The sequence below is a fragment of the Pseudomonas sp. BIOMIG1BAC genome, from assembly GCF_001705995.2.
Lineage (GTDB): Bacteria > Pseudomonadota > Gammaproteobacteria > Pseudomonadales > Pseudomonadaceae > Aquipseudomonas > Aquipseudomonas sessilinigenes.
On the sequence record NZ_CP049045.1, the window covers coordinates 6,134,162 to 6,361,593 of the forward strand.

Annotated in this window: 223 protein-coding genes, 2 tRNA genes and 1 pseudogene (2 of these 226 running past the window's edge); 127 read left to right on the forward strand and 99 right to left on the reverse strand. The window is 61.0% G+C overall.

The features are described 5' to 3' along the window. The 22 genes from ATY02_RS28355 to ATY02_RS28455 form a co-directional block, all read left to right on the forward strand. Positions 1 to 370: the 3' portion of an acyltransferase family protein gene (locus ATY02_RS28355; protein WP_262383122.1), read on the forward strand. It extends 1,070 nt beyond the left edge of the window; only the last 370 of its 1,440 coding nucleotides appear in the window; the start codon falls outside the window, past its left edge; it ends in the stop codon at positions 368 to 370. Between the two features lie 10 nt (positions 371 to 380). Next, positions 381 to 839 (forward strand): SGNH hydrolase domain-containing protein, encoded by a 459-nt coding sequence (locus ATY02_RS36400; protein ID WP_262383121.1) that lies wholly within the window; start codon positions 381 to 383, stop codon positions 837 to 839. A gap of 114 nt (positions 840 to 953) precedes the next feature. Then, positions 954 to 1,664, forward strand: a complete 711-nt coding sequence (locus tag ATY02_RS28360) for a methyl-accepting chemotaxis protein (RefSeq protein WP_068585355.1) — start codon at positions 954 to 956, stop codon at positions 1,662 to 1,664. 10 nt (positions 1,665 to 1,674) lie between these two features. Further along, positions 1,675 to 2,460 carry a TIGR03759 family integrating conjugative element protein gene (locus tag ATY02_RS28365; RefSeq protein WP_083236057.1) on the forward strand — a complete coding sequence of 262 codons (786 nt, stop codon included), beginning with the start codon at positions 1,675 to 1,677 and terminating at the stop codon, positions 2,458 to 2,460. Beyond that, positions 2,445 to 3,002, forward strand: a complete 558-nt coding sequence (locus ATY02_RS28370; RefSeq protein ID WP_068585349.1) for a lytic transglycosylase — start codon at positions 2,445 to 2,447, stop codon at positions 3,000 to 3,002. Before ATY02_RS28365 ends, ATY02_RS28370 begins: the two co-directional genes overlap by 16 nt. Continuing rightward, positions 2,999 to 3,502 carry an integrating conjugative element protein gene (locus ATY02_RS28375; protein WP_068585346.1) on the forward strand — a complete coding sequence of 168 codons (504 nt, stop codon included), beginning with the start codon at positions 2,999 to 3,001 and terminating at the stop codon, positions 3,500 to 3,502. Before ATY02_RS28370 ends, ATY02_RS28375 begins: the two co-directional genes overlap by 4 nt. A 9-nt stretch (positions 3,503 to 3,511) precedes the next feature. Further along, positions 3,512 to 3,754: a hypothetical protein gene (locus ATY02_RS28380; RefSeq protein WP_068585344.1), complete on the forward strand. Its 243-nt coding sequence runs from the start codon at positions 3,512 to 3,514 to the stop codon at positions 3,752 to 3,754. Positions 3,755 to 3,766: 12 nt separating this feature from the next. After that, on the forward strand, positions 3,767 to 5,995 hold the full coding sequence (traD, locus tag ATY02_RS28385) for a type IV conjugative transfer system coupling protein TraD (protein ID WP_068585340.1): 2,229 nt from the start codon (positions 3,767 to 3,769) through the stop codon (positions 5,993 to 5,995). Between the two features lie 18 nt (positions 5,996 to 6,013). Beyond that, entirely contained in the window at positions 6,014 to 6,769 is a 756-nt protein-coding gene (locus ATY02_RS28390) for a TIGR03747 family integrating conjugative element membrane protein (RefSeq protein WP_068585336.1), read from the forward strand. 9 nt (positions 6,770 to 6,778) lie between these two features. Then, positions 6,779 to 8,254, forward strand: coding sequence for a UvrD-helicase domain-containing protein (locus tag ATY02_RS28395; protein WP_068585332.1), 1,476 nt, complete (start codon positions 6,779 to 6,781; stop codon positions 8,252 to 8,254). A 75-nt stretch (positions 8,255 to 8,329) separates the two neighbouring features. Further along, entirely contained in the window at positions 8,330 to 8,641 is a 312-nt protein-coding gene (locus ATY02_RS28400) for a hypothetical protein (protein ID WP_068585329.1), read from the forward strand. A gap of 157 nt (positions 8,642 to 8,798) precedes the next feature. After that, positions 8,799 to 9,107 (forward strand): RAQPRD family integrative conjugative element protein, encoded by a 309-nt coding sequence (locus ATY02_RS28405; RefSeq protein ID WP_228022330.1) that lies wholly within the window; start codon positions 8,799 to 8,801, stop codon positions 9,105 to 9,107. Beyond that, positions 9,104 to 9,343, forward strand: a complete 240-nt coding sequence (locus ATY02_RS28410; RefSeq protein WP_068585323.1) for a TIGR03758 family integrating conjugative element protein — start codon at positions 9,104 to 9,106, stop codon at positions 9,341 to 9,343. The genes ATY02_RS28405 and ATY02_RS28410 overlap by 4 nt, the downstream gene beginning before the upstream one ends. An 18-nt stretch (positions 9,344 to 9,361) precedes the next feature. Then, on the forward strand, positions 9,362 to 9,700 hold the full coding sequence (locus ATY02_RS28415) for a TIGR03745 family integrating conjugative element membrane protein (protein WP_068585320.1): 339 nt from the start codon (positions 9,362 to 9,364) through the stop codon (positions 9,698 to 9,700). 12 nt (positions 9,701 to 9,712) lie between these two features. Continuing rightward, complete coding sequence (locus tag ATY02_RS28420; RefSeq protein WP_068585317.1) at positions 9,713 to 10,090, forward strand: TIGR03750 family conjugal transfer protein; 378 nt, start codon at positions 9,713 to 9,715, stop codon at positions 10,088 to 10,090. After that, positions 10,087 to 10,740, forward strand: a complete 654-nt coding sequence (locus ATY02_RS28425; RefSeq protein ID WP_068585316.1) for a PFL_4703 family integrating conjugative element protein — start codon at positions 10,087 to 10,089, stop codon at positions 10,738 to 10,740. The genes ATY02_RS28420 and ATY02_RS28425 overlap by 4 nt, the downstream gene beginning before the upstream one ends. Continuing rightward, the gene (locus ATY02_RS28430) at positions 10,740 to 11,639 is read left to right on the forward strand and encodes a TIGR03749 family integrating conjugative element protein (protein WP_068585313.1); all 900 of its coding nucleotides are present in this window, start codon (positions 10,740 to 10,742) and stop codon (positions 11,637 to 11,639) included. Before ATY02_RS28425 ends, ATY02_RS28430 begins: the two co-directional genes overlap by 1 nt. Continuing rightward, positions 11,629 to 13,119: a TIGR03752 family integrating conjugative element protein gene (locus ATY02_RS28435; RefSeq protein ID WP_068585399.1), complete on the forward strand. Its 1,491-nt coding sequence runs from the start codon at positions 11,629 to 11,631 to the stop codon at positions 13,117 to 13,119. The genes ATY02_RS28430 and ATY02_RS28435 overlap by 11 nt, the downstream gene beginning before the upstream one ends. Before the next feature lie 46 nt (positions 13,120 to 13,165). Further along, a complete protein-coding gene (locus ATY02_RS28440; protein ID WP_416220696.1) occupies positions 13,166 to 13,537 on the forward strand; it encodes a TIGR03751 family conjugal transfer lipoprotein in 372 nt (123 codons plus the stop codon). After that, a complete protein-coding gene (locus tag ATY02_RS28445) occupies positions 13,537 to 16,500 on the forward strand; it encodes a conjugative transfer ATPase (RefSeq protein ID WP_068585308.1) in 2,964 nt (987 codons plus the stop codon). The genes ATY02_RS28440 and ATY02_RS28445 overlap by 1 nt, the downstream gene beginning before the upstream one ends. Further along, positions 16,497 to 16,793, forward strand: a complete 297-nt coding sequence (locus ATY02_RS28450; protein WP_068585304.1) for a hypothetical protein — start codon at positions 16,497 to 16,499, stop codon at positions 16,791 to 16,793. Before ATY02_RS28445 ends, ATY02_RS28450 begins: the two co-directional genes overlap by 4 nt. After that, positions 16,790 to 17,470, forward strand: a complete 681-nt coding sequence (locus ATY02_RS28455; protein WP_068585301.1) for a DsbA family protein — start codon at positions 16,790 to 16,792, stop codon at positions 17,468 to 17,470. Before ATY02_RS28450 ends, ATY02_RS28455 begins: the two co-directional genes overlap by 4 nt. A 143-nt stretch (positions 17,471 to 17,613) precedes the next feature. Here ATY02_RS28455 and ATY02_RS28460 read toward each other — a convergent pair whose 3' ends face one another. The 4 genes from ATY02_RS28460 to ATY02_RS28475 all read right to left on the reverse strand — a co-directional run bounded on the left by ATY02_RS28460 (position 17,614) and on the right by ATY02_RS28475 (position 19,656). Next, positions 17,614 to 17,967: a hypothetical protein gene (locus ATY02_RS28460; protein WP_068585299.1), complete on the reverse strand. Its 354-nt coding sequence runs from the start codon at positions 17,965 to 17,967 to the stop codon at positions 17,614 to 17,616. A 93-nt stretch (positions 17,968 to 18,060) separates the two neighbouring features. Continuing rightward, positions 18,061 to 18,255 (reverse strand): hypothetical protein, encoded by a 195-nt coding sequence (locus ATY02_RS28465; protein ID WP_068585295.1) that lies wholly within the window; start codon positions 18,253 to 18,255, stop codon positions 18,061 to 18,063. Positions 18,256 to 18,619: 364 nt separating this feature from the next. Continuing rightward, positions 18,620 to 19,327: a helix-turn-helix domain-containing protein gene (locus ATY02_RS36240; RefSeq protein WP_228022230.1), complete on the reverse strand. Its 708-nt coding sequence runs from the start codon at positions 19,325 to 19,327 to the stop codon at positions 18,620 to 18,622. Then, complete coding sequence (locus ATY02_RS28475) at positions 19,324 to 19,656, reverse strand: type II toxin-antitoxin system HigB family toxin (protein ID WP_068585291.1); 333 nt, start codon at positions 19,654 to 19,656, stop codon at positions 19,324 to 19,326. The genes ATY02_RS36240 and ATY02_RS28475 overlap by 4 nt, the downstream gene beginning before the upstream one ends. 288 nt (positions 19,657 to 19,944) lie before the next feature. On the opposite strand from ATY02_RS28475, the gene ATY02_RS28480 reads away from it, so the two are divergent. From ATY02_RS28480 to ATY02_RS28500, 5 genes are read left to right on the forward strand one after another with little or no spacing between them, the layout of a single operon-like run. After that, the gene (locus ATY02_RS28480) at positions 19,945 to 20,376 is read left to right on the forward strand and encodes a TIGR03757 family integrating conjugative element protein (RefSeq protein ID WP_083236058.1); all 432 of its coding nucleotides are present in this window, start codon (positions 19,945 to 19,947) and stop codon (positions 20,374 to 20,376) included. Then, positions 20,373 to 21,314 (forward strand): TIGR03756 family integrating conjugative element protein, encoded by a 942-nt coding sequence (locus ATY02_RS28485; protein WP_068585286.1) that lies wholly within the window; start codon positions 20,373 to 20,375, stop codon positions 21,312 to 21,314. Before ATY02_RS28480 ends, ATY02_RS28485 begins: the two co-directional genes overlap by 4 nt. Before the next feature lie 22 nt (positions 21,315 to 21,336). Then, entirely contained in the window at positions 21,337 to 22,698 is a 1,362-nt protein-coding gene (locus ATY02_RS28490; RefSeq protein WP_068585284.1) for an integrating conjugative element protein, read from the forward strand. Between the two features lie 10 nt (positions 22,699 to 22,708). Beyond that, entirely contained in the window at positions 22,709 to 23,077 is a 369-nt protein-coding gene (locus ATY02_RS28495; protein ID WP_068585281.1) for a hypothetical protein, read from the forward strand. Further along, the gene (locus tag ATY02_RS28500; protein ID WP_068585278.1) at positions 23,074 to 24,588 is read left to right on the forward strand and encodes a conjugal transfer protein TraG N-terminal domain-containing protein; all 1,515 of its coding nucleotides are present in this window, start codon (positions 23,074 to 23,076) and stop codon (positions 24,586 to 24,588) included. The genes ATY02_RS28495 and ATY02_RS28500 overlap by 4 nt, the downstream gene beginning before the upstream one ends. Positions 24,589 to 24,641: 53 nt before the next feature. On the opposite strand, the gene ATY02_RS28505 is transcribed toward ATY02_RS28500, so the two are convergent. Then, a complete protein-coding gene (locus tag ATY02_RS28505; RefSeq protein WP_141698186.1) occupies positions 24,642 to 24,995 on the reverse strand; it encodes a hypothetical protein in 354 nt (117 codons plus the stop codon). Positions 24,996 to 25,448: 453 nt separating this feature from the next. Here ATY02_RS28505 and mobH point away from each other — a divergent pair, with 453 nt between their 5' ends. Then, a complete protein-coding gene (gene mobH / locus ATY02_RS28510) occupies positions 25,449 to 27,326 on the forward strand; it encodes a MobH family relaxase (RefSeq protein ID WP_141698189.1) in 1,878 nt (625 codons plus the stop codon). Between the two features lie 8 nt (positions 27,327 to 27,334). Then, complete coding sequence (locus tag ATY02_RS28515) at positions 27,335 to 28,648, forward strand: site-specific integrase (RefSeq protein WP_083236060.1); 1,314 nt, start codon at positions 27,335 to 27,337, stop codon at positions 28,646 to 28,648. 176 nt (positions 28,649 to 28,824) lie between these two features. On the opposite strand, the gene ATY02_RS28520 is transcribed toward ATY02_RS28515, so the two are convergent. The 18 genes from ATY02_RS28520 to ATY02_RS28605 form a co-directional block, all read right to left on the reverse strand. Further along, a tRNA-Pro gene (locus ATY02_RS28520) sits at positions 28,825 to 28,901 on the reverse strand. A gap of 133 nt (positions 28,902 to 29,034) precedes the next feature. Continuing rightward, positions 29,035 to 29,110, reverse strand: a tRNA-Lys gene (locus ATY02_RS28525). Between the two features lie 63 nt (positions 29,111 to 29,173). Beyond that, positions 29,174 to 29,875: a 7-cyano-7-deazaguanine synthase QueC gene (queC, locus tag ATY02_RS28530; RefSeq protein ID WP_068585269.1), complete on the reverse strand. Its 702-nt coding sequence runs from the start codon at positions 29,873 to 29,875 to the stop codon at positions 29,174 to 29,176. Between the two features lies 1 nt (position 29,876). Next, complete coding sequence (gene queE / locus ATY02_RS28535; RefSeq protein ID WP_068585268.1) at positions 29,877 to 30,524, reverse strand: 7-carboxy-7-deazaguanine synthase QueE; 648 nt, start codon at positions 30,522 to 30,524, stop codon at positions 29,877 to 29,879. Positions 30,525 to 30,689: 165 nt separating this feature from the next. Then, the gene (gene ybgF, locus ATY02_RS28540) at positions 30,690 to 31,508 is read right to left on the reverse strand and encodes a tol-pal system protein YbgF (protein ID WP_068585265.1); all 819 of its coding nucleotides are present in this window, start codon (positions 31,506 to 31,508) and stop codon (positions 30,690 to 30,692) included. A 6-nt stretch (positions 31,509 to 31,514) separates the two neighbouring features. Continuing rightward, positions 31,515 to 32,012 carry a peptidoglycan-associated lipoprotein Pal gene (pal, locus tag ATY02_RS28545; RefSeq protein ID WP_022640504.1) on the reverse strand — a complete coding sequence of 166 codons (498 nt, stop codon included), beginning with the start codon at positions 32,010 to 32,012 and terminating at the stop codon, positions 31,515 to 31,517. Positions 32,013 to 32,065: 53 nt separating this feature from the next. Continuing rightward, positions 32,066 to 33,346 carry a Tol-Pal system beta propeller repeat protein TolB gene (tolB, locus tag ATY02_RS28550; protein ID WP_176719813.1) on the reverse strand — a complete coding sequence of 427 codons (1,281 nt, stop codon included), beginning with the start codon at positions 33,344 to 33,346 and terminating at the stop codon, positions 32,066 to 32,068. A 17-nt stretch (positions 33,347 to 33,363) separates the two neighbouring features. Continuing rightward, positions 33,364 to 34,425, reverse strand: a complete 1,062-nt coding sequence (gene tolA / locus ATY02_RS28555) for a cell envelope integrity protein TolA (RefSeq protein WP_022640506.1) — start codon at positions 34,423 to 34,425, stop codon at positions 33,364 to 33,366. Further along, complete coding sequence (gene tolR / locus ATY02_RS28560; protein WP_022640507.1) at positions 34,425 to 34,877, reverse strand: protein TolR; 453 nt, start codon at positions 34,875 to 34,877, stop codon at positions 34,425 to 34,427. The genes tolA and tolR overlap by 1 nt, the downstream gene beginning before the upstream one ends. Positions 34,878 to 34,890: 13 nt before the next feature. After that, the gene (gene tolQ, locus ATY02_RS28565; RefSeq protein WP_022640508.1) at positions 34,891 to 35,586 is read right to left on the reverse strand and encodes a protein TolQ; all 696 of its coding nucleotides are present in this window, start codon (positions 35,584 to 35,586) and stop codon (positions 34,891 to 34,893) included. Next, the gene (gene ybgC, locus ATY02_RS28570) at positions 35,576 to 36,043 is read right to left on the reverse strand and encodes a tol-pal system-associated acyl-CoA thioesterase (protein WP_068585259.1); all 468 of its coding nucleotides are present in this window, start codon (positions 36,041 to 36,043) and stop codon (positions 35,576 to 35,578) included. Before ybgC ends, tolQ begins: the two co-directional genes overlap by 11 nt. A 138-nt stretch (positions 36,044 to 36,181) precedes the next feature. Then, positions 36,182 to 37,240 carry a Holliday junction branch migration DNA helicase RuvB gene (gene ruvB / locus ATY02_RS28575; protein ID WP_068585257.1) on the reverse strand — a complete coding sequence of 353 codons (1,059 nt, stop codon included), beginning with the start codon at positions 37,238 to 37,240 and terminating at the stop codon, positions 36,182 to 36,184. Beyond that, the gene (gene ruvA, locus ATY02_RS28580) at positions 37,241 to 37,849 is read right to left on the reverse strand and encodes a Holliday junction branch migration protein RuvA (protein ID WP_068585253.1); all 609 of its coding nucleotides are present in this window, start codon (positions 37,847 to 37,849) and stop codon (positions 37,241 to 37,243) included. A 112-nt stretch (positions 37,850 to 37,961) separates the two neighbouring features. Next, positions 37,962 to 38,486: a crossover junction endodeoxyribonuclease RuvC gene (gene ruvC / locus ATY02_RS28585; protein WP_068585250.1), complete on the reverse strand. Its 525-nt coding sequence runs from the start codon at positions 38,484 to 38,486 to the stop codon at positions 37,962 to 37,964. Positions 38,487 to 38,615: 129 nt separating this feature from the next. Further along, the gene (locus tag ATY02_RS28590; RefSeq protein WP_068585247.1) at positions 38,616 to 39,362 is read right to left on the reverse strand and encodes a YebC/PmpR family DNA-binding transcriptional regulator; all 747 of its coding nucleotides are present in this window, start codon (positions 39,360 to 39,362) and stop codon (positions 38,616 to 38,618) included. Positions 39,363 to 39,476: 114 nt separating this feature from the next. Then, positions 39,477 to 41,252 carry an aspartate--tRNA ligase gene (aspS, locus tag ATY02_RS28595; protein ID WP_068585245.1) on the reverse strand — a complete coding sequence of 592 codons (1,776 nt, stop codon included), beginning with the start codon at positions 41,250 to 41,252 and terminating at the stop codon, positions 39,477 to 39,479. 96 nt (positions 41,253 to 41,348) lie between these two features. Continuing rightward, entirely contained in the window at positions 41,349 to 41,570 is a 222-nt protein-coding gene (locus ATY02_RS28600; protein ID WP_010457489.1) for an FmdB family zinc ribbon protein, read from the reverse strand. A 180-nt stretch (positions 41,571 to 41,750) separates the two neighbouring features. Further along, positions 41,751 to 42,224 (reverse strand): Dps family protein, encoded by a 474-nt coding sequence (locus tag ATY02_RS28605; protein WP_068585242.1) that lies wholly within the window; start codon positions 42,222 to 42,224, stop codon positions 41,751 to 41,753. Positions 42,225 to 42,675: 451 nt separating this feature from the next. On the opposite strand from ATY02_RS28605, the gene ATY02_RS36435 reads away from it, so the two are divergent. Continuing rightward, positions 42,676 to 43,281 (forward strand): cold-shock protein, encoded by a 606-nt coding sequence (locus ATY02_RS36435; protein ID WP_068585239.1) that lies wholly within the window; start codon positions 42,676 to 42,678, stop codon positions 43,279 to 43,281. A gap of 67 nt (positions 43,282 to 43,348) precedes the next feature. Here the strand turns inward: ATY02_RS36435 and ATY02_RS28615 are convergent, their stop codons facing one another. Both ATY02_RS28615 and ATY02_RS28620 read right to left on the reverse strand, forming a co-directional pair. After that, positions 43,349 to 43,555: a SlyX family protein gene (locus tag ATY02_RS28615; protein WP_068585236.1), complete on the reverse strand. Its 207-nt coding sequence runs from the start codon at positions 43,553 to 43,555 to the stop codon at positions 43,349 to 43,351. Positions 43,556 to 43,558: 3 nt separating this feature from the next. After that, on the reverse strand, positions 43,559 to 43,984 hold the full coding sequence (locus ATY02_RS28620) for an HIT domain-containing protein (protein WP_068585233.1): 426 nt from the start codon (positions 43,982 to 43,984) through the stop codon (positions 43,559 to 43,561). A 920-nt stretch (positions 43,985 to 44,904) separates the two neighbouring features. Here ATY02_RS28620 and ATY02_RS28625 point away from each other — a divergent pair. Continuing rightward, a complete protein-coding gene (locus ATY02_RS28625; protein ID WP_068585231.1) occupies positions 44,905 to 46,245 on the forward strand; it encodes an OprD family porin in 1,341 nt (446 codons plus the stop codon). A gap of 275 nt (positions 46,246 to 46,520) precedes the next feature. On the opposite strand, the gene ATY02_RS28630 is transcribed toward ATY02_RS28625, so the two are convergent. Both ATY02_RS28630 and ATY02_RS28635 read right to left on the reverse strand, forming a co-directional pair. Then, a complete protein-coding gene (locus ATY02_RS28630; RefSeq protein ID WP_068585227.1) occupies positions 46,521 to 47,360 on the reverse strand; it encodes a mechanosensitive ion channel family protein in 840 nt (279 codons plus the stop codon). Positions 47,361 to 47,499: 139 nt separating this feature from the next. Continuing rightward, entirely contained in the window at positions 47,500 to 47,985 is a 486-nt protein-coding gene (locus ATY02_RS28635; protein ID WP_068585224.1) for a YajQ family cyclic di-GMP-binding protein, read from the reverse strand. Between the two features lie 144 nt (positions 47,986 to 48,129). Here ATY02_RS28635 and ATY02_RS28640 point away from each other — a divergent pair, with 144 nt between their 5' ends. Genes ATY02_RS28640 through ATY02_RS28650 form a run of 3 tightly spaced genes read left to right on the forward strand, consistent with a single transcriptional unit; the run spans position 48,130 to position 51,707 of the window. Next, a complete protein-coding gene (locus ATY02_RS28640) occupies positions 48,130 to 49,047 on the forward strand; it encodes a putative 2-dehydropantoate 2-reductase (protein ID WP_068585221.1) in 918 nt (305 codons plus the stop codon). 45 nt (positions 49,048 to 49,092) lie between these two features. After that, positions 49,093 to 51,129, forward strand: a complete 2,037-nt coding sequence (locus ATY02_RS28645) for a HAMP domain-containing sensor histidine kinase (RefSeq protein ID WP_068585218.1) — start codon at positions 49,093 to 49,095, stop codon at positions 51,127 to 51,129. 2 nt (positions 51,130 to 51,131) lie between these two features. Next, the gene (locus ATY02_RS28650; RefSeq protein ID WP_068585216.1) at positions 51,132 to 51,707 is read left to right on the forward strand and encodes a cob(I)yrinic acid a,c-diamide adenosyltransferase; all 576 of its coding nucleotides are present in this window, start codon (positions 51,132 to 51,134) and stop codon (positions 51,705 to 51,707) included. A 68-nt stretch (positions 51,708 to 51,775) separates the two neighbouring features. Here ATY02_RS28650 and ATY02_RS28655 read toward each other — a convergent pair whose 3' ends face one another. The 3 genes from ATY02_RS28655 to secA all read right to left on the reverse strand — a co-directional run bounded on the left by ATY02_RS28655 (position 51,776) and on the right by secA (position 56,900). After that, positions 51,776 to 52,720: a Nudix family hydrolase gene (locus tag ATY02_RS28655; RefSeq protein WP_068585212.1), complete on the reverse strand. Its 945-nt coding sequence runs from the start codon at positions 52,718 to 52,720 to the stop codon at positions 51,776 to 51,778. A 102-nt stretch (positions 52,721 to 52,822) separates the two neighbouring features. Continuing rightward, on the reverse strand, positions 52,823 to 54,040 hold the full coding sequence (argJ, locus tag ATY02_RS28660; protein WP_068585209.1) for a bifunctional glutamate N-acetyltransferase/amino-acid acetyltransferase ArgJ: 1,218 nt from the start codon (positions 54,038 to 54,040) through the stop codon (positions 52,823 to 52,825). A gap of 118 nt (positions 54,041 to 54,158) precedes the next feature. Beyond that, complete coding sequence (gene secA, locus ATY02_RS28665) at positions 54,159 to 56,900, reverse strand: preprotein translocase subunit SecA (protein WP_068585207.1); 2,742 nt, start codon at positions 56,898 to 56,900, stop codon at positions 54,159 to 54,161. A gap of 324 nt (positions 56,901 to 57,224) precedes the next feature. Between secA and ATY02_RS28670 the strand changes: the two genes are divergently transcribed. Continuing rightward, positions 57,225 to 57,680, forward strand: coding sequence for a DUF721 domain-containing protein (locus ATY02_RS28670; protein WP_068585204.1), 456 nt, complete (start codon positions 57,225 to 57,227; stop codon positions 57,678 to 57,680). Position 57,681: 1 nt separating this feature from the next. Here the strand turns inward: ATY02_RS28670 and ATY02_RS28675 are convergent, their stop codons facing one another. Then, a complete protein-coding gene (locus ATY02_RS28675) occupies positions 57,682 to 59,169 on the reverse strand; it encodes a helicase HerA-like domain-containing protein (protein WP_068585201.1) in 1,488 nt (495 codons plus the stop codon). A gap of 193 nt (positions 59,170 to 59,362) precedes the next feature. Between ATY02_RS28675 and ATY02_RS36720 the strand changes: the two are divergent. Both ATY02_RS36720 and ATY02_RS36725 read left to right on the forward strand, forming a co-directional pair. Then, positions 59,363 to 60,394: pseudogene (locus ATY02_RS36720) on the forward strand (cache domain-containing protein); the annotation flags it as partial. A 93-nt stretch (positions 60,395 to 60,487) separates the two neighbouring features. Continuing rightward, a complete protein-coding gene (locus ATY02_RS36725) occupies positions 60,488 to 61,252 on the forward strand; it encodes a methyl-accepting chemotaxis protein (protein WP_416220697.1) in 765 nt (254 codons plus the stop codon). A gap of 55 nt (positions 61,253 to 61,307) precedes the next feature. On the opposite strand, the gene ATY02_RS28685 is transcribed toward ATY02_RS36725, so the two are convergent. Together ATY02_RS28685 and purU are read right to left on the reverse strand one after the other, a co-directional pair. Next, positions 61,308 to 61,478, reverse strand: a complete 171-nt coding sequence (locus ATY02_RS28685) for a hypothetical protein (RefSeq protein ID WP_164823724.1) — start codon at positions 61,476 to 61,478, stop codon at positions 61,308 to 61,310. Between the two features lie 65 nt (positions 61,479 to 61,543). Further along, on the reverse strand, positions 61,544 to 62,392 hold the full coding sequence (purU, locus tag ATY02_RS28690; protein ID WP_068585197.1) for a formyltetrahydrofolate deformylase: 849 nt from the start codon (positions 62,390 to 62,392) through the stop codon (positions 61,544 to 61,546). 348 nt (positions 62,393 to 62,740) lie between these two features. Between purU and mvaT the strand changes: the two genes are divergently transcribed. Beyond that, complete coding sequence (gene mvaT, locus ATY02_RS28695) at positions 62,741 to 63,115, forward strand: histone-like nucleoid-structuring protein MvaT (protein ID WP_022640534.1); 375 nt, start codon at positions 62,741 to 62,743, stop codon at positions 63,113 to 63,115. 70 nt (positions 63,116 to 63,185) lie between these two features. On the opposite strand, the gene sbcB is transcribed toward mvaT, so the two are convergent. Beyond that, positions 63,186 to 64,634, reverse strand: a complete 1,449-nt coding sequence (gene sbcB, locus ATY02_RS28700; protein ID WP_068585194.1) for an exodeoxyribonuclease I — start codon at positions 64,632 to 64,634, stop codon at positions 63,186 to 63,188. Positions 64,635 to 64,817: 183 nt separating this feature from the next. Here sbcB and ATY02_RS28705 point away from each other — a divergent pair, with 183 nt between their 5' ends. The 6 genes from ATY02_RS28705 to ATY02_RS28730 are packed head-to-tail and all read left to right on the forward strand — an operon-like array spanning position 64,818 to position 71,584. Beyond that, positions 64,818 to 65,543, forward strand: a complete 726-nt coding sequence (locus ATY02_RS28705; protein WP_068585192.1) for an RDD family protein — start codon at positions 64,818 to 64,820, stop codon at positions 65,541 to 65,543. Beyond that, a complete protein-coding gene (locus ATY02_RS28710; RefSeq protein WP_068585190.1) occupies positions 65,540 to 66,520 on the forward strand; it encodes a stage II sporulation protein M in 981 nt (326 codons plus the stop codon). Before ATY02_RS28705 ends, ATY02_RS28710 begins: the two co-directional genes overlap by 4 nt. Next, complete coding sequence (locus ATY02_RS28715; RefSeq protein WP_068585187.1) at positions 66,507 to 68,057, forward strand: DUF4129 domain-containing protein; 1,551 nt, start codon at positions 66,507 to 66,509, stop codon at positions 68,055 to 68,057. The genes ATY02_RS28710 and ATY02_RS28715 overlap by 14 nt, the downstream gene beginning before the upstream one ends. Continuing rightward, positions 68,054 to 69,217: a DUF4350 domain-containing protein gene (locus ATY02_RS28720; RefSeq protein ID WP_068585185.1), complete on the forward strand. Its 1,164-nt coding sequence runs from the start codon at positions 68,054 to 68,056 to the stop codon at positions 69,215 to 69,217. Before ATY02_RS28715 ends, ATY02_RS28720 begins: the two co-directional genes overlap by 4 nt. Next, positions 69,214 to 70,239, forward strand: coding sequence for an AAA family ATPase (locus tag ATY02_RS28725; RefSeq protein WP_083236059.1), 1,026 nt, complete (start codon positions 69,214 to 69,216; stop codon positions 70,237 to 70,239). Before ATY02_RS28720 ends, ATY02_RS28725 begins: the two co-directional genes overlap by 4 nt. Positions 70,240 to 70,252: 13 nt before the next feature. Next, positions 70,253 to 71,584, forward strand: a complete 1,332-nt coding sequence (locus ATY02_RS28730; RefSeq protein ID WP_068585182.1) for a DUF58 domain-containing protein — start codon at positions 70,253 to 70,255, stop codon at positions 71,582 to 71,584. Between the two features lie 11 nt (positions 71,585 to 71,595). Here ATY02_RS28730 and ATY02_RS28735 read toward each other — a convergent pair whose 3' ends face one another. Both ATY02_RS28735 and ATY02_RS28740 read right to left on the reverse strand, forming a co-directional pair. Further along, positions 71,596 to 71,955 carry a PilZ domain-containing protein gene (locus ATY02_RS28735; protein ID WP_068585179.1) on the reverse strand — a complete coding sequence of 120 codons (360 nt, stop codon included), beginning with the start codon at positions 71,953 to 71,955 and terminating at the stop codon, positions 71,596 to 71,598. A gap of 242 nt (positions 71,956 to 72,197) precedes the next feature. Then, positions 72,198 to 72,572 (reverse strand): hypothetical protein, encoded by a 375-nt coding sequence (locus ATY02_RS28740; protein ID WP_068585176.1) that lies wholly within the window; start codon positions 72,570 to 72,572, stop codon positions 72,198 to 72,200. A gap of 158 nt (positions 72,573 to 72,730) precedes the next feature. Between ATY02_RS28740 and pyk the strand changes: the two genes are divergently transcribed. Next, positions 72,731 to 74,182: a pyruvate kinase gene (gene pyk / locus ATY02_RS28745; RefSeq protein ID WP_068585173.1), complete on the forward strand. Its 1,452-nt coding sequence runs from the start codon at positions 72,731 to 72,733 to the stop codon at positions 74,180 to 74,182. Positions 74,183 to 74,267: 85 nt separating this feature from the next. Here pyk and ATY02_RS28750 read toward each other — a convergent pair whose 3' ends face one another. Genes ATY02_RS28750 through ATY02_RS28760 form a run of 3 tightly spaced genes read right to left on the reverse strand, consistent with a single transcriptional unit; the run spans position 74,268 to position 77,083 of the window. Next, entirely contained in the window at positions 74,268 to 75,017 is a 750-nt protein-coding gene (locus ATY02_RS28750; RefSeq protein ID WP_068585169.1) for an enoyl-CoA hydratase-related protein, read from the reverse strand. Positions 75,018 to 75,045: 28 nt separating this feature from the next. Further along, positions 75,046 to 75,984 (reverse strand): iron-sulfur-binding ferredoxin reductase, encoded by a 939-nt coding sequence (locus ATY02_RS28755; RefSeq protein WP_068585166.1) that lies wholly within the window; start codon positions 75,982 to 75,984, stop codon positions 75,046 to 75,048. Then, positions 75,977 to 77,083, reverse strand: coding sequence for a sensor domain-containing diguanylate cyclase (locus ATY02_RS28760; RefSeq protein ID WP_068585163.1), 1,107 nt, complete (start codon positions 77,081 to 77,083; stop codon positions 75,977 to 75,979). The genes ATY02_RS28755 and ATY02_RS28760 overlap by 8 nt, the downstream gene beginning before the upstream one ends. Before the next feature lie 337 nt (positions 77,084 to 77,420). Here ATY02_RS28760 and ATY02_RS28765 point away from each other — a divergent pair, with 337 nt between their 5' ends. The 4 genes from ATY02_RS28765 (at position 77,421) to ATY02_RS28780 (ending at position 83,724) form a co-directional block, all read left to right on the forward strand. Further along, positions 77,421 to 78,944: a fumarate hydratase gene (locus tag ATY02_RS28765; protein ID WP_068585160.1), complete on the forward strand. Its 1,524-nt coding sequence runs from the start codon at positions 77,421 to 77,423 to the stop codon at positions 78,942 to 78,944. Between the two features lie 150 nt (positions 78,945 to 79,094). Beyond that, positions 79,095 to 80,861: an ATP-binding protein gene (locus ATY02_RS28770; RefSeq protein WP_068585158.1), complete on the forward strand. Its 1,767-nt coding sequence runs from the start codon at positions 79,095 to 79,097 to the stop codon at positions 80,859 to 80,861. Further along, positions 80,855 to 82,192 (forward strand): sigma-54-dependent transcriptional regulator, encoded by a 1,338-nt coding sequence (locus ATY02_RS28775; protein WP_068585155.1) that lies wholly within the window; start codon positions 80,855 to 80,857, stop codon positions 82,190 to 82,192. Before ATY02_RS28770 ends, ATY02_RS28775 begins: the two co-directional genes overlap by 7 nt. Before the next feature lie 209 nt (positions 82,193 to 82,401). Next, a complete protein-coding gene (locus tag ATY02_RS28780; protein WP_068585151.1) occupies positions 82,402 to 83,724 on the forward strand; it encodes an MFS transporter in 1,323 nt (440 codons plus the stop codon). A 75-nt stretch (positions 83,725 to 83,799) separates the two neighbouring features. Here ATY02_RS28780 and ATY02_RS28785 read toward each other — a convergent pair whose 3' ends face one another. Continuing rightward, on the reverse strand, positions 83,800 to 84,555 hold the full coding sequence (locus ATY02_RS28785) for a hypothetical protein (protein ID WP_068585148.1): 756 nt from the start codon (positions 84,553 to 84,555) through the stop codon (positions 83,800 to 83,802). A 368-nt stretch (positions 84,556 to 84,923) separates the two neighbouring features. On the opposite strand from ATY02_RS28785, the gene ATY02_RS28790 reads away from it, so the two are divergent. Both ATY02_RS28790 and ATY02_RS28795 read left to right on the forward strand, forming a co-directional pair. Beyond that, positions 84,924 to 85,259 (forward strand): hypothetical protein, encoded by a 336-nt coding sequence (locus ATY02_RS28790; RefSeq protein WP_058435739.1) that lies wholly within the window; start codon positions 84,924 to 84,926, stop codon positions 85,257 to 85,259. A 143-nt stretch (positions 85,260 to 85,402) separates the two neighbouring features. Further along, positions 85,403 to 86,032, forward strand: coding sequence for a flavin reductase family protein (locus tag ATY02_RS28795; protein WP_068585141.1), 630 nt, complete (start codon positions 85,403 to 85,405; stop codon positions 86,030 to 86,032). Here the strand turns inward: ATY02_RS28795 and ATY02_RS28800 are convergent. Further along, positions 86,025 to 86,297, reverse strand: a complete 273-nt coding sequence (locus ATY02_RS28800) for a hypothetical protein (protein ID WP_068585139.1) — start codon at positions 86,295 to 86,297, stop codon at positions 86,025 to 86,027. The genes ATY02_RS28795 and ATY02_RS28800 overlap by 8 nt on opposite strands. A gap of 9 nt (positions 86,298 to 86,306) precedes the next feature. After that, positions 86,307 to 86,672 (reverse strand): antibiotic biosynthesis monooxygenase family protein, encoded by a 366-nt coding sequence (locus ATY02_RS28805; RefSeq protein ID WP_068585136.1) that lies wholly within the window; start codon positions 86,670 to 86,672, stop codon positions 86,307 to 86,309. 330 nt (positions 86,673 to 87,002) lie between these two features. Here ATY02_RS28805 and ATY02_RS28810 point away from each other — a divergent pair, with 330 nt between their 5' ends. Beyond that, complete coding sequence (locus ATY02_RS28810; protein ID WP_068585133.1) at positions 87,003 to 87,932, forward strand: AraC family transcriptional regulator; 930 nt, start codon at positions 87,003 to 87,005, stop codon at positions 87,930 to 87,932. A gap of 7 nt (positions 87,933 to 87,939) precedes the next feature. Here the strand turns inward: ATY02_RS28810 and ATY02_RS28815 are convergent, their stop codons facing one another. After that, positions 87,940 to 89,388, reverse strand: coding sequence for an aldehyde dehydrogenase family protein (locus ATY02_RS28815; RefSeq protein WP_068585130.1), 1,449 nt, complete (start codon positions 89,386 to 89,388; stop codon positions 87,940 to 87,942). After that, entirely contained in the window at positions 89,385 to 91,022 is a 1,638-nt protein-coding gene (locus tag ATY02_RS28820) for a 5-guanidino-2-oxopentanoate decarboxylase (protein ID WP_068585127.1), read from the reverse strand. The genes ATY02_RS28815 and ATY02_RS28820 overlap by 4 nt, the downstream gene beginning before the upstream one ends. Positions 91,023 to 91,169: 147 nt before the next feature. Between ATY02_RS28820 and ATY02_RS28825 the strand changes: the two genes are divergently transcribed. Then, positions 91,170 to 92,051, forward strand: a complete 882-nt coding sequence (locus ATY02_RS28825) for a LysR substrate-binding domain-containing protein (RefSeq protein ID WP_068585124.1) — start codon at positions 91,170 to 91,172, stop codon at positions 92,049 to 92,051. Positions 92,052 to 92,168: 117 nt separating this feature from the next. Here the strand turns inward: ATY02_RS28825 and ATY02_RS28830 are convergent, their stop codons facing one another. Both ATY02_RS28830 and ATY02_RS28835 read right to left on the reverse strand, forming a co-directional pair. Further along, complete coding sequence (locus ATY02_RS28830) at positions 92,169 to 92,783, reverse strand: NAD(P)-dependent oxidoreductase (protein ID WP_068585121.1); 615 nt, start codon at positions 92,781 to 92,783, stop codon at positions 92,169 to 92,171. Positions 92,784 to 92,856: 73 nt separating this feature from the next. Continuing rightward, positions 92,857 to 93,741 carry an MBL fold metallo-hydrolase gene (locus tag ATY02_RS28835; RefSeq protein WP_068585118.1) on the reverse strand — a complete coding sequence of 295 codons (885 nt, stop codon included), beginning with the start codon at positions 93,739 to 93,741 and terminating at the stop codon, positions 92,857 to 92,859. Between the two features lie 113 nt (positions 93,742 to 93,854). Here ATY02_RS28835 and ATY02_RS28840 point away from each other — a divergent pair, with 113 nt between their 5' ends. Both ATY02_RS28840 and ATY02_RS28845 read left to right on the forward strand, forming a co-directional pair. Beyond that, positions 93,855 to 94,760, forward strand: coding sequence for a LysR family transcriptional regulator (locus ATY02_RS28840; protein ID WP_068585115.1), 906 nt, complete (start codon positions 93,855 to 93,857; stop codon positions 94,758 to 94,760). 141 nt (positions 94,761 to 94,901) lie between these two features. After that, entirely contained in the window at positions 94,902 to 95,078 is a 177-nt protein-coding gene (locus tag ATY02_RS28845) for a hypothetical protein (protein ID WP_164487314.1), read from the forward strand. Here ATY02_RS28845 and ATY02_RS28850 read toward each other — a convergent pair. Further along, positions 95,071 to 95,985, reverse strand: a complete 915-nt coding sequence (locus ATY02_RS28850; protein WP_068585112.1) for a helix-turn-helix domain-containing protein — start codon at positions 95,983 to 95,985, stop codon at positions 95,071 to 95,073. The two genes, ATY02_RS28845 and ATY02_RS28850, sit on opposite strands and share 8 nt — an antisense overlap. Positions 95,986 to 96,367: 382 nt before the next feature. Here ATY02_RS28850 and ATY02_RS28855 point away from each other — a divergent pair, with 382 nt between their 5' ends. Next, complete coding sequence (locus tag ATY02_RS28855; RefSeq protein WP_068585109.1) at positions 96,368 to 97,882, forward strand: MDR family MFS transporter; 1,515 nt, start codon at positions 96,368 to 96,370, stop codon at positions 97,880 to 97,882. A 16-nt stretch (positions 97,883 to 97,898) separates the two neighbouring features. On the opposite strand, the gene ATY02_RS28860 is transcribed toward ATY02_RS28855, so the two are convergent. The 4 genes from ATY02_RS28860 to ATY02_RS28875 all read right to left on the reverse strand — a co-directional run bounded on the left by ATY02_RS28860 (position 97,899) and on the right by ATY02_RS28875 (position 101,791). Next, positions 97,899 to 98,744: a cache domain-containing protein gene (locus ATY02_RS28860; protein ID WP_068585106.1), complete on the reverse strand. Its 846-nt coding sequence runs from the start codon at positions 98,742 to 98,744 to the stop codon at positions 97,899 to 97,901. A gap of 115 nt (positions 98,745 to 98,859) precedes the next feature. Then, positions 98,860 to 99,702, reverse strand: coding sequence for an ATPase (locus ATY02_RS28865; protein ID WP_068585103.1), 843 nt, complete (start codon positions 99,700 to 99,702; stop codon positions 98,860 to 98,862). A 106-nt stretch (positions 99,703 to 99,808) separates the two neighbouring features. Beyond that, positions 99,809 to 100,801, reverse strand: a complete 993-nt coding sequence (locus tag ATY02_RS28870; RefSeq protein ID WP_068585101.1) for an NAD-dependent epimerase/dehydratase family protein — start codon at positions 100,799 to 100,801, stop codon at positions 99,809 to 99,811. A gap of 90 nt (positions 100,802 to 100,891) precedes the next feature. Beyond that, on the reverse strand, positions 100,892 to 101,791 hold the full coding sequence (locus ATY02_RS28875; protein WP_068585098.1) for a LysR family transcriptional regulator ArgP: 900 nt from the start codon (positions 101,789 to 101,791) through the stop codon (positions 100,892 to 100,894). Positions 101,792 to 101,901: 110 nt separating this feature from the next. On the opposite strand from ATY02_RS28875, the gene ATY02_RS28880 reads away from it, so the two are divergent. From ATY02_RS28880 to ATY02_RS28915, 8 genes are all read left to right on the forward strand, one after another. After that, a complete protein-coding gene (locus ATY02_RS28880; protein ID WP_068585095.1) occupies positions 101,902 to 102,306 on the forward strand; it encodes an ACT domain-containing protein in 405 nt (134 codons plus the stop codon). Between the two features lie 2 nt (positions 102,307 to 102,308). After that, a complete protein-coding gene (locus ATY02_RS28885) occupies positions 102,309 to 102,911 on the forward strand; it encodes a LysE/ArgO family amino acid transporter (protein WP_068585090.1) in 603 nt (200 codons plus the stop codon). A gap of 176 nt (positions 102,912 to 103,087) precedes the next feature. Next, on the forward strand, positions 103,088 to 103,684 hold the full coding sequence (locus ATY02_RS28890; RefSeq protein ID WP_016966196.1) for a superoxide dismutase: 597 nt from the start codon (positions 103,088 to 103,090) through the stop codon (positions 103,682 to 103,684). Between the two features lie 305 nt (positions 103,685 to 103,989). Beyond that, positions 103,990 to 106,041: a putative bifunctional diguanylate cyclase/phosphodiesterase gene (locus tag ATY02_RS28895; protein WP_068585088.1), complete on the forward strand. Its 2,052-nt coding sequence runs from the start codon at positions 103,990 to 103,992 to the stop codon at positions 106,039 to 106,041. 159 nt (positions 106,042 to 106,200) lie between these two features. After that, positions 106,201 to 107,541: an imelysin family protein gene (locus ATY02_RS28900; RefSeq protein WP_068585085.1), complete on the forward strand. Its 1,341-nt coding sequence runs from the start codon at positions 106,201 to 106,203 to the stop codon at positions 107,539 to 107,541. Between the two features lie 190 nt (positions 107,542 to 107,731). Beyond that, entirely contained in the window at positions 107,732 to 109,153 is a 1,422-nt protein-coding gene (locus tag ATY02_RS28905; protein ID WP_068585082.1) for a di-heme oxidoredictase family protein, read from the forward strand. Positions 109,154 to 109,196: 43 nt separating this feature from the next. Continuing rightward, positions 109,197 to 110,261, forward strand: coding sequence for an imelysin family protein (locus tag ATY02_RS28910; RefSeq protein WP_068585079.1), 1,065 nt, complete (start codon positions 109,197 to 109,199; stop codon positions 110,259 to 110,261). Positions 110,262 to 110,263: 2 nt separating this feature from the next. Next, positions 110,264 to 111,361, forward strand: coding sequence for a DUF1513 domain-containing protein (locus ATY02_RS28915; protein ID WP_068585392.1), 1,098 nt, complete (start codon positions 110,264 to 110,266; stop codon positions 111,359 to 111,361). 55 nt (positions 111,362 to 111,416) lie between these two features. On the opposite strand, the gene ATY02_RS28920 is transcribed toward ATY02_RS28915, so the two are convergent. The 9 genes from ATY02_RS28920 to ATY02_RS28960 form a co-directional block, all read right to left on the reverse strand. Then, positions 111,417 to 111,644 (reverse strand): hypothetical protein, encoded by a 228-nt coding sequence (locus ATY02_RS28920; protein WP_068585076.1) that lies wholly within the window; start codon positions 111,642 to 111,644, stop codon positions 111,417 to 111,419. Positions 111,645 to 111,646: 2 nt separating this feature from the next. Beyond that, positions 111,647 to 112,360, reverse strand: coding sequence for a lipopolysaccharide kinase InaA family protein (locus ATY02_RS28925; protein ID WP_068585074.1), 714 nt, complete (start codon positions 112,358 to 112,360; stop codon positions 111,647 to 111,649). 4 nt (positions 112,361 to 112,364) lie between these two features. Beyond that, complete coding sequence (locus ATY02_RS28930; protein WP_068585388.1) at positions 112,365 to 113,045, reverse strand: class I SAM-dependent methyltransferase; 681 nt, start codon at positions 113,043 to 113,045, stop codon at positions 112,365 to 112,367. A gap of 197 nt (positions 113,046 to 113,242) precedes the next feature. Continuing rightward, complete coding sequence (locus ATY02_RS28935) at positions 113,243 to 114,523, reverse strand: sensor histidine kinase (protein WP_068585070.1); 1,281 nt, start codon at positions 114,521 to 114,523, stop codon at positions 113,243 to 113,245. Continuing rightward, a complete protein-coding gene (colR, locus tag ATY02_RS28940) occupies positions 114,513 to 115,196 on the reverse strand; it encodes a two-component system response regulator ColR (protein WP_068585067.1) in 684 nt (227 codons plus the stop codon). The genes ATY02_RS28935 and colR overlap by 11 nt, the downstream gene beginning before the upstream one ends. A gap of 270 nt (positions 115,197 to 115,466) precedes the next feature. Beyond that, entirely contained in the window at positions 115,467 to 117,113 is a 1,647-nt protein-coding gene (gene groL / locus ATY02_RS28945; RefSeq protein ID WP_068585064.1) for a chaperonin GroEL, read from the reverse strand. Between the two features lie 49 nt (positions 117,114 to 117,162). After that, positions 117,163 to 117,456, reverse strand: coding sequence for a co-chaperone GroES (locus tag ATY02_RS28950; protein WP_029614823.1), 294 nt, complete (start codon positions 117,454 to 117,456; stop codon positions 117,163 to 117,165). Positions 117,457 to 117,709: 253 nt separating this feature from the next. Next, on the reverse strand, positions 117,710 to 118,183 hold the full coding sequence (locus tag ATY02_RS28955) for an FxsA family protein (RefSeq protein WP_068585061.1): 474 nt from the start codon (positions 118,181 to 118,183) through the stop codon (positions 117,710 to 117,712). A 66-nt stretch (positions 118,184 to 118,249) separates the two neighbouring features. Then, entirely contained in the window at positions 118,250 to 118,981 is a 732-nt protein-coding gene (locus ATY02_RS28960; protein ID WP_068585059.1) for a HugZ family protein, read from the reverse strand. Between the two features lie 163 nt (positions 118,982 to 119,144). Between ATY02_RS28960 and ATY02_RS28965 the strand changes: the two genes are divergently transcribed. After that, a complete protein-coding gene (locus ATY02_RS28965; protein WP_068585056.1) occupies positions 119,145 to 119,903 on the forward strand; it encodes an SDR family oxidoreductase in 759 nt (252 codons plus the stop codon). Positions 119,904 to 119,977: 74 nt separating this feature from the next. On the opposite strand, the gene apbC is transcribed toward ATY02_RS28965, so the two are convergent. Continuing rightward, positions 119,978 to 121,072: an iron-sulfur cluster carrier protein ApbC gene (gene apbC / locus ATY02_RS28970; RefSeq protein ID WP_068585051.1), complete on the reverse strand. Its 1,095-nt coding sequence runs from the start codon at positions 121,070 to 121,072 to the stop codon at positions 119,978 to 119,980. Between the two features lie 183 nt (positions 121,073 to 121,255). Between apbC and metG the strand changes: the two genes are divergently transcribed. The 8 genes from metG (at position 121,256) to ATY02_RS29010 (ending at position 128,301) form a co-directional block, all read left to right on the forward strand. Further along, positions 121,256 to 123,301: a methionine--tRNA ligase gene (gene metG / locus ATY02_RS28975; RefSeq protein WP_068585047.1), complete on the forward strand. Its 2,046-nt coding sequence runs from the start codon at positions 121,256 to 121,258 to the stop codon at positions 123,299 to 123,301. Between the two features lie 125 nt (positions 123,302 to 123,426). Next, a complete protein-coding gene (locus tag ATY02_RS28980) occupies positions 123,427 to 124,005 on the forward strand; it encodes an Rnf-Nqr domain containing protein (RefSeq protein WP_068585045.1) in 579 nt (192 codons plus the stop codon). Then, on the forward strand, positions 124,002 to 125,207 hold the full coding sequence (gene rsxB / locus ATY02_RS28985; protein ID WP_068585042.1) for an electron transport complex subunit RsxB: 1,206 nt from the start codon (positions 124,002 to 124,004) through the stop codon (positions 125,205 to 125,207). The genes ATY02_RS28980 and rsxB overlap by 4 nt, the downstream gene beginning before the upstream one ends. Beyond that, positions 125,194 to 126,183, forward strand: coding sequence for an RnfABCDGE type electron transport complex subunit D (locus ATY02_RS28990; protein ID WP_068585039.1), 990 nt, complete (start codon positions 125,194 to 125,196; stop codon positions 126,181 to 126,183). The genes rsxB and ATY02_RS28990 overlap by 14 nt, the downstream gene beginning before the upstream one ends. Further along, complete coding sequence (locus tag ATY02_RS28995; RefSeq protein WP_068585036.1) at positions 126,180 to 126,791, forward strand: RnfABCDGE type electron transport complex subunit G; 612 nt, start codon at positions 126,180 to 126,182, stop codon at positions 126,789 to 126,791. The genes ATY02_RS28990 and ATY02_RS28995 overlap by 4 nt, the downstream gene beginning before the upstream one ends. Then, entirely contained in the window at positions 126,784 to 127,368 is a 585-nt protein-coding gene (locus ATY02_RS29000) for an Rnf-Nqr domain containing protein (protein WP_068585033.1), read from the forward strand. Before ATY02_RS28995 ends, ATY02_RS29000 begins: the two co-directional genes overlap by 8 nt. Before the next feature lie 7 nt (positions 127,369 to 127,375). Beyond that, positions 127,376 to 128,014, forward strand: a complete 639-nt coding sequence (nth, locus tag ATY02_RS29005) for an endonuclease III (protein WP_068585030.1) — start codon at positions 127,376 to 127,378, stop codon at positions 128,012 to 128,014. A 107-nt stretch (positions 128,015 to 128,121) separates the two neighbouring features. Then, a complete protein-coding gene (locus ATY02_RS29010; RefSeq protein ID WP_068585028.1) occupies positions 128,122 to 128,301 on the forward strand; it encodes a PA3496 family putative envelope integrity protein in 180 nt (59 codons plus the stop codon). Positions 128,302 to 128,435: 134 nt separating this feature from the next. Here ATY02_RS29010 and ATY02_RS29015 read toward each other — a convergent pair whose 3' ends face one another. The 4 genes from ATY02_RS29015 to ATY02_RS29030 all read right to left on the reverse strand — a co-directional run bounded on the left by ATY02_RS29015 (position 128,436) and on the right by ATY02_RS29030 (position 132,427). Then, positions 128,436 to 129,062 carry a response regulator transcription factor gene (locus ATY02_RS29015; protein ID WP_068585386.1) on the reverse strand — a complete coding sequence of 209 codons (627 nt, stop codon included), beginning with the start codon at positions 129,060 to 129,062 and terminating at the stop codon, positions 128,436 to 128,438. Positions 129,063 to 129,475: 413 nt separating this feature from the next. After that, positions 129,476 to 129,892, reverse strand: a complete 417-nt coding sequence (locus ATY02_RS29020) for a hypothetical protein (protein WP_068595608.1) — start codon at positions 129,890 to 129,892, stop codon at positions 129,476 to 129,478. 273 nt (positions 129,893 to 130,165) lie between these two features. Continuing rightward, positions 130,166 to 131,383 (reverse strand): argininosuccinate synthase, encoded by a 1,218-nt coding sequence (locus ATY02_RS29025; protein WP_068585023.1) that lies wholly within the window; start codon positions 131,381 to 131,383, stop codon positions 130,166 to 130,168. A gap of 129 nt (positions 131,384 to 131,512) precedes the next feature. After that, complete coding sequence (locus tag ATY02_RS29030) at positions 131,513 to 132,427, reverse strand: flagellar protein MotY (protein WP_068585020.1); 915 nt, start codon at positions 132,425 to 132,427, stop codon at positions 131,513 to 131,515. A gap of 157 nt (positions 132,428 to 132,584) precedes the next feature. Here ATY02_RS29030 and pyrC point away from each other — a divergent pair, with 157 nt between their 5' ends. Both pyrC and rnt read left to right on the forward strand, forming a co-directional pair. Continuing rightward, positions 132,585 to 133,631 carry a dihydroorotase gene (gene pyrC / locus ATY02_RS29035; protein ID WP_068585017.1) on the forward strand — a complete coding sequence of 349 codons (1,047 nt, stop codon included), beginning with the start codon at positions 132,585 to 132,587 and terminating at the stop codon, positions 133,629 to 133,631. Then, positions 133,628 to 134,299: a ribonuclease T gene (gene rnt / locus ATY02_RS29040; RefSeq protein ID WP_068585014.1), complete on the forward strand. Its 672-nt coding sequence runs from the start codon at positions 133,628 to 133,630 to the stop codon at positions 134,297 to 134,299. The genes pyrC and rnt overlap by 4 nt, the downstream gene beginning before the upstream one ends. A 61-nt stretch (positions 134,300 to 134,360) precedes the next feature. Here the strand turns inward: rnt and ATY02_RS29045 are convergent, their stop codons facing one another. Further along, the gene (locus ATY02_RS29045; RefSeq protein WP_022640616.1) at positions 134,361 to 134,963 is read right to left on the reverse strand and encodes a peroxiredoxin; all 603 of its coding nucleotides are present in this window, start codon (positions 134,961 to 134,963) and stop codon (positions 134,361 to 134,363) included. Between the two features lie 324 nt (positions 134,964 to 135,287). On the opposite strand from ATY02_RS29045, the gene ATY02_RS29050 reads away from it, so the two are divergent. Together ATY02_RS29050 and bfr are read left to right on the forward strand one after the other, a co-directional pair. After that, on the forward strand, positions 135,288 to 135,506 hold the full coding sequence (locus ATY02_RS29050; RefSeq protein WP_068585012.1) for a bacterioferritin-associated ferredoxin: 219 nt from the start codon (positions 135,288 to 135,290) through the stop codon (positions 135,504 to 135,506). Positions 135,507 to 135,710: 204 nt separating this feature from the next. Further along, the gene (gene bfr / locus ATY02_RS29055; RefSeq protein ID WP_068585009.1) at positions 135,711 to 136,184 is read left to right on the forward strand and encodes a bacterioferritin; all 474 of its coding nucleotides are present in this window, start codon (positions 135,711 to 135,713) and stop codon (positions 136,182 to 136,184) included. Between the two features lie 129 nt (positions 136,185 to 136,313). Here bfr and grxD read toward each other — a convergent pair whose 3' ends face one another. The 3 genes from grxD to ATY02_RS29075 form a co-directional block, all read right to left on the reverse strand. Continuing rightward, positions 136,314 to 136,655: a Grx4 family monothiol glutaredoxin gene (gene grxD / locus ATY02_RS29060; RefSeq protein WP_022640619.1), complete on the reverse strand. Its 342-nt coding sequence runs from the start codon at positions 136,653 to 136,655 to the stop codon at positions 136,314 to 136,316. A 96-nt stretch (positions 136,656 to 136,751) separates the two neighbouring features. Continuing rightward, on the reverse strand, positions 136,752 to 138,860 hold the full coding sequence (locus ATY02_RS29065) for a molybdopterin oxidoreductase family protein (RefSeq protein ID WP_068585004.1): 2,109 nt from the start codon (positions 138,858 to 138,860) through the stop codon (positions 136,752 to 136,754). Positions 138,861 to 138,993: 133 nt separating this feature from the next. Continuing rightward, positions 138,994 to 139,284, reverse strand: a complete 291-nt coding sequence (locus ATY02_RS29075; RefSeq protein ID WP_068585002.1) for a hypothetical protein — start codon at positions 139,282 to 139,284, stop codon at positions 138,994 to 138,996. 416 nt (positions 139,285 to 139,700) lie between these two features. Here ATY02_RS29075 and argF point away from each other — a divergent pair, with 416 nt between their 5' ends. Together argF and ATY02_RS29085 are read left to right on the forward strand one after the other, a co-directional pair. Beyond that, on the forward strand, positions 139,701 to 140,621 hold the full coding sequence (gene argF, locus ATY02_RS29080) for an ornithine carbamoyltransferase (RefSeq protein WP_068584999.1): 921 nt from the start codon (positions 139,701 to 139,703) through the stop codon (positions 140,619 to 140,621). Next, the gene (locus ATY02_RS29085) at positions 140,618 to 141,727 is read left to right on the forward strand and encodes an ABC transporter ATP-binding protein (protein ID WP_068584996.1); all 1,110 of its coding nucleotides are present in this window, start codon (positions 140,618 to 140,620) and stop codon (positions 141,725 to 141,727) included. The genes argF and ATY02_RS29085 overlap by 4 nt, the downstream gene beginning before the upstream one ends. 72 nt (positions 141,728 to 141,799) lie before the next feature. Here ATY02_RS29085 and ybaK read toward each other — a convergent pair whose 3' ends face one another. Further along, on the reverse strand, positions 141,800 to 142,270 hold the full coding sequence (gene ybaK, locus ATY02_RS29090) for a Cys-tRNA(Pro) deacylase (protein WP_068584993.1): 471 nt from the start codon (positions 142,268 to 142,270) through the stop codon (positions 141,800 to 141,802). Between the two features lie 371 nt (positions 142,271 to 142,641). On the opposite strand from ybaK, the gene ATY02_RS29095 reads away from it, so the two are divergent. The 14 genes from ATY02_RS29095 (at position 142,642) to ATY02_RS29160 (ending at position 156,993) form a co-directional block, all read left to right on the forward strand. After that, entirely contained in the window at positions 142,642 to 143,490 is an 849-nt protein-coding gene (locus ATY02_RS29095) for an MIP/aquaporin family protein (RefSeq protein WP_068584990.1), read from the forward strand. A gap of 76 nt (positions 143,491 to 143,566) precedes the next feature. Continuing rightward, positions 143,567 to 145,072, forward strand: a complete 1,506-nt coding sequence (gene glpK, locus ATY02_RS29100) for a glycerol kinase GlpK (protein ID WP_068584987.1) — start codon at positions 143,567 to 143,569, stop codon at positions 145,070 to 145,072. Positions 145,073 to 145,294: 222 nt separating this feature from the next. Further along, a complete protein-coding gene (locus tag ATY02_RS29105) occupies positions 145,295 to 146,050 on the forward strand; it encodes a DeoR/GlpR family transcriptional regulator (protein WP_011063123.1) in 756 nt (251 codons plus the stop codon). Positions 146,051 to 146,299: 249 nt separating this feature from the next. Then, positions 146,300 to 147,838, forward strand: a complete 1,539-nt coding sequence (glpD, locus tag ATY02_RS29110; RefSeq protein WP_068584984.1) for a glycerol-3-phosphate dehydrogenase — start codon at positions 146,300 to 146,302, stop codon at positions 147,836 to 147,838. A 361-nt stretch (positions 147,839 to 148,199) separates the two neighbouring features. After that, a complete protein-coding gene (locus ATY02_RS29115) occupies positions 148,200 to 149,114 on the forward strand; it encodes a glutamate/aspartate ABC transporter substrate-binding protein (RefSeq protein ID WP_060840809.1) in 915 nt (304 codons plus the stop codon). Between the two features lie 194 nt (positions 149,115 to 149,308). Next, a complete protein-coding gene (locus tag ATY02_RS29120; RefSeq protein WP_068584980.1) occupies positions 149,309 to 150,055 on the forward strand; it encodes an amino acid ABC transporter permease in 747 nt (248 codons plus the stop codon). Continuing rightward, the gene (locus ATY02_RS29125; RefSeq protein WP_022640629.1) at positions 150,055 to 150,726 is read left to right on the forward strand and encodes an amino acid ABC transporter permease; all 672 of its coding nucleotides are present in this window, start codon (positions 150,055 to 150,057) and stop codon (positions 150,724 to 150,726) included. Before ATY02_RS29120 ends, ATY02_RS29125 begins: the two co-directional genes overlap by 1 nt. Then, positions 150,723 to 151,457 (forward strand): amino acid ABC transporter ATP-binding protein, encoded by a 735-nt coding sequence (locus ATY02_RS29130; protein WP_022640630.1) that lies wholly within the window; start codon positions 150,723 to 150,725, stop codon positions 151,455 to 151,457. Before ATY02_RS29125 ends, ATY02_RS29130 begins: the two co-directional genes overlap by 4 nt. Before the next feature lie 74 nt (positions 151,458 to 151,531). Next, positions 151,532 to 153,433, forward strand: a complete 1,902-nt coding sequence (locus tag ATY02_RS29135) for a sensor histidine kinase (RefSeq protein WP_068584977.1) — start codon at positions 151,532 to 151,534, stop codon at positions 153,431 to 153,433. Positions 153,434 to 153,477: 44 nt separating this feature from the next. Beyond that, positions 153,478 to 154,755: a sigma-54-dependent transcriptional regulator gene (locus ATY02_RS29140; RefSeq protein ID WP_241110199.1), complete on the forward strand. Its 1,278-nt coding sequence runs from the start codon at positions 153,478 to 153,480 to the stop codon at positions 154,753 to 154,755. A 27-nt stretch (positions 154,756 to 154,782) separates the two neighbouring features. Beyond that, on the forward strand, positions 154,783 to 155,112 hold the full coding sequence (locus ATY02_RS29145; RefSeq protein ID WP_176719814.1) for a GlpM family protein: 330 nt from the start codon (positions 154,783 to 154,785) through the stop codon (positions 155,110 to 155,112). Positions 155,113 to 155,261: 149 nt separating this feature from the next. Next, positions 155,262 to 156,182 (forward strand): arginase, encoded by a 921-nt coding sequence (locus ATY02_RS29150; protein WP_068584967.1) that lies wholly within the window; start codon positions 155,262 to 155,264, stop codon positions 156,180 to 156,182. Next, positions 156,179 to 156,553, forward strand: coding sequence for a transporter (locus ATY02_RS29155; protein ID WP_068584962.1), 375 nt, complete (start codon positions 156,179 to 156,181; stop codon positions 156,551 to 156,553). Before ATY02_RS29150 ends, ATY02_RS29155 begins: the two co-directional genes overlap by 4 nt. A 32-nt stretch (positions 156,554 to 156,585) precedes the next feature. Further along, positions 156,586 to 156,993 (forward strand): EamA family transporter, encoded by a 408-nt coding sequence (locus ATY02_RS29160; RefSeq protein WP_068584958.1) that lies wholly within the window; start codon positions 156,586 to 156,588, stop codon positions 156,991 to 156,993. Positions 156,994 to 157,152: 159 nt separating this feature from the next. Here ATY02_RS29160 and ATY02_RS29165 read toward each other — a convergent pair whose 3' ends face one another. Then, positions 157,153 to 158,016, reverse strand: coding sequence for a fatty acid desaturase family protein (locus ATY02_RS29165; RefSeq protein ID WP_068584955.1), 864 nt, complete (start codon positions 158,014 to 158,016; stop codon positions 157,153 to 157,155). Positions 158,017 to 158,163: 147 nt separating this feature from the next. Beyond that, positions 158,164 to 158,934 carry a MipA/OmpV family protein gene (locus ATY02_RS29170; RefSeq protein ID WP_068584952.1) on the reverse strand — a complete coding sequence of 257 codons (771 nt, stop codon included), beginning with the start codon at positions 158,932 to 158,934 and terminating at the stop codon, positions 158,164 to 158,166. A gap of 228 nt (positions 158,935 to 159,162) precedes the next feature. On the opposite strand from ATY02_RS29170, the gene ATY02_RS29175 reads away from it, so the two are divergent. The 6 genes from ATY02_RS29175 to ATY02_RS29200 are packed head-to-tail and all read left to right on the forward strand — an operon-like array spanning position 159,163 to position 166,412. Beyond that, positions 159,163 to 159,858, forward strand: coding sequence for an HAD-IB family phosphatase (locus ATY02_RS29175; RefSeq protein ID WP_068584949.1), 696 nt, complete (start codon positions 159,163 to 159,165; stop codon positions 159,856 to 159,858). Beyond that, the gene (locus ATY02_RS29180) at positions 159,851 to 161,245 is read left to right on the forward strand and encodes an aspartate aminotransferase family protein (protein WP_068584947.1); all 1,395 of its coding nucleotides are present in this window, start codon (positions 159,851 to 159,853) and stop codon (positions 161,243 to 161,245) included. Before ATY02_RS29175 ends, ATY02_RS29180 begins: the two co-directional genes overlap by 8 nt. Beyond that, entirely contained in the window at positions 161,242 to 162,108 is an 867-nt protein-coding gene (locus ATY02_RS29185; RefSeq protein ID WP_068584944.1) for an alpha/beta hydrolase, read from the forward strand. Before ATY02_RS29180 ends, ATY02_RS29185 begins: the two co-directional genes overlap by 4 nt. Positions 162,109 to 162,122: 14 nt before the next feature. Continuing rightward, positions 162,123 to 163,250 (forward strand): GNAT family N-acetyltransferase, encoded by a 1,128-nt coding sequence (locus ATY02_RS29190; RefSeq protein ID WP_068584943.1) that lies wholly within the window; start codon positions 162,123 to 162,125, stop codon positions 163,248 to 163,250. Further along, positions 163,247 to 165,025 carry a sensor histidine kinase gene (locus ATY02_RS29195; RefSeq protein ID WP_068584941.1) on the forward strand — a complete coding sequence of 593 codons (1,779 nt, stop codon included), beginning with the start codon at positions 163,247 to 163,249 and terminating at the stop codon, positions 165,023 to 165,025. Before ATY02_RS29190 ends, ATY02_RS29195 begins: the two co-directional genes overlap by 4 nt. Continuing rightward, a complete protein-coding gene (locus tag ATY02_RS29200) occupies positions 165,015 to 166,412 on the forward strand; it encodes a sigma-54-dependent transcriptional regulator (RefSeq protein ID WP_068584935.1) in 1,398 nt (465 codons plus the stop codon). The genes ATY02_RS29195 and ATY02_RS29200 overlap by 11 nt, the downstream gene beginning before the upstream one ends. Before the next feature lie 50 nt (positions 166,413 to 166,462). Here the strand turns inward: ATY02_RS29200 and ATY02_RS29205 are convergent, their stop codons facing one another. Next, complete coding sequence (locus tag ATY02_RS29205) at positions 166,463 to 167,497, reverse strand: alpha/beta fold hydrolase (protein WP_068584932.1); 1,035 nt, start codon at positions 167,495 to 167,497, stop codon at positions 166,463 to 166,465. A 243-nt stretch (positions 167,498 to 167,740) separates the two neighbouring features. Between ATY02_RS29205 and metR the strand changes: the two genes are divergently transcribed. After that, a complete protein-coding gene (gene metR / locus ATY02_RS29210; protein ID WP_068584929.1) occupies positions 167,741 to 168,658 on the forward strand; it encodes a transcriptional regulator MetR in 918 nt (305 codons plus the stop codon). A gap of 24 nt (positions 168,659 to 168,682) precedes the next feature. Here the strand turns inward: metR and ATY02_RS29215 are convergent, their stop codons facing one another. The 6 genes from ATY02_RS29215 to ATY02_RS29240 form a co-directional block, all read right to left on the reverse strand. Continuing rightward, positions 168,683 to 169,192: a GNAT family N-acetyltransferase gene (locus tag ATY02_RS29215; RefSeq protein WP_068584925.1), complete on the reverse strand. Its 510-nt coding sequence runs from the start codon at positions 169,190 to 169,192 to the stop codon at positions 168,683 to 168,685. Positions 169,193 to 169,194: 2 nt separating this feature from the next. Beyond that, on the reverse strand, positions 169,195 to 169,560 hold the full coding sequence (locus ATY02_RS29220; protein ID WP_068584922.1) for a nuclear transport factor 2 family protein: 366 nt from the start codon (positions 169,558 to 169,560) through the stop codon (positions 169,195 to 169,197). Between the two features lie 16 nt (positions 169,561 to 169,576). Continuing rightward, on the reverse strand, positions 169,577 to 170,215 hold the full coding sequence (locus ATY02_RS29225; protein ID WP_068584919.1) for a LysE family translocator: 639 nt from the start codon (positions 170,213 to 170,215) through the stop codon (positions 169,577 to 169,579). A 22-nt stretch (positions 170,216 to 170,237) separates the two neighbouring features. Beyond that, positions 170,238 to 170,672, reverse strand: a complete 435-nt coding sequence (locus ATY02_RS29230) for an NUDIX hydrolase (protein ID WP_068584916.1) — start codon at positions 170,670 to 170,672, stop codon at positions 170,238 to 170,240. 86 nt (positions 170,673 to 170,758) lie between these two features. Then, positions 170,759 to 172,105: an HD domain-containing phosphohydrolase gene (locus ATY02_RS29235; protein ID WP_068584914.1), complete on the reverse strand. Its 1,347-nt coding sequence runs from the start codon at positions 172,103 to 172,105 to the stop codon at positions 170,759 to 170,761. A gap of 182 nt (positions 172,106 to 172,287) precedes the next feature. After that, positions 172,288 to 172,557, reverse strand: a complete 270-nt coding sequence (locus ATY02_RS29240; protein WP_068584912.1) for a type B 50S ribosomal protein L31 — start codon at positions 172,555 to 172,557, stop codon at positions 172,288 to 172,290. Positions 172,558 to 172,961: 404 nt separating this feature from the next. On the opposite strand from ATY02_RS29240, the gene ATY02_RS29245 reads away from it, so the two are divergent. The 6 genes from ATY02_RS29245 (at position 172,962) to ATY02_RS29270 (ending at position 177,655) form a co-directional block, all read left to right on the forward strand. Further along, positions 172,962 to 174,581 (forward strand): FMN-binding glutamate synthase family protein, encoded by a 1,620-nt coding sequence (locus tag ATY02_RS29245; RefSeq protein ID WP_068584909.1) that lies wholly within the window; start codon positions 172,962 to 172,964, stop codon positions 174,579 to 174,581. Positions 174,582 to 174,643: 62 nt separating this feature from the next. Further along, complete coding sequence (locus ATY02_RS29250; RefSeq protein WP_068584901.1) at positions 174,644 to 174,928, forward strand: putative quinol monooxygenase; 285 nt, start codon at positions 174,644 to 174,646, stop codon at positions 174,926 to 174,928. 73 nt (positions 174,929 to 175,001) lie between these two features. Next, entirely contained in the window at positions 175,002 to 175,298 is a 297-nt protein-coding gene (locus ATY02_RS29255; protein ID WP_068584899.1) for a cupin domain-containing protein, read from the forward strand. Positions 175,299 to 175,372: 74 nt separating this feature from the next. Continuing rightward, complete coding sequence (locus ATY02_RS29260; protein ID WP_068584896.1) at positions 175,373 to 176,215, forward strand: alpha/beta fold hydrolase; 843 nt, start codon at positions 175,373 to 175,375, stop codon at positions 176,213 to 176,215. 237 nt (positions 176,216 to 176,452) lie between these two features. Further along, on the forward strand, positions 176,453 to 177,046 hold the full coding sequence (locus ATY02_RS29265) for a papain-like cysteine protease family protein (protein WP_068584893.1): 594 nt from the start codon (positions 176,453 to 176,455) through the stop codon (positions 177,044 to 177,046). A gap of 9 nt (positions 177,047 to 177,055) precedes the next feature. After that, a complete protein-coding gene (locus ATY02_RS29270) occupies positions 177,056 to 177,655 on the forward strand; it encodes a hypothetical protein (RefSeq protein ID WP_068584890.1) in 600 nt (199 codons plus the stop codon). 103 nt (positions 177,656 to 177,758) lie between these two features. On the opposite strand, the gene ATY02_RS29275 is transcribed toward ATY02_RS29270, so the two are convergent. Continuing rightward, positions 177,759 to 179,177, reverse strand: a complete 1,419-nt coding sequence (locus ATY02_RS29275) for an amino acid permease (protein WP_068584887.1) — start codon at positions 179,175 to 179,177, stop codon at positions 177,759 to 177,761. Positions 179,178 to 179,729: 552 nt separating this feature from the next. On the opposite strand from ATY02_RS29275, the gene ATY02_RS29280 reads away from it, so the two are divergent. The 3 genes from ATY02_RS29280 to ATY02_RS29290 all read left to right on the forward strand — a co-directional run bounded on the left by ATY02_RS29280 (position 179,730) and on the right by ATY02_RS29290 (position 184,365). Beyond that, a complete protein-coding gene (locus ATY02_RS29280) occupies positions 179,730 to 182,837 on the forward strand; it encodes a transglycosylase domain-containing protein (RefSeq protein ID WP_068584883.1) in 3,108 nt (1,035 codons plus the stop codon). Between the two features lie 164 nt (positions 182,838 to 183,001). Next, positions 183,002 to 183,583, forward strand: a complete 582-nt coding sequence (locus ATY02_RS29285) for a PadR family transcriptional regulator (RefSeq protein WP_068584881.1) — start codon at positions 183,002 to 183,004, stop codon at positions 183,581 to 183,583. Next, positions 183,580 to 184,365 (forward strand): siderophore-interacting protein, encoded by a 786-nt coding sequence (locus ATY02_RS29290; protein ID WP_068584879.1) that lies wholly within the window; start codon positions 183,580 to 183,582, stop codon positions 184,363 to 184,365. The genes ATY02_RS29285 and ATY02_RS29290 overlap by 4 nt, the downstream gene beginning before the upstream one ends. Positions 184,366 to 184,418: 53 nt before the next feature. Here ATY02_RS29290 and ATY02_RS29295 read toward each other — a convergent pair whose 3' ends face one another. Both ATY02_RS29295 and ATY02_RS29300 read right to left on the reverse strand, forming a co-directional pair. Further along, the gene (locus tag ATY02_RS29295; RefSeq protein WP_068584877.1) at positions 184,419 to 185,090 is read right to left on the reverse strand and encodes a Pr6Pr family membrane protein; all 672 of its coding nucleotides are present in this window, start codon (positions 185,088 to 185,090) and stop codon (positions 184,419 to 184,421) included. Between the two features lie 8 nt (positions 185,091 to 185,098). Next, positions 185,099 to 185,329 (reverse strand): VF530 family DNA-binding protein, encoded by a 231-nt coding sequence (locus ATY02_RS29300; RefSeq protein ID WP_068584870.1) that lies wholly within the window; start codon positions 185,327 to 185,329, stop codon positions 185,099 to 185,101. Positions 185,330 to 185,706: 377 nt separating this feature from the next. On the opposite strand from ATY02_RS29300, the gene ATY02_RS29305 reads away from it, so the two are divergent. Then, a complete protein-coding gene (locus tag ATY02_RS29305; RefSeq protein WP_068584868.1) occupies positions 185,707 to 187,746 on the forward strand; it encodes a TonB-dependent receptor in 2,040 nt (679 codons plus the stop codon). Between the two features lie 30 nt (positions 187,747 to 187,776). Here ATY02_RS29305 and ATY02_RS29310 read toward each other — a convergent pair whose 3' ends face one another. Then, the gene (locus ATY02_RS29310) at positions 187,777 to 189,165 is read right to left on the reverse strand and encodes a PLP-dependent aminotransferase family protein (protein WP_068584866.1); all 1,389 of its coding nucleotides are present in this window, start codon (positions 189,163 to 189,165) and stop codon (positions 187,777 to 187,779) included. A 315-nt stretch (positions 189,166 to 189,480) separates the two neighbouring features. Between ATY02_RS29310 and ATY02_RS29315 the strand changes: the two genes are divergently transcribed. From ATY02_RS29315 to ATY02_RS29340, 6 genes are all read left to right on the forward strand, one after another. After that, complete coding sequence (locus ATY02_RS29315) at positions 189,481 to 190,683, forward strand: benzoate/H(+) symporter BenE family transporter (RefSeq protein WP_068584865.1); 1,203 nt, start codon at positions 189,481 to 189,483, stop codon at positions 190,681 to 190,683. A 220-nt stretch (positions 190,684 to 190,903) separates the two neighbouring features. Beyond that, a complete protein-coding gene (locus ATY02_RS29320) occupies positions 190,904 to 192,259 on the forward strand; it encodes a carbohydrate porin (protein ID WP_068584862.1) in 1,356 nt (451 codons plus the stop codon). A gap of 119 nt (positions 192,260 to 192,378) precedes the next feature. Further along, the gene (locus ATY02_RS29325; RefSeq protein ID WP_068584860.1) at positions 192,379 to 194,799 is read left to right on the forward strand and encodes a glucose/quinate/shikimate family membrane-bound PQQ-dependent dehydrogenase; all 2,421 of its coding nucleotides are present in this window, start codon (positions 192,379 to 192,381) and stop codon (positions 194,797 to 194,799) included. 301 nt (positions 194,800 to 195,100) lie between these two features. Next, positions 195,101 to 195,397 carry a hypothetical protein gene (locus ATY02_RS29330; protein ID WP_068584857.1) on the forward strand — a complete coding sequence of 99 codons (297 nt, stop codon included), beginning with the start codon at positions 195,101 to 195,103 and terminating at the stop codon, positions 195,395 to 195,397. Positions 195,398 to 195,572: 175 nt separating this feature from the next. Beyond that, entirely contained in the window at positions 195,573 to 195,866 is a 294-nt protein-coding gene (locus ATY02_RS29335) for a hypothetical protein (RefSeq protein WP_068584854.1), read from the forward strand. Between the two features lie 101 nt (positions 195,867 to 195,967). Next, complete coding sequence (locus tag ATY02_RS29340) at positions 195,968 to 196,615, forward strand: carboxypeptidase-like regulatory domain-containing protein (RefSeq protein ID WP_068584847.1); 648 nt, start codon at positions 195,968 to 195,970, stop codon at positions 196,613 to 196,615. 6 nt (positions 196,616 to 196,621) lie between these two features. Here ATY02_RS29340 and ATY02_RS29345 read toward each other — a convergent pair whose 3' ends face one another. Continuing rightward, positions 196,622 to 198,250, reverse strand: coding sequence for a hybrid sensor histidine kinase/response regulator (locus ATY02_RS29345; RefSeq protein ID WP_068584845.1), 1,629 nt, complete (start codon positions 198,248 to 198,250; stop codon positions 196,622 to 196,624). A gap of 144 nt (positions 198,251 to 198,394) precedes the next feature. On the opposite strand from ATY02_RS29345, the gene ATY02_RS29350 reads away from it, so the two are divergent. After that, positions 198,395 to 199,012, forward strand: coding sequence for a LuxR C-terminal-related transcriptional regulator (locus tag ATY02_RS29350; protein ID WP_068584844.1), 618 nt, complete (start codon positions 198,395 to 198,397; stop codon positions 199,010 to 199,012). A 186-nt stretch (positions 199,013 to 199,198) separates the two neighbouring features. On the opposite strand, the gene ATY02_RS29355 is transcribed toward ATY02_RS29350, so the two are convergent. Together ATY02_RS29355 and ATY02_RS29360 are read right to left on the reverse strand one after the other, a co-directional pair. Next, entirely contained in the window at positions 199,199 to 199,504 is a 306-nt protein-coding gene (locus ATY02_RS29355) for a hypothetical protein (protein ID WP_068584842.1), read from the reverse strand. A 51-nt stretch (positions 199,505 to 199,555) separates the two neighbouring features. Then, entirely contained in the window at positions 199,556 to 201,898 is a 2,343-nt protein-coding gene (locus ATY02_RS29360) for a putative bifunctional diguanylate cyclase/phosphodiesterase (protein ID WP_068584839.1), read from the reverse strand. 398 nt (positions 201,899 to 202,296) lie between these two features. On the opposite strand from ATY02_RS29360, the gene lon reads away from it, so the two are divergent. The 5 genes from lon (at position 202,297) to cmoB (ending at position 207,734) form a co-directional block, all read left to right on the forward strand. Beyond that, positions 202,297 to 204,717 (forward strand): endopeptidase La, encoded by a 2,421-nt coding sequence (lon, locus tag ATY02_RS29365; protein ID WP_068584836.1) that lies wholly within the window; start codon positions 202,297 to 202,299, stop codon positions 204,715 to 204,717. 172 nt (positions 204,718 to 204,889) lie between these two features. Next, positions 204,890 to 205,282, forward strand: a complete 393-nt coding sequence (locus tag ATY02_RS29370) for a protease inhibitor I42 family protein (protein WP_068584831.1) — start codon at positions 204,890 to 204,892, stop codon at positions 205,280 to 205,282. A 1-nt stretch (position 205,283) separates the two neighbouring features. Beyond that, positions 205,284 to 205,919 (forward strand): lysoplasmalogenase, encoded by a 636-nt coding sequence (locus ATY02_RS29375; RefSeq protein ID WP_068584828.1) that lies wholly within the window; start codon positions 205,284 to 205,286, stop codon positions 205,917 to 205,919. Between the two features lie 118 nt (positions 205,920 to 206,037). Next, positions 206,038 to 206,781: a carboxy-S-adenosyl-L-methionine synthase CmoA gene (gene cmoA, locus ATY02_RS29380; RefSeq protein ID WP_068584824.1), complete on the forward strand. Its 744-nt coding sequence runs from the start codon at positions 206,038 to 206,040 to the stop codon at positions 206,779 to 206,781. After that, on the forward strand, positions 206,778 to 207,734 hold the full coding sequence (gene cmoB / locus ATY02_RS29385) for a tRNA 5-methoxyuridine(34)/uridine 5-oxyacetic acid(34) synthase CmoB (protein WP_068584817.1): 957 nt from the start codon (positions 206,778 to 206,780) through the stop codon (positions 207,732 to 207,734). The genes cmoA and cmoB overlap by 4 nt, the downstream gene beginning before the upstream one ends. A gap of 127 nt (positions 207,735 to 207,861) precedes the next feature. Here the strand turns inward: cmoB and tadA are convergent, their stop codons facing one another. From tadA to treP, 7 genes are all read right to left on the reverse strand, one after another. Further along, positions 207,862 to 208,356, reverse strand: a complete 495-nt coding sequence (gene tadA, locus ATY02_RS29390) for a tRNA adenosine(34) deaminase TadA (protein ID WP_068584815.1) — start codon at positions 208,354 to 208,356, stop codon at positions 207,862 to 207,864. After that, positions 208,356 to 209,738 carry a multicopper oxidase family protein gene (locus ATY02_RS29395; RefSeq protein WP_068584812.1) on the reverse strand — a complete coding sequence of 461 codons (1,383 nt, stop codon included), beginning with the start codon at positions 209,736 to 209,738 and terminating at the stop codon, positions 208,356 to 208,358. The genes tadA and ATY02_RS29395 overlap by 1 nt, the downstream gene beginning before the upstream one ends. Positions 209,739 to 209,865: 127 nt before the next feature. After that, positions 209,866 to 210,156: a PTS transporter subunit EIIB gene (locus ATY02_RS29400; protein WP_068584808.1), complete on the reverse strand. Its 291-nt coding sequence runs from the start codon at positions 210,154 to 210,156 to the stop codon at positions 209,866 to 209,868. Between the two features lie 2 nt (positions 210,157 to 210,158). Then, positions 210,159 to 212,690: a phosphoenolpyruvate--protein phosphotransferase gene (ptsP, locus tag ATY02_RS29405; protein ID WP_068584806.1), complete on the reverse strand. Its 2,532-nt coding sequence runs from the start codon at positions 212,688 to 212,690 to the stop codon at positions 210,159 to 210,161. Between the two features lie 60 nt (positions 212,691 to 212,750). Then, the gene (locus ATY02_RS29410; RefSeq protein WP_068584803.1) at positions 212,751 to 213,974 is read right to left on the reverse strand and encodes a maltoporin; all 1,224 of its coding nucleotides are present in this window, start codon (positions 213,972 to 213,974) and stop codon (positions 212,751 to 212,753) included. Positions 213,975 to 214,088: 114 nt separating this feature from the next. Continuing rightward, positions 214,089 to 215,738, reverse strand: coding sequence for an alpha,alpha-phosphotrehalase (treC, locus tag ATY02_RS29415; protein WP_068584794.1), 1,650 nt, complete (start codon positions 215,736 to 215,738; stop codon positions 214,089 to 214,091). Positions 215,739 to 215,790: 52 nt separating this feature from the next. Beyond that, positions 215,791 to 217,233, reverse strand: coding sequence for a PTS system trehalose-specific EIIBC component (gene treP, locus ATY02_RS29420; protein ID WP_068584793.1), 1,443 nt, complete (start codon positions 217,231 to 217,233; stop codon positions 215,791 to 215,793). A 230-nt stretch (positions 217,234 to 217,463) separates the two neighbouring features. Here treP and treR point away from each other — a divergent pair, with 230 nt between their 5' ends. The 3 genes from treR to ATY02_RS29435 all read left to right on the forward strand — a co-directional run bounded on the left by treR (position 217,464) and on the right by ATY02_RS29435 (position 219,637). Then, on the forward strand, positions 217,464 to 218,168 hold the full coding sequence (gene treR, locus ATY02_RS29425) for a trehalose operon repressor (protein ID WP_068584791.1): 705 nt from the start codon (positions 217,464 to 217,466) through the stop codon (positions 218,166 to 218,168). Between the two features lie 107 nt (positions 218,169 to 218,275). Next, positions 218,276 to 218,989, forward strand: a complete 714-nt coding sequence (locus ATY02_RS29430) for a hypothetical protein (RefSeq protein ID WP_068584789.1) — start codon at positions 218,276 to 218,278, stop codon at positions 218,987 to 218,989. 42 nt (positions 218,990 to 219,031) lie between these two features. Beyond that, complete coding sequence (locus tag ATY02_RS29435; RefSeq protein ID WP_068584785.1) at positions 219,032 to 219,637, forward strand: hypothetical protein; 606 nt, start codon at positions 219,032 to 219,034, stop codon at positions 219,635 to 219,637. A gap of 66 nt (positions 219,638 to 219,703) precedes the next feature. Here the strand turns inward: ATY02_RS29435 and ATY02_RS29440 are convergent, their stop codons facing one another. The 6 genes from ATY02_RS29440 to ATY02_RS29465 form a co-directional block, all read right to left on the reverse strand. Next, positions 219,704 to 220,225, reverse strand: a complete 522-nt coding sequence (locus tag ATY02_RS29440; protein ID WP_068584782.1) for a helix-turn-helix transcriptional regulator — start codon at positions 220,223 to 220,225, stop codon at positions 219,704 to 219,706. A 5-nt stretch (positions 220,226 to 220,230) separates the two neighbouring features. After that, entirely contained in the window at positions 220,231 to 220,509 is a 279-nt protein-coding gene (locus ATY02_RS29445; RefSeq protein ID WP_068584780.1) for a hypothetical protein, read from the reverse strand. A 321-nt stretch (positions 220,510 to 220,830) separates the two neighbouring features. After that, on the reverse strand, positions 220,831 to 222,408 hold the full coding sequence (gene guaA, locus ATY02_RS29450; protein ID WP_068584779.1) for a glutamine-hydrolyzing GMP synthase: 1,578 nt from the start codon (positions 222,406 to 222,408) through the stop codon (positions 220,831 to 220,833). A 104-nt stretch (positions 222,409 to 222,512) separates the two neighbouring features. Beyond that, complete coding sequence (gene guaB / locus ATY02_RS29455; protein WP_022640682.1) at positions 222,513 to 223,988, reverse strand: IMP dehydrogenase; 1,476 nt, start codon at positions 223,986 to 223,988, stop codon at positions 222,513 to 222,515. A 162-nt stretch (positions 223,989 to 224,150) separates the two neighbouring features. Further along, positions 224,151 to 224,699: a sugar ABC transporter ATPase gene (locus ATY02_RS29460; protein WP_068584777.1), complete on the reverse strand. Its 549-nt coding sequence runs from the start codon at positions 224,697 to 224,699 to the stop codon at positions 224,151 to 224,153. 131 nt (positions 224,700 to 224,830) lie between these two features. After that, a complete protein-coding gene (locus tag ATY02_RS29465) occupies positions 224,831 to 225,601 on the reverse strand; it encodes a sulfite exporter TauE/SafE family protein (RefSeq protein WP_068584775.1) in 771 nt (256 codons plus the stop codon). Positions 225,602 to 225,703: 102 nt separating this feature from the next. Between ATY02_RS29465 and ATY02_RS29470 the strand changes: the two genes are divergently transcribed. Both ATY02_RS29470 and xseA read left to right on the forward strand, forming a co-directional pair. Further along, positions 225,704 to 226,600: a LysR family transcriptional regulator gene (locus ATY02_RS29470; RefSeq protein ID WP_068584773.1), complete on the forward strand. Its 897-nt coding sequence runs from the start codon at positions 225,704 to 225,706 to the stop codon at positions 226,598 to 226,600. A 47-nt stretch (positions 226,601 to 226,647) separates the two neighbouring features. After that, positions 226,648 to 227,432 carry the 5' portion of an exodeoxyribonuclease VII large subunit gene (gene xseA / locus ATY02_RS29475; protein WP_068584771.1) on the forward strand. The gene runs 595 nt beyond the window's last position, so the window shows 785 of its 1,380 coding nt (coding positions 1-785); the start codon lies at positions 226,648 to 226,650; its stop codon lies off the right edge, out of view.

A 227,432-nucleotide genomic window follows, 5' to 3' on the forward strand; every position in this document is an offset into this window, starting at 1 on the left:
CACAGCCTCCGTCGTAAAAGACTACCCTGGCACTAGGTTTGCGTACGTTGACTTAGGTCAGCCAGAATACACCAGCAAGCTTTACACACAAGAATGCTACCCGAACACTTACGGAGCAGCCGATTGCAAACTGGGATCAGGAGACGTCTCCGTCATTTTATTCGGCGACAGTCACGCCCAGTCGACTGCTGCGGCAATCCAGGTGGAAAACAAGCAAGCGGCCTTATCCTGGGCTCGTGGTGGTTGCCCAACCCTGCAGCACTTTGAAATGCATGACAAAGAACTAGAAAATAAATGTCAAGGATTTAACAATGAAAAACTGGAAGCACTGAAAAAATACTTACCAGGGCATCCCCGTCGTACTGTTTAGCCGAGCGTCTATGTATATGGATTCGAGCAGGGGAAACAGCTATAAAATTTACTTCCCCGGCCAGAAAGCTCTTACGGGACAGTCATTTGCAGAAACCTACACTGCCGAATACACCAAAACCGTATGTGCAATTGCCGAAAACCATCCGCTTTATATCGTCAAGCCAATTCCCGAAATGCCATTCAGCGTCTACAAAGGCCTCAATCTGCACAAGCGAATCTTCCAACACACTTCAGAAATATCGATTTCATTAGCAGGGTATGAGAAACGTAATCGAGTTGCCATCAATGCAATTGAGGCTGCAGCCAAACAGTGCAATGCAAAGGTAATTGATCCTACGCCGTACTTGTGTCCGAACGGTCAATGCATGGGTTCAAAGAATGGAGTGCCGTTGTACTTTGACGACAACCATCTCGTGGACTCGGGTAACGAGCAACTCAAGGGGCTGTTCAGTGAGGTCATGGAGTAAACGTACCTTCGATACGGACCTGACCTAAAAAGCATACGTCCTGGAAAACCTATTTCCTGCTGCACCTAACAGACAGGTTTGAGAGGGTGTCTTCGCTTTCGCGCGAGGACGCCCATGAACCTACCACGACCTACCCGGACCACTGTGATTCTCAGCCTCTGCCTCGCCGTCCTGGCAGGGATGCTGGGCTATGAACATCACCAGCTTTCCACTCTCAGCAATGGCCTAGCCGCCACCGCTGACAAAGACTCACTCGATGCGATGTTGGCACGTTTGGGCAAAGTCGATGAACGGCTCGATACGGTAGACGGCAAGCACCTGGTGACCAACGAGGACTTCCGCTCCGGACAGCAGGCGCTGTCCAATCGGATCGATGCCGTACAGGCCTATGCAAAACAAGCGACCGAGTCGGTACACGAACTCTCTCGTGATGCCGCATCGTCTGGCGAGTTAATGGTACTAAAGGCCAATGTCGAAACGGTTGAAAACCGCCTTCACGAACTGAGTCAAGCTCAGATCAAACAGCCTCCTGCCGTTGCACCCAGACCGAAGCCAGTTGTTCGCAAACCTCCTCCAGCACCAAAGCCCAGTTCCAGTGCCGTTACCTCGCAGACGCCTCCCTTCACCATCGTCGGTATCGAGTACCGAGGCGGTGAACGTTTTTTGTCCGTGGCCCCGCCTGGCAGCACGCAGTTAAACCAGATCTACCTAATCCGACCGGGTGATGCCGTGGCGGGTACGGCCTGGCGCCTTAATGCTTTGGACGGCAAATCCGCACGTTTCGAGGTGGCCGGAACGCCGCAAACCATAACCGTCGCGCAATAGGATAAATTTTATGTATTTCCCTACCAGTATCTCGAAAAAAAAGATATCTACGAGCGCTGTACGAATTATCGCAGGCTTGGCCACCTTAGCGCTGGCCTATGGCTGTCAGGCTGCTACTGAACACTCAGCGTCCATTACAAACTCTCAGGACACAGGACTTGGCATTCAGAACCCCCAAGGCGCCAGACAAACAGAACTCGCCCACGAGTGGGGACTAACACCCCAAGAGTGGAGCCGCTACAAAACAGTGATGGAAGGTCCCCGCGGCATCTATTCCCCAGGACTGGATCCTCTGACTGCACTGGGTATCGAAGCTAAATCAGCGGAAGAACGCCGACGCTACGCAGAACTGCAAGTGCAAGCCGAACGGCAACGTATCGACAAAGAACTGGCTTATCAAAAAGCCTACGACCAAGCATTTGCTCGCCTCTACCCCAATGAAAAAGTCATCCAAATTTCGTCAGAGCCGTCATCTCTTACGAGTTCTGGCGCGGTAACAGCTCTCAAAGGCTCCGGTCGATTAGCCGTTTTCGTTCAAGACAACTGCACCGCTTGTATCGCGCGTGTCAGCGATCTTCAGGCCCAAAAACAAGCCTTTGACCTGTACTACGTCGGCAGCCAAGGTGACGACGAAAAGATCCGCCGCTGGGCCATTCTCGCGGGTGTCGAACCGACCAGTGTACGCAACCGTCAGATCACGTTGAATCATGACGCTGGCCGCTGGCTTGGCCTTGGACTCGGTGGCGAGCTGCCCGCAGTGGTGCGCGAGGTGAACGGACAATGGCAGCGTCAGTAGTTCGCGCAGTTCTGACCAGCGGTCTTCTGCTCAGCGCGGCACTTGCCAGCGCAGCGGAAGTACCGCCTCCGGCATATCAATTGATTGCCTTGCCTGCCGGCGTTCCGTCCGAAGTGCTGTATTCCGTCGCACTGCAGGAAAGCGGTACCCGGCTTCGTGGCCAACTCGTGCCCTGGCCTTGGACATTAAATGTCGCCGGCGCCGGTTACCGCTTTGCAACCCGTAACGATGCTTGCAAAGCGCTGATGATTGCCATTCAAACCGCTGGACCCAGCCGGGTAGACGTCGGGCTGGGACAAACCAACATAGGCGCGAACGGCCACCGCTATAGCTCACCCTGCGAAGGGCTGGATCCCTACAAGAATCTCTCGGTTACCGCCCAGATCCTGGCAGAGCAAAAATCCAAGGGTGGTGACTGGATCACGGCCGCTGGCCGCTACCACCGCCCGGCCGGGGGTGAGCCTGCCGCTCGCTACCGCCGTGCATTTGCCAAACACCTTAGCCGTGTCACCGGCATCAACCTGATGGCGAATAACCCATGAATAAACCGTTGAGCTTAATGCTTTTGCTGTGTTTGACCTCACCCATTGTGGCGAATGCCAGCTCATTGATTGTGGTTGAGGATCGTGGTGGCGTGTCCGCTCTGCCCTATTACCAAGACCTGGCTCCAGAACCTACCGAGCAATCAGCATCACCGGCAAATTTTGGCGTACGTGGCCAAGGGGCGTTTCCGGTGCGCTCTGACCAACTGACACCCGGGGAATTACAAGGTCGGGTAATCAATGCCCCAGGTCTGCAACCAATGTTTCTAGTTGGTGATGATGAGCTGTCCAGAAACTGGCTCTCGCAACGCCGCGACCAACTGCAGCAACTACACGCAGTCGGCATCGTAGTTAACGTAGCTAGCGCCGAACGATTCGCCGAGGTGCAGCGTTGGGCGGGTGATCTTCAGATGGTCCCGGCGCCGTCGAATGATCTCGCGCAGCGCCTTGGGATTAAGCACTACCCGTCGCTTATCACTGCAACAGCCATTCAGCAGTAGGAGGAAGGGATGCCACCACCTCAGTCACTCACCGTGGTGATCAGACAACCGGAAGACCCGCGCACTTGCCAGCTTATTTTGGAACAAGTGACCTATGTGGTTTGGCTGTATGGCGGCCGTGTGACGTCGACAGAACAGGGAGACGCCATCGCCCTGCGCTTGAAGTTAGCTGATCGACTTCCAGCGCATGAGCTTACACAGGCAAGGCAGGAACTCGCCGAACAGCGCCCCCAAGAACTCAATAAGCTTTAGAGGTACGCAACCATGGCCAGCCCCTTCACTATCGAGTCATTGCTTCGTCCCGCCGTTGAGCTCTATACGGTTTGGGTTTGCGTTGCTGCAGCGCTGCTGTGTATTTTCGCACCCTGGGCGTTTGCTCTGACGCCCTTGTTTGGGGTGGTTGCCGCTGCCGGCTTTTTGGGCCTTGGGGTTGTTCGCCTGAAACAGGCACTGGTGGTACTTCGCTACCGACGCAATATCCGGCGCTTGCCTCACTACACCATGACCAGTAAGGACATTCCGGTCAGCAATGAACGCTTGTTCATCGGTAAGGGGTTCCGCTGGACTCAGAAACACACCCAACGGTTGATGGACACCTATCTGCCCAAATACGCCGAGTATGTCGAGCCGACCTCGATCTATGCCCTGGCGCGGCGCATTGAGGAGAGGCTGGAGTTCGCACCCTTTCCACTCAAGCTGCTGACCAAGGCCACCTCATGGAACGTGGCGATTAACCCGGCGCGGCCACTTCCACCAGTTGGCGGGCTACCGCGCTTGCACGGTATAGAACCGCACGAAAGTGACGTCAGCTTGCCATTGGGTGAACGGGTTGGGCATTCCCTGGTACTGGGTACTACGCGGGTGGGCAAGACCCGTCTGGCAGAACTGTTTATCACCCAAGACATCAGACGCACCCGCAGGCGACCTCGACGCCGTGTCCAGATGGGTCGACGCGTCCAGCCTGTTCATCGAAGCCAGCGCAGCGCGGCACACAATGAAGAGATGAACCTCGATCGCGAGGTGGTGATTGTCTTCGATCCCAAAGGCGATGCCGATCTTCTCAAACGCATGTACATCGAATGCAAGCGAGCCGGCCGGCTGGACGAATTCTATGTGTTCCATCTGGGTTGGCCTGACTACTCCGCACGTTACAACGCCGTGGGCCGCTTTGGCCGTATTTCAGAGGTGGCCACCCGGATTGCCGGCCAGTTGTCGGGGGAAGGCAACTCAGCTGCATTTCGCGAGTTTGCCTGGCGGTTCGTCAATATCATCGCGCGAGCCTTGGTTGCCCTCGGACGTCGGCCGGATTACGAGCAGATCCTCAAACATGTGACCAACATCGATGCGCTTTTCATTGAGTACGCGCAGAAGCACTTCGCAGAACACGACCCTAGAGCCTGGCAAACCATCGTTGAGCTTGAGGGCAAGATCGATCGCAAGAACCTCAGTTTCGCCATGAAGGACCGCCCGCTGCGCGTGGTGGCCTTGGACATGTACCTGACTCAGCAACGCATATCCGACCCTGTGATGGAGGGGCTGAGATCAGCAGTTCGTTATGACAAAACCTATTTCGACAAGATCGTGGCCAGCCTGCTACCACTGCTGGAGAAACTGACCACGGGACGCATTGCAGAGCTGCTGTCTCCCAACTACATGGACCTTGAAGATCCGCGCCCCATCTTCGACTGGATGCAGGTCATTCGTAAACGGGCGGTGGTGTATGTCGGACTGGATGCCCTATCCGACACAGAAGTAGCCGCAGCAGTGGGCAACTCCATGTTCAGCGACCTGGTATCAGTCGCAGGTCACATCTACAAGTTCGGTATCGATGACGGCTTGCCTGGTGCCTCCGGCGCCAAGGTGGCGATCAACGTACATGCCGATGAGTTTAACGAACTGATGGGCGAAGAATTTATCCCGATGATCAACAAAGGCGGCGGCGCCGGCATGCAGGTCACCGCCTATACCCAGACAATGAGTGACATCGAGGCGAAGATCGGTAACCGCGCTAAAGCGGGCCAGGTCATCGGTAACTTCAACAACCTGTTTATGTTGCGTGTGCGCGAAACCGCCACTGCCGAGCTGCTGACCAATCAATTACCCAAGGTCCAGGTGTTCACCAGCACACCGGCCAGCAGTGCCAATGATGCTATCAACGGCAAGGCGGCTTTCACCTCCAACACCCACGACCAGATCCAAAGTGTCAGCGTGCCGATGATCGAACCGGCGCATGTGGTTGCTCTGCCCAAGGGGCAATGCTTTGCCCTGATCGAGGGCGGCAATCTGTGGAAAATTCGTATGCCATTGCCGGCGAGTGATCCCGACGAAGTGATGCCCAAGGATCTGCAGGCTCTGGTCGAGGGAATGCGCAAAGGATCTGGAACCAAAAGCGACTGGTGGCAAGCACCTGGATATCAAGCGTTAAGCGAATCGCTCCCCGATGATCTGGTAGACGACTTCCGTCAGATGGCCAACGACGGAAAAGCCGCGTAGGCCTAAAGGAGCAAGGCAATGGCCGATATCGCGGAAAAAGCCCAACAGCAGCAGGAAGGGCAAAAAACCTTTCTGGGAATGGTGTTTTCAGCGCCCTTTCACTTCCTGGGGGTGATGTTCGGTTCACTGCTGGGCGCCATCCTCGTTGAGTGGCTATGCATGTACGTGTTCTGGCCGGATGCTGGCTGGAAACACGCCCAACAGATGTTTGAGCATGAATTGGGCTGGCTGTCCCAGGATTTGTTACACAGCGTTGTCATCAAAGAACCGGGGCGCACAGCGACCTGGCTGGCAACAACGGCCTACGACTGGCTGATGGTGAAAACAGGCCTGCAAGACAGCATTAACACGCTGACCCAATACGCTCGCTCCACGTCGCCGCAGCAAGCCGGTACTTTCAACCTGCGCTACGAGCTCGGCCGCGTGATGATCAAATTTCAGGATTACGGCTTGGCCGCGCTTTATACCGTGCTGACCTTTTGCGTGCGAATGGTCATCCTGACACTGACGATCCCACTGTTTGCACTGGCGGCGTTCACAGGTCTTGTGGATGGCCTAGTGCGGCGTGATCTGCGCAAATTCGGCTCCGGCCGTGAGTCGAGCTACCTGTATCACAAGGCTCGCGGGACAATTATTCCGCTGACCATCGTGCCATGGACGGTGTATCTGGCCATTCCTATCAGCATCAGCCCCCTGCTGATATTGCTGCCCTGCGCGGTGTTATTGGGCGTGTCCGTTTACATCACTGTCTCAAGTTTCAAAAAATACCTTTAGGAGCTGCCCATGCAGTGGACTCAAGAACAGCAGCCCATCGTCCATTCAACGGCTGAGAAGCTACTGGTCCAGGCTTTCGCCGGCACCGGCAAAACCACCACACTGGTTGGCTATGCCACCCACCATGCTTCGGTGAAAATGCTGTACCTCTGCTACAACAAACCCGTCGAACTCGCGGCCAAGGGACGCTTCCCTCGCAATGTGGTCTGCAAGACAGCGCATGGCCTGGCCTATGCGGTCTATGGCAGCCAGTATGCCGCCAAACAGACCAATAACTTACGCCTCACCGATATCGCCAGGGCCATCAACACCCAGGACTGGGAGCTGGTACGAGATGTACTGAGTACGCTGAACAACTTCATGGCCAGCGCCGATAACGAGCTCGGCCGTGGGCACTTTCCCAGGTTTCAGGGACAACGAATACTCACCAGCGCTCAGGAACGATTTCTGGACAACGCACTGGGTGTCGCTAGAGCTATCTGGAACCGGATGATCGACCTGCAGGACACGGGCATGTCTATCACCCACGATGGTTACCTGAAGCTGTATCAGTTGAGTAAGCCTGACCTGAGCCAGCGGTTTAAGGCCATTCTCCTCGATGAGGGTCAAGACGTGAACCCGGTCATCGCCGACCTGGTAAAAATACAGCGCATCCGCAAGGTGACCGTCGGCGACCCTCACCAGCAGATCTACCGTTTCCGTGGTGCCGAAGACGCCCTCAACAGCGATTGGATGGCCGGTGCAGAGCGTCACTACCTGACCCAGAGCTTTCGCTTCGGCCCAGCGGTAGCGCATGTGGCCAACATCATCCTTTTCTACAAGGGTGAGACCCGAAAGCTGCAAGGGCTAGGCTCCAATACCCAGGTTAAACGGGTGCTGCCTGAAGACCTACCGCATCGCACATATATCCATCGCACCGTTACCGGCGTCATCGAAAACGCACTTAGCTTAGTAGCGAGCAAACCCAAGATCTATTGGGTCGGCGGCATCGACAGTTATTCGCTGCGTGACCTGGAGGATTTATATCTGTTCAGCCGCAACCAAAACCAAGCGGTGCAAAACCGTAAGTTGCTGCGCGATTACCGGGACTTCTCGCAATACGTTGAAATTGCCGAGGTGAGTCAAGACACGGAAATGCTGCGATCGATCAAGATCATCGCAGCCTATCCCGACCTGCCTCAGCGGATCCAGACACTGCGCGCTCGGTCTGTAGACAACGAGTTGGATGCCACGATCACACTGACGACAGGGCATAAGGCCAAGGGGTTAGAGTGGGACTTTGTCAGCCTGTATGACGACTTTAGCGCTGACCCTCTGTCTCCCGATATCGATCAGGGTCGTAAAGATGACGAGCTTAATTTGCTGTATGTGGCTGTGACGCGGGGAATGAAAATTTTGGCGCTGAACTCGATGGTGTTGTCCATCATGCAGCGTTATGTAGATGCCCGGACCTCTCCAACACAACATCAGAAATCACAAGTCTAGTGGCTGACTATTTCCGCTTGATTGCACATCCTCGATACTGAAAATCTGGCAGCTCTGCACACTGAGGGCATAGCCATGAGCCGCCAAGCATTTGAGTACCATACCGAATTCACCCCGCTGCATTACCTCGTCCGAACCAAAAAGCTCCTCATTTTCAAGTCCGAAGAGCCTACCACCGAGCCTGACGTTCAAGGTTTTTTGCAGGATCCGGAACATCAACAGCGCCTTTCCCTGCTGGGCCGAGAAGGTTGGGAATTGATCAGTGTTCAACCTGTGGTCAGAGGCGAGGTCAAAGTCGGCAATCAAAATGCCCAAGGCTGGGCCTACGGCATTGCCTTGCCGACGGGCTACCTGCTGTTCTTCAAACGCGCTATTCAAAGCGATTGATAGGCCCGCTATCGCCTGAAGAAATGCTTACGCCCCTGAATATGGTTTTCTTGCGGCGACCATAGAGTGATCACGGCAAGCTGGCATCAACAGGAATGACTAGAGCCCAGCCGTGATCCAGACACTGCGCCTCACCACACGTACTCGCCGACTTGCCTTGACAGGTTTGATCGCACTTTCAGGATGCGGCCTGCCTATATCCCATGCAACGGCCGCTTCGGCTTCCGAGCAGGCGAACCTGGACGTGATGATCCGCCAGTTGAACGCCCTGGAAGACACCGCACGTCGCAGCGCGCAAATCGCTGACGAACCGGGTAAACGCTACTTCTTCGATTACCAGCGCCTGGCGGGCGATATCGCTCGCATCCGCCTCGGTCTGGAGGCTTACCTGACCCCCAGTCGTGCCCAGCCAAGAGATCCCGTCGAACTATCTGGCCAATACACAACAGAAGGACGCAAGCCATGAGTATGAGCGGTGCTCAGGCCTCAGCCTTTCAAGCCGCAGGCGGGTTTCCAGCGTCCTCTAGCTACCTATTTTTCGTTGGCCTCGCCGTGGCGATCATTTTCTTGTGGGGTGCCTGGGCACTCTGGAGCTGTTACCGAGGGTGGGCCACCGGCAACCTTGACCGCACGATCGCCTCGACGTCGGTTGTTCGCATCCTGCTGCTGTGCATGATCCTCACCACTTTCGTCCTCAGTTGACTCTATTGGAGATTCACCATGTCTTTGCTCTCACCCACACGCGGCTTGCTAATCAGCATACTTGCTCTTCCCCAGTTGGCCATGGCAGCCCTGCCCCAGTCTCAGCCCCCTACACGCGGCGAAGGCTCCAACCTGATGCAAACCATGCAGAACTACGCCTTTGACGGCTTTTCTCTGCTCGGTCTCATCATCTGCGCCGTCATTTTCAGCGGGGTAGCCTGGCATGCCTTCGGCACCTACCACGAGATCCAGCATGGCAAGAAAAAATGGATGGACCTGGGCGCAACGGCCGCTGTCGGCGTCGCCATCCTGGGTGTCGCTATTTTTCTAGTCACCAAGGCTACCAATATTCTCTAACGAGCCTCGGCCATGACAGAACTTTCAGACGATGGAACCCTGATTTTCCTTCCCGTGCGGCTGAACAATCAGCCCGTCATCATGGGCGGCCTCACCGCCGATGAGATGTGGGCAACTCTAGCGATCAGTGCAGGTACAGGGCTGGTTGTTGGCGTTCTGGCAGCAATCCTGACCCATATGTGGGCATTGATTATTGCCGCCGCCATGCTATTTGCGATCCTCGGACTGACTCTTGCCAGTCGCTTTTTACGGCGTTGGAAACGCGGTCGACCTGACACTTGGCTATACCGCCAAATGCAACTGAACGTCGCCCGATATTTCCCAACCTGGAACAAAGCCCACCTGATTACACGCACGGGTGCGTGGACCTGCCATCGGGAGGGCGCATGACCTACCGCAAAAAAGTGGATGCACAGCTGGCTCACATCAACAGTCTGCGCCTGGTCATTGGCCTGCTGATTGCGCTGGGCCTGTACATGGCTTATGGCTGGCAGAGCGCGCCGCGCGATTTGACCATCCATGTACCGCCAGACCTTCGCTCAGGCAGCACCCGTCAGTGGTGGGATATACCACCTGAATCGGTGTATGCCTTTGGACTGTACATCTTTCAACAGATGAACCGCTGGCCCTCTGACGGTGAAACCAACTACGAGGACAACATCATTCGCTTGAGCGGCTACCTGACGCCCAGCTGCAAAGCCTATTTGCAGAAAGATTTCGAGCTGCGCCGCAACAGTGGGGAGCTGCGCAAACGCGAGCGCGGCGTCTTCGAGATTCCAGGGCGAGGCATTGACGATAAAGCACAGCAGCATATTGAACAGCACAGCATCAACGACTGGACCGTCAATCTGGATATCACTGCCGATGAACACTATGGCGGAGAGCGCGTAAAACGGGCACTGGCACGTTATCCCTTGCACATCATTCGATCCGACATTGATCCAGAAAAAAACCCTTTTGGACTCGCCTGGGACTGCTACAGCAGCAATCCACAGCGTATCGACGTCTCGTCAGAACCTATGAAACCTGGAGGCAAATGATGATGCGCCGCCTACTGATCATCGGGCTACTGACCCTGATTTTCTGCGGATCTGCCAGCGCCGTCGAAATTCTGCGCTGGGACCGAATCCCACTGGCATTGCCTTTGATCGTCGGTCAGGAGCGCATTGTTTTTGTGGATCAAAATGTTCGAGTCGGCCTGCCTCGTAACCTGGTCGATAAGTTGCGCGTCCAGAGTACAGGTGGTGCCCTCTATCTGCAGGCCAAAGAGCCGATCGATCCAACCCGTTTGCAACTACAAAACATGAGCACCGGCGAGATTATGCTGGTGGATATCATCGCAACAGCAGGGAAAGCCAATCAGGTCGCGTTCGAGCCGGTGAAGATTGTTGCTGGAGAAAGCCCATCGACCCGCTACGGGCAAGTCAGCCCCAAGCCTGCGAGCAATCATGTTGCGGCTCCCTCTCTCCAATCCAGCTCTCCCAATGCAGATGAGGATCCGCCAGCGCCCCGCCGTGAAACCCCACTGCCGGTGGTACTAACACGTTATGCCGCGCAGATGCTGTATGCCCCCTTACGCACCGTCGAGCCTGTGGACGGGATTACCCAGGTCAATCTCAAGCGGGGTCTGAACCTCACGACTCTGTTGCCGACATTGCCGGTCGAAGCTTCTGCTTTGGGCGCGTGGCGATTAGACGAATACTGGATCACGGCGGTGAAACTGCGTAACACCAGCACCCAACACCTTGCCCTCGACCCTCGGGATCTGATGGGTGATTTCATCACCGCGACCTTCCAGCATCCCTACCTCGGTGCCAAGGGTGATGCCAGCGACACCACAACGGTCTACCTAGTGACCCGCAGCCATGGCTTAGCCGAATCGTTGTTGCCGGCAACCGTCAGCCAGATCGATCCGAAGGGTGGTCGCCGTGAAGAATAATCCACTGATTAAATTCCTGGTCATCCCGTTCGCGATTTTGGCGATTTTTGTCGTGATCAAGTTGTTCAGCGGCAAGGGCATAGAGCAACAGGCTCCGGTAACCGACCCTCAAGCCCTCAGTGCGGGTGAGGCAAAAAAGCTGGGGGTTGACGGTGATACCCCCGGCGATACGTTGCGCACCATCGTCGTGGAGAGCCGCCAGCTAAAGGACCAAGTCTCTAATGCGCTGAAGAACAACGATGAGTTGAAGCAACAGAACATTGAGCTGCAAAAGCGCTTGCAAACTATCGACCAAAACGTCGACAGCAAACTACAAAACGTCCAACAAACACTGAAACAAGAGTCACAGCAACAGAGCCAAACCATCCTGGACACGCTGCAGCAGCAGTACAACACCCTGAGCAACAAAGCCGGAAGCATCAGTTCATCTGGGGCTGATTTGCCGATCGGCTTCGGGGTTCAGCCAGGAGATGGGCAAGACTTCAAAGGATCGCCCGGGCTGGACGTTGTATGGATTGAGCCGCAGGACGCAACCCCTGTCGATATCAACGGAAAACCGATTACGGCCGGATCCAATCAAACCGCCTCAGGGTTTAACTTCCCTACATCCTTTGGCGAGTCCGTAGACCGAGGTCAAAATGCTCTGCGCGCCGGAGCCCAAAACGTCGCCAATGATTTTGCGCCCCAGGACGCCCGTAAACAGGTGCGCAAGGTCTACACGCTCCCGCAAAACTCGACCTTGATGGGATCGGTGGCCATGTCCGCGTTGATCGGCCGGGTGCCGATTGACGGTACTGTCAACGACCCCTACCCGTTCAAGGTGCTGATCGGCCCAGACAACCTCACCGCCAATGGTATCGACTTGCCCGACGTCGCAGGCGCGGTGGCCAGCGGAACAGCTTCTGGCGACTGGACCCTATCTTGCGTACGCGGGCAGATCAAAAGCCTGACCTTTGTCTTCAATGACGGCACAGTGCGTACCCTGCCCCAGCCGCAAGAAGAAACAAACGGCAACCAGAATGGTAACAACCAGAACAATGCCAACCAGACCACCATTCAGGGTGGCCTTGGCTGGATCAGCGATGCCTATGGCATTCCCTGCATCAGTGGTGATCGTAAAAGTAACGCCTCCCAATACATCGGCTCTCAGGTACTGATTACCGCTGCCGGCGCCGGTGCAGCTTCGCTGATCAAATCAGACAGCAATGCCAGTACGTTCACCAATACCCAGACCGGGACGGTGGGAAGCATTGGGATGTCCGGCAGTGAGGCCATGGGCAAAATCATCGGCCAGGGCGTCAACGACGTCTCCAGTTGGGTAAACAAACTCTACGGGCAAGCCTTCGCGGCGGTGTACGTGCAACCCGGGGCGAAGGTCGCCGTCCACCTGGACCAACAGCTGACCATCGATTACGAACTCCAAGGCCGCAAGGTCAACTATCGCTCAGGAGCCCGTCATGCCTCGACTGCGCTTGACTAACAACGGCTTAAAACCAGCTGCGTACCTGGCCATCGCCTCTTTCATCATGCTCGCCTCAGGTTGCTCCACCAGCAAGGACGAGCTGCTCCCCCATGGCGACAACACGATGATGGACGTTTGGGATCAAGGCGCCAGTGGTTCAAGCAACAGCACGAGTAGCCGCCAGTTGCTCGATGCACGTCAAGACCTTCGTCGACCTCTGGAGGCGGGGGGAACAGACAACGCCAAATTCACCCGTACTGCTCAAAACGAGATCTACAGCCAGTTTAAGCGCCTGCCCAATCCCGACCTAGTGATGTACGTGTTCCCTCATCTGGCGGGCTCTGATCCAGCACCCATTCCGGGCTACACCACGGTATTCCCCCTGTACCAGCGCGTGCAGTACGCCATGCCTGGCGAACGCACGGAGGCCTATTGATGGGTTTCTTTGAACGATTCAAAACACGACGAGCATCAGGTCGTGTCGAACCCGATCTGTCATCCAGTGTTGCCGAGTCCGTCGACGGACAGGCCTCAGCTACCGAAACTTTTGAAGCCGCAACCGAACGGTATTACGAACGCCTAGCCGCTATGGGCATTCCCTCTCCGAGCGATTGGCGTAACCCAAAGCAAAAACCAGCAACGACCGCTGACGTTGACCGCCTGTACGACGTCAATCCCTCGTTCGTCGACCTTTTGCCCTGGGTGGACTACCTACCGGGGGAAAAAGCCATGCTGCTGGAAGACGGAGTGTCTCGTGCAGCTTTTTTTGAGCTGACACCGATCGGCACAGAAGGTCGAGACCCCGAGTGGTTGCGCAAGGCGCGTGACGCCCTGGAAAACGCTTTGCAGGATTCTTTCGACGAGCTAGAAACCTCTCCGTGGGTTGTGCAGTTGTACGCCCAAGATGAAACCAGCTGGGACAATTACCTGCAGCAGCTGCATGACTACATCCAGCCTCGGGCAGAAGGCACCGCCTTTACCGAGCTTTATCTGCAGTTGATGAAGCAGCACTTGGAAGCTATTTCCAAGCCAGGCGGACTGTTTGAAGACACCAAGGTCAGTCAGTTGCCTTGGAGAGGTCAACAACGCCGTGTCCGGCTGGTTGTCTATCGTCGGACCCAAGGGGCACAAGCGGACGTGCGCGGCCAAGCACCTGGCCCTTACCTGAAAATTATCTGCGATCGCTTGGTGGGTGGCCTGGCTAACGCCGGCATTAAAACCCATCGTATGGATGGCCACGCTATTCGTCACTGGTTGATTCATTGGTTCAACCCACGTCCAGACCATCTCGGCCCTGCCGATGCGGATATCCGTCGCTTCTATGAGCTGGTGTGCAAGGACGTACCGCCGTCAGAAGAAGGTGAGTTGCCACTCGCCAGTGGCACTGACTTCTCGCAGAATCTGTTTTACCGCGAACCGTTTTCGGATACAGAAAAAGGGCTGTGGTACTTCGACGGTCTGCCCCACCGGGTTGTGATGCTCGATCGCCTGCGCGATGCTCCTCAGACAGGACATCTTACGGGTGAGACGCGTAAGGGCGGTGATGCGCTCAACGCGCTGTTCGACAAAATGCCAGAGGACACCATTCTCTGTATCACCCTCGTGATCACGCCGCAGGACATCCTTGAAGGGCATCTGGAACAGTTATCTCGTAAAGCAGTAGGCGACACACAAGCATCGATTCTGACCCGCGAAGACGTCGCCACTGCCCGACAGTTGCTCGGCCGTAAACACAAGCTGTACCGAGGTAGTGTAGCGTTTTACCTGCGTGGCAAAGACGACATACAGCTACAGGAGCGCAGTCTACAACTCAGCAGTGCATTACTGGGTGCGGGCATGGAGCCCGTGGAGCCTCGGGATGAAGTCGCACCACTCAACTCATACCTCAGATGGTTACCTGGCAACTTCGACCCCAATGGGCGCAAAGCACTGGAGTGGTACGCCCAACTGATGTTCGCTCAGCATATTGCGAATCTGGCCCCAGTCTGGGGACGGTCGACCGGAACCGGACATCCCGGTATCACCCTATTTAACCGTGGGGGAGCGCCGATAACCTTCGATCCACTGAACAAGCTGGACCGTCAGATGAACGCGCACCTGTTTATCTTCGGGCCTACGGGCTCAGGTAAGTCCGCCAGCGCAACAAATATCCTTAGTCAGATCGTGGCCATCTATCGGCCGCGACTTTTCATCGTTGAGGCCGGCAACAGTTTTGGCCTGCTGGGAGACTTTGCCAAAAAACTCGGATTGACGGTTAACCGAGTCCGGCTCGCACCTGGATCAGGGGTTAGCTTAGCGCCCTTCGCCGATGCTGAAAAACTCATTGAACCCACCGCAAACGTCAAAACGCTCAAAGCTGATGACCTTGAGGCCTCGGACGAACACCTAGCAAGTCAGACAGAAGACGAACAACGCGACATCCTGGGTGAAATGGAGATTACAGCCAGGCTGATGATCACTGGCGGGGAAGATAAAGAAGATGCGCGCCTTACCCGGGCAGACCGTAGTGCCATCCGCCAATGCATTCTCAATGCAGCTCAAAAATGCGTAGCTGAACAGCGGATCGTGCTCCCCGAAGATATCCGGGAAGCCCTGCGTGAAATGGGGCTAGAACCTGGTATTCCGGCCGCACGTAGCGCACGCTTTTTGGAAATGGCTGAAGCATTGTCCATGTTCTGCATGGGCACCGAAGGCGATATGTTCAACCGTCCTGGTACTCCGTGGCCAGAGGCGGACATCACCATTGTGGACTTGGCCACCTATGCCCGAGAAGGCTACAGCGCACAGATGGCCATCGCCTACATTTCTCTGCTCAACACGGTCAACAACATCGCAGAGCGGGATCAATTCAAAGGCCGCCCCCTGATTTTCTTCACCGACGAAGGCCACATCCAGTTGAAGGTTCCACTGCTGTCCCCTTACTCCGTCAAGATCACCAAAATGTGGCGAAAGCTGGGAGCCTGGTTCTGGATGGCGACCCAAAACGTTGATGACGTGCCACCAGAGGCATCGGCCCTACTCAACATGATCGAGTGGTGGATCTGCTTGAATATGCCGCCTGATGAGGTGGAGAAGATCGCGCGCTTTCGTGAACTGACCCCCGCTCAGAAGTCGATGATGCTGTCCGCACGCAAAGAAAGCGGGAAGTTTACCGAGGGCGTTGTGCTATCCAAAAGCATGGAAATGTTGTTCCGGGTGGTACCGCCTAGTTTGTACCTGGCCCTGGCCATGACAGAACCGGAAGAGAAGAAACAACGCTACGACATCATGCAGGCCGCAGGCTGCAACGAGCTCGACGCGGCCATTGAAGTTGCCGCAACGCTAGACCGCTATCGAGGTATCGAACCTCACATCATCACTTTTCCCGAGCAAGTCACGGCCTTGGAGCGCCACGTATGAGAACACTGAATTCCCTGACCCAGAACCTGATTGAAAGTCTGACCCAGTTGCTTGAAAAGCCCGGTGAGGATGCTTTGCAGACTTTGGAGGTTTGTGCCCCCGTGCTGATAGAGGAGCTGCAACAGGTCTTAGTACGTGCGGTGGACCGTCGTGACATTGAGTCCCAGCTTCAAACAGTGCTAACCAATTGGCTCCAGCAGCACCCACAACCTGAGAACGCTGAGTACGCCCTTTTGGAGGCTCTGCGCAAACAAGCACTACTTTCATCGAAGTCCGCTGAGGCACGGGCATGACACGCCTTCGAAAGCGATGGGTGATGCTAGGGAGTCTTTTGGCAGGTGCGTTAGTGCTGGGCTACGCGGCCCTAGCCTGGGACAAAATACAAACACCACTACATACTGGCCCGTGGCTGTTTGGCCCGCCTGATGCCCGCTGGAGCGTGACCGAATTTGCGGATCTGGAATGTCCGTACTGCAAGACGTATACACCAGAGTTGAAAGCCTGGGTGCGGCAGCAGAAGGAGGTGAACCTGCAGTGGCATCACCTGCCACTGGATTTTCACGGTGCAGCTGCAGTACACGAAGCCAGGCTCGTTGAATGCGTGGGAAAGCTAGGTGGCGCACCGGCCTTCTGGCAAGCCATCGACCAGGTCTTTGAGCGAACTCGCAGCAACGGCCTGGGCTTCAATGGCCAACTGGACGTCAATGGCATTAATCATCAAAACCTGGTGGCCTGTACAGCAAACGACAAACAGGTCGCCCTGCACATTAGCCAACAAACAGAAGAAGCCGTCAAAGCTGGGATCACCGCAACTCCCACCCTACTGATTAGAGACAATACGACCGGCAAGTCTATAAAACTTGAAGGCCCCGCAGATGGTGTGTTGTTGCTTTCCGCCATTGACTGGCTGGCTCAGGGGGGGAGTCGAGAAAAACAGCTGAACTCCCCCACCAATAAGTCCAAGGATTGAGGAAAGTCTCGTCCAGGTACACCACAGCCTAGCCGTCAGACGTTGGGTATAAATGCAGTAGAGGTGCCGGAATTACCGGACGTTTAAAGAGAGTCTTATAAAATGATGAAGTGCGCTCTTGCAGCTCTATGGATTTTTCCTGCTTACTTCGACGGCTTATGTAGAGGGTCTGCACCGATAAAAACTTCCTCAGGTGCGTCGGGCCATTCACGGCGAATAATGTCGAAATCACCACCGTTCCAGAGTCGAAGAAATTGCATACCGTCGTCGTCGCTCAGGGCAAACTGGATGGCGGCGACAGCCGCGTCATTGGCAAGCGGAAAATCGCTATGTGCTGCTCCCCCGGTGGCAGTCTTGCCCATTACGAAGTTGGTGTACGCAACCCCGTTATCGAAGCCAGGAACCACTGCGAGAAGCGACCAGCCAGCAGCCAACCGCTCATTCGCCGAATCTTGATCTCGGACCTGTGCAACCTTTTCAACGTGTTCAAACGACATGGCCAATCCCTCGACGTGACAGACGCCAAATCGCGCCTCTCTATATGGCCTCAGCCCCACAAATGCAGGGCTTGGGCGTTCGTGGTTCCTTTACTACTCTTCACCGAGCCAAGCCCAGTATGACAATCCAAGCTCCATCGTGGCCGCCTCTCCACCTGGCACACCTCGCGCTTTAAGCCGGGATATCTCTTCTTCGATCCAGCGCATAAGTACCGCTCGGCCTTGCGGGCATTCGCCGTAGCCTTCTTCCAAAGCAGCAGCGATTCCTTGAAGCTGTTCGTTATTCATCGCTTATTCCCTTAACTTTCGGCTTTGAAGCCGGTACGGATGCCAAACATCGCACCGAGTGAAATGCTTAGGAAGAACAGGCCAACGACTGCGGGCCTCAAAAGCATGAAGGCTCGGCAGGAAAATAATCACCAGCCCAGCCATAGCGACCAGAAACCCAACCGAGTAGATTGCGCCGAATTTTATTGCCCGATGAGCTTTATCTATACCGAGGATTTCGCTGATGACTCGTAGATCAGTGCCGCGACGTTTTAACCTCACGGCAAGAGCCCTACGGCCTGATTGCGCACTGGCTCCCTCGACTCCAGCCTGATCGAACAGACGGGTATACAAGCGACCGAGCTGGTTCGCGCTGTAGTAGGTTTTACGGCTTGGGACCCCGATCGAGTGGCTTAGGTGCGCGCGCCACTAATCTATGGTCATCATCTTGCCGATCTAGCAGCCAATTAGCAGGTTGCATTGGCCTGACTGCCGGCTTTAATAACTTAGAAGGCACTGAAGGCTTCATCAACACATTAACCGATTGGCATTTGAGCTCAGGGCGACCAACAGGTAGCGGGGTATTCAATTTAGACACCGCTAAAGCAGCAGCCACGTCTACAGAGGCCTTCTCAGATGTTGGGGCGAAAGCTTTAGGATCCATGCTAAATCTCTCAGCCAGAGCGAACGCCATTCTGTGGCTGATCGCTAGTCTGCCGCTGAGCACTTTTGATACAGCCGCCTTGTCGCCAATTTCTGGCAGATCCGAACCTGTGAGCTGCAGTGTTGCCATCAAATCTTTGAGCAACTGCACTGGCGATGTTGTGGCTGTGAAAGACTCGTTGAAGGCCTTGAACTGCCCACCGTCCTGCTCGTAAGCGAGAATAGCGTCCTCAAGCTGGACCAGGATCTGTTCCTCATACTTGTTGAGGTCATGCCCGTCAGTCAACTCATCAAGCAGCACCGAGGCGCGTGCGTAGTCCGCAGCGTCATTAATTCCGTTGACGAACTGACCGCTCAGTTGCTCGAGAAGCATTTGGAGATTTTCGAGCGCTGCGCGCACGGTCTGCGAATTCTCAAGAACAGTGGTCATGGTTTGATTCCTCGTTTGTTGCTGGCATACCACTCTGTAGCCGTGTCGTAGTCAGCATGGGTGTAAATGTGCTTCACATACAGCTTTTGCCGAGCGTAGTTAACACCTGCAATCAGCCTCAGATTGTTCCCACCAATATCAATCACTACCCAACAGTCATCAGCGCGGTATTTGAATAAATCGATCGTGTGACCGAATATATTTTCCAGATCCGTGTAGCTATTAGGCTCTGCCGCCTTCAGTAATCTGTAACATCGTTTAAGCCCGCTCTGATCGTTCGGGTAGCGAATTGCGGCATCTTCAAACCGCTGCTTGAGCAATACGTCCATGGGCGTCCTTAACATTTAAGACTAATAATACTCCGGTTGTTAATTTTGACAACTCATATTTGATCAATGCTCGGCTTTACACCTGGTGCAATGGCGGTCATTACCCCAGAGCGGACGATGGGCGAGTGGATGTGATGGCCGGTGATTTATGGTTCCATTTTCTGATGGGCAAGCCGCCCAACGTCCTATTGACCTCTGAAATACCTCCCCGCTCAAAATCCTATTTTCTACTGCACCCATCACCGTGATCCGGTTTCCTGTACTCGAACTCACTTCAGGTACGGTGCCATGACCGACATCCACACCAACCTCAATCAGTTGCATCGCTGGTCTATCACCCTTTTCCTGCTACTCACGCCTGTGCTCGCCCAGGCCGAAACATGGGTCATTACTGATCAAGGACATCCAGTGTCCGCGCCCTCTGGCACTCGCATCATTCTCGTGGATGAGCAGCAACGCCTTGAAGAAAAACTCTCCCACGAACTGCCCGCAGATCCACGCCAGGCAGAAGCGGCTATTCAGCGCTACTTGGCCAGCCCTGCGGGCAAGCGCCTGCAAAGCGACCTGGCTCAGGCCCAACAAGGAGTCACGGACGCTTGGAGTCTGGGAGTTGAGAAACTCCCGGCCGTAGTCGTTGATCGCCGCTACGTCGTCTATGGAGAGCCAGATGTGGTTAAAGCCGTTGGGTTGATCAATCACGCTAGGAGCCTGTCACGATGATGCGCTCACGCTATGCGTTACGACCACTGTCACTGGCCATCACCTTCAGTTTGTCCTTCAGCGCATCAGCTGCGATCACCTCGGCAACAATCATTGCTTCGACGCTGTCTCCGACGTGTCTGGAATACAAGGTGGTCGGCATTTGCTATTGGCTGCTCTGCACGCCTTTCGGCTGCAAAGTCAAAACCTCAACCAAGGTTCGTCACTACGTGCCGGACGCCGTGGTGTCGGCCTACTCAAATACGGGGGCAAACCCGTGGATTGAAATGTCACCTCTCGGTTCTCCAAATCCTATGGCCCAAGCCGGTAATGACGGCACCACCAACCACGTCGCCGAAAACAACATCATCAAGTTCAAGGAAGCCGACGTGATCGGCCATCCTGGTGGTGCGGCACTGAGTCAGTTCGCCAGCGCCTCCGGCTATGTGTGCAAAGGCGCAACCTTACCGCTTGTGCCTTACTTCCTCAGCACCCTTGACCCCATTGCGTGGAGATACGGCGTGCCCGAGGCCGTATACCCCGAAGCACTTATCCCTGGAATGCGTGAGGTCGGTAGCCTGCTCACTGCCAGTAGCTGGGGGAACGTCTATCCGCGAAGTGGCTTTCTCAATCAGACCGACGACTACAAGACCGGCGCCGTCATTGCACAGCGCGCCGGTGACGTGACCACCCGCCTCGGCCAGGTTCACGTCTATCTACCGATGCTTGCCCTCCCCCAGCCCGGTTACTGGCCAGCGGGCGCGCTGCGCGAAGGCGATGCCTCCACCGGAAAATGGCAGGAATTAACCCCGGTCCTCAACCCGACCTGCGCAACCTTTCCAACCATCACACCCAATATCGATGCCCAGGACGGCGGATACGCCTGGGCGCTCTGGCGTCCGTATTCATGTTGCCAACGTCGCGGCCAGACCTTCCTGGGCAGTACGGACTTCCAATGAACTTCAGTGATCGGAGCACCACATGAAACTCACCCCCTTGGCGATCTGCCTCATCTTCTGTTTCAGCAGCGCAGTAGTGCATGCGGCTGACCCAATCAACGTCTCGTCCTCTGGCAGCGTCATCGGTGACGACGTGCTCTACAACATTGGGGGAGGCAATGCTGTAACGATGGGCAGCGCTGGCAACATGGACAGTATTTCCGTAGGGGGCGGCTGGAACAACAATCTGGTCTGCGGAAACATGAGTATGAGTAACACTCTTCAAAACCAGTTGAATGGTGCCACCTCTGGTTTCCAGAACATCATGAGCACGGTCGTACAGAATGCGACCAGCGCCGTAGCTTCGCTGCCCGCCTTAATTCTTCAACGTGCCAACCCGGCGCTGTACAACCTGATTACCAACGGCATCTTGCAGGCCCGCTTGGACTTTGACCGGTCCAAAGGTACTTGTCGGGCAATTGGCGAAAAAATGGCGGACATCGCCGGCAACCAAATGGGCTGGGGCAAGCTCGCTGAGGGCCAGGCCATGAGCCAGACACTGGCATCCAATACCGACGCAGTATCAGCAATAGAGCAGGTCGAAAAGAAAGGTGGCAACGATGGCGTCACCTGGGTTGGGGGTGATCGAGCAGGAGGTTCCGGGCAGAAGCCAATCCGTATTGTGGGTGACGTCACCAAAGCGGGTTACAACCTACTGAACAAACGCGCGGCCGGCGACACCGGCTCGATCAGCAAGGACAGCTGCAACAACGGCATGGTCTGCAATGTCTGGTCATCGCCCCAGGAAGCCACCACCTTCGCCAATCGTGTACTGGGGGAACAGCAACAGCAGACCTGTGACAGCTGCCCTAAAACGGTGACAGCAGCAGGCGTCGGTCTGACGCCACTGATCCAGGAAACGTACGACACCAAGCTAAAGGCGCTACAGGAACTACTGACCGGAGGCAAAACCTTGTCGGTGGAAAATCTTGAAGCTGCGAGTAGTAACTCATTGCCAATCACCCGGGGCGTAATAGCCGCCCTGAAGGACGAGCGTGATCAGGACGTACTCGCCCGTCGACTCGCCTCAGAAGTCGCGCTGTCCGATGTGCTGGAGAAAGCCTTGACCTTACAGCGCACACTGATGGCGGGTAGCCGGGAGCCGAACGTTGCGGCGAATGACCTCGCCGTCCAGGCAGTAGGTCAGCAAAGCTCCTCGCTGCAACAGGAAATTGGCAATCTGAAGATGGAGCTTGATATGCGTCAACAGCTCGCGAAGAACTCTCCCCTGACCATCATTGAGCGCGGCAAAGCTCGGGCCGAAGACTCTCGCGGCGTGTTTCCAGGAGACCCAGAAACGGATCGTCTGAATCAGTTGCAATCACCGGCCAAGAGCAAACAGTGAGGTGTAGGCCATGACCGATATTCAAGATCCTGTCGCCACCCCCAACCGCTCACTGACTCGGCGATTCGGACGGGGCATTCTAGTTGTTCTAGGCACTCTACTAGCCGCTACAGCACTCGTGGTGTTACTCAACGTCGTCTTGATGAGCATGTTCGACAGTGCTGAGCAATGGCAAGCATGGCGTGTCGACAACTACTGGCCGCTCTTCACCTGGCGACTGATGCTTTATATCGCACTGACGGTTGCCTGGCTCAAGCTCAAGGCTCGTTTGCCGCAATCGAGGCGCAAAGGCCTGTTGAAGATCGAGGTCATGGTGGTTTTATTGTTTGCCATGGTTGAGATGAGCAAAGTGCTGTATCAGGCAGGAGGTGTCCAGTGACGCTCTACACCAATGACTATCTGGAGTACTACCTCACGCTGGTCGGCTGGATCATCAACAACGGCATCTGGGACATGATTTCAGATACCGGCCTGTTCGCCCTGCCCTTCTGCATAATCGTGATTCGAGAATGGCTCAAGGTCCGTGGTGAAGGGGCTGATGAGGGTAACAAAGGCGTGCTGTCACTGGCCCGAATCGAGACCAACATCTATGTTGGCTACGTCGTCGTCGCATTCTTCGCAGTCCCTGCCGTCAATGTGAGCTTCGATACCTTGGCGTTCGATCAAAGTAGAGCCCAGCAATGCCAGTACAACTTACCCAAACCAGCTGACACGGGCTGGAACACGACATTTAGCTCTTTGGCTGGAAAGAGTGCGCAGATGCCAATGTGGTGGGCATTTATGCATGCGTTGTCAAAAGGGTTGACCAGCGGGGCGGTCGCAGCCATCCCTTGCGGGACCGACCTGCGACAAATGCGAATGGACGTAAACAACACCAAGATCAATAACCCATTGCTGGCACAGGAAATCGGCGACTTTACTCATGACTGTTATGGACCTTCACGCGCCCGCCTCTTCATGCGTCAACCAGACATGGGCACGAAAGCCAATGATCCCCATTTCTTGCAGGATCTTAGTTGGATCGGCTCCCACTTCTTGCTGAACACTTCGGGCTACTACGACACGGACTACTCCAAGACACCCAGAACGTCCTGGCCATACAACGCTTCGCGTGATGTGGGGTTGCCACAAGTGAGCGGAGGTGGAGGATATCCAACGTGTAAACAATGGTGGTCCGATAGCGGAGTAGGCTTACGAGATCGTATCAAAGATCAAGTCTCACCTGACCTCATGACAAAAATGCTCGGTTGGGCGAAGTGGCTGTCCCAGGACGAAGTGACCGACTCGCTTGTTCGGCAACTGGTCTCGCCGTCGAACCAGGTGAAAGGAGATGTTTATACAGACTACGGTGGGCAAATAAACGGGACGGTGTGGAATGGCGCAGCTCGCGCAGCCGGCACTCTTGGAGTTGCGCTGGGATCCATGGCCTACTTCCCGGCTATGGACATGGTTCGTCAGGCCTTACCAATGGTTATGGCGTTTTTGAAGATGGCGATGGTGATTTGCATCCCGCTTGTACTGATCGTCGGCGCTTATCAGTTGAAAGTAGCCATGACCATGACAGTGGTTTTTTTTGCGCTGATCTTCGTGGACTTTTGGTTTCAACTGGCACGGTGGGTAGATACAACTATCTTGGACGCCCTGTATGGAGCAGGCTCACCCCATTTGTCATTTGACCCTGTCATGGGATTGAACGCTACGACTCAGGATGCAATCCTGAACTTCGTGATGGGTTCGATGTTTATCATCCTGCCTTTGTTCTGGATAGGTGCACTTGGGTGGGCGGGTATTAGCGCCGGGAATGCGCTGGAGGGTCTATCGAGAGGTACTAATTCTGTAGAAAAAGCTGGGGCCGAGGGTGGTGAGTTTGCTAAAAGCAAAATCAAATAACTCGGCCATTACGCTGCTTTTCAGCTTCAGAGTGTCAAATCCTATGAAGATAATTAGTTTAAAAAATTATCTTCATATTTTGCGTGAAACAATGGATTATTTTGATTCCCTAGAGAGTATGGATCATTGTCATATTCAGATTGGAAGGGCTTATATACATTCGTAGATACCACAGCCGGACGAGGGCCTCCCCCTAAGACAACCGCTAGCAAAATTAGACCAATGGTTAAAGCCGCAATGACGGCATGAGCCAACCATACCCAGGAATATACAGCCAATGCGATTAGGGCAAGACGTTTGACCCACCGTAAAGTGCGGTTCTCGCTGCACCAAACGGCGCGCACCGCACGACCAAGGCTATAGCCCAAGCGGCTTGCAACGGTCTGTGAGGTGTTCACGGTCATCATGCTTCTCCTGGCCAACCTTAAACTGGAGGCGCTTTGACATTATTTATAATCCTGATTTCACGCCGCCGCAAGACCAATGGATAAACGGATGCTCCGTCATGCGTTCGCGGACGCCCTAATCCCGGCCACCGCAAAATGGCCCAAAAGGGTAAATGGTCTCTAAAAGCGAATGGAATGGTTCACAAGGGTAAAAGCCCTACCCGAAAGGGCTTGCTACGCAAAAAGGTCGTCGCCCTCACCTGCAGTTAGTCGCAACTCCTGGAGCGACACTCAATAAAAAAGGGTTCGGAACCTAGTCGTGCAACTGTTCTGCGCAGGCGAAGTCACCTAAAGCGTCACACTGATGGCGTAACGCCTCTCGAATACCCTAACGCAGCCGGTGACCTTTTCCCATTGAAGTAAACCCACCAAATAGCGGAAAAGCCAGTCCATGATTCATTGATGGAGCTGGTGATGTTCTCATTTTTCCGCCGCAGCAAAACCTTACCTGCTGCTGCCCCTTCACCAAACGGTTTTCTGAAGCCTGCCCAGGGACAGGATTTGCTGGCGACCCCACGGCGTCAAAAATTGCTGGAGAACATCTGGCAGCGTGCTTCGTTATCGCGCTCACAGTTTGTGGAGCTCTATCGGCGCCCACTGGAGCGCTACGCAGAGTTGGTCCAGCAGCTCCCTGCTTCGCAAAACCACCATCATGCACACCCTGGCGGCATGCTGGATCACGGGCTTGAAATCGTCGCCTATGCCTTGAAAATTCGACAGAGCTACCTGCTTCCTATAGGCGCACCGCCGGAGTCTCAATCAGCACAGGCTGAGGCCTGGACTGCCGCTGCGGCTTATGGCGCTCTGATACACGACCTCGGCAAGATCGCCGTCGACGTGCACGTCGAGCTGGCAGGAGGTAAAACCTGGCACCCGTGGCACGGCCCAATCGATCGTCCCTATCGATTCCGCTACGTGAAAGGACGAAATTACCAACTTCACGGAGCCGCTGCCGCACTGATCTACGCGCAGATCCTGTCCTCAGAAATCTTAGATTGGCTCAGTAATTTCCCCGAAGTGTGGTCGCAGTTAATCTTCATTTTGGCTGGTCAGTACGAACATGCCGGCATTTTGGGCGAGATCGTGGTCAAGGCCGATCAGGCGTCCGTCGCTCAGGAACTCGGAGGAAATCCAGCCCGCGCGCTGTCCGCGCCCAAACAGTCTTTGCAGCGCCAATTGGCAGATGGGTTGCGTCACCTGGTCCGAGATACATTCAAACTGAATCAACCCGATGGACCGTCAGATGGATGGCTGACACAGGATGCTCTTTGGCTGGTTAGCAAGCCTATTGCTGATCAATTGCGAGCCTATTTGCTGACCCAAGGCGTTGAGGGTGTACCCAGTTCGAATGCACCTTTCTTCAACATGCTGCAAGATCAGGGGGTGATCCAAACCAATGCCCAGGACAAGGCCATCTGGAGAGCCACGATCGACAACGGTCGCGGCTGGAGAAATACCTTCACCCTGCTCAAGCTCTCACCTGCACTGATCTGGAATGACCCAAATGACCGACCTACAGCTTACACAGGCACTCTTGAGGTAGAAGCCGGCAATCCGGCAGAAGAGCCCTCGACAGAAAACCCTATCGCTGCACCAGCGAAAACCTCGCCTCTAAACGCTGAACCTAATGCTGCTCCAGCAGTTTTAGCGCCGGCAGAGTTATCACCCTTTGAAACTCAGCAGCACCCTTCGAACAATCCTGCCGAATTTGACGCACTACTGGCACTCCTTGGTAATATCAATGAGCCATTAGAAGACGCCAAAAACAATCAGGTCTCAGCGGCACACACCGCGCCCCCGAAACTGGATGACATCCAGCCTTCCCAAACCTCCGACCAAGGAGGTGCGCCTCATGCAACTGTCGAAGAAGTCGCTCCGATGCCTAGCAATAACACCGAGCTCGGCCAGGGATTTGTTGAATGGCTTAAAAAAGGCATCGCATCCCGCAGCATCATTATCAACGACACCAAAGCACTGGTTCATACCGTAGCCGGGACCGCCATGCTGGTGACGCCGGGAATATTCAAGCGCTACGTCCTTGAGTTCCCACACATTGAACAGCAAGCCAAAGCCCAGCAAGTAAACGCTTGGCAGTTGGTCCAGCGCAGTTTCGAGAAGCAGAAACTTCATCGCAAAACCCAGAAAAGCCTGAATATCTGGAACTGCGACGTTATCGGCCCCCGCAAATCGAAGCAGCTCAAGGGCTACTTACTACTGAACCCCCTTACGATTTTCTCAGAAGTCCCCTTCGACAACCTCAGCTTGTCGCTTAGATCAGAATTAACGGAGTAAATACAATGATCACCCCCCTGAAGCTCACGGAGGACTATATTGCTGCGCGTGATTTACGAGCCAGCACGGAGAGGATCTACCGTATCTCGGCCAACATGCTAACTGAACACTTTGGCAGCACCCCAATCGAGGAAATTGATCATTTAGCGATCCTCGCATGGAGAAAAAAGAGACTTGGTGATGGTCTGAGTAAGCGCAGCTGGAATACCTACTCCAGCCATCTGCGCACCGTTTGGAATTTTGCCATCGAGCATGGTTTCCTAACTCATACCACCGTCAACCCTTTCAAGAAAACTGGCGTGATCCCAGCCAAACGAGGCAGCAAGACTGTCAGCAATGACGCGATACAACGTGCACGCCAGTGGTTGAATGCACTTGAGAGGGAGGAGCGCTGCACACTCGAACGTAGCCAAATTACACCCGCCTGGTTCTGGCTCGCCGTCTTCGAGGTGTTTTATTACACCGGAATTCGCCTCAATGCCTTGCTGTGCCTACGCGTCAAGGATATTGACTGGAACGGCCAGATGATTTTGATCCGTGGCGAAACCGAAAAAACTCATCGAGAATTTTCAGTTCCAATCATGGAGGGGCTCGCTCCTCACATTTTCAAGATTCTTGAGGAAGCAAGAAAGCTAAGATTTGCACCGAACGATCAGTTGTTCAACGTCAACCGATTTTCACGCCATTATCACGGCAAGGAAATGAACATCGACCAAGTGGAGGCGATGTACCGCAAGCTGACCACCAAAACCGGCGTACGGATGACACCTCACCGCTTCAGGCACACCCTTGCCACAGACCTGATGAAACAGCCAGAACGAAACATCCACCTAACAAAAAGCCTACTGAACCACTCAAATATAGCGACAACGATGAGCTACGTTGAGGTCGACCAGAACCTCTTACGTGCGACTTTGCATGACCGAAGTCTTGCTCAAGGGGCGTTAAGGCGCGTAAGGCGGGTCGACTATAGCGGGACCGCACAGCAATTACCGCCTCAAATGTGTCTACCGTCCCCTGAGACAGTCAATCGCCTGCCGGAGAGCAAGGTATTGCAACAGCAAACACAGAGGTTTGCAGGGATCAATGCTGATCAGCGAGTCAAATCGAAGCGTAACGTTCTGCAGCAAGCGCTCGAGCTGGCATCGGCGCAGCTACATTGCACCCTCAACTCACCAGCCATAGACCCAGCTGTAGATCCTACAGATCAAAGTCTATTGTTGACGCTGATGGCGAATGGACTAGGCCTTGGTACGCTTAAGAAACACTTTGCCGCAGAGCCAGCGATAGGATTTTCATCGTTCTCCAAAGCGTCACCATAGCCCCCTCCTTCAAGCGTTAAGACCCGCTCCTACAGTGACTTCTGGATAGCCAGAGGCTTTCGACTGCCTGTGACAAATATTTTGGGATATTACGCCCAAAGTTTGGATGTCAACGGGGACTCTCAAGCCCCAGAAACGAAAAAAGGCGCCATAAAGCCGCCTTTTTTCGTGAAATGTGGTCGGGGTAGGGGGATTCGAACTCCCGACATCCTGCTCCCAAAGCAGGCGCGCTACCGGACTGCGCTATACCCCGGCATGCGCATCGGAGTACCGATGCACATTGACATCATGCGACAACAAAACTACTGTTTGCCGCAGACGGCTGCATGTCGATCGAGTAGATGTTGCTCAATTCCGCCCTTCTAAACACACATCCGCTTTGAAAATGGTGGGTCGTGTGGGATTCGAACCTACGACCAATTGGTTAAAAGCCAACTGCTCTACCAACTGAGCTAACGACCCGCTGTGTGGTGGCGCGTATAATACTGATTTCTAACGGGAATTCAACACCCTATATGAAAAAAATCAAAAATAAGGTGTTGGGTCGCTGATCCCGGCCGCGCGGAAGCCATCCGCACGCAGGCGGCAGCTATCGCATTTGCCGCAAGCGCGGCCGTCGTTGTCCGCCTGATAGCAGGAAACGGTCAGTCCGTAGTCGACTCCCAAGCGCACTCCTGCCTTGATAATCTCGGCCTTGCTCAGGTTCTGCAGCGGGGCCTGGATACGAAAGCCCTGCCCCTCAACCCCGGCCTTGGTCGCCAGGTTGGCCATGCGCTCGAAAGACTCGACGAACTCTGGGCGGCAATCCGGGTACCCCGAGTAATCCACCGCGTTGACACCGATGAAGATGTCCCGCGCCTCCAGGACTTCCGCCCACCCCAGGGCCAGGGAAAGAAATACGGTGTTGCGCGCAGGGACGTAGGTAACGGGAATACCTTCGCTGGGCGCTTCCGGCACATCGATGGAGGCATCGGTCAACGCGGAGCCGCCGATACCGTTCAGATTGAGGCCTATGACCTTGTGCTCCACCACGCCCAGATTCCGGGCCACTCGCTCCGCCGCCTGTAGTTCAGCACGATGGCGCTGGCCGTAATCGAAACTCATGGTGTAGCAGCTATAGCCATCGGCCCTGGCCATCGCCACCACAGTGGCCGAGTCCAGGCCACCGGACAGGAGAATTACCGCGCGTTTTTCAGCTGTTGCTTGGTTCAATACTGATTCAGTCATTTCAGCGTCCTGGCTCATCGTTCCAAAGGTATTTATGTAGCTGCAGTTGCAAGCGTACTGGCAGGTTGTCCGCCACGATCCAGTCAGCCAGATCGCGTGCATTCAGATCGTGGTGACTTGGCGAAAACAACACTTCGCCAGCACGTTGCTCAAGACGGTACTGGATCAACTTGGACACTGCCCAGTCATAGTCCTCGCGGGAGCAGATGACAAACTTGACCTGATCATTGGCGGTCAGCAGCTCGATGTTCTCGTAGCGATTTCGATGCGCTTCCTTGGAGCCGGGGGTCTTCAGGTCCAGGACTCGACTGACTCGCACGTCCACGGCCGATATGTCCAGGGCACCGCTGGTCTCCAGCGATACCTCATAACCGGCGTCACATAGCTTCTTGAGCAGGGGAATGGCATTAGGCTGGGCCAACGGCTCGCCGCCGGTGACACAGACATAACGCGGGCGGAACCCGGCTACCTGCTCAAGCAGGCTGTCGAGGGTTCGTTGGGTACCGCCATTGAAGGCATAGGCGCTGTCGCAGTATTGGCAACGCAGCGGACAACCGGTCAGGCGCACAAAAACCGTAGGCAGCCCGGCAGTCCGAGTTTCCCCCTGCAACGAGTAGAAAACTTCGGTGATTCTCAATGTGTCTTGCATATTCGCCACGGGCGTAACAGCTAAACAGGCTGTCCGCCTCCGTCAGGCACCTCAAGGAACCCCGCCATCGCGTAGATCCCAGGAAGCGTATTTCATAAAAGGGCGTGGATTCTAACGAAAAAACCCGCGACAAGCGCGGGTTTCTTGTAAACATGAGCTGAACGCTTACATGCGTTGCAAGTCTCGTTGCGCCAATTGAGCGGCAGAGGTCCCCGGATACTGGGCCACAACCTGCTGCAGGATACCCTTGACGCGGTCGGTATGACCCAGGCGACGCTCCACGTCGGCCAGCTTGTACAGCGAGTCAGGCACCTTGGCGTGCTTTGGATAAAGCTGGGACACCTTGGCAAATGCCTGGCCGGCACCTTGCAGGTCACCCTTGGCCAGGTTCACTTCACCCAACCAGTACTGGGCGTTGCCAGCATACTGGCTGTTGGGGTACTTGCGCAGGAATGCCGAGAAGGCCTGGCTGGCCTTGTCGAAATCCTTTGCCTTGATCAGGTCGAAGGCAGCATCGTAATAGAGCTTTTCCTTGGCCGGATCCCCCGGTTCACTACTGGCAGCTGGTGCTTGAGTAGCAGCCCCGGCCGCGGCAGCAGCGGCATTGCCACCAGCTGAAGAATTCTCAGGAGTCGCGGCAGGTGCAGCACCGCTTCCTATGCGCCGATCAAGATCCTGGTAACGCTCCAGGCTTTCTTGCTTCATGCGCGCTACATCATTTTGCAGAACTTCAATCACACCTTGCTGCCGTGCAATCTGCTCCTGCATTTGCTGCAGTTGCTGGAACAGCTCGCCCTGTGCCGAGACAGGGGTCGAAACCCCTCCCCCGGCATAGGCGCCGTTCGTGCCATAACCCGCTGGTGGATAACTGCTCCCGCTATTTCCATAGCCAGAGTTGCTATCGACCACAGGAACCGCAGACCACGCCGCAAGCGGCGTGAGACTGAGAGCCAAAATAGTTACAGCACGACGGCACGTTCGCATGACGAATTACTTACGCAGTTCGACGCGACGGTTTTGAGCCCAGGACTGCTCGTCGTGGCCAGTGGCAACTGGACGCTCTTTACCGTAGGAAACCAGCTCCAGCTGAGCTGGGGAAACACCTTGCAGTACCAGGTAGCGCTGAACGGCTTTCGCACGACGCTCGCCCAGAGCCATGTTGTACTCACGAGTACCACGTTCGTCGGTGTTGCCTTCCAGAACAACGCGAGCGCCGTTACCTTTCAGGTCCTTGGCGTGAACGTCCAGAGCGCGCATGGCTTCTGGCTTCAGGTCCGAGCTGTCGTATTCGAAGTAGAAGGTGGTGATTGCGCGCAGAGCTGCTTCTTCGCTCAGGGAGCCATCAACAGCACCAGTGTTAGCGCCGTAACCAGCGTTTGGATCAACAGCGCCTTCACCAGCGTTGTCGCCGCCTTTGGAGGAGCAACCTACAGCCACAGCCATGGCCAGAGCCAGCGCAGCAAACTTACCAAACTTCAACATTTCCATCGTGAAACTCCTAATGAACCCCAGTGTGTTAAGTGAAACATTGTAGCGCCGCGTCAGTTCAGGTAAGGGGACCAGGACGGTTCTCTGACTTCGCCTTGAGCGGTAGGAAGCGGGAGCCTCACACGTCCATTAATGGACACGAGCATCAAGACTCCCCGGCCCTGCTGGCGGGTGGCGTAGATTACCATGGTGCCGTTGGGCGCAACAGTAGCTGACTCATCTAGGTTAGTGTCTGTAAGGATTTTTACGCTACCGCGCTGCAAATCCTGAGCCGCTACCCGGAAGTTGGTGAAACCGTCCTGGCGGTGAATCATTACCAGGGTCTTTTCGTCAGCAGAAAGTTTCGGGTTGGCGTTGTAGTTACCGATAAAGGTCACACGCTCGGCACCACCGCCATTGATGTTGCTTTTATATACCTGCGGTTTACCACCGCGGTCGGAAGTGAAGTAGATGGTCGAACCATCCTTGCCCCAGAACGGCTCGGTATTGATGCCCGGTCCACTGGTCACACGACTGATCTGGCGCGAAGCCATGTTCATGACATAGATGTCCGGGTTACCGTCCTTGGACAGCACGAACGCCAGGCGGCTGCCATCCGGCGACCAGGCTGGCGCGCCGTTGAGGCCTTCGAAGTTGGTGATCTGCTCGCGACGACCCGTGTCGATATGCTGTACGAAGATGCGCGGACGCTTCTGTTCGAACGACACATAGGCAATGCGCTTGCCATCGGGGGCAAAGCGCGGCGACAGGATCGGCTCGCGAGACTGCAACAAGGTCACTGCCCGAGCACCGTCGTAGTCCGAACGTTGCAGGGTGTAGCGAGTGTTGTTCACCGAAAAGCGCTCGGCGGTCACGTACAGCAGGCGCGTGGAGAACGCACCCTTGATGCCGGTGAGCTTCTCGAAGGACTGGTCGGAGATGTAGTGCGACATGTCTCGCAACTGATCAACGCCGCCAGAAACACTGCCAGTCAGCACCTGTTGTTCGGTAGCCACGTTGAACAGCGCGTACTGCACCTGCAGGCGGCCACCGGCCGGCACGATGCTGCCAACCATTACGTACTGGGCGCCCAGGGCCTTCCAGTCACGGAAAATGACTTCGCTGGCCTGGGTCGGCAAGCTGATCATGTTCTGCTTTGGAATCGGCGCGTAGTAACCGGAGTTACGCAGGTCGTCACCGATGATCTGCGCCATGTCGTCCGGCAGCACGCTGCCGCCCTGCCAGCCGAAGGGTACAACCGCGATCGGCGTCGCCCGGTCACTACCGCTGGTGACCAGAATGTTTTTTTCATCCGCTGCCGCTATCCCTGCCATACAGCAAATAACGACAAGCATTCCTCGAAGAAGGTTTCTCACAAGGCTAGATCCTCAGGTGTGAATGTCATCTTGAATGAACGATAGGGAGCGAAGTCCTTCGGACTCAGACCCTGCATTTCTGTCAAACGCCCAATGTTCTTGACTGCCGCCACCGCCGAGGCGTCGAACGGGCCGTCTCCACTGGACTTGATCACGCTGACCGTAGTCACCGTACCATCAGGCAACATGCCGATACGCAGCTCCACTGTCATACCCTTGCGCGCCGAAGGAGGACGAGCCCAACCTTCTGCTGCACGAATACGAATCAGGTCGTCGAAACTGCCCGCGACGCTATCACCGACTTCATCCGATTTCGTGGCCTCACGCTCCGGCTTGTCGGAAAGCAAGTCCGCCAGGGCCTGGGCCTTTTTCTCTTCGGCAGATTTACGTGCTGCTTCCTGGGCCTTTTTCTTCGCGGCGTCGGCGGCAGCCTTCTTCTTCGCGTCTTCGGCGATCTTTTTCTTCGCCTCGTCAGCTTCTGCTTTTTTCTTGGCGTCTTCCGCGGCTTTCTTCTTCGCGTCTTCGACGATTTTCTTCTTCGCTTCTTCAGCGGCCTTTTTCTTGGCCTCTTCTTCAGCGGCTTTCTTGGCTTCTTCCTCGGCTTTCTTCTTGGCTACATCGGCCAGTTGCTTCTCTTCGGCCTTTTTCGCCTCGGCGGCTTTCTTGGCCTCGTCAGCCTTTTTCGCCTCGTCGGCTTTCTTGGCCTCGTCGGCCTTCTTCGCTTCCGCGGCTTTTTGGGCAGCCTCTTCTTTCTTTTGTTCCGCAGCCTTGATCTCTTCCTGCTCGACCTTCTTCTGCTCCAACTGCTCGGCTTCGGTCTGGCGCGCGGCGGATTTCTTCGCCTCACCCGCAATCTTGTGATTGGTCTGGGTGGTCGCTGGACTCTTCGATTTCAGCTGATACAGGGTCGCCTGGACGATCGGCTTGGCCGGCGGTAGCTCTGGCGTCATGGCAAAGCTGACAAACAGCATGCCGAACACCAGAACATGAAGGGCAATTGCCCAGACGCTAGGCCAGAAGTAGCTTTCCGAAGCGGACGGCTCTCGCTGTTGCTGCATCAGGGCGCCTCGGTAATCAAGCCAACGTTGCCGACGCCAGCTTTCTGCAGGCCGCCCATGGCACCCATCACGGCGCCGTAGTCGACGGATTTGTCCCCGCGAATGAACACCTGGGTGTGCTTGCCGCCTTCGTTACCGGCACGGATGATCTTGGTCACCGCGTCGGTCATCTGCGGCAAGGTCATTGCCTTGTCCTGTTGCTTGTCGGTATCGACTTCACTGCCAAGGTTCCAGTAGTAGGTCTTGTCAGCCTTGATCGAGATGGTCAGCACCTGGGTGTTGTTGTCCTGGGGCAAGGCTTCACTGGAAACCTTGGGCAGGTCGACTTTCACACCCTGGTTGAGCATCGGCGCGGTCACCATGAAGATGACCAGCAGTACCAACATCACGTCGATGTAGGGCACTACGTTCATCTCGGCAACCGGCTTGCGTTTGTGGCGAACTCGGGCCATTGGGTCTACCTGCTCACTCTTCGCTGGTGTGCACTTTACGGTGCAGGATCGCCTGGAATTCGTCGGCGAAGGTGTAGTAACGGCTGATCAGCGTCTCGCCACGGGCGGAGAAACGGTTGTAGGCGATCACTGCCGGGATGGCCGCGAACAAGCCGATGGCAGTCGCTACCAGGGCTTCGGCGATACCCGGGGCCACGGTGGCCAGGGTCGCCTGCTGTGCGGAAGCCAGGCCGCGGAAGGAGTTCATGATCCCCCACACGGTACCGAACAGACCGATGTACGGGCTGACCGAGCCCACAGTGGCCAGGAACGGCAGGCTCTGCTCGAGCTTCTCTTCTTCACGGGAGATCGCTACGCGCATCGCACGAGCCACGCCTTCCATCACGGCCTCGGGTTCGACGCCCGGCTGCTGGCGCAGGCGGGAGAACTCCTTGAAACCAGCACGGAAGATCTGCTCGACACCGGAGTCCGGGTCAGGGTTGCTGCCGGCCTGGCGGTACAGCTTGGACAAGTCGATACCGGACCAGAAGCGCTCCTCGAAGCTCTCCAGGGCACGTCGACCAGCGCGCAGCAGGTTGCTGCGCTGAAAGATCATGATCCATGAAGTCACCGATGCGGCCACCAGGGTCAGCATTACCAACTGCACTACAACGCTGGCATTGCTGACCAGGCTCCACATGGAGGAATGGTCGACGACGTTAGCTTCCACGCTTTATCTCCTGCTCTGAGTGTGTACCCGCGCTGCCCTCGTCGGCAAAGGCCGTACGCAGAGCGTCTGGAATAGCGCGGGGTTTGAAATTGTCGGCGCGCACACAAGCCACCAGGAACTGCCCCTCACAGAGCAGCACATTGTCCGAGAACCGCCTGACCTGCTGGGTGAAACGTAGGCTGGCCCGATTCAACTCGGTGACCTGGGCACTGACCAGAAGCTCATCGTCCAACCGCGCCGGCGAGTGATAACGCGCTTCGCTGGAATGCACGACGAATAACAGGTTCTCCCCCACCAACTGCGACTGGGCAAAGCCCAAATGTCGTAGCCGCTCGGTTCGAGCCCGCTCCATAAACTTAAGGTAATTAACGTAATACACGATACCGCCGGCATCGGTGTCCTCGTAATAAACGCGACAACGATGTGCGAACGGCTCAAGCCCGTTTTGCGCGCGCATACTCTAGTGCTTACTCCTCAGGTTGCCAATCCAGCCAAGCAACTGTTTTTTCATTCTTGAACGACTTTTCGTGCAGTTTTAACGATGTCCGCCCGTAGGACAGCACAAACCCCGATTAAGTCGGTGCAAAGCGAGCGATCAATCGTCCATGGCATCGAGGAATTCGTCTACCGCGGGCATGTCTCCCAATCGTGACGGAATATTTAGCCCGAAATGCAGGTACGCATGTCGGGTCACCACTCGCCCACGAGGGGTTCGCATGATGTAGCCCTGCTGGATCAGGTACGGTTCCAGCACATCCTCGATGGTATGACGCTCTTCACTGATCGCCGCGGCCAGGCTGTCGACCCCGACCGGACCGCCGTCGAACTTCTCGATCATGGTCAACAATAGACGCCGGTCCTGATGGTCAAAGCCACGTTCGTCGACATCCAGCAGATTCAATGCCAGGTCGGCAACAGCCTTGGTGATGTGCCCCTTGGCCCGGACTTCAGCGAAATCACGCACCCGGCGCAAAAGACGGTTGGCGATCCGCGGCGTGCCCCTGGCTCGCCGGGCCACCTCGACGGCGCCTTCCGGGTCCAGCGGCAAGCCGAGGATGCCAGCGGAACGCCCAACGATGGTCGCAAGATCCGCAACGCTGTAGAACTCCAGGCGCTGGACGATACCGAAACGATCCCGCAGCGGGTTGGTCAGCATGCCCGCACGGGTCGTGGCTCCCACCAGGGTGAAAGGCGGCAGGTCCAGCTTGATCGAACGCGCCGCCGGCCCTTCGCCGATCATGATGTCGAGCTGGAAGTCCTCCATGGCCGGATACAGCACTTCCTCGACGATCGGCGACAAACGATGAATCTCATCGATGAACAGCACATCGTGAGGCTCGAGATTGGTCAATAACGCGGCCAGATCCCCGGGACGCTCCAAGACCGGTCCGGAGGTGCTCTTGATCGAGACCCCCATTTCCTCTGCGATGATGTTGGCCAGGGTGGTCTTGCCCAACCCGGGAGGCCCGAAGATCAGCGTATGGTCCAGGGATTCGCTGCGCCCACGGGCCGCCTGGATAAACAGCTCCATCTGTTCGCGCACGCTGGGCTGGCCGATATAGTCGGCCAGGCTGACCGGACGAATCGCCCGGTCCTGGACTTCCTCGCGCTCACGGGGGCCCGTAGCGGCGATCAGACGATCTGCTTCTATCACTTAAATCATCCCCTTCAGGGCTCGGCGGATCATGTCTTCACTACTCAAGCCTTTTTCCTTGATCGCGGATACCGCCTTGCTGGCTTCCTGCGGCTTGTACCCCAGGGAAATCAGTGCACTGACCGCATCCGACTCGGCGCTGGCCACGGGCATCGGCGCATCCGGCTGGTTCGGCACCAGGGCGAACATGCTCGGCACCGCCTCCCAGGCCTTGAACCGATCCTTGAGCTCGACCAACAGACGCTCGGCGGTTTTCTTGCCGACCCCCGGCACCTTGGTCAAGGCCGAGGTGTCCTGGGCTTGCACGCAGCGCACCAGCTCATCCACTTCAAGACTGGACATCAGGGCCAGGGCCAGCTTCGGCCCGACACCATTTAGACGGATCAACTCGCGAAAAAAGTCTCGCTCGCGCTTGCTGGCGAAACCGTAGAGTAACTGTGCGTCCTCACGCACGACCAAATGGGTGTGCAAGGTCAGGGGTTCGCCGACCGACGGCAGGCGATACAAGGTGGTCATGGGTACTTCGACTTCATAACCCAAGCCGTTGACATCGAGAATCAGGTGCGGCGGCTGTTTCTCAGCCAGGGTGCCGCGCAAGCGTCCAATCACGTATCGATCCTTAAGGCGATGGCCAGCACGGGGCTGGCGACTCACTGAACAAGGTCAGCGCCGATTACTCAGGCACATGACACCCGCTCCTAAAATGACTGCGCTGATGCTATCAGAGACGCAATCGACCGCCACGACTGCGTGCCGTTCCCAGGCCATGGGGCAACAAGCTGGAACGGGTATGGGAATGGCAAATGGCAATCGCCAGGGCGTCCGAGGCGTCGATCTGCGGCTTGGCTGTCAACTTGAGCAGATGCATGACCATCATCTGCACCTGCTCCTTATTAGCGCCGCCAGTGCCCGCCACCGCCTGCTTCACCTGTGTCGCCGTGTATTCGGCAATCTCCAGCCCCTCTTCGGCCCCGGCGACGATGGCCGCCCCCCGAGCCTGCCCGAGCTTCAGGGCCGAATCGGCATTGCGCGCCATGAATACCTTCTCGATGCCCATGGTCACCGGACCGTAGGTCTGGATCACCTCACGAACCCCGCGATAAACGATCTGCAAGCGCTCATGCAGTTCGCCAGCGCCGGTACGAATGCAGCCGGAGGCCACATACACGCAACCCCGCCCGGTGTCTTGAACCACGCCATAACCGGTAATGCGTGAACCGGGGTCGATGCCAAGAATTAGAGTCATAAGGCCTGCTGCTGAAATGAAAAGGCCGACCGTTCAGGAACGGAACGGCAAAAAAACGGAAGCCGGAGGCACCCTGCCGCGTAATGATCACGGCGTTGCGCATCCGGCTTCAAGAGCGGCGCTGCTGGATCAACCAAGCTGGGCGGCGACCGACTCCGGAATATCCGCATTGGAGTAGACGTTCTGCACGTCATCCAGGTCTTCCAGCATGTCGATCAGCTTCAAGACCTTCTCGGCACCTTCCAGGTCCAGCTCGGCGCTGGTGGTGGGCAGCATGACGATTTCCGCATCTGCAGCCTTGAAACCAGCAGCTTCCAGGGCATTGCGCACGCCATAGAAACCAGCGAACGAGGTAAACACATCGACCGAACCGTCATCATTGCTGACCACGTCGTCGGCATCGGCCTCCATGGCCGCTTCCATCAATGCATCCTCGTCGACACCTTCGGCGAAGGTGAGCTGGCCCTTGCGCTCGAACAGGTAGGCAACCGAGCCATCGGTACCCAGGTTGCCGCCACACTTGCTGAAAGCATGACGAACAGCCGCCGCCGTACGGTTGCGATTGTCGGTCATGCATTCGACCATGACCGCTACACCATTGGGACCATAGCCCTCATAGGTCAGCTCGACCACATCGTCGCTACCGGCAGCACCAGTACCACGGGCGATGGCCCGGTCGATGATGTCGCGACTCATGTTGGCGCCCAGGGCCTTGTCCAGGGCCAGGCGCAGGCGTGGATTGGAACCGGGTTCGCCACCGCCCTGACGGGCCGCGACAGTCAGCTCACGAATCCACTTGGTGAAGATCTTGCCTCTCTTGGCATCCTGACGCTCTTTGCGGTGCTTGATGTTCGCCCACTTGGAATGACCTGCCATAACTTGCTCCAAATTCTCTTTGAAACATTGCCTGCACCACCACTAGGTGAACCGGCAACAAAAACTCTTCCCCATAGAAAAAGCGCACCCGAAGGTGCGCCTTGTCGGGCCGGCTTACTCAGCCTTGGGCTGTTCGCGCAAGCGGATATGCAGCTCGCGCAGGGCCTTGGCGTCCACCAAGCCGGGTGCCTGGGTCATGACGCAAGCCGCGCTCTGGGTTTTCGGGAAGGCGATCACTTCGCGAATCGACTGGGCGCCAGTCATCAGCATCACCAGGCGATCCAGGCCGAAGGCCAGGCCACCATGGGGTGGAGCGCCGTACTTCAGGGCGTCCAGCAGGAAGCCGAATTTCTCTTCCTGTTCCGCTTCATTGATACCCAGCAGGCGGAACACCGCTTGCTGCATTTCTTTACGGTGGATACGGATCGAACCGCCGCCGAGCTCAGTACCATTGAGGACCATGTCATAAGCACGCGACAGAGCACCAGCAGGGTTGGCCTCGAGTTCTTCAGGCGAGCACTTCGGCGCGGTGAACGGATGGTGCAGCGCAGTGAAGCTGCCATCGTCGTTCTCTTCGAACATCGGGAAGTCGACGACCCACATCGGCGCCCATTCGCAGGTCAGCAGGTTCAGGTCGTGGCCGAGCTTGATACGCAGCGCACCCAGGGCCTCGCTGACGATCTTGGCCTTGTCGGCGCCGAAGAACACGATGTCGCCATCGACGGCACCGACACGATCGAGGATCACGTTCAGGTTGGCTTCCGGAATGTTCTTGACGATTGGCGACTGCAGGCCCTCGACGCCCTTGGCGCGCTCGTTGACCTTGATGTACGCCAGGCCCTTGGCACCATAGATGCCGACGAACTTGGTGTAGTCGTCGATCTGCTTGCGCGGCATGCTCGCCCCGCCAGGTACGCGCAGGGCTGCGATACGGCATTTAGGGTCGTTGGCCGGGCCGCTGAATACCTTGAACTCCACTTCCTTGAGCTGGTCGGCAACGTCAACCAGTTCCAGGGGAATGCGCAGGTCCGGCTTGTCCGAACCATAGCGACGCATGGCCTCCTCGAAGGTCATGTGCGGGAACTCGCCGAACTCCAGACCCAGCACTTCCTTGAACAGGTTGCGGATCATGTTCTCGGTCAGGCCCATGATGTCTTTTTCATCGAGGAAGCTGGTTTCGATGTCGATCTGGGTGAATTCAGGCTGACGGTCGGCGCGCAGGTCTTCGTCGCGGAAGCATTTGGCGATCTGGTAGTAACGATCGAAGCCGGCCACCATCAACAGTTGCTTGAACAGCTGAGGCGATTGCGGCAGGGCGAAGAAGCTGCCGGCATGGGTGCGGCTCGGTACCAGGTAGTCGCGGGCACCTTCAGGGGTGGCGCGGGTCAGGATCGGCGTCTCGACGTCCAGGAAGCCGTTCTCGTCGAGGAAACGACGGATGCTGGTGGTCATGCGCGAGCGCAGGCGCAGCTTCTCGGCCATTTCCGGACGGCGCAGGTCGATGAAGCGATAGCGCAAGCGGGTCTCTTCACCCACGTCGGAGTATTCGTTGAGCGGGAACGGCGGGGTTTCCGCCTCGTTCAAGACTTCCAGCTCGTAACCCAGGACCTCGATCATGCCCGAGGCCATATTGGCGTTGCCGGCACCTGCCGGACGCAGGCGCACCTTGCCGGTGATCTTGACTACATATTCACTGCGCACACGGTCGGCAGCGGCGAAGGTTTGCGCACGATCCGGATCGAACACCACCTGGGCCAGGCCTTCACGATCACGAATATCGAGGAAAATCACCCCGCCGTGGTCACGACGACGGTGGACCCATCCGCAAAGGGTTACTTCCTGACCTTCCAGGCCTTCGTTCAGTTGGCCGCAATAATGGCTGCGCATCATGGTAGTGGTTTCACTTCTCGTAATTCGAAATTCGATGGAGGCCTTGCGCACCCCTCGGGTGCCAGATAGTGCAAGAACTCGCGCGTGTCGTTCAACTTAGTCAGCTTTGTCGCCACCGGCCAGATTCTTCTTGGAGCCGGTCTTGAAGTCGGTTTCATACCAGCCGGTGCCACTGAGGCGGAAACCCGGCATGGATAGCATCTTTTTCAACTCAGGCGCCTGGCATGCAGGGCAATCGACCAGCGGCGCGGCGCTGATCTTTTGAATGGCTTCCAACTGATGGCCACAGGAAGCGCATTGGTAGTCGTACATCGGCATGGGGACGTCTCGGCAATCCAGATTACGGCTTGATACAGGCAGAGCCCATGCCAAGGCTCGGGCTACGTAGCAAAGAGCGGGATTATATCCATTAAATCGGCCCTGTGCAGCCGTATGCCCCGATAACGTACGCAGCCTAAGAGGCGAATGGCGCGATGAGCGCCATCCGCCATGAACGACCTAGGGATTTTCCAGCAGGGAGCGCAACATCCATGCAGTTTTTTCATGCACTTGCATGCGCTGGGTCAGCAGGTCCGCGGTAGGCTCATCGCTGACCTTGTCCAACAGAGGAAAGATACCGCGAGCCGTACGGGTCACTGCTTCCTGCCCGCTGACCAGTTGCTTGATCATTTCCTCCGCCGCCGGCACTCCCTCCTCCTCCTTGATGGAGGACAACCGGGCATAGATGGAATAGGCACCCGGGGCAGGAAAGCCCAACGCCCGGATACGCTCGGCGATCAGGTCGACCGCCAAGGCCAGTTCGTTGTATTGCTCTTCGAACATCAAGTGCAGGGTACGGAATTGCGGGCCGGTGACGTTCCAATGGAAATTATGGGTTTTCAGATACAACACGTAAGTGTCCGACAGTAGACGGGACAGACCATCGACGATGGACTTGCGATCTGCTTCGCTGATACCGATATCAATTGCCATGTTTCTCTCCGTTGACCAGATGAACCAATCCATTCAGCTGCCGGACCACTCTAGCAAGGACAGGACCTGCCCGCTGCCGCGCAGCCCGCGGCAGGTTGCCTCGGGACCAGGCCCATGGGTGAAGAATGGCCAGGGCTGAAACGGATCTGACCGCAAGAAAAATTCGCTGTTCCTTGGACGATCCAGCAACGCCCCAAGAAACGGGCCTTTGCCTGATTGTCCGATCCATTTCCGACCACGGACGACGAGCCGCCTCGCGGAACAACGCGGCTGATTTGAGAAGGCCTGGGCTTTGCGGTTAAATAGAGCCCGTGTCGTTGTTGCCTATTTCTTCGGCCAGCGCGCATAGGCTGACACCGCGCACGAACCTGCCGCCTCATCTATTTTTTCAGAAGCGAACCGTGCGCGATCAGCTCTTCCTTGTGCTCCTTCTTAACGTGAGTTGATCAAAATGTTGAAAATTGTCCACTTGTTGACAGGACTTGCAGCCTTGCTGCTGTCCTTGATTCCGAGCCTTAGATCCGACGCGGTTCCCTACCTACAACAACCCGATGCTCTTTACCTGGCCCTTTTCGGCCTGCTCAACCTGGTCCTGGCCCCAGTTATTCCGCACTGGAACAAAGGCCCTCGCCATCACTTGCAGAACCTGGTCAGCGCCCTGCTGGTCCTGGTGGTCGTCCTGCAAACCCTCACCCTCCTGGCTCCGATGCCAGTGATCGGTGACCAGCCAGCTGTGCTGGTCAGCCTGCTGACTGCCCTGTTTGCAGTGGCGCTGCACCTGGCCGTGAGCTTCTACAAATCGTCACCCGCGGCTTCTTCTGCACCGGTCTACGACATGAGCAATCGTGATACGGGTACCGTGAAGTGGTTCAACACCTCCAAGGGCTTCGGCTTTATCTCCCGGGACTCCGGCGACGATATCTTCGTGCACTTTCGCGCCATTCGCGGAGAAGGCCATCGCGTCCTGGTAGAAGGCCAGCGCGTGGAGTTCTCGGTGATGAACCGTGACAAGGGCCTGCAAGCCGAAGATGTCATTGCTGCATTGCCCCGCCGCTGATCACAGGCCATAAAAAAACCGCGCCAAGGCGCGGTTTTTTTATGGCTCTGGCGACAACCCCGCCACCTTAATAATGAGGCGGCGGCGCATCTTCCTCAAAGACCCCGAATTGCCCAAGCATCTCCTCCTGGCGCTTGAGTAGCGCAGCCATCTGCAATTGCAGGCGCTCCACCCTCTTTTGCTGTGCCACCAGCTCATCATTCAAGGCTTGGATGGTGTCATCCTGGAACGCCAGGCGACTTTCCAGATCGGTTACGCGCTCTTCCAGCTCCATGCCTCAGTCCTCCAGAAACCGGAAATCATCGGTCAGCACCACTCGCAACCGTTCGCGGACCTGTTCGATCTGCTCTGCCGTGTAGGGTTTTGCCGGATGCTTGCCCCAAACCGGGGCCGGCCAGGCGGCATCGTCACGTTTACGCACGATCACATGCATGTGCAACTGGCTTACCACATTGCCCAAAGTCGCCACATTCAACTTGTCGGCATCGAACGAGTCCTTGAGCAGCTCGGCCAGGGCTGTGGTTTCCTGCCATAGCTGACGTTGATCCGTGACATCCAGTTGAAACAACTCGCTGATATCTTCGCGACGCGGCACCAGGATAAACCAAGGATAGTTTGCATCATTGGACAGCAGCAGCCGGCAAAGGGGGAAGTCCCCGATGAGTACTGTGTCTTGCTGCAGTCGTGAATCTAAAGTGAACACCGCGCTTACTCCCGCTCCGCTCATTCCTGCCTGGCGTCAAGTATTACTGACATGGACCAGGCGACAGAGACGCAGCATACCTGTGAACGCCTCACGCTTCATGACCAATGAGCCAGCGACCTCTCCTCAATTTGGCAAGGAGCCAGTTCATGCGGTCAATGCGCCCCAAAGCAGGACATTTTGCAAAGCCCTGCACCATTTGCCCACACCACTTCAGAGTCGCTCGCAAGGACACTCGCCAAGTCCTTGATAGCCAGTGCCGTTTACGCACCTGACGGTATGAACAGGGGCAACGTCATCCAAAAGTTTTGCACCGAAATCGGACAACGGGTCTACGCTGAGTACCCCAAGCATCCGCCGTTTACTCACTTTGCAGTGTGCGTCGGTAACATTTTGTCTGGCTGTGCAACTTATTGCACACCACTGCCTCATGCAGGCAGCGACGTCAAGCCAAGCGAAAACTCATTCCGAGCGACGGTTTTATGCGGTTTTTACAGACTCCTTTACCGTCTGGAGCAAAAAACACTTGGCGATTTGGTTTTGTGCACGCTTGTTGCATCCAGCCCGACACCGTCTGCGAGGGATGAGCGAAAGTGAAACCTTAAAGACTCATGATAATAGCGGCAGGGCTGCCCAAAAGTACTTTGAAAGTGTTTGTCTGGAGGGTTCTTTCCCTCCTTGCAATCCTCCGAAGAGCACTATTGAAGTTGTCAGTCCGGATACATTCCGGCTGAAGGATTGCGACACCGATCAAGCAATTTGCGACAGGGTCGTAAAGAAGCTGAAAGGATAGATAGGCAAGTATCGCCAATATTGTCAGCGTGATATAAGTTTGCGCCGACACAAAAAGAAAGAGCCGCCCAAATAAAAATACAGGTGGGACGGCAGTACTCTTCTAAAAACCAAAGGAGCAAATCACGATGCGCGTGATGAAGTGGAGCATGATCGCCCTGGCTGTATCTGCAGGGACCTCGCAGTTCGCAATCGCGTCTTCCCAAGACGACTCGAAAGGCTTTTTCGAAGATCAGAGCCTGAAGTCCAAGACTCGTCTGGAATACATGAACCGCGACTACAAGAACGGTGCCGGTAACATCGCCAAGCCCGGTGGTGGCTACAAGAGCGGCTATCGCCAGGACACCGGCATCAGTGAACTGCTGACCTACGAATCGGGCTTCACCCAAGGCACCGTGGGTGTCGGTGTGGACGCCATGGCCATGGGCGCAGCCCGCCTGGACGGCGGTGCAGGCCGTGCCGGCAACGGTCTGTTCGCAGTCAATGGCGACGGCCAACCGGAAAAGACCCAGTCCAAGACCGGTGCAGCCATCAAGTTCCGCATCTCCGACACCACCCTCAAGTACGGTCGTCAGTTCGTCGCCAGCCCGGTATTCGCCACTGACGATAGCCGCCTGTTGCCGGAAGTGGCCGAAGGTACCCTGATCACCAGCAAGGAAATCAAGGGCCTGGAACTGAATGCTGGTCGCTTCACCGCACTGAGCAAGCAGACCGGTATGGGCAAGGACAGCATCGGTGGCGTGGCTGACGAGAATGGCAACGGCGCCAAAGGCCTGCCTTCGGCGAACATCTTCGGCGCAACCTATGCCTTCACCGACAACTTCACCGGCACCCTGGCAGCCTCCAAGGTCGACCAGTACTTCAAGAAGCAGTACATCAACCTGAACTACACCTTGCCGATCGCTGAATCGCAGTCCCTGAACTTCGACTTCAACGGCTACAAGACCGAAGGCGACAAGCGTGGCGACCTGGTCGACATGATCGGCGACGGCCGCACGGGCGTGGATAACAAACTGTGGAGCCTGGCAGCAGCGTACAGCCTCGGCGCGCACAAGTTCACCCTGGCCCACCAGCGCTCCAGCGGCGACAACGGCTACTACTACGGCGTTGACGGTAACGGTACGGTCTTCGTGGCCAACTCCATCCAGATCTCCGACTTCGTGGGGCGCGATGAACGTTCCTGGCAAGCACGCTACGACCTGAACATGGCCACCTATGGCGTGCCAGGCCTGAGCTTCATGGCTCGCTACGTGACCGGTGACAACATCTCCACCAACAACGGCCTGGGCGAAGGTAAAGAGAAAGAGTTCAACTTCGAGACCAAGTACGTTCTCCAGGAAGGTCCAGCCAAGGATCTGTCCTTCCGCCTGCGTAGCGCAGTGTATCGCGTCAATAACGCATACAGCGGCTACCAGTCCGATAACAACGATGTACGTATCATCGTGGAGTACCCGCTGAGCATCTTGTAATTCGTTGCCCAGTTGCTTGCGCTAACGCGCAACTCCAATAAAAACCGTCGCCCTGACATCCCAGGGTGACGGTTTTTTTATGCCATCAAAAGTGCAAGCCCTCATCCGCCACTACATAGCAAGCTAATAAATAACATGCTATCGGTAGTTGCCAAAGAACAGCCAACGACTGCAGGCCTTAGTTCGTATCAGACGCATAAAAAACAAGGGGCCGATGGCCCCTTGTCTTGAACAGCACTAGTTGACCGAACGGCCAACTTATGAAGCCACCTTTATTACACGGCGGCTTCCTGAACCACACGAATCACTCGTTGTGGAAACGGGATATCGATACCCGCGGCCTTCAGGCGATCACGCGATAGTTCATTGAACTGGAACATCACATCCCAGTAGTCCGCCGTCTTGACCCACACCCGCAGCGACAAGGTAATCGCGCTGTCACCCAAAGTGGAGACCACCGCGACAGGCGCAGGGTCGGCCAGAACCCGATCATCCTTGGCCAGTTCCAGCAACACTTCACGGGCCTTCTGCAGATCAGCGTCATAATCCACGCCAACGTCGAACACCACCTTGCGGGTCGGTTGACGGTTGTAGTTGGTGATGATGCCGTTGGACAGGTTGCCGTTGGGCACGATCACCGTCTTGTTGTCACCCGTACGCAGGACCGTGTGGAAGATCTGGATGCTATCCACTGTCCCGCTGATACCCTGGGCTTCGATGAAATCGCCCAGGCGAAACGGGCGGAACAAGAGGATCAGCACTCCACCGGCGAAATTCGCCAGGCTGCCCTGCAAGGCCAGGCCAATAGCCAGGCCGGCGGCACCGATGGCGGCCACGAAGGAGGTGGTCTCGACACCGATCATCGAGGCGACGCTGACGATCAGCAGCACCTTGAGCACGATATTGGCCAGGCTGCTGATGAACCCCTGCAAGGCCAGGTCGGCATTGCGCAACGCCAATAGCTTGCCCACCTTGTGAGTCAGCCTGTTGATCAACCACCAGCCAATGGCCAGGGTCACCACGGCCAGCAGCACCCGGCTGCCGTACTCCATGATCATGGGAATCCAGGCTTGGGAAGCCCGGACCAGGTTGTCTACTTCAGCGTTCAAGTCCATCTATTTCTCCAGGTTTCCGTGATTGCGCAGGATGCATGACTGACGGACAGAACGATCGGCTCCATTGGGAGCTCAATCGTTTCTGCCATTGCTCCGGCCTCGGACGCCAATAAGACCTAGAGGTTCCCGGAGAATCCAATCAATCGCGGAAGTTGTTGAACTGCAGCGGCATGCCGAATTCCTTGCCACGCAAGGCCGCGATCGCTTCTTGCAAGTCGTCGCGCTTCTTGCCGGTCACCCGTACTTGCTCGCCCTGGATCGCAGCCTGCACCTTGAGCTTGGCGTCCTTGATGTGAGCGACGATTTTCTTCGCCAGTTCCTTGTCGATCCCTTCCTTGAGCACCGCTTCCTGCTTCATCACCTTGCCCGAGGCATAGGCGTCCTTGACCTCCAGGCACTGCACATCGATCTTGCGCTTGACCAGGGCCAGCTTGAGGATCTCGATCATCGCTTCCAGCTGGAACTCGGCCTCGGCGGTCAGGTTGACGGTCAGTTCCTTGTCCTTGAACTCGAAACTGCCCTTGCCTTTCAAGTCATAGCGGCGGTCCAGTTCCTTGACGGCGTTTTCCACCGCATTGGTGACTTCGTGCTTGTCCAGTTCGGATACCACGTCAAACGACGGCATGTATTCTCTCCAAATAAAAAGGGGCGCCGTTCAGAACATCGAACACGCCCGGCTTGCGGTTAAAATCCGCGCTCATTATAACGGGTCTTTCCCCTCCTTCACCGCACGCGCCCTCAGGGCCTGCCCCAACAGGGTCGAAACTTCATGTCCACCACCTGGCACATTCTCGGCGCCGGCAGCCTAGGCACCCTCTGGGCTACACGCCTGGCACGCGCCGGGCTACCGGTGCGCCTGCTCCTGCGCGACCGGACCCGCCTGCAGGCCTACCAGGCAGCAGGCGGCCTGACCCTGATCGAGCAGGGCCAGAGCAGCCTGCATCCGATTCCCGGCGAGACCTGCGACAGCCCGCAGCCGATCCACCGCTTGCTGCTGGCCTGCAAGGCCTACGACGCCGAAGCCGCCGTGGCCAGCATCGCCAAGCGCCTGGCGCCCGGAGCTGAATTGATCCTGCTGCAAAATGGCCTCGGCAGCCAGGATGCCGTGGCCGCCAAGGTACCTGAAGCCCGTTGCATCGCTGCCTCCAGTACCGAGGGAGCCTTTCGCGATGGCGATTGGCGCGTAGTCTTTGCAGGCCACGGCTATACGTGGCTCGGCGATACCGCCCACCCTGGCGCTCCCATTTGGCTGGACGAACTGGCAGCCAGCGGCATTCCCCATGAATGGACGACCCAGATCCTGACGCGACTGTGGCGCAAACTGGCACTTAACTGCGCGATCAACCCACTGACGGTGTTGCATGACTGTCGCAATGGCGGCCTGCAGCAACACCAGTGCGAGGTAGCTACCCTCTGCATCGAGCTGGGTGAACTGCTGCAATGCTGCGGGCAGCCGGATGCCGCGCAGGATTTGCAACAGGAAGTCGAACGAGTGATCCACGCCACCGCGGCCAATTTCTCATCCATGCACCAGGACGTCGCCAATCGGCGTCGAACCGAAATCAGCTACCTGCTCGGTTATGCCTGCAATGCAGCCGTGCGTCACCAACTGGCCCTGCCTCACCTGCAGCGGTTACAGCAAAGGCTCAAGGATCAGCTGCACTTGCACGGATTGCCCAGCGACTGAGCAGCGGCTACGCTGCCCACTTGCTCATTTCCAGCGATATAGCCGATGCCATTGCGCCAGCGCCTCGAAAACCTGCCGGTAGGCCAAAAGCTCCTCGCGGCCCTGCTTGTCCTGCTGACCACCGTCCTGCTGGTCGCCAACCTGACCTTCATCAGCGCCGCCTACTGGATTTCCCAGGAAAGCATGGCCCCCCAGGCCTTGCAGACCATCGGTCGGCTGGTCTCCAACCCGACCCTGTCGCTCCAGGCGCTGAATTCGCCCCAGGATGCAGAACGGCTTCTCAACGAGCTCGACAGCTACTCGCCCCTGCGGGCGGCGGCCATCTATGACGCCAACGGCCAGCGCATCGCCCAACTGCAACACGGCGATCGCCTCAAGCTGCCCGAGCGCTACCGGCATATCGAGGCCTGGCAACTGACTGAGTTTCGCAGCAACCAGGTGATCCCCCTGCCCCGTCCGGACCAAGCCCCAGGGCACCTGTTGCTGGTGGCCACCAGCGAACTGCCGATGGCCTTCTACACCGGCACCCTGACCGCCAGCCTGGGTATCCTGATCTTCAGCGTGCTGCTATGGCTGATCATCGCCCGGCAGATCAAGCGCCTGATCACCCAGCCGATCCACCAGCTCGAGGAATTGTCGCGCCAGGTGACACGCGAGGAAAACTACGCACTGCGTGCAGCCCGCGGCAACCACGATGAAATCGGCAGCCTGGCGGAAGCCTTCAACACCATGCTGTCGCGAATCGAGGCTAGGGAACAGCAACTCAAGCGCGCCCGGGATGACTCCCAGGCCGCCTACGACCAGGCCCAGGGGCTGGCTGAGGAAACCCGGCACACCAACCGCAAGCTGGAATTGGAAGTCCAGGTACGTAGCAAGATCGAGAAGAAGCTCACCGGCTTCCAGAACTATCTCAACAGCATTATCGACTCCATGCCCTCGGCACTGATCGCCCTGGACGAGCAGTTGTACGTCACCCAATGGAACCAGGAAGCCAGCGCCCTGTCTGGGACCCGCCTGGACGAGGCCCTGAACCAGCCGATCTTCCTGGCCTTCGAACCGCTAAAGCCGTTCTTGCCGCAGCTCAAGGAAACGGTCGAGCAGCATACGGTGACCAAGGTCGAGCGAGTCACCTGGTTCAAGGACGACGAAGCCAAGCACTATGCCCTGACGTTCTATCCGTTGATGGGGGGAGCGGGTCGAGGCGTGGTGATCCGGATCGACGACATCACCCAGCGCCTGTCCCTGGAGGAAATGATGGTGCAGTCGGAGAAGATGCTCTCGGTCGGCGGCCTGGCTGCGGGCATGGCCCATGAAATCAACAACCCTTTGGGAGCGATCCTGCACAACGTGCAGAACATTCGTCGGCGATTGTCGCCCGAGCTGCCCAAAAACCTCGAATATGCACAACTGATCGGCATTGAACTGCAAACGGTCAATCGCTACCTGGAAAGTCGCGAGGTTCCATTGCTACTCGACGGCATCCAGCAAGCTGGAGCCAGGGCCGCGAAGATCGTGACCCATATGCTCAGCTTCAGTCGTCGCAGCAACCGGCAGATGGCTCCCTGCGACCTGCCGGCATTGATCGACCAGGCGGTAGAGATTGCCGGCAACGACTTCGACCTGGCGATCGGCTTCGACTTCAAGGGACAGGCCATCATCCGCCAGTTCGATCCGAGCCTCGGACCGGTCCCGGGCACCGCCAACGAGCTGGAGCAGGTGCTGCTCAACCTGCTCAAGAACGCAGCCCAGGCCATCCATCAGCGCGAAGACGACAGCGAGCCGGGGCGGATCATCCTGCGTACCCGGCTGAATCCACCCTGGGCAGAAATCCAGGTCGAAGACAACGGCGTCGGCATGAGCGAAAGCGTGCGCAAACGCACCTTCGAACCATTCTTCACCACCAAGGAAATCGGCCAGGGCACCGGCCTCGGCCTGTCGGTGTCGTACTTCATCATTACCAACAACCACAAGGGGCAGATGGAAGTGCAATCCACCCGGGGCCAGGGCACCTGCTTCACCTTGCGCCTGCCCCTGGCCAGCAGCCAGCCCCCAGTGCAAGCCCCTCTACCACTGGAGAACTAGACATGGGTTTTCGCCTGTCGAAGATTTACACCCGTACCGGCGACAAGGGTGAAACCGGCCTAGGGGACGGCCGCCGCGTCCCCAAGGACCATCCACGAATCGAGGCCATTGGCGAGGTCGATACCCTCAACAGCCAGCTGGGCCTGCTCCTGGCTGGCCTGGAAGAACAGTGTGCCGGCAAGCCGGGGCTCAAGGAGGTGATCGAGGTGTTGGCGCCCTGCCAGCATCGCTTGTTCGACCTGGGTGGAGAACTGGCAATGCCTGAGTATCAGGCACTCAATGAAATGGAAGTACAGCGCCTGGAAACAGCGATCGATGCCTGGAACGAAGAAATGGGCCCCCTGGAGAACTTCATTCTGCCCGGAGGATCGACCCTCATCGCCCAGGCCCACGTATGCCGTAGCCTGGCCCGTAGTGCCGAGCGCCGTTGCCAACAACTCAATGCCATCGAACCGTTGCAAGGCGCAGCGCTGGCCTACATCAATCGCCTGTCGGACGTGCTATTCGTCGCAGCACGCCTGATCGCCAAGCGCCAGGGCATCGCCGAGATACTCTGGCAAGCCGCTGCCAAGCCTTGACCCATTGAGTTCTTCGCAACCGGCCGGTCGCAGCTTTTCAGCGACCGGCCCGTCCTGAAGGGGCTCGCTCAGTCCTGCGGCCAGAACGCACGGATTCCCGCAACGCCCTGGGCACCGCTTGCCCAGGCCTGCTCGCACTGAGCTGGCTCCACGCCTCCCAGCAGATAAGCCGGCTTGTTGAAGCCATCGAGCAATTGCGCGGCCTGGTCCCAACCCAACGGCACGGCCTCAGGATGGGTCTGGGTCGCCTGCACGGGTGACAAGGTCACGAAATCCACATCCATCTGCTGCGCCAGGGACAGCTCCTCGGCGTTATGGCAAGAGGCAGCCAGCCAGCGCTCCTTGCCGAAAGGACGTCCGGCACTGGCGTATTTGCGCAGTTGCGCCGAAGTGATGTGCCAGCCCGCAGATGGGAAATCCCCCAACCACTCAAAGGGGCCCTTGAGCATCAACTGCGCCTTGCCGGCACACAAACCCACCGCATCCACTGCCAAATCACGGTATTGCGGGTCGTAGCCCCCTGGGGCACGCAGCTGGATCAGCTTGCAGCCCTGGGCAATGGCCTTTTGCATGCCGCGTAACAGGGCAGGTGTTTCCAGGCCATCAGGGGTGATCAGGTAGCGCGATGGCAAACGGGCTGCTGCGACAATTGGCTGGTTGGCGGCAGGAAACTCGTAGTCGGCCAGCTCTCGCGGGCTGACCCAGGCCAGTGGCTGGCCTTCGGCGCCGTGCGCTTCGCCAGCAAACTCCGAAACCTCCCAGACATCCAGTAATACCTGCTTGTCAGGGTAATCGTGCTGCACCTTGATCAAGGGGCGGGCGCTTTGCACCTCGATACCCAGCTCTTCGTGCAGCTCACGCGCCAACGCGACCTGCACGGCCTCCCCGGCTTCGACCTTGCCTCCGGGAAACTCCCACAAGCCCCCTTGATGCTGAGTATCGGCACGTCGGGCAATCAGGATCTTGCCACTGGCATCCCGGATGACGGCCGCTGCCACATGTACTCGTTTCACCACGTTTTCCTCTGGTCCGGCGTTCGGCCGGGCCTGGCGGCCGGCCGTTGAAAAATGATGATCACCCTGCCCTGCAAGCCTCCAGGGCAGGCATACCCGGTATCAGGTACGGTATTCGGCGTTGATCTTCACGTATTCGTGGGACAGGTCGGTAGTCCAGATGGTTTCGCTGCAAGCACCCCGTCCCAGCTCGATACGGATGGTGATTTCTTCCTGCTGCATCACCGCCGCCCCTTGGGCTTCGGTGTAGCTGGCTGCCCGAGCGCCACGACTGGCGATGCAGACCTCACCGAGGAACACATCGATCTTGCTCACATCCAGCTCTGGAACGCCGGCACGGCCCACGGCTGCCAGGATGCGACCCCAATTCGGGTCGGAGGCGAACAGTGCAGTCTTGATCAGCGGTGAATGAGCCACGGTGTAGCCCACATCCAGGCATTCCTGATGGTTGCCGCCACCATTGACTTGGACGGTGACGAACTTGGTGGCGCCCTCGCCATCACGGACGATCGCCTGGGCCACCTCCATGCAGACTTCGAACACTGCCTGCTTCAGTGCGGCGAACAGCGGGCCTTTGGCCTCGGTGATTTCCGGCAGCTTGGCCTGGCCAGTGGCGATCAGCATGCAACAGTCGTTGGTGGAGGTATCGCCATCGATGGTGATGCGGTTGAAGGATTTGTTGGCACCGTCCAGCAGCAGGTTTTGCAGAACGTCGCGGGAGACCTTGGCGTCGGTGGCGATGTAGCCAAGCATGGTCGCCATGTTCGGGCGGATCATTCCCGCACCCTTGCTGATCCCGGTGACGGTGATGGTCACGCCGTCATGCTGGAACTGGCGGCTGGCGCCCTTGGGCAGGGTGTCGGTGGTCATGATCCCGGTGGCGGCAGCGGCCCAGTTGTCCACGGACAGATCGTCCAGGGCGGCCTGCAATGCGCCTTCGATTTTCTCAACGGGCAACGGCTCGCCGATCACGCCGGTGGAATACGGCAGTACCGCACTGGCATCGACCCCGGCCAGCTCAGCCAGCTTGGCGCAGGTACGGCTGGCTGCCGCCAGGCCCGGCTCGCCGGTACCGGCGTTGGCGTTGCCAGTGTTGGTCAGCAAGTAACGTACCGGGCCCTGTACACGCTGCTTGGCCAGGATCACCGGTGCGGCGCAGAACGCATTGAGGGTGAACACCCCGGCCACCGTCGAGCCTTCAGCGCAACGCATGACCACCACATCCTTGCGCCCCGGGCGCTTGATACCAGCCGAGGCGATACCGAGTTCGAAACCGGCAACCGGGTGCAACGTTGGCAAAGGACCAAGACCAACAGCCATGAATGCGCTCCTCTCAAGATGGGTGCACCGTCGGCATGAAAGACGGTGCTGCAAATGGAAAAACGCCGCGACGGCTGATGCCGTCACGGCGTGGGTGTTTCAGTGTCTGGCGTGGATCTTAGTTGATCTGGCCGTGACAGTGTTTGTACTTCTTGCCCGAACCGCAGTAGCACAGTTCGTTGCGACCCAGCTTCTGTTCATTGCGTACCGGCGCGGAAGCCAGGGCCACGTCAACCTCGACGCCCTCTTCCAATGCTTCGGGCTGGTCCAGGCCTGGGGCCTCGGCGTGCTCGAACTGCATGCGACGAGCCAGGGACTCGGCTTCCTGGCGCAGGCGCGCCTCTTCCTCGGCCGGGTCTTCGCGACGCACCTGGACGTGGGACAACACCCGGATCGAGTCGCGCTTGATGGAATCCAGCAGCTCGGAGAACAGGGTGAAGGACTCGCGCTTGTACTCCTGCTTGGGGTTCTTCTGCGCATAACCACGCAGGTGGATGCCGTGGCGCAGGTGGTCCATGGTCGACAGGTGGTCTTTCCACAGGTCATCCAGGACTCGCAGCACGATCTGCTTCTCGAAGGTGCGCAGCGCTTCGGCGCCGGCCTGGTCTTCTTTCTCGTTGTACGCGGTGATCAGCTCGTTGAGCAGCTTCTCACGCAGGGTTTCCTCGTACAGGTGATCGTCTTCGTCGAGCCATTGCTGGATCGGCAGGCTCACACCGAAATCGCTCTGGAGCGCAGCTTCCAGGCCTGCCACATCCCACTGCTCAGGCAGCGACTGTGGAGGAATGTGGGCACTGACGGTGGCGCTCAGCACGTCCTGGCGGAAGTCGGCGATGGTCTCGCCGATGTTGTCCGCAGCCAGCAGCGTGTTGCGCATGTGGTAGATCACCTTGCGCTGCTCGTTGTTGACGTCGTCGAACTCCAGCAGTTGCTTGCGGATGTCGAAGTTGCGGCCTTCGACCTTGCGCTGGGCCTTTTCGATGGCGTTGGTCACCATGCGGTGCTCGATCGCCTCGCCGGATTGCATGCCCAGGGCCTTCATGAAGTTCTTCACCCGATCGGAGGCGAAGATGCGCATCAGGCTGTCTTCCAGCGACAGGTAGAAGCGGCTGGAGCCGGCATCACCCTGGCGACCGGCACGACCACGCAACTGGTTGTCGATACGACGCGACTCATGGCGCTCGGAAGCGATGACCTGCAGGCCGCCGGATTCCAGCACCTGCTGGTGGCGTTTCTGCCAGTCGGCCTTGATCTGGGCAATCTGCTCGGGAGTCGGGTCCTCCAGGGAGGCGACTTCCACTTCCCAGTTGCCGCCCAGCAGGATGTCGGTACCACGACCGGCCATGTTGGTGGCGATGGTCAGGGCGCCAGGGCGACCCGCCTGGGCAATGATCTCGGCTTCTTTTTCGTGGAACTTGGCGTTCAGGACCTTGTGCTCGATGCCTTCCTTGTTGAGCAGGTTGGACATGTGCTCGGAGGTCTCGATGGTGGCGGTACCCACCAGCACCGGACGGCCCTGGGTCATGCAGTCCTTGATGTCGCTGATGATCGCGGCGTACTTCTCGTCCGCGGTCAGGAACACCAGGTCGTTGTAGTCCTTGCGCGCCAGCGGCTTGTTCGGCGGGATCACCATCACCTGCAGGCCGTAGATCTGATGGAACTCGAACGCCTCGGTATCGGCGGTACCGGTCATGCCGGACAGCTTGGTGTACAGGCGGAAGTAGTTCTGGAAGGTGGTGGAGGCCAGGGTTTGGCTCTCGGCCTGGATATTGAGGTTTTCCTTGGCTTCGATGGCCTGGTGCAAGCCCTCGGAGAGGCGTCGACCCGGCATGGTACGGCCGGTGTGTTCGTCCACCAGGACCACCTGGCCATCCTGCACGATGTACTCAACGTTGCGGTTGAACAGCTTGTGCGCCCGCAGGCCGGCATAGACGTGGGTCAGGAGACCCAGGTTATGGGCCGAGTACAGGCTCTCGCCCTCGGCCAGGAGGCCGACCTGAGTCAGCATCTCTTCGATGAACTGGTGACCGGCTTCGTTGAGCTCGACCTGACGGGTCTTCTCGTCGACGGTGAAGTGACCGGCCTTGGTGACCTGGCCTTCCACTTCCTCGATGTGCTGTACCAGGCGCGGGATCAGCTTGTTGATCTCGGTGTACAGGCGGGAACTGTCCTCGGCCTGGCCAGAGATGATCAGCGGGGTACGGGCCTCGTCGATGAGGATCGAGTCGACTTCGTCGATCACGGCAAAATTGAGCTCGCGCTGGAACTTCTCTTCCATGCTGAAAGCCATGTTGTCGCGCAGGTAGTCGAAACCGAATTCGTTGTTGGTGCCGTAGGTGATGTCGGCGGCGTAGGCGGCACGCTTCTCCTCCGGTGGCTGGAACGGCGTGACCACGCCGACGCTCAGGCCGAGGAATTCATACAGCGGGCGCATCCAGTTGGCGTCGCGGCGAGCCAGGTAGTCGTTCACCGTCACCACGTGCACGCCCTTGCCGGACAGTGCGTTGAGGTAGACGCCCAGGGTCGCCACCAGGGTCTTGCCCTCACCGGTGCGCATTTCGGCGATCTTGCCTTCGTGCAAGGTCATGCCACCGATCAGCTGCACGTCGAAGTGCCGCATCCCCATGATCCGCTTGCCGGCTTCACGGGCGACCGCAAAGGCTTCGGGCAGCAGTTTGTCGAGGGTTTCACCCTTGGCGATACGGGCCTTGAACTCTCCGGTCTTGGCACGCAATTGATCGTCCGAAAGGGCCACCATTTGCTCTTCGAAGGCATTGACGATCTGTACCGTCTTGAGCATGCGCTTGACTTCACGCTCGTTCTTGCTTCCAAAAAGTTTCTTTAACAAAGGCGCAAACATATCGGCAGGATCTTCCACACATAGGGTTGGAGGGCGGCCCCGTGAGTCGCCCGAGCAGCCCTCATGGCCGCATGCGAACGAGCATTCTACCCGGAAACGATGGTGAGGAAAGTGGCGTTATTCCACGATGCTGGCACAGCGCTTTGACGGGGCCCACCTAAAATAAGGGCTTTTCGTTGAACTTCAAGTGTATTCGCCACAGAAGTTGCTGATCACGATCAGCAAAAGGCAAGGAAACCACCGGCGAGACGAAAAAAATGCCAAGCCCGGTTTCCCGAGCGCTTTCTGCTACCATGGCCGCTCTGTAACTTCTGGTTTCTGATCATGGCATTTCGCCCCCTCGCGGCGCGCCCGCCCGCCGTCCTTCTGCGCGAAGCCAAGCCCCTGAAAGCCATACTGGGCCACGCCCAGCGCCTGGCACACCTGCAGCGCCTACTGGAAAGCCAACTCCAGCCGGCTGCTCGTGAACATTGCCATGTGGCCTCCTGGCGTGAAGGCAGCCTGCTGTTGATCGTCACCGACGGTCATTGGGCCACTCGCCTGCGCTACCAGCAAAAGCGCTTGCAACGCCAATTGCAGGAGTTCGAAGAGTTCGCCCGCCTGACACGCATTCTGTTCAAGGTCCAGCCTCCCACCGTCCAACGTAGTGCGACCGGACACACCCTGGATCTGTCGAACAGCGCGGCGCAAACCATCCAGGCCACAGCCGAGGGCATTACCGACCCCAAGCTGCGCGCCGCCCTGGAGCGCCTGGCCAGCCACGCCAAGCAACGGGATTGACTCAACGACGCTTGCTGCCCCCCAGCAACGACCCCATCAGGCCGCGTACCAACTGGCGCCCCAGCTGATTGGCTGCCTGGCGCATCGCCGACTTCAGTGCCTGGCCAGCTGCCGTCCCCAGGAACTCCCCGGCCCGATCGGCCAGGCTCGGCTCTTCGGCGACCGGTTTGCCAGGCGCCGCTTGGGCATCCGGGGCCAACTCCTTGCGCCCCATCAGCACCTCATAGGCCGATTCACGATCGATAGGCTTGTCATAACGCCCCAGCAGCGGTGAGCTGGCGATCAGGGCCCTGCGCTCGGCGTCGCTCAGCGGCCCGATACGCGACTGGGGAGGCGCTACCAGCACGCGCTGGACCATTTCTGGCGTGCCCTTGTCCTGCAAGGTACCCACCAGTGCCTCGCCAATGCCCAACTCGGTCAGTACCGCCAATGCATCGAAGGCAGGGTTGGGCCGGAAACCGTCGGCGACAGCCCGTAGCGACTTCTGCTCCTTGGCGGTGAATGCCCGCAAGCCATGCTGGATGCGCAAACCCAACTGAGCCAGCACATTGTCTGGCAGGTCGCCTGGCGATTGGGTCACGAAATACACCCCCACGCCCTTGGAGCGAATCAGGCGTACCACTTGCTCGAGCCGGTCCTGCAGGGCCTTGGGGGTACCGGCGAACAGCAGGTGCGCTTCATCGAAAAACAACGCCAGCAGCGGTTTCTCGGCATCGCCACGCTCCGGCAACTGCTCGAACAGTTCCGCCAGCAACCATAAAAGGAAGGTGGCATAGACCTTAGGTGCCTCATGCACCAGGCGGCTGGCATCGAGCAGATGGATGCGCCCGCGCCCGTCCGCGGCCGGCTGCAGTATGTCCTCCAGTTGCAATGCTGGTTCGCCGAACAGCGATTCGGCCCCCTGCTGCTCCAGGGTCGCCAGGCGTCGTAGCAGCGCCTGGCTGGAGCCGGTGGTCATCAAGGCTGCGTCCTCGCCCAATAGCTGCGGGTTGTCCTTGAGGTGATTGAGCAGTGCCTTGAGGTCCTTCAGGTCCAGCAACAACAGACCTTCGCGGTCCGCCACCTTGAACGCGGCATACAACGCCGACTGCTGGCTGTCGGTAAGTTCCAGCAAGCTGCCCAGCAACAGCGGGCCCATTTCACTCAGGGTGGTACGCAAGGGGTGGCCGGATTGCCCATGGACATCCCACAAGGTCACCGGGTAAGCCTGGGGCTGGTGGTTGAGCCAGGGCATCCCGGCAATCCGCTCGGCCACCTTGCCCTGGGGATTGCCCGCCGCCCCGAGACCACAAAGATCGCCCTTGATGTCTGCGGCAAACACCGCCACCCCCGCATCGCTGAAGGCCTCCGCCAGACGCTGCAGGGTGACGGTCTTGCCGGTACCGGTGGCACCGGCCACCAGGCCATGGCGGTTAGCCAGGCGCATGGCCTGGGCGATCGGCTGGCCGTCGAGGCCGGCACCGATGATGAGTTGCGATGAGTCAGGCATTTTGTCACCCCTGGTTAATCTTTGGCCTTACACGGTCGATATTAAGAAATGATGGATCAGAAGTATCTGAAATAAAGGTCAGGTAATTCCTTAGGGACAGATGGAGATATCAGCTTACTTATAACACCGCCTTTTCTGCGCGCCGTTCCAACCCGATGCCCTGGACTCAAAGACCTTAGCGGAACCCCAAGCCATGAACAAAAATCTGCGCTTCAGCCACAAGATCCTGCTTGCCGCCTCGCTTATCGTCATAGCTGCCTTTGCACTATTCACGCTCTATAACGATTACCTGCAACGTAACGCCATCCGTGATGATCTGGACAACTATCTTCAGGAAATGGGCAACGTCACAGCGAAAAATATTCAGACCTGGCTCGCCGGCCGAGCCCTCTTGGTCGAAAACCTTTCCCAGTCGGTGGCCCTGAACCCCGATCCGGCCAATGTCAGCGACCTGCTTGAGCAAAAAGCCGTGACCTCGACATTCATGGGTGCCTACCTGGGCAACAAGGACGGCTCCTTCATCATCCGTCCGGACAGCAAGATGCCGGATGGCTACGACCCGCGCGCGCGCCCCTGGTACAAGAGTGCCGAAAGCACCAATGGTTCGGCCCTGACCGAACCTTATGTCGACCTCGCCTCCGGGCAACTGGTGATTTCCATCGTCGACAGCGTGATCAAGAACGGCCAGCGCATCGGCGCGGTAGGCGGCGACCTGAGCCTGCAGGTGATCGCCGACAGCATCAACGCCCTGGACTTCGACGGCATGGGCTACGCCTTCCTGATCAGCGCCGATGGCAAGGTCCTGGTGCATCCGGACAAGAACCTGGTGATGAAGAATCTCAAGGACATCTATCCCCAGGACACGCCAAAAATCAGCGGCGACCTGAGCGAAGTCAGCGTCGATGGCAAGACACGTATCGTCACCTTCACCCAGATCAAGGGCCTGTCCTCGGTGAACTGGTACATCGGCCTGTCGGTGGACAAGGACAAGGCCTTTTCCATGCTCAAAGAGTTTCGCACCTCGGCGGTCATTGCGACCCTGACCGCCGTGGCCCTGACCATTGCCCTGCTGGGCCTGTTGATCCGCCTGCTGATGCAACCGCTGCACGTCATGACCCGGGCCATGGAAGACATCGCCGACGGTGAAGGTGACCTGACCCGACGCCTGAATATCCAGAACCACGATGAGTTCGGCATCCTCGGCACTGCCTTCAACCGTTTCGTGGAACGCATCCACGGCTCGATCCGTGAAGTGTCCTCGGCCACCGAGCACGTCAACGAAGTTGCACTGCGTGTGGTCAGCGCATCCAACTCATCGATGCTCAACTCCGACGAACAAGCCAGTCGCACCAACAGCGTCGCGGCCGCCATCAATCAACTGGGTGCCGCAGCCCAGGAAATCGCTCGCAATGCTGCCCAGGCCTCGCAACAAGCCAGCGATGCCCGCAACCTGGCCGAAGATGGCCAGCAAGTGGTGGATCGCAGCATCCAGGCGATGAACCAGCTCTCCGACATGATCAGCGCCTCCAGCAACAACATCGAGACCCTCAACAGCAAGACGGTGAACATCGGCCAGATCCTTGAAGTGATCACCAGCATTTCCCAGCAAACCAACCTGCTGGCGCTCAACGCGGCCATCGAAGCGGCACGGGCCGGCGAGGCCGGACGCGGGTTCGCCGTGGTTGCCGACGAGGTGCGCAACCTGGCCCACCGTACCCAGGAGTCGGCGCAACAGGTGCAGACCATGATCGAGGAGTTGCAGGTGGGCGCCCGAGAATCCGTCAGCACCATGAGCAACAGTCAGCGCCACAGCCAGGACAGCGTGGAAATCGCCAACCAGGCCGGGGAACGCCTCAACAGCGTGACTCAGCGGATCGGCGAGATCGATGGCATGAACCAGTCGGTAGCCACCGCCACCGAGGAACAGACCTCTGTGGTGGAATCCATCAACATGGATATCACCGAGATCAATACCCTGAACCAGGAGGGCGTGGAAAACCTGCAAGCGACCCTGCGCGCCTGCTCCGACCTGGAGCAGCAAGCTACACGCCTGAAGCATCTGGTGGGCAGTTTCAGGATCTGAGTATCGGGGCGAATGCCCGACAGGCCGGCTCCTGATCAGGAGCCGGCTGCCAGCCTCAGCGCGATTGCGCTTCGGGATCTTGTTGCAGCTGTTCCCATAACTGCGCAGCCCCCGGGAACTCGGTGCCATCCTCGGCGTCGAGTTCATCGGGGTCATAGCGGCTCAGGCAGCCCTCGCCAAGCACGGCGGGGGCCTGAGAGGTGGCTTTATCCAGAGGATTGGTCATGGGCTGACCTCATCGATTGCAAACCAGGAGCGGGATATTCAGCACCCGCTCGTGATTTTTTTCAATCAGAACACCACGGTCTTGTTGCCGTGCACCAGCACGCGGTCTTCCAGGTGGTAGCGCAGGCCACGAGCCAGGACCATCTTCTCCACGTCACGACCAAAACGCACCATGTCCTCGATGCTGTCGCTGTGACTGACTCGCACCACGTCCTGCTCGATGATAGGGCCGGCATCCAGCTCTTCGGTGACGTAGTGGCAAGTAGCGCCAATCAGCTTCACACCGCGCAAGGAAGCCTGGTGATAAGGCTTGGCACCGACGAAGGATGGCAGGAAGCTGTGGTGGATGTTGATCACTTGCTGGGCGTATTCCTGGCACAGCTGTGGCGGCAGGATCTGCATGTAGCGCGCCAGCACCACCACATCCGCACCATGCTCCTTGACCAGGCGCGAGACTTCGGCGAAAGCCGGCTGCTTGTCCTTTGGATCAACCGGGACATGGAAAAACGGAATGCCGTGCCATTCGACCATGCTGCGCAGGTCGTCGTGATTGGAAATCACACAGGGGATATCGCAGTCCAGCTCATTGCTGTGCCAGCGGTGCAGCAGGTCGGCCAGGCAGTGGGATTCACGGCTGGCCATCAGTACCACGCGCTTTTTCTCGGCGGTATCGGTGATCCGCCAATCCATCGAGAACTCTTCGGCGATCGGCGCAAAAGCCTCGCGAAATGCTTCCAGGCCAAACGGCAGGGAGTCGGCACGGATCTCGTGGCGCATGAAGAACCAACCACTCTGGTTGTCCGAATGGTGGCTCGCTTCGGTGATCCAACCGTTATGGGAGGCCAGAAAGTTACTGACTTTGGCAACGATGCCAACGCGGTCAGGGCAAGAAATCACCAACCGAAAGGTGCGCATGAGGGGGAAACTCCAGAACTTCGCAAAGGTCGCCATTCTAGCCATTACGCAGCAAAACTGCAGTATTCATTGCACCTGGACACCACCGCTAGAGCCCAAGCGGGGCCTTGGCACGGCTTTAACGACTAGTAGTCACGGGACCAAACCAGACACTTGCAGTTAGTACAAAACTAAATTGCGAATAGCACAACAAAAACCCGTGTTCTATTAAATAGCGAAATGGCTCTTACGCCTAAAGACACTAAGAGAGGCAAATAAAACAGCTACATTATGTTTACTTGCACAAACTCCCTGACTATTATTGCCGCACTGTCCTCAGCCACCCAGCGCCCAATAAGGTAGATCTCCATGTCCCTGATCAACGAATACCGTGCTACAGAAGAAGCCATCAAAGAACTGCAAGCACGTTTGAAGAACCTGTCCCAAGACGACAAACTGAAGGCTGAACTGGAGTTCGAAGGCAAACTGCGCAGCCTGATGGGCGAGTATTCCAAATCCCTGCGCGACATCATTGCCCTGCTCGACCCAGAGTCGAAAGTTAAGGCTCCTCGCGCAGCTGTAAAGACCACTGGCACCAAGCGTGCGCGTAAAGTTAAACAGTACAAGAACCCGCACAACGGTGAAGTCATCGAAACCAAAGGTGGCAACCACAAAACCCTGAAAGAATGGAAAGCCAAGTGGGGTGGTGACGTGGTTGAAGGCTGGGCGACCCTGCTGGGCTAAGGCTCGCGGTCTTCTCGGCACTATAAAAAACGCCAGCTAGCTGGCGTTTTTTTATGCCTGGAGCGTTTGTTCAAGAATTAGGAGCAGCTTCACTAAGATCCAGGCGTCGAATCAGCGCATGAACATATTCCTGCCACTGCTCAAGGACCTGGCGCTGCATCGAATCAGCACTTAGCAACGCCTGCTCAAGACCTTGACGGAAACTTTCCAAGGTATTGGGCGCGCCCAGTTGCGGATCAAGCAAGCGTTGCCGGCAAAATCCCAGCCACCGTTCTTGCTCAGCTTCGCTCAATGTTTCCGTAAAGTTACGAGCACGGTAGCGGAAGAGTAGTTCAGGCAGCCGCTCATCATCGAATGGCCACTGTTGCCGAGCTAAATTCTGTGGATCTGCCAAGCGCACTTGCTCACACAAGCGTCGATCACGATCACCAATAAAGCCGTCGTACAATTGCTGCTCAGGGTCTTCGCTGACAGCGAACTCATCAGGGCCGTAGATCACTGAAAGTTTATCTTGCCAAACTTCTTGAGCATCCCTCAAAAGCGCAGCACGGCGCTGGTACTCATCCATGTCCAAGTGCAGACGCTGCTGATCTTCAGCCCGCAGGACATTCAACGGCGCGACCACCGGACAGCGGTTGATATGAATCAACTTCAGCGGTACGGGCAACTCACCCTCGGCCAGCTCTTCACGTCGGGTGTACAGCCGTTGGCGCAGCGCCTCGGCGTCCAGGTCCAGGAGCCCCTGGGGATCCAGATGCAGATCGCAGACGATCAGCGCATTGCGATTGCGCGGATGCCAGGCCAGTGGCAGGACCACACCGACATAATGCCGCGCCGCGGAGAAACGCCCGGAAATGTGCACCACAGGTTGCAACAGGCGAATCTGGTCCATGACACGCTGCTTGCTGCGCAACTGGAACAACCAATCGTAGAGCTTGGGCTGTTTGTCGCGAATCAGCCGGGCCAGGGCGATAGTCGCCCGCACATCGGACAAGGCATCGTGAGCCTGGCCGTGATCGATGCCATTGGCTGCGGTCAGGCGCTCAAGCTTCAGGGTCACCTGCCCTTGCTCCTCTGGCCAGACAATACCCTCGGGGCGCAACGCATAGGCTGCACGCACCACATCGATCAAGTCCCAGCGACTGTTGCCGCCTTGCCACTCCCGGGCATAGGGATCGAAGAAATTGCGGTACAGGCTGTAGCGAGTCATCTCGTCATCGAAGCGCAAGGTGTTGTAACCCACACCGCAGGTTCCCGGGCGCGCCAGTTGCTCATGCACCCGGGTCATGAATTCAGCTTCGCCCAAGCCACGCTCGGCCAGGCGCTGCGCGGTGATCCCGGTAATCATGCAGGCAGCTGGATGCGGCAGGATGTCGTCGGCAAGCTGGCAATAGAGGTTGACCGGTTCATCAATCTCATTGAGCGCCAGGTCAGTGCGAATACCGGCCACTTGCAACGGGCGATCGTTGCGCGGATTGATGCCAGTGGTTTCGTAGTCGTACCAAAAAAGGGAAGTCACGGCCTGTTCCTGAACTGAAATACCGCTGCAGTCTAGGCGCTCGCACAGGTCCAGGGCCAGCCGCACGAAGGCGTGAGAACCGCCAAAAACGCCTGGATTCGCAGTTAATGATGTCGTTAGACCCTCAGAGGCTGCTAGCATCGGCGCTGGATTTTTCCCATCAGGCCAGCCAGCAGTTTGTCCATGCTTGAGACCACAGCAACGCCAAGGAACGCATCGCTGCCCCCGCCCCTGGATACGCGGTACCAGGTCGAGACGCCCGAAGGCATCGACCTGCCATTGCGTCCAGCGGGACTGTTGGTCCGCACCCTGGCCTTTACCCTCGACCTGGGCATCCGCGGCCTGGTGCTGGGCATCCTCTTCATCGCCCTGGGATTTTTTGGCGAGATCGGCATCGGCATCGGTTCGATCCTGCTGTTCCTCGTCAGCTGGTGGTACATGGTGCTGTTCGAAGTGCTCAACCAGGGTCGCTCCCCAGGCAAACAGATAATGGGCCTGCGAGTCGTGCAGGACGATGGCACCCCCATTGGCTGGAGTGCCTCCCTGACCCGCAACCTGCTGCGCTTTGCCGACATGCTGCCCTTCGGCTACTTCCTCGGGGCCATCAGTTGCCTGCAGCATCCGGCGTTCAAGCGCCTGGGCGATCTTGCCGCCGGCACGCTGGTGATCTACCGCGAGCAATCGGTCAAGCGTCCAGACCTGCCACCCGCCGTGGCGCGCAGTGCTCCCTTCGCCCTGACCCTGAATGAACAGCGGGCGATCCTCGGTTTCGCCGAACGCCAGCCCCAGCTATCGAACGAACGCACCCGGGAACTGGCAGCGATCCTTGCCCAGCCGCTGCACGTACCCACCGCCCAGGCGACTGCCGAACTCAATGGCATTGCCCGAGGCTTTCTGGGAACGACATGAAACAAAGCCTTTTTGAAAGCCGTCACCAGCCCCAATGGCAGCACTTCGAACAACTGCTCGAAAAACTGGAACGCGGCCGAGCCAAGAGCGCGGACTGCCAGAGCTTCGTCCAGGACTACCGACGCCTGTGCCAGCACCTGGCCCTGGCCCAGGAACGTGGCTACAGCAGCTACCTGATCGATCCACTGCAGCAATTGGTATTGCGCGGCCACCAGCAACTGTATCGCCAGCGCACGGCGATCGGCGCCAATGCGCTGGAATTCCTGCTGGCCGGATTTCCTCGAGTGGTTCGCCAGGAATGGCGCCTCGTACTGATTGCCAGCCTGTTGTTCTTCATCAGCCTCCTGGGTATCGGGGTGTTGGTGTACCTGTTCCCCGAACTGATCTACAGCCTGGTCAGCCAACAGCAAGTGACTGAGATGCAAAGCATGTACGACCCATCGGCCGGGCGCCTGGGACGAGCTGCCGAGCGCGCCTCCAGTGAAGACTGGGCGATGTTCGGCTACTACATCATGCACAACATAGGCATCGCCTTTCAGACCTTTGCCGGTGGCTTGCTGTTCGGTCTGGGCAGTCTGTTTTTCCTGGTCTTCAACGGCTTGATCATCGGCGCCATCGCCGGGCACTTGACCCAGATCGGCTTCGGCCAGACCTTCTGGCCCTTCGTCATTGGCCACGGTGCCTTCGAGCTCAGCGCCATCGCCCTGTCCGGGGCAGCCGGGCTGAAAATGGGCTGGGCCCTGATCGCTCCCGGCCGCCTGCCTCGTGGCGAAGCCTTGTTGCAGGCGGCGCGGGTCAGCGTACGCCTGGTCTATGGCGTCATCGTGTTCCTGCTGATCGCAGCCTTCGTCGAGGCCTACTGGTCTTCCATGACCTGGCCTGCGCCGTGGATCAAATACAGCGTCGGCGCTGCCCTGTGGGGCCTGGTGCTGGCCTACCTGACCCTTGCCGGACGTACCCCCCATGCGCCTGAGTGATGCCAGCGTGGTGATCCGCCCACGCAACGCCTGGGAAGCCATGGACCTGGGGATACTCCTGAGCCAGCGCCACAGACGCCTGTTGATGGCCAGTTGGGCCATTGTCAGCCTGCCGGTATTCGCCCTGCTCAGCCTGCTGTTGTGGCAGTCGCCGTCTGTGGCCGTACTCCTGTTCTGGTGGCTGAAGCCGGCGTTCGAGCGCCTGCCCCTGTTCATTCTGTCCAAAGCCCTGTTCGGCGAAACCCCGACCCTGGGCCAAGCCCTCAAGCAATGGCCGCGCCTGCTCAAGCCACAACTGTTGGCCAGCCTGACCTGGCGCCGTTTCAGCATGAGTCGCAGCTTCCTGATGCCGGTGGTGCAACTCGAAGGCCTGGAGGGCGATGCCCGTCAACGACGCCTGGGAGTACTGCTGCAGCGCAATGCCGGGGCCGCACGCTGGCTGACGCTGATCGGCATGCACCTGGAGGGCGCCTTGTGGATCGGCCTGATGGTGCTGTTCTATTTGTTGCTGCCCCAACAGATTGAGCTGGACTGGAACTGGCAGACCCTGATCGCTGCCGCCCAACAGGACTGGCTATGGCTGGAACACCTGACCAACGCTTTCTATGCCTTGGTCCTGGTGCTTTGGGAACCGATCTACGTTGCGTGCGGCTTCAGCCTCTACCTCAACCGGCGCACCGAGCTGGAGGCTTGGGACATCGAGCTGGTGTTCCGCCGCCTGCGCCAACGCCTGGCCGGCGCCAGCGCGGCCTTGCTGGTGGCAGGCGCGCTCTTGTTGGCCCCGACTCAACCGCTCTGGGCTGCTGCTGCCGCCAACTCCGTTGCCGGTCCGCAAAGCCCACGGCTGCTGCAACAGCCACTGACCAGCAAAGCCTCCAGGGACAGCATCCAGGGCATCCTGGATAAGCCCCCGTTCAAGAATCAGGAATCGGTCACCCGCTACCGCTTCGGCGAAGAGCAGCCACAGAAAAAAGCGGCCAAGGGCAAACCGCCAGGTTGGCTCAAGAGCCTGCTGGAGAACCTTGGCAACGACAGCTTCGCCAGCCTGGCCAAAGGCCTGGAGGTCCTGCTCTGGGGCCTGTTGCTGGGAGCACTGGCCTGGGTGGTGTGGCGCTATCGCGACTGGCTGCGTACTTTCGTCGGCTGGCGTCCGCGCCCGCGCAAGAAGCGCCCGCGGGCCATTCCTCAACAACTGTTCGGCCTGGAAGTCGGCAGCCAGACCCTGCCGGCCGATGTCGCGGCCCGCGCCGCCGAGCTCTGGCCAACCCAACCCCGGGAAGCCCTGGGCCTGCTCTACCGGGCCTTGCTCAGCCGTTTGCTGGAAGAATTCCACCTGCCCCTCGGAGTCGCCGATACCGAAGGCCAGGTACTGGAACGGATCAAGGGACTGCAACACGCCCCACTGGAAGCCTTCAGCATCGAGCTGACCCGACACTGGCAGAACATGGCCTACGGTCACCAGATACCTGGGGCCGAAGCGCAACCACGGCTGTGTGACGGCTGGCGCGCCCTGTTCGGCCCTGGAGCATCGTCATGACTCGCACGATCTGGGCCATCCTCGCCCTGCTGCTGATCCTGGTGCTCGGTGGCAGTGGCTACTACCTCTACAGGCATGCCACACCCTATCAGGAGCTGGTGGATCATGGCCCGTCTCCCGAGGCCCTGGCCAACCCCTACCTGGCCGCCGAAATGTTCCTGCGCGAACGAGGCCTCAAGGTGGAGCACGCCAACAGCCTGGAAGCGCTGGCCGACTTGCCCCCCAAGGGCCATAGCCTGCTGATGCTGGAGGAGCGCTCGAACATGAGCCCACAGCAGGCCGATCGCGTCCTGGACTGGGCCCGAGCGGGCGGGCACCTGGTGTTCGTCGCGCAAGCCCTGTGGGATGAAGACACCGAGCAGAGCGGCGACCTGCTGCTGGATCGAGTCCAGATCCACCAGATGCTCAGCGAGGATCTCGAGGAACCTCCGGAGCCGGAAGCGGGCGATGCCTACCCGAAACTGACCAAGGTTCATGTGGACGGCGAACAGGCCCCGGCCTACGTCAGCTTCGACACGGCCTTTCATCTGGACGACCCGGACAGCCTGGCACAGTCCTGGGCCAGCAGTGGCGCGGCCACTCATATGATCCAGCTCGAGTACGGCAAAGGTAGCGTCACCGTACTGACCGATGCCGATATCTGGAAAACCCCGGCTATCGGCCGCTACGACAACGCCTGGCTGCTGTGGTACCTGAACGTCGATACCACCGTGACCTTGTTGTTCAACACCGATCACCCGAGCCTCTGGCAGTTGCTGTGGAAGAATTTCCCCCAGGCGCTGGTGGCTCTGGGGCTGCTCATCGGCCTGTGGCTGTGGCAGGCGGCTGTCCGCCACGGCCCCTTGCTGGAGCCGCCACCCAAGGCTCGTCGCCAGTTGCTCGAACACTTGCGCGCCAGCGCCGACTTCATCCTGCGCCACGGTGGCCAGGGTCCCTTGCTGCATGCACTGCAAGTGGATATCCGGCGCCGGGCCCGACGCCGTCATCCCGGGTTCGAACAATTGCAACCCGAGGCCCAGTGGGAAGTGCTGGCGCTACTCAGCCAGCAACCTGTCAGTGCCATCCGGCAGGCGCTGCAACCCCTGGCCGGACAACGCCTTTCCAGCACCGACTTCAGCCACCAGGTCGCCCACCTGCAAACTCTCAGGAATGCCCTATGAGCGAACACCCCGCAGAACCACTTGAACCCTGCGCACCACTGCTGGATCTGACCGACCCGGTCCAGCAGCGCCAGCGCGCCAGCCAGTTGGCCCAGGCCGTGCGTCAGGAACTGCAAAAAGCCGTGATCGGCCAGCAAGCGGTGATCGACGATGTGCTGACCGCCCTGATCGCTGGCGGCCATGTGCTGCTCGAAGGCGTTCCCGGGCTGGGCAAGACCCTGTTGGTACGTGCCCTGGCTCGCTGTTTCGGTGGTGAATTCGCCCGCATCCAGTTCACCCCCGACCTGATGCCCAGCGACGTCACGGGACACGCGGTGTATGACCTCCAGACCGAGCAGTTCAAGCTGCGCAAGGGGCCGCTGTTCACCCACCTGCTGCTGGCGGATGAAATCAACCGTGCACCGGCCAAGACCCAGGCCGCGCTGCTGGAAGCCATGCAGGAGCGCCAAGTGACGCTCGAAGGCCAGGCCCTGCCCATTGCCCAGCCATTCATGGTCCTGGCGACCCAGAACCCCATCGAGCAGGAAGGCACCTATCCCCTGCCGGAAGCCGAGCTGGACCGCTTCATGCTCAAGCTGCGCATGGACTACCCGGATGCCCAGCAAGAATTGGACATGGTCCGCCTGGTGGCGCGCTCGACTCGCGCCGACATGCTCGACGTCCAACCCCTGCGCACATTGCTGCAAGCCCAGGACGTCCAGGCCATGCAACACATCGCCAGCGACTTGCCCCTGGACGACCAGGTCCTGGACTACGCCGTGCGCCTGGCCCGGGCCACCCGCAGCTGGCCGGGGCTGATCCTTGGCGCGGGCCCACGCGCCTCCATTGCCCTGGTACGTGGCGGCCGGGCCCGAGCCCTGCTGCGTGGCGGCGAATTCGTGATTCCGGATGACATCAAGGGTTGTGCCATGGCAGTGCTGCGGCACCGGGTACGCGTAGCGCCGGAGCTGGATATCGAAGGCCTGTCCGTGGAGCAGGTGCTCCAGCAGATGCTCGAGCAGATCCCGGCCCCACGCCTGTGAGCAGTCCACACCGATGAAGCCGACCCGTTTGCTGCTGATCTGGCTTGGAGCCCTGGCCAGCCTGTTCATCCTCCTGGGAGCTGCCCGTGCCCTCGGGGTGGCGATTGCCCCACGCCTGGACTCCGTTGCCTGGGGCCTGTTACTGGCGCTGTTGCTGCTGCCCCTGCTGGATGCCCTGCGCGCGCTGCGCATGAGTTCGCCACAGGTGCATCGGCACCTGCCTGGCAGCCTGCCCCTGGGACGCTGGAGCGATGTGCAACTGGAGATCCGCCACGACTATCGACAGGCGCTCGATATACAACTGTTCGATCACCCGCCCCAGGGCCTGGTATTCGAACACCTGCCGCAGACGGTCAACCTTGAGCCCGAGCATGCCAGCCAGGTGAGCTACAGCGTGCGCCCCGTGCAGCGAGGTCATTTCGACTTCAGCCAATGCGAAGTCAACCTGCCCAGCCCCCTGGGCCTGTGGAGCAGCCGGCGGTTACTGCAAGTTCGCGACAGCACCCGGGTTTACCCGGACTTCGCTCGACTGTATGGCGGGCAACTGCTGGCGGTCGACAACTGGCTCAGCCAGCTGGGAGTGCGCCAGCGCCAACGCCGCGGCCTGGGCCTGGAGTTCAATCAGTTGCGCGAATTCCGTGAAGGCGACAGCCTGCGCCAGATCGATTGGAAGGCCACCGCCCGCCAGCGTACGCCCATCGCCCGTGAGTACCAGGATGAGCGCGACCAGCAGATCATCTTCATGCTCGATTGCGGACGCCGGATGCGCAGCCAGGACGATGAACTGGCGCACTTCGACCATGCCCTGAATGCCTGCCTGTTATTGAGCTACGTGGCTCTGCGCCAGGGAGATGCGGTGGGCCTGTACAGTTTTGCCGCCAGCCCATCGCGCTATCTGGCGCCGGTCAAGGGTGCGGCCCAGCTCAGTGTATTGCTCAACGGGGTCTACGACCTGCAGAGCAGCCAGCGTCCCGCCGACTACCAGGCTGCCGCCAATGAACTGCTGGCCCGGCAGAAACGCCGGGCGCTGGTGGTGCTGGTCACCAACCTGCGTGATGAGGACGACCAGGAGCTGCTGACCGCCGTCAAGCGTATCGGCCGCCAGCATCGGGTCCTGGTGGCCAGCCTGCGTGAAGAAGTCCTCGACCAGGTACGCCAGAACCCGGTGCAGACCTTGCCCGAGGCCCTGGCCTACAGCTCGGCCATCAACTATCTCAATGGCCGCACCGAGCTCCACGAACGCTTGAGCGCCCACGGCATCGCCCTGCTCGATGCACGCCCGGGAGAACTGGGGCCGGAGCTGGTGAGCCGCTACATGAACTGGAAGAAGGCCGGCAGTCTTTAGCGGCCTGCCGGTCAGGCCGAGGTCTGCAGTGGGTGGAAGCTGAAGTAATGACGCAGCGCCTGCTCCAGCTCCGCCAACTCCGGCGATGCCCGCAACAGGCTGAAGCCACTGTCGTAGTGATGGGGCGTCAAGTCTTCGTGGCACCACAGGCAGCGGGCGCTGAAATCCACCGACTGCGCCTGGCCATCACTGCCTGGCATCTTGATCCGCAACTCGAAGTCGGCACCGACCAGCATCGCAAGCGGGCTGATCAGCATCAGCCCATCGGCCGAGAGATTGCCCAGGTAACCGACAGGCTTGTCGGTGTATCGGTTGAAGACTTTCAAAAAACACGGCAGTTGGTGCCGTTCGATCCGACGTTCCGTGAACATGCTGGGTATCGCTATGGAAAGGTCATTAAGCATGACCGCACTAGTGCTTCGGAACGGGCCCGGTAGCGGCCCGCTCTCCTGATCAGATAGGCGAGGAAGGTCGCCCGAAGGGCTCCAGAGCCCCTGCTCCAGGCAAGACTGGAGCAGCGTTCGAATCGTCTCTGCCGAGCTACGTCTACAGAGCCGCCTGTGCAAATTTTAGCTCAAGCACCCGGGGCGATTGCAATGCCCCCTGGTCAATGTCACAAGGCGGTGCGACGAACCTGTGCGGCACCATTGGACGGGTAGTGGCCCAACTGCTGCAAAGTATCCAGCCGAGCCCTGGCGCGATAGGCGTATTCGCTGGTGGGGTACTGGGTGATGATGAACTGGTAGGTCTGGGCCGCATCGACGAACAGCTTCTGACGCTCCAGGCATTGTCCCCGCAGCATCGAGACTTCCGGCTGGACATAGCGCCGGGCACGGCTATTACGATCGACCTGGCTCAGTTCGAGCATCACGCTTTCGCAGTTGCCGCGGTCATAGGCACGATAGGCATTGTTCAAATGATGGTCCATCGACCAACGAGTACAGCCGACAACACTGACGGCCAGGGCAGCAATGAGTACGAATCGCATGGGGGTCTCTCCTGTCTTGTGCAGTGTATCGACTCATTGGCAAAAATCTTCAAGGTTGTTGTTCTAAACAAACAAACCGATAAGTAGTGCAAACGAACAATGACTACAACTTCGGAGCATAGTAGCCTCTCGTTGCGCTTGAATTCAGGAGTCCGTGCATGTCCGTTCGTCGTACCAAAATCGTCGCCACCCTTGGCCCGGCCAGTAACTCGCCGGAAGTTCTCGAACAACTGATTCTCGCTGGCGTGGATGTCGCCCGTCTGAACTTCTCCCACGGCACTCCGGCCGAACACAAGGCTCGTGCCCAACTGGTCCGCGACCTGGCCGCCAAGCATGGTCGCTTCGTCGCCATCCTCGGTGACCTGCAGGGCCCGAAGATCCGCATCGCTAAGTTCGCCAACAAGCGCATCGAATTGAAGATCGGTGACAAGTTCACTTTCTCCACCAGCCATTCGCTGACCGAAGGCACCCAGCAGATCGTCGGCATCGACTACCCGGACCTGGTCAAGGATTGCGGCGTCGGCGACGAGTTGCTGCTGGATGACGGCCGCGTGGTCATGCGCGTAGAGACCGCCACAGCCACCGAACTGCACTGCGTGGTGACCGTCGGCGGCCCGCTGTCCGACCACAAGGGCATCAACCGCCGCGGTGGCGGCTTGACGGCTCCGGCACTGACTGAAAAAGACAAGGCCGACATCAAGCTGGCCGCCGAGATGCAGGTCGACTACCTGGCCGTGTCCTTCCCCCGCGACGCCGCCGACATGGAATACGCGCGCCAACTGCGCGACGAAGCCGGCGCTACTGCCTGGCTGGTGGCCAAGATCGAACGCGCCGAAGCGGTAGCCGACGACGAGACCCTCGATGGCCTGATCAAGGCTAGTGATGCGGTGATGGTGGCCCGTGGCGACCTGGGCGTGGAAATCGGCGATGCCGAACTGGTGGGTATCCAGAAGAAAATCATCCTGCACGCCCGCCGCCACAACAAGGCGGTGATCGTGGCGACCCAGATGATGGAGTCGATGATCCAGAACCCGATGCCGACCCGCGCCGAAGTATCCGACGTGGCCAACGCCGTGCTCGACTACACTGACGCGGTCATGCTCTCGGCAGAAAGCGCGGCGGGGTCCTATCCGCTCGAAGCGGTCCAGGCCATGGCCCGGGTTTGCGTCGGCGCTGAAAAGCACCCGACCAGCAAGACCTCCAGCCATCGCATGGGCAAGGTGTTCGAAAGCTGCGACCAGAGCATCGCCCTGGCCGCCATGTACACCGCCAACCACTTCCCCGGCGTGAAAGCGATCATCGCCCTGACCGAGAGTGGCTATACCCCGTTGATCATGTCGCGGATCCGCTCTTCGGTGCCGATCTACGCCTACTCCCCGCATCGCGAGACCCAGGCTCGGGCCGCCATGTTCCGTGGCGTCTACACCGTGCCTTTCGACCCGGCATCGCTGCCACCGGAGCAGGTCAGCCAAGCGGCGATCGACGAGCTGCTCAAGCGCGGTGTCGTGGAAAAAGGCGACTGGGTGATCCTCACCAAGGGCGACAGCTACCACACCACCGGCGGCACCAACGGCATGAAGATCCTGCACGTGGGCGACCCGGTAGTCTGAGTCAGGCCCCGCGAAACGAAAAAGCCCCGGCGTGAAGACACCGGGGCTTTTTCATGCCTGGAAAACGCTGGCGCCAGCCAGGGAATCAGCCTTTGGCGAGAAACCCCGACAGCGCGGCTACCGCTTCCGGTGAGCGCAGGCGCTGGGTGAACAGCGTGCCTTCCTCCTCGATGACCCGACGCAGCAACTCGCGATCCGGTCCCCTCATCAGTTGCTTGCTGACCTGCACTGCCCCGGGTGCCGATTGGCTGAAACGCAATGCAGCGTCCCGCGCCTTGGCCAGGGCGGCCGCGCCACTTTCCAGGGCCGCGCTGGCAATGCCCCAGGCGGCGGCCTGCTCGCCGGAGAACCCCTCGCCCAGCAACAACAGCTCAGCCGCCCTGGCCTGGCCCAGTAAACGGGGCAGGATCAGGCTCGAGCCGAACTCCGGGCATAATCCGAGGTTGACGAACGGCATGCGCAGACGCGCATCGCGACTGACGTAGACCAGGTCGCAGTGCAGCAACAACGTGGTGCCGATGCCCACCGCAGGGCCCGCCACCGCCGCCACTACCGGCTTGCGACACTCAAGCAGGCTGCGCATGAATTGGAACACCGGGCTATCCAGGTCGGAGGGCGGCTGCTGGAGAAAGTCGGCGATGTCGTTACCCGCGGTGAAACACTCACTGCTGCCACAGATCAGCAACGCATTGATTTCAGGGTCGGCATCCGCCTCGACCAGGGCTTGCGCCAAGCGGCTGTACATGGCGCGGGTCAGGGCGTTTTTCTTGTCGGGGCGGTTCAGGCGCAAGGTCAGCAGCCCACCCTCGCGTTGCAACTCGATGGCATCGGTCATGGGGATCTCGCTCAGGAAGTCTCAGTACTCAACCGCGCGGCAGGAACACATCGGCCAGCAGTTGATTACGCGGCAGCCCCGCCAGGTACAGGCGCCGGGCAAAGGCTTCGACACTGTCAGGGTGCCCGCAGAGTAAGGCCTGGGTTTGCCGGGAAACAAGCCGCAGTTGCGCCAAAGCCGCTGTCAGCTCGGCCCCCACAAGCAGCTCCACGGTCAGTTGGGGTCGGTTCGCCGCCAGGGCTGCCAGGGGTTTGGCCAGATAATGCTCGCTGGCATCATGGGCCAGGTGAATGATCCGGATAGGGCCTTGGTGATCCTGGCGCAGCGCCTCGCGCAGGACCCCGAACAGGGGCGCCAGGCCGGTTCCCGCTGCCAACAGCCAAAGCGGATGCGCTTGCCAGTCCGGATCGTAGTGCAAGGCGCCACCACGCAGCTCTCCAAGGCGCATCGGATCGCCCAGGCGCAACTGGCGAGCGGCGTCACTGAATTGCCCGGGCTGACGGCAATCGAGATGGAACTCCAGGAAACGATCTTCCTCCGGCAGGCTGGCCAGGGAGTACGGCCTGGCGACCCGCCCCGCCGTCCACAACACCAGGTGCTGGCCAGCTCGATAACGCAACGGCCGCGTGGGCTGCAAGCGCAGGCGCAGGACCGTGCTGGAGAGCCAGTCCAGGCCGACGACGGTGGCGGGCAGGCCATCGCGCAGAGGGTCGAAGGTCTCCACCTGCAGGTCTTCGACCACCTGGCACTGACACGCCAGGCGCCACCCCAGGTGCCGCTGTTCACTGCTCAACGCATCGGGTCGACTATCGCTGGGCAGCCCCTGGACGCAATGCACCAGGCAGGCATGACAGCTGCCGGCGCGGCAACTGAAGGGCACCGCCACGCCAGCCCGGTTCAGGGCATCGAGCAGGTTGCTGCCAGGCTCAACCGACCAGCGGCGCTCACCGACTGTCAATTCAGGCATCGAAGTTTTCCCAGGCCGCGCAGCAACGATTGCGTCCATCACGCTTGGCCCGATAAAGAGCCTGGTCGGCCCGCTGCAGGGCCGCATCCAGATCATCGCCGGCTTGCAACAGGGTCATTCCCGCGGACAGGCTCAGATCGGGCACCTCCAAACCCAGCAGTTGTACCTGCATGAAAGCCAGGCGCAGGCGCTCGCAACAGGAAGTCAGGCGCTCGGTATCGCATTCGGGCAGCAACACCACGAACTCCTCCCCGCCATAACGCGCCAGGACATCACCGTCCCTCAGGCAAGCCGTGGCCACGGCGGAAAAAGCCTGCAGCACCTGGTCGCCCGCCGCATGGCCATGCTGGTCGTTGATGCGTTTGAAATGATCCAGGTCGATCAGGGCCAGGCCGTGCACCTGCTGCGCGTCCATGGCCTGCAACTCGCGCCCGGCAATACGCAGGAAGTGCCGACGGTTGAACAGGCCGGTCAATTCGTCGGTCGCCACCAGGTCCTCCAGTTGGCGCATCATTCCCCGCAGGGTGTCCTGGTGTGCCTGCAGGGCAAAGCGCCTCTGGCGCATGCGCGAACGCGACGCCTGGACATAGGCGGAGTACAGGCACAGCCATACCAACATCACCAGCACGACACAGACCTGCAGCGCCGCCAGTTGCGGGTCGGCCAGGACAAAGTGATAGCCGTCCCACAGGTTGACCCCGGCAAAGCAGAAGAAGATCAGCACCGTGCAACGCAAATAGGCACGGCGAGAGAGATGAAACAGGCCGAACAACAGTGGCAGGACATAGAACATCAGGAAGGCCCCGCGCGCCTGATCCAGATGGGCGATCAGCCAGGTCTGCCAGGCAATGCCCAGGACCACCTGGACCTCGGTCAGGCTGGCATCGGCGAACCGCAGGTTGCGGCCACTGAGAAATACCCAGCAGAGCAATCCCTGGCTGGCCACCACCAGTGCCGTACCCAGCAGGGCGCTGCCGACCGAAGCACGATAATGCCCCGTTAGAACGGCTAGCCAGAACAGCAGCAGGATCAATCCGTAGGTGCCCGCTGCAATGGTGAAGCGCTTGAGTAACAAGCTCTGGATGGCTTTATGGGTCAATCGTTGACTCACCGTGAGATAAGGAGGCTCAAGAGTTTCCTACTCCGCCAGCCATTCGCCACTTTAGTGCTGCCCCCGGAAAATGACTATTCAAATTTTCGGTGGTGCTCCGAGCGGTCACCGGCGTCTCACGCAAGAACGATGCCCACCCGATAGGCGACTTTCGTTTGCCTGCCTGGCGGGTGTGCCCAGCCCCCAGGCGCGGTATACTGCCGCGCCTTTTTAACGGTGCGCCTGCTGCCTGTCCGGCGCACCCCAGCGGTGTCTGCAACCGACCGATGCACCCAAGCTGCAGACACCCAGTTAAATGTTCCCGTCTTTTAGAGGAGCGCGACTCATGACCGTGATCAAGCAAGACGACCTGATTCAGAGCGTTGCCGACGCCCTGCAGTTCATTTCCTACTACCACCCCGTGGACTTCATCCAGGCGATGCACGAGGCCTACCTGCGCGAAGAATCGCCGGCAGCCCGCGACTCCATGGCGCAGATCCTGATCAACTCGCGCATGTGCGCCACCGGCCACCGGCCGATCTGCCAGGACACCGGTATCGTCACCGTCTTCGTCCGCGTGGGCATGGACGTACGCTGGGACGGCGCCACCATGAGCCTGGACGACATGATCAACGAAGGCGTGCGTCGCGCCTACAACCTGCCGGAAAACGTCCTGCGCGCTTCGATCCTGGCCGACCCGGCCGGTGCCCGCAAGAACACCAAGGACAACACGCCTGCAGTGATCCACTACTCCATCGTTCCGGGCAACACCGTGGAAGTGGACGTGGCGGCCAAGGGCGGCGGCTCCGAGAACAAGTCGAAGATGGCCATGCTCAACCCATCCGATTCCATCGTCGACTGGGTCCTCAAGACCGTACCGACCATGGGTGCTGGCTGGTGCCCGCCCGGCATGCTGGGCATCGGCATCGGCGGTACCGCCGAAAAGGCCGCGGTGATGGCCAAGGAAGTGTTGATGGAGTCCATCGACATTCACGAGCTCAAGGCTCGTGGCCCGCAGAACCGCATCGAGGAAATGCGCCTGGAGCTGTTCGAGAAGGTCAACCAACTGGGCATCGGTGCCCAGGGCCTGGGTGGCCTGACCACCGTGCTCGACGTGAAGATCATGGACTACCCGACCCACGCCGCTTCCCTGCCGGTGTGCATGATCCCCAACTGCGCCGCCACCCGCCATGCACACTTCGTGCTCGACGGCTCGGGCCCTGCTGCCCTGGAGGCGCCGCCTCTGGACGCCTACCCGGAAATCGTCTGGGAAGCCGGCCCATCGGCCCGTCGCGTCAACCTCGACACCCTGACCCCGGAAGAAGTGCAGAGCTGGAAGCCGGGCGAGACCGTACTGCTTAACGGCAAGATGCTCACCGGCCGCGACGCTGCGCACAAACGCATGGTCGAGATGCTGAACAAGGGCGAAACCCTGCCGGTGGACCTGAAAGGTCGCTTCATCTACTACGTCGGCCCGGTTGATCCGGTGGGCGACGAAGTGGTTGGCCCGGCCGGCCCGACCACCGCCACGCGCATGGACAAGTTCACTCGCCAGATCCTCGAGCAGACTGGCCTGCTGGGCATGATCGGCAAGTCCGAGCGTGGCCCGACCGCGATCGACGCGATCAAGGACAGCAAGGCCGTGTACCTGATGGCCGTCGGCGGTGCCGCCTACCTGGTGGCCCAGGCGATCAAGAAGTCCAAAGTGCTGGCCTTCGCCGAACTGGGCATGGAGGCGATCTACGAGTTCGAGGTCAAGGACATGCCCGTCACCGTTGCGGTGGACAGCAAGGGTGAGTCGGTCCACATCACAGGTCCCGCCATCTGGCAGAAGAAGATCAGTGAGAGCCTGGCGGTAGAAGTGCAGTAAGCCTTCCCTGCCTGGCCAGAGCGGCGGTGCTGTTGATCCAACGGCCCGCCGCTTTTTTGTATCGCGCCCCTTATCGACACTGTCCGCGATCAACGTTCCTCCCGGCGCTCATGCTATCGTTCCCGCCCCCATTGCAGCCTGCCCCGACCCATGGCCCAGATCTCACGCTCCCTTCGCCTGACGTTCTACATCCTGGTGATTCTTGCTGGCACCGTCATCAGCGCCGGCCTGGCCATGCGCCATGCCGAACGCCAGACCCTGGAGGAAGAAGCCGCACGGGCCAACGAGCAATTGGGACTGTATGCCAACTCCCTGCATACCCTGATCGAACGCTATCGGGCCCTGCCGGCAGTACTGGCGCTGGACCCGGAGCTGCGCTCAGCCCTGCAGGGCCCGGTGACGCCAGAAACCCAGCAAACGCTCAACCGCAAGCTGGAGAAGATCAACGGCGCCGCCCGCTCCTCTACCCTGGAGCTGCTCAACCATGAGGGCCTGGCCGTAGCCGCCAGCAACTGGCGCCTGCCCAGCAGCTACGTGGGCCACAACTACAGCTTTCGCCCCTATTTCAAGCAGACCCGCAGCCAAGGCAGCGGGCGCTTCTATGCCATCGGCGTGACCAGTGGCATCCCCGGGTATTTCCTGGCCAGCGCCGTCAAGGCCGATAACGATGAGTTCCTCGGGGCCATGGTGGTCAAGCTGGAGTTTCCCGAACTCGAACATGAATGGAGCCAGGGTAACGACACCCTCCTGGTCAGCGATGCCCGGGGTATTGTGTTCATCGCCAACCAGCCGGGCTGGCGCTACCGACACCTGCAACCGCTGTCGAGCAACGACCTGGAAGACATCAGGCTCACCCGACAATACGACAAGCAACTGCTGGCTCCACTGCAACATGCGACCCTGCAGCAATTCGCCGATAACAGCCGCCTGATCCGGGTCCAGGGCGACGAAGGTGCGACCAACTATCTCTGGGAATCGCTACCCCTCGAGACCGAGGGCTGGACCCTGCACCTGCTACGCAAGCCAGCCAGTGCCTTCGAAGAGAGCCGCAATGCCGGCCTGGCGGCGGCAGGTGCCTGGCTGGCCCTGGTGTTCCTGCTGCTGTTTCTCAATCAGCGCTGGCGCCTGGGCAAACTGCGCCAGCGCAACCGCAAGGAGCTGGAGCGCCTGGTGGAAGAGCGTACCCGTGACCTGCGCACCGCCCAGGAAGGCCTGGTGCAATCGGCCAAGCTCGCGGCCCTGGGCCAGATGTCCGCAGCCCTGGCACACGAAATCAACCAGCCCCTGACCACCCAGCGCATGCAGCTCGCCACCTTGCGGCTGCTACTGGAGCACGGTCGGGTGGACGACGCCTACAAGGCCCTGCGCCCCCTGGACGACATGCTGACCCGCATGGCGGCCCTGACCAGCCACCTCAAGACCTACGCCCGCAAGAGCCCCAGCGGCCTGCGCGAACGCCTGGACCTGGCCGCGGTAGTCGACCAATCGTTGCACCTGCTCGAAGCCCGCCTGCGCAACGAAGACATCGAAGTGGCCCTGCACCTGACTCGCCCGGCCTGGGTCCGTGGCGATGCGATCCGCCTGGAGCAGGTGCTGATCAACTTGCTGCGCAACGCCCTCGACGCCATGCAGGACAAACCCCTCAAGCACCTGCGGATCAGCCTCGACGCCGAAGACCAGTTGTGGCAACTGCGTGTGAGCGACACGGGCGGCGGGATCGCCGAGGAGCACCTGTTGAGCGTGTTCGATCCGTTCTTCACCACCAAGCCGGTGGGCGACGGACTGGGGCTTGGACTGGCGGTTTCATACGCTATCGTCCATGAGCTGGGCGGACGCTTGAGCGTCGCCAACCAGGACCAGGGCGCGGTGTTCACCCTGAGCCTGCCCATCGACCTGGAGGCGCACATCCAATGCTGAACTCGGTGATCGTGGTGGACGACGAGGCCAGCATCCGCACTGCCATCGAACAGTGGCTGGACCTGTCGGGCTTCGAAGTGCAGCTGTTCAGCCGCGCCGAAGAGTGCCTGGCGCAACTGCCACGGGACTTCCCCGGGGTCATTCTCAGCGATGTGCGCATGCCCGGCATCAGTGGCCTGGAGTTGCTGGCCCAGGTCCAGGGCCTGGACCCGGAACTGCCGATCATTCTCCTGACGGGGCACGGCGACGTGCCCATGGCCGTGGAAGCCATGCGCGATGGCGCCTACGACTTCCTGGAAAAACCCTTCAGCCCCCAGACCCTGCTCAACAGCCTGCGCCGTGCCCTGGACAAGCGCGCCCTGGTCCTGGAAAACCGCCGGCTGCACCAGCAGGCCGACAGCCGGGCCAAACTCGATGCCACCCTGCTGGGCGCCTCCCCCGCCCTGCAGACCCTGCGCCGCCAGGTATTGGAACTGGCCCCCTTGCCGGTGAACGTGCTGGTGCGCGGTGAGACCGGCAGCGGCAAGGAGCTGATCGCCCGCTGCCTGCATGATTTTGGCCCTCGCGCCGCCAAGCCCTTCGTGGCCCTGAACTGCGCGGCGATTCCCGAGCAGTTGTTCGAGGCCGAGCTGTTCGGCCATGAAAGCGGCGCGTTCACCGGTGCCCAGGGCAAGCGCGTCGGTAAGCTGGAGTACGCCGATGGTGGCACCTTGTTTCTCGACGAGATCGAGAGCATGCCCCTGGCCCAGCAAGTCAAGCTGTTGCGGGTATTACAGGAGCAGAAGCTCGAGCGCCTGGGCTCCAACCAGAGCATCAAGGTGGACCTGCGAATCATCGCCGCCACCAAGCCCGATCTGCTGGAGGAGGCCCGGGCCGGGCGCTTTCGCGAAGACCTGGCCTATCGCCTGACCGTTGCCCAGTTGCGCCTGCCGCCGCTGCGTGAACGCCGCGAAGACATTCCACTGCTCTATGAACACTTTGCCCGCCACGCCGCCCACCGCCTGGGACGCAGCACAAAGGCGCTCACCGGCCCGCAATTGAGTCGCCTGCTCAGCCATGACTGGCCGGGTAACGTCCGCGAGCTGGCCAACGCCGCCGAGCGCCAGGTACTGGGGCTGGAGGAGCAACACGCCGAATTCGTGATGGAAACCGGGCAGTCCCTGGCCGCCCAGCAGGAAGCCTTCGAGGCCCAGTGCCTGCGCGCTGCCCTGACCCGGCACAAGGGCGAGATCAAGGCGGTACTCCACGAACTGCAACTGCCCCGTCGCACGCTCAACGAAAAAATGCAGCGCCATGGCCTGAGCCGGGAAACGTTCGTCAAAAACAGCTAAGCGCCAGGGCTGCCTGGCCGCCTGCAACCCTCCCCCTTCAACTCGGCAATTTTCCGCTTATCCAGCCCTTGGCGATAGGCGGATTTCCGCTCAATTTTTCACCTCAACCCTTCTAGACCGGGCTTCTCGCTCCTGGCACAGCTCCTGCTATAGCCCTGGCAGGCTGCGTTTGCGCGCACTCCACAACAACAATGAATAGAAGGTTCGTGATGGAAATCTCCAATACCCTGCCTGCCGGGTCGGCCGCCGCGCCTGCCCAGGAAAAGACCACCGCCAGCCGCCTGAAATCGATTTTCAGCGGTTCGGTCGGCAACATGGTCGAGTGGTACGACTGGTACGTCTACGCCGCATTCTCGTTGTACTTCGCTAAAGTCTTCTTCCCCAAGGGCGATACCACCGCGCAGTTGCTCAATACTGCCGCAATCTTCGCCGTAGGTTTCCTGATGCGGCCGATCGGCGGCTGGTTGATGGGCCTGTACGCCGACCGCAAGGGACGCAAGGCCGCGTTGATGGCGTCGGTACTGCTGATGTGCGCAGGCTCCCTGATCATCGCCCTGACCCCTGGCTACGAGACCATCGGCGTCGGCGCTCCGATCCTGCTGGTGCTGGCGCGCCTGATGCAGGGCCTGTCGGTAGGGGGAGAATATGGCACCTCCGCCACCTACCTGAGCGAGATGGCGACCAAGGAACGCCGTGGTTTCTTCTCCAGCTTCCAGTACGTCACCCTGATCTCCGGCCAGCTCATCGCCCTGGCGGTGCTGATTGTCCTGCAGAACGTATTGACCACCGAAGAGCTGCAGTCCTGGGGCTGGCGGATTCCCTTCGGCATCGGCGCACTCTGCGCCATCGTAGCGCTGTACCTGCGGCGCGGCATGGAAGAGACCGAATCCTTCGCCAAGAAGAAGGAGAAACCCAAGGAAAGCCTGATGCGCACCCTGATGCGCCATCCCAAGGAATTGCTGACCGTGGTCGGCCTGACCATGGGCGGCACCCTGGCCTTCTACACCTACACCACCTACATGCAGAAATACCTGGTGAACACCGTCGGCATGAGCATTTCCGACTCCACCACCATTTCCGCAGCCACCCTGTTCCTGTTCATGTGCTTGCAACCGGTGATCGGTGGGCTGTCCGACAAGATCGGCCGCCGTCCGATCCTGATCGCCTTCGGGATCCTCGGCACACTGTTTACCGTCCCGATCCTCACCGCCTTGCATACCATCCAGACCTGGTGGGGAGCGTTCTTCCTGATCATGGCCGCCCTGATCATTGTCAGTGGCTACACCTCGATCAACGCGGTGGTCAAGGCGGAGCTGTTCCCTACCGAGATCCGCGCCCTGGGCGTAGGCCTGCCCTATGCACTCACGGTATCGGTATTCGGTGGTACTGCGGAGTACATCGCCTTGTGGTTCAAGAGCATCGGCATGGAAACCGGCTACTACTGGTACGTCACTGCCTGTATCGCCTGCTCGCTGCTGGTCTACGCGACCATGAAAGACACCAGAAAGCACTCGCGCATCGAAACCGACTGACAAGACAAAGCGCCCGGGTGCAAGGCCCGGGCGCTTGTTTCTGCCTGTCGCGCGCGACTGGAGCAGCCATCAGGGTCAAGACAACTGCGCCGCTCCCTGACGCGCATCACGGCCCTGCGCCCAGCAAGCGCCGACGATCAGCACCAGCAGAATTCCCGCCAACACCGCCGACGAGCCGACCGTACCGAAGTCCAGGCCACCCTTTTCATGGGGTTTGGTCAGGAAGTCGCCCAGGGTCGCGCCAAATGGCCGGGTCAGCACGAAGGCCACCCAGAACAGCAGCACGGGCGAGAGCTTGGTGCAGTACTTGAGGACGACGACCAGAGCGATGGCCGAGCCGATCAACAGCGCTCCACCGGCGAAGCCCAGCCCGGAATCGTCCGCCAGGTAATCGCCCAGGGCGGTGCCCAGGGTGTTGGAAAACAGGATCGCCAGCCAATAGAACAGCTCGCCACGAAAACCCTGGACCCGGTTCACATTCAGCGATTCGCCACTCAGGCGCCAGACCGCGAAGATCGCCGCCAGGATAGCGATCAGGATCAACGAACCACTGGCGTACCCCAAGCCCAGGGTGCGATCCATGAAATCCGACATGGTGGTACCCGCCGTGCTGGTGGACAGGATCACGATCCAGTACAGCACCGGGTTGTAGCTCTTGGAAAACAACTGAGTCACCAGGGTCAGCAGGAACACGCTGATCAGGATCATCGAACTGATGGCGTACCCCACGTTGAGGGTCATCGACAGCAGGTCACCTGCGGTTTCGCCCAGGGTTGTCGCGCAGATTTTCATGACCCAGAAGGCCAGGGTGATCTGGGGAAGTTTGTTCATTGACGAGAGAGCTCCAAGGGTCGCATTCAAGGCAGCCTGTCTTGGTTTGCAGGCCTGCGCGGAGGCTGAACGTCCTTGGGTGAAAAATAGGTAGGGCTTGAATGAAAAAACCGTTGAAGGGCCATTTTCACCCGGCGATTGATCAATTAACGATCAGTTAACGCTGGTTACTTAGCCTGCTACCTGACCCGGCGTGAAACCTGGGCCCTATTGGGCCGGAAGCTGTATCCCTATGTGCAGGTGTTCTACGGTGAAAAACATATCGATTAAGTTGATTTTTATTAGTGTTTTTTTGCGATTTTAAATCAATTTCATCGGAGTAGGATTCACTTCAAGCCCAACACCAACACCCCATCGGAGTCACCCTCATGAAAAGCAAACTGATCCTTGCCCTGACCCTGTCGGTACTGGCTGCCAACACTTTCGCCGCCGATGGCTACGATCGCACCGGTTCCGCCACCTTCGCTGCCGACGGCTATGACCGCACCGGTTCCGCCACCTTCGCCGCCGACGGCTATGACCGCACCGGTTCCGCCACCTTCGCTGCCGATGGCTACGACCGCACCGGTTCCGCCACCTTCGCTGCCGATGGCTATGACCGCACCGGTTCCGCCACCTTCGCCGCCGATGGCTACGACCGCACCGGTTCCGCCACCTTCGCTGCCGATGGCTATGACCGCACCGGTTCCGCCAACATCGGTTGATCGTTCCTTCGGACACCCCAGCCCGGCACCTCTGCCGGGCTCGATCTTTTCAGGCTGGAAAATCCTGTGGCACGAGGCTGGAATTCACAGGATGCGCACTGCACTATGGCGCCCCCTAAAGCTCCCAGCAGGAACCGCGAGCCATGCCCGACGATATCCACTACTACGAACCCGCCCTGGGCCACGGTCTGCCTCATGACCCGTTCAACGCCATCGTCGGCCCGCGCCCCATTGGCTGGATCTCATCCCAGGACAGCGAGGGTCGCTTGAACCTTGCGCCCTACAGCTTCTTCAACGCCTTCAACTACATCCCGCCGATCATCGGATTTTCCAGCGTCGGACGTAAGGACAGCCTGAACAACATCGAACAGACCGGTGAATTCGCCTGGAACCTGGCGACCCGCCCCCTGGCCGAGCAGATGAACCAGAGCTGCGCCGCGGTGGCTCCCGAGATCGACGAATTCGCCCTCTCGGGCCTCACGCCCGCGGCCTCGAACGTCATTGCCGTACCGCGGGTAGCCGAAAGCCCGGTGTCCTTCGAATGCAAGGTCACCCAGATCATTCAGCTGCAACGGGCGGACAAGGAGCTGGTGCCGAGCTGGCTGATCCTCGGCGAAGTGGTCGCCGTGCATATCGCCAAGTGGCTGCTCAAGGACGGGATCTATGACACCGCCGCGGCAGAACCCATTCTGCGCGGCGGCGGCCCGGCGGATTATTTCCAACTGGGGCCAGAGGCCCTGTTCAAGATGTACCGCCCGGGAGCGGTCAGATAGCGTTCCAGCACAATTGACCGTCGGCGTCGACGTCGATCAACTGCTCCAGCTGTTGCGCGGCAGCCTGGTCGGCGTCATGGGCGGTCTTGAATGTCTCAGCGTCGAGGACTTTGTGAAAACGCGGCGCCCCGGAAGCGCCAAGGGCCTTGACGGCGATGGCGGCGCTGTATCCCCCCTCTCCTGGAACTACAGCGGAAACGGCTTCGTAGTGTGCGAACTCTTTGCGTGCCATGTTGCGGGTCCTGGCCAATGAAAAGTCGACCATTCTAAACCCTCAGCTGGCCAGCTTGTGCACCGGCACGCAGTGCAACTGAGGGTACTCGCCCGGCAGCTCCAAGGCCGAGACGGTATTGAAGGTATGCAGGTCCAGGCTGTTGACCACCAGGTCCCGGACCAACTCACTGAAGATCTCCATGGCCGGCGACTTGAAGTACGCGGTCATTGCCTGCTGACTGCTCCAGAACCCTGACACCAACCAAAGATCGGCGTCGCACTGTGAAAGCTGCAAGGCGAAATGCAGGCAGCCAGGTGCCTGGCGAGAGGGTTCGATCAGGCTGCACAGGCGTGCGCCCAGTTCCTTGGAATATCCGGCACGAGCACGGACGAAGGCCATGTGGCTGACGGGAATATGCGTGGACATGTGCGACCCTCCCAGGTGTCATCGAGGCAGCCGGGGGACGGGCTGCGACAGGATGCAACGATACGGGGTGGCCATCGAACGACGTTAGTCGATTCCTGCTGCTGATTTGCACAATCCTGCGATATCGCCCGCTGCCGCGTAGTCAGCCCGGCGCGATACGACAAATGGGCTACAACGTTGTTTCAAGCAAGTGAAATACCGGACCAAGGGCTTGCCCTGTTCATCACGCGCGCAAGCAGCAGGATCAGGCAAGTTTTACGCAGGATCGACCTAGCCTCCCTGCTTGCACAATCTTAAGCTGTGCCAATCGCAACCCCAGAGGCCGCCCCCATGTCATCCCTGGAAAACCTGCCGGCCCCGCTGGCCCCGGAGATGGAACGCCAGCGTGTGGAACTGGCGGCGATCATCGATCGCCACACCGTCGATGACGGCAGCCATGCCACCGCCATCGATTCGCTGTTCGCCTCGCGCCACAGCCATACCCACCAGTTCGCCCCGGTACTGGCCCAGCCGGCCCTGTGCATCATGGCCCAGGGTCGCAAGGAGGTGCGCCTGGCCGACGAGACCTACAACTACGATCCCCTGAACTACCTGGTGGTCTCGGTTGCCGTCCCCCTGAGCGGCAAGGTGGCGATCGTTTCCCCCGAGGAACCGATCCTGGCCTTGCGCCTGGACATCGACCCCGGCGAGATCAATGCCCTGATCGCCGATGCCGGCCCCCTCGGCGTGCCCACTCGGCCCACCGGGCGTGGCCTGTACGTGGAGCGCCTGGACCCTGCGATGCTCGATGCGGTGCTGCGCCTGACCCGCCTGCTGGACACCCCCAAGGACATCCCCATGCTGGCGCCCCTGGTACGCCGGGAAATCCTCTACCGCCTGCTGTGCAGCCCCCAGGGCCATCGCCTGTACGAGATTGCCACCACCAATAGCCAGAGCCACCGGGTCAACCAGGCGATCAAGTGGCTCAATGGCAATTTCGAGCAATCGTTGCGCATCGATGAGCTGGCGCGCGAGGTGAACCTGAGCGTGTCGACCCTGCACCATCGCTTCAAGGCGATGACGGCCATGAGTCCGTTGCAGTACCAAAAGCAGTTGCGCCTGCAGGAAGCCCGCCGGCTGATGCTGGCCGAAGGCCTGGAGGCCTCGGCAGCAGGATACCGAGTGGGTTATGAAAGCCCTTCGCAGTTCAGCCGTGAGTACAGCCGCCTGTTTGGCGCACCGCCCCTACGGGACATGGTGCGCCTGCGGGTGGGGGGCTGAAGCTGGACTAGCGCGCACGAACCACGTGCTTGATCTCCTGGAAGGCCTGTAGCCCCCAAGGGCCCAGTTCGCGGCCGATACTGCTCTGCTTGTAGCCGCCCCAGGCCGTCTGGGGAAAGATCACCTGGGGTGCGTTGATCCATACCAGGCCTGCCTGCAAGGCATTGGCTACGCCCTCCGCATTGGATACATCCGCCCCCACGACACTGGCCACCAACCCGAACTCGCTATCGTTGGCCAGCTCGATGGCCTCCTGCTGGCTGCCGAAACGGCGTACGCACAGTACCGGGCCGAAGATTTCCTCGCGCCACAGGGCACTGTCCAGCGGCACCTCGGAGAACACCGTAGGCTCGATGAAATAGCCCTGTGGCAAGTGCGCCGGGCGACCACCACCGCACACCAGTTTGGCACCGGCGTTCACGCCCCGCTCGATGTGCCCCAGCACTCGCTGGTATTGCGCCTGGTTGACCAGGGCCCCCATGCCAGCCAGGGCATCGAACGGGTCGGCCACGCGAATGGCTTCGGCCCTGGCCTTGAGCCGCAGGAGGAACTCATCAGCCAGCTCATCGGCCACCAGCACGCGACTGGTGGCCGAGCACATCTGCCCGGCGTTGAAGAATCCACCGCCGCAGGCCAATTCCACCGCCAGCTCCAGGTCGGCATCCGCCAGCACCAGCAAGGACGACTTGCCGCCCAGTTCCAGGCTTACGCCCTTGATGGTTTCCGCCGCCCGCTGCATGACCTGGACACCCACCGCATTGCTGCCGGTGAAGGAGATCTTCGCCACTCGCGGGTCCGCCGCCAAAGGCGCACCCACTGCCAGGCCGGTGCCGCAGACCAGATTGAACACGCCTTGGGGCAAACCGCTCTGAGCGATGATCGCCGCCAGTTCCAGCTCTGGCAGCGGTGTGACTTCCGAGGGCTTGAGCACTACGCTGCAACCTGCCGCCAGGGCCGGCGCAAGCTTCCAGGCCGTGGTGACCATGGGGAAGTTCCACGGCACGATCAACCCGACGATACCGCAGGGCTCACGTCGCAGGCGGGCACTGAAATCCTCGCTGGGCAGTGCCACTTCGGCATCCTGGCGGGCGTCCAGGCCCTCGGCCAGTTCGGCGTAGTAATCGAAGGTGGCGATGACATCGTCCACGTCCATGGCCGCCTCGGCCTGGGGCTTGCCGTTGTTGCTCGATTGCAGGTGCATCAAGCGCTCGCGACGGGCCGCCACGCCGGCGGCGATCTTGCGCAGTACCCGGGCACGCTCCGCTCCGCTGCTGCGGGCCCAGTGCTGCAAGCCGACGGTGGCGGCACACAACGCCTGGTCCACCGCGTCGGGGCCACCGCCCGCCACTTGCGCCAACAGGGTTTCTGTCGCCGGGTTGATCACCTGCAAATGCTCAGTGCCCGCCGACCATTGGCCGCCGATGTAGAGGCCGTCCAGCATGGGTTGCGTAGTCATGCCTGTACTCCCTGGGTCCAGCGATTCTGGTCGATTTCAATCAGGCTCGGGCCCTGGCGATCGACCGCCAGGCGCAAGGCCGCCCGCAGTTGCGCAACACTGTCGACGTGCTCGGCAGCGCACCCCAGGCCCTTGGCCACCGCGACGAAGTCCGGTGTGTAGATATCCACGCCTACCGGCTCGATGGCGCGATTGACCATGTACTTCTTGATCTCTTCGTACCCCTGGTTATTCCACAGCAGGACGATGACCGGGGTCTGCGCTTCCACGGCGCAGGCCAGTTCCGCCAGGGTGAACTGCAAGCCACCGTCACCGATCAGGCAGGCCACCGGCCGCCGCTGGGCCGGGCTCGAGCCGCCGCCAAGCCAGGCGCCGATGGCCGCCGGCAAGGCATAACCTAAGGTGCCGTAGCCAGTGGAAGCGTTGAACCAGCGCCGTGGCTGGTCGGGGTTGAAGGTCAGGTTGCCGCTGTATACCGGCTGGGTGGAGTCGCCCACCAGGACGATCTCCGGCAACTCTTCGACCACGGTTTGCAAAAGCAGGGTCTGGGCCCGGGTCGGGACATCCCAAAGACCCTCCAGCTCCTGGCGCAAGGCGTCGGCACGCACAGCCCCCCAGTCATGGCTGCGCTCAGCCAAGGTCTGGCGCGACAGCTCCGCCAGCAAGGCCTGGGCGGCGATATCGGCATCGGCTACCAGCGCGACTTTCGGCGGGTAGTTGCGCACGGTCTGGTCGGCATCGATATCGATCCTCAACAGCGTGCCGGGAATCTCGAAGCCACCGGCGAAGGTCACGTCGTAGTCGGTTTCCGCCAGTTCGGTGCCGATGGCCAGCACCACATCGGCCTGGGCCACCAGGGCCCGGGTGGCCACCAGCGACTGGGTCGAACCGATCAGCAGCGGATGCGCCGATGGCAGCATGCCCTTGGCGTTGATGGTCAAGGCCACCGGCGCCTGCAGCAGTTCCGCGAGCTGGGTCAGGGACGCGGCGGCATCGATGGCGCCGCCGCCAGCCAGGATCAGCGGACGCTTGGCCGTCGCCAGCAACTGGCCCATCTGCGCCACGGCCGCCGGGGCGGCGCCGGCCCGGGCGATCTGTACCGGCTCGCTGGCCAGCAGGTGGTCGGCATCCTGGACCAGTACATCCAGGGGAATCTCGATATGCACCGGGCGCGGACGACCGGCCTGGAACAGGGCAAAGGCCCGGGCCAGCACCACCGGCAACTCATCAGCACACATCAGCGTATGGGAGAACGCTGCCACGCCACCGACCAGGGCGCTCTGGTTCGGCAACTCGTGGAGCTTGCCGCGCCCGCCGCCCAGCTGGCTGCGGGTCTGCACGCTGGAGATCACCAGCATCGGGATCGAATCGGCATAGGCCTGGCCCATGGCGGTGGTGATGTTGGTCATGCCAGGGCCAGTGATGATGAAGCACACCCCAGGCTTGCCGCTGGTGCGGGCGTAGCCGTCGGCCATGAAGCCGGCGCCTTGCTCATGGCGCGGGGTGACGTGGCGGATGGAGGAACGGGCCAGGCCCCGATACAACTCGACGGTATGCACTCCAGGGATGCCGAACACCTGCTCGACCCCATACCCCTCGAGTAACTTGACCAGTACTTCGCCACATGTCGCCATCTCATCGCCCTTTCTTGTTGGTTGATACCGCTCGGCCGGGAAACACCCGTAGACGCCGGAAGGGGGCTATTGGAACGGCGCGCCGGTAGCCGGAACAATGGATAAAAAGTCATACTAGCCATGTCCTCACGTCATGCCTGGCCCTCCATGAAACGCCTGCCTCCCCTGCCCGCGCTGCACACCTTCCTGGTCACCGCCCAGTGCTGCAACTTCACCCGTGCCGCCGAGCAATTGCATATCACCCAGGGCGCGGTGAGCCGGCAGATCGCCGGGCTGGAAAGCCACCTGGGCTACCCATTGTTCCAGCGCCAGGCCCGTGGCTTGAGCCTGACGGCCGAAGGCCTGGAGTGGCTGCCACGGGTGCAGCAGGTGTTCGAGTTGATCAATGGCGCGGTGGACGAGATCGGCAGCCGCAGCCGCAACCTGCGCCTCAAGGCCCCGACCTGCGCCATGCGCTGGCTGCTGCCACGCCTGTTGCAATGGCAGAAGGAACGGCCGGAAGTGCCGGTGCAGCTGACCACCACCATCCAGCACGGCGTGGACTTCACCCGCGAGCCGTTCGATGCCGCGGTGATGTACGGTGCCCCGCCCTCCCCGAACCTCGGCTCGCGGCACCTGTTCAATGAACAACTGACCCCGGTGTGCTCGCGCCCGCTGATGGAGGGCCCGACACCGCTCAGGACCCCTGCGGACCTGCAGCACCATCTGTTATTGCATCCATCCCATGACCAAAGGGATTGGCAACGCTGGCTGAAAGCGGCGGGCACACCGCTCAATACCCTGGGCAAGGGCCAGCATTTCGAGACCCTGGACCTGGCGATGTCGGTGGCGTCCCAGGGGACCGGGGTGGCGATGGGCGATTGGGCATTGATTGGCGATGACCTGAGCGCCGGACGGCTGGTCATGCCATTCGAATTGAAGATACCGACGGGCCAGGCCTATTACCTGGTCTACCCGGAACGTCCGGGGCCTTCGGCGCAATTGCTGGAGTTACTGGACTGGCTGGTGGAACAGGCGCACCAGCGCTAGTGCGCCGCCTCTGACCTGAGGCCCTGCGCAGCCGCAAGTTACTGATTCAGACCCTGCAGCCTCGCAAGCCCTGGCGGCTACACCGGGAGGTGCAGCCGCTAGAGCCCGTTAGCCGGATCAGTAGCCGACGGTGAAGCGCTGGCGCACGTGGACCGGTTTTTCCACTTCGTCGAGCATGGCGATGGCGTAGTCGGCGAAGCTGATCCAGCTACGACCTTCGGCGCTGACCAGCAGGTCGTCCTGGCCCAGGCGGAACTTCCCGGTGCGTTCGCCTTCGACGAACTCCGCCGACGGCGAGAGGAAGGTCCAGTCCAGATCCTGCTCCTTGCGCAAGGTCTCCAGGTACACTCCGCCGGCACTGGCTTCGGCCTTGTATTCCTCGGGGAAACCGGGGCTGTCGATGACCTTGCCGCCACCCGGCAGCAACAGCGAACCGGCACCGCCCACCACCAGCAGGCGCTTGACCCCGGCCTTCTTCACCGGATCGATGATGGCGCTGGCAGCGATGGGGGCGAAATGCGCGGCGCTGAGCACCACGTCATGACCTGCCACGGCCGCTTGCAGCGCGGCGCTATCGGCCACATCCACAGCACGGCTGACGACCCCGGCCCGCTGGCCGATCTTCGTGGTGTCGCGGGCGATGGCGGTGACGCTGTGGCCACGACGCAGGGCTTCTTCCAGGAGTTGGCTACCGGCCCGGCCGGTGGCACCGATGATTGCGATCTTGCTCATGACGATTCTCCAGTTGGCAAAGAGAGTACAGCGCCCCTCGCTCCCGGTCCGGGAGCGGGGGATCAGGAAGGTTTCACCACTTCATTTCGCCCTTGGCGACCTTGGCGCTCAGCTCCAGCGAACTGTCCTCGCCCAGGTCCGGGTAACGCTTCTTCATGGCGGCGATCAGCGCCGCGGAGTCCTTGGCCTTGGCGGTTTCCTCATCGAAGGCCTTGATGTAGTCCGCCGTGAAATGCACCGGCTTCAAGGAGCGCGCGCTGTCGCCCAGGTAGTGCCCGGGGATCACGGTCTTGGGCTTGAGACCTTCGATGGTCTTGAGGGTCTTCAACCACTGCTGGTGGGACTGGGCAGTCTGGGTATCGGCCATCCACACATGGATGTTCTCCGAGACCACCACGCCACCGACCACCGCCTTGATCGAGGGAATCCAGACAAAGCTGCGATCCGGTTGCTTGCCATCCAGGCCGATGACGTCGAGCTTCTGCCCTTCCAAAGTCAGGCTGTGGCCCTCGAGCACGCTCGGCACGATGGTCTTGGCTGGAACGTCAGCGCCCATTTGCGGGCCCCAGAAGGCCAGCTTGCCTTCGACGGTGGCCTTGATGTGTTCGACCGTCGGCTGCGAGGCCACGACCTTGGCGTCCGGGAAGGCACTGGTCAGGGTGTCGAGGCCGAAGTAGTAATCCGGATCGCCATGGCTGATGTAGATCGTGGTCAGGTGCTTGCCGCTGGCGCGGATCTTGTCCACCAGTTGCTGGGCCTGGGACTTGCCGAACTGGGCGTCCACCAGGATCGCGTCCTTCTTGCCGCTGACCAGCACCGAGCTGACCGGGAAGATGGCGTTGCTGCCGGGGTTGTAGACGTCCAGTTGCAGGGCGGGTTCGGCGGCTGCGGCATGGGCGGCAAAACCCAGGACAGCGGTGGCCAGCAGCAGGCGTTTGAATGAAGTGAATCCGATCATGGGGCAGCTCCGGCGTCTGTTGACTTGATTGACAGTGAAGCAAGCTTAGTTGCCAGACTCGTCACAAAAAATGCGATGCTTGGACATAGTTTGTTTCTGAAAGCGGGCAAATCATGGATCGTCTCCAAGCAATGCGAGTCTTCGTCACGGTCGTCGACCTGGGCAGCCAATCGGCCGCCGCCGATCACCTGGACCTGTCGCGCCCCGTGGTTTCGCGTTACCTGGCAGAACTGGAGGACTGGGTCGGCGCCCGTCTCATGCACCGCACCACACGCAAGCTCAGCCTGACTGCCGCCGGCGGGGAGATCCTGCCCCGTTGCCGACAGATGCTGGAGCTGTCCAACGACATGCAGGCAGCGGTCGGTGAACCCGACGATGTCCCACGCGGGCTGTTGCGCATCAGCGTCAGTACGTCTTTCGGCCAAGCGCAACTGGCCGACGCCATGGCTGAATACGTCAGGCGTTATCCTGCGGTGAGCATCGACCTGCAGATGCTCGATCGCACGGTGAACCTGGTGGATGAGCGGATCGACCTGGCGATCCGCACGAGCAACGACCTGGACCCGAACCTGATTGCCCGGCGCCTGACCGTCTGCCGCTCGGTGATCTGCGCATCGCCCGCTTACCTGCAACAACATCCGGCCCCGCAAAAGGTCGAGGAACTGAGCCAGCACAACTGCCTGACCCATTCCTACTTCGGCAAGAGCCTGTGGCACTTCGAGCAGGACGGCGAGTCGGTGTCAGTACCGGTGCAAGGCAACATCAGCGCCAACGAAGCCAGCACCCTGCTGCGCACGACCATGGCCGGCGCCGGGATCGCCATGCTGCCCAGCTACCAGGCAGGCGAATACATCAAGCGCGGGGAGCTGGTGCGCCTGCTGGCCAATGCCGAGCCCCGCAGGATGAACATGTATGCGGTCTATGCCTCGCGCAAGCACATGCCGGCCACCTTGCGCAGCATGCTGGATTTCCTGGTCCTGAGGTTTCCCCAGGAACCACTCTGGGACGAAGGCCTGTAGGACGCACCAAGTGGCTGGTTGCGCATCCCGATCCATTTGCTGAATACCCAGCCAAACATACGGAGCAGCCCCCCGGTCGCTGACCTATTCTGATAACAGTGCTTTGGAAAATACCCAAGCACCGGTTCAGAGGTCATCGCCATGAACGTCAAGACAAGAAGGTACCTGGCCATCTTCATGACCTGCACCGTGACCCTGGCGCTATACGGCACCGCTGCCTATCGCGTCGAACAGGCCCGCATGCAGCCCCGTGCCTATGCCAGTTGCAACCTGGAACGCTGCATCCCCCACAACGCGACCCTGAACGCCCTCAGGTAAGCGACAGGGAGCCGCGGTCGCCGGCCTGCTCGGCCTTGAGCTGATCGCGGAAGACCTTGGGCGAGATGCCTACCCGGCGCCGGAACAGCCGGGTGAAATTGGTTGGGTCGGAAAACCCCAACTCGGCGGAAATCTCGTAGATGGTCATCCTGGTGTAGGTCAGCAGGCGCTTGGCTTCGAGCAATTGGCGCTCGTGCATGATCTGCAATGCCGGCTGCCCTGCCAGCTCGCGACAGGTGCCATTGAGGTGCGACACGGAGATACCCAGCCTGTGTGCCAGGTCCTCTACCTTCACATGCTCGCGATAGTGGGCTTCCACCAGTTGCATGAAGCCGTTGAAGTACTCCCGTGACCGCTGTGGGCGCTGACCGGCATTGCTACGCAGCAGCGCCTGGCGCCCGATCCATACCACGATCATGTCCACGAGGGCGTGCATGAGCATTTCCCGGGCGGGCTGCTGCCCCTGGTACTCGTCCTGCAGGCTATGGAACAAGCTTTCCAGGTATTGGGCATCGACTCCCACCGGATAGCTGGCGTCCGTTGCCAGGACATCCTGTACCTGCCCCAGGCGCGCCTGCAGATGACTCACCAGCGGCGCCGCCAGGGTCACCACATGGCCTTCGACATCTTCGGAAAAACGAAAGCCGTGGACCGACAACGGTGGCAGGACCTGGATCGTCGGCGTCTCCAACAGGATCCGCCGCTCCTCGACCTGCAACTCTGCCTGCCCCCGGCACAGGAACAACAACTGGCACAGGTCGGCATGCCGATGAGGCTTGATCTCCCATTGGAACTCTCGACCTCGCTGGCTGATGCTCTCGCAGTGCAACAGATCGGGAGTGGGCCACTCCAGGTCTTCGCCATAGAGTTTGAACACGGGAATGGACGCAAGGGCTGGCTTGTTCACTACAGTCCGGGCCTCGGTGAGAAGGACAATCAGCACTCCCAGGAACAGGGAGCGTGGATACCCATCGATAGGTATTGATCAATTGACGGATTCGCCAGGGGAAAAAGCAAGCTCAGGTAACATAAATTAATACACCTGCCGCTCCCCTCGGGCACAACCGCAAAGCCCGAACACTATACAGAATGCGTCGCATTCACCATTCAAAAGAACAACCATCCCCCTCTTGAGGCAGCCGCAATCCGCTCGCGGCGGTGCCTGGGTACGTTCATGAAATAACTGTCAGGAACTTCCTTGCACGGCTATCTAGTAGGCACCTATTTAGTACACTGGGCCCCATGTCTCCCGGCCATGCCGGATCGATCACTGCCCCACAGGTTCTTTCGTGTCCCATCTCCAACAACCTGCCTCCTCCACTCCGGCGATACGCAGCGTGCTGGTCGCGTTGATGCTGGCGATCTTTCTCGGCGCCCTGGACCAAACCATCGTCGCTGTCTCCATGCCGGCCATTTCGGCTCAATTCAAGGATGTCGGCCTGCTGGCCTGGGTCATTTCCGGCTACATGGTGGCGATGACCGTCGCCGTGCCCATCTACGGCAAGCTCGGTGACCTCTACGGTCGACGCCGACTGATGCTGTTCGGCATGGGACTGTTCACCCTGGCCTCGCTGTTTTGTGGCCTGGCCCAGAACATGGAGCAACTGGTGCTGGCACGGATTTTCCAAGGCATCGGTGCTGGCGGCATGATTTCGGTGAGCCAGGCCATCATTGGCGACATCGTCCCGCCCCGGGAACGCGGTCGCTACCAGGGCTACTTCAGCAGCATGTACGCGGTAGCCAGCGTCGCCGGCCCCGTGCTGGGCGGCTACATGACCGAGTTCCTGTCCTGGCGCTGGGTGTTCCTGATCAATCTGCCCCTGGGCCTGGGAGCCTGGTGGGTCGCCTACCGTACCCTGGTAGGACTGCCGGTTCCCCAGCGCAAACCGATCATCGACTACCTCGGCACGCTGCTGTTGATCATCGGGCTCAGTGCCTTGCTGCTGGGTATCACGCAGATCGGCCAGGGATACTCCTGGCGCAGCGCCCAAGTGCTCGATCTACTGGGTATCGCCACCCTTGTCCTGGCGGTTTTCGTCTGGCATGAGCGTCGGGCCCGTGAGCCGCTGTTGCCGATGCACCTGTTCGCCAACCGCAATGCCCTGTTGTGCTGGTGCACGATCTTCTTCACCAGCTTCCAGGCTATTTCACTGATCGTCCTGATGCCCCTGCGCTTCCAGAGCATCACCGGGGCCGGGGCCGACAGCGCCGCCCTGCACCTGCTACCCCTGGCCATGGGATTGCCCATGGGCGCCTACTGCGCCGGACGCCTGACTTCGGTGACTGGCCGCTACAAACCGATGATTCTCACCGGGGCCCTGCTGATGCCGGTGTCGATTCTCGGCATGGCGTTGATTGCCCCCCAGGCAGAATTGCTCAGTGCCCTGTTCATGCTGCTCTGCGGAATCGCCAGCGGCATGCAGTTCCCCACGTCACTGGTAGGCACCCAGAACGCGGTGGAACAACGTGACATTGGGGTCGCCACCAGTACCACCAACCTGTTCCGAGCCTTGGGTGGCGCGGTGGGTGTGGCGCTGATGTCGGCATTGCTGCTGGCCTTGCTGCAGGATTCGAGCCTGGCGCAGTTGGGCAGTGGGCTGATGAGCGAAGGGCACTCCGGCAATGCCTTGCTCGAAGGCCTGAACGCCGCCCCCGGCCCGGCACGAGACGCACTGCGAGCGGAGTTGCTGCTGACTTTCCGGCACCTGCTGCTGGTCAGTGCCGGAGTATCCCTGCTGGGGCTGGTCGCAGCGCTCGCCATGCCCAACCGCCTGCTGCGCGGACGCGAAGACAAGGCCCGTTGAACAGGCGCCCCACCACTCAAGGACTGTAGTACCCCACCGCCACCAGCAGGTTGCCCACCTTGCGCAGATAAGCGTGCTTGTCCTCGACCTTGCCGGTCACCGGGTTCTTCCAGCGATAGAGGTACTCGCCCTGGTCCTGGCGCGCCATCAGCGCCAGCATCGGCTCGCCCACCGGTTTGCCCTGGGGGTCCTTGACCTTGGCGAAGTCGGTATCGAGCAAGCGCAGGTTGGTGCCGTGGGCCAGGTAGCGCCGACTGTCGAGGCTGACCACGAACACATACAAGTCATCCTCGATGAAACCGCCCTGCAGGTCATTGATGGCCTTGAGCGTGCCCGGCTGGTCAGTGCCCAAGGCCGTCGCCGCCCGCTCCAGCAGTGCCCTGGCCTGCTCGGCCGACGCCCGGGGCAGGTAGTAACCCACTGCGAGGATACGATCGCCAACGCGCTGGAAGTACACGTGCTTGCGTTCGACCTTGCCATCCGCCCAGTTCTGCCAGCGGTACTCGGCTTGCTGAATGCCGTTTTGCTCCGGGGTCTGCAGTGCATCCTTGAAAGCCTTGCGCAGATCTTGCCCCAGTACCTGGGACACATCGCGGCCGATCAACGCCGACGACGGTCCACCGCTGGCCAGCATCACGCCGCGGGTGTCCACCACGAAGACATAGCGATCCCGATCGACGAACTCGCCCTGGCGACTGAACGCAGCGAATGCCTTGTCGCCCTGCTCCCGGTAGTAACGCAGGGCCTTCTCCAGCAACGCCCGGGCTGCCACCCCGTCATCGTTCTCCGGCGCGGCCTGGAGCGCACTCATGCACAACAACAGTGGCCAGAGCAGCCAAATACCCTTGCGCAACCCCTTCATCGCCCACTCCTCGTTCCGATTGGCGTTCGACAAGCGTAGACGGCTACAGGCTATGGATGAACATTCAGCAAACCGGCCTCAGGCCCCGCCACTTGGTGTAGCAGGGCCTGATCGGTCAGGGACGGGTGTTGATCTGCTGCTGCAGGTTCTGGATCTGGCTTTGCAGGGTATTGATGTTGCGAGTGACCTGGCCACGGAATGCGTCGAACTCGGCGGTGCTGGCACCGTTCTGTGCGGCCGCGGGACGATTGTCCTGCTGGCTCTTGAGCACGATCATGTCCTGCTCCAGGCGCTCGATGGCCGCCCCAGGGTTGCCTTGCTTCTTCAGCGCGGCCAGCTCGGTGCCCAGGCTCTTGAGCTGGGCGTCGACCTTGTCGCCATCGGCCTGGGCCCCTTTCAGGCTCGCCAACTCGGCTCCCAGGGCTTTTACCTGGGCCTGCAATTGCACGTTGGCTGCCTGCTGCTCGGTCCCCTGGGTGCTCATCTGTTCCAGGCGCTTGTCCAGGTCAGTGGCCTGGCCGGCTACGCCCTGTTGCTGCAGCCCCTGGTCCTGCAAGCGGCTTTCCAGCTGCTTGATCTGCAGCTTCAAGGCCTCGTTATCGGTGATGACATTGGTCTGGCTGGCCACTACCTTGCCGGAGATGTCCTGCAGGCGTCCGGCTGCCTCCTCGCTGATCCTGGCGAAGCTCTCCTGGGTCGCCACCAACTGCTGCTCCATCAGCGAGATCTGCTGGAAGCTCCACCAGGCAAGGCCGATGAACGCGAAGAACAACGCCCCCACCAACGCCCACAATGGGCCAGTGCCGGCCCCCTTGGGCTTCTTGGCCGCTGGCGCGTTGCGCAAAGGTGCAGCGGTGCGCTCGCGAACAGCACTGGGCGTGGGGAGGACATCGTCATCAAGAGGCTCGGCGCGCAGGCTTGGAATATCGTCGAAGTCATCGTGTGCATCGTTACGCATGGGGCAACCTTTCTGAACCGCGGTATGGGCAGGATGCGGCGAGTATAAACCGCCAGATCATCCGGCCAATGGACAGGAGCGGGCGAACCCGGTTCCGTGTTCGATTTCAGCTTATGTCCTGGGCCTTCCACCAACTGCAGAACTCGTCCAGGGCAGCCCAGAGGCTGACCTTGGGTTCATAGTCCAGGTAATGCCGGGCCCGGCTGATGTCCAGGGTGAAGTCCTTGTTCATGACCTGCATGCCCAGGCGCGACAGGGTCGGTTCGGGACGCCCCGGCCAGATCCGGCAAAAACCCTCATTGAGCGCCGCCACGCTGTACGCCAGGCCATAGGAACGATAACGGGTGACCTGCGGCACCTGCATCTGGCGCATCACATAGTTGACGACATCCCACAATGGCACCGGGGCCCCGTTGCTGATGTTGTAGACCTTGCCCAGGGCCGAGCCGCTGGCATGCAGGCAACTGAACAGGGCGTCATTGAGGTTGTGCACGCTGGTGAAGTCGACCTTGTTCAAGCCATTGCCAACGATGGCCAGGCGCCCCTTGCGCTGCATCTTCAGGAGCCTGGGGAAAATGCTCATGTCGCCGGCGCCAGTGACGAAGCGCGGGCGCAAGGCCAGGACTTCAAGGCCGAACTCCTGGGCCCCGAAAACCTTCTGCTCGGCCAGGTACTTGGTGGCGGCATAAGGGTGCTTGAAGCGCTTGGGCACCTGTTCTTCGGTCAAGCCCAGGTGATCGCGGCCATCGAAGTAGATCGAGGGCGAGGACAAGTGCACCAGGCGCCGGACTCGCTGCTTGAGGCAGGCTTCGACCACGTTCTCGGTGACCAGCACATTGCCCTGGTGAAAGTCCTGGTAGCGTCCCCACAGGCCTACGGCACCCGCGCAATGCACCACGGTGTCGATGTCACGGCACAGCTCGCGCACCAGATCGGCGTCCCCAAGGTCTCCCTGGACGAATTCGGCACCACGGCGTACCAGGTGCTCCATGGCTTCGGCGCGCCGGCCATTGACCCGCACCTCCAGGCCCTGCTCAAGGGCGAAACGAGCAAAGCGCCCGCCGATGAAGCCGCTTGCGCCGGTGACCAGAATCTTCATGAAATATTCCTAAGAAAGCAGTGACGAGTTACGAGCTGCAAGTTAAAAATCAGTGCGCAAACTGTCTGCTTGCAGCTTGTCGCTTGACGCTTACGGCTGCTCCCAGGGCACCAGCCATTGTGCAGATAAACGTGCCAGGTGTTCGGTGAGCTGTGCCAGCAGTTGCCCGCCATTACGCCAATGATGCCAGTACAACGGCACATCGATGGGCTTGTCCGGTAGCAATTCCAGCAGGATGCCACGCTGCATCTGCTCGCGAACCTGCAACTCGGGCACCAGCCCCCAGCCGAGCCCAGCTTCCGTGAGGCGAATGAACCCTTCGGAAGAAGGGCACAGATGATGCTCGAAAACACCATCGACCCCCAAGGACGCCAGGTAGCGATGCTGCAGGAAATCATCAGGGCCGAACACCAGCGCCGGGGTCCGGGCCAACTGCTCGGCACGTACACCCTGGGGAAAATGCCGGGCAATGAACGCCGGACTGGCCAAGGCCCGATAGCGCATCCCCCCCAACAACAGGCTACGGGCCCCGGCTACCGGCCGCTCGCTGGCACAGACACAGGCCGCCACCTCCCCGGCCCGCATGCGCTTGAGGCCCACCGTCTGGTCTTCCACCACCAGGTCCAGGAGCAGGTGATGCTCGGCGCAGAAATCCCCCACCGCCTCTGCCCACCAGGTGGCCAGGCTGTCGGCGTTCAGTGCGATGCGCAGGCGCTCGGGTAGCCCCTCTTCGTCCAGGGACGGCACCAGGCTCTGCAGATCGCGTTCCAACAGGCGCACCTGCTGGACATGGTTGAGCAGGCGCCGGCCGATCTCGGTCGGGGTCGGAGGCGCTGCTCGCACCAGGACCGGTTGGCCGACCCGGGCTTCCAGCAGTTTGATGCGCTGGGAAATAGCCGACTGCGACAAGCCCAGTATCTGGGCTGCCCGTTCGAATCCTGCCTGTTCGATCACCGCGGCAAATGCGGCAAGCAGTTTGTAGTCGAACATCAGTTTTCCTAATGAGAGATCAGCACTATTGGTTTTTCTTATACAGCCAGGCACCGGAAAATAGCCAGCACAAAGCGTGTGTATCGCCTCTTCGCTCAAGGACTTTCTTCATGACCGGTGAAACTTCCCTCACAACCCTGCTGCGCAGCATGAGCCCGCAGCTCAACGACGGTGAGTACGTGTTCTGCTCCATCACCGATCGCAGCCTGTTGCAGGATTGCGAGGTGCTGGGCAGCTTTCACGAACGCGAGGGCCTGACGGTGATCCTCCAGCGCCAGCAGGCTGAACGCCTCGGCCTGGGCTTCGACTACGTGGCGGCCTGGATCACCCTCCAGGTGCACTCGGCGTTGCAAGCCGTGGGCCTGACCGCCGCCTTTGCCGGTGCCTTGGGCCAGGCCGGGATCAGTTGCAACGTGATTGCCGGCTACTACCACGATCACCTGTTCGTTGGCCTGGCCGATGCCCAGAAAGCCATGCAGGTATTGCAACGACTGGCAGCCGGCGAGGAGCACTGATAATGTGGCAAAGCTATGTAAACGGCCTGCTGGTGGCCGCAGGCCTGATCATGGCCATCGGCACCCAGAACGCTTTCGTCCTGGCCCAGAGCCTGCGCCGCGAACACCACCTGCCGGTGGCCGCGCTGTGTGTCACCTGCGATGCGTTGCTGGTGGCTGCCGGGGTCTTCGGCCTGGCCACCGTGCTCACCCAGAGCCCGACGCTACTGGCAGTGGCGCGCTGGGGCGGCGCGGCGTTCCTGATCTGGTACGGCGCCCAGGCCTTGCGCCGGGCCTGTTCGAAGCAAAGCCTCGAGCAAGGCGATGGACAGACCGTGCGCTCGCTGCGAGCGGTGATGCTCAGTGCCCTGGCGGTGACCCTGCTCAACCCCCACGTATACCTGGACACGGTACTGCTGATCGGCTCGCTGGGGGCGCAACAGACCGAGCCTGGGGCCTATGTGGTGGGTGCGGCCAGCGCTTCGCTGCTGTGGTTCTTCACCCTGGCCCTGGGGGCTGCATGGCTCGCTCCATGGCTGGCCCGCCCTGGAACCTGGAGGGTTCTGGACCTGCTGGTAGCCGTGATGATGTTCAGCGTCGCGTTCCAGTTGATCAGTGCTGCATGACTTATTCCAAAAGGCTCTGGAACCTCTATTCCACACAGTTGTTGCGTGGTTAAGCAGCACCCCCGGTGCTATGATCGGAAGCTTGCGCCGCAAGGAGTACAAACTCCCCGGCGCTTGTCCGGCCGCCCGTGATCGGCCTTGCGCTCACCGCAACAGACCTGATTAGGAGAATCACCATGGCTTTCGAATTGCCGCCGCTGCCCTACGCACACGATGCCCTGCAGCCGCACATTTCCAAGGAAACCCTGGAATATCACCACGACAAACACCACAACACCTATGTCGTGAACCTGAACAACCTGGTGCCAGGCACCGAGTTCGAAGGCAAGACCCTGGAAGAGATCGTCAAGACTTCTTCGGGCGGCATCTTCAACAACGCAGCCCAGGTCTGGAACCACACTTTCTACTGGAACTGCCTGGCGCCAAACGCTGGCGGCCAGCCTACCGGCGCTCTGGCTGATGCCATCAACGCAGCGTTCGGCTCGTTCGACAAGTTCAAAGAAGAATTCACCAAGACTTCGGTTGGCACCTTCGGTTCCGGCTGGGGCTGGCTGGTGAAGAAGGCCGACGGTTCCCTGGCCCTGGCCAGCACCATCGGTGCCGGCAACCCCCTGACCAGCGGCGACACTCCACTGCTGACCTGCGACGTCTGGGAACACGCCTACTACATCGACTACCGCAACGTGCGTCCTAAGTACGTCGAAGCGTTCTGGAACCTGGTGAACTGGAAATTCGTGGCCGAGCAGTTCGAAGGCAAGAATTTCGTCGCCTAAGGCTACGCGCGGTACAAAAAACCCGGCCTGGCCGGGTTTTTTTTGCCTGCGATAAACCTGGGATCTTGTCGCGTCGGATACAGACGCTAAGATTCACCGCAGGTAAAAAACTACGCCATCCCCTCAAGTTGCAAGGCGTCGCTACCGACACACTATCCACAGCTAGAGCAATCCTGAATCTGATCACCCGGGCCTCGCCCGCAGACGTCCTGTCCTCGGCATTAGATGTCACTTTGACGGCCACCACGGGATTGCCAATACTCATGGCAACTTGACGCTACGCGCACGGAACAAGGAATAGCCCTTTGAAGCTGGAACTCAAAAACAGCTTGTCGGTGAAGTTGCTCCGCGTTGTGCTGCTGTCGGCACTCATAGTAGGCGTGGTCCTGAGCTGTGCCCAGATCGTCTTCGATGCCTATAAGACTCGGCAGGCGGTAGCCAACGACGCCCAGCGCATACTCGACATGTTTCGCGACCCATCGACCCAGGCGGTCTACAGCCTGGATCGGGAGATGGGGATGCAAGTGATCGAAGGCCTGTTCCAGGACGATGCCGTGCGCATGGCCTCTATCGGCCACCCCAACGAAACCATGCTCGCGGAAAAATCCCGCGACCTGCAGATGTCCTCCAGCCGCTGGCTGACCGACCTGATCCTCGGCCAGGAGCGGACCTTCACCACGCAACTGGTGGGACGCGGCCCCTATAGCGAGTATTACGGCGACCTGAGCATCACCCTGGACACCGCCACCTATGGCCAGGACTTCATCGTCAGCTCGGTGATCATTTTCGTCTCCGGGGTCCTGCGCGCCCTGGCCATGGGCCTGGTGCTGTACCTGGTCTATCACTGGCTGCTGACCAAGCCGCTGTCGCGGATCATCGAGCACCTGACCACCATCAACCCCGATCGCCCCAGCGAACACCAACTGCCCCTGCTCAAGGGCCACGAACGCAATGAGCTGGGGATCTGGATCAACACCGCCAACCAGTTGCTGGCCTCCATCGAGCGCAATACCCACCTGCGCCATGAAGCGGAGAACAGCCTGCTGCGCATGGCCCAGTACGACTTCCTTACCGGCCTGCCCAACCGCCAGCAACTGCAGCAGCAACTGGACAAGATCCTGGTGGATGCCGGGCGCCTGCAACGTCGGGTCGCGGTACTGTGCGTCGGCCTGGATGACTTCAAGGGCGTGAACGAGCAATTCAGCTACCAGACCGGCGACCAGTTGTTGCTGGCCCTGGCCGATCGCCTGCGTGGCCATAGCGGCCGCCTCGGAGCCCTGGCCCGCCTGGGTGGCGACCAGTTCGCCCTGGTCCAGGCCGACATCGAACAGCCCTACGAAGCCGCCGAGCTGGCGCAGAGCATCCTCGACGACCTGGAGGCGGCGTTCGCCCTGGACCAACAGGAGATTCGCCTGCGTGCCACCATCGGCATCACCCTGTTCCCGGAAGATGGCGACAGCACCGAGAAGCTCCTGCAAAAAGCCGAGCAGACCATGACCCTGGCCAAGAGCCGCTCGCGCAATCGCTATCAGTTCTACATCGCCAGCGTCGACAGCGAGATGCGGCGCCGCCGGGAGCTGGAGAAAGACCTGCGCGAAGCCCTGGCCCGGGAACAGTTCTTCCTGGTGTACCAGCCGCAGATCAGCTATCGCGACCATCGAGTGGTGGGGGTCGAGGCACTGCTGCGCTGGCAGCATCCGGACCACGGCCTGGTGCCACCGGACCTGTTCATCCCGCTGGCCGAGCAGAACGGCACCATCATCGCTATCGGCGAATGGGTACTGGACCAGGCCTGCCGCCAACTGCGGGAATGGCACGACATGGGCTTCAGTGACCTGCGCATGGCGGTCAACCTGTCCACCGTGCAGTTGCACCACGCCGAACTGCCACGGGTGGTCAACAACCTGCTACAGATCTATCGCCTGCCGCCACGTAGCCTGGAGCTGGAGGTGACCGAAACCGGCCTGATGGAAGACATCAGCACCGCCGCCCAGCATCTGCTGAGCCTGCGTCGCTCCGGAGCGCTGATCGCCATCGACGACTTCGGCACCGGCTATTCGTCCCTCAGCTACCTCAAGAGCCTGCCCCTGGACAAGATCAAGATCGACAAGAGCTTCGTCCAGGACCTGCTGGAGGACGATGACGATGCGACCATCGTGCGCGCGATCATCCAGCTGGGTAAGAGCCTGGGCATGCAGGTGATCGCCGAAGGCGTGGAGACAGCCGAGCAGGAGGCCTACATCATCAGCGAGGGCTGCCACGAAGGTCAGGGCTATCACTACAGCAAACCACTCTCGGCACGGGAGCTCGGGGCCTACCTCAAGCAGGCCCAGCGCAGCAACGCAGCGATCCTCTGAAAGCACTGTGGCGCGGGGCTTTGCGCCTTGCGCAAGGCCTTGCCGGGAAAGAAATAATTACAGGCACCACCCTTTACACATAATGCAAATCTTTCGCATTATGTCGCAGTTTTTGCGCACCCCGCGCCGTCCACTCCCTCTCGAAGCAGGATGTTCGCCATGATTCGTATGCCTCTGGCTACCGCCAGTCTGTTGGCCATCGCTATTTCCCTCGCCGGTTGCGGCGAAGGCAAAGACGACAAGGCTACCGCTCAAGCGCCGACCCCGGCGACCAGCACCGCTACCCCGGCCAGCGACGCCGCCGGCAAGCTCGACGAAGCGGCCGCCAAGGCCGTGGTCGCGCATTACGCCGACATGGTCTTCGCCGTCTACAGCGACTCCGAATCCACTGCGAAAACCCTGCAGGGCGCTATCGATGCCTTCCTGGCCAAGCCTGACGACCAGACCCTGGCAGCGGCCAAGGCGGCCTGGGTCGCGGCGCGCGTACCCTATCTGCAAAGCGAAGTGTTCCGCTTCGGCAACACCATCATCGACGACTGGGAAGGCCAGGTTAACGCCTGGCCCCTGGACGAAGGCCTGATCGACTACGTCGACAAGAGCTACGAACACGCACTGGGCAACCCCGGGGCCACCGCCAACATCATTGCCAACACCGAGATCCGCATCGGCGAAGACAAGATCGACGTGAAGGACATCACCCCGGAAAAACTCGCCAGCCTCAATGAGCTGGGCGGGGCCGAAGCCAACGTCGCCACCGGCTACCACGCCATCGAGTTCCTGCTCTGGGGCCAGGACCTCAACGGTACCGGCCCAGGCGCCGGTGCCCGTCCGGCCTCCGACTACCTGGAAGGTGCCGGCGCCACTGGCGGTCATAACGATCGCCGCCGTGCCTACCTCAAGGCCGTGACCCAATTGCTGGTCAACGACCTGGAGGAAATGGTCGGCAACTGGAAACCGGACGTGGCCGACAACTACCGTGCAACCCTGGAAGCGGAACCTGCCGAGACCGGCCTGCGCAAGATGCTCTTCGGCATGGGTAGTCTGTCCCTCGGCGAACTGGCCGGCGAGCGGATGAAGGTATCCCTGGAAGCCAACTCCCCGGAAGACGAGCAGGACTGCTTCAGCGACAACACCCACAACTCGCACTTCTACGACGCCAAGGGCATCCGTAACGTCTACCTGGGCGAGTACACCCGTGTCGACGGCAGCAAGATGACCGGCGCCAGCCTGTCGTCCCTGGTGGCCAAGGCTGACCCAGCCGCCGATGAAGCGCTCAAGGCCGACCTGGCCGCTACCGAAGCCAAGATCCAGGTCATGGTGGACCACGCCAACAAGGGCGAGCACTACGACCAGCTGATCGCCGCCGGCAACGAGTCGGGCAACCAGATCGTGCGCGATGCCATCGCCGCGCTGGTCAAGCAGACCGGTTCGATCGAGCAGGCAGCTGGCAAGCTGGGCATCACCGACCTGAACCCGGACAACGCCGATCACGAATTCTGATCAGCATTGCACCCGGTAAAAAGGCGACCCGCGGGTCGCCTTTTTCGTTCCCGTCGCAGCCACTGGTGCAACCTGCGCGGTGCTCCAGCAAGCTTGTCCTGGGTCAAACCAAACGATAATTCCTCTTATTCAATCCAAGCTGCCCTGTTAGACTTTGCGCCCTTGTTTTGCTCGTCTTGCAGGATATCCGATGCCCTCGTTGCTGCTTCGCTGGTCCGCTCTACTCATGGCCTTGTGCCTGAGTGCCTGCGATGACGCACCGCGCTTCACCGGGGCCGAACCTGGAGAAGCCCGCGCCGGTGGCGCGACGACGGTCAACCAGGGCGATCGCAATGCCTTCTCCATGCCGTCGGCCAACCTGCCGCCGACCCGGCGCCTGGACTTCAGCGTCGGCAACAGTTTCTTCCGCAACCCCTGGGTCATCGCCCCTTCCACCACCACGGCTCGTGACGGCCTTGGCCCGCTGTTCAATACCAATGCCTGCCAGAACTGCCACATCAAGGACGGTCGAGGCCACCCGCCAACACCGGATGCACTCAATGCGGTGTCGATGCTGGTACGCCTGTCGATCCCCGATGAGCCCGCCTATGCCAGGCTCATCGAACAGGCCGGCATCGTTCCGGAGCCGGTCTATGGCGGCCAGTTGCAGGACATGGCCATCCCCGGAGTCGCCCCGGAAGGCCGGGTGCGCGTGGGCTACGAGCCCGTGCCGGTACGCTTCCAGGACGGCACCCTGGTGGAGCTGCGCAAACCCAACCTGCAGATCACCGACCTGGGCTACGGACCGATGCACCCGGACACCCGCTTCTCGGCCCGGGTCGCGCCCCCCATGATTGGCCTGGGGCTGCTCGAAGCCATTCCCGAAGAGGCAATCCTGGCCAATGCCAGGCCGGTGAGCAAAAACGCCATTGCCGGTCGCCCCAACTGGGTCTGGGACGATGCCCTGCAAAAGACCGTGCTCGGGCGATTTGGCTGGAAAGCCGGGCAACCGAGCCTCAATCAACAAAACGTTCACGCGTTTTCTGGTGATATGGGCCTGACGACCAGCCTGAGACCCTTCGATGACTGCACCGACGCACAAACCGACTGCAAGCGGGCGCCCAACGGCAATGGCCCGGACGGCGAGCCGGAAGTCAGCGACAACATCCTGCGCCTGGTGCTGTTCTATACCCGTAACCTGGCGGTACCCGTACGCCGCGATATCGACTCACCCCAGGTCCTGGCCGGCAAGAACCTGTTCTTCCAGGCCGGTTGCCAGTCCTGCCATACCCCAAGCTTCACGACCAAGGCCGACGCTGCGGAACCTGAGCTGGCCAACCAGGTGATCCGCCCCTACAGCGACCTGCTGCTGCACGACATGGGCGAGGGCCTGGCGGACCAGCGCACCGAGTTCAAGGCCAGTGGCCGCGACTGGCGTACCGCGCCGCTGTGGGGAATCGGCCTGACCGAGACCGTCAGCGGTCATACCCAGTTCCTGCATGACGGCCGCGCCCGCAACCTGATGGAAGCCGTGCTCTGGCATGGCGGCGAAGCCGAAGGCGCGAAACAGCAGGTCCTTGCTTTCAATGCCGAGCAGCGCGCTGCGTTGCTGGCATTCCTGAATTCCTTATAACGCTCGACTCATATGCTTTCTCCACAATAAAGGGAGCCCGAACATGTTCCGCCCCAAACTGCTCTTCACCAGCCTTGCCGCACTTGCCCTGGGCGCCTGCTCGCCCCAGGACCCACAAGCCGTGACCTCCGCAGCCATCGCCAAGCAGGTGATCCTGCCGACCTATAGCCGCTGGGTCGAGGCCGATCGCCAACTGGCCATCAGCGCCCTGGCCTTCTGTGAAGGCAAGGAAACCCTGGAGACCGCCCGTGCCGACTTCCTTCATGCACAAAAGGCCTGGGCCGAGCTGCAACCGCTGTTGATCGGCCCTCTGGCCGAGGGCAACCGCTCATGGCAGGTACAGTTCTGGCCGGACAAGAAGAACCTGGTAGGTCGCCAGGTGGAGCAACTGGTCAGCACCACACCCCAGATCGATGCTGCGGCCCTGAGCAAGTCCAGTGTCGTGGTCCAGGGACTGTCGGCCTACGAATACATTCTCTTCGACAGCAAGATCGACATGGCGGACAGCGCGCAGAAAGCCCGCTACTGCCCATTGCTGACCGCCATTGGCGAGCGCCAGAAACTCCTGGCCGAGGAAATCCTCTCGAGCTGGAATACCAACGACGGCATGCTGGCGCAGATGAGCAAATTCCCCAACCAGCGCTATGCCGACTCCCATGAGGCCATCGCCGACCTGCTGCGCGTACAAGTCACGGCCCTGGATACCCTGAAGAAAAAGCTCGGCACCCCGATGGGTCGCCAGACCAAGGGCATCCCACAGCCGTTCCAGGCCGACGCCTGGCGCAGCCAATCGTCGCTGCAAGGCCTGGAAGCCAGCCTCAGCGCCGCCCAGACCGTCTGGTCCGGGGTCGACAACAAGGGCCTGCGTGGTCTCCTGCCGGCCGAACAGAAACCCCTGGCCGACAAGATCGACGCTGCCTATGCCGCGTCCTTGAAACTCTTCGCCAGCACCCAGCGCTCGTTGACCGAGATGCTCGGCGACGACGCTGGACGCCAACAGCTCAACGACCTGTATGACAGCCTCAACGTGGTCCATCGCCTGCACGAAGGCGAGCTGGCAAAGGCGCTGGGCATCCAACTGGGCTTCAACGCCAACGACGGTGACTGATGATGCTGCGACGTCAGGCTTTGGCACTGGGCAGCCTGCTGCTCAGTGCGGTGACCTTGGGCGGCTGGACGCTGTTCAAGCAAAAGGGCAAGCAACCCTTGCTGCTTTCGGCCAGGGATGACGGCGACGGCAAGCATTACGCCGTCGGTTATCAACTGGACGGTAAACAGGTGTTTGCCACCCAGGTCGGCCAACGTTGCCATGACATCATCAACCACCCACGACTGCCTATCGCGCTGTTCGTGGCCAGGCGCCCGGGTACCGAGAGCTACCTGATCGATCTGCGCGACGGCAAGTTGCTGCAAGTCGTGGCCTCGCAGCCCGACCGGCATTTCTACGGGCATGCGGTGATCCACAAGGATGGCGAATGGCTGTATGCCACCGAGAACGACACTCGTGATCCGGGCCGGGGCCTGCTGGGCGTCTACCGCTTCGAAGGCGAACGCCTGGTACACAGCGGCGAACTCTCCACCCATGGCATTGGCCCGCACCAGGTGTCGTGGATGCCCGACGGGGAAACCCTGGTGGTCGCCAACGGCGGCATCCGCACCGAAGCCGAAAGCCGGGTAGAGATGAATCTCGACGCCATGGAACCGAGCCTGGTGCTGATGCAACGTGACGGCACCCTGCTGAGCAAGGAAACCCTGGCCCAGCAGATGAACAGCGTGCGTCACATGGGCATCGCCAGCGACGGCACCATCGTCACCGGACAACAGTTCATGGGTGCCGCCCACGAACCCTCCGAACTGCTGGCAATCAAGCGTCCTGGCCAGCCCTTTGCCGCGTTCCCGGTGGCCGAACAGCAGTTGCAGGCCATGGGGCACTACACCGCCAGCGTCGCCGTACACAGCGAACTGCGGCTGGTGGCCTTGACTGCCCCCCGAGGCAACCGCTTCTTCATCTGGGACCTGGACACCGGGACCCTGCGGGTCGATGCCCCGTTGCCTGACTGCGCAGGGGTCGGTGCCGTTGCCGATGGCTTCGTCGTGACCTCAGGCCAGGGCCGCTGCCGCTTCTACGACTGCCGCCAGGCACAGATAACGGCCAAGCCCCTGGACCTGCCCGCTGGGCTCTGGGACAACCATCTGCACCTGGCTTGAAGACCTGAAATAAAAAGGCCTCGCGATGCGAGGCCTTTGTCTGGCAGGAGAATCTTCAACTCTGGGGCTTCAAGCCCTGGCTCATGCCGAACATGAACAACAGCAGGTCATGGTCGGGCTTGGCTGCCGTAGCGACCTTCGCCACCCGCGGCACCGGACAATGAGCACCACCCTGGGCCGTGCTCAGCACCTGAGTGCGAGGCTGCTCCCAGACCACCAGCGCCAGGGAAGCAACTGCCAAGGCTCCTGCCAGGAACATACCTCGTGCAATTTCTAGCTTCATCGCTATAAACCTTTGATAGAGCTGCCAAACGCCGTTTTGTAAAAGTAGTAGAGCTTTTCCCAGTCCGTGTCATTCCACGACGAATGGCGGCGTAGCTGTTTAAGGTCATGGGCCGCAGCCCGACCAGCGCTCAAGCGCTGGCGACACTTCTCGAAATCCAGCAGGGCAATCCGTATCTGAGCCTGCTCACCCTCACCATCGACCCGCACAAAAATATGCTTGGAATACAGGCAGCCGTGCTGCCAGCGGCCCTTGTGCATACGCACCAGGGTCGCGGCCACTGCCTGGAGCACGCGCTCATGGAGCACCTCGCCGTGTCGCTCGCGCTCACCAGCGGCATACCAATTGTCTATTTCCACGAAACCGTCGAGCGCAGCAGTCACCAGCAGAGCCTGCCACTGTGCCTGCGAGTCACGCCGCGCCCCACAGAACACCAACTCCGGAACGGTTACGTCCAACAGACGCAAGCCATGCAAAGCATCTCGCTCACGCAGCACCGTCGGTCGACCAAAAGGGTGCAACCAACTGCGATAGATATGCCCCACCTGACGCTTGGCATAGAGCAGGCGTCCCTTACTGCTGACTATGCGCTGAACACCACTTTCACCGCCACGACGCTTGTTTGGCTCCTCGACCCACTCACCTTGCTCGTTCCAGAAGTACTCAAAGCGGTCTGTGGGCACGGCATCCATTTCCGAAGCACATTCAGCAGTCATCTTTTTACCTCTTGCGTAATACGTAAATCCGCCACATGGCGTAGAGCGGAAAGAAGTCCAGGTGCTCCTGGACACGAAAACCGGCCTGCCTGAATTCTTCTTCGACCGTGGCCGCCGGTAACACAAAACGATTCTGATAACCCGTCTGCCCAACTTCGGATAGCCGCTTGCGCTCCATCCGCTTGCGCTTCCAGGCCTTGAAATTACCATCGACCCACAGCGAGATGATCACGCTGTCACGGGTTACCCGCTGAAACTCGCGCAGCAACGCCATCCGGTGTTCGGCTTCACCGATGTGGTGCAGCAAGCGCATGGAAAAAATGCAATCCACCGCGTTGTCCGGTAATTCGATATCAAACGCGGACGTTTGCAAGGTTCGTACACGTCTTACGACTTCAGCCGGTTGCGCCACCGTAGCGGTGTTCAACATGGCCGCCGAATTGTCGGCTCCGACAATGACCCGGTTGGCCTTTTCGGCCAGCAACGGCCAGAAACGACCGGCACCACAGGGCAAGTCCAAAACCAGGCCTGGATCTCCCACCAAGGACAGGGCGGTACGGGCCAACTGCTCGTCACGCTTGTGGGACAGTTGGCGCGCCAGGCCATCCTGGTGCTTGAGCAGATACTCCTGGGCGTGTTGAGCATCGTATTTTTCGGAAAAATCCAGCTTGATCGGTATAGCCATCATCAAGGTCTCCTGCACTGATGGCGCTACCTTAGGCAGCTGCATGTCAGCGACAGGTCGTCCCTTTGTGAAAACTTCATGCCGTTCAATGGAGAAATATTGCCGGGTTTTACAACGCACTAACAGTAGCCTGGGGCCACTTCTGCACAAAAATCGACAAGTGACAGGCCCTGAATAACAGGGCCAGACATGGACAATCAGGCCTTGGCCGATTGCAACTGGACGTGAAAACGACAGCCATTGGGCGTCATGGTGCTGAGGCTGACGCTCCACCCCTGGTTCTCACAGATGCGCTGGACCAGGGAAAGTCCCAAGCCCAATCCTTCACCACGCTTCTCATCGCCACGCACAAAAGGCTCGAACATCGCCTCGCGCTTTTCCTCGGGAATCCCCACTCCGCTGTCTTCCACCACGAAGCCGTCGGGCACGAGGCTCAGGCGAATGAAGCCCTGCTCGGTGTAGTGCAGGGCATTGCGCAGAAGGTTGCCCATCACCGCATGCAGGAAGGTAGCGTTGTAGCGAGTATCGCCAGGCTGGCCAGGATCGAAAATCAGCTCGATGCCCTTGGTCCTGATGGCCTCGCTCCAGATCCCGATCAGGTCCCTGGCGGCCTGCTCCAGCGTCAGCCGCGGCGACATGCTGGCATCTTCGCGCTGGGCTCGCGCCAGCATCAGGAAGGTCTGTACCAGCTCGCGCATTTCTTCACTGGCCCGGGCAATACGTTCGACCTGGGCTCGCTCGCGCTGATCCAGGGCAGGGTTCTCCAGCAATAGCTCACAAGAGGTGGCCAACACCATCAACGGTGTACGCAATTCGTGGCTGACGTCGCTGGTGAACAGGCGCTCGCGATTCAGCGCCTGGCGCAAGCGGCCCAAGGTGGCGTCGAAGGCGATGGCCAGCTCCCCCACTTCGTCCGCGGCATAGTCCGGTGCCAATGGCGGTGCCAGCCCCAGCAACTGATCACGATGCCGTACCTGGCGTGAAAGACGCACCACCGGCGCCATTACCCGACGCGCCAGGACCCAGCCCAGGAACACCGCCAGCGCCAGGCTGAGGACAAACCCCACCAATACCACCGCGAACAATATGCGCTCGCGCTCCTCGAAATCGCTCTGGTCCTGCAGCAGCACATAGCGCCGCCCATCCACGACCTCGACCATGGCGTGATAGGACAGTTGCTCGCGAAACACCTCGTGGAACCCCGGGTCCAGGTGACGCAGGTCCTTGGGGAGCTCGAAGTCGCCGCGACCGCCGCTGTAGTAGAACAATTGGTCCGGCTCGGGACGATGGTTCCAGTCGGCGACGTTATCCATCAGCAACAGGCGCTGCAGGTCACCACCGAGGCCGGCGGAGATGAGCTTCTCTTCCACCAGGTGCACCGTCGCCACGATGCCCATGGCAAAGGCTCCTGCCACCAGCGCGCTCATCAGCGCAAACGCGATGATGATGCGCTGGGCAAGGCTCTGCTTAAACTCCATCGCGCCCCTCGGCCAGGCGGTAGCCGACACCATGCACGGTGTGCAGCAGTGGCTTGGCGAATGGTTTGTCGATCACTTGGCGCAGTTGATGGACATGGCTGCGCAGGCTGTCGCTATCGGGGCAGTCATCGCCCCACAGGGCCTCCTCGAGGATCTCCCGACGCAGCACATGCGGGCTCTTCTGCATCAGCACCGCCAGCAGCTTCAAGCCGACCGGGTTGAGTTTGAGCAGGCGCCCTTCACGGGTGACCTCGAGGGTGTCGAGGTCGTAGTTCAAATCGCCAACCTGCAAGGCACGCCGGCCACCGCCCTGGCTACGACGCATCACGGCCTCGATCCGGGCGGCCAGCTCCGACAACGCGAACGGCTTGAGCAGGTAGTCGTCGGCCCCGGACTTGAAGCCCTGGAGGCGATCATCGAGCTGGTCGCGAGCGGTGAGCATGATCACTGGCGTGTCACGCCGGGCGTCTTCGCGCAGGCGCTTGCACAGGGTATAGCCATCGATCCCCGGCAACATGATGTCGAGCACGATCAGGTCATAGTGCTCGGTGGCGGCCAGGTGCAAACCCGACAGGCCATCCTGGGCACAGTCGACGGTATAGCCCTTGAGCCCCAGGTAGTCAGCCAGGTTGGCGAGAATATCGCGGTTGTCTTCAACCAGTAGGATTCGCATCGGCACTCTCTCCGTATACAGTTATGGCCGTCTTGGCTCGCGCAGCTTAAGGCCAAGTCCGGCTCACCGCCACCCTTGTCGGGCGGCTCGGGTGGCTGTTTCCAGTGTCGCCATGACTTGACGTTTTTTTCACCCAAGGCTCACGGCCCGACGACGGCCAGGGCAACACAATGGCAGCCATTTGCCCTGGATTTGCCGCAGGGCAACGGAAACGAAAAAGCCCCGCCGGCTTGCGCCGGCGGGGCTTTTCAGTACAGGGGTAAGGCTGGCTTACATCATGCCGCCCATGCCACCCATGCCGCCCATGTCTGGCATGCCGCCGCCAGCTGGAGCATCTTTCTTCGGCGCGTCGGCAACGGCGGCCTCGGTGGTCAGGATCAGACCGCCGATGGAAGCTGCAGCTTGCAGAGCCGAACGAGTCACCTTGGTTGGGTCCAGGATGCCCATTTCGATCATGTCGCCGTATTCGCCGGAAGCGGCGTTGTAACCGAAGTTACCTTTGCCGTTCTTCACTTCGTTGACGACAACGCTTGGCTCGTCGCCGCTGTTAGCGGAGATCTGGCGCAGCGGAGCTTCAACGGCGCGACGCAGAACCGCGATACCCACGTCCTGGTCAGCGTTGTCGCCCTTGAGGTCGACGATCGCTTGCAGAGCACGGATCAGGGCTACGCCACCGCCAGGCACCACGCCTTCTTCAACGGCTGCACGGGTAGCGTGCAGGGCGTCTTCAACGCGGGCTTTCTTCTCTTTCATTTCAACTTCGGAGCCAGCGCCAACCTTGATCACTGCAACGCCGCCGGACAGCTTGGCCAGGCGCTCTTGCAGTTTTTCACGGTCGTAGTCCGAGGAAGTCTCGGCCACTTGGGCACGGATCTGAGCGATACGGGCTTCGATGTCGGCCTGGTTGCCAGCACCGTCGACAACGGTGGTGTTTTCCTTGGACAGGGTCACGCGCTTGGCGCTACCCAGGTGCTCCAGGGTGGTGCTTTCCAGGCTCAGACCGATTTCTTCGGAGATCACGGTACCGCCGGTCAGGACGGCGATGTCCTGCAGCATGGCCTTGCGACGATCGCCGAAGCCTGGAGCCTTGACGGCTGCGACTTTGACGATACCGCGCATGTTGTTCACAACCAGAGTCGCCAGGGCTTCGCCTTCGACGTCCTCGGCCACGATCAGCAGTGGGCGGCCGGCTTTGGCAACGGCTTCCAGCACTGGCAGCATTTCGCGGATGTTGGAGATCTTCTTGTCCACCAGCAGGATCAGCGGGCTGTCCAGCTCGGCAACCATGGTGTCTGGCTTGTTGACGAAGTAAGGAGACAGGTAGCCACGGTCGAACTGCATGCCTTCAACGACCGACAGTTCGTTTTCCAGGCCTGTGCCTTCTTCGACAGTGATCACGCCTTCTTTACCCACTTTCTCCATGGCTTCGGCAATGATGTCGCCGATGGAGTTGTCGGAGTTGGCGGAGATGGTGCCTACCTGGGCGATGGCCTTGGTGTCGGCGCATGGCTTGGACAGGTTCTTCAGCTCTTTGACGATGGCGATGGTCGCCTTGTCGATGCCGCGCTTGAGGTCCATCGGGTTCATGCCGGCAGCAACGGCCTTCAGGCCTTCGTTGACGATCGACTGAGCCAGAACGGTGGCGGTGGTGGTGCCGTCGCCAGCGTCATCGTTGGCACGGGAGGCAACGTCTTTGACCAGCTGCGCGCCCATGTTCTCGAAACGGTCTTCCAGTTCGATTTCCTTGGCTACGGAAACGCCATCCTTGGTGATGGTCGGAGCGCCGAAGCTCTTTTCCAGGATCACGTTACGGCCTTTCGGGCCCAGGGTAGCTTTTACCGCGTCAGCCAGGACGTTGACGCCGGTGAGCATTTTCTTGCGGGCGGAGTCGCCGAATTTAACTTCTTTAGCAGCCATGATCGATATTCCTTAAATACTGTGTAGTAGCGGGAAAATACGCGGGGAATCAGCCTTCGATAACGGCGAGAATCTCGTTCTCGGCCATTACCAGCAGATCTTCGCCATCGACTTTCACGGTGTTGCTGCCGGAGTACGGGCCAAACACCACTTTGTCACCCACTTTCACGGCCAGCGCACGTACTTCACCGTTGTCCAGCACACGGCCGGTACCTACAGCGACGACTTCGCCACGGTTAGGTTTTTCAGCGGCCGAACCAGGCAGAACGATACCGCCGGCAGTTTTCGATTCTTCTTCGCTGCGACGGATGACGACGCGGTCATGCAGAGGACGAAGCTTCATTGTCGATCTCTCCTAATTGTGGTTTTCAGCGGCCGGTGTCGATACCGGCGGGTTAACAAATCCGGCGTGGCCGGTTGCGGCTCGACGAGCGAGACGCAGAAGTCTGTCTGGTATCAGCACCAGAAACCTTGCGGTGACCGTTACATAAGGGCGCACAAAGCTATTACAAGGGCTGGTGGGTGAAATTTTTTAAATCGCCTGCGCAACAACGAACACGGCACCCGAAGGTGCCGTGTGCTTGAGGCTGGAAACATCAATCGCGGTGCTCGAACTCACCTTCGATGACATTGGGCTCGCGCCCCAGGGGTTGCTGCGGCGCAGGACCACCACGGGCCGAACGCATGTCGTCGGCAAAGGCACGTTGGCGCAGGGCCTGCTCCTCGGCGCGCTCACGCATCTTGTTGGCCAGCAGGCGGCGGGTGAACGGCAGCAGCATCAGCAGGCCGAACACATCGCTGATGAAACCGGGCAGGATCAACAAGCCACCGCCCAGGGCCAGCATCAGGCCCTCGAGCATTTGCTGGGCCGGCAACTCGCCGCGATTGAGACTTTCACGAGCGCGCAGGGCCGTGGCCAGCCCGGCCACACGCAACACCATCACGCCAAGCAGCGAACCGAGAATGATCAGCAGCAGGGCCGGGAAAAACCCGATCGCCGCGCTGACCTTGACGAAGACGAACAGCTCCAACACTGGGAACAGCAGAAAGAGCAACAGAAAAGGGCGCATCAAATGGTTTCCTCTGCGGAAGAATGCCTTCCAGTAGACCGTAGATGACGTCGCCAATTCGTGAATTCAAGCATCCACGGTCCGATTTTTCGGCCATTGATCGGCGCGAGCCAGAAAAACCAAGGCCTCGCGCACTTGTGTCGGCGTGTTGCAAGGGGCTTGGAATGGCAACCAATACAGCGCCTGGCCAATACGCAAGTGCATGCCCTCGGTATCGATCCCGGCCATCTGCGCCGGTACCTTGTCAGGCAAGCCGGTCAGCTCGACGTAGTGGGCGATGGCATTGGCATGATCGCTGTTCATGTGCTCCACCATGCTCAACTCGGCCTTGCCGGCGAACGGATTGGCCAGGGTCAGCTGGTCGACCCAATGGATGGCGCCGAAACCACCGATGTAGCGATGGCGTACCGGCTTGAGGACCCAGAAATCGAAATCGTGGGCCTGGTGGTAGTTCTGCGATTTGGGAAAATAGCGGTAGTAGCGCTCGGCGGCCGCCTCGATCGCTGCCTCGTCGGTCAGTTTCTCGGCTTCGGCCAGGTAAGTCAGGCGCCCCACGGCCTGTATGTCGTCGGCATCACGCTCGCCAACCAGCAGTGAACACTTGGGGTCCTTCTGCAGGTTATGGGTGTGCTGGGCGATGCGGCTGATAAGAATCAGCGGACGGCCTTCGGCATCGAGGCAGTAAGGCACTACGGAACCGAAGGGAAAACCCGGCATGGACTTGGAATGCGTCGACAGCACGCCACGGTATTCCTTGAGCAGCAGTTCTCGTGCATTCTTGGCAGCTTCAACGCTCACTTTATGACTCCTTCAATAGAATCCGTCGAAAACGGACGGGCGAATGGACCATGGTCCAACTACGCCTACGGGGCAATACTCGTCTGCAGCCAGGTCTGGTCCGGCTGTCGAGCAGGGCCCTGGAACAAGGACACCCTCTCACGACAGCTGGCAGGACATGCGAATGCAACTCACTGACAAAGTAATCATTATCACTGGCGGTTGCCAAGGCCTGGGCCGCTCCATGGGCGAGTATTTTGCCAGCCGTGGAGCCAGGCTGGCGCTGGTGGACCTGAACCAGGAAAAACTCGACCAGGCCGTCGCGGCTTGCAAGGCACACGGCGTAGAAGCTCGCTCATACCTGTGCAACGTGGCCAACGAAGAACAGGTCGAGCACATGGTGAATCAGGTTGCCGAGGACTTCGGGGCCATCCACGGCTTGATCAACAATGCCGGGATCCTGCGCGATGGCCTGCTGCTCAAGGTCAAGGACGGTGAAATGACCAAGATGAGCCTGGCCCAGTGGCAGGCCGTGATCGATGTCAATCTCACCGGTGTATTCCTGTGCACCCGGGAAGTTGCAGCCAAGATGGTAGAGCTCAAGAACAGCGGCACGATCATCAACATCTCGTCGATTTCCCGCGCCGGCAACATCGGCCAGACCAACTATTCCGCCGCCAAGGCCGGGGTGGCTGCAGCGACCGTGACCTGGGCCAAGGAATTGGCACGCTATGGCATTCGCGTAGCGGGAATCGCCCCAGGTTTCATCGAGACCGAGATGACCCTGGGCATGAAACCCGAGGCCCTGGAGAAGATGACCGCTGGCATTCCCCTCAAGCGCATGGGCAAGCCCGAGGAGATCGCCCATTCGGCGGCCTACATTTTCGAAAACGACTACTACACCGGGCGCATCCTGGAAATGGACGGTGGCTTGCGCCTCTAAGCTGTTCAGCCTGCGAGCCCCAGCCATTGCGACTGGGGCTCGCCACGGCACCGCGGTAGCGGCGCCCTCCCCCTTCAGTCTTCGCTGATGGTGATGCTCGGCATGGCCGGCGTCGCCTTTTCCTGCAACACGATGCGCGCGCCCACGTGCCGAGCCAGCTCCTGGTAGACCATGGCGATCTGGCTGTCCGGCTCGGCGATCACCGTTGGCTTGCCTCCGTCGGCTTGCTCGCGGATCAGCATCGACAACGGCAGCGAAGCCAGCAGTTCAACGCCGTACTGGTTGGCCAGTTTCTCGCCGCCGCCCTCGCCGAACAGGTGTTCAGCATGGCCGCAGTTGGAGCAGATGTGCACCGCCATGTTTTCCACCACGCCCAACACCGGGATGTTGACCTTGTGGAACATCTCGACACCCTTGCGCGCATCCAGCAGGGCCAGGTCCTGGGGAGTGGTGACGATCACCGCCCCTGCCACCGGGACCTTTTGCGCCAGGGTCAGCTGGATGTCGCCGGTGCCCGGCGGCATGTCGATCACCAGGTAGTCCAGGTTGCCCCAGTCGGTCTGGGTCACCAGTTGCTGCAAGGCCCCGGAAGCCATGGGACCGCGCCAGACCATCGGCGTGTTGTCGTCGGTCAGGAAAGCCATGGACATGACCTCCACGCCATGGGCCTGGATCGGCACGAACCACTTCTGGTCCTTGATCTTCGGCCGGGTGCCCTCGGCGATGCCGAACATGATGCCCTGGCTCGGGCCATAGATATCAGCGTCGAGGATACCCACGCGCGCGCCTTCGCGCGCCAGGGCCAGGGCCAAGTTGGCCGCCGTGGTGGACTTGCCCACGCCGCCCTTGCCCGAAGCGACCGCCACCACGTTCTTGACGTTGGCCAGGCCCGGTACCTGGGCCTGGGCCTTGTGCGCGGCGATCACGCTGTTGATCTCGACCTTGGCCCCGCTGACGCCATCCAGGCCTTCGATGGCCAGCTGCAACATCTGCGCCCAGCCGCTCTTGAACAGGCCGGCGGCATAACCCAGTTCCAAGCGGACGGTGACCCGGTCGCCCTGGACGTCGAGGTCCCGTACGCAACCGGCGCTGACCGGGTCCTGGTTAAGGTAGGGGTCGGTGTATTGGCGAAGAACGGCTTCCACCGCTGCGCGATTGACGGCGCTCATGGGCAACTCCGATAACAAGACAGGAAAATCAGCCGGCTATCCTACGCCGCCGCCATCATTGTGGCGAGGGAGCCTCCTCGCGCAGGACGTGGCCAACCAGCCACAAGGACGCCTGGAAGGGTGAAAAATCCGTGCCGGCGCTTTATAGTGGCCGACCTTCGTTTCATCAAGTAGCCGAGCCCCATGTCCGAGCCACGCAAGATTCTCGTCACCAGCGCCCTGCCCTATGCCAATGGTTCCATCCACCTTGGCCACATGCTCGAGTACATCCAGACCGACATGTGGGTGCGCTTCCAGAAGCACCGCGGCAACCAATGCATCTATGTCTGCGCCGACGACGCACACGGCTCGGCCATCATGTTGCGCGCGGAAAAAGAAGGCATCACCCCGGAACAACTGATCGCCAACGTGCAGGCTGAACACAGCGCCGACTTTGCCGACTTCCTGGTGGACTTCGACAATTTCCACTCGACCCACGCCGAAGAGAACCGCGAGCTTTCGAGTCAGATCTACCTCAAGCTGCGGGACGCCGGGCACATTGCCACTCGCTCCATCACCCAATACTTCGACCCGGACAAGAAAATGTTCCTGGCCGACCGCTTCATCAAGGGCACCTGCCCGAAATGCGGCACCGAGGACCAGTACGGCGATAACTGCGAAAAATGCGGCGCCACCTACGCGCCCACCGACCTGAAGGATCCGAAGTCGGCGATCTCCGGCGCCACTCCGGTGCTCAAGGAGTCCCAGCACTTCTTCTTCAAGCTGCCGGACTTCCAGCAGATGCTGCAAACCTGGACCCGTAGCGGCACCTTGCAGGACGCCGTGGCCAACAAGATCGCCGAGTGGCTGGACGCCGGCCTGCAACAGTGGGATATCTCCCGCGATGCGCCGTACTTCGGCTTCGAGATCCCCGATGAGCCGGGCAAGTATTTCTATGTCTGGCTGGACGCACCCATCGGCTACATGGCCAGCTTCAAGAACCTCTGCGCCCGTCGCCCGGAGCTGGACTTCGATGCCTTCTGGAACAAGGACTCCAACGCCGAGCTGTATCACTTCATCGGCAAGGACATCGTCAACTTCCACGCCCTGTTCTGGCCGGCCATGCTCGACGGTGCAGGCTATCGCAAGCCGACCGGCATCAACGTCCATGGCTACCTGACCGTCAACGGCCAGAAGATGTCCAAGTCCCGCGGCACCTTCATCAAGGCCCGTACCTACCTGGATCATCTGTCGCCCGAGTATCTGCGCTACTACTACGCCTCCAAGCTGAGCCGTGGTGTCGACGACCTGGACCTGAACCTCGAAGACTTCGTGCAGAAGGTCAACTCCGACCTGGTGGGCAAGGTGGTGAACATCGCCAGCCGTTGCGCCGGCTTCATCCACAAGGGCAATGCCGGGGTGATGGTCGATACCAATGCCGCTCCGGAACTGACCGAGGCCTTCCTGGCCGCCACACCGAGCATCGCCGAGGCCTATGAGGCCCGCGACTTCGCCCGCGCCATGCGCGAGATCATGGCCCTGGCCGACCGTGCCAACGCCTGGATCGCCGACAAGGCGCCCTGGTCGCTGAACAAGCAGGAAGGCAAGCAGGATGAAGTCCAGGCCATCTGCGCTACCGGCATCAACCTGTTCCGCCAGTTGGTGATCTTCCTCAAGCCGGTGCTGCCAGGCCTGGCCGCCGACGCCGAGGCCTTCCTCAACGTCCCGGCGCTGACCTGGAACGACCACCAGCAACTGCTGGCCAACCATCAGCTCAACGAATTCAAGCCGCTGATGACCCGGATCGATCCAGTGAAAGTCCAAGCCATGACTGACGCCTCGAAAGAAGACCTGGCGGCCACCCAGACCGACACCGGGGCGCCCAAGGGCAATGGCGAGCTTGCCAAGGACCCACTGTCGCCGGAAATCGACTTCGACACCTTCGCGGCCGTTGACCTGCGCGTTGCGCTGATCGTCAAGGCCGAAGCCGTGGAAGGCGCCGACAAGCTGCTGCGCCTGACCCTGGATATCGGTGATGAGCAACGCAACGTGTTTTCCGGGATCAAGAGTGCCTACCCGGACCCGTCCAAGCTCGACGGTCGCCTGACCATGATGATCGCCAACCTCAAGCCGCGGAAAATGAAGTTCGGTATTTCCGAGGGCATGGTGATGGCGGCCGGTCCTGGCGGTGAAGAAATCTACCTGCTGAGCCCCGACAGCGGCGCCAAGCCCGGCCAGCGGATCAAGTAGGCCTGCCTGCGGGACCCCATCCCCCCGTTGCCCCTGGGCGCAACGGGGGGATTTGCATATCTGGACAATCGCACACGCGAGTTTGCCTACTCTTGAGGTACCGCCTGCTTGCATCGGCATCAACCATGACCCACTTCCTGCTCGCTCTTGTCAGCACCGCCCTGGTCAACAACTTTGTGTTGCATTGGCCTCTGGGCGCCGACCCGCTGCTTCAAGTTCAGGGCAGCGATCGACGGCGCCTGCACGCCCTGGGCCTGGCAACCACGGTCTTGATGCTGGTCAGCTGCGTGCTGGGATTGCTCCTCTATCGTGTACTGCTGGCCCCCTGGGGGCTGGAGTCTTTGCAGATGTTCGTCTGGCTGCCCCTGAACGTACTGCTGATCAAGCCACTGTTGCACCTGCTGCCACGGATCTTGCCAGCCCTGCCATTCGACGGCCTCTGGCCCCTGTTGCTGGGTAATGCCGGCGTGCTCGGCCTGCTGTTCATCGGGAGCCAGGGCAACCTCGGGCTGGTCTCCATGGGTGCCATGAGCCTGGGTGCCGGTCTCGGTTTCTGGCTGGTGCTCGGCCTGTTCCATGACCTGCGCCAGCGCGTCTGCAACAATGATATTCCCCTGCCCTGGCAAGGCCTGCCGCTGGACCTGATCGGTGCCGGCCTGCTGGCGGTGGCGTTCCTGGGCTTCAACGGACTGGTCAAACCATGAGCCTGATTCAACGCATCGACGCCCTCTTGCCCCAGACCCAATGTGGCAAGTGTGGCCATGGCGGATGCAAACCCTACGCCGAGGGCATCGCCAACGGCGAGGCCATCAACAAATGCCCGCCCGGTGGCGAGGAAACCATCGCCGGCCTGGCCCGACTACTGCAACTGCCGATCATCGAACTGGATCGCAGCCGCGGCGAAGCCCCGGCCCAGGTGGCCTACATCCGCGAAGCCGAGTGCATCGGCTGCACCAAGTGCATCCAGGCCTGCCCGGTGGACGCTATCGTCGGCGCAGCCAAGCTGATGCACACCGTGCTGCTCGACGAATGCACCGGTTGCGACCTGTGCGTCGCCCCTTGTCCCGTGGACTGCATCGACATGCTGCCCCTGCCCCCGGGCCAGGTGATACCGATTGTCGGCGGCCTGGCCAGCAGCCCCGAGCAATTGCAGGCCCGCAGCAGCAAGCGCGAGCACGCCAGGCGCCGTTTCGAACAGCGCAATCAACGCCTGCAACGCGAAGAAGCCCGACGCCTGGCCGAACGCCAGGCCCGGGCTCAAAAAGCCGCCCAGCCTGCCACGAGCGGCGACAATCCGGTCCAGGCGGCGATCGAGCGGGTCCGCGCGCAAAAGGCCGCGGCGGCCGACGCCGCGCTGAAGAAAGCCAAGATCGAACTGGCCATGAGCCGGGCCCAATTGAACAAATCGCTCAAGGCCTTCGGGCATCCGCCAACCTTCGAACAACAATCGCAACTGGTCGTCCTGCAACAGCAGTTCGAAGCCGCCGAGCAAGCCCTGGCCCACCTGGAGGCCCAAGCCCCGAGCGTTCCGGCAGCGGCGCCCCCCAAGGATGCCAATCTCAAGCGTGCCAAGATCCAGTTGGCCACCCGTCGCGCCGAACTGAAGAAGGCCGAGGCCGCAGGTGCCCCGCAGGCCGAGCTGGAAGCCCTGAGTGCCGCCCTGGCGGCGGCCGAACAGGACCTGCACGCTGCCGAGGATGCCAGCGCCAAACCGGCACCGGTGCTCACGCGTACCGAGAAACGCCCCATCGATCCGCAACTGCGCCGGCTGAAAACCGAACTGGCCTATGCCCGCGCCGAGTTGCATAAACTACAACGCCAGGCGGCCAGTGATGAGCAACTGGCACAGGCCCGGACACGCCTGAAGGAAGTCGAGCGGCAGGTGGATGCCCATGCTGCTGGTTGAAGGCGCCGACCCGCGCCTGCGCCAGGCCATGGGGCGAGTGCTGCTGGCCACGTTGCCGGGGGCGCTGGCATTGCTGTGGCTGTACGGCTGGGGAGTGTTGCTGAACCTGGTACTGGCTGCCAGCGGCGCACTGGCCATGGAGGCCCTGGTGCTGTTCTTGCGCAAGCGCCCACTGCTGCCGTCTCTCAGCGATGGCAGCGCCCTGGTCAGCGCGACCCTGCTGGCACTGGCCCTGCCGGCTTACTGTCCCTGGTGGCTGGCACCCAGTGCGGCTGCCAGCGCCCTGCTCCTGGGCAAGCACCTGTATGGCGGTGTAGGACAGAACCCCTTCAACCCCGCCATGCTGGGGTATGCCCTGGCCCTGCTGTGTTTCCCGCAGTCCATGACCCATTGGCCTGCCCCCCACGCCATGGGCCTGCTGGAGGGCTTGCAGCGGGTTTTCGACCTGGACAGCCTGCGCCCGGATGCCTGGGCCCAAGCCACGGCCCTGGACAGCCTGCGCATCAACAAGAGCCTGACGGTCGATGAACTCTTTGCCGCTCACCCGGCCTTCGGTCATTTCGGTGGGCGCGGCGTCGAGTGGGTCAACCTGGGGTTTCTCGCCGGCGGCCTGTTACTGCTGCAGCAGCGAGTCATCAGTTGGCATGCCCCTGTGGGTATGCTCGCCAGTCTGTTGCTCATCAGCCTGGTGTGCTGGAACGGCACGGGCTCCGACTCCCATGGTTCGCCGCTGTTCCATCTGCTCACCGGCGCCAGCATGCTCGCTGCCTTCTTTATCGTCACCGAACCGGTATCAGGCCCAAAGACGGCCCGGGCCCGTTTGTTGTTTGGCATCGGGGTCGGCCTGCTGACCTACCTGATCCGGACCTGGGGCAGCTATCCAGACGGAGTGGCGTTCGCCGTGCTCCTGATGAACCTTGCAGTACCGGCGCTGGAACGCTACTGCACCGCACGACAAGCCAGGGTCTCATCATGAAGACCTGGCGCAGCCTGTTACTGCTGGTCATGCTCGGCATCCTGGGCATCACCGGTACCCTGTGGCTACAACACACCACCGCCCCACGCATCGAAGCCGAGCAACGGTCGCTGCAGGCACGCAAGCTGCTGGACCTGCTGCCATCGGGCAGCTACGACAACCAGCCCCTGGACCAGCCACTTCCCTTGACCGAAGTGCAATTGGACAACAGCCTTCTGTTGGAGGGTTACCTGGCCACCCGCAATGGCCAGCCCAGTGCCCTGCTGCTGCGTAGCAGGACCACTGGCTACGCAGGCCCTATCGAATTGCTGATCGCCATCGACAGCCAAGGTCGCCTGCTGGGCAGCAAGACTCTGAAGCAGGATGAAACCCCAGGCCTTGGCGGGCTTATCGCCGAACATCCCAACCCCTGGCTGGCGGGTTTTACCGGCAAGTCCCGCGGCGATCCAGACGATAGTGCCTGGGCCCTGAAAAAGGACCATGGCCAGTTCGATCAGATCGCTGGAGCCACCATCACCTCCCGCGCCGTGATCAGTGCCTTGCATGATGCCCTGCGCTATTTCGATGAACATCGCCAGTCATTGCTGCCCCAGGTGCCCCATGGATAAGTCGCTGTCGCTACCAGGGCTGCTCATGCTGCCAACGTTGCTCGGAGCCACGGATAGCTGGGTCAAGGCACTGGGCATCGTCCTGTCCGGGGCATTGCTGATGACAGCCTTTGGCAGCGGCATGCAGCTGCTACGCCCCCATCTACCGGCCAACCGCCAAGACCTGGCCAGCCTGTTGTTGGCAGCAACCCTGGGCAGTTGCCTATGGTTGGCGGTGCAAGCCTGGAGCTATGAACTACACCAACAGCTCGGCCTTTACCTGGCGCTACTGCCCTTGCAATGCCTGGCCTTGGAGCATGCCGGATTTTTTCAACGCACAGACCGGATACGCCTGGCCGCAGGACTCTGTAGCACCTTGATCATGTTGGGAGCCTTGCGCGAAGTGCTTGGCAGCGGGGCCCTGGGAAGCCACTTGGGCTGGCTTGCCGGCCTGGCCGGTGAGGACCGTGGTTGGGTGCTGCTACCTGATGGAGGCCTGCGTTTGCTGACTCTTGCACCCGGGGGTTTTATCCTGCTGGGGCTGTTGCTGGCCGCCAAACGGGCCTGGCTCCTCAACCGATCGCCTTCGAGGAAATGAATCACCCATGAATGCAGCCAAACGCCTGGAAATATTTCGCCGGCTCCATGAAGACAACCCCGAACCCAAGACCGAACTGGCCTACTCTTCACCGTTCGAACTCTTGATCGCGGTGATTCTTTCGGCGCAATCGACCGACGTCGGTGTCAACAAAGCCACCGCCAAGCTGTTTCCCGTGGCCAACACCCCGGCCGCCATCCATGCCCTGGGCGTCGATGGATTATCCGAGTACATCAAGACCATCGGCCTGTACAACAGCAAGGCCAAGAACGTCATCGAAACCTGTCGTTTACTGGTAGAACGCCACAACAGCGAGGTACCACAAACCCGCGAAGAGCTGGAGGCCCTGCCTGGTGTTGGCCGCAAGACCGCCAACGTGGTCCTCAATACGGCCTTCCGCCAACTGACCATGGCCGTCGACACGCACATTTTCAGGGTCAGCAATCGTACGGGGCTGGCACCGGGGAAGAATGTGGTGGAAGTGGAAAAGAAGCTGATGAAATTCGTACCCAAGGAGTTTCTGCTCGATTCCCACCACTGGTTGATCCTCCATGGGCGCTATGTATGCCTGGCCCGCAAGCCGCGCTGCGGTAGCTGTCGAATCGAGGACCTGTGCGAATACAAGCAGAAGACTTCCGATGATTGACCAGGCATTGATTTTCCTGATGAGTCGATTGAAAAAATCTTTTTTACCCGCCAGGAGAATATCGATATAAGGAGCGCCAATGGCAGTCCTAGCCTGGAGTTGACCTTATGAGTACTGGCAAAGAACAATTGGAAGTAGAAGACGACTTCAACGCGGCAGAAACAGATGATGCCGAGCCCGTAGTAGAGGTTGCGAAAACCAATCTGAGCAAACGTCGCACAATCGACAATCTCCTCGAAGAGCGGCGCTTGCAAAAGCAATTGGCCGATTACGACTATGACCTCTAATAACAAAAAAACCTCCAGCCGGAGGTTTTTTTGTATCTCTGTGCTGTAACTCCTGCGGCCGGTTTCCTCGACCGACCGCAGGCTCATTCCGACGCTGCTCCCAGCTCGCGCTGAACCACTAAAATACTGAACACTCAGGCCAATCGGTGGCGCTGGGCGAATTCGATCAAATCGACCAATGAACGAGCATTGAGCTTGGTCAGCAAGCGCCGCTTGTAGGTACTGATGGTTTTATTACTCAGGCACAGGCCTTCGGCAATCTCCTTGTTACTCATGCCACTGGTAAGTTGTTGCAGTACGACCAACTCTCTTCTGGAAAGTAATTCGATCATTTCCTCCTCACTACTGACGTTCTGGCTTGAACGAAAAGAGTGAAGCGCCTCATTGGGAAAATAACTATAACCAGCCAGTACTGCCCGCACTGCACTGATCAGCTCGGTAATGCCCTGTTGCTTGCATACATAACCAGCAGCCCCAGCCTGCATGCAACGCATGGAAAATGGCCCAGGTGTCTTTAAGGTGAACACCAGGATCTTGGTGAGCATGGAGCGGGACATCAAACGATTGATAACTTCAAGACCATCAACTTTTGGAATCCCGATATCAAGAATCACAATATCGGGAATATATTCCATGGCCAACTTCAAGGCATCCATGCCGTTTTCCGCTTCAGCTACAACTTCGAACCCATGGCGCTCCATCAACATACGCACGGCCAAACGGGTAACAGGGTGATCATCCACGATCAAGACTCTTTTCATAGGGATATCTAAGTCCTGAGTTTTTAGATCCAGCACCATACCCCAGAGATTTGACTCTGACACCGAGCCCCTAGGGGCTACGGCCGTACGAGGACGTTCCTTACAAACAATAGAGAATTGCCTTACAAAACAACTAACTCAACAACAGAAAATATAAAATCACGTATAGGATTAATCTCCATACACGCAACCCAACGTATTAATACTGTAACTTATAAAAATTACCAGACGCTAAAACCCAAGACAACGAAAGCCTTATTCAACCAAGGGCATACAAGAATATAAAAAGCCCAGACTCAGAAAAATAAAAACCGGCAAAGTCCAGAAATTTTCGAAAAAACTCAGGCATAAAAATCCGGAGCTTCTTAAAGCTCCGGATATCTTCAAGGCAATTTAACTGGGCACCCTCACACTCAACTACAAGTCGCGTGGTAACGCCCTGTTGGATTCTTGAACGAAAAAGCATGGCAAGTCTTGAGGCGTCTATCGGGGTCCGTCGATTTATAAATATAAACAGTCACATGTTCCTTACCCTTGAAAGGATCAATACCTCCTATGTGCCACAAATCCTTTTTCAGATAGAGGTCAGTGTCATACAGATTGTTGTAGCCGTTGGTGATGGATTCGCTCGCTGATTCACTGAGGGTTTGACGAATACTGGTGTCTTCTCCATCAGTCGACTTCAACTCAAGCTGCTCTTCGGTAATGGCAGCCCATTTATTGCAAGCATCGTCGCTGCAGACATACACCGCTGCCATCGAATTACTGGACACAATGCCCAGGCACAGCGCTGCTGCCAGGGCCAGCAAGCAGGATTGGCGTGTTTTCATTGGCGTCCTCCCAATTGGAACTTGATTTGATATGACGATGAACAAGGTCTTGCCCCATCGTTTACAGCCCCACCAAGCTCCGACGACTTCCTGGTCATCGTGGATGGGGCTGTAGCGGACCTTATTCCCACCGGGGCGGCGGATGCCATGGCGAAATCTTTCCAACCGTGATGCAGCGGGGCGATGCTTTCCCCATAAAAAACGCCGCCTGCCTCGATGGGCAAGCGGCGCTATAGGTGTATCGATCGTGGCGGTTCATGACCGCCCAGAAACTCAGAGCAAGGTCCGGCCCTTGTTAGCGGCAATCCGCATGCGCAATGCGTTGAGCTTGATGAAGCCTGCGGCATCTGCCTGGTTGTAGGCACCGCCATCTTCTTCGAAGGTCGCGATGTTGGCATCGAACAGCGAATCATCGGACTTACGCCCAGTGACGACGACATTGCCCTTGTACAGTTTCAGGCGCACTACGCCATTCACGTTGACCTGGGAGGCATCGATCATCTGCTGCAACATCAGGCGCTCAGGACTCCACCAGTAGCCGGTGTAGATCAGGCTGGCGTACTTGGGCATCAACTCATCCTTGAGGTGAGCCACTTCACGATCCAGAGTGATGGACTCGATGGCGCGGTGCGCACGCAGCATGATGGTGCCGCCTGGGGTCTCGTAGCAGCCCCGGGACTTCATGCCCACGTAGCGGTTCTCGACGATGTCCAGGCGACCGATGCCGTTCTCGCCGCCAATGCGGTTCAGGGTCGCCAGTACGGTGGCCGGGCTCATGTCCACGCCATCGATGGCCACGATGTCGCCGTTACGATAGGTCAGCTCGATGTAGGTCGGGGTGTTGGGGGCGTTCTCCGGGGAGACGGTCCAGCGCCACATGTCTTCTTCGTGCTCGGTCCAGGTGTCTTCCAGCACGCCGCCTTCATAGGAGATGTGCAGCAGGTTGGCATCCATGGAATAGGGGGACTTCTTCTTGCCGTGGCGTTCGATCGGGATGGCGTGCTTTTCGGCATAGTCCATCAGTTTTTCACGCGACAGCAGGTCCCACTCACGCCAAGGTGCGATTACCTTTACGCCCGGCTTGAGCGCGTAGGCACCCAGCTCGAAACGCACTTGGTCGTTACCTTTGCCGGTGGCGCCATGGGAAATGGCATCGGCGCCGGTTTCGTTGGCAATTTCGATCAGGCGCTTGGCGATCAACGGACGAGCGATGGAGGTACCCAGCAGGTACTCACCTTCGTAGACGGTATTGGCGCGGAACATCGGGAAGACGAAATCACGCACGAACTCTTCGCGCAGATCGTCGATATAGATCTCTTTGACACCCATGGCTTGTGCCTTGGCGCGGGCCGGTTCGACCTCTTCGCCCTGGCCCAGGTCAGCAGTGAAAGTCACTACTTCACAGTTGTAAGTATCCTGCAGCCACTTGAGGATCACCGAAGTGTCCAGGCCGCCCGAATACGCGAGAACGACCTTGTTAACGTCCGCCATGCCATCACTCCACGGGGTTGTACGGAAAGCCGTCAAGTCTACCGATCAACGCGGATAATTTACAGAGGGGCGACAGCTTATGACGACCAAGCGACAGATTATGTCGAGCGAGCGACGACGACAGCCGTATCAGGAAGTCGCTGCAGCGTTGGCCCCTGAGGCAGCCTGGGGAGCTGGAGCCGGCTTCTCGGGTGCAGCGACACGTTCCAGATGCACGTTGACCCGACGGTTTTTCGCCCGATTGGCGGCATTGGTATTGGGAGCCAGGGGATAGCGTTCGCCATGGAAGCGCACGACGATCTGGTTTTCCGCCAAACCGTTGGCCTTGAAGAACTCCATCACCGCCAGCGCCCGACGGCGCGACAGGTCACGGTTGGTCAGGCGATTGCCGCTATTGTCCGAATGGCCGTCAAGCTCGACATGATTGACCGTAGGATCGGCCTTGATGAAGTCCACCATCACCTGCAGCTTGGCCTTGGCCCGGGCGTCCAGCTCGATACCGCCTCCAGGAAAGCCAATCTCGGCCTGCTTGACCTGCTCATAGTTCATCGGCAGCAGTTTGGTCATGCAGACTTGATAGTCGCTGTAAGCCTTGCTGAATTTCACCGGCAGCAGGCGCACCTCGGACACGCCCCCTTCACGGGAGTAATGACGCACCACCGGACTGCGCCCTTCCAGCAGGCCGACGATCAGGCGCCCAGCCTGCATCTGGTTACTGTTGAACAGAACCCCATCGGAACCGGCCTTGACGGCCCCCAGGTTGATGTCGCCACGTCCCGGCTGCCACGGTGCGGCCGCAGCGAGCAGGGTGGCAGAGCCCCCTGCCTGCATCGGGTTGAAGCTCTTGAGACGGAAAATCGCCTGCTCGCCAGCCCGGCGAACGAACTCACCGGAACCAAAATCGGTAACGGGCTGGATCAAGCGGCACTCGAACTTGTCGCCTTCGACCGTCCACTCAATGCTCTCCAGGCGGGTCTGGAAAGTGAGAGCCATCGCGGGCAGGCTGGCAAACACACTGAGCAAGGCTAGATAACGCTGGCGCACGGGAGGCTCCACTGACGTGTACAACAGAAAAATCGACAGGCGTGAATACGCCATACCTTCGGGATATCGGTTGCTCTGAGCAAAACTTGATAGCGAGTGCCTGCAAGAGTCTTTTCCGGTAGCATTCCCCCCTAGTTTTACCCGCCTGGAACCTCCCATGTCCGACCGCCTGACCCTACTGCGTCCCGACGACTGGCACATCCATCTTCGCGATGGGGCCGTGTTGCCCAATACAGTCGCAGATGTCGCGCGCACCTTTGGCCGCGCCATCATCATGCCCAACCTGGTACCTCCGGTACGCAACGCCGAACAGGCCGATGCCTACCGCCAGCGTATCCTGGCTGCTCGCCCAGCCGGCAGCAGCTTCGAACCGCTGATGGTGCTCTACCTCACCGACCGCACCCAACCGGACGAAATCCGTGAAGCCAAGGCCAGTGGCTTCGTGCACGCCGCCAAGCTGTACCCGGCCGGCGCCACTACCAACTCGGACTCGGGCGTGACCAGCATCGACAAGATCTTCCCAGTCCTGGAAGCCATGGCTGAAGTCGGCTTGCCGCTGCTGGTCCATGGCGAAGTGACCCATGGTGATATCGATGTCTTCGATCGCGAGAAGATCTTCATCGATGAACACATGCGGCGAGTGGTCGAGCGCTTCCCGACCCTCAAGGTGGTGTTCGAGCACATCACTACCGCCGATGCCGTGCAGTTCGTCAAGGAGGCTTCGGCCAAGGTCGGCGCCACCATCACTGCACACCACCTGCTGTACAACCGTAACCACATGTTGGTCGGCGGGATTCGCCCGCACTTCTATTGCCTGCCGATCCTCAAGCGCAACATCCACCAGCATGCCCTGCTGGATGCGGCCACCAGCGGCAACGAGAAGTTCTTCCTCGGTACCGACTCGGCGCCCCATGCCCAGCATGCCAAGGAAGCCGCCTGCGGTTGCGCCGGTTGCTACACCGCTTTCGCGGCCATCGAGCTGTATGCCGAAGCCTTCGAACAGCGCAATGCGCTGGACAAACTGGAAGCCTTCGCCAGCCTCAACGGCCCACGCTTCTATGGCCTGCCGGCCAACACCGATCGCATCACCCTGGTTCGTGAAGAATGGACCGCCCCCGCCAACCTGCCATTCGGTGAGTTGACCGTCATTCCGCTGCGCGCCGGAGAAAAACTGCGCTGGCGCCTGCTGGAGGATCACTCGTGAGTGACGACCATTTCGACGACGAGCAAGAAGGTAACAGCGGTGGTTCTCGCCACCCCATGGCGGCACGTTTTCGCGGCTACCTGCCAGTCGTCGTCGACGTTGAAACCGGTGGTTTCAACTCAGCTACCGACGCACTGCTGGAAATCGCCGCCACCACCATCGGCATGGACGAAAAAGGCTTCGTGTTCCCCGAACACACCTATTTCTTCCGGGTCGAGCCTTTCGAAGGCGCGAACATCGAGCCTGCGGCCCTGGAGTTCACCGGGATCAAGCTCGATCACCCCCTGCGCATGGCTGTCAGCGAGGAGACCGCCCTCACGGATATTTTCCGCGGGGTGCGCAAGGCCCTGAAGGCCAACGGTTGCAAGCGCGCGATCCTGGTCGGTCACAACAGCAGCTTCGACCTGGGCTTCCTCAATGCCGCCGTGGCGCGTCTGGACATGAAGCGCAACCCGTTCCATCCGTTCTCCAGCTTCGACACCGCTACACTCGCGGGCCTGGCATACGGCCAGACGGTACTGGCCAAGGCCTGCCAGAGCGCGGACATCGACTTCGACGGCCGCGAGGCACACTCGGCGCGCTATGACACCGAGAAGACTGCCGAGCTGTTCTGCGGCATCGTCAACCGCTGGAAGGAAATGGGCGGCTGGCAAGACTTCGACGACTGAATATCGCCTGCATAAAAAAACCGGCCCTTAAGGCCGGTTTTTTTATGCGAGAGGCCTGGCCTTACAGCTTGCCAGCGTTCTCGGTCAGGTAAGCGGCAACGCCTTCTGGCGAAGCGGTCATGCCCTTGTCGCCTTTTTTCCAGTTGGCTGGGCAAACTTCGCCGTGCTCTTCGTGGAATTGCAGAGCGTCGACCAGACGGATCAGCTCTTCCATGTTACGGCCCAGCGGCAGGTCGTTGACGATCTGCGAACGAACCACACCCTTGTCGTCGATCAGGAACGCGCCACGGAAAGCCACGCCGCCTTCGGACTCTACGTCGTAGGCCTTGGCGATTTCGTGCTTCATGTCGGCAGCCATGATGTATTGAACCTGACCGATGCCGCCGGCATTGATCGGGGTGTTGCGCCAGGCGTTGTGAGTGAAGTGCGAGTCGATCGAAACAGCGATCACTTCTACGTTGCGGGCCTTGAAGTCAGCCATGCGGTGGTCCAGGGCGATCAGCTCGGACGGGCAGACGAAGGTGAAGTCCAGTGGGTAGAAGAACACCAGGCCGTATTTGCCTTTGATGGCCGAGGACAGGGTGAAGCTGTCGACGATTTCGCCATTGCCCAGAACGGCTGGGACGGTGAAGTCAGGGGCTTGTTTGCCTACGAGTACGCTCATTGGATATCTCCTGGTGTGGACGTAGTAATGGAAGAAGGGGATGGGTCCTGAGTCTGCCACGCTGATGCGACAACTCCATGACCTGGCCCCGCTCCGCAAGAACCGCCCATGATACACGGCGTTTTGAGCTGTTCTTAGTGGTTTTTCTCCAAGCAGGCCTGCAAGGCTGGAAATGCCATTAATCTGTCATTACCGGGAGCAAAAGCCATTCGTCACTCCGGCAGGAAAAGACCATAAAGGCTGTCGAAACCACTTTGACAATCATTCTCGTTAACATTAAGATCCATCGCAATTGAGCCCCCAACCAGCGACGGTTCTCATCCTATGTATGTCTGCCTCTGCACCGGTGTCACCGACGGTCAAATCCGCGAAGCGATCTACGAAGGCTGCTGCAGCTACCGCGAAGTACGTCAGGCCACTGGCGTTGCCAGCCAATGCGGCAAGTGTGCGTGCCTTGCCAAGCAAGTGGTTCGTGAGACTTTGAGCGAATTGCAGAGTGCCCAGGCGGCAATTCCCTATCCAGTGGAATTCAATGTCGCTTGATTTAATCACCCAGATTCAAACAACCGGACCTAGTGTCCGGTTTTTTTATGCCTGTAATTCAATTGCTTAGAGGTAAAACGCGGAACACAAACATTCTTATTCCGATTAATTTTCATATATTATTCAATAACTTAGGTTTGACAGTAATCTTTATGCGGCTCAAACTCTGCCCATGTTCCACTAATTACAGGGCAGGACCCCATCATGAAAGGCGACATCACAGTCATCCAGCATCTCAATAAAATCCTTGCCAATGAACTGGTCGCGATCAATCAGTACTTCCTGCATGCCCGCATGTATGAAGATTGGGGCCTGAACAAGCTGGGCAAGCACGAGTACCACGAGTCCATCGACGAAATGAAGCATGCGGACAAGCTGATCAAGCGCATTCTTTTCCTCGAAGGCCTGCCTAACGTCCAGGACTTGGGCAAGCTGCACATCGGTGAACACACCAAGGAAATGCTCGAGTGCGACCTGCGCATCGAGCGTACCGGTCATGCAGACCTCAAGGCAGCGATCGCCTACTGTGAATCGGCCGGCGACTTCGGCAGCCGTGAACTGCTGGAAGATATTCTCGAATCCGAAGAAGAACATATCGATTGGCTGGAAACCCAACTGGGCCTGATCGATAAAGTTGGTATCGAGAACTATCTGCAATCGCAAATGGGTGACGAGTAACTTAGCTCGTTATATCCCCGACAATAAAAAGCCCCGCCTCTTTCCAGAAGTGGGGCTTTTTTGCATTACGTGGATATATTCGCGTAATGCGCAGGAGCGAGTGCTCTCGCTCCTGCAAGACAGCCTGGATCAGGCTTCGGTCTTGGCTGCGGCTGCTTTCTCGGCAGCGGCCTTGATCAGGGTCTGCAGTTCACCGTTGGCGAACATTTCAGCCATGATGTCACTACCGCCAACCAACTCACCGTCTACCCACAGCTGCGGGAAGGTTGGCCAGTTGGCGTATTTGGGCAGGTTGGCGCGAATTTCCGGGTTCTGCAGGATGTCCACGTAAGCGAACTTCTCGCCACACCCCATCACGGCCTGAGCGGCTTTCGCGGAGAAGCCACACTGTGGGGCATTCGGCGAGCCTTTCATGTAAAGCAGAATGGTGTTGTTGGCAATCTGCTCTTTAATAGTTTCGATGATATCCATGGAACACCTCGGCTGAACTTTCCGACTCTGTTGTCGGCACGGTGGCGCATTGTAACGGAATCCTGAGCGTACTGCTTGGCCTCTCCGACAGACTTCTCAGGCGGCCTCAACCTTTACCGGTACCCCATTCAATGCAGCGTTTCCCGACAGTGCATCCAAGTGGCGCTCATCGGTCAGGTCATTGACGCTGCAGCCCGGCTGCTGCGTGGCAATGTTCATCTGCACTCCCGAGCGCCCGTGCCCCCAGCCATGGGGCAGGCTCACCACTCCGGGCATCATCTCCTCACTGGCCAGCACTTCGACTTCCACCGCACCGACCCGGGAACTGATACGCACCCTCTGGCCATCGCTCAGGCCCCGCCGGGCCAGGTCCTGGGGATGCATCAGCAACTGATGGCGAGGCTTGCCCTTCACCAGGCGATGATAGTTATGCATCCAGGAATTATTGCTGCGCACATGCCGGCGTCCGATCAGCAGCAACTCCTCCACTGCCGGCGCCCCCTGCTCGGCAAAGCGCTGCAGGTCCGCCATGATCGCCGGCGGTGCGACCTGGACCCTGCGGTTATCGGTCCTCAGGCGCTGCGCCAGGTTTGGCTGCAGAGGCCCCAGGTCGATGCCATGCGGGTGCTGCTCGAGGGTCTGCAAGGACAAGCCAAACGGTGAGCCATCGCCATAACGCCCGGCTCTGAGGCCCATGTCGATCATCTGCGCAGGGGCCATGGTCGGCTTGAGCGGGTTTCCAGTCCTTGCCGCGAACGCCTTGGCCAAGCCGACGAATATCTCCCAATCGTGCAGGGCCCCCTCGGGCTTGGGCAGGATCGCCCGATTGAAACGGCTGACATTACGCACAGCAAATAGATTGAAGGTGGTGTCGTAGTGATCGTTCTCCAGCGCCGAGGTAGAAGGCAGGATCAAATCTGCATAGCGAGTGGTCTCATTGATGTACAGATCGATGCTGACCATGAAATCCAGGCCGTCCAGGGCCTCCTCCAGGCGCCGGCCATTGGGGGTGGACAGCACCGGGTTGCCCGCCACCGTGACCAGGGCTCGTACCTGCCCCTCCCCCGGAGTGAGCATTTCTTCAGCCAGGGCTGAAACGGGCAGTTCGCCACCGTACTCGGGAAGCCCGGACACCCGACTCTGCCAGGCATTGAAATGCCCGCCGGAGGTCGCCGCCACCAAATCCACCGCCGGCTCGGTACACAAGGCGCCGCCAACCCGATCGAGATTACCCGTGATCAGGTTCAGCAATTGCACCAGCCAATGACACAAGGTACCGAACGCCTGGGTGGAGATCCCCATGCGTCCGTAGCAGACGGCCTTGTCCGCACTGGCAAAGTCTCGGGCCAGTTGACGAATCAAGGGAGCCGGAATCGCACACAGTGGGCTCATGGCCTCGGCGGTGAAACGGGAAACCGCCTGGCGCACCTCGGCCAACCCATCCACCTGCAAATGGCTGTCGCGGGTCGGCCCCTCCTCGAAGATGCTGTTCAACATGCCCAGTAGCAAGGCCACGTCTGCACCCGGGCGAATGAACAGGTGCTGGTCGGCCATCGCCGCCGTCTCGCTGCGTCGAGGATCGACCACCACCACCTTGCCTCCCCGAGCCTGGATGGCCTTCAGGCGCTTTTCCACGTCCGGCACGGTCATGATGCTGCCATTGGACGCCAAGGGGTTGCCGCCAAGGATCAGCATGAAGTCAGTGTGATCGATATCGGGGATCGGCAACAGCAAACCATGGCCGTACATGAAGTAACTGACCAGATGGTGGGGTAACTGATCGACAGAGGTCGCCGAAAACCGATTGCGAGTCTTGAGCTGGTTGAGGAAATAGCCGCTATGGGTCATCAGTCCATAGTTATGGACGCTGGGATTACCCTGGTAGGTGGCGACCGCATCATTGCCATGGTGCTGCTGGATATCCACCAGGCGCTCGGCCACCAGGGCAAAAGCCTCATCCCAGCCGATAGGCTGCCATTGCTTGCCGATGCGACGTACCGGCTGGCGCAAGCGATCAGGATCATTCTGGATATCTTGCAGGGCCACGGCCTTGGGACAGATATGGCCACGACTGAAACTGTCTTGATGATCGCCCTTGATCGAGGTAATGCGTGGGCCGCCCTCCTCTTCCTGCGTCACTTCCAGGGTCAAGCCGCAAATAGCTTCACACAGATGGCAAGCACGGTGATGCAGAGTCTTGGTCATGGCCAGCCTCTATTATTTGAAGTACCTGCGTTCAGGCACCGAAGGCAAAAACTATGGCCGCAGCCACGCAAGGACACCAGGGACGTTCGTCATATGAATTCATGGCTATCAACCCAGGCCATGATTGCCACGCTCAATTGGGCGGCAGCCTGGGCAAGCCCTCGGAAGGTATCTGGGCCGTGGTATCCACAGGGCCTTGCCCCGGGTAATCGGCCGACAATTCGGCGAGCAATCGCCAATGCTCGTCGAGACCGGCGCTGATGCTCATCATCCGGTCGATCATCTTGCGCGCAGCAGCCCGGGTCACCTGGTCCTCGCTGCGCAACAGCTCGAATGAAAACGCCGTCACCGAGGCGGTCATGTCGGTGAGCGCCCGGGCCGTGAGCCCCAGCAGCGTCATCAATTGTTGCTCCTTGGACTCCATCGCACATGCATCCCTGCTACTGATTCGCCTTTATAACCCCAGCACTTTGCATTAGGAAATGTTTCAGGCTGGGGCCCCACAAACGCCCCCATCACGAATCTTCGGCCCATGGGTCAGAAAACGACCGCACCGGCACCGGCAGCGCCCCACTCAATTGCCAAGCCGTGCCGGGGCAGTGTACAAATGCCTGGCTGCTGTCTGGAAACTGGTCCCTGAAGTGCCAGCGCATTCGCACCCTGGCCTCCCTGAATGCCCATAATCGTCGTAGCACTATTGGTAAGACGCGACATTTAATTATAAGATCGCGCCTTCCCCTATTTCGTCGCCCCGTGCGGCTTCCGCCGCAGGTCCAGCCCGTTGTTCGACAAAACAAGGCTTTGAGAATCTGCGGTCCGTTGCAAATAAGGTAGTTAATGATGAGCGCAAGGCACTTTCTCTCCCTGATGGATTGCACGCCCGAAGAGCTGGTCAGTGTGATCCGTCGAGGCATCGAGCTGAAGGACCTGCGTAACCGCGGTGTACTCTTCGAGCCCTTGAAAAATCGTGTGCTGGGCATGATTTTCGAAAAATCGTCGACTCGTACCCGACTCTCCTTCGAAGCCGGCATGATCCAGCTGGGCGGCCAAGCCATCTTCCTTTCGCCACGGGACACCCAACTGGGACGCGGCGAGCCTATCGGCGACTGCGCCATCGTCATGTCGCGCATGCTCGACGCCGTGATGATCCGGACCTTCGCCCACAGCACCTTGACCGAGTTCGCGGCCAACTCCCGCGTGCCGGTGATCAACGGCCTGTCCGATGACCTGCACCCGTGCCAGTTGCTGGCCGACATGCAGACCTTCCTCGAACACCGCGGCTCGATCCAGGGCAAGACCGTGGCCTGGATCGGCGATGGCAATAATATGTGCAACAGCTATATAGAAGCGGCCATCCAGTTCGACTTCCAACTGCGCATCGCCTGCCCTGAAGGCTACGAACCCAACCCACAATTCGTCGCCCAGGCTGGGGACCGGGTGACCATCGTCCGCGACCCACGGGAAGCCGTGCGCGACGCCCACCTGGTCAGCACTGATGTCTGGACCTCCATGGGCCAGGAAGAAGAAACCGCCAAGCGCCTGGAGTTGTTTGCCCCCTTCCAGGTCAACCGCGCCCTGCTCGACCTGGCAGCAGCGGACGTACTGTTCATGCACTGCCTGCCCGCTCACCGCGGCGAGGAAATCAGCCTCGACCTGCTGGACGACCCACGCTCGGTTGCCTGGGACCAGGCAGAAAATCGCCTTCATGCACAAAAGGCCCTGCTCGAGTTCCTCGTCGAGCCGGCGTACCACCACGCATGAGCCAGCCATTGCTACTGAACCTGCGCAACCTGGCTTGCGGCTACCAGGACCAACGAGTGGTGCAGAACCTCAACCTGCACCTCAACGCCGGGGATATCGGATGCCTGCTGGGCTCCTCCGGTTGCGGCAAGACCACCACCTTGCGGGCCATCGCCGGTTTCGAACCGGTGCATGAGGGTGAAATCCAGCTGGCTGGCGAAACCATCTCCAGCGCCGGCTTCACCCTGGCCCCGGAAAAACGCCGGATCGGCATGGTGTTCCAGGACTATGCGCTGTTCCCCCACTTATCCGTGGCAGACAACATCGCCTTCGGCATCCGCAAGCACCCTGAGAAGGACCGGGTGGTCGCCGAGCTGCTGGAACTGGTCAACCTCAAGCAGTTGGGCCAGCGTTTCCCCCATGAACTCTCCGGAGGCCAGCAACAACGCGTGGCCCTGGCCCGCGCCCTGGCACCCGAGCCCCAACTGCTATTGCTCGACGAGCCGTTCTCCAACCTGGACGGCGAACTGCGTCGCAAGCTCAGCCATGAGGTGCGCGACATCCTCAAGAGCCGGGGAACCAGTGCGATCCTGGTCACTCACGACCAGGAAGAAGCCTTTGCGGTGAGCGACCAGGTCGGAGTCTTCAAGGAAGGTCGCCTGGAGCAATGGGATACTCCCTACAACCTCTACCACGAACCGCAGACCCCCTACGTCGCCAGCTTCATTGGCCAGGGCTACTTCATTCGTGGCCAGTTGAGCAGCCCCGAATCGGTCCATACCGAACTGGGCATGCTGCAAGGCAACCGAGCCTATACCTGGCCAACCGGTGGTGCGGTTGACGTGCTACTGCGCCCGGACGACATCGTCCATGCCCCCGACAGCGCACTCAAAGCTCGGGTGGTCGGCAAAACCTTCCTCGGAGCCTCGATTCTCTATCGCCTGCAATTGCCCACCGGCAGCCAGCTGGAATCGATCTTTCCCAGCCATGCCGACCATCGGGTGGGAGAAGACGTAGGCATTCGCGTGGCCGCCGAGCACCTGGTGCTGTTCCAGGCCAGCGGCAGCACGGCGGCACAGATCCCGGCAAACGACTCCGGTGTACGGCGCTACAACAGCGCCCACTGAAACGACATCTCGGCTCCGGTGCGGCACCGGAGCCGGCTGTCGCACCACGCCCCAGGTACCGACTGCCGAGACTCAGGGACGTCCGATATCGGCAAACCCGGCCTGGGTATGTTCGGCCAGAACCGCCGCCGCCAACTCCACCTCCAAGCCTCGACGACCGGCGCTAACGAAGATGCTGGACAAGGGCTGCGCAGTACTATCGATAAATGTCCGCAAGCGCTTCTTCTGCCCCAACGGGCTGATTCCTCCCAGCAGGTAGCCAGTGGCACGCTGGGCGGCGGCAGGATCGGCCATCTCGGCTTTCTTCACCCCTGCGGCATGGGCCAGGGCCTTGAGGTCCAGACTACCGGCCACCGGCACCACCGCCACCAACAACTCCCCCTTCTCACTGCTGGCCAACAGGGTCTTGAACACCCGTGCCGGATCAAGGTTGAGCTTCTCGGCCGCTTCGAGCCCATAGGAAGCTGCCTTGGGATCATGTTCGTAACTGTGAATGCGATGTTCGGCGCGAACTTTTTTCAGCAGGTCCAGTGCAGGGGTCATGGCAGCTCCAGGGCAGGGATAAAGGGCAAAACAAAGCTTGCGGATTTTAGGCCATTGATCGACAAAAGGCTCTAATCCGAGCCTTGAAAACCAGCCCCCTCCCCCGGCAACGCTGGCCTTGCTGTCACTCCTGGGCAGAGCGCCGCCGATCATTCATTTGACTGATATCTATAAAATGACCACTCGTTCACTTTCGACCTTTGACAGCGGTGTTTCTTGTCTATATTTTTTCGTTTCTGAATATCATGCGGTAAATGCAAGCTGCTACCCAGTAACAAGACGAGGCCGGAATGGGGATTCCGCCTTCGTTGGAAGTCGCGCTCCATGCCTTTTGCAGCAGCGCCAGACAACAACAAAAATCGAGGTTCACAATGACAACTGCTCTGCAACAACCGTCGCTATCTGGCCAATGCATGGCCGAGTTCCTGGGCACCGCACTGTTGATCTTCTTCGGCACAGGATGCGTCGCCGCGCTCAAGGTCGCGGGGGCCAGCTTCGGCCTATGGGAAATCAGCGTCATCTGGGGGATCGGCGTCAGCATGGCGATCTACCTGACCGCCGGCGTTTCCGGCGCGCACCTGAACCCTGCCGTGAGCATCGCCTTGTGCCTGTTCGCTGATTTCGAGAAGCGCAAGTTGCCGTTCTACATCCTGGCCCAGGTGGCTGGCGCCTTCTGCGCCGCCCTGTTGGTTTACACGCTGTACAGCAATCTGTTCTTCGATTTCGAACAAGCCCACCAGATGGTCCGTGGCTCCCAGGCCAGCCTGGAACTGGCCTCGGTATTCTCCACCTTCCCTAATCCGTCCCTGAGCACCGCCCAGGCGTTCCTGGTGGAAGTGGTGATCACTGCGATCCTGATGGGCGTGATCATGTCCCTGACCGACGACAACAACGGCCTGCCCCGCGGCCCCATGGCCCCGCTGCTGATTGGCCTGCTGATTGCCGTGATCGGCAGTGCCATGGGCCCGCTGACCGGTTTTGCGATGAACCCGGCGCGGGACTTTGGTCCTAAACTGATGACGTTCTTCACCGGCTGGGGTGAGATTTCCTTCACCGGCGGCCGTGACATTCCGTATTTCCTGGTGCCAATCTTCGCTCCGATCCTGGGCGCCTGCCTCGGTGCAGTTGCCTATCGCAGCCTGATCGCCCGCCACCTGCCCAGCAGCGCGCCGTCTCCAGAGGCCGAGCAGGCCACAGATGGCAAAGTAAAAGCTTCCTGAATCCAGCGGCGCGTGATCCTGCCCAAATCGATCCCGCGCCTGTTTCCACTCCCTTATTTCGTCCAAGGCAATCGACATGACCGACATTCAGAATAAGAACTACATCATTGCCCTCGATCAGGGTACGACCAGCTCCCGAGCCATTATTTTCGACCGCGACGCCAACGTGGTCTGCACCGCCCAGCGCGAGTTCGCCCAGCACTACCCGCAAGCTGGCTGGGTCGAGCACGACCCGATGGAAATCTTCGCCACCCAGAGCGCGGTGATGGTCGAGGCCCTGGCACAAGCCGGCCTGCACCATGACCAGGTAGCCGCCATCGGTATCACCAACCAGCGTGAAACCACCGTGGTCTGGGACAAGAACACCGGCCGCCCGGTCTACAACGCCATCGTCTGGCAGTGCCGGCGCAGCACCGAGATCTGCCAGCAGCTCAAGCGCGACGGCCTGGAAGACTACATCCGCGAGACCACCGGCCTGGTCACCGACCCGTATTTCTCCGGCACCAAACTCAAGTGGATCCTCGACAACGTCGAAGGCAGCCGCGAGCGCGCCCGCAACGGCGAACTGCTGTTCGGCACCATCGACAGCTGGCTGATCTGGAAATTCACCGGCGGCAAGACCCACGTCACCGACTACACCAACGCCTCGCGCACCATGCTCTTCAACATCCATACCCTGGAGTGGGACGCGAAGATGCTGGAGGTCCTGGACATCCCGCGCGAGATGCTGCCGGAAGTGAAGTCCTCCTCGGAAATCTACGGCCGTACCAAGAGCGGCATCGCCATCGGCGGTATCGCCGGCGACCAGCAAGCGGCGCTGTTCGGCCAGATGTGCGTCGAGCCAGGCCAGGCCAAGAACACCTACGGCACCGGTTGCTTTTTGCTGATGAACACCGGCGACAAGGCGGTGAAGTCCCAGCACGGCATGCTCACCACCATCGCCTGCGGCCCCCGTGGCGAAGTGGCCTACGCCCTGGAAGGTGCAGTATTCAACGGCGGTTCCACCGTGCAGTGGTTGCGTGACGAGCTGAAGATCATCAACGACGCCCACGACACCGAATACTTCGCCGGCAAGGTCAAGGACAGCAACGGCGTGTACCTGGTACCGGCCTTCACCGGCCTGGGCGCTCCCTACTGGGACCCCTATGCCCGTGGCGCACTGTTCGGCCTGACCCGCGGCGTGCGCGTGGACCACATCATCCGCGCCGCCCTGGAATCCATCGCCTACCAGACTCGCGATGTGCTCGACGCCATGCAACAGGACTCCGGCGAGCGCCTCAAGGCCCTGCGCGTGGACGGCGGCGCCGTGGCCAACAACTTCCTCATGCAGTTCCAGGCCGACATCCTCGGCACCCAGGTAGAACGTCCGCAAATGCGTGAAACCACGGCCCTGGGCGCTGCCTACCTGGCAGGCCTGGCCTGCGGTTTCTGGGGCAGCCTGGAAGAACTGCGCGGCAAGGCGGTGATCGAGCGCGAGTTCGAACCACAACTGGCCGAAACCGAAAAAGAAGCGCTGTATGCAGGTTGGAAGAAAGCCGTCAGCCGCACCCGCGACTGGGAACCCCACGACGAGGCCAAATAAGCCAAATCCTGGATTCCATCTCCAGGCGATCTGGGCAGCCCCGCATGGCCTGCGGGGCTGCGCAACGAACCGGCATAGCCGCATCCACCACCTGCCGCAGGCAAGGTGTGCGGGCCGGTTTTCGAGGCACGGCACTCGCCGTCACCCAGCCTGGCAACTGGTAGGGAGCGGATTCCTGCGGCATCATGGGCAAATTTTGCACGGCAGCCCAAAGGAAGCCCCATGAATCTGCCTCCCCGTCAGCAGCAAATCCTCGACCTGGTCCGCGAACGCGGCTATGTCAGCATCGAGGAATTGGCCCAGCTGTTCGTCGTCACCCCGCAGACCATCCGCCGCGATATCAACCAGTTGGCAGAAGCCAACCTGTTGCGTCGCTACCACGGTGGCGCGGCCTATGACTCCAGCGTAGAAAACACCGCCTACGCCATGCGCGCCGACCAGATGCGCGATGAAAAGCAGCGTATCGGCGAAGCCGTCGCCGCGCAGATCCCCGATCATGCCTCGCTGTTCATCAATATCGGTACCACGACCGAATCCATCGCCCGCGCCCTGCTCAACCACAGCCACCTGAAAATCATCACCAACAACCTGCACGTGGCCTCGATGCTCAGTGCCAAGGATGATTTCGATGTGCTGCTGACCGGCGGCAATGTCCGCCGCGATGGTGGCGTAGTGGGCCAGGCCAGCGTCGACTTCATCAACCAGTTCAAGGTGGATTTCGCCCTGGTGGGCATCAGCGGCATCGACGAAGACGGCAGCCTGCTGGATTTCGACTACCAGGAAGTGCGGGTCTCCCAGGCGATCATCGCCAATGCCCGACAGGTGATCCTGGCCGCCGACTCCAGCAAGTTCGGACGCAATGCCATGATCCGCCTGGGCCCCATCAGCCTGATCGATTGCCTGGTCACCGACCAGCAACCAGTACCAGCCCTGACCCAACTGCTCAACCAGCACAAGATCCGCCTCGAAGTCGTCTGACGCCCCCTTCACCTGCGACCGGGCAGTCTTCCTTGCCCGGCCGTTGCGGCAACTCTCCTGCCCGCCTCCTGCCTGCACACCCACGACTGCAATAATCGCCTGACAATGTTCGCAAACCGACTTTTCGGGGCCCTTCGATCAGTTTTTTCAATCGAAGCGCGCTGGATACCGCCTTGTTTATGCGCTAGTATTTTCGGAAATGAACATTAATGTTCGAATTCAAATATCAAAGCAACACGAGGCCAGTCGATGCCCACTTCTACCTTGCCCGCGCGCCCTCTTTCCGAGGTTTACGATATCGCCGTCATTGGCGGTGGGATCAACGGTGTTGGAATTGCCGCAGATGCGGCGGGTCGCGGCCTGTCCGTGTTCCTTTGTGAAAAGGACGACCTGGCCAGCCACACCTCATCGGCCAGCAGCAAGCTGATCCACGGTGGCCTGCGTTACCTGGAGCACTACGAGTTCCGCCTGGTACGTGAAGCCCTGGCCGAACGCGAAGTGCTGCTGGCCAAGGCGCCACATATCGTCAAGCCCATGCGCTTCGTGTTGCCGCACCGTCCTCACCTGCGTCCGGCCTGGATGATCCGTGCCGGCCTGTTTCTCTACGATCACCTGGGCAAGCGGGAAAAACTCGGCGGCTCGCGCAGCCTGAAGTTCGGCGCCGACAGCGCGCTGCAAGCGCAGATCACCAAGGGTTTCGAATACTCCGACTGCTGGGTCGATGACGCACGCCTGGTGGTACTCAATGCCATGGCTGCCCGTGAACATGGCGCCCACGTACACACCCAGACTCGCTGCGTCAGTGCTCGTCGCAGCAAGGGCCTGTGGCAACTGGACCTGGAACGCGCCGATGGCAGCCTGTTCTCCATCACTGCCAAGGCCCTGGTGAACGCTGCCGGACCTTGGGTCGCCAAGTTCATCAAGGACGACCTGAAGCTGGAATCGCCCTACGGCATCCGCCTGATCCAGGGCAGCCACCTGATCGTGCCCAAGCTATACGAAGGTGAGCACGCGCATATCCTGCAGAACGAAGACCAGCGCATCGTCTTCACCATCCCCTACCTCGACCAGTTCACCCTGATCGGCACCACCGACCGTGAATACACCGGTGATCCGGCCAAGGTAGCGATCACCGAAGGGGAAACCGACTACCTGCTGCAGGTGGTCAACGCCCACTTCAAGAAACAACTGAGCCGCAGCGATATCCTGCACACCTACTCCGGTGTTCGCCCGCTGTGCAACGATGAATCCGACAACCCTTCGGCAGTGACCCGTGACTACACCCTGGCGCTGTCCGGCAATGGCGACGAAGCTCCATTGCTATCGGTGTTCGGCGGCAAGCTCACCACCTATCGCAAGTTGGCCGAGTCGGCCATGGCCCAGTTGGTGCCTTACTTCAAGCACGCCAAGCCGAGCTGGACTGCCCGCGCCAGCCTGCCCGGTGGCGAGGACATGACCACGCCACAGGCCCTGGCCGACGCCATCCGCAGCAAATTCGACTGGCTGCCCAGCCAGATCGCCCGCCGCTGGGCGACGACCTACGGCAGCCGTACCTGGCGCCTGCTGGAGGGAGTGCACAGCCTGAGCGACATGGGCGAGCATCTGGGGGGTGGTCTCTACAGCCGCGAAGTGGACTACCTGTGCAGCGAGGAGTGGGCAGTGAAGGCCCAGGACATCCTCTGGCGCCGAAGCAAACTGGGGTTGTTCACCACCCCGGAAGAGCAACAGCAGTTGCAGGCCTACCTGCAGAAGATCGAACTCGATCGCGGCAAGATCAAGGCCGCCTGAGTTCCACTGCCATGAAAAAGCCCCTGCACCGTGAGGTCCAGGGGCTTTTTCATGGACTGAACATGAACCCTTCGCCATTTCTCGACGCCGAAGCGCCGCCATTATCGTTCGGATTTCCGAACGCAACCCCGCCAGGGATTCGGCAAACCGGATGAACCCGCCCCACAACCTCTGCCATGAATATTTAATAGCCTTTGAAATCAAGGCTTTGACCATGATCAACTGGCCTGGCACGACTCATGCTCTACACTGTCCGACGAATGCCTGTCGTGCCAACACAACAGGAGCCGTCGAGGCATTCGCTGTATAAAAGAGCCGTCCAATCGGCTGTATAAAAAAAACAAATGTCGAGGAAATACTGATGCGCATCGTTCCCCATCTGTTGGGCGCAGCTATCGCTGCCGCTCTGATTAGCACTCCAGTTTTCGCTGCCGAACTCACCGGCACACTGAAGAAAATCAAAGAGTCCGGCACCATCACCCTCGGACATCGCGACGCTTCCATTCCGTTTTCCTATATCGCCGATGCTTCGGGTGTGCCAGTGGGCTACTCCCACGACATCCAGTTGAAGATCGTCGAAGCCATCAAGAAAGACCTCGACATGCCTGACCTCAAGGTCAAGTACAACCTGGTCACCTCCCAGACCCGTATCCCGCTGGTGCAGAACGGCACCGTGGACGTCGAGTGCGGCTCCACCACCAACAACGTCGAGCGCCAGCAGCAGGTCGACTTCTCGGTCGGTATCTTCGAGATCGGTACCCGCCTGCTGTCCAAGAAGGACTCCACCTACAAGGACTTCGCTGACCTGAAGGGCAAGAACGTGGTGACCACCGCCGGTACCACTTCCGAGCGCATCCTCAAGGCCATGAACGCCGACAAGCAAATGGGCATGAACGTGATCTCCGCCAAGGACCACGGCGAGTCGTTCCAGATGCTCGAATCGGGCCGCGCTGTCGCCTTCATGATGGACGACGCCCTGCTGGCCGGTGAGATGGCCAAGGCCAAGAAGCCTACCGACTGGGCCGTGACCGGTACCCCTCAGTCCTACGAAATCTACGGCTGCATGGTCCGCAAGGGTGATGCTCCCTTCAAGAAAGCCGTGGACGACGCCATCGTCGCTACCTACAAGTCGGGCGAGATCAACAAGATCTACGACAAGTGGTTCCAATCGCCGATCCCGCCAAAAGGCCTGAACCTGATGTTCCCGATGAGCGACGAGCTCAAGGCCCTGATCGCCAATCCGACCGACAAAGCGGCTGACGACAAAAAGTCCTGATTCCTGACTAACCTTACTCCTGAAGGGGCCCTGGCCTCTTCAGGAGCCTGTCACTACCTGCTGGCACATTCTGGAAACACTCGCACCGGTGGTTGTCGAGCCGATCGCGCGTGCCTGGCCGTCCTGGCCAGACGGGAACGGATCTCCCCAGGCGGGTGCTTGTAGTACATCGAACGATCTGAGGGGTAACCCCAATGAATTACAACTGGGACTGGGGCGTGTTCTTCAAGTCCACCGGCGTGGGCAGCGAGACCTATCTCGACTGGTTCATCTCGGGGCTGGGCTGGACCATCGCCATCGCCGTGGTGGCCTGGATCATCGCATTGATACTGGGATCGATCCTGGGGGTCATGCGTACCGTGCCGAACCGCCTGGTGTCGGGCATCGCCACCGTCTACGTGGAGATCTTCCGCAACGTGCCCCTGTTGGTGCAGCTGTTCATCTGGTACTTCCTGGTGCCCGACCTGCTACCGCAGAACCTGCAGGACTGGTACAAGCAGGATCTCAACCCGACCACCTCGGCCTACCTGAGCGTCGTCGTCTGCCTGGGCCTGTTCACCGCCGCCCGGGTCTGCGAACAAGTGCGCACCGGTATCCAGGCCTTGCCCCGCGGCCAGGAAGCCGCTGCCCGCGCCCTGGGTTTCAAGCTGCCGCAGATCTACTGGAACGTGCTGCTACCCCAGGCCTATCGAATCATCATTCCGCCGCTCACCTCGGAATTTCTCAACGTCTTCAAGAACTCCTCCGTGGCCTCGCTGATCGGCCTGATGGAGCTGTTGGCCCAGACCAAGCAGACCGCCGAGTTCTCGGCCAACCTGTTCGAAGCCTTCACCCTGGCCACCCTGATCTACTTCACCCTGAACATGAGCCTGATGCTGCTGATGCGCCTGGTGGAGAAGAAAGTCTCGGTCCCCGGCTTGATCTCCGTGGGAGGTAAATAATGGAATTCGACTTCTCGGGCATCGTCCCGGCCATTCCCGGCCTGTGGAACGGCATGCTGATGACCCTCAAGCTGATGGTCCTGGGCGTAGTCGGGGGGATCATCCTCGGCACCTTGCTGGCCTTGATGCGCCTGTCCCACAACAAGCTGCTGGCGAACATCGCCGGCGCCTACGTCAACTACTTCCGCTCGATCCCGCTGCTGCTGGTGATCACCTGGTTCTACCTGGCGGTGCCTTTCGTGCTGCGCTGGATCACCGGCGAAGACACCCCGATCGGCGCGTTCACCTCGTGCATCGTGGCCTTCATGATGTTCGAAGCAGCGTACTTCTGCGAAATCGTCCGGGCCGGCGTGCAGTCGATCCCCAAGGGCCAGATGGGCGCCGCCCAGGCCCTGGGCATGACCTACGGCCAGACCATGCGCCTGATCATCCTGCCCCAGGCCTTTCGCAAGATGACCCCACTGCTGCTGCAGCAGAGCATCATCCTGTTCCAGGACACCTCCCTGGTATACACCGTGGGCCTGGTGGACTTCCTCAATGCCTCGCGCTCCAGCGGCGACATCATCGGCCGCTCCAATGAATTCCTGATCTTCGCCGGTCTGGTGTATTTCACAATCAGCTTCGCCGCCTCGCTGCTGGTCAAGCGTCTGCAAAAAAGGTTCGCCGTATGATCTCTATCAAAAACGTCAACAAGTGGTATGGGGACTTCCAGGTACTGACCGACTGCAGCACCGAGGTCAAGAAAGGTGAGGTGGTGGTGGTCTGCGGGCCGTCCGGTTCGGGCAAGTCGACCCTGATCAAGTGCGTCAATGCCCTGGAGCCGTTCCAGAAAGGCGACATCGTGGTCGACGGTACGTCCATTGCCGACCCCAAGACCGACCTGCCCAAGCTGCGCTCGCGGGTCGGCATGGTATTCCAGCACTTCGAGCTGTTCCCGCACCTGAGCATCACCGAGAACCTGACCATCGCCCAGATCAAGGTCCTGGGCCGCAGCAAGGAAGAGGCCACCAAGAAAGGCCTGCAACTGCTGGAGCGAGTCGGTCTGGCCGCCCATGCCCACAAGCATCCGGGCCAGCTTTCCGGTGGCCAGCAACAACGTGTGGCCATCGCCCGCGCCCTGGCCATGGACCCGATCGTCATGCTGTTCGACGAACCGACCTCGGCCCTGGACCCGGAAATGGTCAACGAGGTGCTGGATGTGATGGTGCAACTGGCCAACGAAGGCATGACCATGATGTGCGTGACCCACGAAATGGGCTTTGCCCGCAAGGTGGCGAACCGAGTGATCTTCATGGACAAGGGGCAGATCATCGAGGACTGCCAGAAAGAAGAGTTCTTCGGCGACATCAACGCCCGCTCCGAACGTGCGCAGCACTTCCTCGAGAAAATCCTGCAGCACTAAAACCTGTGTTCCCGCAGGAGCTGGCTCGCCAGCTCCTGCGGGCATTGCACAGTGGTTGACCCAAGGCATCTGTGATGAAATGCGACCCCACTCTCTATCGCGCTACGCCGCCATCACTTGCCGTGAAACCCCGCCTGATCCGCCACCTGTTCCTACCGCCGCTGATCATCGTGCTGATGACCGCCCTGGGCTATGCCGGCTTCTGGATCAGCGAGCACAACGGCATTCGCACCCTCAGTGAAAATGGCGCACGCCAGCTGGAGCTGCATGCCCGGGCCGTAGAGAGCGAGATCAGCAAGTACACCTACCTGCCCAGCCTGCTGGAACTGGAATCCAGCGTCTCGACGCTGCTGGCCGATCCTTCGCCGGAACACCGGCAAGCCGTCAACCAATACCTCGAAGGCCTGAACCGCCGCAGCCGCAGCCGGGCCATCTATGTCATGGACACCACCGGCCGGGTGCTGGCCACCAGCAACTGGCGCGATGTCGACAGCTACCTGGGCGAAGACCTGTCGTTCCGGGCCTATTACCAGAATGCCGTACGCGGGTACCCCGGGCGTTTCTACGGGATTGGCAGCACCAACGGCGAACCCGGCTACTACCTGGCCCACGGCCTGGAGGAACAGGGCAAGATCATTGGCGTGGCGGTGGTCAAGGTACGCCTGGAGGCCCTGGAAGAACGCTGGCAAAGAGCGCGCCTGGAAGCGTTCGTCAGCGACGAGAACGGCATCATCATTCTCTCCAGCGATCCCTCGCGACGCCTCAAGTCAGTACGTCCCCTGAGCGACGACACCAAGGAACGCCTGGCTCGCAGCCTGCAGTACTACTGGTTTCCCCTCAACGAGCTGGAGCCCCTGGCCCGGGAGCGCCTGGCCGAAGGCATGGAAAAACTGAGCTTCCCGGCCAACGCCGAACTGGCCTCCGATGACAAGCCCATCAGCTACCTGTCCCAGACGCGCCCCTTGAGCGATACGCCCTGGAACTTCACCCTCCTCACGCCCCTGCAGGACCTGCGCCGCGAGGCCATCAACCAGGGCATCCTGGTAGCCGTGGCCTTCGGCCTGGTGGCTTTTCTACTGATCGCCTGGAACGAGCGGCGCAAAGCCATCGCCACTCGTCTCGCCGCTCGCGAGGCTCTGCAAGAAGCCAATAGCCAGCTGGAACGCAAGATCACCGAACGCACTGCCGACCTGCGGGCCAGTAACGAGCGGCTCAAGGCGCAGATCCGTGAGCGCCGCCAGGCCGAGGAAACCCTGCGCCGGGCCCAGGACGAGCTGGTCCAGGCCGGCAAGCTGGCGGCCATCGGCCAGATGTCCACCAGCATCGCCCACGAACTCAACCAGCCCCTGGCGGCGCTACGTACCCTGTCCGGCAACACCGTGCGCTTCCTCGAACGCGGCGCCCTGGACACCGCCAGCGCCAACCTCAAGACCATCAACGAACTGATCGACCGCATGGGCCGCATCACTGCCAGCCTGCGCTCCTTCGCCCGCCGTGGCGACGACCAGGGCCAGGCCAGCCTGGGCAAGGCCGTGGACGCGGCCCTGCAGGTGCTCGGCGCACGTATCGAACCGCTGCCGCTACAGCTGCACCGCGACTTCAGCGAACAGACCCTGCAAATCGACCAGACCCGCCTGGAACAGATCCTGGTCAACCTCATGGGCAATGCCCTGGATGCCATGCAGGCGCAGCCGGCGCCCCAGCTCTGGCTGGAGGGCGAGGCCAGCGACGGCAAATACCGTCTGCGGGTGCGGGATAACGGCCACGGCATCGACCCTGAAACGCGCAAGCACCTGTTCGAACCCTTCTTCACCACCAAGCCCGGCGAACAAGGGCTGGGACTGGGCCTGACCCTGTCCGCCAGCCTCGCCGCCGCCACGGGCGGCAGCCTGGTGGTGGAACACCCGGCAAGCGGCGGCACCGCCTTTGTCCTCAGCTTGCCCTTGGCAAGCCCCACTCAAGCCGAGCCGATATGAACAACGAGCTGACCGTGCTGATCGTCGAAGACGACCCCCATGTCCTGCTGGGTTGCCAACAGGCCCTGGCACTGGAAGACATCCCCTGCATCGGCGTGGGCAGTGCCGAAGACGCCCTGGTCCAGGTCGGTGAAAACTTCCCCGGTATCGTGATCAGCGATATCCGCCTTCCAGGCATCGACGGCCTGGAACTGCTGACCCGCCTCAAGGCCCGTGATCGCAGCCTGCCGGTGGTCCTGATCACTGGGCACGGCGATATTTCCATGGCCGTCGGCGCGATGCAGAAAGGCGCCTACGACTTCATGGAGAAGCCCTTTTCCCCCGAGCGCCTGGTGGACGTGGCCCGCCGCGCCCTGGAGCAACGGGGCCTGGCCCGGGAGGTGAGCTCGCTGCGGCGCCAGCTGGCCGAGCGCAACTCCCTGGAGGGCCGGATCATCGGTCGCTCGCCAGCCATGCAGAACTTGCGGGAGCTGATCGCCAACGTCGCCGATACCTCGGCCAACGTGCTGATCGAGGGCGAGACAGGTACCGGCAAGGAGCTGGTCGCGCGTTGCCTGCACGACTTCAGCCGGCGCCAGCAGCAGCAATTCGTCGCCCTGAACTGCGGCGGCTTGCCGGAAAACCTCTTCGAGAGCGAAATCTTCGGGCATGAAGCCAATGCCTTCACCGGTGCCGGCAAGCGACGGATCGGCAAGATCGAGCATGCGCACCAGGGCACCCTGTTCCTCGATGAAGTGGAAAGCATGCCCATCAACCTGCAGATCAAGCTGCTGCGGGTCTTGCAGGAACGCACCCTGGAGCGCCTGGGCTCGAACCAGAGCGTCGCCGTGGACTGCCGGGTCATCGCGGCCACCAAGTCGGACCTGGACGAACTGAGCCGGGCCAAGGAGTTTCGCAGCGACCTCTACTACCGCCTCAACGTGGTAACCCTGGAGCTGCCTCCCCTGCGCGAGCGGCGCGAGGATATCCTGCAATTGTTCGAACACTTCCTGCAGCAATCGTCCCTGCGTTTCGACCGAGCGCCACCGGAGCTGGACAACCAGACCCTGTCGAGCCTGATGAGCCATGACTGGCCGGGCAACGTGCGAGAGCTGCGCAATGTCGCCGAGCGCTTCGCCCTGGGCCTGCCGGCCTTCAAGAAAGCAGGCGGCAACAGCGGCCAGGGGCTGGGCTTTGCCGAGGCCGTGGAAGCCTTTGAACGCAACCTGTTGAACGATGCCTTGCAACGCAGCGGCGGTAACCTCAGCCAGGCCAGCCAGGAGCTGGGCATGGCCAAGACCACGCTGTTCGACAAGGTCAAGAAGTACGGCCTGAGCCACTGACCCAAGGCGCACAAACACATGGATCTATTGTTGAAGGCCGCCCTCGGGGCGGCGGTAGTGGTGATCCTGGCAGCCCTGGCCAAAACCCGGAACTACTACATCGCCGGCCTGGTGCCGCTGTTCCCGACCTTCGCCCTGATTGCCCACTACATCGTCGGCAAGGGCCGTTCGATCGACGACCTGAAGACCACCATCCTGTTCGGCATGTGGTCGATCATTCCCTATTTCGTCTACCTGGCGACCCTGTATGTCATGGTCGACCGCTTGCGCCTGGAGGCCTCACTGGCCGTCGCCGCCGTGGCCTGGTTGATCGCCGCCAGCATCCTGGTCAGCGTCTGGGTCCGGCTCCACACCTGAGGCCTCCCTGGCCGAAGACCCAGCCGCCGCCCGGCTCGGCCAGACAAGCCTGGCCCGACCCTTGCATTTACCCGGCAAAGCCCGCCCAGCCTGCGCTCCAGCTTGATTGCGCAGTTTTCTGGGGGGCGCTGCCATGGGTAAATTGCACCTTGAACATTCTAGATCTCGACCACAGCCTGACCGCCCAGGAGCCGATCATCCGGCGCCTGAACAGCGGCCAGGCCCGGCGCATCGACCTGCTGGACCTGGGCCCCAAGTTGCGGCTCTGGTCCACCGAGCGAACCTATCGCCACTTCACCGAGCGCCTGGGCCAACGGCCACGGCACAGCGGTTCCAAACCGGAAATCTTCTTCGTCGGCTCCGGTGACTACCATCACCTGACTCCGGCCTTTCTCGGCAACCTGACAGAGCCGGTGAGCCTGATCCATTTCGACAACCATCCGGACTGGGTGCGCTTCGCCCCGCGCCGGCATTGCGGCTCCTGGGTCAACCGGGCACTGAAGCTGGCGAACATCCAACGTATCGTCACCCTCGGCCCCTGCAGCGAAGACCTGCACAATCCACAGCTGCGCGGTGGCAACCTCGGCGCCCTGAAGCACGGCAAGCTGCAATTGTTTCCCTGGCAACACGAACCCTCCAGGGTCTGGGGCCAGGTCGGCGACGGTGCCGGGCACCAGCAACAGGACAAGCACCTGCACTGGCAAAACCTGGCACAGGTGGACTGGCCGGCGTTTCTTCAAGGGCTGATCGACAGCCTGCCCACCGAGGCGGTCTGGATCACCATCGACAAGGACGTGCTGGCCAGCGAGGACGCCGCCACCAACTGGGACCAGGGTGGCATGCGCCTGACCCACCTGCTGCAGGCGATACGGACCCTGGCGGCACGCAAGCGGATCCTGGGCATCGACGTTTGTGGCGAATTCGCCAAGCCAGCCTTCAGCAACGCCTTCAAGCGCTGGGAAGCCAAGTCCGACCAACCACCGGCCGAACGCTGGAGCCAGGAAGACCTGCTACGCAATTCAGTGACCAATGAAGCCTTGATTTCGCTGTTCGAGGAGCTGTTCCCATGACGTTTGTCGTTGTGCTGCTGGTGGCCTTTTCCATCCTCCTGGATGTAATCGGCCAGCTGTGTTTCAAACTGGGCCTGGACCGCCTGCCGGAGCTGGAGGGAGGCTTCCGCCTGAACGCCTTCTGGGGCCAGGTATTCAACGCCCCGCTGTTGTGGTGCGGGGTAGGCGCCTATGCCGTGGAATTCTTCGTCTGGCTGGAGGCTCTGTCCCGGGCCCCGCTGAGCCTGCTGTTCCCGGCAGCGGCCCTGGGCTACTGCGGAGTGGTACTGGCGGGCAAGCTGGTACTGGGAGAAACCGTCAGTCGTCGGCGCTGGCTCGGCACCCTGGTCATCACCGCTGGCGTGATGCTGGTTTGCATCGCCAGCACCTGAGCCTCCCATCAACGCATACAAGGAAACGCTTCATGAGTTCGAACCACGCTAATGACTGGTTGCATGGGCGCCTGGGTACCCTGGTGCTCTGGTTCCTGTTGATCAGTTTCGAGGGCGCCGGCCAGATCGCCACCAAGGTCGGTGGCGACCAACTGGGCCAGATGGACTTCAGCCTGCAATGGCTGGCAGCCGTGGTGGCCAACCCCGGAGTGCTGACCGCGATTGCCTGCTATATCGGCGCGTTCTTCGTCTGGATGTTGATCCTGCGGCGCAGCAGCCTGTCCCTGGCCTTTCCCCTGAGCGCACTGGTGTACGTGGTGGTCCTGCTGGGATCGTGGCTGGTGCTGAACGAGCAGATCAACCCGCTGCACTGGCTCGGGGTCTTCGTGATCATGGGCGGGATCGCCCTGCTGGCCGAGGGCGAAGGCGAAGCGGCCTGAAGACAGGGTCTTCGGCAACTTCAGCCTTGGGCAGCAGCTACAGGATCAGCTTCGTGTAGCCGCTGCCGCCAGGCTGCGACAAGGTCCGCAGGACCTTCGGCGATTTCGCCTCCTGCGCCCGCTGCTCGGTCGTGCACAGCCTTGGGCAGCGGCTACAGGTTACCGACGGTGGGACACCAAAAAGCCCAGCCCGTGGGACACCGGGATCACTTTCACCCCCGCCGCACGCTGTTCCTCGCGAATCTGGCGATGGAAGGCCTTGACCTTGGTCCAGTGCATTTTCGGCCGGTAGTGGTGCTCGGCGTGGTAGCCGTTGTTCATCCAGATCAGGTTGTACAGCGGGCTATAGGAGCTCACGCCCCAGGCAATCGGCAGGTCCGGGTTACCGCCCAGGTGCTCGTAGTAGCCGTTGAGGGACGACAGCGACTGGCCCAGGTACCAGAACGGCAGCAGCACCAGCACCGCGTGCCAGTCGAAGAACGCCAGCGCCAGGTAGAACGCGACCGTCACGGCGATCTCCACTTTCACCCAGCGCGCATCGTCCGGGCGCTTGCGCTGCATTTCCTGGTAGATCTCCTTGGGGTCGTCGCGAAAGAAGCTCAGGAAGGTGTAGGCCCAGGGGTTGTCCGGCTGGCCATCCTTGCCGTGCAGGTAGATCGACAGCGGATCGATGGTCTTGCCATGGGCGTCCGGCAGGTCGGAATTGCCCCGGTGATGGCGATTGTGGATATCGCGATACAGGGTCTGGGAGAAGCCGATGGTGACCGACAACAACAGGTCGAAGGCCCGGTTCATCCAGGCCGGAGTGAAGTAGGCGTTGTGGATCTGGTTATGGGAAATACTGTTGATGCTCCACGACAGGCTGACCGCATACAGCAGCGCCGACGGGATGATGACCCACCAGGACAAGGCATGGAAATCCAGGGTCAGCCACAGGACAAAGGCGAAATGCGCCAGGGCCATGACGATCGGAATCAGGTCCCAGAGGGAATAGGCGAGTAAACGGTAGGCAGGTCGGGCCATGAAGAACTTCCTGAGAAATTGAGTTCGCGGCAGTTACTGCAAAGGCCAGACCAGTTTTACCCATCGTTATCGGTAATGTCCCCGATCGCTGCCGCGACAGAACCCCTCAAGGCCTGCCAGGCTCCGCGGCAGCGGTTCGAAAGGACGTCAGAACTTGTAGCTGATGGCGGTCTGCACCTGCCCCTGGTTGACCTCGCCCTTGTCACGCACGATGGTGCTGTTGGCCGCCGAGTTGACCAGGCGGATCCAGCTGGCACTGGCCACCAGCGACCAGTTGTTGCCCAGGGGCACCTGGATGTTCTGGGTCAGTGTGAAGTTCTGCAGGCCGCCACCGGCGTGATAGCGCTCGATGCCGGAAGCCAGGAACTCCTTGGTGCTGACACCAAAGAAGGTCTGGTTCTGCCGGGCGTCGGCAAAATGCAGGGTCAGGTTGTTGCTGCCGATGATCCCCATGCCCAACGGGTAGCCGATCTCGCCACCGATCTTGCCCAGCATGCCGCCTTGACCACCGCCGCCCCCGACGGCCTGGCCCACCGAAGCGAACACCCGCCAGAAATCGTCCGGGGCATATTGGATGAAGCCACCCACGTCGGCCATGTCGGGCACGTCCCGCAAGCCACGCAGCGAGCCGTCGGCGTTACGCCCCTGCAGGTAATTGATGTAGGGGCCCATGCTCACGCCATTGCTCTTGAAGGCATCCCAGGTCAGGCCATCGTCACCGCTCAGGCTGACATCCCCCCAATCCAGGTCCAGGTACGGCAATGGGGTGGTGTCATAGCGGCTGCCCGTGGGGTCATGGGGCTGGTAGCCGATACCCAATCCCAGTTCGCCGGTGATGCCGGAGTCGCCCCAGGCGCTGCAGGCCAGGCCCAGCGACAGCAGTCCGGCGAGCAGGGATGAAGGGAATAGCCTTGGCATGAATGAGTTTCCTTGTCTGAACATGCGCGCATCAATCACCAGAGCCCCCCTCGGGCGCAAGCACTGATGTTGTTTGTAGGGAGCTACAAAAATTGTAGCTAGAAAGCTACAAAACACCTCCCCCCTTGGTTAGAGCCCCAGCCCTGCTGGGTTTTCCGTACTTGGCACAGTCCCTGCTGTACCCCTGCCGCAAGCGTAAACAGCGCTCTATTCAACAGGTAACAACAGATGATGCACTGGCATATCGTATGTGACTTCGACGGGACCATCTCCCGCGCCGACGTGATCGATAACGTCCTCCAACGCTTCGCCGACCCCAGCTGGGAGAGCATCGAGCAGGAGTGGCTGGACGGGCACATTGGATCCCGAGAATGCCTCAGCCGCCAACTGGCCCTGGTCAAGGCCTCGCCCGCCGAACTGCTGGGCTACTTCGACAGTGTCGAAATCGACCCCGACTTCCCTGACTTCGTCGATCACGTGATCGGCCTGGGCGCCTCCATCGAAGTGGTCAGCGATGGCATCGAGCAAGGCATCGCCCGCATCCTGGCACGCAACTACGTGACCCTGCTGCCGATCCTCGCCAATCGCCTGCGCCAGGTCGATCACAACAGCTGGCGCATCGATTTCCCTTATGCCAGCGACGCCTGCCGTGCCGCCTCCGGCAACTGCAAATGCAAATCCACCCCGCGCGGCAAGCGTGTGCTGGTGATTGGCGATGGCCAGTCGGACATGTGCGTGGCCTCCACTGCCGACTTCGTCTTCGCCAAGGGCCGCCTGGCCGAGTACTGCGAGCGCAACGCCATTCCCTACGCGCGGTTCGACTCCTTTGCCGAACTGCCGGCACTGCTGGCCAAACTGCCACGCAACGCGGCCAACGCCACTAATTTCTCTATTGAAACCCAGGAACTCTTCCACCATGTCTGATATCCGCATCGCTACCGCAGAAGACCAGATTCTTCTGGAAAAAGAAGCCAAGTACTGCTCCTACGGCGATACCGTTCACTACATCGAACCCCCGCGCATCTTCAGCCGCTGCGAAGGCTCCTACGTCTGGGATACCGAAGACCAGGCCTACCTCGACCTGCAGATGTGGTACTCGGCGGTGAACTTCGGCTACGCCAACCCGCGCCTGAACAACGCCCTGAAGCAACAGATCGACACCCTGCCGCAGATCGCCAGCCAGTACCTGCACAAAGGCAAGATCGAGCTGTCGGAAATGATCGCGGTCGACGCCAAGAAGAAGTTCGGCCTCGACGGTCGCGTGCACTTCAACGTCGGCGGTTCGCAGTCCGTCGAGGACTCGCTGAAAGTCGTGCGTAACGCCAGCAACGGCAAGAGCCTGATGTTCGCCTTCGAAGGCGGCTACCACGGTCGTACCCTGGGCGCTTCGTCCATCACTTCCAGCTACCGCTACCGTCGCCGCTACGGCCACTTCGGCGAGCGCGCGCAGTTCATTCCATTCCCGTACCACTTCCGTGGCCCGAAAGGCATGACCAAGGAAGAGTACGGCAGCCACTGCGTGAAGCAGTTCGCCCGCCTGTTCGAAACCGAATACAACGGTGTCTGGGACCCGAAAGTCGGCCAGAGCGAATACGCCGCCTTCTACGCCGAGCCGATCCAGGGCACCGGCGGCTACGTGATCCCGCCGATGAACTTCTACCGCGAGCTCAAGCAAGTGCTGGATCAGCACGGCATCCTGCTGGTGGTCGACGAAATCCAGATGGGCTTCTACCGTACCGGCAAGCTGTGGTCGATCGAGCACTTCGACGTCCAGCCTGACGTGATCGTGTTCGGCAAGGCACTGACCAACGGCCTGAACCCGCTGGGCGGTATCTGGGCTCGCGAGGAGCTGATCAACCCAGGCGTGTTCCCGCCAGGTTCGACCCACTCCACCTTCGCCTCCAACCCACTGGGCACCGCCGTGGGCCTGGAAATGTTCAAGATGACCAGCGAGATCGACTACGGCGCGATGGTCATGGAGAAGGGCAAGTACTTCCTCGAAGGCCTCAAGGACCTGCAGAAGCGCTACCCGATCATCGGCGACGTCGACGGCCTGGGCCTGGCCCTGCGCTGCGAGATCTGCACCACCGACGGCTTCACCCCGGACAAGGCGACCCTGGACTACATGGTCGAGGAAGGCATGAAGGGCGACATCGAGATCGACGGCCAGCGCCTGGGCCTGATCCTCGACGTGGGCGGCTACTACAAGAACGTGATCACCCTGGCACCATCGCTGGAAATCAGCTACGCGGAAATCGACCTGGGTATCGCCCTGCTGGACCGCCTGCTGGATCGGGCCATGAAGCGATGAGCATGGCTGAGATCGATCTGGGCGAAGGCGACGCCGGCTTCGTTCTCGGCACGGGTCAGGTCGGGATCTTGTTGATCCACGGCCTGACCGGCACCCCGACGGAACTCCGTCGGGTGGCCCAGGGCCTGGCCAAGGATGGTACGTGCACCGTGTACGTACCGACCCTGCCCGGGCACTGCGGGGACAACAGCGACCTGCAGGCCACGGGCTGGCAGGACTGGTACGAAGGCGTGCGCAAGACCTTTGCCGCCATGCAACAGCGCCACGAGCAGGTGTTCGTCGGCGGCCTGTCCATGGGCGCGGTGATGTCGATGTACCTGGCATCCGAGCACCCAGGGCGGATCAGTGGCTTGCTGATGTATTCCACCACCCTCAAGTACGACGGCTGGAGCATCAACAAACTGGCATTCCTTACCCCGTTGCTGATGAAGATCCCGTTCGGCGTGCATATCTGCCGTTTCGAAGAAAAGCCGCCCTATGGCATCAAGAACGAGCGCCTGCGGGCCATCGTCGAGAAGCAGATGAAGGCCGGCGCCAGCAGCGATGCCGGGCTCCTGACCATGGAGGGCGTGACCGTGCGCGAACTGCACCGGATGAACGCCGTGGTCAAGAAACGCATGCCGTCGATCATGACGCCCGCACTGGTGCTGCACTCCAGCGAAGACGACATCACCAGCACCTGGAATGCCGACTACGTGGAACGCAAGCTCGGCGGCCCGGTGACCAAGATCCTCCTCGACAACTGCTATCACATGATCACCGTGGACCTGCAATACCAGCGCGTGATCGAACTGAGCGTGGATTTCATCCAGCAGCGAGTGGTCGCCCCCGCCGTACGCGAAGACTACCGACAGCTGGCGTGACTTAAGGAAGAGACGTGATTACCGCCCAAGCCTTCTCAACCATACAGGCCATCGATCGCAGTGCCTGGAATGACTGTTTTCCAGGGGCCCTGGAGGATTGGGACTATTACCTGGCCGTGGAAAAAGCCGCCATCGTCGATTTCAATTGGCGCTACCTGGCGGTCTATGAAGGTTCGACCCTGGTGGCCGTGGCTCCGGCCTTCACCACCCAGTATCGACTGGACACCACGGTCTCCGGCCTGGCCAAGCGCATGACCGAACGCCTTGAACGGCATTGGCCGGGTGTCTTGCAACTGCGCCTGTACGCCATCGGTTCGCCGGTGGCCGAACAGTGCAACGCCGGCACCGCCAGCCATGTTCCCAGCGAACGCCGCCAAGCCCTGCTGGAGGAGCTGCTGAAACTGGCCCGGGCCGATGCCGACAGCTTCGGTATCGGCCTGATGGCGGTCAAGGATGCCCCCAGCAGCGATCAGCAATGGGCCGCCAGTTGCCTGGCCGCAGGCCTGCAGGCCATGCCGAGCCTGCCTTCGGCACTGCTGCCGATCCCCTTCGCCTCGGTCGATGCCTACCTGGGCACCCTCGGCAAGTCCACCCGCAAGGACTTGCGCCGCAAGCTCCGGGCGCCGGGGCCACGCATCGAGTGGCGCCAGCAGATCGATGACGTGTTGCCGGACATCATGCGTTTATACGAAGCGACCCTGAACCGCAGCGACCTGCAGTTCGAGCGCCTGCCGGCGGAGTACTTCACCGGCATCCTCGAACAGTTGGGAGAGCGGGCCGCCTGTGTCTTGTACTGGGTCGGCGATCAACTGGTGGCTTTCAACCTGGTGCTGGTCGACCAGAACCGCTTGATCGACAAGTTCTTCGCCCATGACCTCAATGTCACCCGGGAGCACAACCTGTACTTTCGCAGCTGGCTGGCCAATGTCGACTACTGCATCCAGCAGCGGATCGCCCTGTATGAGTGCGGCCAGGCCGGTTATGCCAGCAAGCTTCGCCTGGGCTGTCGCTTCACCGGTAACATGCTGTTCTTCCGCCACCGCAATCCGATGCTCAATGCACTGCTCAAAGTGATAAAACGCTTTGTCCGTCCGGATCGCTCCGACCCCGCCATGGCCGCTGCAATAAGCGAAAGTACATGACCAGAAAAGATCGTCGTCCTCCCCGCCCCTTCGCCATCTCCCGCTGGAGCCTGCAGCGCAAGCTGGTGTTGGCGTTCTGGCTGGTCAGCGTGATCCCCACCATGATCGCCGCCGAGCTGGCGGCCACCACGTTGTCGGAGATTTTCGACAGCAACGTGCGTATCTGGCTGCAGGAATCCACCAAGATCGTCGAGGACGAGATCACTGAAATCCTGCGTGACAACGCCAGGATTGCCCAACTGTTCCTGCGCTATACCCGGCCCCCAGGGGAGCGTAACGCCAACAAGCACGACAAGCTCACCGCCGACATTGCCAACTCCATGGGCATCGACGTGGTGGCACTGATTCGCAAGAGCGACCACAAGGTCATGTTCACCACTGCCGCCGACGATGTGGTCGGCCAGATCAGCACTGCCTCCAATGCCGTCCTGCAGACGATCCAGGTCGGCGGGGCCGCCACCGGGGCCGTGGTCTCGACCTTCCAGACCAACCTCGATGGCGTCGACTATCAGCTGTTGATCGCCACCTACCTGGATGCCAGCTTCCTCACCAGCGTGGCCGACGTGCACTCCCTGGACCTGCGCCTGTACCTGGCCAAGGCCGACGACTTCTCGGAAATCTTCGCCACCCAGCGCTTCGAGGACCACCCGCCGCGGGTGCCGCACAAGATCGAGGACATCCTGCGCACCACCCGCCAGCCCACCGAACAGTTCACCAATCGCTACAGCGGACTGTACCGGCCGATCTTCAACGACAGCGGCGACCTGGTCGGGGTGATCTTCAGCGGCCTGCTGCGCCACAGCAGCCTGGTGGGCCTGGTCAACCAGAGCAACCTGTTCATCCTGATCTTCCTCCTCAGCTCGGCGGCCTCGTTGTGCGTCGGCTGGCTGGTGTCGCAACGCCTGACTCGCCCGCTGCGGGGCCTGTCCACCGGGGTACGGGCCGTGATTGCCGGCGACTATCGGCAGCGGGTTCCAGTCATCGGTGGCGACGAACTGGCCGAACTGAGCAGTACTTTCAACCACATGACCGAGCGCCTGGGTGAACTGCAACACCTGGAGTCACAACTGCGTCGCCGCGACCGCCTGCACGCCCTGGGCGAGGTGGCCATGGGCCTGGCCCATGAGATTCGCAACCCGCTGGGCATCATCAAGACCGCCACCCAACTGCTGCACCGCCGGGTCGACCTGCCGGAGAACGACAAGCGTCACCTGGAGTACGTGATCAGCGAAGTCAGCCGGATCAACGACCTGATCACCGAGTTCCTCGATTTCGCCAAGCCCAGCACGCCGATTCGTGCAACCCAGCCGGCACGGGCCCTGGTGGAGGAGCTCCTGGGTTTCTGCGGCCCGGAACTGGCCACCCACAATATCGATGCCCGGATCGAGGACCAGGCCCCCGGGGCAACGATCCACGCCGATGCCCGGCAGCTCAAGCAGGCCTGCCTGAACCTGATCCTCAACGCCATCGACGCCATGCCCGAAGGCGGCCGCCTGACCCTGGGCATCGCCCAGGAGGATGATGAAACCGTCATCAGCGTCAGCGATACTGGCCAGGGCATCGAACCGGACATGCTGGAACGTATCTTCACCCCGTTCGTCACCACCAAGGCCTCGGGTACCGGCCTGGGCCTGGCCAAGGTCTTCTCTATCATGGAAAGCCATGACGGGCGTATCGAGTGCGTCAGCGAAAAGGATGCCGGAGCCACCTTCAGCCTGTACATTCCGGCCAACGGTGAAGAAGACGAGGACGACGAGGACAGCGATGACGCATAACCTGTTGGTGGTCGACGACGAACCCAAGCTCTGTGACCTCTTGTCCTCGGCCCTGGGCCAGAACGGCATCCAGGTATTCACCGCAAGCAACGGCCTGCATGCCCTCAAGGTGCTGGAACAGGAAGAGATCGACCTGGTGATCAGCGACTGGCGCATGCCCGGTATGGACGGCCCGCAGTTGCTGGGGGAGATCAAGCAGCGCTACCCGCAATTGCCGGTGATCGTGATGACCGCCTACAGCACGGTGAAGAATGCCGTGCAGTCCATGCGCAACGGCGCCTACGACTACATCGCCAAGCCCTTCGACATCGACGAGCTGGATATCACCGTCAGCAAGGCCCTGCAGTTTCGCGACATCCTCAAAGACAACCAGCGCATGCGCGCCGAGCTTGAAGAACACCAGCAGATCGACAGCCTGGTGGGCGATAGCCCAGCCTTCCGCCGGGTCCTGCAAGCGGTGGACTCGGTGCGCGAGAGCAACGCCACCATTCTCCTCACCGGCGAGAGCGGGACCGGCAAGGAGATGGTCGCCCGGGCCATCCACAAGCATGGCAATCGCGCCAACAAGCCCTTCGTCGCGGTCAATTGCGCCGCCATTCCAGAAGGCTTGCTGGAGAGCGAGATGTTCGGCCATCGCAAGGGCGCGTTCACCGGCGCCGTGGCCGACCGGGTCGGGCGTTTCCAGCAGGCCGACAAGGGCACGCTGTTTCTCGATGAAGTGGGCGACATGCCCCTGGCCCTGCAAGCCAAGATCCTGCGAGCCCTGCAAGAACGGGTGATCGAGCCGGTAGGCGATCCCCGGGAACGCAAGGTCGATGTGCGGGTGATTGCCGCCACCAACAAGAACCTGCTGGAGGCCGTGGCCAACAAGGAGTTTCGCGAGGACCTCTACTATCGCCTCAATGTGTTCCCCATCCCATTGCCGGCGCTGCGCGAGCGGGTCGAGGACATCGCCCTGCTGGCCAGGCACTTCGCCCACAGCCTGGGGGCCACCGCTGGCAAGCGTATCAACGGTTTCAGTCCCCAGGCCCTGCAAGCCATGGCCAGCTATGCCTGGCCAGGCAATATTCGTGAACTGCAAAACTGCGTGGAGCGCGCCACGATCGTTGCCACCGGCCACACCATCGAGGAAAGCGACCTGCCCGGCTACCTGTTCGATACACGTCCCCAGGACACCGAAGGCAGTGCCGCCATCAGCGTCGGCCCGCAAGTGCCCAGCGACCTGGATGCCGCCCTGGCGGAAGTGGAGAAAGCCTACATTCTCGCCGCCCTGCACCAGAGCAATGGCGTCCAGGCCGCAGCCGCCCAGATGATCGGCATTTCCGAGCGCAGCTTCTGGTATCGCCTAAAAAAGCTGGGCATCCAGGTGGACAAGATCGTTCGCTGAGGCGAACAGCGACAAGCTGCAAGCGAAAATCTATCCGCTTGAGGCTTGGCTCAGAGCATGCGACCCACTTCCAGCGGCTCGATCTGCGCCCAGTGCGAAGTATCTTCGCGATGGCTCTGCAGGTACGGCAGCACCGCCGCCAGCAACGGAGCCTTGAAGGCTTCCTGGAAACGATGGGCCAGCCCCGGGATCAGCTTCAACTGGCTCCCTTGGATATGCGCCGCCAAGTGCACTCCGTGCATCACCGGCAACAGTGGATCGGCGGTACCGTGGACCACCAGGGTCGGCACCCGCAGTTGCTTGAGCATGGCCACCCGGCTCGGCTCGGCAAGGATCGCCATGATCTGGCGCTTGACCCCCTCGGGGTTGAATGCCCGGTCATAGGCCAGCGCAGCCTGGTGCAGCAAGACCTGCCGGTCATCCCTCACCTTCGGGCTACCCAGGGCGGCCAAGAGATCGGCCTGCTGCTCCAGGGCCGCCTCCCGGTTGGGTGCATTGCGCCGCGACAGCAATTGCACCAGGGCGGCATTCGGCGCCGGCAGGCCCTCGGCACCGGAGCTGGTCATCACCAGGGTCAGGCTTTCGATCCGTTGCGGGGCCATCGCCGCCAAGTGCTGGGCAATCATCCCGCCCATGCTTGCCCCCAGCACATGGAACTGCTCCACGTGCAGGGCGTCCATCAGCCCCAGGGCATCCTCGGCCATGTTGGTCAGGGTATAGGGCGCAGCCACCGGCAGGCCGAGCTTGTAGCGCAGCACCTCGAGCGTCAGGTTGGCGCTGGCCGGTGCCTGGCGCCAGGTGGACAAGCCGACATCGCGATTGTCATAGCGAATCACCCGGAAACCCTGCTGGCACAGGGCGACGACCACCTCGTCCGGCCAATGGATCAACTGCCCACCCAGCCCCATGACCAAGAGCAACGCCGGATCGGAGGCACGACCGATGCTCTGGTAGGCCAGGCTTACCTGTGGCAGCTCGACCCGCTGGGTCGGTACATCGACATCGCAACGCGAGGCCGCAAAAGAAAACTGGCCGGGCAATAGCCCGGCCAGCAAGAAAATAATCGAGAGAAATCTTGCCCGCATGGAAAACACCGAAACGCAGAACCCCAGTAGAGCGCGAGTCTGATGAACTTCGATGATTCGCGCTGCCACAGTTGCGTGACAGTTTGATGAAGATTGCCCAGCGGTCATGCCCTCTCCGGTCCGTCAGCCGCCCATGAGGGAAAAATCCCCGGGCGAGGCCAGGCCCCTGGTCGACAGCTGTTCCTGCATGAGACAAACTCAACCTTTTGCCCCCGATCACAAAATTCATTCATGGAGTTCCTGATGCTCGAGATCCGTCACCTGAAGACCCTGCACGCCTTGCGCGAAGCCGACAGCCTGGTAGAAGCCGCCGAACGCCTGCACCTGACCCAATCCGCCCTCTCGCACCAGTTCAAGGAGCTGGAGGAACGCCTGGGCATGCCACTGTTCGTGCGCAAGACCAAGCCCGTGCGCTTTACCAGCGCCGGGCTGCGCCTGCTGCAACTGGCAGACGCCACCCTGCCACTGCTGCGGGGCGCCGAGCGCGACCTTTCGCGGCTGGCAGGCGGCACCGCCGGCCGCCTGCACATGGCGATCGAGTGCCATAGCTGCTTCCAGTGGCTGATGCCGACCATCGACCAGTTCCGCGACGCCTGGCCCGAGGTAGAGCTGGACCTGGCCTCAGGCTTTTCCTTTGCCCCATTGCCGGCCCTGGCCCGTGGCGACCTGGACCTGGTAGTGACGTCCGATCCCGTGGACCTGGCCGGCATCACCTATGTGCCGCTGTTCACCTACGAGGCCATGCTCGCGGTGGCCAACCAGCACGCACTGGCCAGCAAGCCCTACATAGTCCCGCAGGACCTGCAAAGTGAAACCCTGATCACCTACCCGGTGGAACGGGATCGCCTGGACATCTTCACCCGCTTCCTGGAACCGGCCGACATCGAACCGGCGCAGGTACGCACCTCGGAATTGACAGTGATGATGATGCAACTGGTGGCCAGCGGCCGAGGAGTGTGCGGCATGCCTCATTGGGCCTTGCATGAGTACAGCTCAAGAGGCTACGTGAAGGCCAAGCGACTGGGGGAAAAGGGCCTGTTCGCCACCCTGTATGCGGCGGTTCGCAGCGACATGCTGGACGCGCCCTACATGCGGGATTTCCTGCTGACCGCCAAGGACACCTCGTTCTCCACCCTCGATGGCGTCAGTGCCGTCCGTTGAGCCGACTTGGCTGGCGCCGAGGCCTCAGGACTCGAGCGACAGCTCGCGCCACATGTGGATCTTGTCGAAGTAGTCGTCCCCGACCCGAACAGCCTGGGGCTCAAGGCCGTATTGGACAAAGCCACAACGCTCGTACAAGGACAATGCAGCGTCATTGCCTGCGGTCACGGTCAGTTGTACCAGGCGCAGTCCTTCGTACTCCCCAGCCTCGGCCAGCAGGTCCTGGACCAATCGGTAGCCCAGGCCGCTATTGCGCTGTCCAGCGGTGACATACAGGCCAAAGAGGGTCGCCTTGTGCCTGGCCTTCTCGCGAAGTTCGAAGGCCAGGCCGACGATCCCCAGCAGCCGCCCTTCGCAGAACGCCCCCAGGAGCACGTCCAGCTCACCATCCAGGCGAGCGGCCCACCAGGCCAGGGGCAGCTTTTCCCGTTCGCGGACGCTGGAGGTGAACGCCTGCGGATGGCGCTCATAGGCTTCGAGCATCAAGGCCCGGTATTGCTCGACATCATCAGGGGTCAGGCGTTGGATCTGCATGTTCAATCGAGGGTCTTTTGTCCGGTAATGAATGAGGCGGACTTTATCTTGCCATCCTGCACTTCATAGATGGCTACGGTTTCCAGGGTTCCGGTGCCATCGCTAAAGGTGCGGCTGATCAGCTCATGATCAATGACCACATTGCCCATCACCGAGCGCTGGAGCAGCCGGGCGTGCAGGTTGGGCTCCTGGAAGCGCAGTTGCGCCCGAGCCCGGATCTCTTCATGACCACGGGCCAGCAAGGTCGCCGGATGCTCGTATTGCCGGGCATCCCTGGCATAGGTCGCCAGCCAGGCCTCCAGGTCCTTGCGGTTATAGGCTTGCAGTTGCTCCTCGACCACGGTCTCGGGGCTGGAAAACTCTGTCATGGCACTACTCCAGTGTTCAGTTGGCACGACGTTGTTCGAACATCAAGCGCACCGCCAATCCTGCCAGCACGAAACCCATGAAATAACGCTGGGCCGACAACCAGGTCGGATTGCTGGCGAACCAGGAGGCGATACCGGCGGCGAACAGGGCGATCAGCAGGTTCACCGAGAAACTCACGCTGATCTGGGTCAGACCGAGGATGATGCTCTGGGTGAATACCGAACCGTATTCGGGATGGATGAACTGCGGGAAGATCGACAGGTAGAACACGGCGATCTTGGGATTCAGGGCACTGGTCAGAAAGCCCATGGTCATCAGCTTGCGCGGCGAATCGGCCGGCAGTTGCTGGGCCTCGAAGGGCGACCGGGCACCGGGCTTGAGCGCCTGCCAGGCCAGCCATAGCAAGTACAGGGCACCTGCCCACTTGAGGACTTCATAAGCCATGGGCACCGCCATGAACACGGCCGTGAGCCCCAGGGAAGCGGCCATCAGGTGGACGAAGAACCCAGCCACCACCCCCAGCAACGATGTAACCCCGGCCTTGCGGCCCTGGCAGATCGAACGGGAAATCAGGTAGATCATGTTCGGCCCTGGAGTCAGCACCATCAGCAGGGAGGCGGCGACGAAAATCAGGTAGTCGTGCAGTGGAATCATGGCAGTCCTTGGCTATGGGGCCTCAGGCTGGAGATGCCTGGGCCTGGCGATAGAACGGCAAGATCAGATCCCTTGTCAATGGGGCCAGGAACAAACCACCATCGCCGGCCGGATCGATCCAGCGCACCTCCTCGATCTCGGCTGCAGGGGTCACCGGGGTGTCGATATGGATCAGGAATACCTCGGCCTGCACCACGAACCCCGGCTCATTGGCCGCCGGTGCCGAGAATTGTTGCAGGTAGCGGGCCTGGGCCGGGTCGATACGCAAGCCCAGCTCCTCTTCCAACTCACGAGCCAGGGCATGAACCGGCTGCTCGCCAGCCTCGATCTTGCCACCAGGTTGCATGAAGGCCTGGGTACCGCGCTTGCGCACCAGCAGGGTGTGGCCGTCGGCGCCGATCAGCAGTGCCGCAGCGATGCGAATAAGGGAGGGAGCAGCAGAGGAAGATGCAGGCATGGGAATACGAAGACCTTGGAAACGAAGGCGCAAGGATCACATGAGTACCTGCCTGGCGCCATCCACCCATGGTCTTTCTACCTGGCTCAGGCGCTCACCCTTTCCTCTCGGGGCAGCTTGACGAATACGCTGTAGCGAGCGCCCTCCATGGTTTCAAAGGCAATCAGCTTGTCCACCAGGGGCAGGCTGAGCACCTTGCCAGCATTGAGCAACAGCATGCCGTTGTCGGCATTGAGGTTGCGCGCCAGGATCATTCCCGCTACCAGTTCCCGAGTACCCATGACCCGTACCGCAGGGTCTCCCAGAGTGACATCGCACAGATACACCGAGCACACCTGGATAAACCCCTCCACCAGGTCCGGGTCGTACAGCCGACCGGCGTACTTGCGAATGAACACCAGGGCCTCGTCGCTGTTCATCCGCCGTTCCAGGATCAGGCCGCACTGCAATTCGATGAAGTCCACCGCCAGCTTGAGCAGCCGCGCCCCCAGGGGAATCGCCGGGCCCTTGAGGTGATCGGGAAAGCCCGTGCCATCCCAGTGCTCCTGGTGATGCCGGATCAGCCGGGCGGCATCCTGCACCGGTTCCAGGGTCATCAGCAGCGACTCACTCTGCTGCGGGTAGGCCCGGTAGCGTTCGCGCTGGTGAGGGTGCAATTGGTCAGCCGGGGTAACCATCATGCTGTCACTCCAGCTCAACTTGCCGATGTTGTGCAGCGCAGCCGCCATGGCCAGGTCGCGCTGGAGCACATCCCCAAGTCCCTGGATCGTGCAGTAGGCACGCACCAGTTCGATGACCCGCCGGTTGGTCTGCTTGCCGACAGGCAAACGCTGGTTCACCAGGAGCGAAAACAGCTCGGCCCCCGTGGCATAGCTGTGCTTGAGCTCCTCATAGGCGAGGTCGAGCATGTCGGCGGTCTGCTGCAACTCGGCGGTACGCGCTGCAACGTGCTTTTCCAGTTGGGCGTTGAGGAGCTTGAGTTCGCTGTTTTGTTGACGGGCCAGGGCCTCCAGGCGTTGGCGTTCACGCTCGCAATGCTGGTGTTCCAATGCCTGGTGCACGGCCTGCAGCAGCTCCTGGTCATTCCAGGGCTTGTTCAGGTAGCGATAGATCTCTCCCTCGTTGATGGCCTTGGTAATCAGTTGCAGGTCAGGATCACCGGTCAATAGGATTCGCGTCGTGAGCGGATACTGTTGGTGGATCTGCGCCAGCAGGGTCGGCCCATCCATCTGCGGCAGGTGGGCGGAACTGATCACCAGGTCCACCTCGCAACTGGCCATGACGTGCAGGGCCTGGGCAGGGTCCCGGGCGAAATGCAGCCGGTAGGGATGAGGCTCGAGCAACTGCTGCAAGCGTTGCAGGATCTGCGCCTGGGCATCGACCAACAGAACCCCGGGCAGGAGTGAAGCAGTGACAACGTCCGGATCACCCATGGGCCACCTCGGTTCAACGTTGATGCACGCATCCTTCATTGCGTGTACTGGCAACAATGATTCTCGTTGCCTGATTCAAGCGTAGAAGAAATTCCACTTGTAATGATGGCCTTTTAATACCACTGATCGCCCCGTAAGCCATGATCGCACCATTGCCCGCGGCAACGGTGCGGCCAACGCCCTTACTTGGCACCCTTGGCGCTGGAACCAAAGGCAGAGAAGCGTTTGTTGAAGCCCGCGATACGACCTTCGGACTGGGTCTTGCGCTGCTGGCCGGTGTACACCGGGTGCGAAGCACTGGAAACGTCGAGGGCCACGTAGGGATAGGTCTGGCCATCGCTGTACTGCTGGGTGCGGTCGGTGTCGACGGTGGAACCGATGAGGAAATACACGTCCGCAGCAGTGTCGTGGAACAGCACAGTGCGATAGGTGGGGTGGATACCAGGTTTCATGGAGCCTCCAGGGCATTTGGCGAACGATTAAAGGTTATACAATAACATATCAATTCAGCCCAAACGAGAACCGATTGCAACAAGCCGTCCGCCGCGATAACCGCGCCAGGCCGCACCCTTGCCCTTGGATTCCGGTCGTCCGCCGTTCAACGGTTGCCCCGACCGGGAGATCGCCCGTAAGCTGGAAATCTCCGCCGAGACCGTGAAAGCCCATTAAAAAAACATATCTACGGCACGCAGGGCCTCAATCCCTGTCCGAGCTGTGCCCGATCTCTTTCCAGGCACCTGGTGCCCGGAAGGACCCGTGACGTGTTGCCGGCCCCGGCCATAACAATAAGAACCAGCGCTCCAACAACGATGAGTACCGACAAACGATCTTAATGAGTCCGAACCAAGGAACCCGTATGAGCCTGTCACTCCTGAGCCGCTACGCCTTCTTTGCCGCCTGCGTGATATTCACCCTCGCCAGCCTGCCTTTCGTCGAATACGACTGGGTCTGGCCCTTTACCCTGGTCACCGGCCTTTTGAGCCTGCTGGGGATCTTCGATCTGCTGCAAAGCCCCCATGCCGTTCGCCGCAACTACCCGATCCTGGGCAACATCCGCTACCTGGTCGAAGGCATCCGCCCGGAGATCCGCCAGTACCTGCTGGAGTCCGACAGCGACGCCCTGCCATTCTCCCGGGCCCAGCGTTCCCTGGTGTACTCCCGGGCCAAGAACCAAAGCGCTGACAAACCCTTCGGCACCCTGGTCGATGTCTACCAGTCGGGTTTCGAATTCATCGGCCACTCCATGCGTCCGGCCCCGCTGAGCGATCCCAACACCTTCCGGGTCACCGTCGGCGGCCCGCAGTGCACCCAGCCGTACTCGGCATCGGTTTTCAACATCTCGGCCATGAGCTTCGGCTCCCTGAGCGCCAATGCCATCCGCGCCCTGAACCAGGGTGCCAAGCTCGGCAATTTCGCCCATGACACCGGGGAAGGCAGCATCAGCCCCTACCATCGCGAACACGGTGGCGACCTGACCTGGGAACTGGGTAGCGGCTACTTCGGCTGCCGCACCAGCGATGGACGCTTCGATCCCGAGCGCTTTGCCGCCCAGGCCCAGGACCCACAAGTGCGGATGATCGAGATCAAGATGAGCCAGGGCGCCAAGCCGGGGCACGGCGGCATCCTGCCCAAGCACAAGGTGACCCAGGAGATTGCCCAGACCCGTGGTATCCGCATGGGCGAGGATTGCATCTCGCCCTCGAGCCACAGTGCCTTCTCCACCCCGATCGAAATGATGCATTTCATCCAGCAACTGCGTGAGCTGTCCGGTGGCAAGCCGGTGGGCTTCAAGTTCTGCCTTGGCCATCCCTGGGAGTTCATGGGCATCGCCAAGGCCATGCTGGAAACCGGCATTCTCCCGGACTTCATCGTGGTCGACGGCAAGGAAGGCGGTACCGGTGCAGCGCCGGTCGAGTTCACCGACCACATCGGCGCACCGATGCGCGAAGGCCTGCTGTTCGTGCACAACACCCTGGTGGGCCTGAACCTGCGGGACAAGATCAAGCTCGGTGCCAGTGGCAAGATCGTCAGCGCCTTCGATATCGCCAGCGTCCTGGCCATCGGCGCCGACTGGGCCAACTCGGCACGGGGTTTCATGTTCGCCATCGGCTGCATCCAGTCGCAAAGCTGCCACACCAATAAGTGCCCGACCGGCGTGGCCACCCAGGACAATCTGCGCCAGCGGGCACTGGTGGTCCCGGACAAGGCCCAGCGGGTATACAGCTTCCACCACAACACCCTCAAGGCCCTGGCGGAAATGCTCGCGGCCGCCGGCCTGCAACATCCTTCGCAGCTCGAAGCCAAGCACCTGGTGCGCCGCATGTCAGCCACCGAGATCAAGCTGTTCTCCCAACTGCATGTATTCCTCAAGCCCGGCGAACTGCTCACCGGCCAGGTCAGCGGCGAGTTCTACTCGCGCATGTGGCAACTGGCACGCGCCGACAGTTTCGAACCCAATACCCCAGCCGCGGCCTGAGACCCGCCGTCCAGGCTCCCCTGATGCCAAGGGAGCCTGGCCAACCCACAAGGAAGATCATCATGCTCAAGGTCATTGCCGAAGACTTCATCCTCCCCGAACACCTGGAGACCGTACGCCCGTGGTACGCCGAACTGGTGGAGAAGACCCGACAGGAACCGCTGTGCATCGCCTACGATCTGTTCGTCGACCAGAAGGACCCCGGGCATTTCATCTTCATCGAACTATGGCCCGACCAGGCCGCCCTCGATGCTCACTGCCGCAGCGAGCACTTCACCCGCCTGGTCCCGCAGATCAATGCATTCCAGGCACGCGAATGCCGCGTGCTGTTAATGGACTCGTTCTAGAAAACACCCTGCACGATGCTTGACCGGACCACCGAAAGCAGCCCCGACACGACCTACTTTTGGGAGATCCACCATGTCACTGCTGTCATTCGAGCTGCTGTCCCGTCAACTGCCCGAACCCTGGCAATCCAAGCAGGTTGGCCAGGTCGGCCCGGCACGCATCAAGGTGCTGCGCATGGACCGCCGCCCCTATGCCGAAGAAATCCACGACTACAACGAAGGCTTGCTGGTCACCGCTGGCTGCCTGCGCCTGGGCATCGAAGGAAACACCGTGGAGGTGCTGCCCGGGCAGATGTACCTGGTCCAGGCCGGCCAGGCCCACAGCGTGCTGCCCGGCAGCCATGGCACCCTGGTGATCATCGACGTCTAGGCTTCGCGCGTGCGGGCACATGACGCACCACTGCCCGCAGAGGACCCACTGGCCCCATTGGAATGGAGAAACCCATGTCTCGTCGCTTGCTTGCAATGCTCGCCTTGTTGATATCGCTCGACACCGCCATCGCTGCCGAGCGTTGGCAGACCCTGCCCCCGACCCCGGCTCCACTGGCCGAGGCCCGGTCCGACTACGCCCAGGTCAATGGCATACGCCTCTACTACAGCAAGATCGGCCATGGCTCGCCGGTGGTGCTGCTGCACGGCGGCCTGGGCAATGCCGACTACTGGGGCCATCAGGTCAAGGCCCTGGCCGCCCGGCACACGGTGATCAGCGTCGACAGCCGTGGTCATGGCCGCAGCACCCGCGATGCCCGCCCCTACGGCTACGACCTGATGGCCGACGATGTGATCGCCCTGCTCGATCAACTGAAAATCCCCCGGGCCGATTTCGTCGGCTGGAGCGATGGCGCGATCCTCGGCCTGGACCTGGCCATGCGCTACCCGCAACGGGTGGGCAAGGTCTTCGCCTACGCCGCCAACACTCGCACCTCCGGCGTCAAGGAAGGGGTGGAGAACAATCCGACCTTCGCCGCCTACATCGAGCGCGCCGGCAAGGAATACGCAAAACTGTCACCGACACCCGGGGAGTACCAGGCCTTCGTCGAGCAAATCAGCCACATGTGGGCCAGCCAACCCAACTGGAGCGACGCCGACCTTTCGAAGATCAAGGCACCGGTACTGATCGTCGACGGCGATCGCGACGAAGCCATCAAGCGCGAACACACCGAGTACATGGCGGCGGCCATTCCCGGGGCTGGGCTGCTGATCCTGCCCAATGTCAGTCACTTTGCCTTTCTCCAGGACCCGGGCTTCTTCAATGCTGCCCTCGAACATTTCCTCGACGAGAAATAACCCGAGGCCTGCCACGGACGCCCCCCTTAGCGGGGACGTCTTTGCCAGCGCACTTGCATTTATGCATATATAAATTGCACTGACGCATAATTCATCTAAGGTTGAGTGCAGACCCGACAGCGCCTGCCATCGAGGCTGGCCCGGCGCGATGCCTGGCATCCGGGTCCGGTACGCCGCCCGCTCACGTGCGGCGACGAATACCAGCCGGAGGCTGGTTTTCACTCACGGAGAATGAACATGCTAAGCACTACCCTGCCCCCTATCGGCAACCCACAGGTCATGCCCCGCTGCCTGGCCGGCACCCTGCTCGATCCGGAACTGGACGAAATCACGCAAGAGGCCGAAGCCGCGCCCCTGGCCGGCGCCCGCCTGAACTTCAGCATCCAGCAACAGACCCAGACCAACTGGTGCTGGGCCGCCCTGTCGGCCTCGGTCGGCAATTACTACAACACCGGCTCCTGGACCCAATGCGGCGTGGCCAACGCCGAGCTGGGCCGCAGCACCTGCTGCAGCCAGCCCGGACCGTGCAACGTCTATGGCTACCTGGACTCGGCCCTGCGTACCACCGGCAGCTATGGCGGCATGCGTGAAGACCGCATGCAGATGGCCGCCATCGAGAACCAGATCGGCATGGGCCGCCCCGTCGGCCTGCGTTGTGCCTGGTACGGCGGTGGCGCGCACTTCCTGACGATCTATGGCACCGATGGTGGTTATGTCCTGGTGGCCGACTCGATCTTCGGCTACTCGACCCGCGCCCTGAACAGCTTCCCCGGCACCTACAACGGCGGCGGCAACTGGACCCACACCTACTTCACCCGGAAAAACTACTGAGGAGGCAGCATGCAACTGACTTATCCCAAGGCGCCCGCCGGTGGCGTCCAGCAACTGCGTCCGGTCCTGCAATCGGCCCTGCAGACCCAGGGCTTCGGTATCAATCGTGCCTTCGCCAATGCCGGCCCGGGCACCTTGAACCTGTCCCAGGCCTTTCGTAGTTATACCCTGAGCCTGGAAGACCTGGCCAACGGCCAGGACCTGGCCCAGGCCACGCCGGGCGATTGGCATTACCTGGTGTTCGCCGGTGGCGTTTCGATCGCCGACGCCCAACTGACCGAAACCACCGGCCAGCTGGAGTTCTGTGCACTGAACCACGGTGCCCTGGCGGCCTCGACCATCAGCGCCCTGAACCTGGCCGATCAAGCCCCACAGCTGCAAGGCAAGTCCTATGAACTGCGCTTGCTGTTCGTCCCGGCCTTGCAAGCAACGCTGATCTGGCTGCACGGCGACGCCGAGGAAGTGCTGATTCCCATCGAACCCACGCCCACCCACCTGGCGCCCCGGCAGCTCTACAGCGAGGCCACGCTGTTCGGCCTGCTGGTACCGGCCGCCAAGCAAGCCAAGGCGGTGTTCGATGCCGACACCAGCGGCACCCTGGGCGGTTGAGCCCGGCCAAAAAAAATCCGGCGCCCCTCACGGGACGCCGGATTTTTCATTGCTTGGCCATCAGGCCAGGCTGCTCACGTAGGGAGCAGCCCCGAGCCGCTACTCAGGAAGCCGAACGGGCCTGCTGCTGGGTGTTGGTCGGATGCAGGTTGAGCATGTAGAACAATGCGGTCAACAGGACCAGGAACGCTGGGCCGACATACAGCGCCACACGGGTATCCGGGAAGTAGGCCATCAGCCCCACCACCAGTACCAGGAACGCCAGCGCCAGGTACGAGCTGATCGGGTACAGCCACATCCGGTACTTCAAGCCGGCGCGCTCGGCTGGAGTCAGGCCTTTGCGGAACTTGAGCTGGGCCAGGAGGATCATCACCCAGGTCCAGATCGCGCCGAAGGTGGCGATGGAGGTCACCCAGACGAACACCTTCTCCGGCACCAGGTAGTTGAGCAGCACGCCCAGCAGCAAGGCGAAGATCGACAGCAGCAAGGCGCGACGCGGCACGCCGCTTTCCGAGGTCTTGGCGAAGCTGGCCGGCGCCTGGCCGTTCTGCGCCAGGCTGTAGAGCATGCGGCCGGTACTGAAGATACCGCCGTTGCAGGACGACAAGGCCGCAGTGATCACTACGAAGTTGATGATGCCGGCGGCGGTCTTGATCCCCAGGCGCTCGAAAGTCATCACGAAGGGACTGCCCTGGGTGCCGATTTCGTTCCATGGGTAGATCGACAGGATCACGAACAGCGCGCCCACGTAGAACAGCAGGATGCGCCAGAACACCGAGCCGATGGCGTTGGGAATGGTCTTTTGCGGGTTGCGTGCTTCACCGGCGGTCAGGCCGATCATCTCTACGCCCAGGTAGGCGAACATCACCATTTGCAGGGACATCAACACACCAGTCACGCCGTTGGGCATGAAGCCGCCGTGGGTCCACAGGTTGGAGATCCCCAGGGCCACGCCATCGTTGCCGAAGCCGAAGGCGATGATGCCGACACCGCCAATGACCATGGCGATGATGGTGACGATCTTGATCAGGGCGAACCAGAACTCGAACTCACCGAAGGCCTTGACCGCGATCAGGTTGATCGAGCCCATGCTCACCAGGGCCGCCAGGGCCCAGATCCAGCGCGGCACATCGGGGAACCAGATGCCCATGTACACCGCCACGGCGGTGATTTCCGCGACACAGGTCACCAGCCACAGGAACCAGTAGTTCCAGCCGGTGAGGAAGCCTGCCAGCGGCCCCAGGTAGTCTTGTGCATAGCGGCTGAAAGAGCCGGCGACCGGGTTGTGCACTGCCATCTCGCCGAGGGCGCGCATGATCACCAGGATCGCCAGGCCGCCGATGATGTAGGACAGCATGATGGCCGGACCGGCCATTTGGATGGCCTTGGCCGAGCCGAGGAACAGGCCGACGCCGATACAGGCGCCCAGGGCCATCAAGCGAATATGCCGTTCGCCGAGTTCGCGTTTCAGCGGGCCGCCCTGAGCGGTTTCGCCGTGGGGCAGTTGGTTGCCAACTGGCATAGAGATACAACCTCATTTTGTTATTGGATATGAACCACCGAGTCTTCCAGGCAAAGGCGGGTAACCCTAGCCTGCTTGACCGGACCGCCCTTGTGGGACGGCGCGTCTGTAGGACAAGACCTGCCAGATCAGCGGGGTGCGCAGTATAAAAAGCTCCTGACAGGGCTTTTCACTCTATAAATAGCTAAATTCAGAGAGAAATCTCGGCAATATCCGGTTTCACGGAGAAGCATTCCCTGCTTTTTGCCTGCAGACCTCACTCGGAAAGGGTCGCGAGTATTGCACAGCCCCGGGGTGTCGTCATGCCCCTACCTAGGGCGTATTTACCTTGGTAAAGGCTCTATTCCTGCACTTTCCGGTTTTTTCACCGCACACTCTCCTTACCTGCCACCACGCCGCGAATAGCCTGACGATCAACGCTTGATCGCACCAACAGCAGGCTCTCGCCGCGGCGCTGGCTAAACACCTGTTTCGACAATTTCCTCACCGTTGGCCACCACCGACTAAGCTTCAGACAAGTCCGATCAATCTGCGTGGATGGATCAATCGACTATGGGCGCTTTGTGGCACACCGATTCGCGTAACACCGCAGTGCCAAGCCACAGCGACGCCGAAGCGCCTTTGCCCAAACGCCCCAGACCCCGCCGCTATCTCTGGCGCCTGTTCTGGCTGTTGTTGCTGATCACCCTGATTGCCCTGGGAGTGGCCGCCTCCCGGGAAATGCGCACCTCAAAGCTTCAGGCCCGGGAGTTCAGCAGTCTGGCCAATGACCTGAGCTACTCCTTGCAGCCAGGCCCCAGCGACGCGGTGTTCTATCCCGGCAGCGGCCCCTTCGACCGTCGCTTGGGCTATAGCGCCCTGGGCGAGTTCCTGCCGCGCCTGCTCAAGCGCGGCTACCTGATCGAAGCCCAGACCCGGTTCTCCCCAGCCTTGATGGACTACAGCAAAAGCGGTTTTTTTGTGCCCTATGCCGAAAAAATCCAGGCCGGGTTGTCCATCACCGACTGCCGGGCCGCACCGTTGTACCAGTTCAAGTATCCGCAACAGCTGTATGCGAATTTCGCCAGCATCCCGCCGCTGGTGGTGCACAGCCTGCTGTTCATCGAGAACCGTGACCTGCTGGACCCGGGACTGGCCCAGGCCAACCCGGCGGTGGACTGGCCACGCTTCGCCAAGGCCGCCTGGTCCCAGGTGGCCCGGCTGCTGCACCTGCCGGGCCAGAGTGCCGGGGGCAGTACCCTGGCCACGCAGTTGGAAAAATACCGTCACTCTCCCGACGGCCTGACGGCATCTGGCGGCGAAAAGATCCGGCAGATGGTTTCGGCCAGTGTGCGCGCCTATCAGGACGGCCCGCAGACCCTGGAAGCCCGTAAACGCATCGTGCGCGATTACCTCAACAGCGTCCCGCTGTCAGCCGTTCCCGGTCACGGCGAGGTCCATGGCATGGCCGAAGGGCTGCGGGTCTGGTACGGCGCCGACTTCAACCAGGTCAACCAGGCCCTGGCCGGCACGGCAACGGATGCCCACAGCCTGGCCCAGCGAGGCCTGGCCCTGCGCGAGGTGCTGTCGCTGATGATTGCCCAGCGCCGCCCCTCCCATTACCTGGCCAAGGGCCGCACAGAGTTGGCGGACTTGACCGACAGCCACATCCGCCTGCTGGCGCAGAACAATGTCATCGACCCGGCGCTGAGCAGCGCCGCCCTGGCCAGCAAGGTGACCTATCGGGATTGGCAGCAACAGCCGACGATCCAGCCGATCGAGACCAACAAGGGCATCAGCGTGGCCCGCAGCCGCCTGGCGGCCCTGCTCAACCGGCCGCTGTACGACCTGGACCGCCTCGACCTCTCGGCCACCAGCACCTTGCAGAGCGACCTGCAGCGCCAGGCCACCGAATACCTCAAGCATCTGGCCGACCCGGCCTTCGCCGCGCAGGTGGGCCTGCTTGGCGAGCGCCTGCTCACCCCCACCAGCACCACGCAAGTGCGCTACAGCTTCACCCTGTTCGAACTCACCCCCGACGGCTCCCGAGTGCGGGTGCAGACCGACAGCACCGACCAGCCCTTCGACATCAACGAAGGCAGCAAGCTGGAGCTGGGCTCCACCGCCAAGCTGCGGGTGCTGACCACCTACCTGCAGATCATCGCCGAACTGCACGACAAGTACGCCGGACAGACCCCGGCGCAATTGAAGAAGGTCGCGGTGAACGACCAGGACCGCCTGAGCCGCTGGGCCCTGGATTACCTGGCGCAGAACAGCGACCAGAGCCTGCCGAAGATGCTCGACGCCGCCCTGGACCGCACCTACTCCGCCAGCCCCGGCGAGGCCTTCTTTACCGGTGGCGGCGTGCACCACTTCCACAACTTTCGCAACGAGGACAACGGCCGCAGCCCGAGCTTGCGCGATGCCTTGCGCGAATCCATCAACCTGCCGTTCATCCGCCTGATGCGCGATCTGGTGCGCTACAGCACCTATGGCGGCGACAGCGCCAGCGCCGAGTTGCTCAAGGACGATGACAACCCGCGGCGCCAGGAATACCTGGCGCGCTTCGCCGACCGCGAAGGCACCTCGTTCCTCCTGCGCTTCTGGAAGAAATATCGCAACAAGGACACCCAGTCGCGCCTGGAAACCTTCCTCGACGGTATGCATCCCACCGCGATCCGCCTGGCCGCCGTGCATCGCTACCTGCTGCCGGACGCCAGCCAGGACAGCTTCAACCGCTTCGTGCGGGCCCACATGAAGACCGCCAAGGTCAGCGAGAAACTCACCGACGAGCGCCTGGACAAGCTCTACGCCAGCTACGGACCGGGCGCCTACGACCTGCCGGACCAGGGCTACATCGCCAAGGTCCACCCGTTGGACCTGTGGCTGCTCGGTTACCTGATGCACAATCCCGACGCCAACTTCAGCCAGGTGGTCAAGGCCAGCGAGTTCGAACGCCAGGAGGTCTACAGCTGGTTGTTCAAGAGCCGTCACCGCAGCGCCCGGGACAGCCGCATCCGCACCATGCTGGAGATCGAGGCGTTCCTCGACATCCACCAGCGCTGGCAAGCCGTGGGGTACCCGTTCGACCACCTGGTGCCGTCCCTGGCCACCGCCATTGGCAGCTCCGGCGACCGGCCAGCGGCCCTGGCCGAGCTGGTGGGCACCATCCTCAATGACGGTGTGCGCCTGCCGACCCTGCGCATCGACAGCCTGCACTTCGCCGCCAACACGCCCTACGAAACCCGCCTGCTCAACGACCCGGACAAGGGCAAGCGGGTGATGCCTTCGCAGGTGGCCACGGCGCTGCGTGGAGCCCTGTCCCAGGTGGTGGATGCCGGCACCGCAAAGCGGGTATCCGGCAGCTTCAAGCTGGCCGACGGCACGCCCCTGGCCATGGGCGGCAAGACCGGCACCGGCGACAACCGCATCGAGGCCATCGGCGCCGGAGGCCGGGTGCTGAGCTCCAAATCCATCAACCGCACCGCGACCTTCGTGTTCTACATCGGCGATCACCACTTCGGCACTCTCACCGCCTATGTTCCCGGTGCCTCCGCCCAAGCCTTCAAGTTCACCTCGGCCTTGCCGGTGCAGGTGCTCAAGGGCATGGCGCCGATCCTCATGCCCTATCTGCAACCGGGTAGCGGCACCCAGTGCCAGGGCAGCCTGGCCCAACGCTGACGCCCCACACGGCGGCCAGCCCCGGGGCTGGCTGCGCGGCATTTCTCGCTCTCTTTGCCAATCAGCAGCTGCGACGAACGGTGGCCCCGGGTCGTGCGGAACCCCTTGCGTCATTCTTAAGATATATCTTAAGTTATGTCTTAACCAAAACGGAGAGCACGAAAATGAGAGAGCACCACCCCCCCCATCATCACCGCGGACATGGCGACGGCCCCGAAGGCTTCGAGCGCCGCGGCGGCCGTGAGCGCGGTGGCCGTGGCCCACGGGTATTCGCCCCCGGCGACCTGAAGCTGCTGCTGTTGGCGTTGATCGCCGACGAGCCCTGCCATGGCTACGACCTGATCCGCCAGATCGAAACCATGTTCGATGGCGTCTACAGCCCGAGCCCGGGCGTGATCTACCCGACCCTGACCTTCCTGGAAGAAAGCGAAATGATCCAGGGCGATACCGAAGGCGGGAAAAAACGCTACAGCGCCACCGACACCGGTCGTCTGTTCCTCAAGGAGCAGGCCGTTGCCCTGGATGGCGTGCGCATGCGCATCGAAGTCAGCAAGCGCTCGCTGCGCGGGCATGATCGCCCGGCAGAAATCCACGAGGCGGTGCACAACCTGCGCCATGCCCTGCAAATGCATAACGGTCGCTGGAGCCCCGAGGAAATCCTGCGGGTCCGCGATCTGCTGAACAACACTGCCAAGGCCATTGTCGATGGTCCTGCAACCCCTTCCAGCCAGGAGAAAGCCGAATGACTGCCACTCCCGAATTGTCCATTCACCGGGTCATGCACGAGATCAAGCGCCGGCGTCTGCAGGTCCTGCGCGTGGTCGACGTGACCCCGCGCATGCGCCGGGTCACCCTGGGCGGCCCGGAACTGGCCGGGTTCCTCAGCCTGGGCAGCGACGACCATGTGAAGTTGCTGTTCCCGCAGAACGCCGAGCAGCAAGCCGCCCTGCAAACCCTGGTCGTGGGCCCGGGCAAGGACAGCGGACCGATGCCCGCCATGCGCGACTACACCCCGCGCCGCTACGACCCGCAGTTGGGTGAGCTGGACATCGACTTCGTCTTGCACGGCGACGGCCCTGCATCGACCTGGGCCGAACAGGTCCAGCCCGGCCAGGAGTTGCACATCGCCGGGCCACGAGGCTCGATGGTGGTCCCGGATATCTTCGACAGCTACCTGCTGATCGGCGATGAAACCGCCCTGCCGGCCATCGCCCGGCGCCTGGAGGAGCTACCCGCCGGCCGCCGGGTCCTGGCGGTGATCGAAATCCAGGATCGTGCCGAACGCCAGGCGCTGCACAGCGCCGCCGAAGTGGAGGTGATCTGGGTCGAACGTGATAGCGGCCAACAGGATCTGCTCGGTTGCGTACGCGGGCTGCAAGTGCCAGAAGGCCGGCTCTATGCCTGGATCGCCACCGAGAGCAAAGTCTCGCGGCAACTGCGCCGGATTCTGCTCGATGAGCATCGGCTCGACGATGAATTCGTCAAGGCCGTCGGCTACTGGCGCCTGGATACCAGCGAAGAAGAGTAACCCTCACCCGCGACTTTGCGCCGACGCAGGTGCTTGCCACCTGCATCGGCGAATCATTGCTGGCCCGCGCAATGCCGGCGACCTAGCCAGCGGTCCAACCCCAGCAGCACCAGCGATACCAGGACGAACGTCGCCAGCAGGCCCAGGGCATTAAGCACCGCCCGGGGGTAACCCAGCCGATCCACGGCAATGAAGGGATAGGGATACAACCCAAGCAAGTGCCCACGCCATAACAGGTAGGCGAAGTACAAGGTCGGGTAGAGAGTCCACCAAGCCACATGGCGCACGCGCAACTGGCCCTTGGGTACGCAACACCACCAATAGGCCAGGAACAGCAGCGGCATCACATCGTGCAGCAATTCGTCCGCCAGCCATTGCCACCCCAGTGGATGCCACAGGTGCCGCAGCAACAGATTGTAGGCCAGGCCCACCAATACGATGCTGGCAGCTACCGCACCACTGACCCAGGGTTGGAGCATGAAGGCCTGCCCGCGGGAAACCCGCAGGTTCAGGGCGCAGGTCAGCACACTGGCCACCAGGGTATTGCTCAGCACGGTGAAGAAACTGAAGAAGTTCACCAGGCCGCCCAACAAGCTGGCTCCGGCGTCCCAGCGCAGCAGCAGGATCAGGTACAGCTGTACCGTCAGGCCAAACCAGCCAAGGAATGCCGCCACCGCGATCAGGCCACGCCGGCCGGGCGACTCCAGCTGCGATCCGGGCCTCATGCCGTACCTCAGAGCGGGCGCTTGGTGCGTTGCAACTTCACGTAGAGCCGTTCGACCTTTTCCCGGGCCCAAGGCGTCTTGCGCAGGAATGTCAGGCTCGACTTGATGCTCGGATCAGCCTTGAAGCAGCGGATATCGATGCGCTGCGCCAGCCCCGACCATTCGTAGTGCTCAACCAGGGCCTTGAGGATCTGTTCCAGGGTCACGCCATGCAGCGGGTCGGTGTGGGTAACGGTCATGCCAGGCCTTCGAGCGCAGAAAGAAAAGAAGCCGCGCACCTTAGCCGAGGGCCCGCGCCCACGCCAGTGCGCTGAATTAACTGTAGCCGCTGCCGAGGCGGTGCCAAGGTCCGCCCCCTTAGCGATCGACCCGCCCTCCCTTGCTCCAGCGGCCTCTGCACGCCCGGTCGCAGCCTGCGGCAGCGGCTACAGCGAGACTTCTGCCCCCCGCCCCAGGCCGGTTTTTGCAAGCCGATGAAAAGTTCCCGGCTTTTACAAATAAATGAGATGTTATATTGTATCAACACAAGACAATTCTCTCGCACACCGGGCCGACCCGTGCCCCGCCTGTTTTTCGACCCTATGCGCGCCGCGCAAAGCTTGCCAAGGAACGACCGATGTCCCTTTCAGCCCACCACCCTTCTCGCTCGCTACTGTGGCGCCTGTCGCCGCTGTCCGCTGCCTTGCTGATCGCCACCCAGGCCCACGCCGTGGAGCTGCCACAGCAGGTCATCACCGCCAATCCCCTGGGTAGCACCGAACTGGCCGCCCCCACCACGGTGGTCGAAGGCGACTCGCTGACCCTGGCGCAGAAGGGCAGCCTCGGCGAAACCCTGAACAACCAACCTGGTGTGTCTTCGTCCTACTTCGGCCCCGGCGCCAGCCGCCCGGTGATCCGCGGCCTGGACGGCGATCGCATCCGCATCCTGCGCAATGGCGTCGGTGCCCTGGACGCCTCGTCGCTGTCCTATGACCACGCCGTGCCTCTGGACCCGGTCAACGTCGAGCGCATCGAGATCGTCCGTGGCCCGGCAGCCCTGCTCTATGGCGGCAACGCCATCGGCGGGGTGATCAACAGCTTCGATAACCGCATCCCCACCGAAGCCATCGAGGGCATCCACGGTGCCGGCGAGTTGCGCTACGGCGGTGCCGACACCACCCGCAGCAGCGCCGGCAAGCTGGAAGCCGGCAACGGCACCTTCGCCCTGCACCTGGACGCCAACTCACGGCAGTTCAACGATCTGAAGATCCCGGGTTACGCCCGTAGCCGCCATGCTCCGGAAAGCGAAGACGGCACCGGCAAGAAAGGCCGCCTGGGCAACAGCGACGGCCGCCAGGACGGTGGTGCCATCGGTGGGTCCTACACCTGGGACGACGGCTACGCCGGCCTGTCCTACAGCAACTACGACTCCAACTACGGCTCCCCCGCCGAGCAGGACGTGCGCATCCGCATGAAGCAGGACCACTACGCCTTCGCTTCGGAACTGCGCAACCTGCAAGGCCCCTTCAGTTCGCTGAAGTTCAATACCGGCTATACCGACTACGAACACCGCGAGATCGAAGGCGGTGAAACCGGCACCACCTTCAAGAACAAGGGTTATGAAGCCCGGGTCGAGGCTCGGCACTTGCCCATCGGCCCGCTCGAAGGGGTGGTCGGGGCCCAGTTCAACCGCAACGAATTCTCGGCCCTGGGCGAGGAAGCCTTCGTCCCGAAAACCGATACCAACAGCGGCGCGCTGTTCATCCTCGAGGAACTGCAAGCCACGGACCGCCTGAAACTCAGCCTTGGTGGACGCCTGGAACACACGGTCGTGGACCCGGATGGCAAGGGCAACGAACGCTTCGCCCAGGCCGACAAATCCAGCAGCTTCACCGCCGGCAGCCTGTCCTCGGGCGCGGTCTACACCCTGACTCCGATCTGGTCCCTGGCCGCCACCCTGGGCTACACCGAGCGCGCGCCGACCTTCTACGAGCTGTATGCCAACGGCGCCCACGTCGCCACCGGCACCTACGAAGTGGGCAACGCCAAGCTGTCCAAGGAAAAGGCCGTCTCCAGCGACCTGGCCCTGCGTTTCGACAACGGCGTGCATAAAGGCAGCGTCGGGGTGTTCTACAGCCACTTCTCCAACTACATCGGCCTATTGGGCACGGGGCGTACCCTCAACGATGAAGGCGAAGAAGATCTGTCAGGTCATCCGGAATATACCTACAGCGGAGTACGAGCACGCTTCACCGGGATCGAAGCCCAGGATCGCTGGACCCTGGGGGAAAACGCTTACGGCAAGTTCGCCCTGGAGCTGTCCGGCGACTACACCCGGGCCAAGAACCTGGACAATGGCCAGGACCTGCCGCGCATCGCCCCCCTGCGCCTGAACAGCGGCCTGCTTTGGGAACTGGACCGCTGGCAGGCCCGGCTGGACGTGCAACACGCCGCCAGCCAAGGCCGGGTACCGGACAACGAGAGCGGCACCGATGGCTACACCACCCTGGGAGCCAGCGCCGGGTACCGCTTCGACATCGGCAGCAGCCAGTGGCTGGCCTTCGTCAAGGGCGAGAACCTGACCAACCAGACCGTGCGCTACGCCAGTTCGATCCTGCGGGATATCGCACCCGCGGCCGGGCGCAGTGTGGAAGTGGGCTTGCGCACTACCTTCTAAGTCCAGGCCAGCCAGCAACCTGCCCGCGGCTCAGCGATAACGCCGCGGGTCGGTGCCGATCAGGCTGGCCAGCTGGGTCAGGGCAAAGCGCAGTTCGTCGCGGGTGGTGGGCGACATCAACACCACCCGCACGTGACGGCAGTTGGCATCGCGCTCCACCTGGAACTGCGTGCCGCTCATCACCAGCACGCCATTGGCCCGGGCCAGGGTGGCGAATTCATCGGCGGTCCAGGGCTGCGGCAAGGTCAACCACAGGTGGTAGCTGTGGGGCTGGGTCCGGAACTCGAAACCGGCGAACACTTCCCGGGCAATCGCCTGGCGCGTCGCCGCCTCGCTGCGCTGGGTCTCTACCAGCTTGCGGTCCAGCCCCTCGACCAGCACATTACTGGCCAGTTGCGCGGTCAGCGGCGAGGGCATCCACACGCTGCTGCGGACCATCGCGCTCAAGCGCGACAGCAGCTTGGGCGGGCTGTACAAGTAGCCGACCCGCAGGGCCGGCATGATCGCCTTGGACAGGCTGGTGAGGTACACCGAACGCTCCGGCGCATAGGCCGAGAGCGGCTTGATCTGCGGATCGGTGGCGAGAAAACCGTAGATATCATCGTCGACCAGCAAAAAATCGAACTCTTCGGCCAGTGCCGCGATCTGGGCCCGGCGCCCCGGCGACATGATCGCCGTGGTGGGGTTCTGGCAACTGGCGACACACACCAGCAACGCCGGCTTCTCCCGCAGGCACTGCTCGCGCAGGGCTTCGGGCAGTATTCCCTCCTCATCCATGGCCACGCCCTGCAAGCGTCGCTCCAGGCCATGAGCTACCGAGAGGATGCCCGGGTATGCCAGGGACTCGCAGAGCACCAGGTCACCGGCATTGCTCAAGGCGCTGATGGCAACCATCAGCCCGTGCTGGGCGCCGGAGGTGATCACCACTTGCTGCCACTGGGCCTCGGGCAGCGAATGCCGCAGCCACTGCGCCCCGGCCTCGCGGTGGGCGGGATGGCCGCCGTCGGGAGCGTAGTCCAGGGCCCGGCCGAAATCGCTGCTGCGGGCCATGTCCACCAGGGCGCCGCGCAACCAGTACTCCAGGGTTTCGCTGTAGGGCTTGATCAGCGACAGGTCCAGGGCCTCGGACTGGCCCAGGGACAACGACGGCCCGGCTGCACCTTCCACCAGCGCCAACGGCGCGCGCCCCAGCACATAGGTGCCACGCCCCACCTCGCCCTGCACCAGGCCGCGGCGCTGGGCTTCGCCGTAGGCCCGATTGATGGTGCCGGGAGTAACGTTCAGGGTCACCGCCAGCTCGCGCAGGGTCGGCAGGCGCTCACCATCCTTGAGCAGGCCACTGCCGATATCGCGCTGCAGCGCATCGGCGATGGACAGGTAGACCGGCTGGTTGAAGTCGCTTAACTGGGGAACCCACATGGAGGCTGGTGACCATCGGCTGCATTGAAATGCGGCGCAGCATAGCACAGGGCCGCTGCCACCCGCATATCGACTCAATCGACAAATTGATTCAATAACCAGGCCCTATTCCTTCCAAATGAATTTTCATCAAAAGTATTTTCAATCAATAAAATCATTAATAAACAATTAGTTATAAGAAAAAACCTACAGCCAGCCTCTTCATCAAGACATTGATTGCATCAAGACAATTGAATCGATTCAATTTTCTGAAATACACTGAAACACGCTTATATCGATCGACTCAATCATCCACCACCCGCCAGTCGAGATGCCATGCACAACCTCAGCAAGGACCTGTCCCTCTCCGCCGTGGTCGCCGGCTTGATCGCCGTGATCATTTCCTACGCCGGCCCCCTGATCATCGTGTTCCAGGCCGCCCGCGAAGCCCATATGCCCGACGACCAGGTGTCCTCCTGGATCTGGGCCATATCCATCGGTAGCGGCCTGACCGGCCTGCTGCTCAGTTGGCGCCTGAAGGTGCCGGTGATCACCGCCTGGTCCACCCCCGGTGCCGCGCTGCTGGTCTCGATGCTACCGACGGTGTCGCTGCCCCAGGCCATTGGCGCCTACATCGTCGCCGCGCTGATCATCGCCGTGCTCGGCCTCAGCGGTGCCTTCGACAAGCTCATGGCGCGCCTGCCCAAGGCCATCGCCGCCGCGATGCTGGCGGGCATCCTGTTCCGCTTCGGCGCAGGCCTGTTCACCTCGCTCAGCCTGCAACCGGTACTGGTGCTGGCGATGCTCACCACCTATCTGCTGGGCAAACGCTGGTCGCCGCGCTACGCCATCCCCGCCGTGTTGCTGGTGGGCTGCTGCGTGGCCGCAGCCCTGGGCGAATTCAACCTGGGGGCCATCACCCTGGCCGTGGCCGAGCCGATCTTCATCGCCCCGCAGTGGGACTGGCAGGCCATCGTCAATATCGGCCTGCCCCTGGCCCTGGTCACCCTGACCGGACAGTACGTACCCGGCATGGCGGTCATGCGCAGCGCAGGCTACGCCACCCCGGCCCGCTCGATCGTGTCCTGGACCGCCATCACCTCGGCGCTGCTGGCCCCCTTCGGCGCCCACGGCATCAACCTGGCGGCTATCACCGCGGCGATTTGCACCGGCCGCGAAGCCCATGAAGAACCCAGCAAGCGCTACATCGCCGGGATCGCCTGCGGCTTGTTCTACCTGCTCATGGGCGTGTTCGGCGCCACCCTGGCCTCGGTCTTCGCCGCCCTGCCCAGGGAGCTGATCGCCGCCCTGGCCGGCCTCGCCCTGTTCGGCGCGATCAGCAGCGGCTTGAGCGGTGCCATGGCCGACGACCAGCAGCGTGAAGCAGCGCTGATCACTTTCCTGGTCACCGCCTCGGGCATGAGCTTCCTGGGCCTGGCCGCGGCCTTCTGGGGTTTGATTTTCGGCTTGGTCGCGTACTTCGTCCTGGGCCATACCCGACGCACGCCCGCCCTGGCGCAGGCGACCCCATCACGCTGAGGAGTAAAGCCCGAACGACTGTTACCGATTCCGAAACGGTTCATGTCGATAAAAGCGCTTTCTCTTGCCGAGAGGGCGCTTTATTCTTCGCACCCGAAGCTGAAACGCTTCATCTTTCCTTTTGAAAACAGCGGCCTGGCGCCTCGACCGACAGCGGTCCAGGTCTCGTGCCCTGCCCTTGTTTCGCCTATTCCTAGAAAAAGACCTTATCCGAATGCCTATGCCTCTTTCTCAGCGCGCAAAAGACAGCGCTGTCCTGACGCCAGTCGCCCTCCTCGGCGCCCTGGGTTTTGCCGCTTGCGCCCAAGCCACACCGGCCTTCGACAGCGACTCGCCCTGGATGCTCGGCGACTGGAACGGCAGCCGCAAGGAACTGGCCGATAAGGGCTACGACTTCAAGATCGACTACGTCGGCGAGATGGGCGCCAACCTGCGCGGCGGTTATGACCACGATCGCACCGCACGCTACAGCGACCAGTTCGCCTTCGGCAGCCACCTGGACCTGCAAAAGATCCTTGGCTGGCACGATGCCGAGTTCCAGCTGACCGTGACCAAGCGCAACGGCGACAACATCAGCAACGACCGGATCAACGACCCGCGGGTCGGCGGCTTCACCTCGGCCCAGGAAGTCTGGGGTCGCGGCCAGACCTGGCGCCTGACCCAGATGTGGTACCAGCAGAAGTTCTTCGACCAGAAGCTGGACATCAAGGCCGGTCGCTTCGGCCAGGGCGAAGACTTCAACAGCTTCCCCTGCGACTTCCAGAACCTGGCGTTCTGCGGCTCGCAAGTGGGCAACTGGGCTGGCAGCGTCTGGTACAACTGGCCAGTCAGCCAGTGGGCCCTGCGCATCAAGTACCACCTGACCCCCGAGCTCTATGCCCAGGTTGGCGCCTACGAGCAGAACCCTTCGAACCTGGACCGCGACAACGGCTTCAAGCTCAGCGGCAGCGGCACCCAGGGCACCCTGCTGCCGGTGGAGCTGGTCTGGACTCCACGGCTCAATGGCCTGCCCGGGGAGTACCGCGCCGGCTATTACTACAGCAGCGCCAAGGCCACCGACGTCTATAAAGACCGCAATGGCCAGCCCGCCGCGCTGACCGGTGAGGCCTACCGCAGCAGTTCGAGCAAGCATGGCCTGTGGCTGGGCGTGCAACAGCAGGTCACCAGCCTGGCCAGCGACCAGTCCCGGGGCCTGAGCCTGTTCGCCAACGTCACCGCCCATGACAAGAAGACCAACGCCATCGACAACTACGTCCAGGCGGGGCTGGTCTACAAGGGGCCATTCGATGCCCGGGCCAAGGACGATATCGGCTTCGCCCTGGCTCGGGTCCACGTCAACCCGGCCTACCGCAAGAACGCCCAGGCCAGCAACCAGGCCCGCGCGCTGTACGACTACGACACCCCAGGCTACCTGCCGCCCCAGGACACCGAGTACAGCGCCGAGCTGTACTACGGCGTACACCTGGCCAACTGGCTGACGGTACGTCCCAACCTGCAGTACATCCGCCATCCAGGAGGCGTGAGCCAAGTGGATGATGCATTGATTGGCGGCATCAAGATCCAGAGTTCGTTCTGAGGCCCGCCGGCAAAAAAAAGCCTTCGGCAAACACTTTCCAGCTGAACCAAGCCCGCGCCTGAACGTCATCTACAGTGAACATGCGCGGGTACATTCTTAACGTCACGGAGAACCACACTATGAGCACAGAGGGCGCTTCGAGCCCGAGCCGCTTGCCACCAAGGCTGCTCGGGATCTTGCTGCTGCTAATGGGCCTGGCCTTACTGGCCGGGGGGATCAAGCTGAGCATGCTCGGCGGCTCGCTGTACTACGTCCTGGCCGGTATCGGCCTGACGCTGACCGGCCTGCTGTTGCTGGCCGGAAAACGCGCGGCACTGGGCCTGTACGCTCTGGTGCTGTTCGCCAGTACCATCTGGTCGCTGTGGGAAATCGGCCTGGACTGGTGGCAACTGGTACCGCGCCTGTCGTTGTGGTTCGCCCTGGGCGTGGTCCTGCTGCTGCCCTGGTTCCGTCGCCCACTGCTGCGCGATGGCCCGGCACCGATGGGCACTGCGGCCCTGAGCGTGGCCGTGGTCCTGGCTGGTGGCGCCGCCATCGGCAGCCAGTTCACCAACCCGGGGGAAATCTCCGGCGACCTGGGCCGCGACAGCGCGGACATGGCCAGCACCGCACCGGCCATACCGGATGGCGACTGGCAGGCCTACGGCCGTACCGAATTCGGTGATCGTTACTCGCCGCTCAAGCAGATCACTCCGGCCAACATCGGCAAGCTGCAGGAAGCCTGGCGCATCCGCACCGGCGACATGCCGACCGCCAAGGACCCGGTGGAGATCACCAACCAGAACACCCCGCTGAAGGTCAACGGCAAGCTCTATGCCTGCACCGCCCACAGCAAGGTGCTGGCACTGGACCCGGATACCGGCAAGGAAATCTGGCGCTTCGACCCACAGATCCAAGGCCCCAATGGTGACGACTTCCGTGGCTGGGCCCACATGACCTGCCGTGGCGTGTCGTACTACGACGAAGCCAACTACCAGAACTCCGACGCCATCAGCCGTCCGGCGACCCTGTCCCCTGCCGGCCAGGCCATCGCCACCAGCTGCCCACGCCGCCTGTTCCTGCCGACCGCCGATGCGCGCCTGATCGCCATCAACGCCGACACCGGCAAGGTCTGCGAAGACTTCGGCAACAAGGGTGCCGTGGACCTCAAGGCCGGTATCGGCTCGTTCACTCCCGGTGGCTACTACTCCACCTCGCCGGCGGCCATTACCCGCAACCTGGTGATCATCGGCGGTCACGTGACCGATAACGAATCGACCAACGAGCCGTCCGGGGTGATCCGCGCCTTCGACGTGCATGACGGCCACCTGGTCTGGAACTGGGACTCGGGCAACCCCGACGAAACCACGCCGCTGCCTGAAGGCAAGACCTACACCCGCAACTCGCCGAACATGTGGTCCCTGGCCAGCGTCGACGAGAAACTGGGCCTGGTCTACCTGCCACTGGGCAACCAGATGCCCGACCAATGGGGCGGCAACCGCACCGCAGGTGCCGAGAAATTCAGCGCCGGCACCGTGGCCCTGGATATCGACACCGGCAAGCTGCGCTGGAACTACCAGTTCACCCACCACGACCTGTGGGACATGGACGTAGGCAGCCAGCCAACCCTGCTGGACATGAAGACTGCGGATGGCATCAAGCCGGCGCTGATCCAACCGACCAAGCAAGGCAGCCTGTATGTGCTGGACCGTCGCGACGGTACCCCGATCGTGCCGATCCGCGAGATCCCAGCCCCGACCGGAGCCGTGGAAGGCGACCACACCGCACCGACCCAGGCCCGTTCGGACCTGAACCTGCTGAACCCGCCTCTGGACGAAAAAGCCATGTGGGGCGCCACTCCATTCGACCAGATGCTGTGCCGCATCCAGTTCAAGGAGCTGCGCTACGACGGCCAGTACACCCCACCATCGGTGCAGGGCAGCCTGATCTATCCGGGTAACGTCGGCGTGTTCAACTGGGGCAGCGTATCGCTGGATCCGGTACGCCAGCTGCTGTTCACCAGCCCGAACTACATGGCCTTCGTGTCCAAGCTGGTACCGCGCGCCGAAGTGGCCGCCGACAGCAAGCGCGAAAGCGAGACCTCGGGCGTGCAACCCAACACCGGCGCTCCCTATGCGGTGATCATGCATCCGTTCATGTCGCCGCTCGGCGTGCCCTGCCAGGCGCCGGCCTGGGGCTACGTCGCCGGTATCGACCTGACCACCAACAAGGTGGTGTGGAAGCACAAGAACGGCACCAGCCGTGACAGCTCGCCGATCCCGATCGGCCTGCCGATGGGCGTGCCGAGCATGGGCGGCTCCATGGTCACCGCCGGTGGCGTGGGCTTCCTCAGCGGTACCCTGGACCAGTACATCCGCGGTTATGACGTGAAGAACGGCAAGGAACTGTGGAAATCCCGCCTGCCGGCCGGCGGCCAAGCCACGCCGATGAGCTACACCGGCCAGGACGGCAAGCAGTACGTGCTGGTGGTCGTGGGTGGCCACGGCTCTCTGGGCACCAAGATGGGCGACTACATCATTGCCTACAAACTGTCGGAATAAGCCCTGACAGTAACTGAAAAGGCGGCTACCTACGGGTAGCCGCCTTTTTTGTGCCCGCCCTCACATGCCTTCGTGTAACGGCTGCCGCAGAGTCAGATCTGCTTCGTGTTGCCGCTGCCGCGGCTGCGTAGGGCCGCAGACCCAGGAAGCCCCTACGGGCCTTGGCGCAGCCTCGCAGGCTCGGCAGCGGCTACAGCCATGGGTTTTGAAAAGTCCTACAGCTCACAGAGAACAGCATCACCTTGTTCCCTGCGGCCGCCTGCCTTTAAGGTCGGCAGAATCACCGGGCAGGCCCCAGGCAATGGACGACGACACCGCACACTCCCCAAGGCGCTTCATGCCCCTCACTGGCAACGACTACGACATCCCCGCCCTGCTGGTGGATACCCAGGCCCCGCTGGATGCCCTGCACGAAGCGGCCATCCACCGTATCCGTGCCGCGACCCAACTGCTGGAAAGCATTGCCAGCCAGGACCATCTCGGTGGCAATCCGCAATTACTCCAGGACTTCGCCCAACTGTGCGTCATTCCCTTGCGTGATGGCTGCGACCTGCTGGATGTGCTGGGCCGCCGCCTGCAGGAACAACTGGCCGAATGACCCTACCAACTCGGGTAATTGCAAAGGGACATTAGCCCATCTGTGCTAATCGACCCTCCCCGACCCCGGCGCTATAGTTGCGGCCAACCACCTCGTTCCCACCAACACTGCCATCCTGCGGTGCGGGGGACGGCTGCGCCGTGGAAAGAAACTACAACACCAAGGAAGCGTCATCATGAAACTCCATTCCAACATCCGCTCCATCACCCTGCTCAGCGGACTGGTGCTGGCCCTCGCCGGTTGCGCCGTTGCCAAGCCCAGCAACGACGACCTGAGAAACCGTGCCCAACTCACCATTGGCAAGAACGTGACCAGCGTCTCGAACGTGCGCAACGACAATACCCAGACCTACTTCACCGCCAACACCAGCGCCGGTGGCTACAACTGCGTGCTGCCCTCCGGCGGCATGATTGCCTTTGCCAGCATGGGTGGCCTGGTTTCGATGCCCGCCGAGTGCAACAAGGAATAAAGCGGCCACCCCGGAAACTCGCGACGAGCCACCGCACCTGCCCGGCGCAGGGCGGGGCTGCGCGAACGCGCTACTTCCCTGCACACAAAGGTCCCGCCGTCATGGCATCTCGCCTATTCATGGTCTCCGGTACGGTGCTGCTCGCCTGTGCCTTGAGCGCCTGCGCCCCGCGCCAGGGACGAACCCTGGACGAATACCCGCTGGTGAAGGTCCCCAGCGTGCAATACCCCGACGTCCCCTTCGACACCCAGGCCGCACGTGCGGCCCTGCAACCGGGCACGGCAACCCTCACCGGCAAGTTCTGCATCGTCGGCAACGATGGCATCGAGAGCAGCCGCAACGTCGAGATCTATCTCTATCCGGCCACCCCGCACTTGCAGGCCTGGCACAAGTTGCGCTCATCCCAGCCCGAAGGCGCACCGGTGAGCATGCTCCCCGAGGCCGTGGCCGTGCACCGGGTAACCCGGACCAACGACGACGGCATCTTCCAGTTCACCGGCCTGCAACCGGGCCGATACTTCGTCCAGGGTCAGGACATGGTGTACGGCACCAGCCGCTGGAACGAGTACGTGGGCACCGGCCAGAGCAACACCAACTACGGGCCGGTGACCACCCACTACTACACCGAGCGCAGCTCGATCTCTTCGTACTCGGGCATGCTGGATGACTTCGTCGAACTCGCCAGCGGCGACAACAAGAAGCTGACCATGACCAACTACCCCCTGCTCATCCCGTGCCGGACCTGGTAGCGTCCGCTACGCCCCAACTTGGTGAACCAGCGCTACTGGCGTCTCGCGCAAGGCACGCAAGGTAGCCCGCAACTCCACCGGCCGCACTGGCTTGGACAGGATGGCGATGTTGCGATCATGCAGCGCGGCATGGATCTTCTCGATATCGTGGCCGGTGATGATCAGCGCCGGCACTTCCCAGCCCCGCTGCTGGCGGATGTTGTCGATGCACTCAATGCCCGAGAGCCGGGTGCCCAGGTCATAGTCGGCGACGATGATGTCGCAATCGGTCACCAGGTCCTCGGCCGACGCCTCGGCCTGGACCACACACCCCCAACGCTCCAATAGCGCCGAGGTCGCCAGCAGCACGTTGCGGTCATCTTCCACCAGGCAAACCCGCAACCCGCTCAGCAGGCCGTTCTGCAGCGCCTCGTCATGGCGGCGCAATTGCTGCGGCGCGGCCGGTTGCAGGCCCGACAGGGTCACGCTGGTGCCGTGGTCAACCCGCGAGCGCAAGCGTACCTCCAGGTCCACCAGTTGCCCCAGGCGCTTGACGATGGACAACCCCAGGCCCACGCCCTCGACATCCTTGTCGCGCAATTGGCGGACCCGGTAGAACTCTTCGAAGATCCGCGGCAGGTGCTCTTCGGCGATACCGCGCCCACGGTCATGGATCTCGATGGCCAGGCCCTGGCCGCAGCGGCGCACGCCAATCAGCACGGGCCCCTGCGGTGCGTACTTGAAGCAATTGGACAAGACGTTCTGCACCATGGTGGCCAGCAGCCCTGGGTCGATGCGTACCCAATGGTTGCAGGGCCGAAGCCGCAGCTCGACCCCGGCCCAGCGCGCCGCTTCGGCGTTCTGGCGTACCAGGTCGCGCAGTAACTGCCCCAGGTGCACGGTTTCGTACTTGGGCTGCACGCGCCCGTTGTCCAGGGTGTAGAGGTCGAGGATCGAGCGGAACAACTGCGACACGTTGAGCAGCGAACGGTCGATGTTGTCCACCAGCCGCCGCTCCTCCTGGCCCAGGTCGGCCTCGCGCAGGCAGGCGGTGAACAGGCCGATGGAGTGGATCGGCTGGCGCAGGTCATGGCTGGCCTGGGCCAAAAAACGCGATTTTTCCAGGTTGGCGGCAATGGCTCGCTCGGAGGCCAGCCGGGTGCGCTTGAGCAGGATATGGGCATAGACCGGGATCACCGTACTGGTGACCATCAGCATCAGCACCATGTAGGGCTGGCTTTGCCAGTACGGGGTCAGCAGGTAGACCATGAACAGCGCGAACAACGCCAGTACCGTGGCGATGGCCAGGTAGCGCGAGCCGAAACGCATGCCGTTGCCCAGGTTGACCCAGACCATCACCGCATAGATGGGCAGCGCGCCCTCGCCGCCCATCACCAGGCCGAAGCAGGTGCCGGTGTAGTCATAGACCATCCCAAAAACCCGCCGGATCGGGTAATGGCCGGGCCAGCGGGCAATGGCCAGGCGCAGGCCGATGGAAACCAGGGTGAAGACGATGATGTAGATGATCACCGGCAAGTAGATGTAGAAATCCTGCCCCGGCAGGCAACTGGTCACGGTGACATAGACCAGCGCGCAACTGGCCACGATGATGCGTAGCGTGGCCTGGTCGAGTTCGCTGTCCTTCTCTGCTTTCATCCAATCACCTCCTTGTGCAATCCGCCGGTTTGCGTGGTCCTACCTGAAGACATGGGGTACCGGACACGACCAGTGGGCAGGTACAGTGCCGGACCGCCAAGGTAGCATGCCCCCAGGACTGTAGGTTTCAAGGAGTTTCAAGACATGACATGCCGGATCATCGTCGCTGACGACCACCCCCTGTTCCGCGAGGGGATGCGCAGTACCATCCAGCGCCTGCTACCCGAGGCCGTGCTCGAAGAAGCCGGTGACCTGGCAGCGGTACTCGCCCTCGCCCAGACCGGCGAGGAACCGGATTCATTGATCCTCGACCTGCGTTTTCCCGGGCTGACCTCGATCGGCATGATCACCGATTTGCGCCTGCAACTGCCCCGGACCTCGATCATCGTGGTGTCGATGATCGACAATCAGGACCTGATCAGCGAAGTGATGGCCGCGGGAGCCGACGGATTCATCGGCAAGAACATCTGCCCGGAGGAAATCGCCCAGGCGATCCTGGATATCCGCCAGGGGGAAGTCGTGGTCAAGTACGCCCCCTCCGGCCTGCTGCTGCCCCTGGATGTCTGCTCCGAGATCAGCTCGCTGACCACTCGCCAGCAGGAGGTGCTACGCCTGATTGCCCAGGGCAAGACCAACAAGGAGATCGCTCGCGAGCTGGATATCTCGCCGTTCACCGTGCGTATCCATGTCTCGTCCCTGTTGCACACCCTGAAAGTGCCCTCTCGGGCCGCGGCGGCAGTGAAGTTTGCCGGAAACTGGTAGCCCCGCCGGGGTTCATCAACCCATGGCATCCGCCACTCACTCTCCACACCGCAACCCGCTCCACAGGAACAGCACATGAATCGCGATGTACCCCAGGATCCGTTCGAACAGTTGCAATACTGGATCGGCGACTCGCAAGCCAGCAACTGGAACGAATACATCACCGAACAGGTAGGCAGGGGCGTGCTACGGGTCTTTACTCCTGAACAATGGCAGCGACTGGAGGCCATTCTCCTGTCCCAGCCCGAATACTGGCAGCAACGCTGTACTGTCTCCCTGGGTGAACTGCGCAGCCCGGTGGCCATCGACTTGCTCAAGCGCCTGCTGGCTGATTCGACCTACCTGGATGTACGAATCCTGGCGATCTATGAACTGGACTGGGCAGAAACAGCGATCGAGCGCCGCTATGCACCCTGCATCCAGCAAGTCATGGACGGCCTCGCCGAAGACCAGATCGAGCCCGAACTGCACAGGCTGCTGGCCAAGGCTCAAGCCGCAACCTGCTGCCCCCCGGTCGCGAGCTTCCCGGATCGACCATCGCCCTCAGCCCGGGACCCTGGATTTGAGCAGCCAGTGCTCGAAAGCCTCGGTCGACAAGGGGCGACTGATCAGGTAGCCCTGCACCGTATCGCACCCCCAGCTTTCCAGCAGTTTCAGGCAGTGTTCGAACTCCACGCCTTCGGCCACGACCTTGAGCCCCAGCTTGTGGCTCATTTCGATGGTCGAACGCACGATCACCGCATCGCCGCTGGTTTCGTCCAGGTTGCGAATGAACGACTGGTCGATCTTCAGCTCCTGTACCGGCAAGCGTTGCAATTGCGCCAGGGACGAATAACCGGTGCCGAAATCATCCACCGACAAGCTGATACCGCAACCACGCAAGCGCTGGAGTACCGCCAACGCCTGCTCCGGATGGCGCATGATGGTGCTCTCGGTAATCTCGAACACCAATTGCTCGGCCGCGACCTGGTGGCGCTCCAGGCACTGGCTGACCCGGTCCTCCAGGCCATCGTCCTCCAGGTCCCTGGCAGAAATGTTCAATGACAGGCGTACCGGCAAGGCCCGGCGATTCCACTGCGCCAACTGCTGGATACAAGCCTCGATCACCCAGGAGGTCAGGCTGTGCATGCTGCCGGTGCGCTCGGCCAGGGGGATGAACTCGGCCGGCGATACCACGCCAAACACGGGGTGCTGCCAGCGCAACAGGGCCTCGGCCTGGTGCAGGTAGTCCCGGCGCAGGTCCAGCTTGGGCTGGTAGTGCAGAAACAGCTCGCCCTCGGCCGCGGCACGGCGTAAATCGCGAATCAGGCTGATCTGCCGTTGGTGGGCCAGGTCGCGATCCTGTTGATAGACCTGCAAGTAGCCAGGCTTTAGCGAAGCATCATGCCGGGCGATGGCCGCGCGGCTGATCAGCTCCTCGGCCGATTGACCGTCGGCCGGATACACCGCCACGCCTACGCAGATCTGCAGGCGAACTTCATCGCCCTGGATCAACTGCGGCCGGCTCAGCAACGCATGCAACCGGTCAGCCATGGCAATGGCGCCGTTGAGCTCGGTGTTCTCCAGCAACAGGAGAAACTCGCTGGAGGTAATACGCGCAGCGGTATCCCCCTGGGACAGCACCTCCCGCAGCCGCCAGCTGAGCTCGCCCATCATCTGCTCCAGGCCTTCGGTCCCGAAGCCCTCGTTGATCGCCCGGTAGTTATCCACCCCCAGGTACAGCAACACCACGTTTCGCCGTTCGGCAATGGCCTTGCTCAGGCGCTCAATGGCCAGCGCCCGGTTGGGCAAGCCGGTCTGGGGGTCATGCAGGGCATTGTGGGCCAACTGCCGCTCGCGGGTAGCGATCGCACTCTGCATGGCGTTGAAGGCATCGGTGAGCACTCCGAACTCGTCGCTGCGCTTGCTCGCCACCGGGGCCTGGTAGTTGCCCGCGCCGATGCGCCGGGCAGCCAGGGCCAGGTCCTCCAGGGGCCGGGCCACCCAACGCGCCATCAGCAATGCGCCGACCAGGGACACCGCCAGCGCCACCACGGCAATCCACAAGAACTCCTTGTCCAACGGGGCGAAGGCCTCCAGGGCCTGCTCCATGGGGCTTTGCAGCAGGGCCATGACCCGCGGGTCGTCTTCACCGCCAGTGTTGGCCAATTGCAGCGCCTGGTTGAGAAAGCGCTGACCATGGATTTCACTCAGTTGCGGCAGCGGCTGCCACAACGAGTCACGCAGGATGTTGATGATCGCCGACCACAAGGACTCCGGCTGGGTACTGAACAACTCTCCGGCGTTCTGCCCATCGACCGCCAGGAACGACACCTCCAGGTTGCTCATCGAGCGCAGTTCCAGAGCGAAGTTTTCATCCATGGGAAACCCCATCACCACCCGGGCGATCGGCAGCGACTCCAGCACCTCGCCTTGCACCAGGAGATAGGGACGACCCTGGATCGACACCAAGAGCATGTGGATGTCGTGCCGCAGGGCCCGACGCAAGGCCTGGTCGTAGGGAAAGGGTTGGTCCCGGGAGATGGCCGGCAGCGTGCTGGCGACGACCTGGCCCTCGGGGCTGAGCACGAACATCTCGCTGGAACGGATACCACCGCGATGCCGGGCCAGGGCAGCGAGAATGTCCACGGGTTTGCCACTGACCACAGCACGGCGGAACTCCGAGTCCACCACCAGCCAATCGACACCGTATTGCAGGGTGCGGCCCCGCAGGTCCAGCAAGCGCTCGAAGACCCGGGTACCGGTCTTCAATTGCAGTTGTGCCTGTCGTTCCACCGCCTGGGTAGTCGCGGTCTTGACGGCAAAATACACCGCAGCGACCAGCACCAGCAGTAACAGCGCCAAGACCCCGACAATTCTTGCCTGGAAGGTTCGGCGCCACCTCATATCGCCACTCTCGACCGTTCCGCTTGCAAGCTCCCCCTTGAGCACGGCGTTACGGGCGACAGCCGTTGGGAGCGGAGAAATCCGTTCTTCATACCCATCCCTCTGAAGCGCTGGAGGCAAAAGTCAAAAAAATGGCATCTTTATTCCGTCGTTGCGGATACTCAGATTTACCTGCCGATCATAGAAGATCGCGCAGTATAACTGGTGATCTTGCAGTCATTTTATTGACAACCAATATCGGGAAAATGCTGCACCCCTGACGATGCCAGTTGTCCAGGCCGGCTGAAAAAGGCCAGGCCAAAGAACCGGGCAGCTGCGACCCTGTTCGCAGTGCCCCCATTGAAACCCGTCATGACCTGCCCCATCTAACCTGCATAGCCCATCGTGCAGGAGTCTCCATGAGCGACCAGCAAGAATTTCCCGAGGATCCACGCGACTACGTCGATCCGGAAGACACCGAACAGTCGGCCGCCCATGGCACCGGCCTGGCCCTGCCAGGGCAGGCCCTCCCGGACAAGGTCTACATCATCCCGATCCACAACCGGCCGTTCTTCCCGGCCCAGGTCTTGCCAGTCATCGTCAATGAAGAGCCCTGGGCCGAGACCCTGGAGCTGGTGAGCAAATCCGAACATCACTCCCTTGCCCTGTTCTTCATGGACACCCCCCAGGAAGATCCACGGCATTTCGACACTTCGGCACTGCCGGAGTACGGCACCCTGGTCAAGGTCCACCACGCCAGCCGCGAGAACGGCAAGCTGCAATTCGTCGCCCAGGGCCTGACCCGGGTGCGCGTGCGCACCTGGCTCAAGCATCATCGCCCGCCCTATCTGGTGGAAGTGGAGTACCCGCGCCAACCGGCCGAGCCCACCGACGAGGTCAAGGCCTACGGCATGGCCCTGATCAACGCGATCAAGGAGCTGCTGCCGCTCAACCCGCTGTACAGCGAAGAGCTGAAGAACTACCTCAATCGCTTCAGCCCCAACGACCCATCGCCCCTGACCGACTTCGCCGCCGCCCTGACCTCCGCCACCGGCAACGAGTTGCAGGAAGTACTCGACTGCGTGCCCATGCTCAAGCGCATGGAGAAAGTCCTGCCGATGCTGCGCAAGGAAGTGGAAGTCGCGCGCCTGCAGAAAGAGATTTCCGCCGAGGTCAACCGCAAGATCGGCGAGCACCAGCGCGAGTTCTTCCTCAAGGAACAGCTCAAGGTGATCCAGCAGGAACTGGGGCTGACCAAGGACGATCGCAGCGCCGACCTGGAACAGTTCGAGCAGCGCCTGCAGGGCAAAGTCCTGCCGCCCCAGGCACAGAAACGCATCACCGAGGAAATGAACAAGCTGTCGATCCTCGAGACCGGCTCGCCGGAATATGCGGTCACCCGCAACTACCTGGAGTGGGCCACCGCCGTGCCTTGGGGCATCTATGGCGAGGACAAGCTCGACCTCAAGCACGCGCGCAAGGTACTGGACCAGCACCACGCCGGCCTGGACGACATCAAGAACCGCATCCTCGAGTTCCTCGCCGTGGGTGCCTACAAGGGCGAGATCAGCGGCTCCATCGTGCTGTTGGTGGGCCCGCCCGGCGTCGGCAAGACCAGCGTCGGCAAATCCATCGCCGAATCCCTGGGCCGGCCGTTCTTCCGCTTCAGCGTTGGCGGCATGCGCGATGAGGCCGAGATCAAGGGCCACCGCCGCACCTACATCGGCGCCCAGCCGGGCAAGCTGGTGCAGGCCCTCAAGGAAGTGGAGGTGATGAACCCGGTGATCATGCTCGACGAGATCGACAAGATGGGCCAGAGCTACCAGGGCGACCCGGCTTCGGCACTGCTGGAGACCCTCGACCCGGAGCAGAACGTCGACTTCCTCGACCATTACCTGGACCTGCGCATGGACCTGTCCAAGGTCCTGTTCGTGTGCACCGCCAACACCCTGGACGCCATCCCCGGACCGCTGCTGGACCGCATGGAAGTGATTCGCCTGTCGGGCTACATCACCGAGGAAAAACTCGCCATCGCCAAGCGCCACCTGTGGCCCAAGCAACTGCACAAGGCCGGCGTCGCCAAGTCCAGCCTGAGCATCAGCGACAGCGCCCTGCGCACGGTGATCGACGGCTACGCCCGCGAGGCCGGGGTGCGCCAGCTGGAGAAACAACTGGGCAAGCTGGTGCGCAAGGCCGTGGTGCGGCTGCTGGACGAACCCGAGGCACGGATCAAGATCGGCCCCAAGGACCTGGAAGCCTCCCTGGGCATGCCGGTGTTCCGCAACGAGCAGGTGCTGAGCGGGGTCGGGGTCATCACCGGCCTGGCCTGGACCAGCATGGGCGGCGCCACCTTGCCCATCGAGGCCACGCGCATCCACACCCACAACCGCGGCTTCAAGCTCACCGGCCAGTTGGGCGATGTGATGAAGGAGTCGGCGGAGATCGCCTACAGCTACGTCAGCTCGCACCTGAAGCAGTTCGGCGGCGACAGCAAGTTCTTCGACGAAGCCTTCGTCCACCTGCACGTACCCGAGGGCGCCACGCCCAAGGACGGCCCCAGCGCCGGGGTGACCATGGCCAGCGCGTTGCTGTCCCTGGCACGTAACCAGCCGCCGAAGAAAGGCGTGGCCATGACCGGCGAGCTGACCCTCACCGGCCACGTGCTGCCCATTGGCGGGGTGCGCGAGAAGGTAATCGCCGCACGCCGGCAGAAGATCCACGAACTGATCCTGCCGGAGCCCAACCGCGGGCACTTCGAAGAGTTGCCGGACTACCTCAAGGAAGGCATCACCGTGCATTTCGCCAAACGCTTCTCTGACGTCGCCAAGGTGCTGTTCTAACCCGGGATCTGCAGGAGCGGGGCTCGCCCGGCGATGGACACAATGCGTAGTACCTGGCGTACTGCGCCATCGTTCATCGCGAGCGGCTTCGCTCCTGCAACGGCCTGCCACACATTGCTCCATCTTCAGTTATGCTCGCCGTTCGTCATGAACGATCGGAGCTTCCTGACCCATGCCCACCACTCGCTTGCTCGCCCTGCTCAGCTTTGCCCTGTTGGCCGCCTGCGCCAGCCAACCCAAGCAAAACGTCACCGTGGAGAAGCAGAGCGAATGCCCGCTGCAACTGCACGAGGGGCAGAACCTGACCGTCACTCTGCCGAGCAACCCCACCACGGGTTACCGCTGGGCGATCCAGGACTCGGCCGGCGGCATCCTGCGCAAGGTCAGCCCCGAGGTCTACAGCAATCCGGAAGACACCGGCCTGGTCGGCAGTGGCGGCTTCTCGACCTGGCGCTTCCAGGCCTTCGCCAAAGGCACGGGCCGCCTGCTGCTGACCTACCAGCAGCCTTGGGCACCGGAGGAAGCGCCGGTCAAGGCCTTCGACTGCTCGATCACGGTCAATTGACATGGGCTGGCTAATCCTTGCGCTGATGGGCGCCGCGACCTTCATCTACGGCACCGCTATACATGCCACCCTGCTGTGCCTGCTGGTCAAGCCCCTGCCGGTGCTGGCCCTGCTGGGCTGGCTGCATGATGCGCCGCCTGGCGACTACCGGCGCTGGATCATCATTGGCCTGCTGTTCTCGGTCCTGGGCGATATCCTGCTGGCCTGGCCCATGGACCTGTTCGTGTTCGGCCTGGGCGCCTTCCTGGTGGCCCACTTGGCTTACCTCAAGGCCTACCTCAGTGATTGCCGGCGCCCAGCGCTGCTGCCACTGCTGTTGGCGCTGGCCATCGGCGCGACCCTATTGGGCATCCTGATTTCCCATGGCCTGGGTCCATTGCTGGTGCCGGTGATCGTCTATGCCCTGACCATCAGCGCCATGCTCTGGCGGGCCCTGGCACGCCTGGGCACAGCAGTGCCCAAGCGTTCGGCGGCCCTGGCCGCACTCGGCGCCTTGAGCTTCGCCTTCTCCGATAGCCTGATCGGCCTGAGCCGCTTCGTCGGGGCCTTCGCCGCCGCGCCCTACCTGATCATCATTTTCTACTGGCTGGGCCAGTGGGGCATCGCCGCTTCGGCCTTCAGCCAGAAGCCGCGCTAGCCGCGCTAGCCGCGCAGGGGCGACACCCGGTGCCGCCCCCGGTCCCCCAGGCCTTATCGCAACGGGCCGCAGCGGCTACAATGCCGCCCCTCTTTTTATCGCCAGCACCGGAACCGCCGTGAGCAAAGAACCCGATCGCCTATTCGCCCAGCCTCTGGCCCAAGTGCCCGACTTCGCCTTCAACGAAGATGTGGTGCGAGTCTTCCCGGACATGATCAAGCGCTCGGTACCCGGCTACCCGACCATCGTCGAGAACCTCGGGGTCCTGGCGGCGCAGTTCGCCCAGCCCAACAGCGTGCTCTACGACCTCGGCGCCTCCCTCGGAGCGGTGACCCAGGCCCTGCGTCGCCATGTGCGCAGCGACGGCTGCCGGGTGATCGCCGTGGACAACTCGGCGGCCATGGTCGAGCGCTGCCGGGAGTACCTCAACGGCCAGGACTCGATGTTCCAGGAGTTGCTGCCCGTGCAGGTGATCGAGGGTGACATCCTGGCCCTGGACTTCCAGCCGGCCTCGGTGGTGGCGATGAACTTCACCTTGCAGTTCATCGCCCCTGAACAGCGCCAGGCACTGCTGACGCGCATCCGTCAGGCACTGCTGCCCGGCGGCGCCCTGATCCTCTCGGAAAAGCTGCGCTTCAACGACGCCCAGGAGCATGAGCTGCTCACCGACCTGCACGTCGCCTTCAAGCGCGCCAACGGCTACAGCGAGTTGGAGATCGCCCAGAAACGCAGTGCCATCGAGAATGTCATGAAGCCCGACAGCCTCGAGGAACACCGCGAGCGCCTGCTGGCCGCCGGTTTCTCGAAAGTCGTGCCGTGGTTCCAATGTCTTAACTTTGCTTCGTTGATTGCCCTGCCATGATCGATCTATCCCCCCTGGCCCGCCATCTGGTGGGCACTCCCCTGGCCGTCTGGGCCCAGGGCCTGCAAGCGCAACTCGATGCCAAGATGGAAAAGGGCCATGGCGACCTGGCCCGCTGGCAAAGTGCCCTGGACGCCCTGCCGGACGTGCGCCCCAGTAAAATCGACTTGCTCAACGGCCTGGTCCTGGACACTGATTGCGACACCGCGACCCGCGAGCGGATGCGCACTGCCCTGATGGGCCTGAGCCCTTGGCGCAAGGGCCCGTTCGACCTGTTCGGCGTGCATGTGGATACCGAATGGCGCTCGGACTGGAAGTGGTCGCGGGTCGCGCCGCACCTTGACCTGCAAGGCAAGCGCATCCTCGATGTCGGTTGCGGCAATGGCTACTACATGTGGCGCATGCTCGGCGCTGGCGCCGACAGCGTGATCGGCGTCGATCCGAATTGGCTGTTCTTCTGCCAGTTCCAGGCGGTGCAGCGCTACCTGGAACAACCCAAGGCCTGGCACCTGCCGTTCCCCTTCGAGGACCTGCCGTCGAATCTCGAAGGGTTCGACACCGTGTTCTCCATGGGGGTGTTCTACCACCGCCGCTCGCCCATCGAGCACCTGCTGGCGCTCAAGGACTGCCTGGTCAAGGGGGGCGAACTGGTGCTGGAGACCCTGGTGGTCGAAGGCGACCAGCAGCAGGTACTGGTGCCGGAAGACCGCTACGCACAGATGCGCAACGTGTGGTTCCTGCCGTCGGTACCGGCCCTGGAGCTGTGGCTGCGGCGCGCCGGGTTCAGCGACGTGCGCTGCGTGGATGTCAGCCTGACCAGCGTGCAGGAACAGCGGGCCACCGAGTGGATGAAGTACCAGTCCCTGAGCGACTTCCTCGACCCCGACGACCACAGCAAGACCATCGAAGGCCTGCCGGCGCCGATGCGCGCCGTGATCGTCGCCAGGAAATGAATCCCCCGTATCCGTAGGATGCGAGGCTGGCCCGCGATAGCGATATCGAACATCAAGCCCGATTCAAGGTGAGCATGCCCGGGCTGATGTCATCGCGAGCAAGCTTCGCTCCGGCAGGGGGTGGTGTTCAGTCGCGGCTGGCCCGCCGCGCCTTGAAGAACTCGCTGAGCACCGTGCCGCACTCCTCGGCCAGTACCCCGCCCTCGTACAGCACCCGGTGGTTGAGAAACCCCTGGGTGAAGAACTGTCCCTGGCTCTGCACGATGCCCGCCTTGGGCTCCAAAGCGCCGTAGACCACCCGCGCGATGCGCGAATGGACGATCAGCCCGGCACACATGCTGCAGGGCTCCAGGGTGACGTACAGGGTACTGCCCGGCAGGCGGTAGTTGCTCACCGTCTGGGCTGCGGCGCGAATGGCCACCATCTCGGCATGGGCGCTGGGGTCGCTACCGCTGATCGGGCAGTTGTAGCCGCGGCCGATGACCTGCCCATCGAGCACCAGCACCGCACCCACGGGAACCTCCCCAAGGGCGGCCCCCTGGGTAGCCAGGGCCAGGGCCTCGCGCATGAACTCTTGGTCGCGGCTGCGATCGATGATCGAGGCCGGGCGAATCTGGCGCATCACACCACCTCGATCGCGGCCATCAGGCCGGTTTCCATGTGGTCGATCACATGGCAATGGAACATCCAGGTGCCCGGGTTATCGGCCACCAGCGCCACCTGGGCGCGTTCGTTCTTGCCCAGCAGGTAGGTGTCGGTGAACCAGGGCTCGACGATCTTGCGGCGATTGGAAGCGATCACCTTGAAGCTCATGCCGTGCAAGTGGATCGGGTGCTGGTATTGGGTCATGTTCTTGAGTTCGAAGATGTAGCTCTTGCCCTTCTTCAAGGTGGCGATCGGGCGATCGGCGCAGGTCTTGTCGGTGATATCCCAGGCCTGGCCGTTGATCTGCCACAGGCTCGGCGGCTTGCCGTTCTCGGTATTCACCGAGACCTTGCCGGCCCACTCGAAATTGAAGTTGAGCTTCTCGGCCTTTTCCAGGTCCGGTTCGGCGATGGGGTTGGCCGGCAGCGCCTTGGGCCAGTCGCCCGGGGCTTCGCTGCTGGCTACCGAGCGCAGAGTGCCCAGGCGCACGAAACCATCGCGCAGGGAAATCTCCTCGCCCGCCTCGGGAATGCGAATGGCCAGGCAGATGCGCATGCCCGGTCCCAGCCAATAATCGTCGTCCAGCGGGCGCGGGGTGATCGGGTTGCCGTCGAGGGCGTAGATCATCGCCTCGCAGTTGCCCTTGAGGTTCAGGCGATAGGTCCAGGTGTTGTCCAGGTTCAGCAGGCGCACCCGCACCACCTGCCCGGCCGGCAGCTCGGTCACCGCCTCGGCCTGGCCGTTGATGGTGATCAGGCGCCCCGCGGTGCCATTGCGCGCGGCCTCGCGCGGTACGCTGAAGGGCATCCAGGCGCCCTGCTCGTCCACGTGCCAGGTCTTCAGGCTCAGGGTGCGCTCATGCTTGAAGCCGGTCGGCTCGCGCTCCTCGACGATCAGCGGGCCCACCAGCCCCCGCCCCAGCTCTTCGGAGCTGCTGACGTGGGGGTGGTACCAGTAGCTGCCGGCATCCGGCACGCGGAATTTGTAGTCGAAGAATTCGCCCGGCTTGACCGGCAGTTGCGAGACGTAGGGCACGCCGTCCATTTCCAGCGGCAGGCGGATGCCGTGCCAATGGATGGTGGTTTCTACCGGCAGGTGGTTGATGAAACGCACCCGCAACCAGGTGCCCTGGCGGACCCGCAATTCTGTGCCCGGCGCCGACGGCCCGAAAGCCCAGGCCTGGGTCTTGAAACCCGCTACCAGTTCGACATCCAACGGAGCGGCGATCAGCTCGTAGTCGTGCCCGGCATTGTCGTCCGCAACCTTGCCCAGCCAGTATCGCGACGCACCGCCGGCGCCCACGCCAACCACCACCAGACCGGCCAGACCACCGAGTATTTGTCGACGGGTAAAGGACATGGACTCAACTACCTCACGTATCTGCCGCGGACCCGGGCCCGCAAAAAGGCGAATACGATACACCCGCAGTTGAGAAACAGTAAGGCCGGCGCGGCGACGGGACGCAGATGCAGGGCCGTGGCTGCGCTCAGTCGCGCAACCCCAACAACAGGTGCACCACGCCGCCCGCCAGGGGCATCACCGCCGGCACCCCTGCCCTTTGCAGGGCAGTGCTGTCGAGCAATTGCGGGTCATGCAGCTCCAGGCGCAACCGGGTCAGGGCCAGCCATTGCTGGCTCTTGATATTGGCATGTCCGCCCAATGCCGCCAGCGTCGGTTCATCCAGGGCATGACCGCCAGCCTTGGGCGCTTTCGGCTGGTCGGGCACCAGGTCCGGGGTCAGGGCTTTCCAGAACGCCCGCTGTAGTTTCTCGAACATCTTCAGTTCTCCAGGACCGGTGAGTGAGCAGCAAGCGGCTGGCGGTGCAGGCATTCACGCACCTGGGCAGCATCCTCCAGATCGACGATACGCGCGGCCAGCGCCTGGCACTGGACCAGGTCCAGCTCCCGCACCCGGGCCTTGATGGCCGGGATCAGCGGCACGCTCACCGACAACTCATCCACCCCCAGGCCCAGCAACAGCGGCACCGCAAGGGTTTCAGAAGCCAGCGCACCGCACACACCGACCCACTTGCCGTGGGCATGGGCAGCCCGGACCGTGGTGGCGATCAGGCGCAGCACCGCCGGGTGGAAGCTGTCGGCCTGGCTGGCCAGGCGCGGGTGATCGCGGTCCATGGCCAGGGTGTACTGGGTCAGGTCGTTGGTACCGATGGAGAAGAAATCCACCTCCGGGGCAAAACGATCCGCCAGCAACGCCGCCGACGGTACCTCGATCATGATTCCCAGCTTGGGCGATTGCGCGAGCCCCAGGGCCTGGACCTCCTGCTCCAGCAACTGGCGCGCCTGGCGCAGCTCCGCGAGCTGGCTGACCATCGGCAACATGATGTGCAAGCGGGCCTGCCCGGCACTGGCCAGGATCGCCCGGAATTGCTCCTGCAACAGCTCCGGACGCGCCAGGCACAGGCGAATGCCGCGCAGGCCGAGAAAGGGGTTGGCCTCGCTGTCCATCGGTACATAGGCCAGGGGTTTGTCGCCGCCCACATCCAAAGTCCGCACCACCAGGTTGCGTTCGGGCCCCAGGGCCTGGGCGATGGCCTGATAAGTAGCTGCCTGTTCCTGCGGGCTCGGCGCCTGGGTACGGTCCTGGTAGAGAAACTCCGAACGCAACAGGCCGACACCATCGCCCCCCAGGCTGACGGCCTGCTCGGCCTCCGCCAGGCAGGCAATGTTGGCCGTGACCTCAAGGTGATGACCATCGAGGGTTACCGCCGGCAGCGCCGCCTGGGCCAGGTCCCGGTGCTGGCGCTGGCGTTGTTGTTCGCGCTGGGTATCCAGTTGCCGCAGCAACTGCGGATCCGGGTCCCGGTGCAGTTCGCCACGGTCGGCGTCCAGCAGTACCGGCGTACCGTCTGCCAGTGACAGTACCTGGGGCGACAGGCCACAGAGCGCCGGCAGCCCCAGGGCTCGGGCCAGGATCGCCACATGGCTGGTGGCGCCGCCGCCCACGGTGACAAAACCCAGCACCCTGGTGGTATCCAGGCTCGCGGTTTGCGAAGGGGTCAATTGCTCGGCCACCAGGATGGCCTGGTCCGGCAGGTCCAGGGCCTGTTCCTGCACGCCAAGAATCAGCTCCAATACCCGCTGGCCAACATCCGCCAGATCCACCGCACGCTCGGCCAAGAGGCTGCTGCCCAGGCTTTGGAACAGCTGGGCGGTGACCTCGATGGCGCGGTTCCAGGCAAAGGCGGCACTCTTGCCGCTGGCAATCAGCGACTCGGCCTGCTCCAGCAGGCTCGGGTCGTCCAGCAGCTCCTGGTGCGCGCGGAAGATGTTCTGTTGCGCTTCACCCGGGGCATCGTCCCGCAGCTGTTGCAGGGCACTGGCGGCCTGGCGCAGGGCCCGCGCCAGGACTTGGCGCTCCTGCTGCGGGTTGTCTGCCTGTTCAATGATCTGCAAACGCTGCGGCACCACCTGCAGTACCTGGCCGAAGGCCGAGCCCGGTGAAGCACAGACCCCACGCAGGATGGCCCCGGGGGCAGCATCCGATACAGCTGGGGATACGGCTTTGGGCAGCGCAGCGACCTGCTCCCCACAGCCGGAGGCCAGCAGCGCCACCAGGGCCTGGATCGCCTGCTCGGCATCCGCGCCCACGGCACTGACCTGCAAGGCATCGCCCTGGACCGTCTGCAACGCCATGATCGATACCAGGGACTTGGCGTTGGCCGAGTCGGTGCGCCGGTGCAGGCAGATGTTCGCGGCAAAACCCTTGGCAGCCTGGGCCAGCAAGGCCGCCGGGCGCGCATGCAGGCCCTGGGGGTTGCCCAGGATCAGCGGCTTGGAAAACAGCGCCTCGCCCTCGGCCTCAGCGTCCTCGGCAGCGCCCAGGGCCGCTGGAGCGAGCTGAAGCAGCGGCTGGCCCTGCTCCACCAGCCGGCGATCGTCCACCAGCGTGGTCACCGGCTCGCCGCTGACCACCAGCATCAGGGTCAGCAGGCTGCGGGCATGCAGGGCCAGGTAGTCGGCGTCGAACTCGATCAGCGCCTGTCCCGCCACCACCTGCTGGCCTTCATGGACCAGGCAGGTGAATCCCTTGCCCGCCAGGTTCACCGTGTCCAGCCCGATGTGCATCAATACCTGCTGGCCCTGCTCGCCGGTAATGCTCACCGCATGGCCACTGTGCTGCAGGTTGCTGACCACCCCGGACAGGGGCGCGCAAAGGGTCTGGGAGGTTGGGTCGATGCACACGCCGTCGCCGATCACCCGGCTGGAGAACACCGGATCCGGCACCTGCTCCAGGGGCAGCAGCACCCCGGACAGGGGCGCGAGCAATTGCAAGGGTTGGGTTATGGCCATGACGTCACCTGCTGTTGATTCCTTGAAGTGCCGATGGAGCGCGAGCCCCGACAGCATCGCTTATTTCCACCAGTACTCGACCTGCAAACCGACGTTCGCCCCATGTCGGGCGCTGCCAAACGCACCGCTGTCGGACAGCGCGGAGCCGGCCGCCAGTTGGTTGGCCGCACGCTGGGCCGCCTCGTTCCAGCTGGCATAGGTGTAATACAGGCGCACCTCGGGACGGGCCCAGAACTCTGGCCCCTTGGGCGACCAGGTCGGCGCGAAAGTGAACTTGCTGAGCTTGCGTGTGCCCCCGGGGGCCTCCACCTGATCGTGGCCGAACTCGGCCACCAGCTTGAACTGCTCGGTGATGGCATAGGCCGGGCGCACGCCAAGGGAGATCCAGCTCTGGTCCTGGCCGTCGGGGCGAATGTCCTTCTGATAGACCGCCTCAAACTGACCGCCGAATCGCGGGGTCAGTTGCCAGTCGAAAAACTCCACCAGGCGATAGCTCTTGTTGCTGTCATCCAGGTAGGAGTTGCCGGTATAGCCCAGGCCGGTACCCGGGCCCTCGCCGTATTGCAGGGCGAGCTTGTTCTTGCCGCCCAGAAAACCCTGCTGCACATGCTGGGTGGTGATCGCCCAACCGTTGTGAGCACCACGGCGATCGGGCTTTTCCAAGTAGCTCAGGCCCAGCTCCAACTCGCCGCCGGGATTGCTCTGGAAGCCGGCGACGTTGAAGTCATGACGGGTCACCGCCTGCTTCTGGTAGAGGTTGTCCTTGCGAGAAAAGGCATAGCTGTATTTCAGATCGCCGATGCGCACGTCCTCGACCCCGCCGCCGGTGGCGCTCTGGTTCCAGTAGTAGAAGTCGGAGATATGGATGTCGTTACGCTTGTAGTAACGACGCCCGGCCCACAGCGAACCGCCATTGAGGCTGGGCAGCTTCGACCATTGGGCATACATCTGCGGCATGCGCGCCGAGCCGTTCTCCCCCTGGAAGGTCAGGTTGCGGTCGTAGCGGTTGTTGAGCGAGGCCATGCCATCGATGCTGAGCACCGAACCGTCCTCGAGGGTGTACAGGTCCTGGCGCAGCTCCAGCTCGGCGTACTGCTCGCACTCGTTGCCCAGGCGGTATTTGGATGGCGCGCCGGGAAGCTGGAAGCACGATTGCCCGCCACTGTTGACCGAAGTGCCGAGGCCACTGCGCAGGTAGCCGGCAAACTCCAGGGCCTGGGCCGGATAAGGCAAGGCCAGGCACAGGCAGGACGCCGCCAAACCGCGATTGATCGTTGTTTTCATAAGCCACCCCATTATTTTTATTGTGATATCCGCAGGCGCCGGCAGGCCGGCGCGAGGCCCTGCGCGGGCTCCGGTACAGCGCATGCCTGGCAAACGGCAAAAGCCACCTGGCTACTAGGCGTCGGCCAGGTACAGAACGAAGGACTCATAGGGCCGCAACAGCAACTGCCGGCTGCGCACGGCATCGCCCAGGTAGTTGCTGATCAACTGCCGCTGTTGCATACCCGGCGCGATAATCTGCGGCGGCAATTGGACCTCGCACGACGCGCCATAGAAGTTGTTCACCACCAGCAGGCGCTCGCCCTGCCCTTCGCGCACGTAGATCCAGAGCTGTGGGTGGTCGGGCAGCAATTGGCGGTAGATGCCGTGCTGGATCAACGCCTGTTCCCGACGCAAGGCGATCAACCGACGATAGTGGTGCAACACCGATTGCGGGTCCTCTTGCTGCGCCTCGACATTGATCCGGTCGGCATTGGCTGCGACCTCGATCCAGGGCTCGGCGCTGCTGAAGCCGGCGTTGGCCCCGGCATTCCACTGCATGGGTGTACGTCCGTTGTCCCGGGACTTCTGCTGGATCGCCGCCATGATCTGTTGCGGGTCTTCACCAGCCTCGCGCTTGAGGCGGTAGATGTTCAGGGTCTCGACGTCGCGGTATTGCTCGATGCGCTGGAAATGCGGATTGGTCATGCCCAGCTCTTCGCCCTGGTAGACGAAGGGCGTGCCCTGCAGCAGGTGCAAGGCGGTGGCCAGCATCTTCGCCGACACCACCCGATGCTCGCCGTCATCGCCGAACCGCGATACCACCCGAGGCTGGTCGTGATTGCACCAGAACAACGCGTTCCAACCGCCACCAGCCTGCATGCCGCATTGCCAATCGGAAAGAATGCGCTTGAGCTCGAGGAAGTCGAAATCGGCCCGCAACCACTTCTGCTGGTTGGGGTAGTCCACCTTCAGGTGATGGAAGTTGAAGGTCATCGACAGCTCCTTCGACTCCGGGTTCGAGTAGCGGATGCAGTGCTCCAGGCGGGTGGAGGACATCTCGCCGACATTCACCAGATCGTGGCCGGCGAACACCTCCCGATGCATCTCCTGCAGGTACTCATGGACGTTCGGGCCATCGGTATAGAAACGTCGGCCGTCGCTCTGGTCTTCGGGAAAATCCGCCGGCTTGGAGATCAGGTTGATCACATCCAGGCGAAAGCCGCCGACCCCCTTGTCCCGCCAGAAGCGCATCATCTTGAAGACTTCGGCGCGCACCCGCGGGTTGTCCCAGTTCAGATCGGCCTGGGTGTGATCGAACAGGTGCAGGTAGTACTGGCCGGTCTGCGCCTCGTACTCCCAAGCCGAGCCGCCGAACTTGGACTCCCAGTTGTTGGGCTCGTCGCGCCAGATGTAGAAGTCCCGGTAAGGGTTGTCCAGGCTGCTGCGGGCCTGCTGGAACCAGCTGTGCTCGATGGAGGTGTGGTTGACCACGATGTCGAGCATCAGCTTGATGCCGCGCTTGCCGGCCTCCGCGATCAACAGTTCGCAATCGGCCATGCTGCCGTAGCTGGGATCGATGGCGTAGTAGTCACTGATGTCATAGCCATTGTCCCGCTGCGGCGAACGCAGGAACGGAGTCAGCCACAGGCAGTCGACCCCCAGCCAGTGCAGATAGTCGAGCTTGTCTACTACGCCCAGCAGGTCGCCGGTGGCCTGTCCTGAGTGGCTGTGAAAACTTTTCGGGTAGATCTGGTAGATCACCGAGCGCTGCCAGTCTTGCATGGGAAATTCCTTTGGAAAGTGCACAAGCATTCACCGCCTCCTGTTGGCCCGGTCAGGCCACTCGGTAACCGGGACGGATGATCTTCAGGCTCAGGCCGCAAGTGAGGACGAAGGGCACCACCAGGGCCACGACCATGCCAACGACGAACATCGGGATGTATTGGGGAATGATCGAGATGAATCCCGGCAGCCCGCCGACACCGATGGCCGAGGCCTGGACCTTGTTCAACGAGAGAACGACGCTGCCCAGGGCCGAGCCGATCAGCGCGGCGTAGAACGGAAACTTGTAGCGCAGGTTGACCCCGAACATCGCCGGCTCGGTGATGCCGAAATACGCCGAGACCGCCGAGGTCGAGGCCATGCTGCGGTCCCGGGCGTTACGGCTCATGGTGAATACCGCCAGGGCGGCACTGCCCTGGGCCAGGTTGGACATGACGATCATCGGCCAGATGAAGGTGCCGCCCTGGGTAGAGATCAGTTGCAGGTCGACCGCCAGGAACATGTGGTGCATGCCGGTGATCACCAGTGGCGCATAGAGCAGGCCGAAGATCGCCCCACCCACCATCGGCGCCAGCTCGAACAGCGTGACCACGCCCTCGGTGATCAGGATCCCCAGGTGACGGGTCACCGGGCCGATGATCGCCAGGGCCAGCACCCCGGTGACCACGATGGTGGTGATGGGCACCACCAGCAAGGTAATGGCATTGGGCACCCTCGCCCGCAGCCACTTCTCGATCACGCTCATCACGTAGGCGGCCAGCAGGATCGGCAGGATCTGCCCCTGGTAGCCGACCTTCTCGATCTGGAACAGGCCAAGGATGTCGAAGTACGGCAGGCTCTGGCCATCCAGGCCGGCCACGGCCTTGCCGTAGTTCCAGGCGTTGAGCAGGTCCGGGTGGACCAGCATCAGGCCCAGGACGATGCCGAGAATCTCGCTGCCGCCAAAGCGCTTGGCCGCCGACCAGCCCACCAGGGCCGGCAGGAACACGAAGGAGGTGTTGGCCATCAGGTTGATCAGGCTCCACAACCCGTCCAGGTCCGGATGGGCCTCAAGCAAGGTCTTGCCTTCGATGAACATGCCCTTGGCGGCCAGCAGGTTGTTCACCCCCATCAACAGCCCGGCGATGATCAGGGCCGGCAGGATCGGCATGAACACGTCGGAGAAGACCCGCACCAGGCGCTGCATGGCGTGGGCCTTCTGCGCGCCCTTGTGCTTCACATCGGCAATGGTCGAGACGGCAAGGCCGGTCTGCTCGCGCAACGCCGCGTAGACCTTTTCCACCTCGCCGGGGCCGATCACGACCTGGAACAGGCCGCCGGTGAAGAACGAGCCCTTGACCAGGTCGATCTGGTTGAGCGTGGCGCTGTCGACCCGGCTCGGGTCCTTCAGGGCCAGGCGCAGGCGCGTCACGCAATGGGCCGCCTGCTCGAGGTTGTCGGCGCCACCGAGGCTGTGCAGCAACTCGCTGGCGATCGTTGAATAGTCGTGGCTCATGCTCGTTCTTCCACCTGAGATTCTTGTTATTGGCAGCACGCCGGAGAGGAAAGCTACTCGTCTGTACGAGTTAAATCAACAACTCGTACAGACGAGTTTGTTTTTTCTTCGGGCCTCCCCACCAGATCCGCCTTCCAGGCTCGCTAGAGCCTGCGTCAGGCGCATGGACAAATGCCCCGCCCAGCCCTTAAGGTGCCTGCCTTGAGCACCGTCCGGCACAGAGCCATCCCATGAGCAAATACAACCGGATCTATAGCGATCTGCTTGCCAGCATCACCACCGAACGCCTGGAACGCGGCGCCCGCCTGCCCTCGGAAACCGAACTGATGGACAGCTACCAGGCCAGCCGCGGCACTGTACGCAAGGCCATCGAACTGCTGCAGGAACGCGGTTTCGCGCAGAAAGTCCATGGCAAGGGCACCTTCGTGCTCTCGTCCGCTCCCATCGAGTTCCAGCTGGGTGGCATCGTCAGTTTCCAGGAAACCTATCCACGGCTGGGGGACGACGTCAGCACCGAGGTGGTGGAGTTCAGCCAGTTTCCTCTCGAAGGATCGCTGCGGGCGCACCTGCAGGCAGAAGAAGGCAGCCTGGTCACCCGGATCAAGCGGGTACGGCGAATCGACGGCAAGCGGGTGATCCTCGACATCAACCACTTCGTCGCGGAGCTGATTCCCGGGCTGGACCGGCAAATCGCCGAGCACTCGATCTACGCCTATATCGAACAGACCCTGCAACTGAACATCAGCTACGCCCAACGCACCATCGAGGCCAGCCCGCGCAGCAAGGACGACCAGCAGTTGCTCGACCTGGACGGCCAGAGCCATGTGATCGTGGTCAGCAACCAGACCTTTCTCCAGGATGGCCGGCAGTTCGAGTACACCGAATCACGCCATACCCTGGACAAGTTCTATTTCTCCGATATTGCGCGGCGCTGAGCCGGGGAGCGTAGCGCCAGGAGCCCAGCCAAAGGCCAATCGAGCCAACACGGCACAATGGCGCCGGCGCCGTAGACTCAACTCAGCAAACATTGCAAGGAGCAGCGATGAAACGACCGTCTCTGGCTGCAAAGATCACCTCAGGCCTGGCCGGGTGGCACCAGCTTCAAACCGCCCAGAACCTCAACGACCTTTCCGGAGAAGACACCGCCCGGTCCGTCGTTGCCCAGATTATCAACGCACAGGGGCAGTTTCTTCCGGCTACCAGCCAGTTACCGGCCAATTGGGGAACAACCAAGAAACGGGTAGACATTGCCCTGTTGGGGCGCTCGTCCGGAGCCGTTGTCTGGTACGGCGCAATCGAAGTCAAATGGCCACGATCCACCACCGATACGCATCAAATCCGCCAGAACATTGTCCAGGATGCAATGCGCCTGGCGTTCATCACCACCCAGGGAATAGGAGCCAAGTTTCTTGTATTAGGGGGTGGGGCCGGCGATATCACCAAGCTGTTCGACACACCTCATCCGAATGCAAGCAACCGGGAAACTCGTCGGCAGGCCTTTACTGACCTGTTCTCGCGAGACTTGAGACAGCCTGATGGCCACCTCACATTTGACGACTGGTCCGTAGCGTTTCCTGACGCGGGCGATCGAGTGCCCTCCACAACCTTCAATGGATTCAATGGCAAACTGAAAACCGAACTTGTCGCTCTTAGCCAAGCGGCAATAGGTAGCAGCACCGTGGGCTCGGTATTCGTTTGGCAATGCAGTCGAACTCGCGGTACCGCTCCTGCAAGGGCAGGTAATCAGCGCCCATGAATCTTGTGCTCAAGCATTTGCGGACATCCATCAAGGATATTCATGAACCATCACGAAGCGTTCAAGGCACACCTGGGCAGTCTCCCGGACTGCGCTGAACTTCTACGGGTATGCAGAAGCTACAAAACCGCCGACAACTGTTATGCCTTTGAACTCAATGGCCGTCTGAAGGCAGGCCTGCCAATCGATAAGTTCATCGATGACCTGCCGCACCTGCAGAAACTCATCTGCGCTACACCCACCAGCACGCTCACCTTGTTTCGAATGACATCCGGCTTCGAGTTTTCAGTGCCATTACTCCAGGCACTCGAAGGTCATTTCACGTACCAGGCCTTCATGTCGACTACGAGCGATAAACAAGTGTTGCGCAGGTTTATCCCGCCATCTGCTGCTCCGCTGGTTCTGGAGATCGAGTGCCCACCGGGCACTGCGCTCGCTCCCCTCGACTTTTTCCCTGGAATCAGTGAAAGCGAATATCTCCTGGGCTGCGGAACAACATTCCAGATAACGTCCAAACCACGAGTCTTGAGCCCGGAAGAAGCGAGCGAATACGCTCCCGGGCAAAATGAAGTACACCTGATAAAACTCAAGATCCTCAAGAGTCCACGCTATGTCGATACAGGCAGCCTGTTCCAGATCGATGCGTGACGCAGCGGCTGCAAAGCCCCCGCCCGCATCTGGCAAAAAACTGACCAAGGCCTCTATCGAAGCCATTCAGCCTAGTAAAGCGATCAGTTCACCACTCGATGGCCCGATACGCAGTGACTCCTTGGCGACGTTCACTTGCTGGGCCACCCGCGCCACTTCGATCACCGGATGCTCGAGAGAATAACCGCCTCTGCTGTCCAGCCAGCTCAGGACCTCCGCCAGATGCCACAACGAGGCGCTGCCCTCATGAATCGCCAAGGGAAAACTCTCGGCATGGCCCAGCATCAACTTGCGCATGTTCTGCCGGGACACACCGACAATCTCCGCGATCTCGCTGAGGCCGACGAAATCCGGGCTGGCTTCCACCAAGCGGGCTTCGGGAATGATCCGCTTGATATCCCCCAGGGCACTGAGCAGTGCCGCTTCGGCACTCTCGGCCTCGCGACTGAACTCCAAGGCCAGCCGCCCGGCCAACCCGGTGCCTACCAGGACATCGGTGCAGTCCGCTGCGCCAAGGCGCTCCACCAGTTGCAGGAGGTCGCAATCTTCGGCCGGCAGCAGATAATTGAGGGTAAACAGGTACTCCATGGTCCTTACTCCTGTCGAGGTGCTGGGGGCTTGCCCCCACGCAGCTGGTTCAAGGTGCAGTTGTCGATCACCCGGCAAAGAGCCCGGGCATGCAGGGTCGGATTCTTAGGGGTGCTCCACACGCTGGTGATGCAGAACTCGCCACAACGACACACCTCGTTGTTGTACGGGCAGTAGATTCGGCCCCAGGCATGGCCGCCGCCGACCTCAATGCGCCAGCCCTGCCATTCGGCGTAGCGCAGGGCCATTTCAACGTCCTTATTGGGATGAATTGCACGTGCCATCCGTAGCCTCCAGTATCGCCAGGAACACAAGGTTGTCAAATGACAACCAAGAGAATTCCGAACAAACCCGCTCAACGGATAAACCGCGACAGAAACAGCGGGGGAAGACTCAGAGTAGAGAAAAGCTCGGGACAACGCGCCAAACATGTCTTGCGTGATATTGCCGGACGGCTGCAAAGCCTAGTTTGCAAAAAACTCGCAACACAAATGCCGATAGCGCCACATGCACGTGCCCTTGAACGAAAATGGCGATCGGCCCCCAAAGGTTCCGATCGCCATTGTTTACCGCGAATGGATCAAGTGCCGATCACCCGGCGCCGATCATTCCCACTCGATGGTGGCTGGCGGCTTGCTCGACACGTCGTAGGTGACGCGGGAGATGCCTTCGATTTCGTTGATGATCCGGCCGCTGACGGTCTCCAGCAGCTCGTACGGCAGGTGCGCCCAACGAGCGGTCATGAAGTCCACGGTCTCTACCGCGCGCAGGGCCACGACCCAGGCGTAGCGACGACCGTCACCCACGACGCCCACCGACTTCACCGGCTGGAACACCACGAATGCCTGGCTGGTCTTGTGGTACCAGTCGGCCTTGCGCAGTTCTTCGATGAAGATGTGGTCGGCGCGACGCAGGATGTCGGCGTACTCCTTCTTCACTTCGCCGAGGATACGCACGCCCAGGCCCGGGCCCGGGAACGGGTGGCGGTAGACCATGTCGTACGGCAGGCCCAGCTCCAGGCCGATCTTGCGCACTTCGTCCTTGAACAGTTCGCGCAGCGGCTCGACCAGCTTGAGGTTCATTTCCTCCGGCAGGCCACCGACGTTGTGGTGCGACTTGATCACGTGGGCCTTGCCGCTCTTGGCGCCAGCCGATTCGATCACGTCGGGGTAGATGGTGCCCTGGGCGAGGAACTGGATGTTTTCCAGCTTGCTGGCCTGGGCATCGAACACGTCGATGAAGGTGCGACCGATGATCTTGCGCTTCTTCTCCGGGTCGGCTTCACCGGCCAGGTTGTCGAGGAACTGCTTCTCGGCGTCGGCACGAATCACCTTGACGCCCATGTTCTCCTTGAACATGGCCATCACTTGGTCGCCTTCGTGCAGGCGCAGCAGGCCGTTGTCGACGAATACGCAGGTCAGCTGGTCGCCGATGGCGCGGTGCAGCAGCGCGGCAACCACCGAGGAGTCGACACCGCCGGACAGGCCCAGCAGGACGTTGGCCGAGCCCACTTGTGCACGGACCTGGGCGATGGCGTCCTCGACGATGTTCGATGCCGTCCACAGGGCCTCGCAGCCGCAGATGTCCTGGACGAAGCGCGAGAGGATACGACCGCCTTGCTTGGTGTGGGTCACTTCCGGGTGGAACTGCACGCCGTAGTAGCCCAGGGCGTCGTCGAACATGCCGGCGATCGGGCAGCTCGGGGTGCTGGCCAGGATGTTGAAGTTGCCCGGCATCTGGGTGACCTTGTCGCCGTGGCTCATCCACACGTCCAGGCCCAGTACGCCGTCGTCGTCGACGTGGTCTTCGATGCCGTCCAGCAGGCGGCTCTTGCCAACCACGTCAACGCGGGCATAACCGAATTCGCGCAGTTCGGAACCTTCGACCTTGCCGCCCATTTGCTCGGCCATGGTCTGCATGCCGTAGCAGATGCCCAGCAGCGGGACCTTCAGGTCGAATACTGCCTGCGGTGCACGCGGGCTGTTGGCTTCGTGGACCGACTCCGGGCCACCGGCCAGGATGATGCCGCGCGGGTTGAATTCGCGGATCGCTTCATCGTCCATGTCGAACGGGTGCAGTTCGCAGTACACGCCGATCTCGCGCACGCGGCGGGCGATCAGCTGGGTGTACTGGGAACCGAAGTCGAGGATCAGGATGCGGTGAGCATGAATGTCGAGGGCCATGGTCAGTCTCGTCTAATTTCAGAAACGACACGGGGCTGAAAAACACAGCCCCGGTTACTAGATTCGTCGATCGCCTGCAGGCCTGGACCTGAAGGCGATCACTATCAACCTACGCGATAGTTAGGTGCTTCCTTGGTGATCTGCACGTCATGGACGTGGGATTCAGCCATGCCGGCACCGGTGATGCGTACGAACTCCGGCTTGGTGCGCATCTCGTCGATGGTCGCGCTGCCGGTGTAGCCCATGGAGGACCGCAGGCCGCCCATCAGCTGGTGGATGATCGCGGCCAGTGCGCCCTTGTAGGGAACGCGGCCTTCGATACCTTCCGGAACCAGCTTCTCGGCACCGGCCGAGGAGTCCTGGAAGTAGCGGTCCGAAGAGCCTTGCGCCTGTGCCATGGCACCCAGCGAGCCCATGCCGCGGTAGGCCTTGTAGGAGCGGCCCTGGAACAGTTCGACCTCACCAGGAGCCTCTTCGGTACCGGCGAACATCGAACCCATCATCACGCAGGAAGCGCCCGCGACGATGGCCTTGGACAGATCGCCGGAGAAGCGGATACCGCCGTCGGCGATCAGTGGCACGCCAGTGCCTTCCAGTGCCGCTGCCACGTTGGCGATGGCGCTGATCTGCGGCACGCCGACACCGGCAACGATACGGGTGGTGCAGATCGAGCCTGGGCCAATACCGACCTTGACCGCATCGGCGCCAGCGTCGGCCAGGGCCTTGGCGGCGGCACCGGTGGCGATGTTGCCGCCGATCACCTGCACTTGCGGGTAGTTCTCTTTCACCCAGCGAACGCGATCGATCACGCCCTTGGAATGGCCGTGGGCGGTATCCACTACCACCACGTCAACACCAGCAGCCACCAGGGCAGCAACACGCTCGCCAGTGTCCTTGCCGGTACCGACGGCGGCGCCGACGCGCAGGCGACCCTGGTCGTCCTTGCTGGCCAGCGGGTAGGCCTTGGCCTTCTCGATGTCGTTGACGGTCATCATGCCCTTGAGGACGAAGGCGTCATCGACGATCAGCACGCGCTCGATGCGGTGCTTGTGCAGCAGCTCGCGAACGGCGGACTTGTCGGCGACAGCCCCATCCTTGACGGTGACCAGGCGCTCTTTAGGCGTCATCACTTCACGGACGCTGACTTCCAGGCGGCTTTCAAAACGCACGTCGCGGGAAGTCACGATGCCCACCAGGTCGCCGTTGTGCAGCACCGGCACGCCAGAGATGTTGTGGGTCTTGGTCAGGTCGAGCAGGTCGCGCACGGTGGCGTCGGCTTCGATGGTGATGGGGTCCTTGACCACACCGGCCTCGAAACGCTTGACCTTGCGCACTTCGGCAGCTTGCTGCTCGATGGTCATGTTCTTGTGGATGATGCCGATGCCGCCTTCCTGAGCCATGGCGATCGCCAGACGGGCTTCAGTGACGGTGTCCATGGCAGCGGAAACCAGTGGAATATTCAGCTCGATGCCACGGGTCAAACGGGTCTTTAGACTGACTTCGTTCGGCAGTACTTCGGAATAACCGGGCACTAAGAGGATGTCGTCGAAGGTGAGGGCTTCTTGGCTGATACGCAGCATCGCGGGGGCTCCCGGGCGGGAAAATGGAAGCGCGCCATTATACTCAGACAGCCTGCCGGGCTCAATGTAAAACTCGATCTAATATCGTTGGAGTGATGGATGGAGAGCGCCTGCCCTGCTGGCCAGAGCCCACCCGGCCAACCAGGCGCCCTCGCCAAGAATCTACAACTGGACCTTGATCCAGCTCATCGGCTGGTCCAGCCAGTCGGCGAACTCATCGATGAAGCTCTGCTTGAAGCCCGCCTCGGTCCAGTTGTTGAAGATGAAGCCCAGGTTGGAGAACCCGCACGGCTGGAGGAACAGGAAGCCGTTGATGTCGTCTTCATGGCCGCATTCGGGACAGGTGAAGTTGTCGGTGCGCCCGGGCATCCAGTCTTCCAGGCTTTCGAACAAGGCCTCGCCGACTTCCTGGCGACATTCGGCGCAACCAGCCTCCTCGAGAAACCCCTTGGTCGGGGTATAGATGCAGCGCTTGGTGATGATCTCCAGGCCATTGACCGGCTCACCGAACGGCAGCGCCTCAGGGTGCAACACCACGTCCCGGGCACCTGGCGCGATGGCATGCCCCATGCGGTTGCCGGTGCGCCCGCAAGTGGTCAGGGTTTCCTCGACGATATTCTTGCGTACCAGCCAGCGCACGATGGCGCGGGCCCGGGGCTCATGCACCGGTAGCGTGGAGATTTTCGGGACGAGGATGCTTTGGGAGTTCATGGTCCAGCCTGGAGCGTCGAGGGACAGGGAAAACGCAGCGCCGGCGAGCCGGCCCCATCACCCAAGTGTAGAAGCCGGTTCGGCGACGAGCAGCGCCGAGGGCCGGCAGCTTAATCCCTGATCCTTGCAGATCAAGCGCTCAAGTAACGGCCGATCAGGGCAATGCCACTGGCCAATACCAGCCAGGTCACCAGGCGCACGAAGGTTTCCCGGGACAGTTTCATCGCCAAGCGCCGGCCAATCCACAACCCCAACGCCATGGCCGGCAACAAGCACAGTGCCAGCAACAGCAGCGGCAGTTCGGCGTAGACCCCGGCCAGGGCGAACAGGCTCAGGCGTACCACGGTGCTGCAACTGATCAGCGCGCTCTGGGTCGCCCGGGCCGGGTCCTTGGGCAACCGGCTGTTCAGGTAGATCGCATAAAGGAAGCCGCCACTGCCGAACAAGGCACCGAACAGGCCGCCCACGATACCCATCGGCACCGACCAGCCGGCCGCCATCTGCGCCGGACGGGCCTTCACCCAGAGGGTGTAGATGGCATAGGCACAAATGAACATCCCCATCAGCAGCAACAACACATCGGACTTGAGGTTGAGCAGGAAGATCACCCCCAGGGTGCAACCCACGGCCATGCACGGCAGCAGGCGCAGCAATTCGGGTTTGGCCACGTCCTTGCGCGAGGGCAAGAGGTTGCCGAAGGCGGCGATGAAATCCAGCAGCACCAGCAACGGCACGATCTTCGACAGGGGCATGAACAGGATCAAGATCGGCCCGGCCACCAGGGCCGTGCCGAAACCGGCGATACCGAACACGATGTAGGCCAGGGCAATGCCCAAGCCAATCGCCAGCCAGGCACCTGGCCCGAATGCCCACTGGTTCAATCCTTCAACGAACAGACTCATTACTGCCACATCCTCGACCTTGTATCCCACGACTTTAGCCATAGGCGAGCCTTGCGACTAATATCGTCGAAGCCGCCCACTCATCGCAAAAAGGCATGACTTGTGATTTCAACCCGTCAACTGCGTTACTTCGTGGAAATCGCCGAATGCGGCAGCTTCAGCGCTGCGGCAGAACGCCTGTTCGTCGCCCAGTCGGCCCTGAGCCGGCAGATCAAGGAACTGGAAGGCCTGCTGCAAACCCCGCTGTTCGAGCGCACCGCACGCCTGCCGCGCCTGACGGCCGCCGGTGAAGCGTTCTTCCCCAAGGCCCGCAACCTGCTGACCGAACTGCACAAGGCCGGCGAGCTGGCGACCCAGGTCGGCCAGGGGCAACTGGGGACCCTGCGCCTGAGCCATTCCAGCACCGTGCCCATGAGCGGGCGCCTGCTACGGGGGATCAGCCACTATCTACAGCAATGCCCCGGAGCCTCGATGGACATCATCAAGCTGTCCTCCGAAGCGCAGTTGGAGGAACTGGCTGAGGGCCGCCTGGACATCGGCCTGTTGCGCCTGCCAGTGTTGCGCCAACGCGAAGGCGTACAGGTCATCCCGTTGTTCAGCGAACCCTTGCTGGTGGCATTGCCTCCGGCGCACCCACTGGCGCTCGACCCACCGGCCAAGGGGGTCGACCTGGCGCAGCTGCGCGACGAAGCCTTTATCTCCCTCCCCCATCCCCAGCGGGGCGGCTTGAGCTACCTGTCGGCCGAGTTATGCATGCGCCAGGGCTTCTTTCCCAAGGCGGCGCGGGTGATGTCGCGCAAGACCACCCAGTTGCAGCTGATCCAGGCCGGTTTCGGCATCGCCCTGCTCCCTGAGTCGATGCAGGACATCGCTCCGGCCAACATTCATTTCCTGCCCCTGGCCGATGGCGATTGCCAGAGCGTCATCGCCCTCGCCTGCCGTCAGGAACCGACACCATTGGTGGCACAATTCGTTAAGTATTTTCGCGACTACCTGTAAGCAATTTGCCTTGGCCCATTGGGAAACAGCCCTTTAAACTGCGCCCCATGATTAAAGATCCCTTTGCACGACTCGGACTGGACCGCGAGGTCCTCACCGTCACCCAGCTCAACGGCCGCGCCCGGGTGCTGCTCGAGGACGTGTTCAGCAATATCTGGGTCGAGGGCGAGATCTCCAACCTCGCCCGTCCGGCTTCCGGTCACGTGTACTTCACCCTCAAGGACAGTGGCGCCCAGGTGCGCTGCGCGCTGTTCCGGCAGAACGCCGCGCGGGTGCGCCAGGCACTCAAGGACGGCCTGGCGGTCAAGGTCCGGGGCAAAGTCTCGCTGTTCGAGGGACGCGGCGACTACCAGCTGATCCTCGATACCGTGGAGCCGGCCGGCGACGGTGCCTTGCGCCTGGCCTTCGAGGCCTTGAAGGACAAGCTCAGTGCCGAGGGCCTGTTCAGTGCCGAGCGCAAGCGTCCGCTGCCGGCCCATCCCCAGCGGATTGGCATCATCAGTTCGCCCACCGGAGCGGTGATTCGCGACATCATCAGTGTCTTCCGCCGCCGCGCGCCTCAAGTCTCGCTGACCTTGATCCCTACCGCAGTACAAGGCCGCGAAGCCACGGCGCAGATCGTCCGGGCCCTGCAACTGGCCGATGCCCGAGGCTTCGACGCCTTGATCCTGGCCCGTGGCGGCGGCTCCCTGGAAGACCTCTGGTGCTTCAACGAGGAGCCGGTAGCTCGGGCCGTAGCCAACTGCGTGACACCGATCGTCAGCGCCGTCGGCCATGAAACCGACGTGTCCATCAGCGATTTCGTAGCCGATGTCCGCGCGCCCACGCCCTC

Coding starts and splice junctions, on each gene's coding strand:
- ATY02_RS28955 (WP_068585061.1), bottom strand. CDS start 118,183: ATGCGCCCTTTTCTGTTGCTCTTTCTGCTGTTCCCAGTGTTGGAGCTG.
- ATY02_RS29050 (WP_068585012.1), top strand. CDS start 135,288: ATGTATGTCTGCCTCTGCACCGGTGTCACCGACGGTCAAATCCGCGAA.
- ATY02_RS28605 (WP_068585242.1), bottom strand. CDS start 42,224: ATGGCAATTGATATCGGTATCAGCGAAGCAGATCGCAAGTCCATCGTC.
- ATY02_RS29270 (WP_068584890.1), top strand. CDS start 177,056: ATGCAACTGACTTATCCCAAGGCGCCCGCCGGTGGCGTCCAGCAACTG.
- ATY02_RS29135 (WP_068584977.1), top strand. CDS start 151,532: ATGAAATGCGACCCCACTCTCTATCGCGCTACGCCGCCATCACTTGCC.
- ATY02_RS29310 (WP_068584866.1), bottom strand. CDS start 189,165: ATGTGGGTTCCCCAGTTAAGCGACTTCAACCAGCCGGTCTACCTGTCC.
- pal (WP_022640504.1), bottom strand. CDS start 32,012: ATGGAAATGTTGAAGTTTGGTAAGTTTGCTGCGCTGGCTCTGGCCATG.
- ATY02_RS29120 (WP_068584980.1), top strand. CDS start 149,309: ATGAATTACAACTGGGACTGGGGCGTGTTCTTCAAGTCCACCGGCGTG.
- ATY02_RS28475 (WP_068585291.1), bottom strand. CDS start 19,656: ATGGACGTATTGCTCAAGCAGCGGTTTGAAGATGCCGCAATTCGCTAC.
- ATY02_RS28890 (WP_016966196.1), top strand. CDS start 103,088: ATGGCTTTCGAATTGCCGCCGCTGCCCTACGCACACGATGCCCTGCAG.
- ATY02_RS29220 (WP_068584922.1), bottom strand. CDS start 169,560: ATGACAGAGTTTTCCAGCCCCGAGACCGTGGTCGAGGAGCAACTGCAA.
- ATY02_RS28635 (WP_068585224.1), bottom strand. CDS start 47,985: ATGCCGTCGTTTGACGTGGTATCCGAACTGGACAAGCACGAAGTCACC.
- ATY02_RS28980 (WP_068585045.1), top strand. CDS start 123,427: ATGACCCACTTCCTGCTCGCTCTTGTCAGCACCGCCCTGGTCAACAAC.
- ATY02_RS36400 (WP_262383121.1), top strand. CDS start 381: ATGTATATGGATTCGAGCAGGGGAAACAGCTATAAAATTTACTTCCCC.
- ATY02_RS28865 (WP_068585103.1), bottom strand. CDS start 99,702: ATGCGTAACGATGCACACGATGACTTCGACGATATTCCAAGCCTGCGC.
- ATY02_RS28505 (WP_141698186.1), bottom strand. CDS start 24,995: ATGATGACCGTGAACACCTCACAGACCGTTGCAAGCCGCTTGGGCTAT.
- ATY02_RS28720 (WP_068585185.1), top strand. CDS start 68,054: ATGACTCGCACGATCTGGGCCATCCTCGCCCTGCTGCTGATCCTGGTG.
- ybaK (WP_068584993.1), bottom strand. CDS start 142,270: ATGACCCCTGCACTGGACCTGCTGAAAAAAGTTCGCGCCGAACATCGC.
- ATY02_RS29360 (WP_068584839.1), bottom strand. CDS start 201,898: ATGAGGTGGCGCCGAACCTTCCAGGCAAGAATTGTCGGGGTCTTGGCG.
- metR (WP_068584929.1), top strand. CDS start 167,741: ATGCTCGAGATCCGTCACCTGAAGACCCTGCACGCCTTGCGCGAAGCC.
- ATY02_RS28925 (WP_068585074.1), bottom strand. CDS start 112,360: ATGACTGCTGAATGTGCTTCGGAAATGGATGCCGTGCCCACAGACCGC.
- ATY02_RS29345 (WP_068584845.1), bottom strand. CDS start 198,250: ATGAAAGCAGAGAAGGACAGCGAACTCGACCAGGCCACGCTACGCATC.
- ATY02_RS29185 (WP_068584944.1), top strand. CDS start 161,242: ATGAGCATGGCTGAGATCGATCTGGGCGAAGGCGACGCCGGCTTCGTT.
- ATY02_RS29045 (WP_022640616.1), bottom strand. CDS start 134,963: ATGAGCGTACTCGTAGGCAAACAAGCCCCTGACTTCACCGTCCCAGCC.
- ATY02_RS29465 (WP_068584775.1), bottom strand. CDS start 225,601: ATGAGTCTGTTCGTTGAAGGATTGAACCAGTGGGCATTCGGGCCAGGT.
- ATY02_RS29115 (WP_060840809.1), top strand. CDS start 148,200: ATGCGCATCGTTCCCCATCTGTTGGGCGCAGCTATCGCTGCCGCTCTG.
- tadA (WP_068584815.1), bottom strand. CDS start 208,356: ATGCGCCAGATTCGCCCGGCCTCGATCATCGATCGCAGCCGCGACCAA.
- ATY02_RS29105 (WP_011063123.1), top strand. CDS start 145,295: ATGAATCTGCCTCCCCGTCAGCAGCAAATCCTCGACCTGGTCCGCGAA.
- ATY02_RS28400 (WP_068585329.1), top strand. CDS start 8,330: ATGAGCCGCCAAGCATTTGAGTACCATACCGAATTCACCCCGCTGCAT.
- ATY02_RS29245 (WP_068584909.1), top strand. CDS start 172,962: ATGAGCCTGTCACTCCTGAGCCGCTACGCCTTCTTTGCCGCCTGCGTG.
- secA (WP_068585207.1), bottom strand. CDS start 56,900: ATGTTTGCGCCTTTGTTAAAGAAACTTTTTGGAAGCAAGAACGAGCGT.
- argJ (WP_068585209.1), bottom strand. CDS start 54,040: ATGGCTGTTGGTCTTGGTCCTTTGCCAACGTTGCACCCGGTTGCCGGT.
- ATY02_RS28710 (WP_068585190.1), top strand. CDS start 65,540: ATGAAACAAAGCCTTTTTGAAAGCCGTCACCAGCCCCAATGGCAGCAC.
- ATY02_RS28995 (WP_068585036.1), top strand. CDS start 126,180: ATGAAGACCTGGCGCAGCCTGTTACTGCTGGTCATGCTCGGCATCCTG.
- ATY02_RS29000 (WP_068585033.1), top strand. CDS start 126,784: ATGGATAAGTCGCTGTCGCTACCAGGGCTGCTCATGCTGCCAACGTTG.
- ATY02_RS36435 (WP_068585239.1), top strand. CDS start 42,676: ATGTTGAAAATTGTCCACTTGTTGACAGGACTTGCAGCCTTGCTGCTG.
- ATY02_RS28425 (WP_068585316.1), top strand. CDS start 10,087: ATGACCTACCGCAAAAAAGTGGATGCACAGCTGGCTCACATCAACAGT.
- ATY02_RS29085 (WP_068584996.1), top strand. CDS start 140,618: ATGAGCCAGCCATTGCTACTGAACCTGCGCAACCTGGCTTGCGGCTAC.
- ATY02_RS29375 (WP_068584828.1), top strand. CDS start 205,284: ATGGGCTGGCTAATCCTTGCGCTGATGGGCGCCGCGACCTTCATCTAC.
- ATY02_RS28825 (WP_068585124.1), top strand. CDS start 91,170: ATGAAACGCCTGCCTCCCCTGCCCGCGCTGCACACCTTCCTGGTCACC.
- ATY02_RS29225 (WP_068584919.1), bottom strand. CDS start 170,215: ATGATTCCACTGCACGACTACCTGATTTTCGTCGCCGCCTCCCTGCTG.
- pyk (WP_068585173.1), top strand. CDS start 72,731: ATGTCCGTTCGTCGTACCAAAATCGTCGCCACCCTTGGCCCGGCCAGT.
- ATY02_RS29155 (WP_068584962.1), top strand. CDS start 156,179: ATGACGTTTGTCGTTGTGCTGCTGGTGGCCTTTTCCATCCTCCTGGAT.
- lon (WP_068584836.1), top strand. CDS start 202,297: ATGAGCGACCAGCAAGAATTTCCCGAGGATCCACGCGACTACGTCGAT.
- ATY02_RS29350 (WP_068584844.1), top strand. CDS start 198,395: ATGACATGCCGGATCATCGTCGCTGACGACCACCCCCTGTTCCGCGAG.
- ATY02_RS28950 (WP_029614823.1), bottom strand. CDS start 117,456: ATGAAGCTTCGTCCTCTGCATGACCGCGTCGTCATCCGTCGCAGCGAA.
- pyrC (WP_068585017.1), top strand. CDS start 132,585: ATGTCCGACCGCCTGACCCTACTGCGTCCCGACGACTGGCACATCCAT.
- ATY02_RS28840 (WP_068585115.1), top strand. CDS start 93,855: ATGGATCGTCTCCAAGCAATGCGAGTCTTCGTCACGGTCGTCGACCTG.
- ybgF (WP_068585265.1), bottom strand. CDS start 31,508: ATGCGAACGTGCCGTCGTGCTGTAACTATTTTGGCTCTCAGTCTCACG.
- ATY02_RS28990 (WP_068585039.1), top strand. CDS start 125,194: ATGCTGCTGGTTGAAGGCGCCGACCCGCGCCTGCGCCAGGCCATGGGG.
- ATY02_RS28670 (WP_068585204.1), top strand. CDS start 57,225: ATGGCATTTCGCCCCCTCGCGGCGCGCCCGCCCGCCGTCCTTCTGCGC.
- ATY02_RS28645 (WP_068585218.1), top strand. CDS start 49,093: ATGCCATTGCGCCAGCGCCTCGAAAACCTGCCGGTAGGCCAAAAGCTC.
- ATY02_RS28390 (WP_068585336.1), top strand. CDS start 6,014: ATGGCCGATATCGCGGAAAAAGCCCAACAGCAGCAGGAAGGGCAAAAA.
- ptsP (WP_068584806.1), bottom strand. CDS start 212,690: ATGGCCATAACCCAACCCTTGCAATTGCTCGCGCCCCTGTCCGGGGTG.
- ATY02_RS28905 (WP_068585082.1), top strand. CDS start 107,732: ATGCCCTCGTTGCTGCTTCGCTGGTCCGCTCTACTCATGGCCTTGTGC.
- apbC (WP_068585051.1), bottom strand. CDS start 121,072: ATGAGCGCCGTCAATCGCGCAGCGGTGGAAGCCGTTCTTCGCCAATAC.
- ATY02_RS29065 (WP_068585004.1), bottom strand. CDS start 138,860: ATGACCAAGACTCTGCATCACCGTGCTTGCCATCTGTGTGAAGCTATT.
- bfr (WP_068585009.1), top strand. CDS start 135,711: ATGAAAGGCGACATCACAGTCATCCAGCATCTCAATAAAATCCTTGCC.
- ATY02_RS29215 (WP_068584925.1), bottom strand. CDS start 169,192: ATGCAGATCCAACGCCTGACCCCTGATGATGTCGAGCAATACCGGGCC.
- ATY02_RS29320 (WP_068584862.1), top strand. CDS start 190,904: ATGCCTCTTTCTCAGCGCGCAAAAGACAGCGCTGTCCTGACGCCAGTC.
- ATY02_RS28420 (WP_068585317.1), top strand. CDS start 9,713: ATGACAGAACTTTCAGACGATGGAACCCTGATTTTCCTTCCCGTGCGG.
- tolB (WP_176719813.1), bottom strand. CDS start 33,346: ATGCTTGTCGTTATTTGCTGTATGGCAGGGATAGCGGCAGCGGATGAA.
- ATY02_RS29300 (WP_068584870.1), bottom strand. CDS start 185,329: ATGACCGTTACCCACACCGACCCGCTGCATGGCGTGACCCTGGAACAG.
- ATY02_RS28795 (WP_068585141.1), top strand. CDS start 85,403: ATGCCCGACGATATCCACTACTACGAACCCGCCCTGGGCCACGGTCTG.
- ATY02_RS28460 (WP_068585299.1), bottom strand. CDS start 17,967: ATGTCGTTTGAACACGTTGAAAAGGTTGCACAGGTCCGAGATCAAGAT.
- ATY02_RS29290 (WP_068584879.1), top strand. CDS start 183,580: ATGACTGCCACTCCCGAATTGTCCATTCACCGGGTCATGCACGAGATC.
- ATY02_RS29340 (WP_068584847.1), top strand. CDS start 195,968: ATGGCATCTCGCCTATTCATGGTCTCCGGTACGGTGCTGCTCGCCTGT.
- ATY02_RS36725 (WP_416220697.1), top strand. CDS start 60,488: ATGCTCAACTCCGACGAACAAGCCAGTCGCACCAACAGCGTCGCGGCC.
- ATY02_RS28785 (WP_068585148.1), bottom strand. CDS start 84,555: ATGAACAAACTTCCCCAGATCACCCTGGCCTTCTGGGTCATGAAAATC.
- ATY02_RS29255 (WP_068584899.1), top strand. CDS start 175,002: ATGTCACTGCTGTCATTCGAGCTGCTGTCCCGTCAACTGCCCGAACCC.
- ATY02_RS28395 (WP_068585332.1), top strand. CDS start 6,779: ATGCAGTGGACTCAAGAACAGCAGCCCATCGTCCATTCAACGGCTGAG.
- ATY02_RS28415 (WP_068585320.1), top strand. CDS start 9,362: ATGTCTTTGCTCTCACCCACACGCGGCTTGCTAATCAGCATACTTGCT.
- nth (WP_068585030.1), top strand. CDS start 127,376: ATGAATGCAGCCAAACGCCTGGAAATATTTCGCCGGCTCCATGAAGAC.
- ATY02_RS29250 (WP_068584901.1), top strand. CDS start 174,644: ATGCTCAAGGTCATTGCCGAAGACTTCATCCTCCCCGAACACCTGGAG.
- ATY02_RS29295 (WP_068584877.1), bottom strand. CDS start 185,090: ATGAGGCCCGGATCGCAGCTGGAGTCGCCCGGCCGGCGTGGCCTGATC.
- ATY02_RS28755 (WP_068585166.1), bottom strand. CDS start 75,984: ATGCCTGAATTGACAGTCGGTGAGCGCCGCTGGTCGGTTGAGCCTGGC.
- traD (WP_068585340.1), top strand. CDS start 3,767: ATGGCCAGCCCCTTCACTATCGAGTCATTGCTTCGTCCCGCCGTTGAG.
- groL (WP_068585064.1), bottom strand. CDS start 117,113: ATGGCTGCTAAAGAAGTTAAATTCGGCGACTCCGCCCGCAAGAAAATG.
- ATY02_RS29240 (WP_068584912.1), bottom strand. CDS start 172,557: ATGAAACCTGGTATCCACCCCACCTATCGCACTGTGCTGTTCCACGAC.
- ATY02_RS28675 (WP_068585201.1), bottom strand. CDS start 59,169: ATGCCTGACTCATCGCAACTCATCATCGGTGCCGGCCTCGACGGCCAG.
- ATY02_RS28445 (WP_068585308.1), top strand. CDS start 13,537: ATGGGTTTCTTTGAACGATTCAAAACACGACGAGCATCAGGTCGTGTC.
- ATY02_RS28770 (WP_068585158.1), top strand. CDS start 79,095: ATGGCCCAGATCTCACGCTCCCTTCGCCTGACGTTCTACATCCTGGTG.
- ATY02_RS29130 (WP_022640630.1), top strand. CDS start 150,723: ATGATCTCTATCAAAAACGTCAACAAGTGGTATGGGGACTTCCAGGTA.
- ATY02_RS29180 (WP_068584947.1), top strand. CDS start 159,851: ATGTCTGATATCCGCATCGCTACCGCAGAAGACCAGATTCTTCTGGAA.
- ATY02_RS28430 (WP_068585313.1), top strand. CDS start 10,740: ATGATGCGCCGCCTACTGATCATCGGGCTACTGACCCTGATTTTCTGC.
- ATY02_RS28835 (WP_068585118.1), bottom strand. CDS start 93,741: ATGATCGGATTCACTTCATTCAAACGCCTGCTGCTGGCCACCGCTGTC.
- ATY02_RS29335 (WP_068584854.1), top strand. CDS start 195,573: ATGAAACTCCATTCCAACATCCGCTCCATCACCCTGCTCAGCGGACTG.
- ATY02_RS28410 (WP_068585323.1), top strand. CDS start 9,104: ATGAGTATGAGCGGTGCTCAGGCCTCAGCCTTTCAAGCCGCAGGCGGG.
- rsxB (WP_068585042.1), top strand. CDS start 124,002: ATGAGCCTGATTCAACGCATCGACGCCCTCTTGCCCCAGACCCAATGT.
- ATY02_RS29260 (WP_068584896.1), top strand. CDS start 175,373: ATGTCTCGTCGCTTGCTTGCAATGCTCGCCTTGTTGATATCGCTCGAC.
- ATY02_RS28495 (WP_068585281.1), top strand. CDS start 22,709: ATGACCGATATTCAAGATCCTGTCGCCACCCCCAACCGCTCACTGACT.
- ATY02_RS28815 (WP_068585130.1), bottom strand. CDS start 89,388: ATGACTACGCAACCCATGCTGGACGGCCTCTACATCGGCGGCCAATGG.
- ATY02_RS28380 (WP_068585344.1), top strand. CDS start 3,512: ATGCCACCACCTCAGTCACTCACCGTGGTGATCAGACAACCGGAAGAC.
- ATY02_RS29410 (WP_068584803.1), bottom strand. CDS start 213,974: ATGAAAACAACGATCAATCGCGGTTTGGCGGCGTCCTGCCTGTGCCTG.
- ATY02_RS29075 (WP_068585002.1), bottom strand. CDS start 139,284: ATGGAGTCCAAGGAGCAACAATTGATGACGCTGCTGGGGCTCACGGCC.
- ATY02_RS29460 (WP_068584777.1), bottom strand. CDS start 224,699: ATGAACTCCCAAAGCATCCTCGTCCCGAAAATCTCCACGCTACCGGTG.
- ATY02_RS28375 (WP_068585346.1), top strand. CDS start 2,999: ATGAATAAACCGTTGAGCTTAATGCTTTTGCTGTGTTTGACCTCACCC.
- ATY02_RS28370 (WP_068585349.1), top strand. CDS start 2,445: ATGGCAGCGTCAGTAGTTCGCGCAGTTCTGACCAGCGGTCTTCTGCTC.
- treR (WP_068584791.1), top strand. CDS start 217,464: ATGAGCAAATACAACCGGATCTATAGCGATCTGCTTGCCAGCATCACC.
- ATY02_RS28845 (WP_164487314.1), top strand. CDS start 94,902: ATGAACGTCAAGACAAGAAGGTACCTGGCCATCTTCATGACCTGCACC.
- ATY02_RS28880 (WP_068585095.1), top strand. CDS start 101,902: ATGACCGGTGAAACTTCCCTCACAACCCTGCTGCGCAGCATGAGCCCG.
- ATY02_RS29015 (WP_068585386.1), bottom strand. CDS start 129,062: ATGAAAAGAGTCTTGATCGTGGATGATCACCCTGTTACCCGTTTGGCC.
- ATY02_RS28730 (WP_068585182.1), top strand. CDS start 70,253: ATGAAGCCGACCCGTTTGCTGCTGATCTGGCTTGGAGCCCTGGCCAGC.
- ATY02_RS29395 (WP_068584812.1), bottom strand. CDS start 209,738: ATGTCCTTTACCCGTCGACAAATACTCGGTGGTCTGGCCGGTCTGGTG.
- guaA (WP_068584779.1), bottom strand. CDS start 222,408: ATGGCCCTCGACATTCATGCTCACCGCATCCTGATCCTCGACTTCGGT.
- ATY02_RS28915 (WP_068585392.1), top strand. CDS start 110,264: ATGCTGCGACGTCAGGCTTTGGCACTGGGCAGCCTGCTGCTCAGTGCG.
- ATY02_RS29235 (WP_068584914.1), bottom strand. CDS start 172,105: ATGGGTGATCCGGACGTTGTCACTGCTTCACTCCTGCCCGGGGTTCTG.
- ATY02_RS28360 (WP_068585355.1), top strand. CDS start 954: ATGAACCTACCACGACCTACCCGGACCACTGTGATTCTCAGCCTCTGC.
- ATY02_RS28790 (WP_058435739.1), top strand. CDS start 84,924: ATGAAAAGCAAACTGATCCTTGCCCTGACCCTGTCGGTACTGGCTGCC.
- ATY02_RS28930 (WP_068585388.1), bottom strand. CDS start 113,045: ATGGCTATACCGATCAAGCTGGATTTTTCCGAAAAATACGATGCTCAA.
- ATY02_RS28725 (WP_083236059.1), top strand. CDS start 69,214: ATGAGCGAACACCCCGCAGAACCACTTGAACCCTGCGCACCACTGCTG.
- ATY02_RS28480 (WP_083236058.1), top strand. CDS start 19,945: ATGACCGACATCCACACCAACCTCAATCAGTTGCATCGCTGGTCTATC.
- ATY02_RS28750 (WP_068585169.1), bottom strand. CDS start 75,017: ATGACCGATGCCATCGAGTTGCAACGCGAGGGTGGGCTGCTGACCTTG.
- ATY02_RS28830 (WP_068585121.1), bottom strand. CDS start 92,783: ATGAGCAAGATCGCAATCATCGGTGCCACCGGCCGGGCCGGTAGCCAA.
- ATY02_RS29200 (WP_068584935.1), top strand. CDS start 165,015: ATGACGCATAACCTGTTGGTGGTCGACGACGAACCCAAGCTCTGTGAC.
- ATY02_RS28705 (WP_068585192.1), top strand. CDS start 64,818: ATGCTTGAGACCACAGCAACGCCAAGGAACGCATCGCTGCCCCCGCCC.
- metG (WP_068585047.1), top strand. CDS start 121,256: ATGTCCGAGCCACGCAAGATTCTCGTCACCAGCGCCCTGCCCTATGCC.
- ATY02_RS29400 (WP_068584808.1), bottom strand. CDS start 210,156: ATGTTCGAGAAACTACAGCGGGCGTTCTGGAAAGCCCTGACCCCGGAC.
- ATY02_RS28625 (WP_068585231.1), top strand. CDS start 44,905: ATGCGCGTGATGAAGTGGAGCATGATCGCCCTGGCTGTATCTGCAGGG.
- ATY02_RS28870 (WP_068585101.1), bottom strand. CDS start 100,801: ATGAAGATTCTGGTCACCGGCGCAAGCGGCTTCATCGGCGGGCGCTTT.
- ATY02_RS29435 (WP_068584785.1), top strand. CDS start 219,032: ATGAACCATCACGAAGCGTTCAAGGCACACCTGGGCAGTCTCCCGGAC.
- ATY02_RS28490 (WP_068585284.1), top strand. CDS start 21,337: ATGAAACTCACCCCCTTGGCGATCTGCCTCATCTTCTGTTTCAGCAGC.
- ATY02_RS28685 (WP_164823724.1), bottom strand. CDS start 61,478: ATGACCAATCCTCTGGATAAAGCCACCTCTCAGGCCCCCGCCGTGCTT.
- ATY02_RS28615 (WP_068585236.1), bottom strand. CDS start 43,555: ATGGAGCTGGAAGAGCGCGTAACCGATCTGGAAAGTCGCCTGGCGTTC.
- ATY02_RS29165 (WP_068584955.1), bottom strand. CDS start 158,016: ATGGCCCGACCTGCCTACCGTTTACTCGCCTATTCCCTCTGGGACCTG.
- purU (WP_068585197.1), bottom strand. CDS start 62,392: ATGCGCACCTTTCGGTTGGTGATTTCTTGCCCTGACCGCGTTGGCATC.
- ATY02_RS29440 (WP_068584782.1), bottom strand. CDS start 220,225: ATGGAGTACCTGTTTACCCTCAATTATCTGCTGCCGGCCGAAGATTGC.
- argF (WP_068584999.1), top strand. CDS start 139,701: ATGAGCGCAAGGCACTTTCTCTCCCTGATGGATTGCACGCCCGAAGAG.
- tolR (WP_022640507.1), bottom strand. CDS start 34,877: ATGGCCCGAGTTCGCCACAAACGCAAGCCGGTTGCCGAGATGAACGTA.
- ATY02_RS29445 (WP_068584780.1), bottom strand. CDS start 220,509: ATGGCACGTGCAATTCATCCCAATAAGGACGTTGAAATGGCCCTGCGC.
- ATY02_RS28780 (WP_068585151.1), top strand. CDS start 82,402: ATGGAAATCTCCAATACCCTGCCTGCCGGGTCGGCCGCCGCGCCTGCC.
- tolA (WP_022640506.1), bottom strand. CDS start 34,425: ATGCAGCAACAGCGAGAGCCGTCCGCTTCGGAAAGCTACTTCTGGCCT.
- ATY02_RS36240 (WP_228022230.1), bottom strand. CDS start 19,327: ATGACCACTGTTCTTGAGAATTCGCAGACCGTGCGCGCAGCGCTCGAA.
- ATY02_RS28910 (WP_068585079.1), top strand. CDS start 109,197: ATGTTCCGCCCCAAACTGCTCTTCACCAGCCTTGCCGCACTTGCCCTG.
- ATY02_RS29265 (WP_068584893.1), top strand. CDS start 176,453: ATGCTAAGCACTACCCTGCCCCCTATCGGCAACCCACAGGTCATGCCC.
- ATY02_RS28900 (WP_068585085.1), top strand. CDS start 106,201: ATGATTCGTATGCCTCTGGCTACCGCCAGTCTGTTGGCCATCGCTATT.
- ATY02_RS28740 (WP_068585176.1), bottom strand. CDS start 72,572: ATGCGATTCGTACTCATTGCTGCCCTGGCCGTCAGTGTTGTCGGCTGT.
- ATY02_RS28715 (WP_068585187.1), top strand. CDS start 66,507: ATGCGCCTGAGTGATGCCAGCGTGGTGATCCGCCCACGCAACGCCTGG.
- ATY02_RS28810 (WP_068585133.1), top strand. CDS start 87,003: ATGTCATCCCTGGAAAACCTGCCGGCCCCGCTGGCCCCGGAGATGGAA.
- ATY02_RS28450 (WP_068585304.1), top strand. CDS start 16,497: ATGAGAACACTGAATTCCCTGACCCAGAACCTGATTGAAAGTCTGACC.
- ATY02_RS28590 (WP_068585247.1), bottom strand. CDS start 39,362: ATGGCAGGTCATTCCAAGTGGGCGAACATCAAGCACCGCAAAGAGCGT.
- ATY02_RS29160 (WP_068584958.1), top strand. CDS start 156,586: ATGAGTTCGAACCACGCTAATGACTGGTTGCATGGGCGCCTGGGTACC.
- ATY02_RS28875 (WP_068585098.1), bottom strand. CDS start 101,791: ATGTTCGACTACAAACTGCTTGCCGCATTTGCCGCGGTGATCGAACAG.
- ATY02_RS28775 (WP_068585155.1), top strand. CDS start 80,855: ATGCTGAACTCGGTGATCGTGGTGGACGACGAGGCCAGCATCCGCACT.
- ATY02_RS28820 (WP_068585127.1), bottom strand. CDS start 91,022: ATGGCGACATGTGGCGAAGTACTGGTCAAGTTACTCGAGGGGTATGGG.
- guaB (WP_022640682.1), bottom strand. CDS start 223,988: ATGCTGCGTATCAGCCAAGAAGCCCTCACCTTCGACGACATCCTCTTA.
- ATY02_RS29020 (WP_068595608.1), bottom strand. CDS start 129,892: ATGAAAACACGCCAATCCTGCTTGCTGGCCCTGGCAGCAGCGCTGTGC.
- glpK (WP_068584987.1), top strand. CDS start 143,567: ATGACCGACATTCAGAATAAGAACTACATCATTGCCCTCGATCAGGGT.
- ATY02_RS29170 (WP_068584952.1), bottom strand. CDS start 158,934: ATGCCAAGGCTATTCCCTTCATCCCTGCTCGCCGGACTGCTGTCGCTG.
- grxD (WP_022640619.1), bottom strand. CDS start 136,655: ATGGATATCATCGAAACTATTAAAGAGCAGATTGCCAACAACACCATT.
- glpD (WP_068584984.1), top strand. CDS start 146,300: ATGCCCACTTCTACCTTGCCCGCGCGCCCTCTTTCCGAGGTTTACGAT.
- ATY02_RS28765 (WP_068585160.1), top strand. CDS start 77,421: ATGACCGTGATCAAGCAAGACGACCTGATTCAGAGCGTTGCCGACGCC.
- ATY02_RS29330 (WP_068584857.1), top strand. CDS start 195,101: ATGGACGACGACACCGCACACTCCCCAAGGCGCTTCATGCCCCTCACT.
- ATY02_RS29370 (WP_068584831.1), top strand. CDS start 204,890: ATGCCCACCACTCGCTTGCTCGCCCTGCTCAGCTTTGCCCTGTTGGCC.
- ATY02_RS28640 (WP_068585221.1), top strand. CDS start 48,130: ATGTCCACCACCTGGCACATTCTCGGCGCCGGCAGCCTAGGCACCCTC.
- ATY02_RS28650 (WP_068585216.1), top strand. CDS start 51,132: ATGGGTTTTCGCCTGTCGAAGATTTACACCCGTACCGGCGACAAGGGT.
- ATY02_RS28965 (WP_068585056.1), top strand. CDS start 119,145: ATGCAACTCACTGACAAAGTAATCATTATCACTGGCGGTTGCCAAGGC.
- ATY02_RS28885 (WP_068585090.1), top strand. CDS start 102,309: ATGTGGCAAAGCTATGTAAACGGCCTGCTGGTGGCCGCAGGCCTGATC.
- ruvC (WP_068585250.1), bottom strand. CDS start 38,486: ATGACTCTAATTCTTGGCATCGACCCCGGTTCACGCATTACCGGTTAT.
- ATY02_RS28440 (WP_416220696.1), top strand. CDS start 13,166: ATGCTCGCCTCAGGTTGCTCCACCAGCAAGGACGAGCTGCTCCCCCAT.
- ATY02_RS28600 (WP_010457489.1), bottom strand. CDS start 41,570: ATGCCGATGTACGACTACCAATGCGCTTCCTGTGGCCATCAGTTGGAA.
- ATY02_RS29430 (WP_068584789.1), top strand. CDS start 218,276: ATGAAACGACCGTCTCTGGCTGCAAAGATCACCTCAGGCCTGGCCGGG.
- ATY02_RS29315 (WP_068584865.1), top strand. CDS start 189,481: ATGCACAACCTCAGCAAGGACCTGTCCCTCTCCGCCGTGGTCGCCGGC.
- cmoB (WP_068584817.1), top strand. CDS start 206,778: ATGATCGATCTATCCCCCCTGGCCCGCCATCTGGTGGGCACTCCCCTG.
- ATY02_RS29195 (WP_068584941.1), top strand. CDS start 163,247: ATGACCAGAAAAGATCGTCGTCCTCCCCGCCCCTTCGCCATCTCCCGC.
- ATY02_RS28465 (WP_068585295.1), bottom strand. CDS start 18,255: ATGAATAACGAACAGCTTCAAGGAATCGCTGCTGCTTTGGAAGAAGGC.
- ATY02_RS28920 (WP_068585076.1), bottom strand. CDS start 111,644: ATGAAGCTAGAAATTGCACGAGGTATGTTCCTGGCAGGAGCCTTGGCA.
- ATY02_RS29280 (WP_068584883.1), top strand. CDS start 179,730: ATGGGCGCTTTGTGGCACACCGATTCGCGTAACACCGCAGTGCCAAGC.
- ATY02_RS29285 (WP_068584881.1), top strand. CDS start 183,002: ATGAGAGAGCACCACCCCCCCCATCATCACCGCGGACATGGCGACGGC.
- ATY02_RS28805 (WP_068585136.1), bottom strand. CDS start 86,672: ATGTCCACGCATATTCCCGTCAGCCACATGGCCTTCGTCCGTGCTCGT.
- colR (WP_068585067.1), bottom strand. CDS start 115,196: ATGCGAATCCTACTGGTTGAAGACAACCGCGATATTCTCGCCAACCTG.
- ATY02_RS29230 (WP_068584916.1), bottom strand. CDS start 170,672: ATGCCTGCATCTTCCTCTGCTGCTCCCTCCCTTATTCGCATCGCTGCG.
- ATY02_RS28485 (WP_068585286.1), top strand. CDS start 20,373: ATGATGCGCTCACGCTATGCGTTACGACCACTGTCACTGGCCATCACC.
- ATY02_RS29325 (WP_068584860.1), top strand. CDS start 192,379: ATGAGCACAGAGGGCGCTTCGAGCCCGAGCCGCTTGCCACCAAGGCTG.
- ATY02_RS28935 (WP_068585070.1), bottom strand. CDS start 114,523: ATGGAGTTTAAGCAGAGCCTTGCCCAGCGCATCATCATCGCGTTTGCG.
- ATY02_RS28860 (WP_068585106.1), bottom strand. CDS start 98,744: ATGAAGGGGTTGCGCAAGGGTATTTGGCTGCTCTGGCCACTGTTGTTG.
- mvaT (WP_022640534.1), top strand. CDS start 62,741: ATGTCCCTGATCAACGAATACCGTGCTACAGAAGAAGCCATCAAAGAA.
- aspS (WP_068585245.1), bottom strand. CDS start 41,252: ATGATGCGCAGCCATTATTGCGGCCAACTGAACGAAGGCCTGGAAGGT.
- ATY02_RS29125 (WP_022640629.1), top strand. CDS start 150,055: ATGGAATTCGACTTCTCGGGCATCGTCCCGGCCATTCCCGGCCTGTGG.
- mobH (WP_141698189.1), top strand. CDS start 25,449: ATGTTCTCATTTTTCCGCCGCAGCAAAACCTTACCTGCTGCTGCCCCT.
- ATY02_RS29205 (WP_068584932.1), bottom strand. CDS start 167,497: ATGCGGGCAAGATTTCTCTCGATTATTTTCTTGCTGGCCGGGCTATTG.
- queC (WP_068585269.1), bottom strand. CDS start 29,875: ATGACTGAATCAGTATTGAACCAAGCAACAGCTGAAAAACGCGCGGTA.
- ATY02_RS28630 (WP_068585227.1), bottom strand. CDS start 47,360: ATGGACTTGAACGCTGAAGTAGACAACCTGGTCCGGGCTTCCCAAGCC.
- ATY02_RS28365 (WP_083236057.1), top strand. CDS start 1,675: ATGTATTTCCCTACCAGTATCTCGAAAAAAAAGATATCTACGAGCGCT.
- ATY02_RS29275 (WP_068584887.1), bottom strand. CDS start 179,177: ATGCCAGTTGGCAACCAACTGCCCCACGGCGAAACCGCTCAGGGCGGC.
- ATY02_RS29025 (WP_068585023.1), bottom strand. CDS start 131,383: ATGGCGGACGTTAACAAGGTCGTTCTCGCGTATTCGGGCGGCCTGGAC.
- ATY02_RS29095 (WP_068584990.1), top strand. CDS start 142,642: ATGACAACTGCTCTGCAACAACCGTCGCTATCTGGCCAATGCATGGCC.
- ybgC (WP_068585259.1), bottom strand. CDS start 36,043: ATGCGCGCGCAAAACGGGCTTGAGCCGTTCGCACATCGTTGTCGCGTT.
- treC (WP_068584794.1), bottom strand. CDS start 215,738: ATGCAAGACTGGCAGCGCTCGGTGATCTACCAGATCTACCCGAAAAGT.
- ATY02_RS28735 (WP_068585179.1), bottom strand. CDS start 71,955: ATGTTCACGGAACGTCGGATCGAACGGCACCAACTGCCGTGTTTTTTG.
- ATY02_RS29010 (WP_068585028.1), top strand. CDS start 128,122: ATGAGTACTGGCAAAGAACAATTGGAAGTAGAAGACGACTTCAACGCG.
- ATY02_RS28800 (WP_068585139.1), bottom strand. CDS start 86,297: ATGGTCGACTTTTCATTGGCCAGGACCCGCAACATGGCACGCAAAGAG.
- ATY02_RS28455 (WP_068585301.1), top strand. CDS start 16,790: ATGACACGCCTTCGAAAGCGATGGGTGATGCTAGGGAGTCTTTTGGCA.
- queE (WP_068585268.1), bottom strand. CDS start 30,524: ATGCAAGACACATTGAGAATCACCGAAGTTTTCTACTCGTTGCAGGGG.
- ATY02_RS29305 (WP_068584868.1), top strand. CDS start 185,707: ATGTCCCTTTCAGCCCACCACCCTTCTCGCTCGCTACTGTGGCGCCTG.
- treP (WP_068584793.1), bottom strand. CDS start 217,233: ATGAGCCACGACTATTCAACGATCGCCAGCGAGTTGCTGCACAGCCTC.
- ATY02_RS29175 (WP_068584949.1), top strand. CDS start 159,163: ATGATGCACTGGCATATCGTATGTGACTTCGACGGGACCATCTCCCGC.